Genomic DNA, 230,686 nt, shown 5'->3' with positions numbered 1-230,686 from the left:
CCCATGCCCATTTCCTTGAACACATGGAGCTGACGGATCAGCTCGTCTTTCTCGAGACGGCCGTTCCACGACCAGAAGGGCTTGCCCCGCCACTCGTTGCCGGGATCGCGGAACGTAGCGTAAAGCGAATCGTCGGACAGCGTCGGCGGCTGTTCGGAGCCATTGCTTCCGCAGCCGGCCAACAACATGACGGCCGCAACGGACGACCATAGGAAAAGTCTTTTCATCTATCAGTTGGTTTAGGTAAAACAAAACGAGCCGCCTGAGCCGCCCTCACGAAACGACACGACGCCCCTTATGACAAAATTGCATAAATTAATCCGGATTTCCCACGACGGGACGACTTTTTTTATCCGGCCGGCAACCGTACGGAGCACGGTCCACTTTCGGACAGCGAGGCTTCGGCCAAGCCACGGAGCGGGAACCCCATAACCGGTCATGTCCGAAACGACCGGAACCTCGCCGAGCACGGCCCGAACGGCCGGACAGGCGTCTGGCCCCTTCCCGCTCGGCCGGCAGCAAAAAGCGCCGTACCGGACGCGAATGGCGCGAAGCGTCAAAACCGGCAGAGGCCATGTCCTTCCGCCCTGCAAGCGCCGCCCGGCCGGTCCGGACCGAGTCGAGACGGACGCGCCCCAAATATTTAAGATTTTTTAATAAAAAAGCGCTCCGCGCACGATCCGGCATCCGCAGGTTCCGGATAATTTCGTACCTTCGCAGCCGGAATCGGGGCAGGCCCTGCCATCCGCAACGCCGGCCCCTCCGGCAAGCGACTCTAATCCGGACCAGCGAAACAAACGATCGGTACACTTTTTAATATGGAATGGTTTCATAATCTTTTTTTCGGCAACAGCTCTTTCTGGGGCGGAGGCGTCGCCCACTCGGTGCTGATTCTCGCGCTGGTGATCGCGCTCGGCATCGCGCTCGGCAAGCTCAAAATCGGCGGCATCCGGCTCGGCGTGACGTGGATTCTTTTCGTCGGAATCGCGTTCAGCCATTTCGGGATGCAGCTCAACGAGCATCTGGTCCATTTCGTCAAAGAGTTCGGGCTGATTCTGTTCGTCTACTCGATCGGCCTGCAAGTGGGACCCAGCTTCTTCTCTTCGTTCAAGAAAGGCGGCGTGAAGCTGAACATGCTGGCGACGGCCATCGTCTTTCTGGGCGTGATCGCCGCCTACATCGTCCATCTGGCGACGGGACTGCACATCACGACCGTCGTGGGTATCCTCTCCGGCGCCGTGACCAACACGCCCGGACTGGGCGCAGCGCAGCAGGCCTATGCTGACATGACGGGAATCGACGCGCCCGACATCGCGACGGGTTATGCGGTAGCCTATCCGCTCGGCGTGATCGGCATCATCCTGTCGATGCTTTTCATCCGCTGGATCTTCCGTATCCGCTTCGACGAGGAGAATAAGATACTCTCGAGCCGCGAGGACAACTCGCGCCAGGCGGTCCGCGTTTCGGTAGAAGTCAAAAACCAGTTTCTCGACGGCAAAACCGTTCTGCAGATCAAACGCCTGATAAACCGTCAGTTCGTCATCTCGCGCGTGCTCCGGTCCGACGGGCATATCGAGATCGCCAACGCGCAGACTCCGCTCCGCGTCGGCGACAAGGTAATGGTCGTCACGACGGCCGATAACGCGGAGCTGGTCGAAGACTTTCTCGGCGAGAAGATCGACATGGAAATGCAGGAGTGGGAAAAGCTCGACAACCAGCTCATCACGCGCCGAATCATGATCACCAAGTCGAAACTCAACGGCAAGTACATCGGCGAACTGAAACTGCGCAGCGGCTATGGCGTCAATATGACGCGCGTGAACCGCGCCGGCGTCGACCTGATCCCGAATCACAACCTGCAACTGCAAATGGGCGACCGCGTGACGGTCGTCGGCTCCGAAGCGGCGATCAACGCCGTGTCGAAAATTCTGGGCAATTCGATGCGGCGGCTCAACGAGCCGAACCTGATTCCGATCTTCGTCGGCATCGTGCTCGGCGTGCTGCTGGGCAGCATTCCGATCGCGTTTCCCGGCATCCCGCAGCCCGTCAAGCTCGGGCTGGCCGGCGGCCCGCTGGTCGTATCGATCCTGATCAGCCGGTTCGGTCCGCACTACAAGCTGGTTACCTATACGACGATGAGCGCGAACCTGATGCTCCGCGAAATCGGCATCGCCCTGTTTCTGGCCTGCGTCGGACTCGGCGCCGGAGAAGGATTCGTCCATACGGTGCTGTACGAGAACGGATACCATTGGATCGGCTACGGCTTCCTGATTACGGTTCTCCCGCTGCTGATCGTAGGTATCGTCGCGCGCAAATTCTACAAGCTGAATTTCTATACGCTGATGGGACTGTTCGCCGGATCGATGACCGATCCCCCGGCGCTGGCGTACTCGAACGAGACGGCCGGCAACGACATGCCTTCGGTCGGCTATGCGACCGTTTATCCGCTCACGATGTTTCTGCGGATTCTGACGGCCCAGATGCTGATACTCTGCGTGGCATAGGCGCAGGAAGGGAAGTCTTTGCCTTGCAAAAAAGCCCGTGCATTCGGTAATGCACGGGCTTTTGCGTTTTTGACGCTCGAGGGAAGGATCGCCGGGGCGGCAAGACATCCGGTCGAACGAATGCCGAGCGGTCCTACTCCGGAACCTTTTCTGAAGAAAGGCGCCCCCTGCTGAGCCGCGCCCTTCCGTATCCCTTATCCCTTCACCGAGTCCGACAAAGAGCCGGGCAGACAATCTGTCCGTTTTTTGCCAAACCGGACAGGAGTTTCGGGACATCGCACCCCATCGTCCGGATTTCCGAGAGGAAGCCACGTTCCCGCCCTATGCGCAGCCTGCGAAGAATCCGCCCCCTCCCCCGGAGATCGCCGGCATCCGCCAAACAAGCGAGGGCGCGGCCTGAGCCGCGCCCTCGGGTTCGCCCGCATCCGAATCGGACCGGCCTGAATAGCTGCGATCAATACTTGCTTGCGCGAAGCGCCTTCCCTGCATTGTCCGCCGCGCGAACGACCGACAGCTTCTGCTTACCCGTATCGGCCGGTTTGGCGGCACGGGCTTCGGTCAGCTTGGCGGCACGCACAGCGGCGCGACCGGCTTCGTCGGGAACGTTCGGGGAGACAACCAGCGAGCGGACGGCATTGCCGGCATTCCCGTAAATCGCCGTACCCGACCAGCTACCCGAGAACGTATGAGGCACTTCGGCATCGTCGGTGCACTCGAAATCGATCACATAAGTGCCGTCTCCGTTGTTCGTAACCCGGATTTCACCGTCGACGGCAGGAGCCCGCTCGGTATACGACTGGCCGTTGAATCCTCCGACGTACCACGTTCCGCTCACCATATTGTTGCTGCTCAACTCTCCCGGGAGGAAAGTGCCCGGCTCGACTCCCTTGCTTGCCGTATAGGTTCCGGTCGGGATGCCCGTCTCGTCGAGATGGGGAGAGGCGATCTGCGACGAGAAGCCGTCCGAGCCGATCTTGTCGCTCACGATCTGCACCATCCACACGCCGTAATCGCCCACATTTCCCCAGTAGTTCAGCTTGCACTCGGCATCGGTCAGATCGACCACATAGTCATCTTCGAGGGTCGAATAGATCGGCGCCCGATTGAAGAACTCCAAGTCGCCTTCCATCGTCGCGGTCAGGCTGCCGCCCTCTTTGGTCGTGAAGTCGAACGTGAAGCGATAGCCGCTGCCGGAGCCAGTTTCCTCGATCCGCATCGTACCGCCGTCAATCAGCGCCGTATTTCCATCCTTATATTGCGAAGTAACCACCGGATAGTCGGCCTGCGTCAGGTAAAAATAGGTTCCTTCCGACTCCTCGTAAATCCCCGGTATGATCGTTCTCAACCGGCCCGGATCGACCGTCATCGGACCGACCTCGGAGCTTACCGTGTAAGTTCCCGGCTCGAGCTTGATCGACGAGGACGTACAAGGCTTGCTATACAGGTCGATGAACAGCATAGTGTTCCTTCTTTCCTCCTCAAACAAATATTGGTCATTCTCATCATCCCGATCCAGCATGTTTCCATCCCATAACATCAAACGGAACGTACTCATCTCATCGGTCGAACCCATATAGGAAACCTCGCCCTGAATAAAGTTCGTCTTATGGTCGCCCACCGGACCGGTCACCTTGTTCTCGAAATCGATCGGGCCCTCGTACTTAGCCTCGACGACACATCCGTCCTCCGCGCGGAAATTGGCCGTCAGCGTGTAATTCTCGCCGTTGCGGGCCACCGTGACCGTTCCGGTCGAGAATTCGGTTCCGGCTACCGAATTGCCGTTCTCGTCGACCTCGGCAAGCCACGTATACATATTGTAGCAGGAGCCTTCCGAGTAGCGCTCGGCAGCGATGTCGTACACGCCGTCGGGCAGGATCGCCTGATCGTCGTCATCGGAGAGGGCTCCGTACAGGTCGAGGCTGAGCTTGTACCCTCCTTCGCCGACCGGTTTGCCGCTGCCGTCGGCCTCGTAGGAAACGAACTGGAGGAAATAGTTGCCCGTTCCCTGCTTCTGCTCGTCACCGTAATAGGAAGCGACAAGCAGATTCATCGCATCGATCTGCACGTTCTCGCCCAAGCCGGTCGTACCATTTTTCAACACCGTCGGAGCGCCCTCGTAGCGTACGCGCAGCGTCCTGCCGTCCTCCAGCTCGCCGATCGCCACGACGTTGACCACACCGTCCTCGGTAGTCACTTCCACACGCAAGTCGCGGAAAGACTGCTGGTCGGCCAGTTGCAGATCGTCGCCGATCAGATAATAGGTAGAATACTCGGTCCCGACCGTACCCTCGCCGTAAGGGTTCTGCATATCGACCTCGTAAACCCCGTCGGGGAGAATCGCATGATCGGGCGAATCGGCGAACGCGCCGTAAAGATCGAGTACGACGTCCATTCCCGGAGCATCGGGATACTCGCCCTCCTGTCCCTCGACCGGAACATACTCGAATTGAGACAAATGGAAATAATAGTTACCCGTGCCGGCGCTCATCCTGTCTCCGTAATAATAGCCCTGGGCGTATTGAGCCGTATAATCCACATCGTAGGAGAGCGCGACGGTCGGCAGATCGATCGATTCCACCTCGCCCGCATGCTCCCCCGAGGCTGCCACGGCATAGGCGACATAAGTAGTTCCGGGAGTCAGATCCGGAATCGTCACATCGGAAGGCTGATCGGCCGATACGGCCGTCCCGTTCGCAAAGATCGCGGCGGCATCGGGCGCAGCATCGCCTTTCAGACCGTACGTCCATGCGCAACGGTCGGCATGGACGGGCGTTACGGTAAAGCTGACCGACGTCTCGGTCGCAGCTCCTGCGGTCAACGTCACTTCCGGCTCGGGCGCCGGATTTTCGGGATCGTCCTTGCAGGAAGTCAGGCCGCATGCGAAAAAGGCGGCAGCCAAAACGGATAAACAAAAACGTACTCTGTTCTTCATATTATAAACATTTATCGAAGTTATGTCTGCTTTCGCAGACGGGTTTGCAGTCACACCTGAAGTTCGTGTACGTCGTGCACGGCAATGCGAGCAAAGAACCGAAACGAATGTATAAAATGTATAAACACCTATTATAATGTATAAGCAAAATCGCCTTGCTCCGGTCCGTTTACGGTAAAATTAAACAAAAAATTTCTATATGTGAAATAAATCACCGCCGAAAACAAGCAACCGAATACGCACAGAATCAACACTTAGGGCATTTACCAAAACAATCGAAACATTCCGGTTCGATTCGACTTCCGAATCGTAACCGAAGAAAGACGTACCGGAAACGATTTGACATTTTTCGCAAAAAATAAAAAAACAGAGTCCGCCGGCCCGATTCCGGAACGAAGAACGGCTCCCGAAAACGGAAACGGATTTGTCCGGATCCCGATCCCGAATCGGAACGCTCCGGGTTATCGTAACGCGACCGCAGAGAAAAATTCCGCCGTTTCTCGTCGTAAGCCGGATTACGAACGAAGAGCTTCCGAGTACAGCGCGTACCCTTCCGGCCATCTCAAACGACGGAGCAGGACACATCGGGAAAAAAATATTCCGGCCCAAAAACAACATCCGGCACCCCTTCAGAGGGGCACCGGATGATTTCTTTCATACCGGTCGGACGCTACCGCCCCGAACGGTCGAAAAATTTCTTGAAAAACAGCCACTGATAATCGATCGAATTGGTCCAGTAGGGTCCGTTGTGAACGCCGGGACGCACCGTGTAGTCATGCTCGATACCCCGTTCGCGAAGCGCCTCGTGCAGTTTGTTGTTCACGTCGAAAAAGAAGTCGTCATAGCCGCAGTCGATCACCAACGCCAGATCGCCGTTCGATATGCTGTCCAACTGGGTCATCACCGTATGGTCGTCCCACGTCTTGCGGTTGGTCGCCTCCTCGCCGAGCTGTTTGGCCATTTCCCAGTTCTCGGGGAAAGGACGGATATCCACGCCGCCGCTCGTCGATCCGCCGGCGCCGAACGTATCCTTGTGGCGGAACGAAAGCCACAGCCCGCCGTGGCCGCCCATGCTGAGACCCGTAATCGCGCGGCCCGAACGGTCGCCCCGCGTCGGATAGTGGGCGTCCACGTAATCGATCAGCTCGCGCGCGACGAAGGTCTCGAAACGCGAAGAGGGGTCTTTCGGGCTGTCCCAGTACCAGCTGTTCTCGCCGTCGGGACAAACGACGATCACGCTGTCCCGGTCGGCCATTTGCGGCAGAGAAGGCTTTACGTTAAGCCACGTTTCCTGATCGCCGCTATATCCGTGAAGCAGGTACAGCACCGGCATTCTGACTCCGCTCTTCGCCGCGTCGGGCACGATCACGACGACCGGGATCTCCTTTTTCATCGCTTCGCTCCGCACGGCGATCCGGTCGACCGTCGCGGCCGAAACAGATGAAGTCAGCCACAGAACGACCGCCAGCAACAAGATCATTCGATTCTTTTTCATACTTCAAATTATTTACATTTCACACTGAATATAAAACATTTAAAAACAACAAAATTCCATTCCGCACCCGAAAACGGAAACAAAACTAACAATATTTTCGCGAAGCGCTTGCTCAAATCCGGGATTTTACACTATATTTGCCATTGCAACGAATCAAGAAAACGATGACTCATTCTGCAATCAACAAATTTTGGTGGTGGCGCTCTCTACTCGATAAGTCGTGAGTCGCATCGCCATGTGCAGATATGAATCTGCGAAATACCAAGGGAGGCTGTCGACCACGACAGCCTCCCTTGTTTTGTCCGCATTCCATCCGATCATTTATAAACCAAAATCCGTAAAGCAATGAGCACGAAAACAAAACGCTTCATCCTTCCGGAATCGGAGATTCCGACCCGGTGGTACAACGTCATGGCCGACATGCCCAACAAGCCGATGCCGCCTCTGAATCCCGCAACGAAACAGCCGCTGAAAGCCTCGGATCTCTATCCCATTTTCGCCGAGGCGCTGGCCGATCAGGAGATGAACCAGACCGACCCGTGGATCGACATCCCCGACGAAGTCCGCGAGCAGTACAAGAACTACCGCTGCACGCCGCTGGTCAGGGCCTACGGACTGGAAAAGGCGCTCGGTACCCCGGCGCACATCTATTTCAAGAACGAGAGCGTCAGCCCCGTCGGCTCGCACAAGCTGAACTCGGCCCTCGCTCAAGCCTATTACTGCAAGCGGCAAGGTGTCACGAACATCACGACCGAGACCGGCGCCGGCCAATGGGGAGCCGCCCTGTCCTACGCCGCCAAGGCGTTCGGGCTGGAACTGGCCGTCTACATGGTCAAGATCAGTTACGAGCAGAAACCCTACCGGCGCTCGATCATGCAGACTTTCGGCGCACAGGTGACCGCCTCGCCGTCGATGTCGACCAAAGCCGGACGCAAAATACTCACCGAACATCCGAACCATCAGGGCTCGCTCGGCACGGCGATCTCGGAGGCGATCGAGCTGGCGATGAGCACGCCGAACTGCAAGTACACGCTCGGATCGGTGCTGAGCCATGTCACGCTGCACCAGACGATCATCGGTCTCGAGGCCGAGAAACAGATGGAAATGGCGGGCGAGTACCCCGACCTGATCATCGGCTGCTTCGGCGGCGGATCGAACTTCGGCGGCATCTCGTTCCCGTTCATGCGCCACACGCTCAGGGAAGGCCGAAAGACGCGCTACATCGCGGCCGAGCCCGACTCCTGCCCGAAACTCACGCGCGGGGTCTTCCGCTACGACTTCGGAGACGAAGCCGGCTATACGCCGCTGCTGCCGATGTTCACGCTGGGACATAACTTCGCGCCCGCCAACATCCATGCGGGCGGATTGCGGTATCACGGAGCAGGCGTGATCGTATCTCAACTGCTCAAGGACAAGCTGATGGAAGCGGTCGATATCCCGCAACTCGAGAGCTTCGACGCAGGCTGCCTGTTCGCGCAGACCGAGGGCATTATTCCCGCTCCGGAATCGTGCCATGCGATCGCCGCGGCCGTCCGCGAGGCCCGCAAGTGTACCGAGAGCGGCGAACCGAAAGTCATCCTGTTCAACCTGTCGGGACACGGCCTGATCGACATGGCCGCTTACGACAAGTACCTGGCGGGCGATCTGGTGAACTACTCGCTCAGCGACGAGCAGATCAAGCGGAACATCGGCGAACTGGACGCCATCGGATAGCGGGCGCGCCGCACTCCTTTTTCAGACAAGCCACAACGACGGCTTCTGCTTCACGGCAGAGACCGCCGTTGCGGCTTTTCCTATGAAATACGGCCGCATTTTTTGCCGACTTCTGTTTTCGGATCGAAAACTTTTTGTACCTTTACAAGACGAACGACACATTACGCCGGCCGAACGCAGTATCCCGAACGGATCGCCGAGGCGGGCCGAAGCATGGAACAACCTAAACTATAATACTTAACCACTATGGACAGAAGGGAATTCCTGAAGAAATCAATGCTCCTCACGGCAGGGGCGCTGATCGGAGGAAGCCTGTTCTCGGAGACTTCGGCCGCCAAGGGCGCGAAGCAGAACGGCATTCCGCGCAAGAAGAAATCGATCGGGCTGCAGCTCTACTCGATCGGCGGCGATATGAGCGCCGATGCGGCGCAGGCGCTCCGGCAAATATCCGAAATGGGATACTCCACCGCCGAAACGGCCTCGTACGGAGACGGGAAGTTCTACGGCCGCACGCCGGCCGAGTTCCGCAAAATGGCCGAGGACCTCGGCATCGCGGTAACCGGCGCGCACATCGCCCGCAATCTCGACAAGAACGACATGCAGGGCTGCATGGACTGGTGGAAACAGGCTTGCGACGCCCAGGCGGCCGTAGGCGGCAAAACCATCGTCATGCCCTACTTCCCCGTCGGCTCGACGCTCGCCGACCTGCAGGACTATTGCGACTATTTCAACCGCATAGGCGAAATCGCGAACGCGGCCGGGCTGCGTTTCGGCTACCACAACCACTCGCACGAGTTCAATAAGATCGAAGGCCAGGTAATCGAGGATTACATGATCGAAAACACCGATCCCGACAAGGTCTTCTTCGAACTGGACGTATACTGGGCCAGCAAGGGCGGCGTCAATCCGTCGGCCTACATCCAGAAATACGCCGGCCGCTTCCCGCTGCTGCACATCAAGGACGTGGATATCATCGGAGCCAGCGAGACGATCGATTTCGAATCGATCTTCAAGGCGGCCTACAAGCAGGGACTCGAAGAGTACTACGTCGAGATCGAGGCCAACTCGCTTCCGCCCATGCTCTGCGCCCGCAAAAGCGCCGAATACCTCAACGTATCGAAGTTCGTCAAGTAGAAACCTAACCAAAACATCACATCATGTCTGAAAAAATATCCCGCAGGGACTTCCTGCGTAAAAGTGCGGTAGGTCTGGCCGGACTGACCGTCGTTCCGAGCGCCGTGCTCGGCAAGGCCGCGGGTCATACCGCCCCGAGCGACAAACTCAATATCGCCGCCGTCGGAATCGGCGGCATGGGCGCCGCCAACCTCCAGAACATGGAGACCGAAAATATCGTGGCCCTGTGCGACGTCGACTGGAAATATGCCAAGAACACTTTCGACCGCTACCCGAACGCCAAGCGCTACTGGGACTACCGCAAGATGCTCGACGAGATGGGCAAGGATATCGACGCCGTGCTCGTCGCCACGGCCGACCATACGCACTGCCTGATCGCGGCCGACGCGATCACGATGGGCAAGCACGTATACGTGCAGAAACCGCTGACCCACACCGTCTACGAGTCGCGCCTGCTGACGAAGCTGGCCGAAAAGTACGGCGTGGCCACCCAGATGGGCAATCAGGGAGCCTCGGGCGAAGGCGTGCGCCAGGTCTGCGACTGGATATGGAACGGCGAGATCGGCGAAGTAAAGCGCGTCGATACGTTTACCGACCGCCCGATCTGGCCTCAGGGCCTGATGCGCCCCGAGCAGGTCGACGAGATTCCGGAGACGCTGAACTGGGATCTGTTCGTCGGCCCGGCTCCGATGCGCCCCTACAACAAGCTCTACACTCCGTGGAACTGGCGCGGCTGGTGGGACTTCGGTACCGGCGCGCTGGGCGACATGGCATGTCATATCCTGCACCCCGTATTCAAGGGCCTGCAGCTCGGATACCCCTCGAAGGTTCAGGGCAGTTCGACCGCGCTGCTCACGGACTGCGCGCCGAACGCCCAGATGGTGAAGTACGTCTTCCCGGCCCGGCCCAAAAAAGGCAAGGTCGCCATGCCCGAAGTAGAGGTCTACTGGTACGACGGAGGCATCACGCCCGTTCGTCCCGCCGGCATGCCCGAAGGCAGGTCGCTGAACGATCAGGGAGGCGGAGCCATCTTCTATGGAACGAAAGACACGCTGATATGCGGCTGCTACGGCGTGAATCCTTGGCTCGTGTCGGGTCGTAAGCCGTCCGCGCCGAAGATGAACCGCGAAATCACCGTCAGCCACGAACAGGACTGGATCCGCGCCTGCAAGGAAGACGCGAAGAACCGCGTGAAAACGGCATCGGACTTCAGCGAAGCCGGTCCGTTCAACGAAATGGTCGTCATGGGCGTACTGGCCGTTCGCCTGCAGGGACTCAACCGCGAGCTGCTGTGGGACGGCGACAACATGCGCTTCAAGAACATCGGCTCCGGCGACCAGATCGCCATCATGATCGAGGACGGTTTCACGATCCACAACGGCCACCCCACTTTCAACAAGCGTTACACGGATCCGATCAACGCTCAGCAGTTCGCCGCCGAGATGATCCGTCACAACTACCGCGAAGGTTGGGAACTGCCCGCGATGCCCAAGTAATCTCTGAAAACCAATTAATTAATAATCAAACAATGAAACGAATCATGTATGCACTCGGTTGCCTGGCGCTGGCCGCCACGGTAGCCTCCTGCGGATCGAACGCGAACAAGAAGGCGGCGGCAGACAGCACGGCCACCGCTCAGGCTCAGGCCCCGGCCGAAGACGAAGGCTGGACGGTCATCTTCGACGGCAAGACGCTCGACGGATGGCGCGGCTACGACAAGACCGGCGTGCCGGCCGCATGGACCGTCGAGGACGGAGCGATCAAGATCAACGGCTCGGGCATGGGCGAAGCCGGCGCTCAGGACGGAGGCGACCTGATCTACGCGAACAAGAAGTTCAAGAACTTCGAGCTCGAGTTCGAGTACAAGGTCGACAAGGGCGCCAACAGCGGCGTCTTCTATTTGGCACAGGAGATTCCCGGCCAACCGATCTTCATATCGGCTCCCGAGTATCAGGTGCTCGACAACGCGAACCATCCCGACGCCAAGCTCGGCGTAGACGGCAACCGCCAGTCGGCCTCGCTGTACGATATGATTCCGGCCAAGCCTCAGAACGCCAAGCCGTTCGGAGAGTGGAACACGGCCAAGATCATGGTGTACAACGGAACCGTCGTACACTACCAGAACGGCGAGCAGGTACTCGAGTATCACTTGTGGACCCCGCAGTGGAAAGAGATGCTCGACAAGAGCAAATTCAGCAAGGAAAAATGGCCCGAAGCCTACGACCTGCTGATCAACTGCGGCGGCGAGAACCACGAAGGCTACATCGGCCTGCAGGACCACGGCGACAACGTCTGGTTCCGCAACATCCGGGTCAAGGAACTCTAACGGTCCGGACCGTATGAATGAAAAAGGAGACGCTTCGAGCGTCTCCTTTTTCGATTTCTCTCGTTCCCCAATCATATACTTTTCCGTGTATGCTTTCAGGTTTCCGACGTTTCCGGCTCCCCCCCAAAAAATCTTTTCCGACGGAAGGGATTTCATGGCAGAAGCCCAATCGGATACGTACCCGTGGTCGCAAACCGCGGTTAACATATATAGAAATTCCGGAAGGGGAGGACACGCTTGAACATGGAAGTATATATAATTGCCTTTCGCTCCGTTCGGAAACCGCCTGCTCCGACAGCCGTTCGCGTTCGGCACGCAACTTTCACCCGGGCACGCGAGCCGGACATCTTCACAAACGACATTCGGGCCAGGCCCGGACCATGAGCGGCGAGCACGTCGTTTCCGACTCAATCGGAGACTGTCCGCATCGCGCAGGCACAGCAGGAAACAGGCCCGGCCGGAACGACGGACGAACGGGCAAGAAGGTTCGGCTGGCCTATATTCCGCCACCCCAAAACAGCTATAATCACGGGAGTAAAGTCCGAACAGGCCGTGCCGAAAAAGACGATCCTACGGGCGTTACTCGAAATCGCTGTCGGTCATTCCGAACACGAATCCGTCGCGGTAACGATAGCACGGAACCGTCGCAATCAGCGTCAGCAACGCGTTCAGCAAAAACGGGAAATCGGCCGACGAAGAGGACCGAAACAAACCGGCGAACATATCGACGATGAACGGACAAAGCAGGATCGCCAGATAGTTGACCGACATGACGAGAGCCAGCGCCAGCGTTGTCCGTTCGCGGGAAGCCGTGACGACCGCCTTGTTGTAAACGACCGGCTGAATCACCCCGTATCCCAACCCCGTAGCAAAGCAGCCCAGCGCAACGAAAAACTCGCTCTTCATGAGGTACAGCAGCAACAAGCCCGCACCGATAAGCAACAGCGAGACAAACATCGTTTTCTTGCCCAGCAGCGCGATGACCCGATCGACCGCCAGTCCCGGAAGCATGATCGCCAGAAAGAACAGCGAAATCATCACGCCCGATGCCGAACTGGTCAGCTTGTACTGCTGGATCAGGAAAGGCAGATTGAACGAAATCACCAGTACGGCATAGGTCGCGAAAAAGTAGAGCAGCATCAATCCTCCCAGCCGGCGGCGGTCGATCCCGTGCAGCCAGCCGGTTTCGACCGAACCGGCATCGGCAGCCGCAGACGGTGTCCTCGCACCCTGTGGCCGGGCCGGTCCTGACGGCTCCGTCCCCTTGCTCCCGCGCGGAAAAACAGCCCCCTGAGACACGGCGGCCGGAACGGAACCGACCGACGCCCCGACATAAGTCTCCTTCGCCGTTTGAGGACCCTGACGTCGAGCCGCACCGTCAGAACCGGACGAGCCCCCCTCCCCGACGGACGATTGCGAAAGCGAACCGTCTCCGGAAGAACCGGAAGACCGAAAGACAGCGACAGGAGCGGCCGTATCGGACTCTCCGGCGGAAGTCCGAGAACGATCCGCTGCGGAAACGGATATCGCATCCGGCAAGGGCGCTTTTCTCAAGGTAAGCGTCAGCAGCAGCGAAACGCCGGGCAACAGATAGACCAAAAAGGGATAGTGCCAGTCGATCGTCGCCAGCCAGCCGGTCAGCGACGTGGCCAGCACGAGCGTCACGTTGCTGATCGCCGAGCTGATCCCGAGCTGCCGGACGCGCGGCCGGCCGGAGAAATAGTCGGCCACCAGTCCGGTCGAAAGAGGAACGACCATGCCGGCCCCGATGCCGAGAATGCCATTGACGACGATCAGCGAAGTCATTCCGCCGACAAAAAGGCAGGACAGCCCGCTGACGAAAAAGATAATCAGCCCCGTGTAGAGAATCAGCAGCTTGTTCCGGCTGACCGAAAGCTTTCCGGCCAGCAGCACGAACGGAATGATCAGCAACGACGGCAGCGAAGTCAGCATCTGTATCTCCAAATCGGTCGCATGGCCGAAAATGCGGTGCAGCCGGCCCAGAATCGGCGACACGGCCAGTCCGGGCAACGACACGACCATCGACACCGACCAGATCGCCAGCAACGTCGTCAGCGCGATAGTTCCTTTTCCTGTCTGAATTTTCATGGCAACGGCACTTGCGGTCCGCAGACCGGTTAGAAGTTGTATTGCACGATCGCCTGCACACGGTTGGCATGTCCCTGCTGCGTGTCCATGTTTTCGCGCGTCCCGTACAAATAGGCGGCGCCCAGCTGACAGCTCGGCGTCAGATTATAAAACAGGTTGACCGACAAATAATGGGCGATTTTATAGGTATCGGGCACCCGGTAATCATGCTCGCCGAAAACCTTTACGCCGCTGTAAGCGGCCGTTGCGAGCCACTTCGGACCGAACGCGTACTGCAATCCGGCGATCCAGCTCATGACCGGAAGCGCCTGCATGGAATGGGGTTTCTCGGGATTGGCTACCATATCGAGTCCGGTACCGTCGATGTCCTGAATATACTCGGCGATGCCCTTGCCGTAAAGGAACTGCATGTAGGTCGTCAGGCGCTTGCCGGCCTGAATCGCCCCGCTGAGCTGCACGCCCCAGCCCAGCAGCGAGGTGGTCTTATCCCTCAGGTCGTCGTAGAAAAACATATCGCGCAGCAATCCCGAGGCCCGCAGATGGCTCCGGCCCCCGTTCCATGCATACTGCACGTAAAGGGGAATGTCGGGCATCCGTTGCGAGACGGCGCTGGTTCCCGGAATATAGGTCGCGCTCACATCGGGCATTTCCAAAGCCGCGGCCATCGACCAATGTTCGTTGAAAGCGCGCGTATAGCGGATCATCGCATTATAGACGGCCGGATAGCCGTTCGGTCCCTCGAAATCGACCGTCGAGGGAGAGGCGCCCAAATCGCAGAAAGTCGTGAACCGGCGTCCGATCGAAAAGCCCGCCACCTCGACATAGGCCATTTGCAGCGCAAACGCATTGCCCGTGCCCCGGAAGTCGGCCTGAATGTAGCCGACGATCGGCCCGATCCGTCCGGCATCGGCGATCGCCTTGAAATAGAGGGTCGAGGCCGTCGGATCGAGCTGGATCTGCTGACGCTGCTTCGGCGAGTTGGGCACGGGGATGTCGGCCGTTACGAAGTCGAGGTTGTCGGCGATGCCGTCGAAATCGTAAGAAAGCCGCATGTCGGCATTGCCTCCTATGCCGAAAATCATCTTCTGGTTCTTGCCTGCGATGATGAAGCGAGGCAGGCCCGTCTGACGGAATCCCCGTTCGATAGTCGAGTAATAGGTCTCTATGACTTCCGAAGTCACCATCGAGTCGATTTCGATGCCTCCCCGGTTGATGAATATCACTTCGGGACGGCTGTTGTTTTTGAGTACCTGAGCCTGCAGGCCCGAGAAAGCCAGCGTGCACAGGGCCGCTGTCGCGCATAGTCCGAGATGTCTCATGATCGATCCGTTATGAAAAATTGATTTTCAGATGCTAAAAGCTACCCTCCCCGATCAACTTTTGTGCCGCAAAGCATGCGGCGCCCGAGAGCGAATCGTCGCACGATTATTGTCCTGTACCGGAACCAAACGCTTGCGCCATGATGAAAACGAAACGATTCGAAAGCCGCGTAGCGCTCGTGACGGGCGCCGCGGCCGGCATAGGAAAGGCTACGGCCGAGCGGCTGGCTGCCGAAGGTGCACGGCTGGTGATCGCCGATTACAACTATCCCGAGGCCGAGCGGCTGGCCGAGCAACTGAACCGCGAGGGCGCCCCGGCCTTCGCGCTGCGCTTCGACGCTTCCGAGACGGAAAGCTGCCGGGAAATCGTCGCCAGAACGATCGAACGGTACGGAACGATCGACATACTGGTCAATAACGTAGGGGGAAGCGATCTGAGCCGGGACCTCGACCTGCTGAACATGGACCTCGGCTATTTCGACGAGGTGTTCCACCTCAATCTGCGCAGCGTCATGGCTACGACGCAGGCGGCGCTGTCCGAGATGACGCTCCGCAACAGAGGCTCGATCGTGAATACGGCATCAATAGGCGGCCTGCTCGGAGACTTCCGGGGCACGCTGTACGGAGCGGCGAAGGCCGGTGTCATCGGCCTGACGCGATATATCGCATCGCAATACGGCAAGCTAGGAATCCGCTGCAACGCCGTTGCGCCCGGGCTGGTACTGACTCCGGCCTCCACGCGGTCGTTGCCGGAAAGCGTCCGCTCCGTCTTTCGCAAGCACAACGCCGTCGACTACCTCGGACAAGCGGCGGATATCGCCGCGACGATCGCCTTTCTGGCCTCCGACGACGCCCGCTACGTCACCGGGCAAACGATCACCGCCGACGGAGGTATGGACAGTCACAATCCCACGGTAGCCGAACTGGCCGGCCTATCCGAAACGGCACTCCGTGAAGCATAGCCGGCCGACTCAGGACGACCGGCCCTATCCGGGAAGTATTCCTCGGCAGCCGATACAGACAAACAAAGTCCGGCATACGCAGAAGCGCCGCAGCCCGTATTCCATGAGAATCACGGCACGAAATGCAACGAACGGCGATCCGGCGACGGAACCCCGATTCCGTTCATAAGAAAGGGGAAGAGGGGAAAATCACCCTTTCCCGAAACAGAGTTCCTCGTCGGGAGCGAACGCAGGGGCCTCGAAACGGGTCCGGCCGCCCAGACCGAAACGCAGATAGGTGATCGGCAGCCCCTCGGCCAGAAAACGGCTCTCGTAGGTGGTCCGGATCGACAGCACGGAATCGGCGAACCCCGTGCCGTAAATGTCGTCGCAGCCGGCCTCGACCGGCAGCGCGTTGGCCTCGGCGACCGCTTTCGTATAGGCGTGCAGATGTTGCGAGTCGGTTTTCAGGTGAATCGCCCCGCCCGGCTTCAGGAAACGGGCGTAGCGCTCGAGAAACAGCGGCGCGGTCAGCCGCTTCTTGACACGGTTCTTGCGAAGCTGGGGATCGGGGAACGTGATCCATATCTCGTCGACCTCTCCGGGCGCGAAGAACGAGTCGATGAACTCGATGCGGGTGCGCAGGAAAGCGACGTTCGGCATCGCGTTTTCGGTAGCCGTCTTGGCGCCCCTCCACAGGCGGGCGCCTTTGATGTCGACGCCGATGAAGTTCCGGTCTGAAAACCGCTCCGCAAGCGAAACGGTATACTCGCCCCGGCCGCAGCCCAGCTCCAGCACGATCGGATTCGGATTGCCGAAAAAGTCCTCGCGCCAGCGGCCCTTGAGCCGGTAGTCCTTGCGGAATATCTCCTCGAACTCGGGCTGCACGACGCAGCGGAACGTGGCGTTCTCCTCGAATCGCCTGATCTTGTCTTTTCCCATATGTCTCAGTCTTCGGATCGGTATATGTCCACGCCGACGGCCGCGACGCCTTTCACAAGGGGGTCGGGCATCAACGGAACGAAAGAAAACAGATAGGTTCCCGTTTCGGACAGAACGGCGTCGGAGCGGAAAGCTCCGACCGCATCGCGGCGGACATGAGGCTCTCCGGACACGTCGGGCAGCATCACCACCGCCGTATCCCGCCGCTGCCGCCCCGAGGGAGAGACCGTCGTAACGGCCACGCTCAGACGATCGTAGCGAAAATCGCGGCCATAGCGCACGATCAAGTCGATCGTTCGGGCCGACACCGTGTCGGAATTGTCGAAACGCACGACCGCCGGCTCCGAGACGGCCCAGCCGCCCGGATCGGTATCGGCCACGAACGCGCGTTCGGGCGAGAGACACGACGGCAAAACGGCCCACGCCGCCAAAAAGAGAAACCGACGGCTAACTGCCCTGCTTGCCGTCCTGAGCCGAATTATCCTGCTGCTCCGCATGCTTCTCGTTTTTGGCGCCGCCCCGCCTGCGATTCCGTCCTCCCCTCCGGGAGCCGCCCTCGCGCTGAGCGCTTTCCCTGCGTCCGGTCTCCGAAGGCAGGCTTTCGACGCCGGCATCCGGTCCGGACGGTCTGTTTCTGTCGGAGGTCTTGCCGCCCCGGCGATCCGCAGAAGCTCCGCGACCTCCTTGCGGCGCATGACGGTCGGAGCGGGGTTCCCCTTCCCTGCGCTTCGCGGCAGAACGCTGCTCCGGAGAGGCTCCCGACGGTTGCGGCTGTCCTTCAGGAGCGCCCTTGCGACCGCCTTTCTTCTTACGGTTCTTGCGGCGTCCCTCCCGCTGCTTGTCGAAACGCGTCAGGCTCTCCTCGCCCACGACGTCGGCGAAAGTCGGCTCGTCGGACTCGGGCTCGAAAGAGACGTCGGCCAGCCGGTCTACTTTCTGCCCTTTCTGATTGGCCCGAATAATCTCCTTGACCCGGTCGACGCCCAACGGCCTCATGTTGGCCTGAGAATGCGGGTCGGTACTGAACCACATCGTCCGGCTCAGAATGTCGGTCTTGACCAAATAATAATCGCCGTCGACCGTCTGCAAAGGCTCCCGAACGCGCGGGAAATCCTTGCGCGCATCGAGATAGGTGTCCAGCTCGTACACGAGGCAGCACTTCAGCTTGCCGCATTGCCCGGCCAGCTTCTGCGGATTGAGCGAGATCTCCTGACTGCGGGCCGAGTTGGTGGTCACCGAAACGAAACTCGAGATCCACGACGCGCAGCACAGCTCGCGGCCGCACGACCCGAGCCCTCCGATACGGCCAGCTTCCTGCCGGGCTCCGATCTGCTTCATCTCGATACGGATACGGAACTGCTCGGCGAAAACCTTGATCAGTTCGCGGAAATCGACCCGTTCGTCGGCGATATAGTAGAAAATGGCCTTGATCTTATCGCCCTGATACTCCACGTCGCCGATCTTCATGTTGAGTTTCATGTCGGCGGCGATCCGGCGCGCGCGGATCATCGTATCGTGTTCGAGCGCGATGGCCTCCTGCCATTTCTCGATATCGTAGGGTTTGGCCTTGCGATAGATTTTCTTGAACTCGCCGTTCTGCGGGTTGAAGCCCACCCGCTTCATCTGACGGGCGACCAGATCGCCCGTCAGCGAGACGATCCCGATGTCGTGACCGGGCGACGCCTCGACGGCGACGATGTCGCCCCTTCGCAGCGGCAGGTTATTCACATTGCGGTAGTAGCTCTTGCGCGTATTTTTGAAACGGACCTCGAAAATATCGGTCGGAAACACCTCGGGCATATCCTCCAGCCAATTGAACGAGTGCAGCTTGTAGCAACCCTCGCAGGCCGAGGCCGTCGCTTCGCCGTCGCAGCGGCAGAAACGACAGCCGCGACCGACGTCGAGGCTGCCCTCGCAAGGCGTATTGTCCGTATTCTTGCATTCCTTGAAATCCATGAAAATGAAATTAATCGTAATGTACAAAGGTAACTATTTTTTCGGGATTGCCACCATCCGGCGCCGCCCGTATCGGATTACGGCCTCCGTTTTGCGCATACCTGCGGGAAGCATCGGCCCGCCGAATGACGATCCGAAGAAAATTCACCAAGACGACGAACGATTTTAAAACAAAATCGCTATATTTGACTACGACTTAAAACCTTCGAGCCATGAACGTCAATCAACTTTTGGCCGAACTCGAGCGCAGACACCCGGGGGAAGGCGAGTATTTGCAGGCGGTACGCGAAGTGCTGCTGTCGGTCGAAACGGTCTACAACCGGCATCCCGAATTCGAGAAGCTGCGGATCGCCGAGCGGATCGTCGAGCCGGACCGGATCTTCACGTTCAAGGTCCCGTGGGTCGACGACCGGGGAAACGTTCAGGTCAACATCGGCTACCGCGTCCAATTCAACAACGCGCTCGGGCCGTACAAGGGAGGCTTGAGGTTCCACTCGAGCGTCAACCTGAGCATTCTGAAGTTTTTGGGCTTCGAACAGATTTTCAAGAACGCGCTGACGACGCTGCCGATGGGCGGCGCCAAGGGAGGTTCGGACTTCAACCCGCGCGGCAAGTCCGATGCGGAGGTCATGCGTTTCTGCCAAGCCTTCATGACCGAGCTGTGGCGTTACATAGGCCCCGAGACCGACGTGCCGGCCGGCGACATCGGCGTCGGAGGACGCGAGATCGGCTACCTGTACGGCATGTATCGCAAGCTGGCCCGGGAGAATACGGGCGTGTTGACCGGCAAGGGCATGACCTTCGGCGGCTCGCTCGTGCGGCCCGAGGCGACCGGGTTCGGCGCCGTCTATTTCGTCCGGCAGATGCTCGCCCACGCGGGCGATACGTTGGAGGGCAAGCGGATCGCCATCTCCGGATTCGGCAACGTGGCATGGGGAGTCGCGCTGAAAGCGACCGAGCTGGGAGCTCGCGTCGTGACGATTTCGGGCCCCGACGGCTACGTATACGACCCGGAAGGGCTCGATGCGGAAAAGATCGACTGCATGCTCGAACTGCGCGCATCGAACAACGACATCGTATCTCCTTACGCCGAGAGATTCCCCGGGACCGAATTCCACGCCGGCGCCCGCCCGTGGGAGGTGCCCGTCGACATCGCGATGCCCTGCGCGACGCAGAACGAACTCGACGGAGAGGACGCCGACCGGCTCATAGCCAACGGCGTGCGCTGCGTAGCCGAGGTATCGAACATGGGCTGCACGCCCGAGGCGATAGATCGGCTGATCGGCCGCCGGATGCTGTACGCGCCGGGCAAGGCGGTCAATGCGGGCGGAGTCGCCACCTCGGGCCTCGAAATGTCTCAGAACGCGATGAAGATGAACTGGGGGCGCGAAGAGGTCGACCGGCGACTGCACGAGATCATGTCGTCGATCCACCACGCCTGCCTCGAATTCGGAACCGAGTCCGACGGCTACATCAACTACATGAAGGGAGCCAACATCGCGGGTTTCATGAAAGTGGCCCGCAGCATGGCCGAACAGGGAATCGTCTGATCTGAAACAAAACCGCAAGGCCTGCCGCCATACGTCCGGGACGTATGGCGGCAAGCCTTTTACCTTTTCATATCGCTCCCGGCCTGCTCTTTTCCCGGCTCCGAACCGGCACGACGCAGACAAGCAACCCGTATCCGTACCCGACAAAGCGCCGGCAAGCGCGCCGGAAACGACAAACGGTACGAAAGAGAGCATACGGTTGCTCTCTTTCGTACCGTTTCAGCTATGTATCCTGTCGGCGCCCCGTCCTTAGAAAGGCAGATCGTCCACCTCCGAAGACGAGCCCGAAGCAACCGGCTCCTCGGCGAAGGCGTCGAGCGGCGGCAAGCCGTCCGACACGGGCGCCTGCTGAGGCTGCTGAGCGGCCTTGCGCACGATCCGCCATGCCCGCACCTCGGTGAACCAGCGTCCGTTGTACTCGCGCGACTCGACGTTGGCCGAGATCGTCACCGCCTCGCCGGGCTTCAGCGTCGCTGCATCCTGCGCCTTGTCGCCCCAGAAGCTGACGCACACCTTGCGGTTGAACTCCCCGGGCTGTTCGAAAACGACCTCCTGTTTGACCCACTCCCCTCGCGCGCTCGTTCCCCGGACGGGCGGCAGGACATTCCATACGGTTCCTTCCAATTCCATTATGCTTCGTCTTTAATGATGTCGATACCCAGAATCAGGTCGCCCCGGCGGATCCGGTCGATCACGTCCAACCCTTCGACCACGCGGCCGAAGCAGGTATGCACCCCGTCCAAATGGGCCGTATTCGTCCGGTTCATGCAGATGAAAAACTGCGACCCGCCCGTGTCCTTGCCCGCATGGGCCATGGAGAGCACGCCCCGGTCGTGATATTGCTTCGGAGCGGACGTCTCGCACTTGATCGTATAGCCCGGCCCCCCGGTTCCGGTGCCGAGCGGGCAACCGCCCTGAATCACGAAGTCGGGGATCACGCGGTGGAACGTCAGCCCGTCGTAAAAGCCCGACTCGGCCAGTTTGCAGAAATTGGCCACCGTGATCGGCGTCTCGTTGTCGTACAGCTCGACGGTCATGTCTCCCTTTTCGGTATGTATGATTCCTCGGGTCATAATCTGAATCGTTTTTGGTTTTCCGTTGTAAATATAGTCTTTTCCGAGCTTATCGCCAAAGCGAGCCCGTCAGGCATGCTCCTCCTTGCGGCGCATGCCCACGCGCGGAGCGCGCCGGAACTCCTTCTCGCGGTCGAACAGGTAACGGTACGTGGTGTGCATCTTGTGCTTTTTCGCGCAGACGAAATTTTCGACCATACGCATCATGACCGGGTTGAAATCGCCGATCCAGGCCAGCTCGAGGCTGTCGTAGCGCTTGTTCAGCCCCTTGGCCACCTCCTCCTCGAACGTGCGAATCATGCCCGACTCGATGCCTTTGCCCTGAAAATCGGGCACCACTCCGAAAATGATCGCGAAAATGCGACGAGCCTTCCGGCTTACCTTGAGTCTCCACAGAAAGCGCAGCTTCTGGACCAGACCGAAGCGGCCGCCCAGCGGTCCGATCACGCCGTTCAGATCGGGGACCATCAGAAAGAAGCCGATCGGAGCGTCGTCCCAGTAGGCGAAATACATCAGCTTCTCGTCGATGATCGGCCGCATCTTGGCCAGCAGGGCCCGGGCATGCTCGCGGGTGATCGGCTTGACGCCCGAGAAACCGGCCCACGCTTGGTTATAGACCGTCCGGAAATCCTCGGCGTACTGATCGATCCGCTTCTTGTCCATATGCTCGAAACGATAGCGCGGCTCCTCTTTCAGCCGCCGCACCCGCTCGTAGACGTTCTCGGGGAAAAGCCCCTCTTTGAGCTCGCGCAGGTAAGTATGCTGGTTGAAATAGTTCCGAAACCCGTAATTCTCGAACAGCCGGACGTAATACTCGAAATTGTACGGGTTCGCATAGAGCGGCGTGAACTCGAACCCCTTGACCAGCAGCCCCCACCATTGATCGCGGTCGCCGAAGTTGACGGGACCGTCCATCGCCTCCAAACCGCGCTCCTTCAGCCAGTCGCGCGCGGCGTCGAACAGCATGTCGGCCACCCGCTGGTCGTCGATCGATTCGAAAAAGCCGCAGCCGCCGGTCGGCTGATATTCCGAAGCGGCCACCAACTCCCGATTGTAAAAAGCGGCTATCCGGCCCACGACCCGGCCACGCTCGTCGACGACGATCCACCGGATCGCCTCGCCGTCGCGCAGCAACTCGTTCGTCTCGGGATGAAAGCGGTTCTCGATATCCTGATCGAGCGGACAGATCCAGTGCGGTTCATCGCGGTAGAGACGCTTGGGCAGATCCAGAAACTCGCGCGTAGCGCGCCGCGAGGTCACTTCCTCCAACGTATATGCAGCCATAAGGTTTCGCGATAGTTTCCGCAAAGGTAAGAAAAGTCGGGGAAAATCCGTAAGTTTGTCCGAAGCAAACCTATCCGGCATGACAGCGAACGATTCAGAGAGGACGCGACAGCAGAGCCCGATCGACTACGGCACCCTGATGCAAAGACGCATCCGGCGCGTACTGCTCATCAGCAGCAGCTACGACGCTTATACGCTCGAGGAAGACGGCCGCATCGACGTGCAGATCAACCGCGAGTATATCGAGCTGAACCTGAGCAACCCGCCCTCGTTCCGGAGGGTCAGCTCGTCGGTCGAAGCGCTCGAAGTGCTGCGGGACGATCCCGACTTCGATCTGGTGATCAGCATGTTCAACGTCGGCGAGCTGGACGTGTTCCACTCGTCGAAAAAGATCAAGCAGCTGAGGCCCGACATCCCCGTCGTGCTGCTGCTCAACTTCTCGCGCGACCTGTACCGGCGGCTCGAGCGGGAGGACGCCTCCGGCATCGACTACATTTTCTACTGGCACGGCAACGCCGACCTGATCCTGACGATCATCAAGCTGATCGAAGACCGCATGAACGCCGACAGCGACATTCTGGGCGCCGGCGTGCAGTCGATCCTGCTGGTCGAGGACTCGATCAAATACTACTCGACCTATCTGCCCACGATCTACAAGCTCGTGCTCCAGCAGAGCAAGGAGTTTCTCAAAGAGGCGCTCAACGAACAGCAGCAGATGCTGCGCAAGCGCGCGCGGCCCAAAATCCTGCTGGCCACGAACTATACCGAGGCCGTCGGGCTGTACGAGAAATACAAGAAGCATCTGCTGGGCGTCATTTCGGACGTCGGCTTCGTCATCCATAAGGGCGATCCCTCGTCGAGCGAGAAGCTCGACGCCGGCATCGATCTGTGCCGGCTGATCAAGGCCGACAACCCGCAGATGCCGTTCCTGCTTCAATCCTCTCAGGAGAGCATGCGCGCGACGGCCGAGAGTCTGGGCGTAGGCTTCATCGCCAAATACTCGAAAACGCTGCTGCTCGAACTGAGCGACTACATCAGCGAGGAGTTCACTTTCGGCGACTTCGTGTTCAAGGACCTCGCTACGGGCGAGGTGATCGGACGCGCGAAAGACCTGCGCGACATGCAGCATCTGGTCATGGAAATACCCGAAGACGTTCTGTTGTACCACGCCTCGCGCAACCGGCTGTCGAAATGGATGTACTCGCGGGGGCTTTTCTCGCTCGCAGGAGCCATGCGCGCGGTGCGCAACAGCCATTTCGCCACGACGCTCGAGATGCGCGAGTTCATCGCCGACGCGATCCGCCGCTACCGCATCCTGCAGGGACACGGCGTCGTCGCCCGCTTCGACCGCGACACGTACAACCGCTACATCTGGTTCGCCCGCATCGGCGACGGATCGCTGGGCGGCAAGGGGCGCGGCCTCGCGTTCATGAACAGCATGCTGCAAAAGCACCGTTTCTACGACCGCTACGAAAGGGTCAAGGTGCAGCTGCCGCGCACGGTCGTCATCGCAACGGACTATTTCGACGAGTTCATCCGCGACAACGGACTGCAATACGTCATCAACGCCGACGTCACCGACGAGGAAATCCTGTCGGAGTTCGTCAGTTCGCGGCTGCCCGAAACGCTGGTCGACGACCTGCGGGCCTATATACGCCACGCCGCGAGGCCGTTGGCCGTCCGGTCGAGCTCGAAACTCGAGGATTCGCACTATCAGCCGTTCGCGGGTATCTATTCGACCTACATGATCCCGCTCACCGACAACGAGGACCAGACGCTGCGGCTGCTGGGCAAGGCGATCAAGAGCGTCTACGCCTCGGTCTATTTCGCGTCGAGCCGGGCCTACATCCTCGCGTCGGGCAACCTGCTCAGCGAGGAAAAGATGGGCATCGTCATCCAAGAGGTCTGCGGATCGGAGGACGGAGGTTACTATTTCCCGACCGTTTCGGGCGTCGCCCGTTCGCTGAACTATTACCCGATAGGCGACGAGAAGCCCGAGGACGGCATCGTGAACCTCGCCTTCGGGCTCGGAAAGCTGATCGTCGACGGCGGGCTGACGCTGCGCTTTTCGCCCCGCTACCCGAAAAACGCGCTTCAGCTCTCAACGCCCGAGCTGGCGCTGCGCGACACGCAGCGGGAAATGTACGCGCTGAACCTGAAGCCCGAACAGTTCAAGACGTCGATCGACGACGCGGTCAATCTGGAGCGTTTCGAGATCAACAAGGCGAAGCATTTCCGCAACATGCGCCACGTCGCGTCGGTCTGGGACATGCAGAACCAACGCATATCCGACAGCCTGTTCGAGGACGGCCGGCGCATCATCACGTTCTCGCAGATACTCAAATACGACACGATCCCGCTCGCGCAGATCATCGGCGATCTGCTCCGCATGGGCGAGCAGGAGATGGGCTGCCCGGTCGAAATGGAGTTCGCCGTCGACATGGACGTCCCCTACGGGGCCGAGCGGACGTTCTGTTTTCTGCAGATCCGCCCGATCGTCGAGCAGCAGGACGCCCGGTCGCTCGACTGGGACAGCGTACGGACCTCCGACGCGCTGATCTACGCCGAAAGCGCGCTGGGCCTCGGCGCGATCGAAGGCGTGACGGACGTCGTCTACGTCCGCAGCGGTACGTTCGACACCTCGCGCACGCAGCGGATCGCCTCGGAGATCGGCGAGCTGAACAACCGCCTGCGCTCCGAGAAGCGCCCCTACGTGCTCGTCGGCCCCGGACGCTGGGGGTCGAGCGATCCGTGGCTCGGCATACCGGTCAAGTGGCCGTCGATCTCCGAAGCGAAGGTGATCGTCGAGTGCGGGCTGGAGAACTTCCGCGTCGAGCCGAGTCAGGGCACGCATTTTTTCCAAAATCTGACCTCGTTCGGCGTCGGCTACCTGACGATCAACCCGTTCATGGGCGACGGCCGGTTCGACGAAGGGCGGCTCGACGCGATGCCGGCCGTCTACGAGAGCGAGTCGGTGCGGCATGTCCGGTTCGACGCCCCGCTGTATATTTATATCGACGGGAGAAAAAACAAGGGCATCGTCCGCGAACGGCAGGCATCGGACGACTCCGCCCGGTGAGCGCCGTCCGGTCTTACGCAAACGCAGCTCCGCAGGCCGAACGCCCGCCGACGTCATCCGACCCGCTTTGCCGGACACGGGCGAACCGTAACGGATGATCCGCAAGAGGGGCTTCGCCTTTCCGACAGTTTCCGGTAACTTACCCGGCCTTCGGACGAAGCGATAGCAGCGGTTTACCGAAATCGGGCGATCCCGGACAGGCCGGACGCGTTTTCGGCACGGTAGCGTCGGCACCGCCGCCCGCATCTATGCCACCCGCCATCGTCCCGGCCGGATCGGCCGTTCCCATGCCTCGGGCCACGGCCGGTTACCGAACGGTCGGTACGTTCCGTGCCGCAACCCGTTTTCCGAGCGAGGCCCCGATCCGCCGCATCGTCGGAGCGCCGCCTCCGCTACAGCTAAGGACAAGACAGTCCCGTCTTCATGTTCCGAAGAGGATACACCGGACCTCCGGCCCAAATACGGAACCTGCCGGAATCCGACGACCGGCCGCATGCCTCGGCGGACCCGCCTCACGCGCAGTGCACGCCACTTCTGGACATCATGCGCTTCGTGCCGGTTCCGACGAACCTCGTCGCGGTCGCGACGGCCCCTCAACGGTCTCGCTACCGCCATGCTCGCGTTTCCCGACAGTGGCAACGTATTCGCCGAATAGACGCACGACGGAGACAAGGCACATGAATCGGACAAGGCCGTCGGGCATTCGCCTCTGCGAACGCCACACCCGAAACGCTCCCCCTGTCCCGTTCCGAGCCGAAGCCGGCGCGACGCGCGCACCCCAAGACGCCATACCCTATATGACGCTTCACGCCAAACCGACGTCCGTTCTCCCGACTTCGATCGCAGTATCGACTGCCGTCCAGTATGGCCAACCTTTGACTGGCAACTACTCTATTGAAATTACGACAGCAAAAGCCGCTCTTGCAGAACGGCTTTTAACTATCTTGGTATCGGCGGCATAATAATAGCCGGGCTTTCCCGTCCGTTTCCCGACCCATACGCAGCTATCGGCACGCGAGCGCGCCACGCTGCCACGATACGTCCCGCTTCGGCTCGAAAAACGGAAACGGCTTTTCTCCTTGCGGAATACGTCCGAGTCCTATGTCTGCAAGGCATTCGAGCAAACCCGTCCGGGAAATTGCGAGCCGTTCCGGAAACCGGCGCTACGCGCAGCGGCGGCCTCGGTATGCGCACCGGCAGATGCAGTTCGGCCGGACATCCGAGCCTTCCGACGAAAGCAGCCGATCCGGCAGCTTACCCGCGTCTCGGAAGCTCCATCCGCCGGTTTATGCAATCCGGCAGCTCCCGCTCGTAATGCGTCACGTAAATCATCGTCTTGCCCGGACGCCGGCAGAACTCCGAGATCACGGCCCGGGCGCGCTCCTTGTTGCAGCAGTCGAGCCCGTGCAGCGGCTCGTCCAGAATCAGCAGGTCGGGGTCCTTGACGAACGCCCGGGCGAGCAGCAGCAGGCGCTGTTCGCCGGAGGAAAGCCGCAGGAAAGAGCGATCCCTGAGCGGACGGATACCGAAAGCGTCCATCCATTGCTCGCAAACGGCGCGCTGGGCGTCGTCGGGCGTCCGGTACAGTCCGATCGTATCGAAAAAGCCCGATGCGACGATATCGACGGCCGGAATATCCTTCACATAAGAGCGGTGCATCTCGGGCGACACGTAACCGATGCGGCGCTTGATGTCCCAGATGCTCTCGCCCGTGCCGCGACGCCGTCCGAACAGCGAAATGTCCTGCGCATAGGCCTGCGGATTGTCGGCGCACAGCAGGCTCAGCAGCGTCGACTTGCCCGAGCCGTTCGCGCCTGTCAGCGTCCACTTTTCGCCCCGGCGGACCGTCCAGTCGACCGAGTCGAGAATCGTCCGGCCGCCGTAGCGAATCGTCACGTTCCGAAGCCGGGCCACTTCGTCGCAATCCGGCCCGGCGTTCAGCGGTTCGGGCAGAACGGGAGCCTGCCTCGCATAGCGTCCGGCCAGATCGTCCCGCCGGGCCGAAAGCGACTCGCCGCGCACGAACTCCTCCCGCGTCTGCTTGGGCCCGCAACGCCGGTCGTCCACGACGTATACATGCGTCACGAACGAAGGCACGTCGTCGGGCGACGAGACCACCCACACGACCCGCACGTCGGTCCGCTCGGTCAGTCTCCTGAAAAGCCGCTCGAGCGTCTCCCGCGTAGCCGCGTCGAGCCCGATGAACGGGCTCTCGACAAAGAGCACGCGGGGAGAGGCCAGCAGCATCTTGGCGATCTGGAACCGGCGCAGCTCGCCGCTCGAAAGCAGCACGATCCGCTTGCCGAGCAAGCGGTCCATGTCCAGCATCGCAAACAACTCGTCTCGCCACCGCGGATCGCAGGCCGTACGCCCGAGCGCCTCCGACGCCAGAGGCGCCTCCTCGCGGTCGGAAGAGTTCCACCGCTGCTGGTAATAATAGCCGCGATCGGCCGTGCCGTACGCATCGCGGAACGTAACATGGCGTATGTTATCGCAAGCCTTGCCGCCGGGTTTGCCGAAATCGTAGCGCAATTCGCCCCGCTCCAGATACAGCAGGCCCGACAGCGTCTCGACCAGCACGGTTTTCCCGCTGCCGTTCGGTCCGACGATCGCCAGATGCTCGTCGGCGTTCAGCGTGAAGTCGACCGGCTCGCGGAAGCGCCGGCTCTCGTCCCGGATCACGCCTCCCCGCAGGGAGATCACGGGGTTTCGTCCATCATTTTCCATATCGGTTCTCGTTCCGGGCAGGATTCGCCCTACCCCTGCGCAAAGATAGCGATCGCGGAACAAAATACGGTTTTGCCGGCGCACATTCCAACATAATCGTGTACGGTTTCCCTTCCGACCCGATACGCCCGTACCCTCGTCGAATCGAAACCGCAGTCCTTTCGTCGGATTCCGAGCCTTCCGCAAAAATCCGCAACCCAAACCGGCCCAAAGCGGCGCCCGCCGGCATGCCGAAGCAAACCATGCACAGAGACTCCCGCAGCCCGCCGAACCGCGCGCCCGCTCAGTCCGATCCGTCCGCATCCCGTCGAGCCGAAACCATTGTTCCTGCCGCCGGATTCCGGACCTTTCCGCAAAGGCCGCAAACCGACGCCCGAACAGCGCCCGTCAGCATACCGGGACAAAACCATACACGTAAATCCTCGCCATCCGCCGCACCGGGCACACCGGACCGCTCCCTGCCGCGCCGAAGATTCGGCCAAGGCCGACAGCGCTCGCCCCGGCGACCAATGCGACGGCCGCTTCCCGTGAGGGGAAGCGGCCGCTCAAAAAACAGAATCGTACGATCCGGAACTATCGCTCGGCATCCCGCTCGCGCCGGACGAACTCGCGGACGGCCTGCCGCGAGAAATCCTCGCCCTGCGAGGTCAGGATATGCCCCGTAGTAGGATGTTCGAGCATATGCTTCTCGCCCTTGAGCTGATTGTACATCGCATATACGGTGGTCGGTGGGCAGAGCGAATCGATGATCCCCGCCGTCACATAGGTGGGCACGGTCACATGGCGCGCGAAGTTGACCACGTCGTAATAGCGCGCGGCTTTCAGCTGACGGGCGTCGGGCACGCCCTCCCCGTCGCATTCCACCAACAACGGCCATCCGGAAGCGCGATCCGCCGCCATGCCCGTATGGTCGCACATGGCGGGAATTTCGGCACAGACCAGATCGACCCTCGGATCGAGACAGCCGGCCATCACGGCCTGAGCGCCTCCCTGACTGCAACCGTGTACCATGACCGTCTTGCCGTCCCACTGGGGCTGAGCGGTAATCACGTCGATCGCACGGATCAGGCGCATGACCATCTCGTGAAAGAACATCGAGTCGCGGTCGTCCCGGCCGAAAAGGAAATATTCGAACATCGGACCGTTCTCCAAGTCGGCATAATAGGAGTCGGGTTCGCCGTTGGGCAGGCCGTGCACGTTGAAGTCGAGCACGCACAGACCGTCTTTGGCCCAAGACACGGCCCACCACGCCCGGGAGCTCTTGACCCCGGCGCCGTTGAGCGTCACCATAGCGGGCAACGTACCGGGCTTCGCGTCCTTCGGATAAGCCAGATAGGCCGAAAAACTCCCCGGCTCGCAGTCGGCCTGCACGTCGAACACCGCGATACCCGGATCGGTCGACGGAGCCGGAGTCAGGCGGATATTCATCGGAATCTTCGCCTGCTTTTTCAGCTCGCGCTTCCAATAAGACATAAAATCCTTCGGCTCGGGCATGCTGGGCCCGATCAGCAGCTTGTCGACGCCGGCGCCCGCCATCGCCCGGAGTTCGTGCCCCTGCGGCGTAACGAACTTCACGCGGCATTGCAAGAAGCCGGGTTCGTCGAGCTCATGCCCCCCGATCACAGCCCGTCCGTCGCTGACGCGGGCCACGCCGGAAGTCTTGGGTTTCCACGAGTCTTTGGTCACCTCCCATGTCAGCTCGCCGTCCGCTACGGGAGCCCCGTCCTTCTCGAACGACACCAAAAAGCGCACTTCGTCGCCCCGACCGTACGAGCCGTCGGCCCGGTCGGGCGCCACGAGCAGCCGGTATCCGTCCGCCTCGTTCATCTGGCTCTGGGCGGAAACCGCCGCGACGGCAAAAACAGTCAAAATCGCTGTAAGCAATAGGTTTCTTCTCATGATTCTACTCTGTTCGATTGATTTCAAAAAATCCCGTTACGGGCCATGTTCCGGCCGAACTTCGCCGCGCAAAAATCGCTTCCTTCCCCGAACGGGCACGCAATAATCGCAAATTTGCGCGAATATCGCAACTCCGATTCGCCTTTCCGTACAACGTTCGCACGGAACGCTTCCGCCGAAACGCCCCCTGCGCCTCGTCTTCAGCCGGTCCGGGCGGATGCGAGCCATGGCCGAGTTCACGCGGCCGATCCGCCGTGCGGACTACTCGGTCAGCTTCCCCTCCCGGACTTGGCCGAGCCAGCGAAGCAAGGCCGCGCGATACTCGTCCCAATAATCGAAGCGGCCGATCCAGCCGTGCCGGCCGGTCGGATAGACGTGCAGTTCGGCCGGTACGCCGTTTTCTTTGAGCGCGTCGTAATACAGGATACTGTTACGGACCGGCACCACCTCGTCGTTGTCGCTCAGCGCGATAAAGGCGGGCGGGGTCTGCGGAGTCACCTGCCGCTCGCTCGAATAGCGTTCGACCAGTCCGGCGTCGTATCCTTTGCCCAGCAGGTTCTCGCGGCTGCCCATGTGGGTGTATCGCTCTCCCATCGTAATGACCGGATAGATCAGAATCGAAAAGTCGGGGCGCGTCCGTTCGTCGAAATGCGTGGACGCCGTCGAGGCCAGATGTCCGCCGGCCGAGAAACCCATGACGCCCACCTGATGCGGATCGACGCCCCACGACGGGGCATTGCGCCGTGCGATGCGGATCGCCTCGTGCACGTCTTCCAACGGAATTTCGTGGTGGCCGTTCGGCATCCGGTAACGGAGCACCAAAGCGGCGATGCCGTGGTCGCCAAGCCAGCGGGCCACCTCGAGCCCCTCGCGCTCGTAGCAGACGCATCCGTACCCCCCGCCCGGACAGACAACGACCATCTGTCCTACGGCCCGCTCCCTCTCGGGCAGGAATACGTAATAATCGGGGACGGTCACGTTGAACAGAACCCCGTCGCGATCGACGGTCGACGCAGGATCGATCCCGCTCGAGCGCTCGGGGCCGTCGGGATAGAGAGGCTGCGGAGTCTGAGCCTCGAGTGCGCAGCAAAAAGCCGCGCAGGCGGCCAATACGGCGAAAAGTCTTTTCATCGGAGTATTCGGTTTCATTCGGGTCATCGACTGCTTTTGCGAGTAGGTAAAGATACGAAAAAAATGTAAATTTGTCCCATAACCTCTAAAACCTTACTTCGGGATGAAAACCGTGTTGCTGGCCTTTACGGCCCTGATCTTAACATCCATGGCTATGGAACAGAACAGCATCGAACTGCCCGCCCCGGTCAAAACGGGAGGCATGCCGCTGATGGAGGCGCTTTCGAAACGGGCGACCGACCGGCTGATGGACCCCGCGCGCTCGCTGGACGAACAACAGTTGTCGAACCTGCTGTGGGCGGCATGGGGAATCAATCGCCCCGACGGCCGCCGGACGGCCCCTTCGGCATTGAACCGTCAGGAAATCGATATTTACCTGATCGGCCGCCGCGACGCGTACCGCTACGATGCGGCCGAACACGAACTGGTCGGCGTGGCCGAGGGCGACTTCCGCAGGGACGTCAACTCGCAGGACTACACGAAAACATGCGACTGGATTCTGGTATACGTCGCCGACTACTCGAAAATGGCGGGCGGTAGCGATTCCGACAGGGCCGTCACGGCCGGCATCGATGCCGGACTGATCGCGCAGAACGTCTACTTGTACGGAGCGTCCGAAGGACTGGCCGTCGTCGTGCACATGTCGATCAACCGCGACGTGATCGCCCGCGCGCTGAAGCTCGGAGCCTCGCAGCATATCGTCCTCGCTCAGAGCGTAGGCCTCCCCGCCAGCCGATGATCCCGCGCGAAAAACTGCTCGAGACACTCCGCCGCCACTGGGGCTACGAACGTTTCCGCCCGCTGCAGCTCGAGACGATCGAGGACGTGTGCGCCGGACGGGACACGCTCGTGCTGATGCCCACCGGCGGCGGCAAGTCGGTCGTCTATCAGGTACCCGCCTTGGCTTCGGAGGGCGTATGCGTCGTTGTGACGCCTCTTATCGCGCTGATGAAGGACCAGATCGACCGCCTGCGCTCGCGCCGGATTCTGGCCGAGTCGATCCACTCGGGCATGTCGCCGCGCGACATCGACCGCATTCTGGACAACTGCGTGTACGGCAGCGTCAAGTTTCTCTACATAGCTCCCGAGCGAATCGACAGCGAGCTGTTCCGGACCCGCTTCGGGAAAATGCGCGTGTCGTTGCTGGCCGTCGACGAGGCGCACTGCATCTCCCAATGGGGCTACGACTTCCGGCCCTCCTATCTGCGTATCGCGCGGCTGCGGGAGCTGCAGCCCGACATGCCGGTCCTCGCGCTGACCGCTTCGGCGACGCCCGAGGTCGCCGAGGACATCATGCGCCGCCTGAAGTTCCGCAAGCCGCACGTCCGCCGCATGAGTTTCGAGCGGGCGAACCTGAGCTATGTCGTGCGGCGCACCGAGGACAAGCACGGTCAACTGCTGCGCATCGTCGGAAGCGTGCTCGGCCCGGGCATCGTCTATGTCCGCACCCGGGAAAAGGCCGAAACGATCGCGGCTTTTCTGAACGAGCACGGCATAGCGGCCGGATTCTATCACGGCGGCATGAACTACCTGATGCGCTCCGTGCGTCAGGACGAGTGGATCAGAGGAACGACGCGCGTCATGGTCGCAACCAACGCATTCGGCATGGGGATCGACAAGGCCGACGTCCGTTTCGTCGTGCACTACGATGTCTGCGACTCGCTCGAGGCATACTATCAGGAGGCCGGGCGCGCGGGACGCGACGGCAAACCGGCCTACGCCGTCACGCTGCTTTCGGACGACGACGCATCGAAAGCGGGGCGCCGCATGGAACTCGACTTCCCCTCCAAACAGACGATCCGCCGCGTGTACGAAGCGCTGTTCAACTATCTGGGCGTAGCCGTCGGCGACGGCCGGGGCGCTTCTTTCACGTTCAACGTGTTCGATTTCGCGGCGCGGTTCCGCTTTTTCGTTCCGACAGCTCTCCAGTCGATCAAGATCCTGCAACAGAACGGCTACATGGTCCTGACCGACGAAACGGACAACCCGCCCCGCATCCGTTTCATCGTCCAGCGCGACGAGCTGTACCGCATCCGGGTGGACCGCCGCGAGCTGGACCACTTCATCACGGTGCTGCTGAGACGGTACAGCGGCCTGTTCAGCGACTTCGTGCCCATCGCCGAGGACGAACTCGCGCACCTGACGGGCTATACGGCCGGCCAGGTACGCGAACTGCTGAAAAAGCTGTGGCAACTGCACATCGTCAAGTACATTCCGGGCAATCGCAGTCCGATGCTGATTCTCTCCGAGGAGCGCCTGCCGGCGGACGACGTGCGCATATCTCCCGAAAGCTACACCCTGAGAAAGGAAGCGGCCGAGAAACGGCTCGGCGCCATGCTCCGCTACCTGAACGGAGACGAGTGCCGCAGCATCGCCATCCGCCGCTACTTCGGCGAGCAGGAACCCTCTCCCTGCGGCATCTGCGACCGATGCCGGGAGCGACGCAAAAGCGGCCTCGGCTCGCGGAGGAACGTTCTCGGGCAGCGGATTCTGGAACTCGTCGAGAACCGGCCGACCGATGTCAAGACGCTGGTCTCGAACCTCGGAGGCGATGCCTCGACCATTCTCGACACGGTGACCTCCCTGCTCGACAACGGCGAAATTATCGAGCGGGAGGATGGGAAACTCCGGATTAATCGGTAACTTTGGGCCATCTATGGAAAAAACGTACGCCGACAGCATCACCAGCGAAGCGGTCAACCTGCTCCCGACGGGGTCCTTCCCCGGCGAGATCGTCGTCGTGGACCGCAGCGAGCTGATCGCCGACGCGTGCGCGTACCTGTCGGAATGCGACATAATCGGCTTCGACACGGAGACCCGCCCGTCGTTCACCAAAGGCGTGATGAACAAGGTGTCGCTGCTGCAACTCTCGTCCGGCGAGCGGGCCTTTCTGTTCCGGCTGAACCGCATCGCGCTCGAAAAGCCGTTGCTGCAGCTGCTCTCCTCGGACCGAGTCGTCAAGGCCGGAGTCGCCATCCGCGACGATATCCGCGTACTCAGGCAACTGAGGCATTTCACCCCGGGCGGATTCGTCGAGCTGCAGAACATAGCGCCCGAGTACGGCATCACCGACAAAAGCCTGCGCAAGCTCGCGGCCATCGTGCTCGGCGTCCGCATATCGAAAGCCCAGCGCCTGAGCAACTGGGAAGCCAAGCAGCTTACCCCGGCCCAGCAACTCTACGCGGCGACCGACGCGTGGATCGGCCGCGAGATCTATCTGAAGCTGAAAAAATAAGGGCGCCCCGGCCGCACGGCAAGAAACGGGCAGACAGCGAAATACGTTTTTCTCAAGCTCTTTTCCCCGATTTTTGCATAGAAACTCCGGTCACGCCGACCGGAAAGCAATCGACACGATAAAACCATCTCAGCCATGATAAAAAGAGATTTCAAAGAGGCACTCCTGCATAGGCGGTCCTACTACCGCATCGGAGCCGACTCGCCGGTATCCGACGAGCGAATCCGCGAAGCGATCGACTTCGCCGTCCTGCATGTCCCGTCCGCTTTCAACTCACAGTCGACGCGCATCGTACTGCTATTGGGCGAAAGCCACAAAAGGCTATGGGAGATAACGAAAGAGACGTTGCGCAAAATCGTCCCGGCCGAGGCTTTCCCCGGTACGGAAGCCAAAATCGACGGCAGTTTCGGAGCCGGGCATGGAACCGTTCTGTTCTTCGAGGACCGCGCGACAGTCAAGCGGCTGCAGGAAGCCTACCCTACCTACAGCGAGCGGTTCCCCGTGTGGGCGCAGCACACCTCGGCCATGCACCAGCTGGCGATCTGGACCATGCTGGAGGATATGGGCCTCGGAGCCTCCCTGCAACATTACAATCCGCTGATCGACGAAGCCGTCCGTTCGGCATGGAGTCTCGATCCGGAATGGGAGCTGGTAGCGCAGATGCCGTTCGGTGCCCCGTCCGGAGAACCGGGCCCGAAAGAGTTCCAGCCGCTGGAGGGAAGAGTGCTCGTGTTCGACTGATCGGAAAGCCCGGCTTCCGACGGCTCGCCCATTTCATACCGTCGTGCAACGTCGGAGACGCCGTTGCGGCGAACGGCTCACATGTCCGAAAGGGCCAGCGTATGCCTGGCCGTTTCCGTCCGGCCGTACGGTCCGAGCCCGGTTCGAACGCCCCTTTCCTCCTCCGGCAACTGCCGCACGGTTTGAAAACTAAAAAAAACCGGAATATCGGAACCGGCAGCGTCCGAGCGCAGCCGCACGGAAGAAAATCCGATCACGAAAATCAGACTTTTCCCTCGCGGTGCTTCCGCTCCACGTTCCGGAGCATGTCGGCAGTCATCGAAGCGAGGTCCCACGTAGGGGCCCAGTCCCACTCGCGGCGGGCGCAGGCATCGTCCATCGAGTCGGGCCAGCTACGGGCGATACCCTCCTTGACGGGATCGATCCGGTAGGTCATTTCAAAATCGGGCATATGCTTGCGGATTTCGGCGGCCAGTATCTCCGGAGTGAAGCTCATCGACGTGATATTGAAAGCATTGCGATGGACCAGACGAGCCGGATCGGCCTCCATCAGTCGCACGCAGGCGTTCAGCGCGTCGGGCATGTACATCATGTCCATATAGACGTCGCCCGGAATCGGACAGACGAAGCGGTCCGTTTTCACCGCATCGTAGAAAATCTCGACGGCATAGTCCGTCGTGCCCCCGCCCGGCAGCGTAACGCTCGAGATGATGCCCGGGAAACGGACGCTGCGCGTATCGACCCCGTACTTGCTGTGATAGTAGTCGCTCAGCAGCTCGCCCGTGACCTTGCATACGCCGTAAATCGTATTCGGTCGCATCAGCGTGTCCTGAGGCGTACGCTCCTTGGGCGACGACAAGCCGAACGCGCCGATCGAGCTGGGAGTGAACAACGAGCAGCCGTACTGGCGGGCTATGTCGAGCGAGTTCATCAGCGCCCCCATGTTGATATTCCAAGCCAGCTGAGGGTCTTTCTCGCCCACGGCGCTCAGCAGCGCGACCAGGTTGAAAATCGTATCGACCTTGTACTTGTTGACCGTATAGCCGTAAGCATGCGGATCGAGTGCGTTCAGCACGACGAACGGCCCCGTCTCGCTCAGCGCGCGGCACTCGCGGACATCGGCCGCCACGACGTTGGCATTCCCGTACAGGCCGCGCAGAAATGTCGTCAGCTCGGAGCCGATCTGCCCGCCGGCCCCCACGATCAGAATTCTTTTCATAATGCTCGGTATTCGTTTGCCCGCACGGCATCCTGAGCCGGCCGCAGGGAAATCCGCTCCTGCAGCGGAAATGCCGCCTGCCGGACTTCCGAGCGCAAAAGTAAATAAATTTCAGGCAAAATGGCGCTCCCTTTTGCAGAATTGAAAAATGATCTTTACTTTTGTGCCCGCCGAGGAGGACCGGCATCCCGACGAGGGCGTTGCATTCTCCGTCACCAGAGAGGCTGGGAAGGAAGACGTCGCGGCATTCGCCGGAAGCGGTTTCACCCGACGGCGAGCGGTTCTTCAACATTCGGGCGGATACCAGAGTGGCCAAATGGGGCAGACTGTAAATCTGCTGTCTTTCGACTTCGGTGGTTCGAATCCATCTCCGCCCACACGGTCCGCCGGGCCGTCGCCTCCTCCCGAAAGGACGGAAGCGGAGCCCTGCGGAGAAACGAAAATTGCGGAAGTAGCTCAGTTGGTAGAGCATTAGCCTTCCAAGCTAAGGGTCGCGGGTTCGAGCCTCGTCTTCCGCTCTGACAAAGGCCGCTGTCCCTCAGATCGCGGCCTTTTGTATTTCTTTCGTACAACGCTACCTACGAACAACATGGTAAACATGCTCCGATGCGCCTGCAGGATTGCCGCCTTCGCAATTTTCGCAGGCCAGTATTCGTGTATCGACAAGCAATACGATCTGTCCGATCTGGACACGGACGACGTGACGATCGGCAACGAGCTGACCCTACCGCTCGGAACGGGAATCATCGCGGCCGGAGATATCGTCCATATCGAAGATAACGAAGAGATTACGGTCGACGACGCCGGAAACTACGTGGCGCGGTACTCCGGCGAAATCGGCGTGGACATGCCCGGCGAAATAGGTATCGGAGAGTCCTGCTTTTCGGAATCCCGGCTCGATATTCCGCTTGCCCCGGCAGGTTCTCCCTACGACTATCCGGAGGATGCCGAGATCGAACTCGGCGAATCCCCCGTCGGACTCGATCTGGCGACGAGCAACATCGTCCGACTCGACTCCGTATTGTTCGACAACCGCAACGGAGCGTCGCGCCTCGAACTGAAACTCTCCGTCGAAAACCTCCGTCTCGACGACGGGGACGCGGAGGTGGCGTTCCGCGCGTCTTTTCCGAAAGGATACCGCATGGCCTCCGAAACCGGACAAGACGGAAACTTCGCCGATTCCGAATACTCCTGCACGATCCCGATGCGCGAGCTGAACGGCCGGCCGAAAAGCGTCCGCCTGCTGCTGCAAAAAGCGGTTGTCGGGACCGACGACCGGATCGTGTACAGCGCCTCGCTGCGGATCAAAAAGAACGCCTCGCTGTCCGTCTCGGGTATTCCCGGACTTCGGATCGCAGGAGGAATCTCGTCCCCCGATTACCAAGTAATTTACGGACTGATCGATGACAAGATCACGACGGAGCCGGTCGATATCGAAACCGAAGGGCTTGACGACCTGTTCGACGGCGACGACGGCGTGCTGAGTTTCGCCGATCCGCACATCCGGCTGACGACGTACACCAACGTCGGCATTCCGTTGCAGGCTTCGCTTGCGATGAGCTCGGTCAACAGCCGCTCCGGCGCTACGGAATCGGTCGCAGCCGACCGCATCGCGGTGAATGCCCCCGACGCATACGGGCAGACGGCTGCCAGCGACATTTGGCTCGGCGCTTCGGACCGCGACGTTCCCGCGTCATACGCGTTCACGGCATGTCCGATCAACGACTTGCTCAGGATTTCCCCGGACCATATCTCGATCCATACAGCGGTACGCACGGACACCGGCGCGGCCGACTCGCGGGCCTACTTCTATCCGAAAGACGCTTTCGCCCGGATCGCCTACACGGTCGAGGTCCCGCTCGCTCCCGCCGCCGACTTTCACGGGCGGACCGACCAGACGGTCGACGAAGCGTTCGACGCGGATCTGATCGATTACCTGTTCTCCAGCGGCTCGGTCGAAATCTACGGCCAAGTGACCAACTCCCTGCCGCTGAATTTCGACATGAACCTGATCGTCACGGACGCGGCGGACGTTCCGGTCGGGATCGCTTTCTCTCCGCAGAAGGTCGAGGGCGGCGGACAGGGAACCGACGGCGCGGTCAGCGACGTATCGTTCACCATTACTGAAACGGACATGCCTAAAATGAAGAACGCCCGAAACCTCCGCATACGGCTCGACGCCTACTGCGACGAAGCGCTGGCCGGCCGGCACCTGCGGCCGGATCAGCAGGCCAAGCTGGCGCTGAAGCTCCGCAAAAGCGGAGGAATTACCATCTCTACCGACGAATACCCCCCCAAGGCTACAAATTCCCGACTTGATTATGAAGCAATTTTTACTGTTCGCCTTCCTATCGTGCGGTTTTCTGACGGGTACGGCACAACAGCTGCGGACCGCCTACTTCATGGACAAGGCCACGCTGAGGACCTCGATGAACCCCGCCCTCCGTCCGGCCCGGGGATTCATTTCCATTCCGGCCGCAGGCTCCATTTCGGCTACGTACGCCTCGAACGGCGTGGCGCTGGGCGACCTGCTTTACCAGAAGGACGGCCGGCTGGTAACCTTTATGGACCCGTCGGTTCCCGCCGAATCCTTTCTGCGCGGATTGAAGACGAATAACCAGTTGAATGCCGACATCGCAGCCGAGATCGTTTCGGCCGGCTGGTTCTCCGGACGCGGTTTCTGGACGATCGGCATCGGAGTCAAGGGAACCGTCAGCGGCAACGTGCCCAAGTCGCTTTTCGAGTTCATGAAGTACGGCTCGGGACCGGACGGAACGACTTACGATATCGAGAAACTGCACGTATACACGGACTCTTACGTAGACGTGTCGGTCGGATATTCCCGACCGCTGAACGACCGCTGGACGATCGGCGGGAAATACAAGTTCCTGGTCGGAGCCGGCAATGCGGACATCCATTTCACCAACCTGCACGCCGTCATGAACGGCGACTCGTGGCGGATCACTTCGCAAGGGCGCATGTCCGCATCGGTACAAGGGCTCCGTCCGACGCTCGCCGCCGACCGAAACGGCCGGGAATACATCGACGGATTCGACTTCCGTTCGCCCGGAGTGGCCGGCTACGGGAGCGCCATCGATCTGGGAGCGACCTATAAGATACTCGATAACCTGACGGTCTCCGGAGCGGTGATCGACCTCGGATTCATTCGGTGGAGCAAGCACTCGACAGTCAACGGAGCAGCGCAGGGCGAATTCGATTTCGACGGATTCGACCTCCCGATCGGAAACGATCGGCCGGACAACCCGATAGGCGATCAGATGGACGACCTGACCGATAACCTGCAGGAACTGTTCCATTTCTCGGAGACCCCCTCGCAGAGCCGCACGACCATGCTGCGCAGCACGATCAACCTCGGCGCGGAATATGCCGTAGCCAGAAACAGGGTCAGCTTCGGCCTGCTCTCCAGCACCCGCATCTACAAGCCGAAAGCCTATACCGAACTGACCGCCTCGGTCAATTACCGCCCGACCGACTGGTTCGCCGCGACGGTCAGCTACTCGTTCATTCACAGCGCCTTCGAAACGTTCGGCTTCGCGCTGAATTTCAGCCCCTCATGGATCAATTTCTTCATCGGAAGCGACTATATGTTCACCAAGGTGAATCCGCAGTTCATCCCGATCAGGGCCTCCGCAGCCAACCTGTATTTCGGACTCGGCGTTCCGCTTGGGAAAGAACGGTCGTGCAGGCGATAGCCGGACTGCTCCGCATTAAATTCGGACAGGTTTTGGTATTTAAAAAATAAGTGCTACTTTTGTCCCCGCAAACCTCGGATTCCGGTCCGGGAGTCGGCACGAAACATTGCTGTTTTAGCTCAGTGGTAGAGCACTTCCTTGGTAAGGAAGAGGTCACGAGTTCAAGTCTCGTAAACAGCTCTGAAAATCAGCGATCTGTTATGAACAGATCGCTGATTTTTTGTTTTCAGAGTCCCCCGAAAGCTTGAAAAAGCCATTTTGTTTACCCCTGCGAGAACAGATATACGATTGGCTTTGTATTTTGCGAATAGCGTAAAACAATGGAAATCAAAATAAGTGCCATTTGCCGCAAGGACAAAATATACAAAAACGACACCGCGCATCGATACACATTCGGTTTACCCTTAATCGTCAAACTCGTTACGTCAGCACGGGTTTCTCTTTTGCTCCCGACGATTGGGACTTGGCACAGCAACAGGTTAAAACGTCGTTATTGAACCACAAAGAAATTCAATGTCTTACGCATTCCGCAAGCAGTCTTCGCACTTCGACACACTTGCCTGCCGAAAGCGGCCGGACTTCTTTCTCAGTCGAATACGATCACAGCGCGCAGCGGGAAATGGTCCGAGGGATGATTCCTCCCGTCCGAGTCGGACAGCAAGCCGCAGGTCAGTACCCGCACGCGGCCGCTTACGAACAAATAGTCGATCGGCGTACGGTTCCTGAGCTTCTCGGGAACCTGAACGGGGAATCCGGCATAACTGAACGGAGGTCCGTACGCAGGCGTCTGCGACGCCTCGCGGGCATCGCGCAGTACGGTCTTCATCACGGCGACCGGTTCGCTCTCGGCATGAGCGTTGAAATCGCCCGTGCAAAGCACCGGATATTTGTCGCCCGCTACGGCCCGGATACGCCCGGCAAGCAATTCGGCCGACCGGAGCCTCGCCTCGCGGCCGACGTGATCGAAATGGGTATTGAAAAAATAGAACACGCGCCCCGTGCGCCGATCCTTCATCTTGGCCCATGTGCATATCCGGTTCAAGGCCGCATCCCACCCTTTGGAAACGGTATCGGGCGTCTCGGAGAGCCAGAACGTGCCGCTGTCGAGTACCCGGAGACGGTCCGTGCGATAAAAGATCGCCGAGTATTCGCCCCGGTCTCCCCCGTCGCGGCCCACACCCACCGATGCGAAACCGGGCATCGCGCGCAGATCGCTCATCTGGGACGGCTTCGCTTCCTGCACTCCCAGCACGTCGAAGCCGTAAAAACGGATCAACGCCTCGACCCTTTCCTTGCGGTAAGGCCACGCGTTGTCTCCGTCCACCGGCGTGTCGCAACGGATGTTGTACGAACCGGCAACCAGCTCGCGGCCCCGGGCCGAAAGCAGGTCGGCACCGCCCCCCAAGAGCAGCGCCGACAGGCAGATCATCAGCCGTACCATGCGGCCGCTACTTCCGGATATCGTAAAAGCAACGCTTGGGCGAATAGATTTTGCCCTCCTTGGCCAGCTTCTTGATTACTTTGGCGGCTTCTTCCTTATCGACGCCGGCGGCGGCGGCGATGTCGCCCGGACGCATGGCGCCCTTTTCCTGCAATGCTTTCAGAATCTTTTCTTCCATGACAATCGTGGTTTAGGATTTATCCGTGCGTAAAATTACGCAAACCGGCCGGAATCGCAAATCGGAAATACGGATAGGCGAATAAGAAAATCCTATCGGCCGAAACGCTCAATCGCGCTCCTGCCGCCGGAGCTCTCTGTCCGCGCGGCGCATGCCGAAGGCCACGATCAGGCTGCCGAAGCCGACCAGCAGGAAGATAAACGCGAGCAGATAGGCCACCGGCAGCAGACCGAAACGGTCGTCGACCATCATCAGAAAGCCCAGCACCAGCAGCAGGATGCCCACGATCAGGTAGCGCGACCAGTCGCCCGACCCGCGACGGCGCCATGCCAGAGAGTCGGCCACGTACATCAGTCCCCGAACGAAGACCCAGATGCCGATCAGCACCGGAATCATCGCGGCCGAAAGCAGCGGGTTGCCGAGCATCAGCAAGCCGAAAATCACGTCGATGACGCCCTCGAGCAGCCGCCAGCCCCAGCCGCGAATGCGCATATTGGAAAGCGCGACCACGATCGAGCCGATGCCCGCCACGAGGGCGACGACACCGATATAGACGGCAACCGAGAAAAGGGCCGTGACCGGATAGGCCAGCGAGATCACCCCGAGAATCAGGAACAGGATGCCGTTGAGCAGCAACAGCCACCAGCGTTTGAATATCGTTTCCATAATACAGAAGCGTTTTGGTTCGTTTTTCCGAATATCGTTTTCCTTCAATAACTTTGCCAGAAGCTCGTCATTGACATTCTGTCAGGCTACGCGATACCGGCCGGGGAAGCGGGCTTTTCTATGCTTGCCGGGCAGCCGTACCCGGCTTCCTGTTTACAAAATATCCCATTTAATGCGCAAATATTTTGGCAAATAAAATTTGATTGTTTAATTTCATAAATGTACAGATTGAGGGAGGTTGAGGCGTTGTGCATTTTATAGATTACATTTAATACAAACGCTTATGACACTTGACAGACTCGTTCCGCATCTACTCCTGAACTACCCTTTCGCACCCAACGCCGGTTTGCCGAACGGGAAAGTCCCTAATGTTTTTATACAAATACAAAATGCCTCTGCTTGCAGTATTTTTTTGTATAAAATTTAAATATTATGATGGCAATCGTGTTTTGTATCGAAAAAGTTTAATCGCCAGAGCATGTATAATTGTTCTTTATCAATCGAATTAAGGAAGTGTCACAAAAAAAACATCACTTTTCGATAAATATGAAAACCATTTATTTGTTTATATCAATTGTCAGCTGTCTTTATCCGTTACAAATGGTTTATTCGCAGCCAATTCTCATTGACAGCGTTCAAATAAGCACTCTTCCTAAAATCAATAATACAGAAGATAAAGTATTTGGGTTAAGTAAAATTTGGTCTGAAATAAAATATAACTTCGTCAATATAGACAAAGTTAATTTCGACATAGACTCTCTATACCAAAGCACGCTTACCCGTATTTTACTGACGAGGAATGATATCGAGTATTATGATGAACTGGAGTTATTTTTGGCAAAATTTAACGACGGGCATACTGGGATAGTTGATAGGAGTTATAAAAAGAGTGACTATATCAACGACATTTCTGGAACTATCAGGGAAATAGAAGGTAAGTATTATTTTACCGTCTTGAAAAAGAATGCAGGAATAGACTCAATGTTGTTAGGTGCCGAACTCATAGAAATCAAAGGGTTGCCTGTATCCAAATACATAGAGCGATACTGTCTTCCAAAGGCATGTGCATCCACGGAACACGAACGTCGGCGTATTGCACTGGCGAGATTGCATGAAGGGCCTATCGGTCATTTTTTGGAAGGTAAAGCAAAAACGGGAAAAGGAGATATATTGAATTTTAAATTGCAATACAATTGGGAGACCCTAAGCACTGCCGAGGATGATTATTGGAGTGTACCTTGGGGTATTTATCCCCCCAAGAAAAGGATATCAGTCCAATGGTGTCAAAATATAGCGCGCTTGACGATAAAGGACTTTAGAGAAGATATGATTGCCATGTTGGACTCTGTTATGTTTGACTTGTCCAATAGAAACCCCGAAGGATTAATCTTAGATTTGCGCTATAACAGAGGTGGTGTTACAGATGTTGCTTGGCGATTACAGATGCATATAGATCCAAGTGATACTATTCGTTCCTTTGGATATGAAACCAGAATTAATGATGGTTATGCCCGCTCTCAGGGAAATTATCGTGAGGAATATGAACTTTTTTATTTAGGCAAGGCTTACAAAAAACAAAATCCGGAAATTATCGTAAGAGATATTCACATAAACGCTGTTGAATGTCCTATTGTTTGTTTAATTGGGCCGCTTAGCTCTTCTGCATGCGAAGATTTTCTTGTCAATATTTATGATCTTCCCGACAGGCCAATATTCATAGGGGAAGAAACAGAAGGTTCATCCGGTGCTCCTTTGTTAGTCGATTTGCCTGATGGGGGAGTCGTTCGAATATGTACGTTACGTGAGCTATTCCCGTATAGTAATAAACTTTTTGTTAACAAGGGAATTGTTCCTGATATTGTTATTCACAGAACGTTATCCAGTGAACGACAAAACAAAGATCTCGCATTAGAGAAAGCAATCGAAATTTTAAAAAAAGTACACAATGATTCGTTGCACATAGAACATAACTAAGCAGTGGTCGGTAAACAATACTTAATCAAGTTTAAGCAGGTTTATATCGAATGAAATTCCCCCATTGCATACAATTAGACGCGATGAATTGCGGGCCGACCTGCCTGAGAATGATTGCCAAATTTTATGGCAAAAATTACTCATTGCGGTCATTACGGACTAAATGTCATATTACTCGGGCAGGTGTTTCGATGTTGGGTATCAGTCCGAGCGGCGATCCCTTTTTTGACGATCCCCGGAACCTGCAAACTATCCGCGAGGCTATCGAGCAGGCTAAGCGGGGACAGGTAACGGAGCTTACGCCCGAACTGAGGGAAAAACCGCTCGGCAATCTATGAACTTTAAGATCATCCTTATCGAGATGCCAATCATAACAAAGGGTGTGTCACAGCTTCCCCGGGAAAGTTCGGCGGACCGCTTTTTGTTTGTTTCCCGATTAATTCTTATCTTTGTGGGCTGTTTAACATTTAAATTCGAATCAGAATGCCGAAAATGAAAACCAATTCCGGTGCGAAGAAGCGCTTCGACTTCACCGGATCAGGAAAGATCAAGAGAAAGCATGCTTTCAAAAGTCACATCCTGACCAAGAAAACCACCAAGCAGAAACGGAACCTGACTTACTCGGGTCTCATTTCGAAGGCCGACGAGGCCAACGTGAAGCTGCTGCTCGTAAAGTAATCGAGGAGCCGCTTCGCGCTTTCAGTCAAACAAAGAGCGATTTAGCCCCGAAGAGCGCGGGAGAACCGTGCCGCTAACCGCTCGTAAAACTTTTAAATTATGCCAAGGTCAGTCAATGCAGTAGCATCCAGAGCCAGAAGAAAAAAGGTTTTAAAACTTGCCAAAGGTAACTTTGGTTCAAGGGGAAACGTATGGACGGTCGCCAAAAACACCGTCGAAAAGGGTCTTACGTACGCTTACCGCGATCGCAAGAACAAGAAACGCCAATTCCGTAGCCTGTGGATCCAGCGTATCAACGCCGCAGCCCGCAGCCACGGCATGACTTATTCGGAATTCATGGGCAAAGTGAACGCCAAGGGCATCCAGCTCAACCGCAAGGTGCTGGCCGATCTGGCGATGAACAATCCCGCAGCATTCGAAAAAATCGTTAAAACAGTCCAGTAAGGCATAGCCCGCCCGCAAGGGCGAAGGCTCAGGGCCTATGCAGAACCCCGCTCCTAAGGAGCGGGGTTCTTGTTTTTCCTGTCCCGGTCATATCGTTTACCGTACCGACTTGCGAACACCCGATGCCTCCGGTTTAATTTCCCCCTCTGTCGGAGAAAATTTCATGCAGGAGCCTAATCGGATACATAACCGGTGGCCGCAAGTCGCGGTCAACAGACAATAGAAATTCCGGGGGCGAACATGCTTGGTACACGGAAGCATACCATTGCTTTCCCGACGCAGCCGCTCTCTACGTCATCGTCGACGGTTCCCGAACTCCAACCTATCTCCCGCTCGGCCGCTTTCCGGCACCAACCTGCTGCGCAATCGGCAAAGACGAAAGAGACGGAATCGAAGGACGAAAAACCGCTCCATCGACGGGGAGGTGCAGGAAACGACCTGCCAAAAATCGGCCCTGACATTCGCAACATATAGCGTTCATCCTGTTTCGGACGGAGACCGAGAGCAAGTAAAAATCACAAGAAGAGAAGAAAACGGCACCGAACCGGGAGCGAGACGATCCGAGAAAGGAACGGAAAAACCTCGTCGGAACCGATTACATCGCACTCCGACAAGTAGGCGTATACGGCGGCGAGCAGCTCGTACCTACGATCGTTTGCGGTTCGGCGCAGGCGACAGCAGTCCGCAGCACTCCGAACCGAATCGTCCGGCGCGATTTCCGCGCCTTCAGGCAACCGAGCAATCCCGGGAATAGCGACAGGCGACTGTCAACGTCCCAGTTCGAGCGCCAGCGCGGTCATCGTCGCCACGCCGTAGTCGAGCGCCCGCTCGTCGGGATCGAATACCGACGTGTGCAGTCCGCCCGTCGGACCGTCCGTCCGCGCAACGCCGAGACGAAAAAAAACGCTCGGATAGCGCTTCGTGTAGGAACCGAAGTCCTCGGCCGTCATTCGCAAAGCCAGCTCCTCCACCCGGTCGGCGCCCCACAGCCGCCCGACGATCTGCCGAGCGCGCGCCGTCAGCGCCGGATCGTTCACGACGCACGGATAGCCGTCCGATATCTTCACCTCGGCCTCGACGCCGTATGCGGCCGCCGTTCCGGCCGCGATCTCGGCGACACGCCGTTTCGCGCGCCCGCGCCACGTCTCGTCCATCGTCCGCAGCGTGCCTTCCATTTCCACCGTCGGCGGAATGATGTTCGTGGCGCCGTCGGCAATCAGCCGCCCGATCGAGAGCACGGTCGGAATCGTCCCGTCGGCATTGCGGCTGACGATCTGCTGCAACGACGTGACGATCGCGGCCGCCGCAACGACCGGATCGGTCAGCGTATGGGGCAGCGCGCCGTGTCCCCCGGTTCCCCGGACCGTGATGCGCAGCTCGTCGCTCGAAGCCATATACTGCCCCGCGCGGAAGCCGAAACGGCCGGCCGGAATCTCCGCCGCCACATGTTCGCCTACGAAAGCCGCGACCTCGTAGTCACGGAACGGGTCCTCGGCCAGCACGAGCGACGCTCCGCCCGGGCAAAGCTCCTCGCCGGGCTGGAAAAGCCCGAACACCGTTCCCTCGATTCGCTCGCTCATCCTCTTCAGCACGAGCATCGCCCCGAGCAGGCAGGCCGTGTGGACGTCGTGCCCGCACGCATGCATCACGCCCTTGTTCCGGGAAGCGTATTCCAAACCGGTCTTCTCCTCGATCGGCAGCGCGTCCATGTCGGCACGCAGCACGACGCAACGGCGGAGGTCTCCCCGGCCCTCGATCCGGGCCAGAACGCCCGTTCCGGCTATCGGCTGGAATTCGATGCCCGCCTCCCGCAGGCAATCGGCCACATAACGGGAAGTCTCCCGCTCCTCGAACGACAGCTCGGGATTGGCATGCAGAGTCCGTCGGGCAAGCAACACCTGCCCGGAAACAGCCTCCGCCGCCTTTTTGATCGAATCATAAGTTTCCATACGGCAACTATTAAAATCGCATTCGCGGGTCCGACAGCCGGTTCCGCCACGCCGAAACATCAATCCACGCACCCACTCTCTACAGGAAACAGGGGCGCTCGCACCTTTTCCTCCGTCGGGAGACCTTCGACCCCGACCGCTTTCCAACGGCTCGCCGACTCGTCGGGTGCTTCCGAACCGTTTCCTCGCCAACTCCGTCGGATCGGTTCCGATCATCCCGCCCTTCTCCCGAAATCCCGCACCGTTTTCGGCAAGGCCGGTTTCCGGTAAGCAACGATACCCCGCGAACGGCCTGCATACAGAGCCTTTCTCTTTACGAACGACACGCGCCCGCGAACGCCCCGAATACTCCGAGCGGGAACCGGACGGATCGGATAAATACGCCCTTCTCCAACCTCTCTCGCTTCGGACTCCGGCCCCGAAGCGCCCCGCTCACGCTACCGGCCGCCGAACGGACTGTCTCCGTCCTCATATACGGCCGCGTCGACATGCCAAAAGCGCCTTCCATCCCAAATAAACGCGGAGTTCCGCAAGTGCTGCGCGAACCGGGAAAGCCCGAGCCGGCGGCGGACGAAAACTTCGCAAACGCCGCGTCTAAAACAGCGCCTGCGCGATCTTGACCATATTGTCGGTCTTGCCCATCGTATAGAAGTGGAGGATCGGCACGCCGGCGGCGATCAGCTCGCGCCCCTGCGCTACGGCCCATTCGACGCCCACCTCGCGCACCTCGCGATTCGTCGGGCACTTCTCGACCTCGCGGACCAGCACCTCGGGCAGATCGACGTGGAATATCTGCGGCAGCATCGTGAGCTGCGCCTTCGTCGAAAAAGGCTTGATGCCCGGAATGATCGGCACGTCGATACCCGCCGCGCGGCAATTCTCGATAAAAGCGAGTATGCTCGCGTTGTCGAAGCTCATCTGCGTGATGATGTAGTCGGCCCCCGCGTCGACTTTTTCCTTGAGCCGGCGCATGTCCTCGGCCGGATTCGGAGCCTCGCAGTGCTTTTCGGGATAGCCGGCCACGCCTATGCAGAAATTCGTCCGGTGACAGTCCTCGACCTCGCCGTCGATGAACACGCCCTCGTTCATCCGGGCGATCTGGCGGACCAGCTCGCAAGCATGCCCATGCCCGTCGGGATGCACCCGGAACGAGTGCTCGCCGCGCAGATTGTCGCCGCGCAGGGCCAGCACATTGTCGATACCCAGAAAATCGAGGTCGATCAGCGCGTCCTCCAGATCGTAGCGCGACTGTCCGCCGCAGATCAGGTGCGGAATCGCCTCGACGCCGTAGCGGCGCATGATGGCGGCCGAGATACCTACCGTACCGGGACGGCGGCGCACCGTGTGCCGCTCCAGCAGTCCGTTCTCGCGTTCGACGTATTTCACGTCCTCGCGGTGGGATGTCACGTTGACCGAAACCGGCGCGAATTCCCGGAGCGGATCGAGCGCCTCGAACACGCGGCCGGGCCCATCGCCCTTGAGCGGCGGCAACAGCTCGACCGAGAAACGGGCCCGTCCCTCGGCGGCGGCTTGGTTGTAAATGTCGGTTATGTGCATTGTTTCTCGCTTGGTTACATATCTATCAGATGCTGCGGAATCAGCACCCTCATTTTCTCGGGGTCCGTTCCCCGCCGCGCCGCATACGAGGCGAGCTGCTCGGAGTCGATGCGGCCGACCGAAAAGTTCCGTGCCTCGGGATGCCCCAGCATCAGCCCGCAGGCAGCCTCTCCCGGCACGATCATGTACGATTCGGTCATTGTCATGCCGGTTACCGTCCCGACGTCCATCAGCGCGAAGACGTCGGCCTTGAGCGAATGATCGGGAGCCGACGGATAGCCGAAAGCGGGACGGATGCCCTGATACTTCTCGGCGAGCAAGTCCCCGACGCTCCACTGCCCTTCCCGCTCGTAGCCCCACAACGTCACGCGGGCATAGCGATGCAGCGCCTCGGCGAACGCCTCCGTCAGCCGGTCGGCGAGCAGCTTGGCCATGATCGCGCGATAGTCGTCGCCCTCGGAGCGGTAGCGGCCGGCCAGTTCCTCGAGCCCGAGGCCCGCCGTCACGGCGAACGCCCCGACGTAGTCCTTCACGCCGCTGCCGAGCGGAGCGACGAAATCGGCCAAAGACAAATTCCGCTCGCGGTCGGCCTGCTGATTGCGCAGTTGCGGCAGTCTCATCCGCTCCCGTTCCCGCAATTCGTCGGCGTACAACACGATATCGTCCCCGTCCGATGCGGCCGGATAAAGCCCGATCACGCCGTCGGCGCGCAGCAAACGACGGTCGACGATCTCCGACAGCAGCCGCCGCGCATCGTCGAATACCCGCCGCGCCTCCTCGCCCCGCTTCGGATCGTCGAACAGGGCCGGATAGCGCCCGGGAAGTCCCCATGCGCTGAAAAAATAGCTCCAGTTCACGAGCGGGACCAACTCTTCGAGCGGATAGTTGCAGAACAGATACCGTCCCGTTTTCCTCGGCACGGGCACCCAGGTCCAATCGATCGCCGGCTTGCGGGCGCGCGCCTCCGCGAGCGAGCGGTACGCACCCGCGTCCCTGCGCTCGAACTCCTCGCGCAGCCGCTGCTGCCGCTCCCGGACCGAGCGAAGATACTCCTCGCGCCGGACCGACCCGAGCTCGGCGAGCACCCGCACGTCGTCCGAGGCGTCCTTCACATGGATGACCGGCCCGCTGTACAGCGGCGCGAGCTTGACGGCCGTATGCAGGTCGGAGGTCGTCGCCCCGCCGATCAGAATCGGGATGCGGAGCCCCATTTGCTCGACCGCCACGATCACCTTGGCCATTTCCTCGAGCGACGGGGTAATCAGTCCGCTCAGTCCGATCACGTCGGCCTGCTGCCGAACCGCCGTCTCGACGATCCGCTCGCTCTCGACCATCACGCCGAGATCTTCCACCCGATACCCGTTGCAGGCCAGCACGACCGAGACGATGTTCTTCCCGATGTCGTGCACGTCGCCCTTGACGGTAGCCAGCACCATGCGCCCGGCGGACGAGGCGCGGCCCTCGCGGCGTTCGGCTTCGATGTAAGGCGTCAGTACGGCGACGGCCCGCTTCATCACCCGCGCGCTCTTGACCACCTGCGGCAGGAACATCTTGCCCTTGCCGAACAACTCGCCTACGCGGTTCATGCCGCTCATCAGCGGGCCCTCGATCACGGCGAGCGGATTGCCCAGTCCGCGGTAAGCTTCCTCGGTATCCTCGTCCACATAGTCGGCGATACCTTTCAGCATCGCATGGGCGAGCCGTTCGGCCACCGTTCCCGAGCGCCAGCGCAGTCGTTCGCCGTCGTCGGCGGCCGTTCCCTTCTTATCCTTGATCTGCTGGGCATAGGCCGTCAGACGCTCGGTCGCATCCGCCCGGCGGGCCAGCACGACGTCCTCGCAAAGCTCCAGCAGCGGTTTCGGTATCTCGTCGTAAACCTGCAACATCGACGGGTTGACGATGCCCATGTCCATTCCCTCGGCGATCGCATGATACAGGAAAACCGAATGCATCGCCTCGCGCACGGTATTGTTGCCCCGAAACGAGAACGACAGATTGCTGACACCTCCGCTCACTTTCGCGTAAGGACAGTTTTTCTTGATCCAGCCGCAGGCGCGGATGAAATCGAGTCCGTAGCGGTCGTGCTGCTCGATACCGGTGGCCACCGACAGCACGTTCGGGTCGAAAACGATGTCCTCGGGCGGGAAACCGGCTTCGGTCAGCAGACGGTAGGCACGGCCCGCCACCTCGATCTTGCGCTCGAACGTATCGGCCTGCCCCCGCTCGTCGAACAGCATCACGACGGCCGCCGCGCCGTACCGGCGCACGAGCGCGGCACGCCGCAGGAACTCGGCCTCGCCCTCCTTGAGGGAGATGGAGTTGACGACCGACTTGCCCTGCACGCAGCGGAGCCCGGCCTCGATCACCTCCCATTTCGACGAATCGATCATTACCGGCACGCGGGCGATGTCGGGCTCGGCCATCAGCAGGTTCAGAAAATCGCGCATCGCCCCGACGCCGTCGATCAGCCCGTCGTCCATGCAGACGTCGATAATCTGAGCCCCGCCTTCGACCTGTTGCCGGGCGACCGACAGAGCTTCCTCATAGCGCCCCTCGCGAATCATGCCGGCGAACTTGGCCGAGCCGGCCACATTGGTCCGCTCGCCGACGTTGACGAAATTGGCCTCGGGCGTCACGCGCAACGTCTCCAGCCCGCTCAGCGTCGTCACATGCGACGGAGCGGGGACCTTTCGCGGAGCGCGGCCGTCCGCCACGCGGGCGATCTCGGCGATATGGACGGGCGTCGTGCCGCAGCACCCCCCGACGATATTGAGCAATCCCTCCCGCAGATAGCCGTCGATCGTCTCGGCCATCCGTTGCGGCGTCTCGTCGTAGCCGCCGAAGCCGTTCGGGAGCCCGGCATTCGGATGCGCCGACACGGCGCATTCGGCCACGGAGGCGAGCCGGGCCACGTAAGGCTGCATCTGCTCGGCCCCGAAGCCGCAATTGAGTCCGACCGACAGCAGGCCCGCATGCGAGACGGACGTATAGAAAGCCTCGATCGTCTGCCCCGAAAGCGTGCGTCCGCTCGCGTCGGTAATCGTCCCCGAAACCATGACCGGGATCGGAACGCCGCGCTCGGCGCGCAGCCGCTCGATCGCAAACAGGGCCGCCTTCGCGTTCAGCGTGTCGAACACGGTCTCGACGAGCAGGACGTCGGCCCCGCCGTCGACGAGGCCCCGCGCCTGCTCGTAATAGGCTTCGGCGAGCTCGTCGAAAGTCACCGCCCGGTAGCCCGGATCGTTCACGTCGGGCGAGATGGAGGCCGTCCGGTTCGTCGGGCCCATCGAGCCGGCGACGAAGCGGGGCTTCGACGGATTGCGCAGCGTGAAGCGGTCGGCCTCGCTGCGGGCCAACGCGGCGGCGGCCCGGTTGATCTCGTACACGTACTCCTGTAACGCGTAATCGGCCATCGACACGGCGTTCGCATTGAACGAATCGGTCGATATGATGTCGGCCCCCGCCTGCAAATAGGCCTCATGGATGCTGCGGATCGCCTCGGGCTTGGTCAGCACGAGCAAGTCGTTACACCCCTTGAGCAGCACCTCCGAGCCGGCGAAGCGCTCGCCCCGATAATCCTCCTCTCCGAGGCCGTAGCCCTGTATCATCGTCCCCAGCCCGCCGTCCAGCACCAGGATGCGGCGCGAGAGCTGATCATATATAGAAAATTTCAACATGCGCGGTAAATAAGGTTCTGATCGTTCCCGAACGGACCCGGAGCGTTCCCCGGTCCGGCGTTACTGTCTGACGGGCACGATCTCGAAAAGCTTGTTCCAGTTCTTGCCCGTCACGAAGATGCGTCCGGTCTTCGCGTCGTAGGCGATCCCGTTCAGCACGTCGGTCTGCGCCGTCACGTCGGCGGGAGAGAGCAGCCCCGCCAGATCGATTACCCCGACGACGGCCCCGGTACGCGGATCGATCCGGATCACCGTATCGGTCGTATAGACGTTGGCCCAAAGTTCTCCGTCGATCCACTCCAGTTCGTTGATATAGGGGACTCTGCTCCGGTCGGTACAGACTTCGATCGTGCGAACCGTACGGAACGTCTCGGGATCGATCACGCGGATTTTCTCCGTGCCGTCGCTCTGATAGAGAGAGGTCCCGTCCGTAGCGAGTCCCCAACCCTCGCCCCCGTAACCGAACTCGCCGACGCGTTCGAACGTCTTCAAGTCGTAGACGAATCCCTTGTTGCTGCGCCACGTCAGCTGATAGAGCTTGCCGCCGAGCAGCGCGAGCCCCTCGCCGAAATAACTGTCGTCGAGCGGGACGCTCCGTACGACCCGCCCGTCCGTAAGATCGACCTGACGAAGCGTCGATCCTCCCTCGAGTCCCGTGCTTTCGTACAGGTATCCGTCGTGCCAGAGCAAGCCTTGCGTATAGGCGGTCCGGTCGTGCGGGTAGACATTCCTCACGCGATGCCCGTACAGCACGGGCGCCTTGCCGGCCAGCACGGCGAACTCCCCGCTGCGCGAGTCGCTCCGCCCTTCCCGGTACGCGACCACCTTGTACAAGACCTTTCCGGTAGGATGCGCCGCAGAGACTTCGTACGGGTATCCCGCCGTGTCGAGAGCGGCCACGCGCCGCTCGCCCATGTAGAGCACGACGCTGTCGGCCTCGGCTCCGGCACGGAGCCGGAAACCGATCCGCTGGACGCTTCCCTGCGGCACGGTCGCGCCATACAGAGGCGAGACGCCTTCGATAAGCGAGATATTTTTCCGCGTCGCCCTCTCCGCGGGGGCGCTGCGTTCTCCGGCACTCGAACCGCCGCAGCCGCACAACAGACCGCAAAGCGTCGCGGCAACGGTCAACACGCTTTTGCTCACGTTCATAAAATAGGCATTCCTTTAGGTTACAAAGGTACGAAAAATTAGTATCTTTGCCTCACCGGCGGCGAAAACGGCGGTGAGGAGACAAGTTCCCGCCCGCTGCGCGAAACTCGAACAACCGACAGATTGTCAGTACAATGGGTTCGAGCAAAAAGACGCAAAAACGAAACAACACGATAAAATTTTAACGAATAATGCTGACGATAAAGCAAATCCGGGAAAACAGGGCCTACACGATCGAGCGTCTGGCCGTCAAGGGCGTAGACGCCGCCGAGGCCGTCGACCGAATCGAGAAGCTGGACGACGAACGCAAGTCGATTCAAGCGCGGCTGGACGGCAATCTGGCCGAACAGAACGCCATAGCGAAAGAAATAGGCATGCTTTTCAAGCAGGGCAAAAAGGACGAAGCCGAAGCGGCCAAGGCACGCACGGCCGCGCTGAAAGAAGCATCCAAAGAGCTCGACGGGCGGCTGCGCGACGTGGAGGCGGAGCTCAACGCCGAAATCGTCAAGTTGCCCAACTTTCCGAACAAGGACGTGCCGCACGGCCTGACCGCCGCCGACAACGTCGTCGTGCGGACGGGAGGAGCGACGCCCGAGCTGCCCTCCGACGCGCTCCCGCACTGGGAGCTGGCCCGCAAGTACGACATCATCGATTTCGAGCTGGGCGTGAAGCTGACCGGAGCGGGCTTCCCCGTGTACAAGGGACAGGGATCGGCCCTGCAGCGCGCGCTGATCTCGTTCTTTCTCGACTGCAACACGGCGGCAGGATATACCGAAATCATGCCTCCGCTGATGGTCAACGAAGCCTCGGGCTTCGGAACCGGCCAGTTGCCCGACAAGGAAGGCCAGATGTACCACGTGACAGCGGACAATTTCTACCTGATCCCGACGGCCGAAGTTCCCGTGACGAACATCTACCGCGACGTGATTCTCAGCGAGTCGGACTTTCCGGTCAAGATGACCGCCTATACCCCCTGCTTCCGGCGCGAGGCCGGCTCCTACGGCAAGGACGTGCGGGGATTGAACCGCCTGCACCAGTTCGACAAGGTCGAAATCGTGCAGATCGCGCATCCCGACCGCTCGTACGAAGCGCTCGACGGGATGATCGCCCATGTGGAGAGCATCGTACGGAAGCTGGAGCTTCCGTACCGCATCCTGCGCCTGTGCGGCGGCGACATGAGTTTCACGTCGGCCATCACGTACGACTTCGAGGTCTTCTCGGCCGCCCAGCAGCGCTGGCTCGAAGTCTCGTCCGTGTCGAACTTCGAGTCGTTCCAAGCCAACCGGCTCAAACTCCGCTACCGCGACGCGAACAAGCGGACGCAGCTCTGCCACACGCTCAACGGCAGCTCGCTCGCGCTGCCGCGTATCGTAGCCGCGCTGCTCGAGAACAACCAGACGCCCGAGGGTATCCGCATTCCGGCCGCGCTGGTTCCCTACACTCGCTTCGATACGATCAAGTAAAGCAGGCTCGAAAGCCACTCCGATCGCCCCGAAAGCCGCTGAGTTTCCGGGGCGATCGGCTTTTAAGCCGGAAGCCGATCCGACTCGTCTTCCCCGGGCCCGCCTCGCATGCCCGAGGGACGAACCCGGTCCGGCGGGACCGCGCCAGACGCCATCGAACGCATAACGGACGGCACGCAAACGAACCGGGCGTCGCGCCGTTTTTCGACGGCACAGGACCGACCGTCGTTCAATGCGGTTCCGCACGAAACGCGGCCGGCTCAGACACGGCAGCATATTTGCAATTCCTCTCACCGACACTTAGCGAATAAAAACATGAAAAGAACATTCCTTTGGGCAGCACTGCTGCTGAACGGCACGGCGCCCGCGCTGGCATGCACCGGCATCTCCTTCACGGCCCGGGACGGGGCCTTCGTCACGGCACGCACGATCGAATGGGGCGAGAGCCCGCTGCCCAGCGGCTATGTCGTCATTCCCCGGCAGCACGAAACCGTCTCATACACGCCTACCGGAGCCAACGGTTTGTCGTTCCGCGCAAAATACGGGGCGGTCGGACTGACGATCGTCCGGGAAGAGTTCATCGCCGAGGGAATCAACGAAGCCGGACTGTCGGCCGGACTGTTCTACTTCCCCCATTACGGCAAATACCCGGCCTACGATTCGACCCGGAACGACCGGACGCTCTCGGATCTCCAGTATGTCGCGTGGATACTCTCGCAATTCTCCTCCGTAGACGAAGTCAAAGCCGCCACACAGACCGTACGGGTCGTATCGATCGATCCCTCCGTCGGCTCGACCGTCCACTGGCGCATCGCGGACGCGACCGGCAAGCAGGTCGTGCTGGAGTTCATCGACGGCGAGCCCCGCTTCTACGACAACGAAGTCGGCGTGCTGACGAACTCGCCCGACTTTCCGTGGCAGATAACCAATCTGAACAATTACGTGAATCTGCATCCGGGAAACGCCGAAGCGCAACGGATCGGAAACGTCCGGATATTCCCCTTCGGCGCAGGCTCCGGATTTCTGGGTATCCCGGGAGACGTCACCCCGCCCTCTCGTTTCGTCCGGATCGCGTTCTACAAAGCGACCGCCCCGGCATGCGGGACGGGACTCGACGCGGTATTGCAGAGCTTCCATATTCTGAACAACTTCGACATTCCGATCGGAATCGAGCACCCCGAAGGCCATGCTCCCGACATACCGAGCGCGACGCAGTGGACCTCGGCGATCGATCTGGCGAACCGCAGACTCTACTACAAAACGTCGTACAACAACTCGATCCGCTGCATCGACCTGAAGAAAATCGACTTCGCGCGGATCGGGTATCAGGCTCACCCTCTCGACACAATCCAGCAGCAGCCGATCGAGGAACTGAGCATATCGTAGCAGGAAAGCGCAGGCCGCAACGGCCATGCCGTATCCCGGACGAGGGCTACCCGCCGGGGCCAAAAGAGTATCCGCCGCAGCCACTACCGGCAGTCGCAGCGGATGCAGACCGACATTCCATACCGGGATGAACGAAAGGCCGGATAATCGCCCAAGCACGCCGGCATACGCAAAATTACCGACGCCCGGGAACGGCATATGCCCGCCCGGCAGCAGGCAGGGAACGAGCTCCGACCGACCCCAGAAACGCGGACAGCCGCAACAGGCGCCGATCAGCCCTTGTGCTTGAACAGGTAGGTCTTCGACTCGCTGCGAGTCAACAAACGACGTATATTCTTGCGATGCGTAAACAGTAGCAGCAGGGCGATCACGCAACCGAACACTACGAGCGAGACCGGAGGCTGCCGCTTCAGAATCAGGATGAATATCGGAAACGCTACCCCGGCGCTCATCGAGCCGAGCGACACGTAGTGCGTCAATCCGAAAACGACGGCGAAAACGATCAGGCAGAGCAGAACGGCACCCGGGTATACGGCCAGCACGGCTCCGGCCAGCGTGGCGACCCCCTTGCCTCCGCGGAAATCGGCGAACAGCGGCAGGATGTGCCCCGCCACGGCGGCGGCCACAAGCGCTATCTTCAGGTTGAACATCTGGCTGCTGCCGGCCTCGTAGCCGGACAAGTGCGCCAGCATGACGGCAGCGAAGCCCTTCAGTATGTCGATTGCGAAAACCGGCAGCGCGGCCCGCGCGCCCAACACCCGGAGCGTATTGGTCGCCCCGGCGTTGCGGCTGCCGTGTTCCCGGACGTCGATGCCGTAAAAACGCTTGCCGATCCATACGGCGCTCGGAATCGACCCCAGCACATAGGCCACCAGAATGAAAAATACGTTCAAAGCCATAAAACGTTCCGTTTGTAGCGCAAAGTTATGCAAAGATAGCTCTTTCGCCGGAACTTGTTTTCGGTTTTAACAAAATTGACTACTTTTGTTAATTATTCCGAATCCCTATGGAAATGGTATCGAAATTCTACGACAAGCTGCTTGCCCGGCAATCGCTGAGCTCGTGGTTCTGCGTCATTCTGGGCAGCGTGATCCTGTCGGCCGGCTTCGTGCTGTTCATGAACCCGTACAGGGTCGTTCCCGGAGGCGTGTACGGCACCGGTATCGTGCTGCACGCGCTCGTACCCTCGGTTCAGGTCGGAACGTTCGGTCTGATGCTCGACATTCCGCTGCTGCTGATCGGACTGAAAGTGTTCGGCCGGATGTTCGGCGTCAAGACGGTCTGCTCGGCCCTGCTGATTCCGGTAGTCATGAACGGCATGACCTACCTCATAGGGGAAAACCCGGCCACGATGTTCGGAGGCAACATGAACCTTTCGCAGGACATGTTTCTGGTCTGCATCTTCGGCGGCGTGTTTCTGGGCTGCGGTACGGGCCTGATCATCAAGGGGCATGCCACTTCGGGCGGAACCGACATCATCGCCATGCTGCTGACGCGCTACACGCGGATGCGCTTTTCGCGGGCCATCCTGCTCGTCGACTCGTGTATCATCGTCTTCGGTATGGTCGTTTTGGGCGACTGGCGTTTGCCGCTCTACTCGCTAATCACTATCTTTGTGTCGTCGCGGATCATCGACTACATCATCGACGGCCCCAGCTACGACAAGCTGCTTTTCATCATATCCGACCGTCAGGACGAAATCCGGGAATTCATCCTCGACAAGATGGACCGGGGAGGAACCTATATCAAGTCCACCGGCATGTATACCGCTCAGCAGCGCGACATGATCTTTCTGGTGGTGAGCCGCAACGAGGTGTCGATGCTCCAGAACATGATTCACCAGATCGATCCGGCGTCGTTCGTCGTGATCGTGGACGCATACGAAACCTACGGGGACGGCTTCAAGGCGTTCCCCGAAAAAAAATGACGACGACCCGATGGAATTCCGCCCAGAGAATCTCCGCTCGCTCCGTCCGCTCGCGGGCGACGGCAGCAAGCTCTATATCGAAACTTACGGCTGCCAGATGAACGCGGGCGACAGCGAAATCGTGCTGTCGATCCTCCAAGACGAAGGCTACCGTTACACCGAGCGCGTCGAAGAAGCCGACGTGATTCTGCTGAACACCTGCTCGATCCGCGACAACGCGGAACAACGCATTCGGTCCCGGCTGCGCGAACTGGGCCCTTTCAAGAGAAAAAAGCCCGGCGTACGGATCGGCATACTGGGTTGCATGGCCGAGCGGCTCAAGGAGCGACTGCTCGAGGGCGACAGTCCGGTCGACGTCGTGGCGGGACCGGACGCCTACCGCGACCTGCCCCGCCTCCTCCGGCAAGCGCGCGACGGAGCCCGGTCGGTCAACGTGCTGCTGTCGCAGGAGGAGACCTATGCCGAGATCTCGCCCGTGCGGCTCGACCGCAACGGCGTCAGCGCTTTCGTGTCGATCATGCGCGGCTGTAACAACATGTGCTCGTACTGCGTGGTGCCCTACACCCGGGGAGCCGAGCGTTCGCGCGACCCGCAGTCGATCCTGCGCGAGGTAGGAGAACTGTTCGGCGCGGGCTACCGCGAGGTGACGCTGCTCGGCCAAAACGTCAACTCGTACCGCTGGGAGCGCGACGGGAAGACGACCGACTTCGCGGGCCTGCTCGAGCAAGTGGCTTCCGTCGATCCGCTGCTGCGGGTGCGCTTCTCGACCTCCCACCCCAAGGACCTGAGCGACGAACTGCTCCACGCGATGGCCAGACATCCGAACATCTGCCGCGCCATTCACCTGCCCGCCCAGTCGGGCAACTCCCGGATACTGGAACTGATGAACCGCAAGTACACGCGCGAATGGTATCTCGGCCGAATCGAGGCGATCCGCCGCATCCTGCCCGACTGCGCGATCTCGACCGACCTGATCGCGGGATTCTGCACCGAGACCGAGCAGGAACACCGCGACACGCTGTCGCTGATGCGGGAGGTGGGCTACGAGTTCGCCTTCATGTTCAAATACTCGGAGCGGCCGAATACGAAAGCCGCGAGGCACATGGCCGACGACGTGCCCGAAAACGTGAAGACGGCGCGGCTGACGCAAATCATCGAGCTGCAGAACGAGCTGTCGCTCGAAAGCAACCGCCGCGACGTAGGCCGCACGTTCGAGGTGCTCGTCGAAGGAGTCTCCAAGCGACGCGACGACCAGCTGTTCGGCCGCACGTCGCAGAACAAGGTCGTCGTATTCGACCGAGGCACCCACCGGGCCGGAGAATACGTGACGGTCCGCATCACCGGCTGTACGTCGGCCACGCTGACCGGCGAAGCGCTTTCGGTCCGGGACGGCGGGATGCCCGGACACTGACCCTCTGCGGTTCCGGAACCGCGGAGGAACGCTGTCGGAATCGTCCGTGACGCCTGCCGATTCCTGCCGTACGGGAGACGAGACGGTATCCTCCGGCCGGAATTTCCCGGCGAGTATTTCATCTCACGAAACAGAGGCCGCGCGGCTCGTCCCGCACGCACTCCTTCCGCTCAAAACGGCCCGCCTTTTTTTGACCGGAAAGAATAATAATTATATATTTGCATCGTAATTTCTTTACAAAACTTAAAACAGAAGAAAATGGCTTACAAAATCAGCGAAGATACCTGCACCGCATGCGGTACTTGTATCGACGAATGTCCGGTTGAAGCGATCTCCGCAGGAGACGTTTACAAGATCGATCCCAGCGTCTGCACCGAGTGCGGAACCTGCGCCGACGTCTGCCCGACCGAATCGATTCACTTGGAATAAGTCCGAACCGACCGCAATAAAACCGTTCCTCGGGCGAGGAACGGTTTTATTGTATCCCGACCCGCTGCATACCGATGGATATGGAAAAAATCTACCGCAAAGCCCTCGCTCTCGATCTCCTGACCGCCGACGAAGCCCTCGTCCTTTATGAATCGGGGCCGCTGGACGAACTGATGTCGCTGGCATGGGAGCTGAGGCAAAAGCACGTGCCGGGCCGTACGGTCACATGGCAGATCGACCGCAACGTCAATATTACGAACGTCTGCATCTCGGGCTGCAAGTTCTGCAATTTCCACTGCAAGCCGCACGACCGGGAAAGGGCCTATGTGACGACGATCGACCAGTACGTGCGGAAAATCGACGAGACGCTCGCTCTGGGGGGCGACCAGTTGCTGCTGCAGGGCGGACTGCATCCCAAGCTCGGCATCGACTTTTACGAGAACCTGTTCCGCGAGCTCAAGAGGCTTTATCCCACGCTGAAGCTGCACGCTCTCGGCGCACCCGAGGTCGCCCACATCGCCCGCATCAGCTCGCTCGACGACGAGACGACGCTGCGCCGGCTGATGGACGCCGGCCTCGATTCGCTGCCCGGAGCCGGGGCCGAGATTCTCGATAACGGCGTGCGGCGGGCCATATCGCCCGGAAAGCCCGACGCCGACCGCTGGCTGTCGGTCATGCGCACGGCCCACCGGCTCGGGCTGCCCACGTCGGCCACGATGATGTACGGCCACGTCGAGACGCCGCGCCAGCGCGTCGAGCACCTGATCAAGATCCGCGACCTGCAGGCCGAATGCCCTCCCGGCCGGTACGGATTCGTCGCCTTCATCCCGTGGATTTTCCGCAGCAGCGGAACCCGGCTCGAAAAGGAAGGCGTCGACGCCTTCTTCTCTCCGCTCGAATACCTGCGCATCATCGCGCTGAGCCGCATCGTGCTCTCCGATATCCGCCACATACAGGCATCCTGGCTCACCGTAGGCAAGCAGACGGCTCAGATCGCCCTGCACGGAGGAGCCGACGACATGGGCTCGATCATGATCGAGGAAAACGTCGTCTCGTCGGCCGGAGCCCGCAACCGGCTCGATGCCGAAGGCATCCGCCGCGCGATCCGCGAGGCGGGTTTCACGCCCCGGCTGCGAGACCAGCTCTACCGGTTCAGGGAATAGGCAGGAATTTCCGTCCTTTGTCGGCCTTCTCCGTCAGCCTTCGTCGCTCCGAACAAGAAAAAAGCGTTCCAATGAAGCCGGATTCCGCCGCCTCCGGAATAAACCGGATCGTACGAAACCGACCTTCCGGCTCCGAAACGGGGATGAAAGAGCCGGAAACCTACGGAGGCGAGATCAGTTCCGTATCCATGTGCCGTCTTTGCTGTTTAGCACAGTCTTTGCAATAATCCACGCATACATTTTCCACTAAAAAACGCAAGACGATGAAACAGGAGACTGCGGAGGTTCTGAACCTCGACGTACAAAAACTGACCGAAATGCTGAACCAGGCGCTGGCCGAAGAATGGCTCGCCTATTACCAATACTGGGTCGGGGCCCGCGTCATGGAGGGCCCGATGCGCAGCGAGATCGAGTCGGAGCTGCTCGAGCATGCCGACGAGGAGCTCGAACATGCTGGGAAACTGATTACGCGCATCATTCAGCTCGGCGGAACGCCCGTGCTGAGTCCCGACGAGTGGACCCGAATGGCGCGCTGCCGGTACGAAGTTCCCAGCGACCCGTACATCGAAACGATCCTCGAGCAGAACCTCCGCAGCGAGCGCTGCGCGATCAAGCGCTATCAGGACATCGCCGACTTCACGAGCGGCATCGACTATACGACCGCCAAAATGGCCGTCGAGATACTCGAAGACGAGCTCGACCACGAGGAAGATATACTCTCTTACCAGCACGATATCGCCGCTCTGAAAAGAACGATCGACAAGATGATCCGATAGTCTCGGACTCGGCCGACGCCGGTCGGGGCGCTCTCCGTTCGCATCGGGGAACGCTCCGACCGCCGTTTTTTCGGGAAGCGCCGAAATCTCCGAGCGAAAGCGCGGTTTTCCGTACGAGGAAAAACGTATCTTTGCATCGTACAAAACCGCATGCCATGAAATACCTGTTCTTGCACTACCCCGCCTGCGGCACCTGTCGCAAAGCGGCCCGCTGGCTCGCCGAGCACGGCGTGGAAGCCGAATCCCGCGACATAGTCCTGTCGAACCCCGGACGCGACGAACTGTCGCAGTGGATCGCCACGAGCGGACTGCCGGCACGCAAATTCTTCAACACGAGCGGACAGCGCTACAAGGAACTGAATCTGAAAGAAAAAGTCGCCAAAGCGTCGGACGGGGAGCTGATCGCTCTGCTTGCGACGGAAGGAAAGCTCGTCAAGCGACCGTTGCTCGTCGGCCCCGACTTCGTGCTGGTAGGCTTCCGCGAGGAGCAATGGCAGGAAAAACTGCTCGGCCGCTAAACGGCAACAGTCTACGGCCGCTCCCAAAGCCGTGCGGCCGAGTCAGCCGAAGCCTTCCGACCCTATCCGCCTTGCAGAATAAGCATCCCTCCGAAGCTTTCCCTGCAGAAAAGGCGTAATTATGCTGTGCAACGGATACCGTCACGCGCCCGCGCTTTCCCTGCATCGTACCGGCGGACCGGAACACTGCCCGGACAATGCCCGCGAAGGCATGCCTAAAGTCTACATATAGCCAAGGTCCGGCATTCCGATTGTTATCCTATGCCGGCACATTCTCCTGCCGGAAGAGGATTCGCGCCGCTCCGCCTTAGTCCGGCACGAATAAGGAAAGGCCGGTTCTTATGTATCCGGCACAGCATAGCCCCGTAACGATCCGGACACGACTGTCGCCAAGCATGTTGCGACCGTTCGACCCGTTCCGGGAAACCATGCACGATACGACCGGACTGTCTCCGTATATCGAGACGGACTTTCGCTACGGCCGGAAACCCGTCTCGATCTCGTCCGAAGGCATCTGCCTACCCCACCCGAAGTTCAGCCTCCCGAGCCATTCGGACGCAAATCGCCGAAAGAACGGACTATCTATGAATACGGATAGCCCGAATGTACAGCGGGGCCCCGTCCGTTCCATCGATGTCGAACCGCATCCGGCCTCCAGCGCTACACGCATCGGGAAACTTTTCCAGCACGGACGCCTTTCCCTCGCTCAGATCGAACGTAATAGGAGTCCAATCGGAAGCCGCAGGGAACGAAAGCCCCGGGATCGATCCTCCGGCAATTATTTTGAGAAAAAGCTCTACGGTACCGCCTTTTTCGCATTTGTATTCGAAAGAAAGATGGTTTTCGTCCGAAGCGATCGCCCGACTCCTGGCCGCCGTATGAATATACGGATCGACGCCGCCCTTTTCAGCCTGCAACAGATAGGCGAACCCGGTTTCGTAACTGAAATAATCCGTCAAATCCTCGAACCGTTCGAGATCGGACCGGGGCTCCTGCAGCTCGATGAACAGAGCCGAAGCCAGCTCGTTTTCATGGGCGTTTCGCTCCCGCATATGCAACTGCTTTATCTCCAACACGGCACCGGCACCTCCGCCCAGCAACAGCTGCATGCGCGAGCCGATACTGCCCCATCCGCACTGCTCGACCGCCTGCCCCATATCGAATTCGTAGAGGCGCCAGTCGGAAGAAGCGGTCAGCGGCTCGATCCGGACCGGAGTCTGCGAATCTTCGTCGAGAACGACCGAAAGAGGCACGTCCCGATCGCTCTTGTACATGAAGGTCAGCACCGGACCGGGTATAGCGGCAGCTATGCGCTGCGTAGTCACCGACGCCTCGCCGCTTGTCGCGGTCCAGCGGTAGGTGTAGCCCTCCGACGGCGACGATTCGAGCTCCTCGACCGCGACTCCGCTGCTCTCCTTCACGTAGAGATAACCTTCAGGAAAACCGCTGTCGTCGATTTCCCAGCCGTCGGTCCGTATCGCATCGAACGCGCTGCGAATCTCCTCTACCGTCCCTATATACAGATAAACGTCGTACTCAAGCACCAGCCCCTTCGCGACGGCGAAGTTACGGATCGGGGCGAAATAGGAACATCCGCCTCCGGTCGGCCCGGAAGGCCCGTCGAAACGATAAGTCGTCGAGAGCGGCGTGCCCGGCGTATACACGCCTATGCCCCAGTCGCTGTCGTCGACATAAGCGGCCCAATGTTCGGTCCGCGTCCGCTCCTCGTTCGGCCAGCCCGGCACGTCCCTGCGCAGCGGACCTCCGGTCCAGGGCGAGGAACCGTCGTAGTAGACCAGATTCTTCAGGGCATAATCGACGAAAACGGCCGGCATCTCCTGACTGGTAGCCGGATGATCGGTCGCCCCGGGCCCGGTGTTGCGGAACGTATAATGAATGCGGGCGATCCGGCCGTCGAGCGTGATGCGCTCTTCCATCTCGCAGTCCGTCACGGCCTCGCCGGTCGCCCAATGAACGGGCGTCGAGACGACGCGAATACTGTTCTCGGTAATCTCCTGAGAAATAACCCGGGCTTTCTCTCCGCGACATCCCCCGCCCTGAATCGGATTCCATACCCAGCTTTGGCCGTTCCAATCGCTGCCGTCGGCCTCCCCGTAATAAGACTGTTGGATAAACCGGCCCTCGTCGGCATGATTGAGCAGATTGCGCTTCGTATTCACTTCGGAAAAATGGAAAACGGCTCCGCCGCGATCCATATCGACGCCGAGCTGAACGATCCCGTTGTTGATATAGGTCCCGTTCACACCCTCCTCGGGCCAAGGTCCGACATGCGGAACGGCCTTGACCGAGACGGAATCCGAGCGCCGGCCGTCGGCATACACGGCGGTCACGGAAAAAGCGTATTCGGTTCCGTTGGCCAGTCCGTCGACGACCAGATAGTTGAACCCGACGTGCATCGTCCTCTGCCCTCCGCCCGGATTCCAGCGGACATCGTACTCCAACAAACCGTCGCTTACGGGTTCCGTCCAGCGCAGAGCGACCTGTCCGTCCCCCTCTTGAGCAGTCAAGTTTTCGGGAGCGGGCGCCGGAAGCGGCTCGCCTCCCCCGGTCCGATCCTCGGTACAGCAAACGAGCGCCAGGCAGGCCGCCATCAAGCAGAAAACACATAACAAACGCTTCATAGCACGAAATTTAAAAAACGTAAACGGATGCGCAGGCCCCTCGTCCGAAACCGGATCGAAAAACGGGCGGCTTCGTGAACAAAAATAGTAAATTCCCCATAAAAAGCAAGTATAACGGACAGATCGTCCGCACCTTTCACGGACCGCATCGTCACAGCCGGCCGATGCCGCAACGGCAGAAAAACGCGCAACAAGCCGGCCCGGCAAACGCGGTTCCGCCGGATCGTCTGCACTCGAACCGCCCCCCCGTAAAGCCTCGCGGAACGTCCGGTCGCCTGCACATAACGAGTTCGCCGTCGAACAGCCGGACTGCTCGACGGCGAACTCTATTCGGACGTCCGTCGCAATTCCTTACGGAACCTCAATTGACTTTCTTGCGGTCGTCTTCGCTCTCGTCAGGTGCCATTTCGATCTGCAGGGCGACCATGCGGATCGCCGCCATAGCGGCCTCGTCGCCCTTGTTGCCGTACTTGCCCCCGGCCCGGTCGATCGCCTGCTGCAGATTCTCGGTCGTCAGCACGCCGAAAGCCACCGGCATGTTCGACGATAGCATCAGCTGGGTCACGCCCTGCGTCACGCCCTGACACACATAGTCGAAATGACGGGTTTCTCCTTGAATGACGCAGCCCAGCACGATCACGCCGTCCACATCGGTATACTCGGCGAAATACTGGGCTCCGAGCGCCAGTTCGAATGTTCCGGGAACTTCCTTGACGATGATATTCTGCTCCTCGCAACCCGCCGCGCGCAGCGTACGGACGGCCCCTTCGAGCAGAGCGCCGGTAATCTGCGGATTCCACTGGGAAACGACGATTCCGAACTTCATGTCGGCTGCCGACGGCAGCTGCGGGTCGAGCCGGGAGAGATTTCTGTGTATTGTTGCCATATCGCTTTTCATAAAAAAGGTTGCCGCCTTGCGGCCGCAACCTTCGGATTATCGAAATGATCGCAAGGCGCGTCGGCCTTACATCTGCTGCTGGATACGCCCGATATACTTCTGTATGTCGCGCGCCTCCATGCTGGCGGGATAGTCGTCGCTGATCCTCTCGTAGGCAGCCAGGGCCTTGGCGTAATCGCCGAGCTTCTCGTACACGCCTCCCGCCTTTTTCAGATAGTAGGGTGCCGAAAGCGAGTTGTCGCTCGCAGCAACGGCCTTCTCGTACATCCGGACCGCCTCGGCGTAATTCTCCAACTGCGCGTAAGCATCGCCCTGCAGGCCGCAGTTCTGCGCGGCCAAAAGCGCCTCGGGAACCGACTTGGTCGAGGCGGAATATTCCTTCAGGTAATCGAGTGCCCGCTGATACTCGCCCAGCCTCAGATAGCAAATTCCGGCATAGTGACGTGCCAAATTGCCCTCGTCGGTCGAGCCGTAGCGGTCGATCACCTCGAGGAACCCGGCGAAGTTGCCGTCGCCGTTGAGCGCCAGCGCGAACGAGTCGACGGCGAACTGCTGCTCGGCTACGAACATCATGGCCGCCGCCTTTTCGGCACGCGGACCGGAGATCAGGTACTTATATCCGAAAAAACCGCCGACCACCACGACCACCACGATCAGCGCCGTAAGCAACGAGCGGCCGTTGTTCATGATAAAACCCTCGACCCGGCCGATAGCCGACTGAATAGCCACTTCGGGATCCTCGGTCTGCGATTTGTGTTTCTCCGTCATAATTGCTTCAGAAAATTAAAGTGAAAGACATACTGAAATGCAAAAGTAACTTTTTTTGGCGAATATAAAACTATTCCGCCCCTTTTTGTCGTTATTTTTAGACGCCGGCTCTTCCGCCCGCCCCGTTCTTCCGCCGTCGGAGGACGACGGCCCCCGGCTGCTCCGAAGCAAGGACCGGCCTTGGACGTTGCCGAAAAAATGCCTACCTTTGATCGCGGTCGCGGGCGGATTTCCCCCGGCAACACTTTCTGTCCCCACATGTACCTTCAGCGACTTTCCCTGATCGACTTCAAGAACGTCGGCGAGGCCCAGATCGAGCTCTCGCCGCAGATCAACTGCATGGTCGGCGACAACGGGACCGGCAAGACGAATCTGCTCGACGCGGTCCACTACCTTTCGATGTGCAAGAGCGCCTTCGGCCTGTCCGACACCCAGTGCGTGCGGCACGGCAGCGAGGCGTTCCTCGTGGACGGTCGCTACGGCGAGCCTGCGACAGATCGCACCGAGCGTATCGTATGCTCGTTCAAGAAAGGAGGCCAAAAGAAGCTTTGCCGCAACGGCAAGGAGTACGAGAAGCTGTCGGACCACATCGGCCTGATTCCGCTGGTTCTGGTCACGCCGTCCGACACGGCGCTGATCAACGAGTCGGGCGAGGAGCGCCGCAAATACCTCAACAGCTTCATCTCCCAGCTCGACCGCGAATATCTCTCGGCGCTGGTGCGGTACAACCGGCTGCTGGCCGAGCGCAACAAGCTGCTCAAACGGCAGCAGTCGCCCGGATTCGAGGAGCTGATCGAGGTCTTCGACGCGCAACTTTGCCCGCTCGCCGCGACGCTTTGGCAAAAGCGGAAGGAGCTCGTCTCGGAACTCGCCCCCGTCGTGGCCGGGTATTACGCGGCGCTGTCGGGCGACCGCGAGCGGGTCGGCCTCGGCTACCGCTCGGAGCTCAACGAGCGTCCGATGGACCGGATCCTGCGCGAGACGGCCCAGCGGGACCGGATCAACCAGTTCACTTCCGGGGGCGTACACCGCGACGACATGCTGATGAGCATAGGCGACTACCCGCTGCGCAAATACGGCTCGCAGGGACAGCAGAAGTCGTTTCTGGTCGCGCTGAAGCTGGCGCAGTACGACATCGTGGCCGCTCGGTGCGGCTCCCGGCCGATCCTGCTGCTGGACGACATATTCGACAAGCTCGACCTGCAACGGGTCGGCGAGCTGATCCGCATCGTAGCCGACAAGCGGTTCGGCCAGATACTGATTACGGACTGCAACCAAACGCGGCTCGAAGGCATATTGCGCGAAAGCGGGTGCGCGTACAAGCTGTTCCGGGTATCCGGAGGAATCGTGGAGGAATCATGAGGCGCAGGGACCCCGTACGCATAGGCGACGCGCTGAACGACTTTTTCAGCTCCACGCCCGTCATCGCCCGCAAGATCGCCGAGGCGAAGATTCCCGACCTGTGGCCCGTTCTGGTGGGAAACGTCATCGCCTCCTATACGACGAAAATCGAGCTTCGGACAGGCGGACGCCTGTTCGTTCATCTCAGCTCGTCGGTGGCGCGCAACGAGGTATTCATGCGGCGTTCCGCGCTGATGGACGCGATCAACGAGGCCTCGGGCATCCGGATCGTATCGTCCGTCATCGTCAAATAGCTTTTCGCCCGCACACAAAACGCCATGCCCTTCGGCCCCCGTTCCGCGCCGCGCGGTCGAGGCTCTTCCGCGGTAAAAAACGGACCGTGCAGGAACGCTCTTTCCTGCACGGCCCGAAAAAGATCGGCCGGAACGGGACCGTGCCCGAAGGCTTGCCCCGAGAGCTGCCGGCCGTATCACTTCTCCTCTATCAGAGAAGCGTAATCGGCCCACTTTGCCCGATAGGTCGCTCCGGTCCCTTGAGGAACATAGATTTTATAGGACACCGGATCCCACCCGCCGGGCTTCGGGAACACGCCCCGCTGTCCGCTCTCCAGCACGGGAAAATCGCCGGAGGAAATATCGTCGAACAATACGGTAACCGACTCCAGCGTCATCTGATCCCAGCTGCTTCTCGTATTGAACGCCATGTCGCCGATACGCCGGATGCCCCGGCCGATGACGACCCTCTTCAACGCCGTGCACTCGGCGAACGCCCGCTTCGCGATCTCGGCGACACCGTCGCCTATGACCGCTTCTTTCAGGCCGGTACAATAAACGAAGGCGGCCTCGCCGACGTAAGTCACGCTGGCAGGTATATCGATCCTCTCCAGCGCGCTGCAACCGTCGAACGCGTTGTATCCGATCGACTCCAGCCCCTCGGGCAGGACGATCTCTTTCAGACGATCGCAATAGGAGAAAGTCCTCAACTCCAATTCCCGGATTTTATTTCCCTCGAAAACGACCTTCTCCAGCGGCGAGCCGCCGTTGCTTTTCCCCTCGAACGCCGAAGCGCGCAACAGCTCCACGCTCCCGGGAATGACGACTTCGGTCAGCCGGGTCTTGGAAAATGCGAACTGGTCGATCTCGACGAGCGTTTCCGGCAGGACGATCTCCTCCAGCCCGCTGTTATTGAACGCATTGCTTCCTATATACTCGATCCCCTCGGGCAAGGTCAGGCTTTGCAGCGCGGTCTCTCCGCCAAAAGCGCCGGGCTCCACTTGCGTTACCGTGCCCGTATAGCCCCACTTCCCCTCTCCGGTAACCGGATCATAGGAACTCAGCCCGTCGACAAACTCGCATTCCTTGCCCCGGAAATACGGATCGCCGGGGAAAGACTCGTTCGTCACGCGCAACTGCTCGGTCGCCCGGTAGCGAATATACTTCGCTTGCTTTACGACCAGCTTGCGCATGATGGTGCGCTCATCGTCGGATGCGAAAACCAGAATCTCGCTCTGCGGATCGGCGACCGCCGCCGGATCGTCCGGCGCAGAGACGAGGATTCTCCTGTCGCCCTCGTCCACGGAGACCTTGTAAGCGCTGTGCGAAATGCACTCGATGGCGACCTGCGCTCCGGCAGGCGTCAGCTCGTAACGAACTTCGGCCGTTTCTCCCGCCCCGCAGGCGATCTCCATCTCCTTCACCTTTTCCGTATCCGATTTTTCGAACAGCAGGTCGAACTTCTCCCGGTAGCGCGGCAATCTGATCCGTTCCCCGGTCTCGGCCAGCGTCAGAACAACAAAGTCCGGATCGGAAACGTCGATGTCGCTGAACATCGAATCGCCGTCCTGACCGGGCCGTCCGTCCTCCCCCATAGCCTGACCCAACTGCACCCAGTTGTCGTCGTCTCCGTAGGAAACGTACCAGTAGCCGTTCTCGATCTTCAGCTTCGGCGTGTTTCCGTCGTCGCCTTTGTCGCCGGCGGTCCCTTTCAGAGAGGCGAGCCATTCCTCTTCCGTACCCCGATAACCGTTTTCCACGGCCAGTTCATAAGCGGACCGGCCGTTGTTGCCGTTAAGCGAGGCCAGCCACTCCTCGAGCGTGCCCCGGTAGCCGTTCTCCACGGCCAGCTCGTAGGCAGACCGACCGTTCTGGCCGGTATTGCCCTTGAGCGAGGCGAGCCATTCTTCTTCCGTTCCCCGATAGCCGTTTTCCACGGCCAGCTCATAGGCAGACAAACCGTTATTGCCGCTGAGCGAAGCCAGCCACTCCTCGAGCGTACCCCGGTAGCCGTTCTCCACGGCCAACTCGTAGGCAGACCGACCCGCCGGCCCCTGCGCCACGACCCGGTCGCCGCGACTGTCCTCCAGCCACTCGCCGTCGAGCGTCCAATAGTAAAGGCCGTCCGTGTCCTGTTTCACGCCGATCACGGGAGTCGCTCCGCTCTGTCCGTCCTTCCCGTGATAGATCGTAACGGGACCGCTCCGGCTGAAAGAGATCGTGTAGCCGATCGTCTCGCCGTTCTCCACGACGGGAGCCACGCCGGTCACGTAGTCATTGGCCTGCAACGCTTCGACGATCCGCTGCAACGAGACGATATTGGTATTCATCCGATCGCACAGCCTCTCCAGCGCGGCCAGACGCGAGCCCATATCCTCGTTCTTGTTCCACATGGCCACTTCGTCGTACTCCGTGCAGGACGCCAAGGACATCAGGCCGAAAATCAAAAGGGTTACTATCTTTTTCATCACGCTCTCCGAATTTAGAAATTAACGCCCGTCCTGATCAGGAAGCAGCGGTTCCTGACGTTTTTGTATCCGATCATCCGGCTGTCGTTCCCGTACACCGTGTCGGACTTGTCGATATCGATCAGTCCGGCCTCGTAAGCGATTCCGAGACTGAAACGGCTGAACGTCAAGTCCACGCCGCACGAGAATCCCATGTCGTGACGCGAGAATCCTCCCTGACTTCCGAAAACGGACACCGCCTCCCGGCCGATTTTGCGCTTGCCGCCCACGCCGACGGCATAATAGAGTCCCGCCCCGGGTACGACGGCCCAGCGCCTGCCCAAGGAAACGGCATAGTCGATGCCCACGGGAATCTGCAAGTAGCTCATTGTGGTACGGCTGTCGTCGAATCCGTTGATCTCGTATCCCTTGCCGACGAAAGTCAACCCCGTCCGGAAATAAAACGGCAACCGCCGGCTCAGCCCGACCCGATAGGTCATGCCCGCCTCGTAACCCGGTCTCGTCGAAGAGGAGAGCCCGTAAGAGGCAATCCACGAAGCGCAGTATCCCGCATGCAGTCCGATGACGTGCTTAGGAAACGGATGAACCGGACCGGAAATTCTCTCCATGGGCGACTCGGCAGGCAGCGCCGTCGCATGGGAGACCGAACCGTCGGCCGAGCCGGTCGCATCGGGCCGAGGAGCCTCGCCGTTTCCGGATATGCCGGACACCGTTCGCTGCGGTTCTTTCTCGGGGCCTTTCGCCTCGACGCACAGATAGAGAGCGGTATTGCTGCTGTTGCGCAAATCGGGGAAAAAATGTTCCAGCATGTGTCGGTAAGGCTCTCCCCCCTGCAAATCCATCAGCCGCTTTTTCCGCCCGTCGACGATCTTGCCCTCGGCGTCGTATATCCATACGGGCGTACGATCGAGAATATCCAGCACCTCGCTGCGGTAGGAAACGTCGGAAGCGGCGATCCGTTCCCGAAGCATCCCCCATGCGATGCCCTCGGCATGGTGCTCGACCAGCGCAGCAGGAACGTTTCCCTCGCGGACAAGGTAGGCTTTGAGCTCCTCCGCCCGGCGCTCCGACAGCCGCTCGTTGGCTTTCGCCGTCCCGTCGGGGGAGGCATACGAGCGGATAACGATCTTTCCGACGCGGTTCTCTTTCAGCGCCCTGTCGACCGAATTCAGGAAACGATCCAGCCGCGCGCGGTTATCCCGGAACGACGGATCGACGTCATGAAAGCCCCGACGGTAGAAAACCCGCATCGAGTCCACCGCTTTCTGAGCTTGCACGTTGCTCGCGGCAAGCACGAACGCGAGCCATAATAACAGACATTTTTTCATTCGGCGTCATTTTAACGTTGTCGTCTTCTCGTCCGCCTATTGCGGCGGATAAACACGTTGGAATACAGTCCGGTATGACTGCAAAAGGCATACGGGTATCCTATTTATTCCTTCGTTTTTACAAGTGACGCGATCAAAGCTCCGTATGAAGCGGAGGAAGATTTCCTCATGAGCCTAAAAAACCTATAGATACGCCGATTTTTTGTTTTTTATCGTCGTTTTTATATTTTTGCAGTTGTAAACCAACGATTTAACGAACATATAAATCGAATCCGAGTAAGGGCTGTCGGAACGATTCCGGCAGCCCGTTTCGCAACTCGGCAACGGGAAACGACAAGCGAGAAACGCATTGCAGAAACTTAACCGGCAGCAGGGGAAGCGATCGCAATCGAACAAAAAACAAACTGCAACGCACAGAAAACCGCCGAACGAAAGCTCAACGGAAAAGACAAGGGTACGGGAGAACGGCAAGGTCAACGTTTCCTGCGGACGGAGCTTTCACTATATGCGCCTGACAGTCGTCAGGAAGGGAAAAGACAGGACCGAATCCGGAGACTTTTCATCGTTCTCTTTGCGAGCATCGCTGCCGACGGACGGAATCGTCGCCGGACGGGCGATCCCCCAAACCGCACAAAAAAGCAACAGATCGATTTCTCGATCTGTTGCAGTTTTCGATAGGCTATTCCGGAGGAAAGCCTTCCGACAGTCGTTTTCCGCCTGCCGGACTATTTCTTAGCCTCTACCGGCTGAATGTCAAGCAAGTCCACGTCGAAAACGAGAACCGAATTGGCCGGAATGCGACGGCCCATCGGACGGCTGCCGTATCCCAGATTGGAAGGCACCCACAACTTGATCTTGCCGCCTTTGCCGATCATCTTCAGGCCCTCGGCCCATCCGGGAATCACGCGGGCCATATTCAGCTTGGTCGTGTCGCCTTCGGCGGCACGATCCTCGATGACATTGCCCTTGCGGTCGGACAACTTGTAGGCCACGAATACATTGTCGGCCGAATCGGGCTTCGCACCCTCGCCCTCGCGTACGATCTCGTACAGCAGACCGGACTCGGTTTTCTTCACATTCTTGTTATCCTTCTCGACCTGAGCCAGGAAGTCCGCGTTGGCCGCGCTGTCGATACGCGGCTTGCGCACCATGTAATACTCCTGAATGAAGTCCATGGCCTGCTGACGGGTCATCACCGAAGTGTCGCCCTTGGCTACGTCTTTCATCGCAGCGACGACGGTAGCCAGATCGAACTTCATCTCCATGACGCTGTCCATGTTCTTGACGTACTCGCCGAGCTCCATGCCCATCGTATAGGCCAGCGTGTCGGTTACGTTCTTGAGATTTCCTCCCTTGGTGCCGCACGAGCTGAACACGAGAGCTGCCGCGCCGCCTAAAATAAGTAACTTTTTCATTTTCTTAACCAATCATTATTTGAATTGAATTGTTTCTCGCTTCCGCGTACCCGCGCGCCTTCCGACTTCGCGGCGGGAATGCAAACATAAGCAAATTAAGTGAATAATACTGCATATTCGAAAAAAAACATCGAATTATTTTACTCCGTCTCCAAAGCTTTTCCCCTCATCAGAAACCTCATGCCCAACAAGCTGACTCCGATCGCGGAGAACGACGCCGCCAGCACGGCGATCTTTCCCGACGCCACGTAGACCGGATCGCCGAAAGCCAGCGTATTGATGAAAATCGACATCGTGAACCCGATTCCGCCCAGACACGAGACGGCCAGCAGGCCGCGCCACGTAGCCCCTTCGGGCAGCGCTCCCCATCCGAGCCGCACGCACAGACGGCTCAACAGGAAAATGCCCAGCGGCTTGCCGAGCACCAGGCCCAGAAAAACGCCCAGTCCCTGTCCGGAAGCCAGCACCCGCAAATCGCCCAGCCCGTCTACCGTCACGCCGGCATTCGCCAGCGCAAAGACCGGCATGATGAAAAACGCGACCGTATGATGCAGCCCGTGCTCCAGCCGCTGAGACGGACTGATCGACTGGAGGGCCACCCGGCTCAGCCGCTCCAGGTCCTCCATCTGCGCGCGGTTGGACAACACCTCGGCCCCCTCCCGGTCGTGCCGGCGGAAGTCGTCCATGCAATGACGGCTCTTGTAGCCGAAATAGCGCTTGGAATAGCGAGGCGTCGCAGGAATCGTCATCGCGATCAGCACGCCCGCAATCGTCGCATGGACGCCCGAATGAAGGAAAAGCACCCACAGCAGGATACTCGGAATCAGGTACAGGCACATCCGGTAGACATTCAGCCGGTTCAGCACGAGCAGCAGGGCGAATACCCCTCCGGCCGCCGCCAGCAGGCCGTAATCGATCCCCGTCGAATAGAAAACGGCGATCAGCACGATCGCCCCCAGATCGTCGACGACGGCCAGCGCCGTCAGGAACACTTTCAGCGAAACGGGCACGCGGGGACCGAACAGCGACAGCACGCCGAGCGCGAAGGCGATGTCCGTCGCCGTCGGCACGCCCCATCCCACGGCATACGGCCCCGACGGATTGATCGCGAAGTAGATCAGCGCGGGAAAGACCATACCGCCCAGCGCAGCGGCCAAAGGAAGCGCGGCCTGCCGGAGGCCCGACAGACGGCCGGCGATCACTTCCCGTTTGATCTCCAGCCCGACGTAAAAGAAGAAAACGGCCATCAGCCCGTCGTTGACCCACGCCTCGAGCGGCTCGTCGAGGGAGAAACCGTCGAAACCGATCCGCAGACGGGCTTCGAGCAGATGGTGATAAGCGGACGCGGTCCACGGAAGATTGGCCAGCACGAGCGCCAGCACCGTAAACAAGATCAGCACCACGCCTCCGGCCCACGGGCTGCGGACAAATTTCCGTAGCCGGGCAAGGCGGTTGTAGAAATTGCGCTTATGCCTGAAATCGAATGCTCTGGTCATCGCTCCGGTATATTCCGGTTCTCGCACCATGCGAGCCGGCGCTCAGGCCTTCCGCCACGCAAAAGGCGTTCCACAGATACTGTTATCGTACGAATGCCGCCCGCCCCCGAACGATCCGGACCTCAACGCTCCGCATCCGGCCGACCGCACCGCCCTACCATAAGACGCCCGTCACTCCGACGACAGCGCGAACAGGCAGAGCTTGTACAGCATTCTCGCTCCCACGTTGGCGTCCCACTCGTCATCTCCGGAAGGAGCCGGAGCCACTTCGCACAAGTCGAACCCGACGATCCGGCGCCCGGACGCCGCGACGCGCGACAACAGATAGACCGCCTCGTCGAAAGTCAGCCCTCCGGGCACGGGCGTTCCCGTATGGGGGCAATACTGCGGGGTCAGGCCGTCGATGTCGAAGCTCACGTACACTTGCTGCGGCAACCGGGCGACGATCCGTTCGCAGAGGGAATGCCAGCTTTCGCCGGCGAACTTCGAGGCCGACAGCCCCGGTCCGTCGAACATCGTCACGCGCGGATCGTCCGCCGCCAGACGGGCCTCCTCGTCGCAGAAGTCCCGGACGCCGACCTGCACGAGCGACGCAAGAGACGGAGCCTCGCGCAGCGCGTTGAACATAATCGAGGCGTGCGAGCGCACGAAGCCCTCGTAGGCTTCCCTCAGGTCGGCATGCGCGTCGACGTGCAGAATGCCGAGCCCCGGATGCCTCTCGGCGACGGCCCGGATCAGCCCGAGCGGCACGCTGTGCTCCCCGCCGACCACGCCCACCGTCTTGCCGGCATCCAGCCAGCGGCTGGCCTCGGCGTACACTTCGGCCTCGAGCCTCTCCGCCCCTTCGTTGACGCGCCTCAGCCGCCGGCGCAGCGATTCGCTGTCGGGCGATCCGCCCGTCTCCCAATGCTCGATCACGCGACGCGCCTCTTCGCGCAGCATCCGGCTGCGCAGCGGCCATGTATCGTCCAGTTCGGCCGTGCCAATCCCCCGTTTCCATACACCCGGACAATGCACGTCGTACAAGTCGACCTGCAAGGACGCGTCCAGTATCGCCCCGGGACCGAGCGCCGTCCCTTCGCGGTAGGACACGGTGACGTCCCACGGCACGGGAATCAGCACCAGAGAGGATTCCTCCGGCGCAAAGGGCAATCCGAAATAGTTGCCGTTGGCTATGCCCGGACCGTTCGGATCGAAACCGTCCGGGATACGGGCCGTTTTTTTCTCTTCCATAATCGTCGCTTCTGATCCGGCAGCGGCCCGAAACCCGTCGTTTCGCGCCGGGCCGCCGGCAAGGCAAAGTTAGCAAAGATAAACGATCCGTCCTACTCCCGATTCCCCGGCCCGATCCTCAGCCGGAACGCGGCCGCGCCGCCGATTCGTTTCCGGAGCGTACAATACGACGGCGCTCCGTTCCGTTCTATAGACAGATTTCCGATAGCGTTGCGATAACGGGGTCGGGGAATTTTTTTCATAATCATTACATTAAGTTGGGTGACCCCGCCGCGAGCTTTCGCGGCGGGGTTTTTCACTGCAAATCCGGCGAACGAAACGGTGTTCTTCAATCCGGATATTCCGTAGCGGGAGCACGCCGCAGGCCCGATCACCGCGCACTCCGAAACCGGCCTCGATCTTCCGGCCATCTTCCCATGCGCCGCCCATCCGGAACGCCTAAGGAGCGCGAGCCCGCAGAAACGCTCCCGGGGCAAACAAGTTTCGGAAGTTATTGCTACCTTTGCGGGCACGATAAATGCAGAGCGCTCAGGAGATGACCGACAAACCCCATATCATTGCCGACTGCGACATTCCGTTCCTGAAAGGCGTACTGGAACCCTATGCCGACATGGAGTACCTCAAGGGAAGCGAAATCTCGCACGCCGACGCCTTGCGCGCCGACGCGCTGATTATCCGCACCCGCACCCGCTGCGACGGACGCCTGCTCGACGGGACCCCGGTCAGGCTGATCGCCACGGCCACGATCGGGCACGACCACATCGACTCTCCGTACTGCCGCGAACACCGGATCGAAATCCGGACGGCGGCGGGATGCAACGCCCGGGGCGTACTGCAATACGTGATGGCCGCGCTCGCAGCGCTGGCCCGGCGCGACGGCTGGACTCCCGCCGGCAGGACGCTCGGCGTCGTAGGGGTCGGAAGCGTCGGATCGCTCATCGCCCAATACGGCGAGCACTTCGGATTCCGGGTGCTGCGCTGCGACCCGCCCAAAGCGAAGCAGGACCCGGCAGGCGACTACACGGAACTGAACGAAATGCTGCCCCAATGCGACATCGTCACATGCCACGTGCCGCTGAGCGTCAACGGCGACTACCCGACGAAAGCCATGGCCGACGCGAGCTTTTTCGCATCGATGAAGCCCGGCGCCGTGTTCGTCAACACCTCGCGGGGCGGGATCGTCGTCGACGAGGACCTGATCGAGGCCCGCCGCTCGGGCCGGCTGTCGCACGCCGTGATCGACACATGGAACGACGAACCGCACATCAGCCGCGACCTGCTCGGACTGGCCTCGCTGGCCACGCCCCACATCGCCGGCTATACCGTTCAGGGCAAAGCCGCCGGAACGGCCGCTGCGGTCCGCGCCGTCAGCAGACACTACTCGATGCCGCTCGACGACTGGTACCCGCCGCAGGTAACGCCCGGCAAGCCCGACCCGTCGATCGGATGGGAGCGGATGAGCAGCGCGATGCCCCGCTACTTCGACATCGAGGCCGAAACTTCCCGGCTCAGGGCGCACCCCGAACTGTTCGAGACGATGCGTAACAATTACCGCTACCGAAACGAATTCTTCTGACGGACTCCGCCGCGCCGCAACGGCCTTTTCCGCCGCAGGCAGGACCGCTGAAACTCCCTTAAGGTCCGCCGGCAGCTCGCGGCCCGCAGAAATCTTACGCGAGGAACCGGCGCCAAGACGGGAAACGCTTTATTGGGAAATAATTCATACCTTTGCGCAAACTTATTTCACAGCCGCCCCATGTATAAAAAAGTCATACGTCCGCTGCTGTTCGAGCTTTCGCCCGAGCTGATACACCGTATCGTCGTGGTGATGCTGCGGGTCGTGCATTACGTTCCGGGAGCGCGGCAACTGCTCCGGACCTGTTTTACGGTCCGGCATCCGTCGCTCGAGCGCGAGGTGTTCGGCATCAAATTCCCGAACCCGGTCGGCATCGCCGCCGGATTCGACAAGGACGCCGAGGTATACGACGAGCTGCTGTCGCTGGGCTTCGGTTTTACCGAAGTGGGGACCGTCACGCCCAAGGGACAGCCGGGCAATCCGCGGCCGCGGCTTTTCCGCCTGCCGCTCGACGAGGCGCTGATCAACCGGATGGGCTTCAACAACCGGGGCATGGAGAATGCCGTGCGCAATCTCCGCCACCGCAAGCGCCGTCAGGTAATCGGCGCAAGCCTGGGCAAGAACACGGCGACTCCGAACGAATCGGCCCCGGCCGACTATCTGAAGCTGTTCCGGTCGCTCTACCAGTACGTCGACTATTTCGTCATCAACGTCAGCTGTCCCAACGTCCGCAACCTGACCCATCTGCAAGACAAGGAGACGCTGAAGGAAATCCTGCGCGGGCTGCTCGACTTCCGGCGCGGACAGAACCAGTACCGTCCGATCCTGCTCAAGATCTCCCCCGACCTGACGACCGCCCAGCTCGACGACGTGATCGCCCTGATGCAAGAGGGCGGAATCGACGGCATCGTAGCGACCAACACCACTACCAGCCGCGAAGGATTGGCGACCGATTCCCGCACGCTGGCCGACATCGGCAACGGAGGAGTGAGCGGAGCTCCCCTGACCCGGCGCTCGCTCGAAACGGTTCGCTACATTCACGAAAAGACCGAAGGCCGTTTCCCGATCATCGGCGTCGGCGGCATCATGACCGAGGACGACGCGGTAGCCATGCTCGACGCAGGCGCCGATCTGATACAGGTCTATACCGGCTTCATCTACAACGGCCCGGCTTTCGTCAAACGCATCTGCAAGCGGCTCCGCCTCGAAGCCGACAAACGGTCGGTCGGAGAGCAACGGGCCGACAACGCCGGCGAGTAAGAACAGACCGCGTCCGGACAAGCCGTCGAACGCCTTTCCCGCTTTCCGATCCGCCCCGCCGTTTCGGAAGGCGGGGCGACAAATCGTTCCGCAACCATACGGAGAGGATTACGCATGCCGTAGCGGCCGGCGGCCCGAAGGCTCGTACCGACGATAGAAGACCGTAAGCAACACGAAGCCGGCCAGCGCGAACGGAGCGCCGATCAAAGCCGGATACTCGTATCCCAGACCGGCTTCCAGCGGCAAGCCGCCGCAATAGGCTCCGATCGCATTGCCCAGGTTGAACGCCACTTGGACGCTGGCCGCCCCGAGCAGCTCGCCGCCCTCGGAATGGCGCAGCAGCAGGAGCTGCTGAGGACTCGACACCGCGAACAGCCCGGTCGTGCAGACGCACATCAGCGCGACGGCAAGCCATGTAACCCGAGCGCAGAAAAAGGTCAGCAGCAGGGCAACGCAAATAGTCCCCTGCGCCCAAGCGGCCACCCGCCCCGGCGTATAGCGGTCCGACAGGCGGCCGCCGGCCAAGTTGCCTGCGAACATGCCGAATCCGGCCAGCACCATCAGCGCCGAAACGCCGGCCGCCGGGAAACCCGCAACGCGAGTCAGCAGCGGATTGATATAGCTGTACCAGCAGAATACGCCTCCGTTGCCCAACAGCGTCGCTCCGAGTAACAGCCAGGGCGCCTTTTTGCGAAAGAAACGGAATTGCCCCTTGAAGCCGGTATCGGGCAAACCGCCGACCTGCGGCACCCAACGCCAGACGAACAGCAGCACGACCAACCCCCAACAGCCCACCAGCAGGAAAGTAGCCCGCCAGGACAGCGCCTCGCTGAGCGTCGTGCCGAGCGGCACGCCGAACAGGTTGGCGACCGTCATGCCCGCGATCATGATCGACACGGCCTCGGCGCCTTTTCCCTTGTCGGCCAGCTTCTCGGCAACGATCGAGCCCACGCCGAAATAGGCTCCGTGAGGCAGTCCCGAAACGAAGCGCGCCAACATCAGCACGCCGTAGCCGGGCGCAACCGCAGCGCACAGATTGCCCGCGATCATCAGGCATACCAATATCAGCAAAATCCGCTTGAGCGGAAGCCGACGCGCGAAAATCAGCGCCGGGGCCCCGACGCACACGCCGAGCGCATAGGCGGAAATCAGATGCCCGGCAGTCGCTATGCTCACATGCAAGTCTCCGGCGACATAAGGCAAAATCGCCATCATGACGAACTCGGCTATGCCGAGCGCGAGCGTTCCGAAAGCCAGCGCGACAAGACTCTTTTTCATACGGTCCCCTTATTTTTCCGGCGGCAAAAGTAATACAACTTTGATTCCCGGAACACGCCGCCGGGCTCGTTTTTTTCAAAAGAGCCTCGACGAGGTACGCAGGGCACGACGCGCCGGCATCCCTGCCGCTCTTCAGGGGACAAAAGGCGGAAGCGGCCCGCGAGAGCTTGGCTATTCCGAAACAAGAGCGTACCTTTGCCGCAGCATACGACACGGAAGGCACGCGACCGGACACCCGCACAAAGCTCTGCTCGAATGCGCGCCGTTTCCGTAACATAATCATCAGGCACTTATGCAGGCAGAAATCATCACCATAGGCGACGAAATCCTGATCGGACAGATCGTCGACACGAACTCGGCCTGGCTGGGCGAGAAGCTCAACGCGGCGGGCATACGAATCCACCGGATCACGTCGGTCTCCGATACGGCCCGGCACATAGAGCAGGCCGTCGGCGAGGCGCTGAAGCGCTCCGACGTCGTGATCTGCACCGGCGGCCTCGGCCCGACGAAAGACGACATCACGAAACATACGCTCGCACGCATGTTCGGCATGGCGCTCGTGCGCGACGAAGCCGTCTACGAGCAGGTACGCAGGATGACCGAGCTGCGGCATATCGATTTCAACGAGCTGAATCAGGCTCAAGCGCTCGTGCCCGAAGGCTGCGTCGTGCTGCCGAACCGCTGCGGAACGGCTCCCGGCATGTGGTTCGAGCGCGACGGCCGCGTGCTCGTCTCGCTGCCCGGCGTCCCGTTCGAGATGAAAGCGCTCGTCGACGAGCAGGTGCTGCCGCGCCTTTGCGAGCATTTCCGCTTCCGGGCCATCGTGCACCGGACGGCCATTACGTTCGGCATGGCCGAGTCGATACTGGCCGAGACGATCGCCGGCTGGGAAAGCGCGCTGCCCGGCTACCTGCATCTGGCCTACCTGCCCAGCGCGCTGTGCATCCGCCTGCGCCTGTCGGCCTACGAGATCGACCGGGAAGAGGCCGAGCGGGAAATCGGCAGGCAATTCGAACAGTTGGAGCGAATCATCCCCTACAGCATCGTCGGATACGGGGACGTCTCGCTCGAGAGCATAACGGGGGACCTGCTCCGCGCTCGCGGGGCGACCGTCGCAACGGCCGAGTCGTGCACGGGCGGCAACATCGCCCGCCGCTTCACGGCCCTGCCCGGCGCCTCGGACTACTTCCGGGGCGGCGTGGTAGCATACTCGAACGACGTGAAGCGCTCGTTGCTCGGCGTAAACGGGGGCGATCTGGAGCGCTTCGGAGCCGTCAGCCGTCCCGTCGCCGAGCAAATGGCCGAGGGCGTCCGCCGGGCGACAGGCTCCGTGTACGGCATCGCCACGACCGGCGTCGCAGGGCCTTCGGGCGGCACGCCCGACAAGCCGGTCGGCACGGTCTGGATGGCCGTATCGGGCCCCGAGGGCACCTTCTCGCTCCGGATGACGTTCGGATCGCTGCGCAGCCAGAACATCGAGCGTGCCTCGTCGCACGCGATCAACCTGCTCCGCCTTCGCCTGTGCGGAGCGCCCGATCACGGACTCGGTACGATCCGGTACTGAAAGCGCGGGCAGCCAAGGTACAGCGCAACGGCCGTACCATCCGGCATAGGTCACGCGCATGGGAAGTAACGCGGCAGGGGTGCGCAGCTTCTTCAAGCTCTCTCCCGTACCGCTTCTGCCCGACGGCTCACCCCGAAACCCGGACAGCGCAGACTTACCCGCCTGCGCTGTCCGGACCGAACATCCGTCCGTTTACGGCTTCGGCCGATCGAATCGGAAGCCCACCTGCTCCCGAGGCAGGTGCATGCCGGTACGCGCCTGCTGCTGCAAATCGAGCTGGATCCGGTCGTACTGCGTTTCCCATTCCAGCAACATGCGGTCGTAGCGGACCGCTACGACGTCCCAGTGGATCGGACGGTTCTCCGCATGCCACAGGTCCCGATGAAACAGTTTGAGTTCCTTGGTCATATCCCTGAGCGAGCCGAGGCGGCTGGCATAGGGCATAACCAGGTCGTACAGCGCCGTGTTGACCGCATATCCCCGGTCGTCGTCGCGCACCACCGCGTCGTACAAATCGGACATCTCGTCGGCCGCACGGCACAGGCCCGGCCGTGTCAGCGTCACGGAGCGCTCGATGCCCGAGCGCGACTCTTTCACATCCGTCCGAACGCCGATCAGCTCATCGGTCAGCGTCGAGGCGGCGAAAAAGTCTTCTTCGTCGCCGGAGCATATCCGGACGGTCAGTCGCTCGCCGAGATCGAAATCGCGTTCGCCGAGACATACCTCGGCCGGATAAGGGACCAGCGGCAACCTGCCGTCCTCGAACGGCCCGCGCGGTCGGACTTCCGCCCGGACGACCGGAATCGTCAGTACGGCCGCCAGCAAGGATAAAACAAATCGCTTCATTTATCGGTTCGGTTTAGGTTCGGTCAGACGAAAATAAGCATTTTCCGCGACATAGCCGACAAGCAACCCTACAACGTCCCACTTTTTCGGCCGATAAGACGGCCGGTTTTTCAGCGTTCTTTCCGACACACCGGCAGCAGACGACTTTTTGCCTGAGGATTTTTTTATTCGGAGAATAATCGCTAAATTTGCCGTTCCTTTTGGAGTACAATGTTTAAAAGAAACTTGTCTTATGAAAATTTGTGAAATCACGGGTAAGACGGCACAGGTGGGCAACAACGTGTCGCACTCGAACAAGAAGTCCAAGAGGCGTTTCAATCCGAACCTGAAGACGAAACGCTTCTGGAACGAGGAGGAAGGCCGCTGGATCACGCTCAAGGTGACTGCCCACGGCATGAAAACCATCAACAAGAAAGGTTTGGCAGCAGCTCTCAAAGAGGCCGCCGCTCCCAAATCGCTGTATTAATCCCTAAACAGAAACCGAAATGGCAAAGAAAGGCAATCGGGTCCAGGTGATTCTCGAATGCACGGAACAGAAGGAAAGCGGTCTGCCCGGCATGTCGCGGTACATCACGACCAAGAACAAGAAAAACACGCCCGACAGAATGGAGCGCAAGAAGTACAATCCGATTCTCAAGCGGGTAACCATTCACCGAGAAATTAAATAGGCTTGAACCATGGCAAAGAAAGTAGTCGCAACGCTGAAAACCGGAACCGGTAAAGCATTCACGAAGTGTATTAAGATGGTGAAATCCGACAAGACCGGCGCATACGCCTTCAAGACCGAGGTCGTTCCCAACGAGCAGGTAAAGGATTTCTTCGCGGCCAAGAAATAGCCGAATCGCCGTCTTATTACAAAAAGCTTCTTAAGTTTTAAGAAGCTTTTTGTATTTTTGACGGTGCGGTATCTCCGGAACGAAAAGACGCTTCGTAGGGGGGAAGCAGATACGCCACCCCGAGTCGCGCGAGTTCGGGGAGATGCAGAGTACGGGAAAGCGCAGAGCTCCGACCGAACCAAGCCCCAAGGCAGAAAACCGTTCCGAGCCACGACAGCGGATGCCGAGAGCGCCGGACGAGCAACAAGGCGCCGGACAACAGCTTGCCAAGCGCAGTCCGACGTTGCCGCCCCGTACAGCCGAAAGGCGCCGACGACAGATCCTGAAAACCGAGTAAACAAAGCAACACGCGATATGGGAATTTTCAACTTTTTCTCCAAAAAGGAAAACAAGGAGGACTTGAACAAGGGTCTCGAAAAGACCAAGGAGGGCGTTTTCTCGAAACTGGCCCGCGCGGTCGCAGGCAAATCGAAGGTCGACGACGAAGTGCTCGACAACCTGGAGGAGGTGTTGATCACCTCCGACGTAGGCGTCGACACGACGCTGCGCATCATCGAACGGATCGAAAAGCGCGTGGCCGAGGACAAGTACATGAATACGGCCGAGCTGAACGGCATTCTCCGCAGCGAAATCACCGCCCTGCTCGAGGAGAACCGTCTCGAGGGCGAGCAGGGATTCGACTACGGAAAAAAGGACGGGATGCCCTACGTCGTGATGGTGGTAGGCGTCAACGGAGCCGGCAAGACCACGACGATCGGCAAGCTCGCATCGAAGCTCCGGCAGGCGGGCCAAAAAGTCTACATCGGCGCGGCGGACACGTTCCGGGCTGCTGCGATCGACCAGCTGGCCGTCTGGGCCGAGCGGGCCGGCGCGACGATGATCCGGCAGGACATGGGCTCCGACCCCGCATCGGTCGCTTTCGACACGCTGCGCAGCGCCGTAGCGAACGGCGCGGACGTCGTGCTGATCGACACGGCCGGCCGGCTGCACAACAAGATCGGACTGATGAACGAGCTGACCAAGATCCGCAACGTCATGGCCAAAGTGATTCCCGGCGCTCCGCACGACGTGATGCTCGTGCTGGACGGTTCGACGGGCCAGAACGCTTTCGAGCAGGCCAAGCAGTTCACCCAAGCGACGCAGGTCACCTCGCTCGCCATCACGAAGCTCGACGGTACGGCCAAGGGCGGCGTCGTGATCGGCATCAGCGACCAGTTCAAGATACCCGTCCGTTTCATCGGCGTGGGCGAAGGGATCGACCAGTTGCAGGCTTTCGACCGCAAGGAGTTCGTCGACAGTTTGTTCGGAAAGTAGCTACCCGCTTCCGCAGAACACTCGGCCGGGAATATTTCCGTCCCGGTCCGAGGCAGACCGCAGGCGCGGCATGCCGGTCGGTCGACCGGCAACCGTACGGAGCGGGAAAAAACTTTCTCCGGAAGCCAGTCCCGCCGTCGTCCGACAATCCTATCGCCACCCTGAATCCGCTCCGCCGCCGTAAACGTCCGCGCACGGGGCCGCATATCCCGAACATACCGTCCGCAGCCGGAATCGCGCAGAAATCCCGCGCGATCATGCGGCCGAAATAACTCGTGTACGTCGGAAGCCCGGCCATACGGCCCGACTACCCTCGGCCGACTCGCCCGCGCCTTTTCCCCCGCAGCCCGGGCCCGCCTCGACGAGCACCGCTCAAAACCGCCGCGATACGGGGCATGTCGTTTCCCGTATCGCGGCGGCGACAAAACAGATCGTGAAGATCGGAATGCAAATTCCCTATCGCTTCCTGAGCGAGGCGCCCCGGCCGACCGATTGCGAAACGATCGCCGCATCGCCTCCGTAAACGACGCTCGACCCGCCGGTCGCGACGACGCTCAGCTCGCCGGTTACCTCCACGTCGGCCGAGCCCGCACCCGAGCAGGAAACGCTCGCATGCTGCACCGTCAGCGCGGTTGCGTCCGAACGCGCGGCCCCCGAGCATTCGACATTCAGATCGACCGTTTCGCCCGAAACCGTCGCCTGCGAAGCCCCCGACAAACGGACGCCCGTATGTCCGGCATCGCGCACCCCGACTTTGACATTCGACGCGCCGCTGCACGTCATCCGCACGTCATCGCTCCGCACATCGACCGACGCGTTGGACGCCCCGGACAACTGCATCAAAAAAGCCTCGTCGAAGTGAGCCTTCAGATCGGCCGACGAAGCGCCGCTCAGCTTCAGCTCGCCCCGTCCGGCGCTCACGCTCAGCCCGCGGGCGGAAGACGCCCCGCTCAACGCGCCGTCGAAACGCGCTCCGGCGTCGAACTCGTCGCCGGTCGTCAGCTTCGAAGCGCCCGAAAGCCTCAGATACGTCAGCTCCGGCATCCGGACGACAGCCGACAACTTCACGTCCTTCATATCGAACGAACTGTTTTTGCGACCGCGGTCCGGCTGCACGAACTCCAGCATCAGGTTTCCGCCCGAAACGAACACGCGGACGCAATCCTCGAACCGCGTATCGTAAGATACCTCGACCGAACAACCGTCCGAACGGATCAGCGTCACGTCGTACACGCTGCCGGCCACGATTCCCGTGAATTCCGGCACGTCGATCTTTTTCGTCACCGTCGTTGCGGACGCGGGCTGCATAAGCAGGCCGAACGCCGCGAGCAAAAGCCATTTTCTCATCGTATCGTTTTTTAGGGATGAATATTCGAAACGGTCGCCGCAAGGCTTCTTATCGTTTCCTGAGCGAGCTTGCTCGGCTCACGGACTGCGAAACGATCCTCGCATCGCCCGAATAGGTTACCCGCGAGGCGCCGGTCACGCTGACGTCGAGCTCGCCGGACACGTTCAGATCGACCGAGCAGGCGCCAGTACAACCAACCCGCGCCCGACGGGCGTTCAATGCGGCAGTATTTACGCGACCGGCTCCGCTGCTCTCAATCGTCAGACTACCCGTCCGCCCGGTAACCGTTACGGAGGGAGCTCCCGTCGCCCCGACATAGGAATAAGAAGCATCGGATATGTTTAACCGTAACGAGGCGGCTCCGATCGTCTCGGCCCGCACGCTCACGCCGGTCTCCGAGACGATAGCCCGGGCTGCCCCCGATACCACATAGAGCGATTCGTCGAACTTCCCGTCGATCCGGACCGAAGCCGCGCCGCTGATATCCCAATTCCCGGACTCTCCTCCGACACACAGCTCCGACAACGAAGCCGCGCCGCTGATACGCCCGTCGAAACGTTCTCCGGCATCGAACCGGCCCGATGTCTCCATGCGGCATGCGCCGCCGATCTCCAAATAGCTCAGCACGGGAAGTCGAACGACCGCCTTCGGGCGGAGGTCGGAAAATTTCTTGCGTTCGGCGGAAGACCAGCCCGACTGATCGATCTCCAGCACGAGACGCCCCTGTTTCACCACGATCCGCAGATCGTCGGCCATATCGGCCTCGCAGGTCACCTCGGCCGAGCAGACGTCGGCACGGATCAGCGTCACGTCGTAGATGCCGCCGGCCACGACGCCCGTGAAACCGGACACCTCGATCTTTTTCGTAACCGGAGCCGCTCCGGAAGGCAGCAGCCATAGCGCCGCAAGGAATGCCACAAACCAGTTTCTCATCGTCTTATCGTTTTTCGTTCTCTACTGCTCGTCGGCGATCTGCGCCCTCAACTGCTTGACCGCATTGACTTTCAGTCCGAAATAGCGTCTCAGTATCCGTACTTTCTCGGCATCGTCCAGCTCGTCGGGCAACTGCTCGTACAGCGGAACCGCCTCGCAGTCGATTATCCGAATCGTACGGTTGATCTGGGACGTATCCGCTCCGGTGCGCAGGCAGAACGCCGTAATCTCCCGGTTCAGGGAATCCATATCGCGCTTGTACGCGGCGATCACACGCCGGACCGGGTCTCCCTGGCTATGTCCCGTGCGCAGCCACAACAGTCCGAGCACAACCGCGGCGGCGCAACCCGCCGCCCAAAAGCGCCGAAGCAATACGGAAGCCCCTCGTTCGGTTCCGCGGGCGAGCTTCGCCGCGAAACGCCCGCGATGCCCCTCGTCGAGCGGTTCCGTGTCGAATGCCGCCCGGTTCTTCTTGACAAACTCGCGCAAATTATCCATCCTTTTTCAGTATTTCCAGCAACCGGGCTTTGGCCCGGACATATTGGGAACGCACGGACGAGGCTTTCAGTCCCGTGATTTCGGCCGCCTCCTCGTAATCGTACCCCTCGAACAGCAGCAGCGAGAGCACCGCCCGGTAACCGGCAGGCAGCCGGCTCATCCCCCGGCGTATGCGCTCGACCTTCTCGGTCGCCTCGCCCTGGGAGTCGCCCAGCAGGCCGCTCCAACCGGCCTCCGTCTCCGCCTCGTCGGGTATGCGCTCCGCAAGGCTCCTTTCCGGGAAAAGCCTCCGCAGGGTTCTGCGTCTGCGGATCGCGTCGATCGAGGCCCGGACGCAGACCTTGACGAGCCAAGCCTCGATTCTGCCGTCCGAAGCGGAATCGGGCGTCGCACCGGGCACCGGCCCGGCAGGACTTCGGCGTAACCACTTGAGCAGCGTGTCGTGCATGATCTGCTCGGCCTCCGTCCGATCGCCGACGATCCTCAGGCTCGTATGGAACAGCCGCCCGGAATACCGGTCGTAGAGGCTGTCTATATCGGAAAGAAAAACCTTCATGTCGGAAACGCGCTTTCAATCATAATACGCAGGACGGAGTCGGCTGCTGCACCTCGCATCGAAAAAAAGCGGATCGTCCGTGAAGACGATCCGCCGATTTCCGTTTCGCCCGGACGATTATGCGCCGGCGATAGAAGGAGCCGTGTATACGCGGGCGGCCAGCTCCTTGTCGATCATATAGAGGCCCATCTTGCTGTCGTCGACCATTTTCAGCGAGTCGATGATATCCTGAGCGTTCTGTTCCTCCTCGACCTGCTCGTCGACGAACCAGACCAGCTTGTTGGCCGTAGCGAAATCCTTGTCGGCCTCGGCCTGACGGCACAGCGCGTCGATCATGGCGGTCACTTTCTTCTCATGGACGAGCGTCGCCTCGAAAGCGGCCAGCGGCGATTCCCACTCGCAGGGAACCTCGGCGATCGGGGCGAGCGTCACACGGCCGCCGCGCGCGAGCACGTAATCGACGAAAATCTGAGCATGATCCTGCTCCTCCTTGAACTGAACGGCGAACCAGTTGGCCACGCCCTTCATTCCCTTGGCGGAAAAGTGAATCGACATCGACAGATAGAGGTAAGCGGACCAAAACTCCGCATTGATCTGAGCGTTCAACGCTTTCTCCATTTTTTCACTCAACATGGCTTTGTTTTTTAATTACGGTATATTCGGGTAAGTTTCGTGCTTCTTACATACGCCAAAAATAATAAAAATAGTCGTACGAAAAACAATAATTTTCGCGGTCTCTCTGCCGTCGCGCGGAACGGCATTTCCGTCTACAAACCTGATTATCCGAAAAATGCACACTAAAATACGGTAAACCCGGAGAATCCCGAAGACCGAAAGCACGGCTCGGGAAAGCGAAACGCGTCGGCACGCGCCCGGAAAAACCGCCCGTACCGCTCGCCCCGCGCGGGCGCCTTGCAAACTTTTAGCTATTTTTGCAGCGAACAAAGACCAACCCATGAAACGCAAGATCAACGTCGTCACGCTCGGATGCGCCAAAAACAGGGTCGACTCGGAGCACCTGATGGCCCAGCTGCGGCACGACCGCTTCGAAGTCGTGTACGACTCGGATTCGACCGACGCGAAAATCGTCGTCGTCAATACCTGCGGATTCATCGGCGACGCGAAGCAGGAGTCGATCGACACGATCCTTTCCTTCGTCGCGGCCAAGAACCGGGGAGAAATCGAGCGCCTGTTCGTGATGGGATGCCTGTCGGAACGCTACAAGGAAGAGCTGCGGCCGGAGATTCCGGAAGTGGACGACTACTTCGGCGTGCGGGATATGGCCGACGTAGTCGCCGCGGTCGGCGGACAATGGCGCGAACATCTCGCGGGAGAGCGGATGCTGACGACTCCCCGGCATTACGCCTATCTGAAAATCTCGGAAGGCTGCGACCGCCGGTGCGGCTACTGCGCGATCCCGCTGATCCGGGGCCGGCACGTATCGGTCCCGATGGACGCTCTGGTCGCCGAGGCGGAAAAGCTCGCGGCCGGAGGAACCCGGGAGCTGATCGTCATCGCGCAGGACACGACCTATTACGGGCTCGACCTGTACGGCGAGCGGAAGCTCGGCGAGCTGCTGCGCCGGCTGTGCCGCATCGACGGCATCGAATGGATCCGGCTGCACTATGCCTACCCTGCTTCGTTCCCGCAGGACGCGATCGACGCGATGCGCGACGAGCCGAAGATATGCAAGTACCTCGACATCCCTTTCCAGCACATCAGCGACAGCCAGCTCCGCAGCATGCGGCGGGGAATCGACCGGGCGCAGACCTACGCGCTGATCGACAAGCTACGAAGCGAGATTCCCGGCATCGCGCTAAGGACCACGCTGCTCACGGGCTATCCGGACGAAAGCGAGGCCGACTTCGCCGAGCTCATGGAGTTCGTCGGGCGGGTCCGTTTCGAGCGGCTGGGCGTTTTCGCCTACTCGGAAGAAGAGGGGACCTATTCGGCGCAGCGCCTGTCGGACAACGTACCCGAAAAGACCAAAAGGCTGCGCGTCGAGCGGCTCATGGAACTCCAGAACGGCATCTCCCGCGAACTCAACATGCAGCGTCTCGGCACGACCGAGCGCGTAATCGTCGACGGCCGGGAAGACGGACTGCTCGTCGCGCGGTCGCAATTCGACTCGCCGGAGGTCGATACCGAAATACTGATCCGTACGCCGCAGGAGCTCGCCCCGGGCACCATGTGCACCGTAAGAATAACTCAGGCAGACGATTACGACCTGTACGCCACGATTTGCGACGAAATATAGCGGCAAGGTTTTTGGTATTTCAATAAAAAAGATTACTTTTGAATGGGTAATTTTAATTCCGTTCAAAAGAGATATGGACGACCGTACAAAGCTTGTCGAATCGCTGGGGAAGAAAATAGACCGAGTCCTCGACGACAACCGCAGGCTGAGGAGCGAAGCTCTCGGCCTGACCACCGAGCGAGACAGGCTTCTGCGGCAAAAGCGGGAAGCCGAGAATCGCATCCGTCTTCTGGAAAAACGGATTAAAACGCTGGAAACCGCCGGAGGCTTTCTCACGAGCCGCACCGACAGGCGGACGGCACGATTGCGCGTCAACAGGCTTTTGCGGGAAATTGACGGCTGCATCGCCCTGATGAACAAATAGATCAAACCTCTTCCCGGCAAGGGAAGGGAAGATATTTCGAGATGGCAGCGACAAGAAGAATATCGGTCAGGCTGGCGGGCAAGGAATACCCGATGACGATTCCTCAGGCCGAGGAGGAAAAGTACCGCCGCGCCGCCCGGGACATCAACTCGCTGATCGCCGCCTACAAAACGAGGTTCATGGCCGAGCCCGAGGATTATCTGGCCATGGCGGCCTTACAGGTGGCGGCAGACAAGGTCGATCTCGAAATGAAAGGGGAAATGACCGACCAAGCGGTCCGTCTGCAGGAAATCGAACGACGGATCGACGGTTACCTGAACGACATAAAGGAGTAGCTCCGCGTTCTTACGGACAACAGAGCGAGAGGTTCTTTACATACGCCAAGGAAGCAAAACCCGCATGGATTCCTTTTAAGCTTTGCGAAACTCAACACTATGATCGATTGGGGTCAAGCTCGGTAGCTCAAAAACAGGCCTTACCTTTCCCTTCGGGGAAAGTTTCCTCCCCCCGGAGGAACGTTGGAAGTTTGCGATTTACGGCAGCCCCACACATGACGGAACGGAGATTCGTCAAACAAGAGAAGAGGAACCCCATGCGGGTATTTTTTTACGCTAACGACAGACTTTTTATACGAACAAATAACTTTAACGAACTATGGATGTGCTAACAATTGTAATCATAACGCTCGTCACCTCGGCCGTCGCCGGCTATGCCGCCTCGAAGATCGCTTCGAAGGTCGTCAGGAAACGGGGCGAGAAGATCATCAAGGAGGCGGAGGCCGAAGGAGAAATGATCAAGAAGGAGAGGATTCTCCAAGCCAAGGAAAAGTTCATTCAGCTCAAGAGCGAGCACGACCGCGCGGTCAACGAGCGGAACCAGAAAATAGCGCAGAGCGAGCAGCGCGCCAAGCAGATCGAAAGCAACCTGCTCGCCCAGCAGGAGGAGCTCTCGAAGAAGACCAAGGAGGTCAACGCGGCCCGCGAGCACCTCGACGCGCAGCTTCAGGGCGTCGAGCGGCGCAAGGAGGAGCTCGACCGCAAGATCAAAGAGCAGAACGTCCGGCTCGAGCAGATCGGCGGACTGAGCAGCGAGGAAGCGAAGAACATCCTGATCGAAAACATGAAGGCCGAGGCCAAGACCGAAGCGATGACCTACGTCAACGAAGTCATGGAAGAGGCCAAGATGACCGCCGGCAAAGAGGCCAAGAAAATCGTCGTGCAGACGATTCAGCGCGTGGCTACCGAGGCGGCGATCGAAAACTCGGTCACGGTCTTCAATATCGACAGCGACGAGGTGAAGGGCCGCATTATCGGCCGCGAAGGCCGTAATATCCGGGCGCTGGAGGCAGCCACCGGCATCGAGATCATCGTCGACGACACGCCCGAAGCGATCATCCTGTCGGGCTTCGATCCCGTTCGCCGCGAAATCGCCCGGCTCGCGCTGCACCAGCTCGTGACCGACGGACGCATCCACCCGGCGCGTATCGAAGAGGTCGTAGCCAAGGTGCAGAAGCAGATCGAGGAAGAGATCATCGAGGCCGGCAAGCGGACGACGATCGATCTGGGCATACACGGACTGCACCCCGAGCTGATCCGGCTCATCGGCAAAATGAAATACCGCTCTTCCTACGGACAGAACCTGCTCCAGCACTCGCGCGAGGTAGCCAACCTGTGCGGCATCATGGCCGCCGAGCTCGGTCTGAACGCCAAGCTGGCCCGGCGCGCCGGACTGCTGCACGACATAGGCAAGGTTCCCGACGACGAGCCGGAGCTGCCGCACGCGATCATCGGCATGAAACTGGCCGAAAAGTTCAAGGAAAAGGCCGAAGTAACCAACGCGATCGGAGCGCACCACGACGAGATCGAAATGACGAACCTCATCTCGCCGATCGTTCAGGTTTGCGACGCGATTTCGGGAGCTCGGCCGGGAGCCCGCCGCGAGGTCGTCGAATCGTACATCAAGCGCCTCAAGGAGATGGAGGAAATGGCCCTCTCCTACCCCGGCGTGATGAAAACCTATGCCATTCAGGCCGGCCGCGAACTGCGGGTGATCGTCGGCAGCGAGAAGATCTCCGACCAGCAGGCCGACAGCCTGTCGCACGACATCGCCAAGAAGATTCAGGACGAGATGACTTACCCCGGTCAGGTCAAGATCACGGTGATCCGCGAGACGCGCTCGATCAGCTATGCGAAATAGCGCGCCCGGTCGCTGCAGATACATTCGGGAGAGAAGCCAGCCTACGGCTTCTCTCCTCCTTTTTCCCGGTTTCCTCTCAGGAATCCGTCCGGGCCGAAACGAACGGTCCAAACGACGGAAGACGGGCAAGACACGACATCCGGTACGATCAGGCATCCAATCAGGCTACATCGGTCCGACCCGGAGAGCAGCATCCTACGGTCGCCCGCCGGCAAACAGACCGCCGCATGCGACGAGCCGACCGGCACCTAAAAAACGGGATACTCGCGGGACAAACGGCGACACGGTCCGGTCTTTCCGGAAACGGTCCGGACCGTTTCCTTCTGTCGGGCGCTCCTGCGGACAACGATCCGCCGCTGCCAAACGGTGCAAGAGACCGATCCTTAGCCGTAACGGCAACCGATTCCCTGCCTGCCGATACGATGCAAACAAGACGTCCCAAGCACGGGAAACGAATCAAGATGGCGAATAATCGCCGGCATTCTCACAGAGAACTCATACGCTCGCCGACCGTGATTCGCGGCTGCCGGCCGCGAAGTTCAATTCCGACTCCTACCTTGACAGGAAAACTCGTACTGCGTCAAAATCCGACGACCGATACGGTACGACGCAAATCGGATACAGAAATAAAGCGCCATGCGACCGCAACGAATACCTGCGGTCAGAAACTTCCGAATCGGACGGACCATTCGGCGAAACTTCTTTCAAAACTTTGCTCCATTCGATGACCATCGATTCGGGATAGGAGCATGCCCCGGAACGACCACCGGCATACCTGCACAATAAAGACACGGAAACCGGGATCGGCCGAACATTCCCCTCCTCGACGAGACAGACCGGCCGGCCGTTCCCGATCGTCCGTTCAACGGGCAGGCCCCCTCGGGGCCTGCAAGAGGCTAAAAGGCGATTTCCCGCTCGGACAAGGCGGCCCGGATCTTCGGCGCGACCCGCCGGAAATCGGGCATCGAGGCCAATTCGTCGAGCGTAACCCAGCGGAAGCCGTCCGACTCGGCCCGGTCGATCACGACCCGAGGATCGCCGTCGAACAGGAAAACGAAGCGCATGTCGAAATGCCAATGTTCGTCCTCGCCCTTGCTCGGGCAGGGCGGAATGTAATGCCCGTCCGCATCGGCCGGAACCGGCAGCAAGGAGCCGCTCGGCGCGAGCAGCTCCAGCCGGTCCCGACCGATCCCCGTCTCCTCGCGCGCCTCCCGGAAAGCGGCATCGAGCACCGAAGCGTCGGAGGCTTCCACATGGCCGCCGGGCTGAAGCCACTTGCCGAGCTGCTTATGCTTGAGCAGCAGTACGCATCCGGTCTGCCGGCTGACGATCAGCGCGCCGGCGGTCAGGTGACCGACGAAATTCTTCCGGTCGTACAACGCCGGCGCGTCGAACGAGGCGACATAACGGACGAACGGCTCCATCGCGGCGCGCTCGTCCGGATACCGGGCCGTATAGGCCGCCAGCATGGTCTGTATTTCCGCTTTCGTATTCATGGTTCCCGTTTTTCGGCTCTGTCGGTTCAACGACCGCCTCTCCGTCTTAAGACGAACCGTTCCCGAACCGACATATGAGACTGTCATGGGCATGCCGCGCTCCAAACGGCCGGCAGAAAAATTTACCCGGACCGGCCGCATAATCCGCAGCCCCTCCCGCCATTCGCCGTCCGGCGACGCACCCGATACGCCTACGAACGAGGGTAGACGGCTACCTCTAACCCGAAGTCCGCATACACGCAGACAGGTCCCTTCTTTATAAAACAACGACAAGCCCGAAGCCGGGATTGTCGCTGCGAATCGTGTCGGCTACGGAACTCAGCCGTTCAGCGTGCGCTCGACGTAACTCTTGTAATCCTTTACTACGGGCGTGTAATCGCTGCCGAACAGGGGCGACGAGATCAGAAAGTCGGCCGACGAACGGTCGATAGCCGTGGGCACGTTATACAGCGTGGCGATCCGTAGAAGCGCTTTGACGTCCACGTCGTGCGGCTGCGCCTGCATCGGGTCCCAAAAGAAGATCAGCGCCTCGACCTGTCCCTCGGCGATCAGCGCCCCGAGCTGCTGATCGCCTCCGAGCGGACCCGACTTGAGCAGCGTAATGTCCACGTCGTCCTCCCGAAACTCGCGGCCGCGACGATCCCTCAGCGTTTTCTCGACCATCTTGCCGGTCGTTCCGGTACAAATCAGATGATGCTTCAGCAAAACCTCCCAGTTCCAATCGACCCACTCGGCCAGGTCCCGCTTCATGTTGTCGTGCGCGACCAGAGCCACTTTCTTCTTGTTGTTCATAATCATCGTAATCAAGGTTTCGTCGCAAAGTTACGAAAGTTTGCCGGAGGAAAAGCCGCCGGCATCCGTTTTTTAGCCGGATCAGCGGAAAAATTTACTTCGGCAGACGAAATAGGGATTGTGCAGCGAGGTTTTGTTGTACTGCATGCCGGTTCCTCCGCCGAAAGGCTCGACCACGCCGCCGGCCTCGGAGAGAATCACCTCGCCGGCCGCCGTGTCCCACTCGTAGGTATTCGACGTGCGGACGTAGACCTCGACGGCCCCCTCCGCCAGCAGGCAGAACTTGTACGAGCTCCCCTGTTCGATGACTTCGGCGTCGGGATGCACGGACTTGATCCGCGCTACGTGCTCGAACGTCTCGTCCGTATTGTGCGAACGGCTGACGGCGATGCGTATCGGCTCGTTGGCGCACTCTCGCAGCGGCAGACGCACCGAGTCGCACCACAGGCCCGTAAGGTCGAACGATGCCTCGCAGTCGGGCCGCACGTCCGTCTTCAGATAGGATCCGACGCCCCGCTGAGCGAAATAGATTCGCCGGATGTAAGGGACGTAGATGATTCCTATGTAGGGTTCGTTATCGCACATCAGCGCGATATTGACCGTAAATTCGCCGTTTCCCTTGAGAAACTCCTTGGTTCCGTCCAACGGATCGACCATCCAGAACAAATCCCAGTTACGGCGTTCCTCGTACAGCAAGTCGCGCCCCTCCTCGCTCAGCAGCGGAATGCGCGTCTGACTCAGATAGTTCTTGATCAGCTCGTGCGACTCACGGTCGGCTATGGTGATCGGCGTATGATCGCTTTTCAGGTCGACGCCGTAATCCGCGTCGCCCGTATAGATATCGATGATGCGGGCGCCCGCACGCACCGCCGCGTTGTAGGCGTTCACCAGCAGAAAATCGGTCTGCTCCTTGTTCAGCATAATGCAGTCGTTTATAGTGTGAGCAAAAATTCCGTTCCCGGTCTACTTGGCCGACTCGAAAATCAGCAGCTCGCCGTCGCGGGAGGTCACCGTCGTCACCAACGGTCCCTTGAACCGCTCGCCTTGAGGCCCGATCCAGACGCCCCGGGGGAAACGCACGGTCCGCGTGTCGCTTTCGCCCAGCAGCGGCGCGACCAGATACTTCGACCCGATCATGAACTGGTCGTTGCAATCGGTGAACCCGTTACGGGGAAACTCGTACTCCATGTGACGGACCAACGGTTCGGCCGTGCGCGAAGACTCCGCCGCCAAAGCGGCGTAATACCCGCCGAGCTTTCCGCGTATCTCCAGCGCGTCGCGGCACTGCCGGGCAATCTGAGGATCGGTTATCCGCCACGGAGCCATCCCGATCGCAGAAACGGGAAGCAGAGAGGCCAACTGCATGTAGCGTAGCAGCAGCTTCTGGTCGACACCCGCCGAATCGGCCGGCTGCGCCGGATCGGCCCGGACCGTACTGTAAGGAAAACCGAGCAGATTGGCCGAAATCAGATTGGAAACGGCCTGCGGAAGAAAAGCCCAGTCGAGGCGGGCGTCCATCTGCAAATCGCTGACATAGGGCGCCATTCCCCTCGTCCGGCTGATCGTGTAGAGGCTGTAACCGAACCCGAGCCCCAATTCGCTCCACTTTTTCAGGTACTCGGCCGTCCCTTCCCGCGAAAACCGGGCATAGGGCAACGCCGCCTCGCAGTCGAACACGAACCCGTCGACCCCGCAACTGTCCTGCAATGCGGTCAGCCGGTCGCGCAGCATGTCGAAGACCTGCGGGTCGGTAATATCGTAGAAAGCGCTGTACCCGCCGGCCCATTCGGCGATAGCGGCCCTGCCGTCCGACATCCGGACGAAAGCTCCGCTGTTGCGATAGGCTCTGAATATCGGGCCGTCGCCGCTGACGAACGGAGTGACGGTCAGCAGCACGCGGAATCCCCGCTCGTGAAGCTCGCGAGCGAGCGCCGCGAAATCGCCGTACTCGTTCCAACTGGGCGTAAAGCTGCCGATGGTTTGCTGCCAGCCGCTCGGTACGACCAGCGTGCCGGAGGGATAACCGGACGCGAGCAGGCTTTCCGCGAAATCGCGAATCTGTCCGGCCGTAGCACCGAAAGGAATCTCGCCGGTCATATCGTACAGAGGAGCGGTAAAGAATCCTTCGGCCGGAACGCCGTTACCCTCCTTCGGCGGAAAATTGCGGTGACAACACACCAGATAAGCCTCCCGAAGCGTCTTGCCGCCCGTCACGGCCTCGACCTGCTCGACCGGCGAATCGATCAGAAAGCCGCTTCCCGTGAACTCGATCTTGAACGGCTCGCGGCTCCATATATAGCGTCCCCTGCTCGAAACGAGGAAAGGGGTCGCTTGACTCTTGACCCATGTCGACAGGTCGGTCTGCGGGAACGGTTTTTCGAGGGGCATCATCTGTTCGCCGGTCACGAACACCCCCCACCATTTCTCTCCTTTCAATACGTCGATCTTCGACTTGTACTGTCCCGCCGCCGTTCCCGCCGACAGGATCAGCGCCCATGCGGCCAGGACGGCCGAACCGATTATCTTTCTTGCTTCCATCGCTTTAATACTCGACCCGTTTCATCAGTGAATTGAACCACAGCACCCGTTGTCCGAACAGCGCCCCGGCCGTCGCCGCGTACTCGGCGAACAGCTCGTCGACTATGAGGCGGTAAGCCTCCATATCGTCCGCATTCACCTGAAGCGAATAAGTGAAATGATCCTCCGCATCGACCGACAGCACCCGGGTGAAAACGACCTTTCCGAAACCGCGTGCGCGGAGCGCGGGGATGTACTTTTCCGTAACGAACTTCAGCCAGCGGTCGTGCACCGACGGCTCCACCATGAACGAAGTATTGACAATATACATAATATTTTCCCGAAATCGTCCTCGAAAAATTTGTCTAATGTACGCTTTTATTCCGACTTCCTCAAATTTTGCGCGGCGCGGCGGCATGCGGAACGGCCGGCAGCGGCTCCCGAACGGGGTGTTCCGACCGCGACCGATCCGCCGGTCAGCTCTTTTATTCGACGCACAAGGCACGGTCCGTTGCGCCGGAGGTCTCGACCGTAAGGGGAAAGGGCCGCTTGCGAAACCGGCTTCCGGCTCCGCACCTCCCGAGAATACAAGACGAACAGGCCCGATTCCCGACGGAACGGCGAAATAATGGGAGCCGGACTTTGCTTTTTCGGAAAAACCTTGCTATCTTTGCGGTCCAATCTGTACAACGAATTAATTCAACATTAATATTAATGTACGCAATCGTAGAAATCGCAGGTCAACAATTCAAGGTTGAAAAGGGTCGGAAGCTCTATGTTCACCGTCTCGCGGGGGATGAAGGTTCCTCGCTGAGCTTCGACAAAATCCTGCTCACGGACAACGACGGTCAGGTCAAGGTCGGCACACCTGTAGTGGAAGGGGCCGCAGTCAGCGCAACCATTCTCAAACACCTGAAGGACGACAAGGTAATCGTCTTCAAGAAGAAGAGAAGGAAAGGCTATCAGGTCAAGAACGGCCATCGGCAGTGCTTGACTCAGATTCAAATCGACGAAATCAAGGCTTAACGTTTAAAACCAAATTACCATGGCACACAAAAAAGGGGTAGGTAGCTCCAAGAACGGTCGGGAATCCGAAAGCAAGCGTCTCGGCGTGAAACTTTTCGGCGGTCAGGTTGCCAAAGCGGGCAATATTCTGGTTCGCCAGAGAGGTACCGTGCACAATGCGGGCGAGAACGTTGGCATGGGCAAGGACCACACGCTGTACGCTCTGGTAGACGGAGTGGTTACCTTCAAGAAAAAGGAAAAGAACAGATCGTACGTCTCGGTGACTCCTCTGTCGTAGATGAGCCGGACGATTACCGAATCGAGGATGAAAATCCCTCTTGCGCCATGCGCAAGAGGGATTTTGTTTTGTGAACGAACCGACGTCCCGTCTCCGCGTATCGATACAAAGAAAACCGGGAATGCCCCGGCAAAATCCGATCCGCCGGCAGAATTCCCCTGCCAAGCGAAAGAACGCGCGTCGGAAAGCGGAGGCCCTGTCCGGAAAGCTCCGCGCGAAACGTTCGGGACGGATCGCGGCCCACGACCGAACGTACAGCACGCTTTTTGAACATTCGCCCGTCTTTCGCACGAGCCTCCGTGGCGAAACATCCCGAGCGCAGGAAACGCTTCCCGACGACCCGCTCCGGAGCACGGCCCGACGCCTTCGAGACAAATAACCGCGCAAAACGAAGAAAAGCAACGAAAAATACGTATTATTGCACAACCGATATTCCATCCGTCATGAAGGAAATCTACAACAGGCTGTTGCGACTGGCCCTGACGGTCGGGCTGACTGAACGGGAAGCGTTCGTAGACAAGGTTTCGGAAGTCATCGCCCGTAAAACGAGCGCCGATCCCCGCTACGGCGAGCGGCTGGCCGAAGGCGTTCTGGCCGCCGTCGAGGCGCTCCGGGACGAACTGCTGCTGAGGCAGGCGTTCGCACGTTCCTCCCAACGGGAATCCGGCAGGGAAAAGCGCCCGGCCGAATACGGAGAGCTGATCGACCGGATCGACCGGCTGAACCGGACGCTCGAGGAACTGAACCGAACCCTGAACGAGAGAAAGCCATGAAAATAGTGAACGTCTACATATCCATCCTCCAGTTTCGCCGCGCCTTGCAGATTCTGGGCATTCTGACCAAGCACTCGCTCGGCGAGCTGTTTTCCCACACCCGTTTCTCGCGGCGCCGCAGAAGGAAAGTGCAGAAGACGGTGCACACGACGCCCGAGCGCATCCGGATGACGATCGAGGACCTGGGCCCCACGTTCGTCAAGTTCGGCCAAATACTGGCCGACCGGCCCGACATGGTCTCCGAGAAATTCCGCATCGAACTCAAGAAACTGCAATCGCGCGCGTTGCCGTTCGACAACGACTACGCGCTTTCGCTGATCGAGAAAGAGCTGGGCGCCCCGATCGACGAAATATTCTCCGAGTTCAATACGACGCCGCTGGCCGCCGCGTCGATCGGACAAGTCTACGAGGGAAGGCTCCGCTCGGGAGACGAAGTGATCGTCAAGATCCGGCGTCCGTATATCGAGAACAAGATCAAGCTCGACATTTACCTGCTCAAGCATCTGGCGCGCAGCTTCGCCAAGCGCTATCCCGAACTGGCGGCCGTGAATATCGTCGGACTGATCGACGAGTTTTCGGCAACGATCCTCAAGGAGCTCGACTACACGCTCGAAGCCTCGAACATTTACCGGTTCCAGACGATGTTCAAGGACGATCCGACCGTGCATATTCCGTTGGTATACAGCCGATACTGCACGAAAAGACTGCTCGTAATGGAACGTATCCGGGGCATCGCTCCCGACGATCCGCCCGCGCTGCGGGCGGCCGGGCTCGACACGCACCGGATCGCCGTCAACGGAGCCGACATGCTGCTGACGATGATTCTGAGGCACGGATTCTTCCACGCCGACCCGCACGCCGGCAACATCTTCATCATGCCGGGCAACGTAATCGCGATGATCGATTTCGGCATGGTCGGCGCGCTGACGCCGCGCGACTTGAACTTCCTGTCGGATTTCGCTATCGGCTTCGCCCGCCGCAACGGCGATACGATCTCGAAGGCCCTGATCACGCTCTGCGGCAAAAAATTCTTCGAGCGCGAGGAAGAGCTGCGATTCGAAATACACCAGATGATGATGCAGTACACGGGAGTGCCGATCGAGACGGTGAACTTCGCCGGAGCGATGCAGGCGTGCATCGACGTGATCGTCAAATACCAGCTGCAGATTCCCTCGGGCATCTTCATGCTGATCAAGGCGCTCGCTACGCTCGAGAAATTCGCCGCGACGCTCGACCCGCAGCTTTCGCTCGCGCCGATCATTCTCCCTTATGCCAAGCAGATCGTCAAGGAAAAATACGCGCCGCGCAAAATCGCCGGCATGCTGTACGATACGCTGTCGAGCTACGTCGGTTTTATCCGCAGCTTCCCGGACGACGCGAGCGAGATACTCTACAAACTCAAAGAGGGCAAGATCAAGCACGACATCCGGCTCGACGACAACGCGCTGTTCGTCCGGACGATCAAGGCGATCAGCCGGCGGATAGCCTACGTGATCGTACTGGTCGGGCTGTTCATCGGTTCGGCGCTGCTGATGGTGTTCGACAAGGGAAACGCCTACGGACGTTTCATTCTGATCGCCGCCTCGGTGCTGATCCTGCTGCAAATGCTCAAATGGCTCTTTTCGGACCGGAACAAATAGACGCAGGCCGGACGGGCATCGCATCCGCAGGTCCCGAAAGTGCCTCGCACGAAGAAGCGAACGGGAAGCGCCTGCGACGGCTGTCAAAAAGGAAGGGCCGGGCGGACGGGAAGGTAGAGACGAATGGGAAGGAAGACAGAACGGGCGATGGTATCCCCGAAGCGGGCGGAAGTTTCGGCCGCATCTTTGCGAAACACGATTTAAAATCTACCGATATGAGCAAAATAGCCAAGCATCTGACGGATCTGATCGGCGGCACGCCGTTGCTGGAACTGTCGAACTACAGCCGTGAGCACGGCCTGAAGGCGACGTTGATCGCCAAGTTGGAATATTTCAACCCGGGAGGAAGCGTCAAGGACCGCATCGCGCTGGCGATGATCGAAGACGCCGAGCGAAGGGGCATTCTGAAGCCCGGGGCCGAGATCATCGAGCCCACGAGCGGCAATACGGGGGTCGGGCTGGCGCTTGTCGGAGCGTCCAAAGGATACCGCGTGACGCTGACGATGCCCGACACGATGAGCGTCGAGCGGCGCAACCTGCTCGCGGCCCTCGGAGCCCGCATCGTGCTGACGCCCGGAGCCGAAGGCATGACAGGGGCTATCGCCAAGGCGGAGCAACTGCGCGACGGTACGCCGGGCGCGGTCATTCTCCAGCAGTTCGCCAATCCGGCCAATCCGGCCGTGCACAGAAGGACGACGGCCGAGGAAATCTGGCGCGACACGGACGGACGGATCGACCTGTTCGTGGCCGGCGTCGGTACGGGAGGCACGGTCAGCGGCGTCGGCGCCCGGCTCAAGGAACTGAAACCGTCCGTACGGATCGTGGCCGTCGAGCCGGCCGAGTCGCCGGTACTGTCGGGGGGCCAAGCGGGGCCCCACAAGATTCAGGGCATCGGCGCGGGATTCGTTCCCGAAACGTTCGACCGCAGCGTAGTCGACCGGATCGTTACCGTAGCCGGAGACGACGCGATCCGCACCGGCCGCGAGCTGGCGCGCGACGAAGGGCTACTCGTCGGCATTTCGTCGGGAGCGGCGGTCTGCGCGGCGACCCGTCTTGCCGAAGAGCCCGAAAATGCCGGCAAGCTGATCGTCGCGCTGCTGCCCGACACGGGCGAACGCTACCTGTCGACCGCCCTGTACGCATTCGAGGACTATCCGCTGTAAACGCGCCCTGGACACACAACATCGCATTCTTCCGGTCGTATATCCACCGCCGGCCGGCTCGCCCGCATTTCGGGAAGCCGGCCGAAGGACGACAGAAGGAGCGATATGCCGAACTCCTTTTGTTATTATTGTGCTCAAAACGCTTCGAGAATCGTCCCCGCCAAAAGTACGGCATGATTCCGGAGAAACGACATATCGCCCGTCACAGCTCGCGACCCCGCCGGGCCGCGAGCTTTCCCTTTCCGGCCCGCGCAATCGCCATTCCGGCCGCACGGGCCGAAAAAGGGCGTTGCAGCCGAACCGTAAAGATACGTATCATATGATAGCCCACACCATAAAGCGAATCGTCTGTCTGGGCTGTTTGTCGCTCGCCGCAGCAGACATGTCCGCCCGCGACCGCGCGCTCGAAAAAAGCATCCGGACTTTCCTCCGGGACAGGCAGGCGACGGTAGCCGTCGCCGTACTGAACGACGGCCGGATGATCGCCAGTATCGAGGAGAAAGCCGAGCTGCCCACGATGAGCGTCTTCAAATTCTATCAGGCGCTGGCCGTGCTGGACCCCGCGGGCGGGTCCGGCCTGTCGCCGGACAGTCTCCTCTCCTTCGGGGAGAGCCGGCTGCCTCGGGACACGCACAGTCCGCTGAGGGATTCCATTCCGCAGGGAGGCACTCTGGCGGTCCGCGACCTGATCCGCTACGCACTGATCGTCAGCGACAACAATGCGTGCGACATTCTGCTGGCCGCAGCGGGAGGACCCGAGGCCGTCGATCGCTATGTCCGGCGGCAGGGTATCCGGGGCGTTACGATCGCAGCGACGGAGCAAACCATGCACGAGCGGTTCGAGAACCAGTATCTCAACCGCACGACGGCCGAAGCGGCCGTCCGGATGCTGGAGCGACTCGATACGGGCCGGCCTATTGCCGGCCGAACGGAGAAAACTCGTCGAGGAAGCCATGATCGCCTCGCGGACCGGGATCCGCCGAATCCGCAGCGTGCTCCCCGGAGACGTCGTCGCGGGCGACAAGACCGGCAGCTCGCTGCGAAGCGCCGAGGGCATGACGGCGGCCGACAACGATCTGGCGTTCGTCCGGCTGCCCGACGGCACGACGTACTACATGGCCGTGCCGGTCGCAAACTCCTTCGAGGACGACCGCACGAACGATACGACGATCGCCGGCATTTCACGAATCGTCTACGACTATTTCGTCGAACGGGAATAAAACCGGCCCCGTCCGAGCCGGTTCCGACGGACAATCCTTCGTAAGCCGATAATGTTCGGTGGCTAACCCAACTTTTAGGGAGAGTAAGCCACTTGTTACTAACATTTTATTATGTCAATTCATTATTAGTTTTACAACAGACCAATGACATTTGCGACAATACATATTGTCGCTATGTTGTTCTACACCTTCTATATCTATCATTGGAAGTTGTAATCTCTTTTCTTTCATCACAATCTCAAACTCATTGAAATACCAATCTTTAAGTTCTTGTTTATCTATTGTGAAGCCACAACTCCGTAAAAGTGTTGTAAGCTCTATTATTAGGATTGCATATTGATTTGTATTGACCCATATTATTTTTCCTTGTTAGTAACAATACCGCACAGTCTCCGACGGACCGGCCGACAACAAAGAGACGGACGGCATCGGCCGGAAGCAGCCTACCCGGCTATCCAATCGGCCGCGCGGTCGGCGCAGCGCTCGCCGTCGATCGCCGCCGAGACGATGCCGCCCGCGTAGCCCGCGCCCTCGCCGGCGGGGAACAAGCCCTGCACGCGGGGGTGCATCAGCGTCAGCGGATCGCGCGGAATGCGCACGGGCGACGACGTACGGGACTCGACGCCTACGACGAGCGCCTGATCGGTCACGAACCCCCGTATCTTGCGCCCGAACGAGACGAAGCCACCGCGCAACGCGGCGGACATGAACTCCGGAAGCCAGCGGTCCACCCGGGTCGGCGCGACGCCGGGCACGTAAGAGCAACGGGGCAGCGAGCCGCTGCGACGGCCGGCCACGAAATCCGACAGCCGCTGGGCCGGAGCGACCTGACGGTCTCCGACCTGCTCGTAGGCCAGCCGTTCGAGCTGCTGCTGGAACCGCAGCCCGGCCAAAGGGCCGTGTTCGGAACGCAGATGCTCGAAATCCGACAGGCGCACCTCGGTCACGATACCCGAGTTGGCGAAGACCGAGTTGCGTCCCGACGGCGACATGCCGTTGACGACCGATTCGCCGCCGCCGGTCATGGCCGGCACGATAAACCCGCCCGGGCACATGCAGAACGAGTAGACGCCCCGTCCCCCCACCTGCTCCACCAGCGAGTAGGACGCGGCGGGCAAATACTCGCCTCGCTCCGGCATATGGTACTGCGCCGCGTCGATCAGCCGCTGAGGATGCTCGACGCGCACGCCCATAGCGAAAGCCTTCGCCTCGAGCTCGACGCCGCAGCGGTCGAGCATCTCGTAGATGTCCCGGGCCGAATGGCCGGCAGCCAGCACGACGGCCGCCCCTTCGACGAGCGTATCGCCGAGCAGCACGCCCTCGACACGGTCCTCCCGGACGCGCAGGCCGGTCGCACGGGCCCCGAAGACGAACTCGCCCCCGGCCTGCTCGATCGTCCGGCGGATCGACGCGATGATGCGGGGAAGGCGGTCGGTCCCGATATGCGGATGAGCGTCGTAGAGAATCGACTCGTCGGCGCCGTGAAAGCGAAGCACCTCGAGCGCCTTGCGGTAGTCGCCCCGCTTTTTGGAGCGGGTATACAGCTTGCCGTCGGAATAAGTCCCGGCCCCGCCCTCGCCGAAAGCGTAGTTGCTGTCGGGATCGACCTCGCCGTTGCGATTGATCCGAGCGATGTCGCGCTTACGGGCCGAGACGTCCTTGCCGCGCTCGAGCACGACGGGCCGCAACCCGCGCTCGATCAGCCGCAATGCGGCGAACAGCCCCGCCGGACCCGACCCGACCACCACCACGGGCGTCCGTCCCCCGACGAACGGATAGTCGAACCGCACCGGATCGGGCTCCCGCTCCCGGTCGACATACACCTCGACGCCCAGATTGACCCGGACGGGACGGCGCCGCGCGTCGATCGAACGCCGCACGACGCGCACCAGCGAGACGCGCGACGAATCCACCCCCAGGTCGCGGGCGATCAGCGGAAGATAGTGCTTCACGTCCGAAGCCTGCTTCGGAGTGAGAACGAGAGAAAGGTCGAACGGCATATTTTTAATCGGATCACATACCAGATTTCGCCAAAATTAGTACATTTGTTTCAAAATACATCTGTTGGCTATGAGGAATCTGGTTATCATCCCGACCTACAACGAACTGGACAACATCCGTCCGATGATCGACAAGGTCTTCTCGCTTCCCGAAAAATTCGACCTGCTGGTTATCGACGACGGTTCGCCCGACGGCACGGCGGAGATCGTCAGGGAGCGGCAGAAAGCGTATCCCGAATCGCTGCACCTGATCGAGCGTCAGGGCAAGCTGGGGCTCGGAACCGCCTACCTGACCGGATTCCGCTGGGCGCTGGAGCACGGCTACGACTATGTCTTCGAGATGGACTGCGACTTCTCGCACAACCCGGACGACCTGATCCGGCTGTCGGCGGCCGCCGCCGAGGGAGCCGACCTGGTGATCGGCTCGCGCTACGTGACCGGCGTGAACGTCGTGAACTGGCCGATGAAGCGGGTTCTGATGTCGTACTACGCGTCGGCCTACGTCCGCGCGGTAACGGGCATGCCGGTCCGCGACGCGACGGCCGGATTCGTCTGCTACAGCGCGAAGCTGCTCCGCACGATGGATATGGATGCCGTCGAGATGAAGGGCTACGGCTTTCAGGTCGAGATGAAATACACGGCATGGAAGCTCGGCTTCCGGATCAAGGAAGTGCCGATTATCTTCACCGAGCGGACGCAGGGCGCGTCGAAAATGAGCGGCGGCATCTTCCGCGAGGCGTTCTTCGGCGTACTGAAGCTGCGTTTCCGCACGATCAAACCGCGCGCATGATGAGCGGCTTGCTGATCCGGGGCGGGACGATCGTCAACGAGGGAGAGAGCTACCGGGGCTGGATCGTCGTCGAGAACGAACGCATCGCGCGGACCGGACGGGGCGACTATCCCCGTCCCGAGTTCGACGGCGAGACGATCGACGCGGAAGGAATGTACGTGCTGCCCGGCGTGATCGACGACCAAGTGCACTTCCGCGAGCCGGGTCTGACCTACAAGGGCGATCTGCACAGCGAATCAATCGCGGCGGCGGCGGGAGGAGTGACCTCCTACATGGACATGCCCAACGTCAAGCCGCCCACCGTAACGAACGCTCTGCTGGAAGAAAAGCTCGAACGTGCGGCCGAAACCTCGGTGGTCAACTACTCGTTCTACCTCGGCGCGACGAACGACAATATCGAGCAGATCCGTCGCCTCGACCCGAAGCGGGTCTGCGGCGTCAAGCTCTTCATGGGCTCGTCGACCGGCAACATGCTCGTCGACGACGAGCGTGCGCTCCGCGCCCTGTTCGCCGAGTCGCCCGTGCCGATCGCCGCGCACTGCGAGGACGAGCCGACCGTACGGGCCGACATGGAACGTTTCAGAACTCTGTACGGCGAGTCGGGCCTGACTGCGGCGATGCATCCGCTGATCCGTTCGGCAGAAGCCTGCCTGCGAAGCTCCGAAAAGGCGGTTTCGCTGGCCGAGCGCTACGGAGGAAGGCTCCACGTACTTCATCTGAGCACGGCCCGCGAGTTGAGCCTGTTCGACCGCGACAAGCCGCTCGAACAAAAGCGCATCACCTGCGAAGTCTGCGTGCATCACCTTTGGTTCAGCGATGCCGACTATGCCCGAAAAGGCAACCTGATCAAATGGAATCCGGCCGTCAAGACCGCTGCCGACCGCGACGCGCTCCGGGCCGGGCTGCTCGACGGAGCGGTCGACGTCGTAGCGACGGACCATGCGCCCCACACGCTCGAAGAGAAGGAACGCCCCTATGCGAGCGCTCCGTCGGGCGGTCCCCTCGTACAGCACTCGCTGCCGATGATGCTCGAACTGAGCGCGCAGGGCGTATTGCCCGTAGAAACGATCGTCGAGAAAATGTGCCACGCGCCGGCCCGGCTGTTCGGCGTCCGCGACCGGGGCTTCCTGCGAACGGGCCATTTCGCCGATATCGTGCTCGTCCGGCCCGCAGATCCATGGACCGTATCGAAAGAAAACATCCTGTACAAGTGCGGCTGGTCGCCTCTGGAAGGTACCGCGTTCTCGCACCGCATCGTGCGGACGCTCGTCAACGGACGGACCGTCTATGCCGACGGACGGGTCGATACGACGCACCGGGGAGCGGAGCTCGAGTTCGACCGGTAAAAGCGAACGCCGGAGTCCGGCAGAACCGCCGGGGCTCCGCAGCAGGGCAAAAGGAACGAGACAGCAGAGAGCGAGCCGCCGTCGTCCGACGCAGTACCCAACGGTGCGGATAGGGATACGAAAACATATCGCCCGAACGGCGGATCGTCCGCTTCGGAGCGGACGGAAAGTCCCGTGACACCGAACGAAACCTATCACCATGATACCGATAAGACGCATCTGCTCGATTTGCTTGTTCGCATGGCTCGCAGTACCGCTCGCCGCCGAGGCGGCCGGCCTCGGCCGCCACCCTTCGGGAAAGAAAACGGACCGGGCGCAGTACGCCCGGCTCTGCGAACGCTTCGAATCGGGCGATACGACGCTGGCTCCCGACCAGTGTGGGACCGTATACTACGGTTTCGCGGCACAAAGCCGGTACAACGGCAGTCTCGGTTACGGCGAGGTAGACGCTATGACCCTGATCGAACAGGATAAGCCGCAGGAGGCGTTCGCGCTGTGCGAACGGATTCTGAGCAAAGCGCCCGTATCGCTTCAGGGGCATATGACGCTGCTGCTCGCCGCCGGCCGAGCGGCAGTACCCCCGGAGCAGGCCTATCGGTATGCGATCCGATTCGACGGGCTGTTGGACGCCGTTTTCAGAAGCGGCGACGGACGCAGCGTTCGGACGGCGTTCCGAGTGCTGAGCGTAGCGGACGAATACGTCGTCATGCAAGCGCTGGGCGTCGAGAGCATGCTTTCGCAAAGTCTCATCGAAGAGCATGAAAAGCATTACGACCGGATCGAGATTTCGGGCGCAACGGATTACGAGGGCGACGAAATCTATTTCGACGTAAGCCTGCCGATGAAACATCTTTACAAAGTTTTCGGGGAAAAATAGCCGAACCCTCCGACGTACCGCATAACCCGACCGAAATGAGAAAACCGAATATCAGACTCTGGACCCGGCGGCTGACCCTGACCGCCCGGGAAGCTCCGGCCGAAATGCTGCTGGCGCTGTACTTTTTCGCGATTTATTCTTTGAACCGGGAACATGTGCTGAGCGGCATGGCCGATTACCTGCCGCTGATGCCGATCTTTTTCGCGCTCTCGCTGCTGACGAACCGGTGGTGCCGCAGCCCGCGCAGCCGGATCGCCTACCGTCTTTCGCCGCTGGCCGCCGTCCCGTTCCTGTGGGCCGACGTCGGCGGCTGGGTCCACTCGGTCGCCTATCCGGTCACGCTGATCGTCAGCGCGTTAACGGTCTTTGCCGGCGGCTGGCAGCGCGACAACGCGCGCTTCGTCGAACGGGTCCTGCGCTACCTGTCCGACGCGATCGCGAGCGGGCTGATCGCGCTGGCGGCCTTTCTGGCCTCCTGCGCCATTTTCTTCTCGATCGTGTACATCTTCAACATACTGGACGACTGCTCGCGGGGATTCACCGAATACGCGGCTATGGCGTCGCTGCTCGTCGTCTGGCCCGTTCTGTTCCTGATCCTCGACCGGGACAGCGAGCGCGATCAGGGCAACGGCTTCGCCTCCGGCCCTTTTCTGGACGTGCTGTCGAACTATATTCTCACTCCCGCCCTGCTGATCTACACGGCCATACTGTATCTCTATTTCGCGAAGATCGCGATCGGCTGGTCGCTGCCCAAAGGGGGAATAGCCTATCTCGTATTCGGCTACACGATCACGGCGCTCGTCGTGCAGGCGAGCCAGACGCTGTTGCAGCGCCGCCGCTACGACTGGTACTATCGGCGCTTCGGACCGATCGCCCTGCCGGCGCTCGCGATGTTCTGGATCGGCGTGCTGTATCGCGTGCACCAGTACGGCTTCACCGAGGCGCGGGCCTATCTGGTCGTCTGCGGAACCGTGATGACGCTGACCGTGCTGATGCAGTTCGACCGACGCACGGCACGCTACCTGTACGCCACGGTTACGGGAGCCGCCCTGCTCGCCCTGTTCACCTACGTTCCCGGCATGACGGCCGCCGACATCGGCGTCCGCTCGCAGTCGGTCCGGGCCGACAGACTGATCGACAGGCTGGAGCTCGCCGACCCGACGGGCCGCCTGACCCTCGCCAGGCTCACCCATGCCGACAGTACGCAGAAAAAAGACCTCCGCAACCTGTACGAATCGCTCGAATATCTGCGGGACGAGCGAGGCGAAGAGTATTTGCGCGCCCGGTACGGAATCGGCACCGAACGCGCTCTGCTCGACGAGGTCGTGCCCGAACGGTTCCGGGAATATGTGGAGTACGGCTGGGAAGGGGAGGTCGATACGATCGCGGTCGACGGGGACGTCACTCTCGAGCGCGGCGCGGAAGCCGTCGATCTGTCCGGATATTCCAAGCTGTACCCTTTGCAAAGTTACGGCGACAACCGGCATACGTTCTATCGCACGGACGACGACACGCTGTATGTCGAGCAAGGCGACCGCGTTCTGTTCCGGCTGAGCCTCCGCGATATGCTCGCCGGACAATTGGAAGACATGCCGTACAGCCCGCACGGAACGATTTCGGTCGACTCTCTGAGAAACGGGGCGGACCGGCTGCTCGAGTACCGGAGGGATTCGGTCCGACTGATCTTCAGCCGGATCGTTCTGGAGCGGCAGGGCGACGGCGGGCTCCGGATACTCGATCTGGACATGGACTATTACCTGATCCGGTAACGCCGAAACCCATTCTCTCACGATGAAACGCTCAACGAAAAAAGCCCTCCGGATCGCAGCCGCCGCAGTCGCCGGTTTCGGACTGCTCATCGGATACCTCTGCTACCGGAATGCGCAGATCGCCCGGAAACTCGACAGCGAAGGCGTCACGACCTCGGCCGTCGTCATCGGGCGGCATACCGAAGAAAGAACTTTCCACAACCGGCGGCGGGCGCCGACCCAAAGGCAGATCACGCGCATCGAGTACGAGTTTACGGTCGACGGCAAGACTTATCGGAACGATGTGTCCGGCCTGTCCGGCAGCGGAGCGCTCCAGCGCGGCGACCGCGTGCAGATCGTCTATGCGCCGGACGACCCGCAGACGCACCGATTCGTCCGCAATCCGGACGGTACGATCCGTCGGCTTGCCCGGCCGAAGCGCCGCCGTGAGGTCCGTCTCGGACATCCAGAAGACACCGCGAGGAAGCGCCTGCCGCAGGATCTGCCGACGAAAGGCCAGCCCGTCCGGTAGCAGGCAGCCCGCTCCGGCCGCACGAGCCTCCGCCGGGAAGAAGGAATCGGGGACGCTCCAGAAACCGGGTCCCCGCACGGTCCGCGAATGCGCGACAGAACGCCGGCCGTACCGTGCGAGAGCGGCTTCGGAGACCCTTCAGCTCAACGCCTGAATTTCACGGCAAGATTTGCAGCCTGATAAAAAAACAGCTATCTTTGCACAGCTTTTTTCGCGGATATGGCGTAATTGGTAGCCGCGCCAGACTTAGGATCTGGTGCCTTAACCGGCGTGGGGGTTCGAGTCCCTTTATCCGCACGGCCCGAAGCCTCCGGCGGGAAATCTCCGGAGGCATTCCGGTTTTTGGTTCAGAAAACTTTAAAAGACCCTGTTAAATGAATATCGTCAGAGAAAACCTGGAAGACCTTACCACCCTGCTCAAGGTGACCGTCGGTGAGGCAGACTACAACGAAGCCGTGGACAAGTCCCTGCGCACGTACCGCCGCAAAGCCAATATCCCGGGCTTCCGTCCCGGCATGGTCCCGATGGGCATCATCAACAAGATGTACCGCAAGGGAGTCGTGGCCGAAGAGGCATACCGTACCGCATCGAAGGCCTGCTTCGACTACATCGAGACGGAAAAGCTCACGACGGTCGGCGACATGATTCCGAGCCAGAAACAGCAGCCGCTGGACTTCGACAACGATACCGAGTACGAATTCGTATTCGAAGTAGGCATTGCGCCGGAGGTACAGATCAGTCTGAGCAAGAAGGACAAAGTGACCAAATACACGATCCGGGTCGAGGAGAAGATGCGCGAAGGCTACCGCAGCAACTTCCTGCGCCGGTTCGGCAGGCTGGTCGATGTCGAGAAGGTCGAGAAGGAGGAGGCCCTCGACGTGACGCTCGAACAGGGCGACACGAAGATCGAGGAGGCCTACGTGGGCCTGATCGGCATGAGCGACGAGGACCGCGCGCCGTTCGTCGGCAAGAAGGTCGGCGACACGATGGATGTGGATATCGCGAAGCTCTATAAGACCCCGTCGCAGCGCGCATCCGTGCTGGGCGTGAAGGAAGCCGAGCTCGAAGGTATGGACCCGAACTACCGTCTCACGATCACGAAGATCCGCAAGTTCGCCGAACCCGAACTGAACGAGGAGTTTTTCAAGACGGCTTTCCCGGACGGCGGCGTAAAGACGGCCGAGGAGTTCGAGCAGTATGTCACGCGCCAGATCGAGGGCGACCTCGCGCGCGAGAGCGGATTCCTCTTCTCGATCGACGTGCGCAAGTTCCTGCTCAAGAAGGCCGCGCTCGTGATGCCGGAGGCTTTCCTGAAGAACTGGCTCTACACGATCAACGAGGGCAAGTTCACGATGGAACAGATCGAGAAGGATTTCGCTCAGTTCGTCGACATGATGCGCTGGAACCTGATCCAGAAACATTTCGTGTCGGAAATGAAGCTCGAGGTGACTCCCGAGGAAGCCAAGAACGAGGCCAAAGCGATGGCCGCCCAGCAGTTCGCCTATTACGGCATGAACCAGGTGAACGACGAAACGCTCGAAAACTACGCGCAGAGCATTCTGGGCAACAAGGAGGAAAACCGCAAAATCTACGACAGGCTGTTCGAGCGCAAGGTCATCGACGCGGTGACTCCGCAGATCACCGTCGTCGAGAAGGAAATTTCCGCCGACGACTTCGGAAAGCTGGCTCAGGAAGCGCAGTAAGCGCCGGAGCATTCGTTAACCGCAAAAAAAGAGGAGCTTCACGTGAAGCTCCTCTTTTTCATTGATCCGCCATGGAATTCGTCCGGCGGGGCAGGATTCGGATTATTTTGCTAACTTCGTGACGGAACGAACCGTAAAACCACGACGACATGAAATCAGGGAGACTCTTTACCCGAACGTGCTGCCTGCTGGGCCTCTTACTGTCGACGGCGTGCGGGTCCCGGACGGAGAAGGCCAGCCCGGACTATCCCGAGTTCAAGATGATCGTGCGGCTGTGGCCCGATCATCACAAGGACAGCGCGCTCAGAGAAGAGCTGCTTCAGGCGCTGAAGAAGTATCCGGACTTTTGCGACGAAGTCTGGCTCTGCATGGAATTCGAGACTTTCTCGAAAGAAGCGCACAAAGAATCCGCGCGGGCCATGGCCGTAGCGGCCGAACGGCTGCGGAATGCGGGCATCGGCGTGTCGATACAGGGAATAACGCTCGGTCACGGGGACGATTTCGAATCGGGAGCAGCGCGGCCCCACCCGGAGCTCACATGGGGCAATATCGTCGACGCGCGGAATGTCCGGACCGTCACTTCGAGCTGTCCCCGCCAGCAGGCTTTCCACGACTACCTCAGAGAAATCTATGCCCTGTACGCCGGGCTATGCCGGCCGTCCTGCATATGGCTGGACGACGACTTGCGCGTCACGTATCACGCTCCGGCGCGGCAGCTCTGTTTCTGCGATACCTGCCTCAACCTGTTCAACCGGCAGCACGGGGAGCACTGGACCCGGGAAACGCTGGTCGAGGCGCTGGACAGGAACGAAGGGGAAGGCCGGCTGCGGCGGCAATGGATATCGTTCTGCCAGCAGAGCCTCGCCGAGGTAGCCCGGACTGTCGCGCGAGCCGTCCACGAGGTTTCGCCCGGCACCCGGATGGGCTTGCAGCATGCCAATTTTCACCGCGAACTCATGGAAGGACGGGACTGGAACCCGACGCTCGACGCGCTGGAGGAAGAGACCGGACTGGCCCCGGCTTCCCGGCCGGGAAACGGATTCTACGACGACCACGCCCCCAGAGGCATGCTGCTCAAGGGATACGACATGGCCCGCCAGATCCGCCGTCTGAAGCCGTCCGTGCGCGAAATAGCCGCCGAGGTGGAAGGATACAGACACCGCGCGACCGGCAAATCTCCTCACGGCCTGTGCGTGGAGTCTATGTTCTACCTGGCCATGGGAGCGACTCAGCTCTCGTACGCGATCATCTGCGCCGCTTCGGAGCCGATGCAGTGGTATGCGGACAACTATTTCAAGTCGCTGAGCGCCTGGCGCCCGTTCTACGAGCAATACGTCGCCTTCAACCGAGGGACGGAACCGGGCGGAATCGATCCTTATATCGGTCCCGACCATGCGTTGCGCGATACGGAGGCGGGCGAACCCTCTTTCGCATGGAGCGTTGCGGGATCCGGCGATATGATCTACGATATGGCGACACTCGGCCTGCCCTTCTGCCCCGACGGGAACCATTCGTCGGCACTCATCATGGACGCTTCGGCCGTGCAGGGACTGGCCCGAGACGAGGCCGCCCGGCTTTTCGGCACCCGGGGCATCCTGCTCAACCGGGCGGCATGGGAACAGGCACGGCAGCGCAGACTCGATACGCTGCTTACGGACGTTCCGGTTCCCGACGGACTCGCCGGAGTCGAGTGCATGATCTCCGGGAACGGAGGCAGGACGGCAGTCGTTCCTTCGTTCAGCGCCGACGTCAACAATGCCGGAAGACTGAATCTGCTGCGCATCGCCGACTGGCTTTCGGACGGGAAGCTTCCGGCGATCATGGAGACGATGGCTCAGGCCGCCGTCGTGCCCCGGATCGACTCGGCGCAGAACCTGCGTTCCGTCATGCTGCTCAACTGCAGTATCTCGAAACAGGATTCGATCCGGCTCCGCCTGCGCGGATGTCCGCCGGAGGCGAAACGCACTTTCGTCTGGAAAAAAGCGGGACAACCGGACGAAATCCTGCGTCCCCGGTACGAAGGCACGGATGCGGTCGTCCGGATTCCCGCTCTGGAAGGCTGGAATGTCGGCTGGCTGGCCGTCGAATAGCATCGCGGCCCCGGCCGAAGCGAATTATCGAGAAACCGAACAGATTTTCCGGCGAATTAGGCTATCTTTGCAGACGGTTTCTGCCGACTCAACATCCGGACGATGAAATACCTTCGAGAGATTCTGCTTTGCGTCGTACTGACGGCGGCATGTTCCGTGGCGACGCTTCACGGCGGGGACTCGCTGAGCCTGAAGATCATGACTTACAATCTTCGCTTCGGCGAGAAAGCTTCGCTGGAGGAGCTCGCCGAAGCGATCCGCGCGCAGCGGCCCGATCTGGTCGCTCTTCAGGAGATCGACTGCCGCACCCGGCGGCCGGGCGTCGAGCGCCAGCACGACAAAGACTTCGTGACGGAGTTGGGCCTGCGGACCGGCATGTTCCCGCTCTACGGGAAAACCATACCCCATGCCGGAGGGTGGTACGGAATCGGCATACTGACCGCCGGACCGTACATCAGCGTGCAAAAGCTGATGCTGCCGCAGGCATCCGCGACCGAGGAACCCCGGGCGCTGCTGCTCGCCACGATCGAGGCAGGCGGAGACACGATCGTTTTCGCCTCGACCCATCTGTCGCTGAGCGCGCAGAGCCGTCGGATGCAAGCCGAGTTCATCGCCCGGGAAATCGGAAGTCTGCGCTTCCCCGCGCTCCTCGGCGGAGATTTCAACGCCGGACCGAACGCTCCGGAAATCGAGACGATGACCCGAACGGGAAAGATGCTGTGCGACCGGCAGCCCACCTTCCCGGCCGACGGGCCCGAAATCCGGCTCGACTACCTGTTCGGTTTCCCGGCCGGAAAATGGAGACTGGAATCGACTCGGGTCGTTCCTTCGGAATTTTCCGACCATCGGGCGGTCGTTTCGGTCGTTACGCCGGTACGCTGAACGGGGAAAATCTCCCGGGACGCTTTTTGGTTCGGGGTTTGCTTTAGAAACTTGCCGTCACAGGCATTTGAACGTCAACAGAGTCGAAACAGTAAAAACGGAATAACTATGGGTAAAAGCGAATTCGAGAAATACGCCGCCGGCCACGCCGGGATCAGCAGCCTGAAGCTGCACCGGTTCAACACGATCACGCAGGAATACATTTCGCCGACGATCATCGAGGAGCGGCAGATGAACGTCGCGACGATGGACGTCTTCTCGCGGCTGATGATGGACCGCATCATCTTTCTGGGCGTACCGATCTACGACGACGCGGCGAATATCATCCAAGCGCAGCTGCTGTTCCTCGAGTCGACCGAGCCCGAGAAGGACATCCAGATCTACATCAACTCCCCGGGCGGCTCCGTATCGGCCGGACTGGGCATCTACGACACGATGCAGTTGATTTCGTCCGACGTGGCGACGATCTGCACGGGTTTGGCGGCCAGCATGGGAGCCGTCCTGCTCACAGCCGGAACGGCGGGCAAGCGCTCGGCCCTGCCCCACTCGCGCGTGATGATCCATCAGCCGCTGGGCGGCGTCGAGGGACAGGCGTCGGACATCGAAATCACGGCGCGGCAGATCCTGCGCACCAAGAAGGAATTGTACGAAATTCTGTCGGCCCACTCGGGCGTCAAGCTGTCGAAGATCGAGAAGGACGCCGACCGAGACTACTGGATGACGGCTCCCGAGGCCAAGGAGTACGGCCTGATCGACGAGGTGCTCGCCGGGCGCAAGAAGAAGTGACCGAACATCCGTTTTTGAAAACAAAGGGGACCTTTCGGGCCCGGCCCGGAAACGCCCCGCATAACGAATCCTATGGGGAAAAAGACTACTACGAAAGAAACCGATTGCTGCTCGTTCTGCGGGTCGCCCCGCAGCGAGGTCGGCGTTCTGTTCGCCGGCAGCGACGGTGCCTGCATCTGCGACCAGTGCATCGAGCGCGGACACTCGCTGCTCGAGCAGAGCAAGGCCGCGCTCGACAGCAAAAAAGCCAAGCCGATCCGGCTCGAGGAACTGATGAAACCGGCGGACATCAAGGCCTTTCTGGACCAGTACGTTATCGGACAGGACGAGGCCAAGCGCCACATGGCCGTCGCCGTATACAACCACTACAAGAGGCTGATGCACGAGCAGAGCGGCGAAAAGCAGATCGAGATCGACAAGTCGAACATCCTGATGGTCGGTCCGACCGGTACGGGCAAGACGCTGATGGCCCGGACGATCGCCAAGCTGCTGAAAGTCCCGTTCACGATCGTCGACGCGACCGTACTGACCGAAGCGGGCTACGTGGGCGAAGACGTCGAGAGCATCCTCTCGCGGCTGCTTCAGGCGGCCGACTACGACGTAGCCTTGGCCGAACGGGGAATCGTCTTTATCGACGAGATCGACAAGATCGCCCGCAAGGGCGACAACCCGTCGATCACGCGCGACGTCTCGGGCGAGGGCGTACAGCAGGCCCTGCTCAAGATTCTCGAGGGAACGGTGGTCAACGTGCCGCCCCAAGGCGGACGCAAGCACCCCGACCAGAAATTCATCCAGGTCGACACGACGAACATCCTGTTCGTCTGCGGAGGCGCTTTCGACGGCATCGAGAAAAAGATCGCCCGGCGGCTCAACACGCAGGCCGTCGGCTACGGCCAACTGCGCAAGGAGCGCGTCGACACGGACGACATCATGCAGTACGTGCTGCCGCAGGACCTGAAGTCGTTCGGGCTGATTCCCGAGCTGATCGGCCGAATCCCGGTGCTCACCTACCTCGAACCGCTCGACCGCGCGGCCCTGCGCTCGATTCTCACCGAGCCGAAAAACGCCATCGTCCGCCAGTACGTCAAGCTGTTCGAAATGGACGGCATCGCGCTGTCGTTCGACGACGACGCGCTCGACTACATCGTCGACAAGGCGGTCGAATACCGTCTCGGCGCGCGCGGCCTGCGCTCGATCTGCGAGGCGGTGATGATGGACAGCATGTTCGAGCTGCCGAGCCGCAAGAACTCGAAAAAGAGCTTCACCGTCACGCTCGACTACGCCCGAAGCAAGATCGACAACGAGAAGTTCCGCCGGCTCAAGGCCGTAAGCTGACCCGACGCCGGCAGTCATCGGCATACGGACCGTACATGTCTCGAGACATGTACGGTCCGTTCCATTCCCCGCCCGCTCGGCCGGGCCGATTCGGCGAGCGCCGTGAAGAGCCTCTCCCGACCGGCGGCATTTCCCGACATTCTCTTCGACGTCCTAACAAACCCGTACCGGCTCTCGCCCTTTTCCCTGCCCAGACAGGAGGGACTGCCCGACCGGAACCGGTTCCGCCTCCTCGGAAACGGCCATACCCGCGCCCCGCGATTCCGGACATTGTTCCGGATACTTACCGGCTTTACGATTCGGGGACACTCCCCGACCGCCGGCCGCAGAGACAAGTTCCCTCAACTTGCCATAACCCGACAAACCGAAGGCAACGGTCTCTGCGAAAAAAACTCGCCGAGAACAAAAGGAAACCGGTCGTTCCAGACCATCGTATCAGAAAACCCGTTTCCCGCCGAAAAGGAAAATCCGGGTCGAGAACCGGTAGGGCCGACCGCCGGCCGTCCGATAAATCAGATCGACATAGCAAGCCGCATACCCGAGGGAAGGGAACGGGACCGTAACGGTCGTCCGGCCGGTTCCGGACAGCGCCAGCGGCTCGGCATGCCAGTCCGAACCGCCGAAGTCGAGCGTATCCGAGACGGCATACCACCGCTCCGCCCCGACGAGCCGGTCCGGCGCGAACGACAGGTCGATGCTCAGCGAGTCGCCTTTGCGACGCGCCGAATACCGGCAGGACGGAAATTCCTCGTCCTCGAGCAACATGGAGAAAAACGTTCCGAGTGCACCGAAAGCCGCCGAGTCCCGCGACAAGTCACGACCGGCGCCCGGCAAATAGCGAATCCTGTTGATACCGGGCAGCGAATCGAGGCAACCGGCTGTTTCCGAAACCTCCCGAGCCGAGGCGGCAGCTCCCGACACGACCAGCTTGGGCATCGGCAGCGAATCCGCGCGGGCATAAGGATCGACCGACACGACGAGCGACTGCCCTCGCTCGGTTCCGGGCAATCCGTGCAGCAAGGCCGAAGCGTACCCGTCTCCGGGCGAATCGACCGAAGGCCGCGCGGACGAAGCCGAGACCCGGCGCCCCGCATTCAGCATATCGGCGCACCAAGGCGAAATCGCCGACATGCGCTCGTCCCGGGAAGCGGCGAGCCACACGGCCCACCCCTGCTCGGCCGCGCCGCCGACCACGAAACCGCCGGCCTTGCGCCCCAGCATTTCGGCGCAGAACTCGGTCACGGCGTCCATCGCGCGGATCACGCACTTGGTCATCGGGAAAAGCAACGGCCACGAGTCGTCCCCGTCTTCGACGGCCAGCTCCAGCGTGCGGCGTATCCATGCCCCGGCGTTCAGACTATCCGCCGAGGACCGGTTCGGCACCTGTCCCAGCAACGCAACCACAGCCTCGCACCCGGCAGCCAGCCTGGCGGCGGATGCCAGCCAAAACTCGGCCGGCTCTCCATCGCGGACGGGAGCACTATCCCCGGCCCCCTCTCCCGAGAGGAACAGCAGTACGCCCGGATGCGAAACCCGGTCCGGAACGATCACCGAAAGCCGGTGTTTCCAGACGCGATCCCGCCACCGCTGCGAGGTCAGCCGCAGGCGATGAATCGTGCAGCCGCTGTCGCGCGCGCTCCGCTCGAGTTCCCAATCGTACGCATAATCGCCGTTTCGCAAATAGGCGCCGAGCAGGTCTTTCGGCGCACGGACGGAATCGCCGCCGAAACAGCGGGCGCAAAAGAGGAAGCCTGCCCACAGAGAAAACCCCAGAATCGAAAGATGTCGCAGCATGATATCGAGTATGTGCCGCCGAAAGACACTACCCGGGACAGAAGCGCGCGCCGGCTCCGCCGGCCCGACGCGCTACGGGAAAGTCCGGACTCAGTTCCAGCCGAGCTCTCTCTGCAATTCCGCGTCGCCGAACTTCGACGAGTTGCCGAACCATACGACCCGCCCCCGGGCGTCGAACAGCACGGCGAAAGGAACAAATTGCACGCCATAGGCCGCGAACGTCCGGTTCCCGTCGTCGAGCGCCACAGTAAAGGCGTAGCCTTTCCCTTCCAGCGCCGCGGCGAGCCGCTCCCGGCTCTCGCGGACCATCAGAATCACATTCAGCCGTTCGGAATGATCGCGTATAAAACCGTCGAGCACCGTCAGACGACGCAAGCTCGGCTCGCTACGGGAAAAGAAAAATTCCACGAGCGTCGGACACGAGTCGGACAGAGCGTCCTTATGCGAGAGCCACTCCCCCACTTTCAGCTCGGGCGCTTTCTCCCCGACAACCAGCCTCTGGGCCGGGCACGAACCCGCCGAGAACAGCAGAACGACGACCGCCAAACAAAACCTTCCCATAGGCTCATCCGATTTCGCGTTAAACAAATATAAACTATTTATTCATAAAACGAAACCGATGGCGCAAAGTTACTCGCCGCAGGCGCGGAATATCCGGCCGCCCGCCCGACGCACGGCACGGCGACGGCGAACGATAAAATCCGATGATATTATTTAGCATTTTAAAGAATAAATCCTAAATTTGTAGAATCGGGTCCGCTCCCCGCCGAAGCGGGGTTCGGACCCGGAACATCGGATTACGAAACCAACCTAAAAATAACGAAAACTCATCATGGAAGTTTCACACATCGAACATCTCGGCATCGCAGTCAAGAGTCTGGATACCGCCATTCCGTTCTGGGAAAAAATGCTCGGCACCAAATGCTACAGCATCGAGGAAGTTCCCTCGCAGAAAGTAAAGACCGCTTTCTTCAAGGTAGGGCAGACCAAGATCGAACTGCTCGAGTCGACCTCCCCGGACGGCTCGATCGGCAAATTCATCGAAAAGCGGGGCGAAGGCGTCCACCACGTCGCCTTTGCCGTGAAAAACATCGAGGAACGCCTCTCCGAGTGCGAGGCTGCCGGCGTCCAGCTGATCGACAAGGCCCCGAGGGGCGGAGCCGAAGGACTCAGCATCGCCTTTCTGCACCCCAAGTCGACCGGCGGCGTACTGACGGAGCTCTGCGAGGACAAAAACGAAAAATAGCAAATCTGCCGCTAACCCCGGCCGAGGAGCCGCAGACAGGCAAACGAACCTAAAATCACACCAAAATTTCGATATGAGCGACATTCAAAACAAGATCAAGGAACTGATGGAGGTCCGCGAGCAAGCCAAGCTGGGCGGCGGACAAAGACGCATCGACTCTCAGCATAAGAAAGGCAAGAAGACCGCCCGGGAACGCATCGAGATGCTACTCGACAAGGGCTCGTTCGAGGAATTCGACATGTTCGTCACGCATCGCTGCAACAACTTCGGGCTCGGCGAGGAGACCTATTTCGGCGACGGCGTCGTGACCGGGCGCGGCACGATCGACGGACGGCAGGTGTACGTCTTCTCGCAGGACTTCACGGTATTCGGCGGCTCGCTTTCCGAAACCTTCGCTGCGAAAATATGCAAGGTAATGGACATGGCGATGAAGAACGGCGCGCCGGTCATCGGCATCAACGACTCGGGCGGAGCGCGCATTCAGGAAGGTGTCAACAGTCTGTCGGGCTACACCGAGATTTTCCAGCGCAATATCCTCGCCTCGGGCGTGATCCCGCAGATTTCGGCCATTTTCGGTCCGTGCGCGGGAGGCGCGGTCTACTCGCCCGCCCTGACCGACTTCATTCTGATGAATCAGGGAACGAGCTACATGTTCGTGACCGGACCGAAAGTCGTCAAGACCGTCACCGGAGAGGAAGTGAGTCAGGAGCAGCTCGGAGGCGCGTCGGTCCATGCGGCCAAGAGCGGCGTAGCCCATTTCGTCTCCGAAAACGAGGAGGAGGGCATCGCCACGCTGCGCAAGCTGCTCGGCTTCCTGCCGTCGAACAACATGGAGGACGCTCCCGCAGTGGACTGCACCGATGCGATCGACCGGCTGGACGACGTGCTCAACGACATCATTCCGGACAATCCGAACAAGCCCTATAACGTGCTGGACGTAATCCGGGGCGTCGTCGACAACGGCGACTTTCTCGAAAGCCAGCCCAAGTTCGCGCCGAACATCGTGACCGGCTTCGCCCGGTTCAACGGACAGAGCGTCGGTATCATCGCGAACCAGCCGAAGTTTCTGGCCGGCGTGCTCGACATCAACGCCTCGCGCAAAGCGGCCCGCTTCGTACGGTTCTGCGACGCGTTCAATATTCCGATCGTGACGTTCGTCGACGTACCGGGCTTCCTGCCGGGCACCGCTCAGGAATACGGCGGCATCATCGTCCACGGCGCCAAGCTGTTGTTCGCTTACGGCGAAGCGACCGTTCCGAAGGTCACGGTCATCCTGCGCAAAGCCTACGGCGGCGCCTACTGCGTGATGAGCTCGAAGCATCTGCGCGGCGACATCAACTACGCATGGCCGACGGCCGAGATCGCCGTGATGGGCCCCAAGGGCGCGATCGAGGTACTGTTGTCGAAGGAGATCGCCGCGATCGAGGACGAGCAGCAAAAGGCCGAGTTCATCGCCCAAAAGGAAGCCGAGTACCGCGATAAGTTCGCCAACCCGTACGTGGCCGCCCGGTTCGGCTACATCGACGACGTGATCGAGCCGCGCAACACGCGCTATCGGATCGTCCGCGCGCTGGAGTCGCTCGCGAACAAGCGTCTGGCCAACCCGCCCAAAAAGCACAACAACATTCCGTTGTAACGATGAAAGGACTGTTCAGCAGACTGTTCGGGCCGAAGCGCAGCGCATCGGCGGAGAACGAGATCGCAGCGGCCATAGCCGTAGCGCTGCAACTGTACGGAATGGGAAGCGCGCCGAAAAGAGCGGCCGGCACGGTATCGCATCGCTCAAGGCCCGTATCGGCATGGAACTGCAAAAGCTACGGCATGACGCAGCTGCCGCAAAGAAACCGGCGCTGGTAGGCCGGGGACCGTATCCAATCAATCGAAACGCTCAACGAATAACCGCAACATGAAAGAATACAAACTGAAAATCAACTCGAACGACTATCATGTCGTCGTAAGCGGCCTGTCGAACGGCCGGGCCGACGTCATGGTGAACGGACAGAGCTACTCGGTAGAGATCGCCGATGCCGGAGCGGCTTCCGACGCGGGTAAGTCGGCTTCCGCTCCGGCCGTCACCGCAACGGCGCCTGCTCCCGCCGCTAAGCCGGCCGCCGGAGGCGCGGTCAAAAGCCCGCTGCCGGGCGTCGTGCTCGACATTCAGGTCGCCGTCGGCGACCGCGTCGGCACGGGCCAGCGGCTGATGATCCTCGAAGCGATGAAAATGGAGAACAACATCGACTCCGACCGGGAGGGAACCGTCAAGGAAATCAAAGTCGCGACGGGAGACTCCGTGCTGGAAGGGGACGTGCTGCTGACGATCGAGTAGACGCCGCGGCGGAATATCTTACGATCGGAAATGTCAACGGACCGGCTCCGGCCGGTCCGTTTTTGACTCGATGCCCGTGCATTCCCGGCTTTTCCCTTTCGGCACCTGCCGTAAGAATTCCCGGTCGAGTACGTTTCGGTATGTCCGGCACTTTCTCCCCCGCCTGAACATCCGAACGGTCTGCCGGCCCGGGCAAGCCGGCGGATAACCGTCGGAAGCGGGAAAAACGGCGGGAGCGCGAAAAGCTCCGCCGTCCATAATTTTACGCAACAATTTAATACGACCCGAATATGAAAAACATGTTAATCGCACTACTGGCCGTCCTGACGCTGGCCTCGGGCAGCGCCGCAGCCCAGAGCGCAAGAATCGAGATCGTTCCCAAACCGGCCGAAATCGTCGCATTCGAGAATCAGGCCGTTTACAAAGACCCCGTGCTGGTCTGGCTCGACCCGCAAGCGGGACTCGATCGGAATTATGTCGAGCAAACGCTCCGCGAGACCGGGCTTTCGCCGATTTTCGTCGATAAGCGAAAGAAAGCCGATTTGGTATTCTGGCTCAATAAGACGCCGCTGAACAACGACGACGAGGCCTATCGGCTGGCCGTGCAGTCGCCCGACAGCAAGAAGCAGATCGTCGCCAGAGCCGACGCGAAAGAGGGCCTTTTGTACGCCTTGCAGACCCTGCGTCAGCTGGCTCGGCAGGAAAACGGCACCGTCGTCGTGCCGAGCTGCGTGATTACCGACGCCCCGGCCTTCCCTTGGCGCGCGTTCATGCTGGACGAAAGCAGGCACTTCCACGGCATGGCGGCCGTCAAGGACCTGCTCGACGAAATGGCCCGCCTGAAGCTGAACACGTTCCACTGGCATCTGGTAGACGATCCGGGATGGCGCATCGAGATCAAGAAGTATCCCCTGCTGACCGAGCGGGGCTCGAAGCGCGACTTCTCACACATGGATATTACGCCCGAAGGCTGGGACAGCCTGCATCCGGAACGCACTTACTATACGCAGGACGAGATCCGCGAAGTAGTGCGCTATGCGGCCGACCGGGGCATCCGGATCATACCTGAGATCGAAGTGCCGGGCCACGCCTCCGCCTCGATTCTGGCCTATCCGTGGATCGGCTCGACGAGCCGCCGCGAAGGCAAGGCCGTGACGGGCGACCTGTACGACGTGACCGATCCGAAGGTCGAGGCGTTCCTGCACGACATTCTCGACGAGGTGATCGGGTTGTTTCCGTCGAAAATTGTACATATCGGCGGCGACGAGGCCAACTACGTTCACTGGAAGAACTCGCCCGAGATCATGGCGTTCATGAAAGAGAACGGTCTGCCCACTTGCACCGACCTGCAGGTGTGGGCGATCAACCGGATGTCGAAATACCTCGCCTCGAAAGGATGCCGGATGATCGGCTGGAACGAGATCACGGGCGAAACCGTGCGCGAGGGCATTCAGGCCAGCCAGTCGGAGCAGCTCGCCCCGGGCACGATCGTCCAGTTCTGGGACGGCGACGTATCGCTGGTAAACAAGGCGATCGCCAAAGGTTACGACGTCGTGAACTCGAACCGATTCTTCACGTACGTCGACTATGCCTACGAAGTCACCCCGTTCGAAAAAGCCTATTCGTTCGACCCGATTCCCGAAGGACTGGCCGAGAAGGACAAAAAGAAAATCCTCGGTCTCGGATGCCAGATGTGGGGAGAGTATACCCCGACGCTCGAACGAATCTACTACCAGACCTATCCCCGAATCGCCGCCTTCGCCGAAAGCGGCTGGACCGCTCCGGAGAAAAAGTCGTACCCCGACTTCCGCAAGCGCCTGAAAAAGATCGAGGCGATCTGGAAAGAAAAGGGATATATCAAGACTCAGATAGGGAAATACTGACTTTCAGTCCGCAGGCAGAAACGATCGGCCCCGCAAACGATAGGCGGGGCCGATTTGCTTTCGGTATCTTTCCGCCGCACTTTCGCCGATAAACGGGTAAGAATGCTCCCGACAAGCCGCAAGGTAGTTTCTTCCCGTAATTTTCACGACGGACGAGCGTACTCTGCGACCGTTTCCCGGAACCGTGCGGGCATCGCTGCAACGGTCACATAAAAGCCCTCCCACATAGCGTCGGTCGAAATTTTGTTCGACCATCCGATCGCTCGTCGCACATATTTCGGTAGCAAAGGCTCCAAGCCTATCGCCCAGTGCGGCCAAAACAAAACCCGCCTGACGAAAACGTCAAGCGGGCCGTCCGGCAGAAACCGGCATACCAAACTCAACAGCCGCAACCGCAGCCGCCCTTGTGATCGTGGTCGCAGCCATCGCCGCAACCGTCGCCACAGCCGTCGCCGCAGCAATCGCAGCCGCCCGCGTGATGGTGGCCCATCATCATATCCTCGGGCGTAGCCTCGCGCACCTCGACGACCTGCCCCGTAAACTCGAGCGCCTTGCCGGCCATCGGATGATTGAAGTCCATCGTCACGCTGTCCTCGCCGACCGCCTTCACGACGCCGACCAGCCGGTTGCCCTGATTGTCGCTCATCGGCAACTGGTTGCCCACCTCGAGCAGGCCGTCCTCGATCTTGCCCTCGATCATGAACACCTCCTTGGGCAGTTCGACTACGGCATCCGCCACCACGTCGCCGTATGCTTCGGCCGGCTCGAGACGAAAGGCGAAACCGCCGCCCGGCTCCAATCCCTCCAACTGCTTTTCAAAAGCCGGCAGCAGGAAGCCGGTGCCGTATACGAACCTCAGCGGGCTCTCGGCCGTAACCGTTTCGACGACTTCGCCGTCGACTTTCAACTGGTAGCTCAGAGCCACAAAAGTCTTTTCTCCGATTTTCATATCTGTCAAAATAATAAAGTGTCGTATTCCTAAATCCGGACAATCCGGCGGCAAAGATACGAATTCCCTCCGGAATCCGCCTTCGGTTTTCCCGATTCGTCTGCAAAAACGCGACCGGAAACGACTCGGGCGAAATGCCTGCCACCCCAGCCCGACCGATCCGGCAAAGGGGAAACGCTCCGGGTAATCCCCGTATACAGAGCTCCTAAAACCGGGCCGAGACCGCTGTCGCGGCTCATTCCCCCTCCTTCCGGAGATGGAAACGATGGGTCCGATCTCCTCTCCTAAACGGTCCGGTCCGGGAAAACGGTTTCTCACGAGCGAACCGAACCCCCACTTCAACACCCTTTACGAAACCGTTCTACTCGACCGATTCCAGAAGGTATTCCCTCCAACAAACAAACCTGCCGGCTACCCCGCTTCCGGAAAGCGAAAGGCCGCCCCCGGGAGCCCCGGCCTACTCGCCCCCGTACAGCGTTCCGCAAGTGCAGCAAAGATTGCGGTCGCCGTATCCGCCATCGATTTTCGTCACGTAAGGGAAAAACTTGTTGGCCTGAATCCACGGTAACGGGAACACGGCCCGCTCTCGGCCATAAGGGTGAGTCCATGTATCGGCGCAAGCCTCCTGCGCCGTATGGGGAGCCATCTTGACCGGATTGTCTTCGGCGTCGGCTTCGCCGTCGCGTATCTGCTCGCACTCGCGCTTGATCGCCACGAGCGACTCGACGAAACGGTCGAGCTCGGCGAGGCTCTCGCTCTCGGTCGGCTCGATCATCAGCGTCTCGTGGACCGGAAACGACAGCGTCGGGGCATGGAATCCGTAGTCCATCAGCCGGCGGGCAATATCGGCGCACTCGACGCCGTAGAGTTTGCGGAAATCGCGCAGGTCGAGAATCATCTCGTGTCCGACGCGCCCCGTCTCTCCGGTATATACGATGCCGAATTCGTCCTTCAGCGCTGCGGCCAGATAATTGGCATTCACGATCGCCATCTCGGTCGCGCGGCGCAAACCGCTTTCGCCCAGCATCTTGATATAGCCGTAGGTGATCGGCAGAACCAGCGCGCTGCCGAACGGAGCGGCGGCTACCGCCGTAATGCCGCTGCGTCCGCCCGTCTCGGCCAGACTATGCCCCGGCAGGAACTCGGCCAAGTGGGCCGCCACGCAAATGGGCCCGACGCCCGGACCGCCGCCGCCGTGCGGAATCGCGAACGTCTTATGCAGGTTCAGGTGGCAGACGTCGGCCCCTATGTATCCCGGGTTCGTCAGTCCGACCTGAGCGTTCATGTTCGCACCGTCCATATAGACCTGTCCGCCGTTGTCGTGCACGATGTCGACGATCTCGCGGATGCGGCTCTCGAACACGCCGTGCGTCGAAGGATAGGTAACCATGATGCAGCAAAGCTCGCTGGCGTATTGCGTGGCTTTGGCTTTCAGGTCGTCGACGTCGATGTTGCCGCGCTCGTCGCAGGCCACGGTCACCGTCCGCATACCGGCCATCGCGGCCGAGGCGGGATTCGTGCCGTGAGCCGAGGCAGGTATCAGCGCGACGTTCCGATAGCCCTGCCCGCGACTCTGGTAATAGGCTCGGATCACCATCAGGCCCGTATATTCGCCCGACGCGCCCGAATTGGGCTGCAACGACACGGCCGCCATGCCCGTGATCGTCGCCAAGTCCTTCGACAGCGCGTCGATCAGCTCGCGGTAGCCCTCGGCCTGATCGGCCGGAACGAACGGGTGAATATCAGCGAACTCACTCAGGCTCAAAGGCATCATCGCAACGGCGGGCGTCAGCTTCATCGTGCACGAGCCGAGCGAGATCATGCTGTCGACCAGCGAGATGTCGCGCCGCTCGAGCTTCTTGACGTAGCGCATCAGTTCGGTCTCGCTGCGATAGTTGCGGAATACCGGCTCGGTCAGATAGGCCGACGAGCGGCGCACCCCGACCGGAAGACGGTCCTGCCCCCCGATCGTCTTGAGCGCCGGAGCTTTCTTGCCCGCCGCCTCGGCGAACGCGGCGATCACGGCATTCGCCTCGGCAAGCGTCGAAAGCTCGTCGAACGACAGCCGCACGCGGCCCTCGTCGGGATAAAAGAAGTTCAGCCGGCGGGCGAGCGCGGCCTCGCGCACTTTCGCCGCATCGGCAGCCACCTCGATCGTATCGAAGAAGTTTTTGGTTTTCAGCTCGTAGCCCAGTTTTTCGAGCATATCGGCCACGACGACGGCATGACTGTGGGCATGCAGGGCGATCCGACGGATGCCCTCGGCTCCGTGATAGACGGCGAAGAAGCCGGCCATCGTAGCCAGCAGTGCCTGAGCCGTACAGATATTCGACGTGGCCCGCTCGCGCTTGATGTGCTGCTCGCGCATCTGAAGCGCCATGCGCAGCGCTTTGTTGCCGAGCCGATCGACCGAAACGCCGATGATCCGGCCGGGCATATTTCGCTTGAAAGCGTCCTTCGTGGCCAAATAGGCCGCATGAGGGCCGCCGAATCCCATCGGAATGCCGAAACGCTGCGTCGAACCGGTCACGATGTCGGCGCCCCACTCGCCCGGCGCCTTCAGCAGCGCAAGGCTCAGCATGTCGGCCACGGCCGTCACCAGCACGCCCCGACTGTGGGCCGCCGCAGCGAAATCGTCGTAGTCGCGCACCTCGCCGTCGGCCGCCGGATACTGTACGATCGCGCCGAACTCGCTGCCCGTGAACTCGTAGCAGTCGAAGCGGTCGCTGACGATCTCGATGCCGAAAGGCTCGCTGCGGGTCAGCAGCACGTCGAGCGTCTGCGGGAAAATATTCTCATCGACGAACAGCACGTTGCGTCCCTCGCGGACCGCCTCGCGCGAACGGAGCGCGAACATCATCGCCATAGCCTCGGCCGTAGCGGTCGCCTCGTCGAGCAGCGAGCAATTGCTCACCTCCATGCCCGTCATCGAGACGACGGCGGTCTGGAAATTCAGCAGCGCTTCCAGACGCCCCTGCGAGATTTCGGCCTGATAGGGCGTATAGGAGGTATACCAGGCGGGGTTCTCGAACACGTTGCGCAGGATGACCGCAGGCGAGGCCGTGCCGTAATACCCCATACCGATTAGGCTGCGGTAAAGCTTGTTCTTACGGCCGATCTCGCGGATATGGGCGGCGAACTCGCATTCGCTCATGCCTTCGCGCGGAAGGGCCAGCGGCTTCTTGAGCCGGATCGTCGAGGGTACGACCTGCCCGATCAGTTCGTCGACCGAGCGGACGCCGATGGCCGACAGCATCTGCGAAAGCGCCCTTTCGTCCGAACCGACGTGGCGACCGGCATATTGATCTTGTGACATAATGCTTTGTATGTTAAAGCCACAAAAATAAACAATTTATCCGAACGCAACCGTTCCGACTTAAAAAATCGTTCATTCCGGAACTTTCGAGTTACGATCCGACACTTCGCTCTAATATTCGAAGCTGCTGCCGCCTATGAACTCGCGCAGAATGGACGTCGGCGGAATCTCTTTTCCGTCGAGCGAGGTGAAATGGTCCAGAAACTTCAGCAGGCGCCTCGCCTCGCCGAACTCGGGCTCCGTGTCGGGGACCTCGCGCAGCAGCGGCCAAACGCAATCTTTCAGAACGGCCAGCTCGTAGAAAAGCGACGAATTGAACATCACGTCGGCCTGCTCCTGATTCGGGAAGATATGCTTGTCCTCGCCCCGGCGGACGCTCTCCCAGCGGCGCAGCGTAGCGGTCGCGCTGTTGCCGCGCGTACGGTGATCGCGCACGATACGCCGGATCAGCCGGTTGTCGGTCGTGGCGATCCGGTTCAGGTCGTCCATTGCGATCGAGGTCAGGGCCGAGACGTAGACCTTGAACTTCATCGCCGCGTCGATTTGCGGCGTCAGCCTCGGATTCAGGCCGTGAATGCCCTCGATCAAAAGCACCGAGCGCTCGTCCATGCGCAGCGTCCGGTGATTCGGCTCGCTCTTGCCGGTAATGAAGTTATAGCGCGGCATCCCCACCTCGCGGCCCGCGAGCAGGGCGGCCAGATCGTCGTTGAACCGGCCGACGTCGATCGCTTCGAGCGCCTCGTAGTCGTACTCCCCGTCCTCGTCGAGAGGCGTCTTCTCCCGGTCCACGAAATAGTCGTCGAGCGAGACGAGCACCGGACGCATGCCCAGAATGCTGAGCTGGATGCCGAGCCGCTTGGCGAACGTCGTCTTGCCGCTCGACGAAGGGCCCGAAATCAGCACGATGCGCGCTCCTCCGTCCCGATGTCTCTCGTAAATCCGGTCGGCCAGATTGCCCAGCGCCTTCTCATGCAACGCTTCGGCGATCCGGATCAGGTCGCTTCCGCCCCCCTCGAGAATCCGCGCGTTCAGCGAGCCGATGTTCGCCACGCCGATCACGTCGACCCAGCGCGTGTACTCGCTGAACACCTCGAACATCTTGTCCTGCGGGACCAGCTCCTCGAGCTTCGTCGGATCGGTTCGCTGCGGCAGAGCCATGCGGAACCCTTTGTAATAGGGATGCAGGTCGAAGCGGGAAACGTATCCCGTCGAAACGGCCAGCGCGCCGTAAAAGTAGCCCACCAGATCGGCCATGCCGTACACGGTCACATACAGGTGCGGCCGGGTCCGCAGCAGCGCGATCTTGTCGTCGAGCCCCAGCGCCTCGTACATCGCCTCGGCTTCGGCCGAGGTGACCTTCTGCCGCACGATCGGCAAGTCCTGAGCGACGATCGCGCGCATGCGCTCCTTGATCCGGACGATCTGCTCGTCGGAGAGGTCCTCCATACCCTCGATCTCGCAATAGAATCCCTTGGCGACCGAATGCTTGATATGCAGTTTCCGCTCCGGAAACAGGTCGTAGACGGCCTTTTGCAGTACGAAGAACAACGTGCGCTGATAAACGCGCATTCCCTCGAAATGCGTGATGTCGACGTAGCGGATGCTCACCGGCGAGTAGACGGCGAAGTCGAGCTCCTTGAGCCGGTTGTTGACATAGGCGGCCAGAAACGGACGGTCCTCCCGCTCGCCGAGCGACAGAATCTCGGCAATCTGCAACAGCGAAGTTCCCCGGTTGACGAACAGGCTGCGGCCCGTATTCTCGCAAACGATTCTTACGGTATCGTTCATATTCATGGTTTCAGACGGTTTGATTTCGGCGATTCTCGCGGACCGCGATTCGACGGTAAAACGCGAAGCGGCGGCGAAAACGTATGAAAGATACGTTTTTCGGCGCAAACCGCAAAAAAATAGCGCGACGCGGAGGCAAACCGGCTTGCCTTTGTTGTTAAATGTGAATTATTTATTACCTTTGCAACGCTTTTTCGGGCCTCTCGCCCCGGCCGCTCTTCGAGGAAGTTCGGGACCGAGAAACCGGACAAGCACTATAAATAATGTCTAACGCATTAATTGCCAAAACAAACAACATGACGACAAACAACGAAAACCAACCGGAAATGAAAGCCGCCGAGCCGGTGGCGGCCGCTCCCGTCAACCTCGACACGTTCGACTGGGAAGCCTACGAGCACGATTCGAACCTGTACGGCGAATCGAAGGAGGAAATCGCAGCCAAGTACGACCAGACGCTGTCGAACGTTCAGGTCGGCGAAGTGGTCGAGGGAACCGTGATTGGGCTCACCAAGCGCGAAGTAGTGGTCAACATCGGCTACAAGTCGGAAGGCATCATTCCGATCAGCGAATTCAGATATAACCCCGAACTGGCCGTAGGCGAGAAGGTCGAAGTATACGTCGAAAGCGCCGAGGACAAGAAGGGGCAGCTCGTGCTCTCGCACAAGAAAGCCCGCCAGCTCCGCTCGTGGGATCGTGTGAACGAGGCGCTCGAGAAGGACGAGGTAATCAAAGGCTACATCAAGTGCCGCACCAAGGGCGGCATGATCGTCGACGTGTTCGGCATCGAGGCATTCCTGCCCGGCTCGCAGATCGACGTGAAGCCGATCCGCGACTACGACATCTATGTCGACAAGACGATGGAGTTCAAGGTCGTGAAGATCAATCAGGAGTTCCGCAACGTCGTCGTGTCGCACAAGGCGCTGATCGAGGCCGAGCTCGAGGCGCAGAAGAAGGAGATCATGTCGAAGCTCGAAAAGGGCCAGATTCTCGAGGGTACCGTCAAGAACATCACCTCCTACGGCGTGTTCATCGATCTGGGCGGCGTGGACGGCCTGATCCATATCACCGACCTGAGTTGGGGCCGCGTGAACCATCCCGAGGAAATCGTTCATCTGGACGAAAAGCTGAACGTCGTGATCCTCGACTTCGACGATGCGAAAAAACGTATCGCGCTGGGTCTGAAGCAGCTCTCCCCGCACCCGTGGGATGCGCTCGACCCGAACCTGAAGGTAGGCGACAAGGTCAAGGGCCGCGTCGTCGTGATGGCCGACTACGGCGCGTTCATCGAGATCGCACCGGGCGTCGAGGGTCTGATCCATGTCTCGGAAATGTCGTGGAGCCAGCATTTGCGTTCGGCTCAGGAGTTCATGAAAGTCGGCGACGAGGTGGAAGCGGTCATCCTGACGCTCGACCGCGAGGACCGCAAGATGTCGCTCGGCATCAAGCAGCTCACGCCCGATCCTTGGGCCGACATCGAGCAGCGCTATGCCGTCGGCTCGCGCCATACGGCGAAAGTGCGTAACTTCACGAACTTCGGCGTATTCGTCGAAATCGAGGAGGGCATCGACGGCCTGATCCACATTTCGGACCTGAGCTGGACCAAGAAGATCAAGCATCCGGCCGAGTTCACGCAGATCGGAGCCGACATCGACGTGGTCGTACTGGAAATCGATAAGGACAACCGCCGCCTGAGCCTCGGCCACAAGCAACTCGAGGACAACCCGTGGAACGCGTTCGAACAGCAGTTCGCCGTCGACAGCGTACACAAGGGCACCGTGTCGGAACTGACCGACAAGGGCGCGATCATCTCGCTGGGCGACAATGTCGAAGGCTTCGCCCCGGCCAAACAACTGGTCAAGGAGGACGGCACGACGGCTAAGGCGGGCGAAACGCTCGACTTCAAGGTGATCGAGTTCTCGAAAGCCACCAAGCGCATCCTCGTTTCGCACACCCGTACGTTCGACGACACGAGGCGTCAGGAGGCTCAGGCCGAACGCGCCGAGCGCCGCAAGGCAGACGACGCAGCCAAGGACTCGGTGAAGAAGATCAACGCTTCGGTCGAAAAGACGACCCTCGGCGACATCTCTTCGCTGGCCGAGCTGAAGGCCAAGATGGAGAGCGCCGAACAGGCCAAGGCTCCGAAAGCGGCCGAGGAAGCCAAAGCCGAGTAATTCTGCTTCTGTCATGACGTTTCGGGTCACCGTACTGGGCAGCAGCTCGGCTATGCCGACCCTCAAACGCAATCCCTCTGCTCATGCACTGAACGTGCATGAGCAGTTTTTTTTGATCGATTGCGGCGAGGGAACGCAGACGCGGCTGCTTCGCTGCGGCATCAGTCCGCTGCGGCTCGGCGTCGTCTTCCTAACGCATCTGCACGGCGACCATGTCTACGGACTTTTCGGTCTGATGTCGACGCTCGGTCTGCTCGGCCGGCGCACGCCGCTGAAAATTTTCGCGCCGCGCCCGTTCGACCGGATTCTGGCCTCGCACCTGAGCTTTTTCGACTCGAAGCTGCCTTATGAAGTACAGTGGGAAGAAATCGACACCCGGGCGCACCGACTGCTGTACGAAAACAAAACGCTGGAGGTATGGTCGATCCCGCTGCGTCACCGCGTGCCGGCGGCCGGATTCCTGTTCCGCGAAAAGACCCCGCCCCTGAACATCCGCAAGGAAGCCGTCGGGCTCTACGGTCTGGGAATCGCCCAATGCCGGGCCGCCAAGCGGGGCGAGGACGTACTACTGGACGACGGGACAGTCGTCCCGAACGCCGAACTGACCTACGTTCCATACCGGCGCCGGAGCTACGCCTACCTGAGCGACACGCTCTACTCGCCCCGGGCAGCGGAGCTCGTCCGAGGAGTCGACCTGCTGTACCACGAGGCGACATTCGCCGACCCGGACAAGGCCATGGCCCGGAAAACAGGACACTCGACCGCCGCCCAAGCCGCGAAGGCCGCGCTGAAGGCCGGCGCAGGAAAGCTGCTGATCGGCCATTTCTCGTCCCGCTATCCGGACGTCGAAGTGCTCGTAAACGAGGCGAGGAATATTTTCCCTGCGACCGAGGCCGTCGTCGAAGGAGAGAGTTACGACATCCGGCCCGTCATGTACGGCGCGCAGGAACAAGCGGCGCAAGACTCGGCCGAGTAAGACGTCGGTCTTCTATACCCGAATACCTCCGACCGGCAGGACGATCCGGACTTTGCGACCGACGGGCGGACGGAACCGAAACGGGCCCGTCGTCAGGCACGAGCGAATCCGCCTTCCCCTTTCGAAGGGAAGGCTCCCGGTCCGAATAGCGCGATACCGGGCAGGATTCGGTCGCAAACGAGAGCCTCATCGCCTTGTCGCCACAGCCCGGACGGAGCGGACGAGCGCGAAGGGCAACGGAACAGAGTAAGGAAGCGGAAGGGAACGGCACGCCCCCGGAGAGTAGGAAACTGCGGGGTGCGTGCCATCGGCCTTTCGGCCGACACGCATTCTCACCGGCATGCGAGCGGCGCGAAAACGGAAAAACCGCTCAGCATACCGAACGCCGGCATCGTTTTTGGGCGGTAATCCGTCATACCGGATATGGGGCTCGGTAAACATGGAGGAATTATATATTTCAATATCCCAAACGCGGTCGCAACCGGAGTTTTTCATATCCGCCGGCCGCGGACGGCAATCACAGGACACGCATCGGGTCAGACCCTTATTCCAAATTCCCTCGGCCGCAGGAAGCTTCATATCGGGAGGCAGGAAACAAGGAGAACCCGAGAGCCGGTACGGAAAACATACAACCGGAAACACAAAACTATACGGAAGATGAATCGAAGCAAGAAAAACGGACGGACGATCGGCGCCATGGCATTGATTGCGTCGATGATACCGGTCGTCCTGACGGCTCAGGCCCGAGAGACCGGAGTCGACAAGACGACCTGGCTCTATGCCGTCAAGGGAACGGACAGCCTCTACATGGACCGCTATGTGGCCGAAGCGTCCCGGGAAACGAACGCGCCCTGTCTGATATTCGCTTTCGGAGGCGGGTTCGTCGGCGGCGAGCGCGACAATCCGGCCTATGTTCCCTATTTCGAATATTTCGCACGCAAGGGGTATGCCGTCATATCGATCGACTATCGGCTCGGACTGCGCGAGACGGCCGGAAGCCGCCCCGACCCGGCCGATACGCCCGAAGCGCTCGCCGAACGGTTCTTCGCAGCGGTCGATATGGCCGTCGAGGATCTGTACGACGCCACGTCCTTCATCGTCGGACAGGCCCGGGCATGGGGCCTCGACCCCTCGGCCGTCGTAGCCAGCGGATCGAGCGCCGGGGCGATTACGGTCCTGCAGGGCGAATACGAACGATGCACGGGCTCGGCGCTGAGCCGCCGCCTGCCCGAAGGCTTCCGCTATGCAGGCATCATCGCCTTCGCAGGAGCCGTTTTGGAGAAAAGCTCCTCCGGTCCGGTCTGGCGGGAAAAACCCGCCCCGATCCAGCTATTTCACGGCGATGCGGACTGTAACGTTCCTTACGACAGCATCGGCACGGGCGGCGCGGCCCTTTACGGATCGTTCTATCTGAGCAGGCAATTCCGCCGGATGAACACGCCGTTCTATTTCTATTCGGTCAGCAGCGCGGCTCACGAGATGGCCGTACGGCCGATGGACCGGAACCGTGCCGAAATCGGCATTTTTCTCGACCGGCTGGTGCTCGGACGGGAGCCATTGATGATCGAGACGCAAGTCGAGCGGATCGGAACTCCGGCCACACGGAAAAAGATCACGCTCTCGGACTTCATCCGGGCCAACTCGGGAACATAGGCCGAATCCGCTCCGTCTCCGGACGAAAAACAGCGGATTCGCGTCCGCCGCACGGATTGCATGGACGTGCGTCCCGCATGGAGCGTAACGAAAACGTATCGGGATCGCAGTTCGCTCAAAACCGGGAATCGGCTCCGCCCCTGTCGCCGGCAGCCCGGCCGAACAACTCCCGGTATAGGAGACCGCTAAAGAACGTCGTCTACGCAAACCGGTGCGACACGGTCCGAAGATAACCCCCCGCCGAGACCGATGGCGCGCGGACGACCCGGACCGTCCGCCCCGGCAGAAACGGCAGGAAAGCGCAGCCGGACTACAATTTTCCGCCGGAATCGCCTCTGAAACGAACCCGACCGACCGCTCCGCCGAGTCGCGCAACGAAAAAACACGGTCTATCCGACCTCGGCCCGTATCCGGCGGATCAGCCGGCGATAGCGCCGCCAGTAGAGAAGCGCGGCCACGCCGAGACCGAAGATAAACCCGACCCACAGCCCCGGAGCCCCCATGCCGAGCGTGAACGCGCAGAGATAGCCGACCGGCAGATTGATGACGATGTACGACACGAAAGCGTACCGCATCACGATTTTCACATCCTGCATCCCCCGCAGCACGCCGAGCAGCACGACTTGCAAACCGTCCGAGAACTGATAGAGCCCGGCCATGATGAAAAGCTGCGCGGCAACCGCCGCGACGGCCGTGTCGGAGGTGAAAAGCAGCGGAATCCAGTGTCGCAGCCCGATAAAGCAGCACATCGTGAGGAAATTGGTCATCAGCGCCAGATGGCACGAAGCGGTCGCGGCGCGGGTCAGACCGTCCAGATCGCCGCGGCCGAAACGGTGACTGACCAGAATCGTCGTCGCGGAGGATATGCCCACCATCGCCATAAAGGCGAAATTGCCGAACGTAACGACGATCTGGTGCGCGGCCAGCTCGACCGCTCCGATCCATCCCATCATGATCGACGACAGCGCGAAGGCCGACACCTCGAGCACCATCTGCACCGATATGGGCAGACCCACCGACAGCAGTTGCCGGGTCCGCCTCCAGCCCTGCGCCGCCCAGGTGAAAAAACGCAGGTAACGCCGGAACGAGACGTCGCGCAGAAAATAGGCCAGCATCATCAGCGGCATGCAGATCCGCGAGATCAGCGTCGCCAGACCGGCGCCCGCCGCGCCCATTTCGGGGAACCCGCACTTGCCGTAGATCAGCAGATAGTTGAACCCTATGTTGATCGCGTTAGAAGTCAGCATGACTACCATCGCCGCACTCGTATTGCCCACGCCTTCCAGAAACTGCTTGAAAGCACAGTACATCATGAACGGCACGATCGACCACGACAGATAACGGAAATAGGGCCTCGCCTGAGCGACGACCTCGGGCGCCTGCCCCATCCGGTCCATCAGAGCCTCCAGCCCCAGCAGCAGCGCCAGCAAGACGATTCCGGTCGCGGCATACAGCACGAGCGAATTCTGAAACAGAGCGGCCGCGCCGCGCAGATCGCGCTTGGCGTACGCCTCGCCGACCAACGGCGTCAGCCCCAGCGAAACGCCCATGCCCCAGAACATGAAGATGACGAACACGGCTCCGCCGAACGACACGCCGGCCAGCGGCAGCGCGCCCAACCGGCCGACCATCGCGTTGTCGGCCAGCTGCACGACGACCTGCCCGACCTGCGACAGCATCACCGGCGCGGCCAGCGTCAGGTTCTCCCGGTATTGCGGCAACCAATTCCGGAGTTTTCCTTTCCAAGCGAAACGTTCCATAGAAGCGCAAAGATAACCCGAATCCCGTTGTGCCGCAAATTCCCGAGACGCCGAACCGACCGTCGGACAGAAATACGAAGAAAATCGGCAGGTGGCATGCCGGAGTCAGGACCTCCGCCGGAACGAAACGCTCCCTCGTCCTTAGCCCCGCTCCGGACAGCGATGACGGGCAAGCAGGAACCGCAAGGCCCGGACTGAGCCGAAAACCAAACGGATACGGTTTCCCTACCGGGGGAAACGACCGGGAGCCGAGTCCGGCACGACGTGCGAGACGGGACCGGGCGAACCGGCGGTCGCCGCCCTTCTGCGACAGACCCGCGAAAAAAGCTTCGGCGGCCCTTTCACGGGCCGCCGAAGCGAAAACGAATAACCGCCGACTACGAGGCGAGATGAGTAGGCGAGTCGGCCGGCGCGACGGACAGCTCGATCCGGTCCCCGTCCGTGCAAACCGTAACCCGGTCGCCCGCATGCACGGCGCCCGCAACAATCAGTTCCGACAAAGGCTCCTCGACGCGGTCGAGAATCGTCCGGCGCAGCGAGCGGACGCCGTAGGCGGGCTCGTAGCCCAGCTTCACAAGCAGGCGCTTGGCCTCGTCGCTCGCGTCGAGGGAGTAGCCCAGCTCGCTCACGCGGCGGCTCAAAAGCCCCAGCTCCAGCTCGACGATGCGCAGCACGTCCGCATCGGAAAGCGTCCCGAAGGTCACGATGTCGTCGATACGGTTGATGAACTCTGGAGCGAAGCTTCGCTCCAGATTCTTGCGATAGGCCGCCTCGCGGTTGAGCGTCTGCATGGCCGGTTTCGAGGCCGTGTTGTATCCGACGCTCTGGGCGCGCTGAGTAGCCTCGCGAGAGCCGACGTTTGACGTCATGATAATGATCGTATTGCGGAAGTCCACCCGGCGGCCGAGGCCGTCGGTCAGCTGACCCTCGTCGAAAATCTGTAGCATCAGGTTGAATACGTCGGGATGCGCCTTCTCGATCTCGTCGAACAGTAGCACGCAATAGGGACGACGGCGAACTTTCTCGGTCAGCTGGCCTCCCTCGCCGTAGCCGACATAGCCCGGAGGCGAGCCGATCAGCCGGCTCACGTTGTGCTTCTCGGAATATTCGCTCATATCGACGCGCACCAGCGCCTCCTCGGTATCGAACAGATACTTGGCCAGCTCCTTAGCCACATGGGTCTTGCCGACGCCGGTCGGACCGACGAACATGAACACCCCGATCGGGCGGTTGGCATCCTTGAGTCCGGCCCGGCTGCGGCGGATCGCGCGGGTCACCTTGCGCACGGCCTCGTCCTGCCCGATCACGACGTCGCCCAAATGCCTCTCCATGTCGAGCAGGCGGGCCTGCTCGTCGCCGGAAATGCGGGACAGCGGGATACCGGTCATCGAGGCGATCACCTCGCGGATAGCCGTCTCGCCGACCTCGATCGGACTGCGGGCCATATTTTCCCGCCACTGCTTCTCGACCTCCTGCAGCCTCAGCCGCAAGGCCCCCTCGCGGTTGCGGAGCGTGGCCGCCAGCTCGTAGTTCTGCATCTTGATCGCCCGGTTCTTCTCCCCGGCCGCCTGCTCGATCTCCTGCTCGAGGAGCTTCAGCGACTCGGGGACCTGAGCGTCGAACGCTCGGGCCCGGCTTCCGGCCTCGTCCATCACGTCGATGGCCTTGTCGGGAAAGAACCGGTCGGTCACATAGCGGCGGGTCAGGCCGACGCAGGCCGAGAGCGCCTCGTCCGTATAGCGGACGCAATGGTGCGACTCGTACTGGCTGCGGATGTTGTGCAGCATATGCAGCGTCTGCTCGGCCGACGGCTGCTCGACGACGATCTTCTGAAAACGGCGCTCCAGCGCGCTGTCGGTCTCGATGTTCTCACGGTACTCGTTCATTGTCGTCGCGCCGATGCACTGCAACTCGCCTCGCGCCAGGGCGGGCTTCAGTATATTGGCCGTATCGAGCGATCCCTGCGTGCTTCCGGCCCCGACGATCGTATGAATCTCGTCGATGAACAGGATCACGTCGCTGCCCGAGAGCTCCTTGAGCAGCGCGTTGATACGCTCCTCGAACTGTCCGCGGTATTTCGTTCCGGCCACCAGCGACGACACGTCGAGCGAAAAAATCCGCTTGTGAAGCAGCACGTGGGGCACGCTCTTCTGAACGATGCGCAGCGCCAGCCCCTCGACGATGGCCGACTTGCCGACGCCCGCCTCGCCGATCAGTACCGGGTTGTTCTTTTTGCGGCGGCCCAGAATCTGGATCACCCGCTCGATCTCGGCCTCGCGGCCGATCACCGGGTCGAGCTTGCCCTCAGCGGCACTGCGCGTCAGATCGACACCGAACTGGTCGAGCATGCTATCCTTGGTCTTGTCGCCGGCCGGAGCGCCGATACGCATCACGCCGGAGAAGAGCCGCTCGGGGTGCTCGCCCTCGTCGTCGCCCAGCAGCGACAGAAAGCGCATGTTCTCATAGTAGTCCTCGTTGGGAGGCAGGTCCTTCAGGAAAGGAGCCGCCGTCTCGCCGGTCACGTTGTACAAGGCCAGTATCCGCGAGCTGATCGAGCCGCGGTCGTCGAGAATCGCCCTCAGCAGATGTCCCGTGTTGAGCATATGCTCCACGACGCAACCCTTGCCCGCATCGGAAATGATTTGGCGCAGCATCGACTCGCCGTTGATGGCGATCGTCTGCCGGAGAGCCTGCCTCTGGCCGTCTTGCGCGACGACAGGTCCGAGCTCGCGCTCGAGGCGCGTCTTGATCTGATCGATCTCCCAGTTTTTGAGCAGTTTCCGCAGCACATGGGAGGCATGGCTTTCCTCCTGCTTAAGTATCGCGAGAAAGAGGTGATCCGTCGTCACTTCCGAACTGCTGCGGCGACGCGCCTCATAGCATCCTCCCAGAAGGACCGACTCCAGTTTCTTCGTTTGCTTAATTTGCATGGCGTTTTCCTCATTTGATTTTTCTGGAAAGATAACGCCGCGCGAAGACGCTTTATTATAGTTTCAGCCGCCGGGGCCACTCGCCGACTTCCAGATCGCGGATATCCGCTCCGTCGATCGTCAGACGCACGGCCGTCCTAACCTGGTGAAAGCCACTCAGCCCCGCAGCGCCCGGATTGATGTGAAGCCAGTCGTTGCGCCGGTCGTAAATCACCTTCAAAATATGCGAATGTCCGCTGACGAATATCTTCGGCCGGCGCAGGCGCAGCTGCGCCTCGACGCCCCGCTCGTAGCGGCCGGGATATCCTCCGATGTGAGTCATCGCCACGCGCACCTCCTCGCAGTCGAAAAGCTGCCAGCGCGGATAAGCCAGACGCACCGCTCCCCCGTCGATATTGCCGCAAACGCCACGCAGCGGCTTGAAGGCCGCGATCGCGTCGGCCGTTTCGATTCCTCCGAAGTCGCCGGCATGCCACAACTCGTCGACATCGGCGAAAAAGTCGCGCAACGGCGCGTCGAACGTGCCGTGCGTATCCGAAAGTATTCCGATTCGTTTCAAAGCCGATCTCCCTTCCGCATTCTGCGATAAATCGATTATCTTTGTAAAGGTAATTCTTTTTCGCATGCAAACCAACATCCCGCTCGCGGAACGCCTGCGTCCCCGGACGCTGGACGAATACATCGGTCAGGAGCATCTGGTCGGTCCGGACGGCGTTTTCCGACGCTTTCTGGAGACGGGCAACGTTCCTTCGTTCATTCTGTGGGGCCCTCCGGGCGTCGGCAAGACGACGCTCGCGCGGCTCGTGGCGACCGCGCTCGACCGGAAAATGTTCACGCTCTCGGCGATCAACGCCGGCGTCAAGGACGTGCGCGAAGTGATCGAGCAGGCCCGCAAGAACCGCTTCTTCAACACGCCGGCCCCGTTCCTGTTCATCGACGAGATCCACCGTTTCAACAAGTCGCAGCAGGACTCGCTGCTCGGAGCCGTCGAGCAGGGGATCGTCACGCTCGTCGGCGCGACGACCGAGAACCCGTCGTTCGAGGTGATCTCGCCGCTGCTGTCGCGCTGTCAGGTCTACGTGCTCAAGGCGATGGAGGAGAGCGACCTGCAAAAGCTTCTGGACCGGGCCATAGCGACCGACACGGTCCTGCAGGAGCGCAAGGTCCGGGTCGAGCAAACGGCCGCCCTGTTTCGCTTCAGCGGCGGGGACGCGCGCAAACTACTGAACATCATCGACATTCTCAGCAACGCCACCGAAGGCGAGATCGTCATCAGCGACCGTAGCATCACCGAATGCCTGCAACAGAACATCGCCCTGTACGACAAGAACGGCGAGCAGCATTACGACGTGATCTCGGCCTTCATCAAGTCGGTGCGCGGCAGCGATCCGAACGCGGCGATCTATTATCTGGCCCGCATGCTCGCCGGAGGCGAGGACCCGAAGTTCATCGCGCGGCGGCTCGTAATCCTCGCCTCGGAAGACATCGGGCTGGCCAACCCGAACGGGCTGTTGCTCGCCAACGCCTGCTTCGACACGGTGCACAAGATCGGCATGCCCGAAGCTCGCATCACGCTGGCCGAAACGACGATCTACCTGGCCACGAGCCCCAAGAGCAACTCGGCCTACATGGCGATCGACGCGGCTCTGGCTCAGGTCCGGCGCGACACGACGAACCGCCCGGTCCCGCTGCATATCCGCAATGCGCCCACATCGCTGATGAAAGAGCTGGGCTACGGCGAAAATTACCGGTATGCGCATGATTTCGAGGGTCACTTCGCCGAGCAGGAGTTCATGCCCGAAGGATTGGAAGGCCGCCGCTTCTACACGCCGGACGACAATCCCAAAGAGCGGCAGATCGCCGAGCGGATCCGCACGTTGTGGAAAGGAAAATACTGATTACAAAAACAGCTTTCCGAACCTGCGGGCAGAAGCCTGCGCGCGACAACCGGCCGTGACGCCGGATCGCAAGGAAAGCGACTTCGCGATTTCCGCACGGCGGGGGCAACCCGTTCGGACCGGCCATGCGTATTCCGGCCGGGGAAACGGTCTTGCTCGCGCGATGCCGCGAACGTCCGCCGACTCGTTTCCGGCCGCGCAGTCGGGACCACTCCTGAAAACGAGCCGGACACAGCCTTCCCCGGACGGAACCGCCCCCGGCACGCCGTCTCCCGGCAGGAACAAAAGCGACAGTACCGGAACACGGAGCCCGCGCCATGCCTGCGGCACGGCCGCCCGCGCGAGGGGAAACCGGCCCTCGGACAACATTTGCCAAATCGGAAGGAAATAGCTACTTTTACTCGGTCAAAAAACTTTCCGAGCCATGAATACCCGAGAAATTCTGAGCCATATTCCCAACCTGCGGCATCTCGACAGCGGGATGTTCCTGCTGATGGCCGGCCCGTGCGTCGTCGAGAACGAGACGATGCTCCGGCAAGTGGCCGAAACGGCCTGCCGGATCACCGAGCGGTTGCGGATACCTTATATATTCAAAGCGTCGTACCGCAAGGCCAACCGCTCGCGGATCGACTCGTTCAGCGGCATCGGCGATCTGGAGGCGCTGCGCATGCTGGGCGCGATCCGAAAAGAATTCGGCGTACCGGTAGTGACCGACATCCACAATCCGGAAGAGGCCGCCATGGCCGCCGAATACGTCGACGTGCTCCAGATACCCGCCTTCCTGTGCCGCCAGACCGATCTGCTCGTAGCGGCGGCCAAGACCGGCAAGGCGGTCAACATCAAGAAAGGGCAGTTCCTCTCGCCCGAAGCGATGGCTTTCGCAGCCGGCAAAGTACGCGACGCGGGCAACCCGAATATCCTGCTTACGGACCGGGGCACAATGTTCGGTTATCACGATCTGATCGTGGACATGCGCAGCATTCCCTCGATGCAGACGCTGGGCTATCCGGTCGTCATGGACATTACGCACTCGCTTCAGCAGCCCAATCAGGGCAGCGGAGTCACCGGAGGCCAGCCTGCGATGATCGAAACGATCGGCCGCGCGTCGATTGCGGCGGGGGCCGACGGGATTTTCATCGAGACGCATCCCGATCCGTCGGTCGCCAAAAGCGACGGAGCGAATATGCTCGCGCTCGAACGGCTCGAGGGACTTCTCGAACGGCTGTGCCGCATCCGGACGACGATCAACGAGCTATAGCGCCCGAAAGGCGTCGGCCAGCAAACCTCCGTTCCGCGAGAAACGCCCGCCTTCGCCTTTTCATACGGACGGACGGCGGGCCGGCCGACGATACGAAGCACTCCGGAACATTTCCTTTGCGAGGCGACGACATCGCAGAAGCTCTCCGGCAATTGTTAATAAAATCACAACAAATCGGGCCAAACAACCTTGCCGGTTTGCGATACGAAGCGTAATTTTACGGCAATGAAAAGGAAGTGGATTATCATAGCGGCTGCGATAGCGGTCGCGGTCATTGCCGTCGTTCTGATCGTCTGTCTGTGCGGCCGGAACGAATCGCACGCACTGCCGGCCGAAGAAGCGGCCGAGGAAGAAACGGTCGAGCTGCTGTTCGGCATCGACAAGCAACGGTACGACATCGAGCAAGGTATTGTCAGGGAGGGAGAGACGGCCGGCCAGATTCTGGCCCGGTACGGAGTCGGAGCCGGCACCATCGACCGGATCGCCAAAGCGGCCGAACCGGTCTTCAGTCTCAAGAATATCCGGTTCGGCAAGCCTTTCACCGTATTCCGCGAGAAAGACTCGACGTCCCGGCTCGCCTATTTCGTCTACGAGCCGACGGCGACCGACTACCTGATCGTCGATCTGAGCGGCGACTCGGTCGACGTCCGCAAGAACGCGAAGGAAGTGACCGTCGAGCGGCGGATGAAAACCGCCACGATCGAGAGCTCGCTCTGGAACTGCATGATCGACAACGGAATGAGCCCGAATCTGGCTATGGAACTGTCGGAGATCTACGCATGGAGCATCGACTTCTTCGGCCTGCAAAAGGGCGACAATTTCACGATCATTTACGACCAGCAGTTCGTCGACTCGACCGAGGTGGGCCACGGCACGATCTGGGGTGCCCGTTTCGAGCACGGAGGCAAGACATACTATGCCGTTCCGTTCGTGCAGGACGGCAAACTGAGCTACTGGGACGAGCAGGGCAACAGCCTGCGCAAGAACCTGCTCAAGGCGCCGCTCAAGTATAGCCGGATCAGCTCGCGCTTCTCGAACGGGCGCATGCATCCGATTCTGCGCATCCGGCGTCCGCATCACGGGGTCGACTACGCCGCGCCGTCCGGGACGCCCGTCGTAGCGGTAGGCGACGGAGTCGTTATTTTCAAAGGATATGCCGGAGGAGGAGGAAACACGCTCAAGATCAAACATAACAGCGGATCGCTCGTTTCAGGCTACTTGCACTTGAAAGGATATGCGAAAGGGATCGCCAAGGGAACGCGCGTAAGGCAGGGGCAGCTCATCGGCTACGTAGGCTCGACCGGGCTGTCGACAGGTCCGCACTTGGATTTCCGGCTCTGGCGCAACGGTACGCCGATCGACCCGCTGAAAGTCCCGACCGAACCGGCGGAGCCGATCCGCGAAGCCAACCGAGCGGCTTTCACGGACATCAAGGACAGGATACTGGCCGAGTTGCAAGGCAGACTGGCCGACAGCCTGAGGGTCACCACTTTCGAGCAGACGCCCGATACCGCCGCGCGAACCGCGAAAACCGACAGCGTCCCGCAAAAATGATCGACCGAAGGATAACGGATTTCATCGCCCGGCACCACGTGCTGACGCTGTCTACCGTCGCGGACGGCATGCCGCACTGCTGCAACCTGTTCTATGCGTACGATCCGCAGCGGAACCTGTTCGCGGTCACCTCGTCGGACGAAACGCTGCATGCGAGGCAGGCGCGGCAGAATCCGCGCATCGCGGCCTCCGTCGTACTGGAAACCCGCGTCGTAGGCAAAGTGCAGGGACTTCAGATACGCGGCACGATGATGCCGGCGGAAGCGGAGACGCTTCCTTCCGTACGGAAAGTCTATCTCGGACGGTTTCCGTACGCGGCCGCAGTCAAGCTGGAATTATGGACGATCCGGCCCGATTTCATGAAACTGACCGACAACCGGCTCGGTTTCGGCAAAAAGATTGTTTGGGAAGACCGAACTAAAACCGAACGCATTGGACAGTCTGAAAGATAAAACGATAGCGGTCACGGGAGGCACGGGACTCGTGGGAAGCCATCTGACGGCCGAGCTGCTCCGCGAGGGTTGCTCGGTCCGCCTGATCGTCCGCAACGCCGGCAAGACGGATCTGCTGAAAGCTACGTTGCGACGCATGGGCGTGGCCGACCGTTACGACCGGATCGAGTTCCGGCAGACCGCGCTGAACAATCCGCACACGTTGCGGGAGGCCGTCCGAGGCACGCAAGTCCTGTTCCACTGCGCGGCTCAGGTCTCGTTCGATCCGGAACGGGCGGACGACATCGTCTCGTCGAATACGGAAATCACGACCCACATAGTCAACAGTTGTCTCGAATGCGGAGTCGGACTGCTCGTGCATTGCAGTTCGATTGCTACGCTGGGAGAACCCCGACACGAGGGAGAACCCGTCACCGAGTCGTGCACGCTCGACAGTCCGGTCGGAAAGTCGGCCTACGCGATCAGCAAGATCTATGCGGAGAACATCGTGCGGCGCGGCATCGCACAGGGACTGAAAGCAGTCATCGTCAACCCGGCCATCGTCATCGGCGAAGGGAACTGGACCAGCGGCAGCTCGCTGCTGATCGCTTTCGGCGCGCGCGGAGGCTTTTTCTATACCCGGGGCGTCAAAAGCTACGTCGACGTCAGGGATGTCGCCCGGGCCATGGTCCTGCTGGCGCAAAGACCGGAAACGGCCGGGAGCCGGTTCATCCTCTCGGCGGACAGCCTCTCTTTCCGCGATTTTTTCGGCATCGTCGCCCGAGCGGCGGGACGCCCTGCGCCGAGTATCCCGATCGGGAAACCGGCGCTTCGCATGGCGTCGAAGCTGGACGAGAGAATCAGCCGCATGACCGGGCGAGAGTATCTGTTATCGCCGTCGGTAGTCGAGAACGCCTCCAGCCGCTCGCGCCACTGCGGCGAACTGATATCGCGGACGACCGGCTTCCGATACACTCCGCTGCACGAAACGCTGAAACGCGTCACCCGAGCATACATCGATGAAAAACGCAACCGATAGCATAGCGGTCATCATCGTGGCCGGAGGCAGCGGTGCCCGCATGGGGGCCCGGCTGCCCAAGCAGTTCCTTCCGCTCGACGGCCGCCCGGTGCTGATGCACACCGTGCAACGGTTCGCCGACGCGCTGCCGCAGAGCCGGATCGTCGTCGTCCTGCCGTCAAGCCATATCGAATATTGGAACAAGCTGTGCCGCCGGCACGGTTTTGCCGTCCCGCATATCGTCTGCACCGGCGGAGCGAACCGATTCGAGTCGGTTTCCAACGGGCTCAGGCACGCCGGCGAGGCCGAGCTGATCGCCGTGCACGACGGCGTACGGCCGCTGGTAAGCCGCGAAATCATCGAGCGCGCGACGGAAGACGCACGGACTTACGGAGCGGTCATTCCGGTCGTCAGACCGATCGACTCGATGCGGCGTATCGACCGCGACGGCAGCCGGATCGTCGACCGGAGCCTTTACCGGATCGTTCAGACCCCCCAAGTATTCCGTGCCGACATCCTGCGGAACGCGTACGCCCGACCGTTCGACGAACGGTTCACCGACGATGCGAGCGTCGTCGAAGCCGCCGGACAACCGGTCTACCTATGCGAGGGCTCGTACGAAAACATCAAGATCACGACGCCGGTCGATATGCTGACGGCCGAGGCCCTGCTCGCCCAAAGACAGCGGACGTCCGCCACAGCCGGCGAATAACTCGTCGGCAGACGCATCCCCGAAATTTTTCGCCGGCAAAGGGTACGCCGGCCGAAAACCTGACCGGACCGGGCGCTTCACGATGTTCCGCCCGACTCCGGACAGACAAAAAACGGATCCTGCCGGATAAGTACGGATACGGTCGGGAAACGTTTCGGCAACTGCGGAAATCCCGACAATTTCCGGAAAATCGTAAGGAATCCGAAGGTCTCTTTCCGATCCGTTTCCAAGCGGGGGACAAAGCGAAAGACCATCCTGCGACAATTCGGGAAACGGCGCGACGACAGGACGGACATGCCGCCCGAAACGGAAGCCCTACCCGGCGACGGCCGACGGATTCTTTTTGCCGAACTTGCGTTTGATCCAGCGCGGAAAGATTATGGCCCCTATAGCCAGGTAAGGATAATAGGTCACGCCGCGCCACAGCAGCGCGATCAGCGTTGCGGCCCCCAGTTGCATGGCCTGCGGCACGACGATCAGATCGCGGCAATAGGTACTGAAGACATACTCGGCGAAACCGCTGCCTCCCGGAGTCGGCATGATCAGCATCATGATCCACATGACGAGCTGGCGCGCGAAGAGCAGAAACTGATCGCTGACCGAGAAAAAGGCCATGATCAGCGCGTTGGCCACCAGATAGCGCGAGCTCCATGACAGAAAGGTCGACGATCCGGCCTTGAGCCAGAATCCCCACCCGGCCCGCCGCAGCTCATGGGACGAACGGACGATGTCGCTGCCGGTCCGACCCGCCGCATGATACCATCTCCGGAGAAAGCGTATCCGGAATATTTTCAGAATCAACCATTTCAACCCGCGAGGATTGACGAACAGGCCGTAGGAAAGAACCAGCACGTAAGCCAGCTTCAGAAAGTACCCGGCCAGCGCGATGCTCATCAGCCCCCGCGTAACGGCCCCGGAGACATCGAAAAGCTCCGCCCGGCCGACGATCAGCATGAGCAACGGAAACATCACGATGAAATAGACCTCGTCGAGAAACGACGTCAGCATGACGATGGCCGAACTTCGTCCGACGCTGATCCCCTCCTTGTGGACGTACAGGATCGCGACGCTCGTCCCGCCGACGGCCGAAGGCGTAATGGCCGACGTGAACTCCCACAGCATGATGACGCGAAAAGCCTGCCGCCAGTTCAGGCTGCCCCCGCTCAGCACGCGTATGCGGATCATATAGCCCAGATCGCGGCCGAACATGAACAGCACGGCCATCAGCAGCCAGAACGCGGTATGCCATGTGAACGAAATGCCTGCGAAAACGGCCGGGTCGAAGTCGCGCCACAACATATAGCCCACGACGCCCAGCCCGATCAGGATCGGATATATGGCATTGCTGAGCTTGATCTTGCCCAGCGGGCTTTTCTTTTCCGGTTGCCGTTCCACTTGCAGTCGTTTTTACGCTTACCTGTTCCTGTCGGCCTTCTCGTCGGAGGGAACCGTTTTGAAGAGTTTGTCGCCCCGGCGGATCAGCGTCGGAACCTTGATCGAGCAAAGAACGCCCTGCGGAGCCTCCTGCACGGGTTTCAACGCCACACGGATCTCCTCGACGACGAACTCGACGACACCGGTCGTCTCGCCGGTCAGAAAGACCGGCTCGCCGACCGACAGCGGAGCCGCCTCGACCTGCAGTTCGATGACGCCGATGCGGGCGAAATAGTTCGTCACCTTGCCCACGTACACCTTGCGTACGGTAGCCGACGATCCGTAAGTCCGGCTCCACTCGCCGGCCCGGGCTCCCATGTAATAGCCGCCCCAGAATCCCCGGTTGAAGACGGTCCGAAGCCTCTCCTTCCATTGCTCCGCCCGTTCGGGCGTGTACGTCCCCTCCTCGATCGCCCGCAACGCCTCGTCGTAACACTCGACGACCCGCTTCACATAGTCGGCCGAGCGGGCGCGCCCCTCGATCTTCAGCACGCGAACGCCCGCATCGAGAAACCGGTCCAGAAAGTCGACCGTGCAGAGGTCTTTGGGCGACATGATATATTTGTTGTCGACGACCAGCTCCTCGCCGCTCTCGCGGTCCCGGACCGTATAGGCGCGGCGGCATATCTGGCGACAGCTTCCCCGGTTGGCCGAATGCGCCGACTCGTGCAGGCTCAGGTAGCACTTGCCCGAGACGGCCATGCAGAGCGCCCCGTGCGCGAACATCTCGATACGGAGCGGCTCGCCCTTGGGCCCCCGCAGATCGCGCGAGCGGATGCCGTCGGCAATCGCGCGCACCTGAGCGAGGCTCAACTCGCGTGCCAGCACGACGACATCGGCGTACTGCGCGTAAAAGGCGACGGTCTCGATATTCGACAGATTGAGCTGAGTGGATATGTGCACCTCCAGCCCGATGCTGCGGGCGTAGAAAATGGCGGCCTGATCCGACGCGATCACGGCGTCGACCCCCTCGCTCCGGGCCCGGTCCATGATCCGGCGCATCTCGGGCAAATCCTCGTCGTAGAGGATCGTATTGACGGTCAGGTAAGTCTTGATCCCGTGCCTTCCGGCCTCCGAGACGATGCGCGACAGGTCGTCGAGCGTAAAGTTGAACGACGAACGCGCCCGCATGTTGAGCTGCTCGACGCCGAAATAGATCGAATCGGCCCCGGCCTGAACGGCGGCGGCCAACGACTCGTAGCACCCCACCGGGGCCATGATCTCCACATCGCTCCGCTTGACAGTCATCGCCCGGTTACTTTCTGCGGTTCAACAACATGTCGGAAAGCTCCCGTAGCGGCGCGAGGCGCTCCTCGGAAAGACGAAGACTGCGAAGCACCTGTCGCGCTTCGTCGAAATAAGAAGCGACGACGCGCTCCGTCGTCTGACGGACCGCCAGCGAGTCGTACACGGCACGGACGGCGGCGATCTTCTCGCCGGAGGCCATCTCCGCGTCGTGCAGCAAAGCAAGCAGCCTCGCGCGGGTCGAAGCGTCGGCAGCCTTCAGCGCGGTGGTCAGCAAATAGGTTTTCTTGCCTACCAGAATATCGCCTCCCACGGGCTTTCCGAACACCGCCGGATCGCCATACGTGTCGAGCAGATCGTCCTGAAGCTGGAAAGCCATTCCTAGGTCGATGCCGAAACGGTACAGCAACTCGGCCTGCACCGGCTCGGCCCCGCCGCACAGCGCGCCGATCTTCAGCGCGCCGGCCAGCAGAACGGCCGTCTTCAGTTCGATCATCCGCAGGTACTCCTCGACGGTCACGTCGTCGCGGCTCTCGAAATCCATATCGTACTGCTGTCCCTCGCAGACCCCGACGGCCACGTCCGTAAACACGGCGAGCAGCTGCGGCAACACGGCCTCGTCGCACTGCGAAAGCAGACGGTAGGCCCAGATCATCATCGCATCGCCCGAAAGAATCGCCACATTGTCGTTCCAGCGCGTATGCACGGCAGGCTTGCCCCGACGCATGTCCGAACGGTCCATGATGTCGTCGTGCAGCAACGTGAAATTATGGAAAACCTCTATGGCCATCGCGGCCGGCTTCGCAGCGTCGATCCCTCCGCGGAAAGCCGAGCAGGCCATCAGCAGGGCGACCGGCCGAATCCGCTTGCCGCCCTCCTCGAGCGAATAGGCGATCGGCTCGTACAGCAGGCGCGGCTCGCGCGGCCATTTCATCGACCGGAGCTCCTGCTCGAAGATCCCCTGCAATTCATTGAAAGAGTACATATCCCGAAATATTTGTCTCGTTAAAACCGGAAAGTGCAAAGTTAGCAAATCTTTACGCAATGCGGGCAGCCATCGGTCCAAATATTCGCATGGGGAAGCATGTCCGGTCCTCGCCGGCCCCCGGAATCTTCCTCGGCGGCCGGCGGAATAGATGTTTTTTGTGCGTCGGATGCCATACCGGACGTTTTTTTTCCTATATTTGAAAACGCAACCAAATTAAAATAATTTAATAACAACGCATCCAATGAAAAAAGTAGCAGTCGGCGTAGATATCGGAGGGACGAACTCCGTCTACGGATTAGTGGACGACCAGGGCCATATTCTCAGCGAGGGCGTATTTCCCACGCGCAATTATCCGGACTCGGACCTGTATATCGAGGAACTGTATATCGGCATCCAGAACCTGCTCAAAGCCGCCGGCGACGAGGTCGAGCTCGTGGGCGTGGGTATCGGGGCCCCGAACGGCAACTACTACCGGGGGACGATCGAGAACGCGCCCAATCTGCCGTGGAAGGGACCGATCAGCGTGGTCGAAAAGATGAAGCGCTTCTTCCCCACCCTGCCCGTCATTCTGACCAACGATGCGAACGCCGCGGCCGTAGGCGAAATGATCTACGGCGGAGCGAAAGGCATGAAGGACTTTCTGGTCGTCACGCTCGGGACCGGTCTGGGCAGCGGCTTCGTGGCCAACGGCCAACTGATCTACGGATATACCGGATTCGCCGGTGAGCTGGGGCACGTTACGGTCAGCCACACCGGCCGCGTCTGCGGCTGCGGCCGCAAGGGGTGTCTGGAAACCTACGTCTCGGCGACCGGCATCAAGCGGACGATATTCAAGCTGATGGCAGACAGCATGGAAGAGAGCGAGTTCCGCCACATCACGTTCAACGACCTGACGGCCGAAATGATTACCAAAGCGGCCCTCAACGGCGATCCGCTCGCCATCGAAGCCTACGAGTATACGGGCATGCTGCTCGGGCATGCGCTGGCCGACGCCGTGACGATCACCAGCCCCGAGGCGATCTTCCTGTTCGGCGGACTGGCCAAGGCCGGCAAATACATTTTCGAGCCGACGAAGAAATATATGGAAATGCACATGATGCCCGTTTTCCGCAACAAGGTGAAGCTGCTTCCGTCGGGCATCGACGGCAAGAACGCGGCCGTGCTCGGCGCATCGGCTCTCGTTTGGCAAAGTCTGACCGGCAAGCAGATGTAACGGCGGCAGGTATACTGCACGAGAAAGCCAGGAGAAACGGCGTACGCCGTTTCTCCTGGCTTTCTTATATCCGTTATATCCGCGCGACTCCTAACTCGATCCATGACCGGACGCAGGCGGCCTCTTTACGCCTGCATTCCGCATCCGTGCATCCGTGCATCCGCACGCTACCCGAACCGGCCTCTTTCACGGAAACATCAGCCCCCGAAGCCGATACCGACCGAACGCATTGGCGTTTCCTCACGATCCGCCGTCCGGACAGCGGCCGGATAAAAGGATGTGCCCGCTCCACGAAAGGGGGAAATCCGTTTTGCATGAAAATTGAAAGATTCCGTACCACGCGCAGCGAACGAAACCCGCGCCGTCCCGCGCGGAACGCCATAACGCGGAATATCCAAAAAACAAAAAAATCGAATTATGAGAAACGGAGTCATGATGCAATATTTCGAATGGAATCTGCCCAACGACGGCAACCTTTGGAAAAAACTGAAACAGGATGCCAAGCACCTGCACGAAACAGGCGTGACGGCCGTATGGATTCCGCCCGCATACAAAGCGGACGAGCAGCAGGACGAGGGCTACGCGACATACGATCTGTACGATTTGGGAGAGTTCGACCAGAAAAATACGGTCCGAACCAAATACGGAACGAAGCAAGAACTCGTCGAGGCCATCGACGAGCTGCACAAGCACGGAGTGCAAGTCTACCTCGACGCCGTGATGAACCATAAGTGCGGAGGGGACTATCCCGAAAAGTTCATGGCTCAGCAGGTCGATCCTTCGAACCGGAACGAGCCGGTGGGCGAGCCGCACGAGATCGAGGCGTACACCGGTTACGATTTCAAGGGACGCGGCGACAAGTACTCCGACTTCAAGTACCACTGGTATCACTTCTCGGGCACCAGTCAGGGCCCCGACAACGAGCATATCGACAAGATATTCCGCATACTCGGCGAGGGCAAGCAGTGGAGCGAAGGGGTAGACTCCGAAAACGGCAACTACGACTACCTGCTGGGAAACGATCTGGATCTGGATCATCCGGAAGTCATTCACAACCTGTTGCACTGGGGTATGTGGGTGGCCAAGGAACTGAACCTCGACGGCGTCCGCCTCGACGCGATCAAGCATATGCGCGACACGTTCGTCAAACAGTTTCTGGAAACCGTCCGCGCCAGCCGCGAAAGCACGTTCTACGCGGTCGGAGAGTATTGGAACGGCGATTTCGACTCGCTGGAAGCCTATCTGAACGTTGTCGGGCGCGAAATCGACCTGTTCGACGTGCCGCTGCACTACAAAATGTATCATGCCTCGCAGAAAGGGCGCGACTTCGATCTGACGGGATTTACCGAAGGATCGCTCGTGGAGCGCTACCCTGCCAACGCCGTAACGTTCGTGGATAACCACGACTCCCAGAGGGGGAGCTCGCTCGAATCCCAGATCAAGGACTGGTTCAAACCGTTGGCTTACGGCATGATTCTGCTGATGAAAGAGGGCTACCCGTGCATTTTCTACGGAGACTATTACGGAATCGGCGGCGAACAGTCTCCGCACAGAGCGGTTCTGGACATTCTGCTCGACGCGAGACGAAAGTATGCCTATGGCGAACAGGACAACTACTTCGACCATCCGAATACGGCGGGTTTCGTTCGTCGCGGCGACGCCGAACACCCCGGCTCGGGGCTGGCCCTGCTTGTCTCGAACGGCGAAGATGGCGAAAAGACGATGTTCGTCGGCAAGGAGCGCCGGGGCGAGCGGTGGCGAGAGATAACCGGCTGCGTCGCCGAGGAAACCACGATCGGCGACGACGGTCGGGCGACTTTCACGGTGCCGGGCGGCAAGCTGGCCGTCTGGGTGCGGAAGTAAGGCGATCCGGGCGATCATATGCTTCACCGTACCCTCTCGGCCCCATACCTGTTTCGGCGCCTCCGTCCGGACGGTCTCTCCCGTCCGGACGGAGGCTTGGCCGTTCTCGCACGACAGAAATCGGGGATCGATGCCGGCACGAATTCAAAGTATATAATCGCGGCAATCCGCCCGTTCCCCCACCGCCGGGCCGGAGAGGGGACACGCCCGCTTCCGGCCGTCACCGTACGACAGCCGCCTCATTCCGACACATGCCGCCCCCGACACGCCCTAATGTACGCCTTCCCCGACCGCCCCTTACGTCCGGTCCTGTCGCCCGCTTCCTCTACCGGTAACGGTTTGCGGAAAGCGGTCATACACCTTACCGCACAGAACGGCCATACGACGTCTCGGACGATCCGGACCGGAACGGCTTCTTCCGTTCGGGCAATGTCATGGCGGCTCACCGATAACGGCAAGCAAGAAGCGATGCCGGCACGCCAAAACCCATGATCGCGATAAGAGATTCGCACCGGCCGAGCCGCTGTCCCGTACCCGGCCGATCAAACATACAACTACCAGGAAGAAAGATTTTTACGTCCGGTCGGACCGACCGGACATTTTTTCGCTATCTTTGGGTACCAAGCCAATCCTAAACCCTCTTTTATGAAAAAATCGCTCGTCCTGCTACTGCTCTCGAGCCTTGTCTCGGGACTGTACGCCCGGCAACCGCGCACCGTCGTCGAACCTCCGTTCGCATTCCGTAACTCGGGCACGCTCGAAATCGAGCGGATCGAGCTCGCGCCCGAATCGACGACCGTCTACATCCAAGCCTATTTCCGACCTCACAACTGGATACGAATCAGCTCGGAAACCTATATCCGCACAGGCGCCGAAGGCGAAAAGCTGACAGTCCGCTCGGCCGACGGCATGCCGCTCGACACCGAGTTCTACATGCCCGAGACGGGACGGCACGACTTCTCGCTGAGCTTTCCTCCCGTCGATCCGAAAACAGCGAAGATCGACCTGATCGAAAGCGACTGCCCCGACTGCTTCAAAATATACGACATCGACCTGACGGGCAAAAAAGCGAAGCCGGGCCGTTCGGCTCTCGCAAAAAAATACAAGAAAGCCGCCCCGCTGACGGAAAATTTCACCGCACCCGTCGTCAGCGACAGCCCGGCCCGGATCGCAGGAGCGATTACGGGCTACGATCCCCGCTTTTTCGACCGGATCGAAATCGCGTTCTACTCTCCGATCGTCGGGGACGGAGCGACCGAACTCTCCGTGCCCGTCCGGGAGGACGGATCGTTCGAAACGGGGCTGAACATCCTCACGCCGATACGCGGGATGCTCTTTCTGCCCGGATTCGTCACCCTTCCGTTCTATGCCGAGCCCGGGCGGGAGACCGCGCTGGAGATCGATCTGGGAGCAGTATACCGTAAAACATCGGTATTCAAGGAACTGCATCCGCAGACTTCCCCTGTCGCATACTACGGAGAACTCGGTCGCGTGAACGAGGAACTGGCCCGATTGCAAAAAATCCAGATCCGAACGGGCACCCTCCACATCGGCTACCACTTCGACCGCCTGACCCGGATTCACGGCATGCGGCCCGAGCAGTACAAACAATACGTTACGGAAGAATCGGCACGCCGTCTCGCCCAGATCGACACGCTGAAGGAGTTCTGTCCCCGCAGCCGGGAGATCGCCGAGAAGACCGTTCGTGCCGAAACGCTGACCGATCTGCTCAATTACTCCACGATGATGGAACACGCCTACCGCACGGTGAACGAGCTCTGGGACCGGAGTCAGCCGCTCGACATCGAAATCGAGAAACCCGACCCGGCCTATTACGATTTCGTGAACGACTATCCGGTCAACGACGAAACGATGCTCGCAGCCGGCACGACGGCCCTCGATGCGCTCAATGACTTCACGCTGTATCTGATCGCGACCCATCCGCAAACGCAGCATCCGGGACCGCAAAACCGCTCGTTCCACCCCGACTCTATCCTGAACGATCCGGCGACCGTGCGTCTGATCGGCTCCGACCGCGGAATACTTTACGACCTGAAGCGCTTTCGGGACATGATCGGCCGGATCAACAACGGTGTCCCGCTGACGGACGCTCAGGCGCAGTCGCTCGATACGCTTTTCAGCAACCGGGCATTCGCGCGCGAAGTGCTCGCACGCCAGCGGCGGATCGACTCGCTGATCGCGGAGAACAAGAAAAAAACGGGATTCGCGATCCGCCCGACGCCGGTCCGCGACACGCCCGAGCAAACGATCGAGGCGATTTGGGAAGCCTACCGGGGAAAAGTCGTTTTCGTCGACGTATGGGAAACCTGGTGCGGTCCTTGCCGCCGGGCCATGGAAGCCACCGAGCCGATCAAGAAAGAGCTCGACGGCCGGGGCATCGTCTACCTCTATCTGGCCAGCGAATCCTCGCCGCTCGAGGCGTGGCACAACCTGATTCCCGGCATACCGGGCGAACACTACCGGCTGGACCAGGAAACCGCCGCCGCGTTGCGGGAAAAGTTCGGATTCAACGGCGTACCTTCCTATCTGCTGATAGACCAGGAGGGGAAGGTCGCATATCAGCGGACCGGATTCGAAGGTCCTGAAAAAATAAGGCAGCTATTGCTCGAAGCTTCGGAAAAATAGGTATCTTCGGGAACGAATACGACAAACGAACCATACTTATGAAAAGCGTCGAAGACACGCTGCTCGGGCGCCGGTCGATCCGGCGGTACGAGCGGCAACCCGTCGAGCGGGAAAAGCTCGACCTGATCTACGCGGCGATCCGCAACACGCCGACCAGCTACAACGGCCAGCAGTTCTCGGTCATCGCCGTGACGGACCAGACAGTCAAGGAGGAATTGTACGAAATCACCGGCCAGAAGCAGATCAAGACCTCGGCTATCCTGCTGGTTTTCTGCCTCGACTATCACAAGCTCCGCGTGGCGGCCGCCGCCAAAGGCATGCGGACGCCTCCGTTCGAGAGCACGATCGACGGCTACACGGTCGGCGTGATCGACGCCTCGATGGCGATGATGAGCGCCGTGACGGCCGCCGAATCGCTCGGACTGGGCTGCTGCTGCGTGGGCTATGTCCGCACGGCCGATCCGCGCCGCATATCGGACATGCTGGGCCTGCCCGAAGGCGTATCGATCGTCTGCGGACTGACGATCGGCTATCCGCGGGAGATGCCCGACCTGAAGCCGAAGCTGCCCGTGGAAGCCGTCGTGCACGAGGGCCGCTACATGCCCGATGAGAAGCTGGCTCCGCTGCTGGAGACGTACGACCGGCAAGTCGCCGAGTTCAACCGCAGCCGGACCGGCGACCGGACCGACAACGACTGGGCCGGCCACATAGCCGACTACCACCGCCATTCGATGGAACACGGCATCGGAGAGTACCTCGAAAAGCAGATCGGACTGGAGAAGTAGCGTCCGAGGCACACACGTCTGAGGACTTCCGATAAGCGGATGCGGGAACGGGCCGATCCGCATAAGGAACCATGCCGGAAGGCGGTCGGTGAGGATTTCGTCCTACGCCTTCCGGCATTTTATCGTGCCTGCGGAAGCTGGATCGGAACGAACCGATCCGCATTCCGAAAATAATCGGCCCCGGGAACGATTCGCAGGCCGGCGGCATATTACGGTCATATAAGTCAACCGTGCCGGGGCTGTCGCAGCCCCAGTTCTGAGTCGTTCGCCGCTTCCGGCAAACCGTTCCGTCCGCACCGGTTCCCCCGAAAGGATGCGTATCGCGAACCGAATATGTCGCCGGCCGGTTCTTTATGAATCCGAAAAACAGGGGCTATTGCGTCCGGTCCTTCTTCTCGAACAGAACGTGTATCCACAGCGGCCGGCGGCGACCATAGAGCAGGTATTGAATCCGGTTCAGCGCGCGGGCCGGAAAGCAGACGGCCCATTTCAACGGCCCGATCTCCGGACGGACGAGCTTCGCCCCGCAATGCACGCACCCTTCCTCCTGGGCGTAGCTGCCGTACGGATACCCGCAAAGACGGTAAAGGAAGACCGACAGCGGATTGGTCACGGCCTGCCCCCGCCCGACGAGCCGGGCGTCGCGGACCTCCATACCCGGGAAAAGCTCCTCGAGCCTCCCCCGGTCGAAACGGCTCAGGTGACCGGTCGTCGGATTGACGGCCCCGCAGCGCGCGCAACGCGTCCGGTTCGCGCGCAGGTCCTGACGATAAGGCACGCCGATCAAGGCCCAGCGGGAAGCAACCCGCGCAATCTCGCCGCAGGCTTGCCTCAGTTTCTGCGGCGGCACATGCTCCAATACCTCGGTGCAGAACACCGTATCGAACGACCCGTCGGCGAAATCGAGGGCCGTCACGTCGCCCTGTACGGGCACGATTCCCGGCTCGTCGATCTCGGGTTTCCGCAGATCGAGCGCCGTGACCTCCCCGTAAAGAGCGGTCAGGCGTCGGGACAGATAGCAATCCCTCGCCCCGATCTCGAGCACGCGGTCGCCGCCCGGCGCAAGCGACATCAGGTCGGCGATGCGCAACTGCTCGCGCGCGCCGGCGCGCTGTTCGGCCAAATCGAACTCCATGACGTCAAATTTCAAAGATACTCACCCGCATCGTCCGCCCGTCGAGCACGAGCAAGCGCCCCGCCAGCGTCTCTCCGAAGCCGGATAAGAGCTTGACCGTCTCGAGGGCCTGCAAGGACCCGATCACGCCCACCACGGGCGAAAGCACTCCGACAATCTCCTTCTGAGGTGGCTCCTCGGGATAGAGCGACCGGTAGCCGCCCGCCCCGCGAGCGTGGAACACCGATACCTGTCCCCCTGCCTGCTCGGCCGTTCCGTATACCATCGGCACGCCGGCCGAGGCGCAATAGTCGTCGATCACATAGCGCGCGGCATAGTTATCGGTACAGTCGACCACTGCCTCCGAGCCGTGCAACCGCTCGGAAGCATTGGCGGCCGTCAACCGCTCGGCGACGATTTCCAAGCGGCAGCCGGGATTCAGCCGCGAAAGACGCGCGGCCGCAGCCTCGGCTTTCAGCGCCCCGATCTCGGCAGTCGTGTACAACACTTGGCGCTGCAGATTGCTCGGCGACACCGTATCGCTCTCGACGATCCGGATATGCCCCACCCCGGCCGCCACGAGATAGTTCAGTACGGCCGAGCCGAGCCCGCCGGCCCCGACGACCGTCACCCGGCTTTCGAGCAGCCTCGACTGCCCCTGCTCGCCGAAGCCGTCCACCAACAAATTGCGCTGGTAGCGCTCCCGCTCTCTTTCGGATATTTCGCGCATCGGTAAACGTTTACCGCAAAGATAGCAATTCCGCAGCGAATCGCGCACTTCCGCAGGCTCGGAGCATCGACCCGGCGCACGAAGCGGATACAAACCGTTCCTCCCGACCGGGACTATGCTACGGCAAGTCCGTCGATCCTTGCGGCAGGGCGGACACCTTTCCGGCTCCGATCAGGGAAGAGACGTCGGACGGACCGTCTCGGGACGCATATCCGTACTCCGCACTCCCGGCCCTATTTTTTCAGATTGGGAAGGAACCACGCCGCCAGCCCGATCAGCGGCATAAAGCCGGACAGGTTGTAGATGAAATCGATTCCGCGACTGTCGGCCAGATCGCCGAGAACCGCCGCCCCGATTCCGGCCACGCCGAAAGCGAAACCGAAGAACAGGCCGGAAACCAGTCCCAACTGGTAGGGCAGCAATTCCTGAGCGTAGACCAGAATGGCAGGAAACGCCGATGAAAGCATCAGCCCGGCGCAGAAGCTCAGCACGACCGTTGCGACCAGACTGTCGACATGGGGCATGGCGAGCGAAAAGGGTGCCGTTCCCAGAATCGACGCCCAGATCACATACTTGCGGCCGAACCGGTCGCCGGCCGGGCCGCCGAGCATCGTTCCGAAAGCCGTTGCGGCCAAAAAGACGAACAACAGGATCTGCGACTGGCCGATCGTAACGCCGAACTTGTGGATCAGGTAAAACGTATAATAGTTGGTCAGCGCCGCCATGTACATGTACTTGGAGAAGATCAGTACGAGCAGCACGGCGATCGCCCATACGGTCCTGCGCAACGACAGAGGCATACCGGCCCGGACGGTTTCCGCTTCGTCCGTCGCCGGCGCATCGAGAAACGAACGCTTGTACCAACGGCTGATCGGCACCATGATCGCCACGGCAACCAGCGCGAAGACGGCGAACCAGGCAAAATGCGCACGTCCGTACGGCGCGACCAGAACGGCCACCAAAAGCGGCCCCAACGCATAGCCCAGATTGCCGCCCACCTGAAACAGCGACTGAGCCAGCCCCCGATGTCCGCCCGAGGCGAGCGAAGTGAGGCGCGAGGCTTCGGGATGGAATACCGACGAGCCGATACCCGTCAGCGCCGTCATGGCCAGTACGCCCGCGAAAGAGGAGGCATAGGCCAGCCCCAACAGCCCGAACATCGTGACGGCCATGCCCGCAGGCAGAGCCCACGCCGACGGGCGCTTGTCGAAATAGAGTCCGGCCAACGGCTGAAAGACCGAACCGGCCAGTTGATAAATCAGCGTGATGAGCCCGATCTGGGCGAAACTGAGCGTCAGGTCGTGCTTCAGCATCGGATAGATGGCCGCAATGACCGACTGCAGCGTATCGTTGAAAAGGTGCGCCACGCTCAGAGCCCACAGAATGCCGAATGTGATGCCGGTCGCAGCCCGGCTTCTGTCCCGATCCATCGAAAAATCGTTCTTAACGGTTCGTCCGTCGCCGTACGCTCGTCCCCGTTCCGGAAGCGGCAGAATCCAGCCTCCGGCGGGAGCCCGGCGAAAAATCGCCCAAAGGTACGCATTTCTCCCGTGCATCCAACCGAATCCCGGAGCGAATCTTCGCGCTCCGTGTCGGGGCGTTCGCCGTTTTGCCACAAGCGGCCTTTTCCTGCGGTCGTTACGGCGGAATACCGTTCCGCACGCGCCCGGTCCTGTCGGACGCTCTGTTCGAAGCCGTACAGGAGCGCGGCAAAGCAGAAGGCCGCCCCGGAAACCCGGAGCGGCCTTTTCATGTCGGAACATTCCCGAACCGTCGGCGAAGAACAGCCCGGATTACTTTCCTCCTCTCACGCAACGCACCGAAAACGCGTTCTGCTGCGGGAAATTCATATTCGCATTGGGTTTGGCAACGGCCGTAGTGGCAAAACCGAGGAAAGATCCTTTCTCCCCGCTCGCTTCGTCACCGGTCCAATAACGGCCCTGAGCCGCAAGCGAGCCGTCGGCCGCCTTGCGATAGCCGGCCGCAGGGAAGAAAATCGCATCGGGGCCCAGATTCATACCGGCCACACCGTCGATCGTCGTTACCTCGTAAGTCTTGATCAGCTCGACATACTCGGCCTTGGTCGGCAGACGCCACGTACCGGTCGGAGCCACCAGGGCGCACGGATCGCCCTCGTTATACGGAATGTCTTCCCATGCGACCGTCGTTTCGGAAGGCATGTAAGCCGTCCCACCGTACTCCGTACCATCGGACGAAACGCCGTACACGCTCCTGAATTTGAACAGCAGCCCCAGATCGGTCGGAGCACCGACCGCGAACTGACCGTCCTTAAGCACGATGTTACCCTCGGCCCATTGCAGAGCCTCCGGTTCTCCGCTCTCTTTCTTCGCCTGCCGGACACTCTTGCCCGTGTAAATGCCATTGACGTAGATCTTCAGCTCGCGGTCGGCATCGGTCTCATTTGCCGGAATAGAGAACCGGGCCGTCGGCGAGGTTTTCGACGCATCGACCGTCAGGTCCACGTCGCCGCCCCTGACCTGAACCGGGAACTCGGCCAAGTCGCTCTTGCACGTAACCGTCAGATCGAAAGCGTCGGATGTCTGGACGGTCGAGGGCGTATGGGAAACATAGAACGCATAGTTCACGTTTTTCACGCAACGCACTGAGAGAGCGTAGTTTTCCCCGACGGGATAGACCTCGCATACCTCTTCCTCGAAACACATCGAATAGATTCTCGTGCTCGACCAGATATAGCCGAACTCGCCCTGCCCCCGGTACTCGGCCAGTCCCGCTCCCGTATTGTCGTAAAGGATACCCGCCGTCGGAACGAACAGCGCACCTCCGGCATAAGACTGCCCGAGCACGCCGTTCAGCGTCAGGGAATCGCCCGCCGTACCGTTCAGCGCCTCGATCTCGGACCGCGTCGGCAGGCGCCATGTATCGGCCGGGGCCACCAACCGACAGGGATCGCCGCCGGCGTCGGCCGCCATATCCTTCCAGCCTATCGTGACCGGGTTCGGATTATAGGCCGTGCCCTGATAATAAGCCGCTCCGGGATCGTACGGCATACCGTACGTGCTGTTGAACTTGAAATACAGGCCGTAGTCCGTCGGTGCGCCGATCGCGAACTGGCCGCCCTCGAGCACGACATTGCCCCGGGCCCATGTCGTCTGGCCGACCGCGACGTCGGTATACTTGGACTGCTGAACGACGCTTTTTCCGCAATCGGCCCCGCCGACGAATATTTTCAACTCGCGGGCCTCGGCGCCCGTATTGGCCGGTACGGAGAAAGTCACCTCCGGATCGGATTTCGATCCCGTTTGCGTCAGATCGACGCCCTCGCCCCGAAGCGCAACGGGAAACTCGTCCATATCGCTCTTGCAAGTGACGGTCAAGTCGAACGCATCGCCCGGAACAGGTCCTTCGGGCGAATGCGACACGTACAAAGCATACCCGGCCTTATAAGTCTGCGTAACGCTCTGACCCGTGTAGTCGTCGTTCACGTAAATTTTATAGACACGATCCTCCGTGCCGTCGTTGGCCGGAATGTCGAACGAAACGGTCAGACGGTCCTTGCCGGCCTTCTCAACGAACTGCTCCTCCTCGCAGGCGACCATCACCTCGAACTCGTCGAGCTCGCTCTGGCAGGTGACCGTCAGTTCGAAACCCTCGTAAGTCTGCGGCTCGGTCGGAGTATGAGACACATAGTGCGCTCCGCCCTCGTTGCGCACGCAGCGCACTGAAGCCAACGAGCCGGTCAGGTTGTAATGCACGAACACGTAAAAATCGTCGGTCCCGAGCATCATGACCGAGCCGTGACCCTCCACGTCCTCGCCGCTGCCCCAGTATCCTCCGTTGGTCTGCTTGAACCCGATGCTTCCCAGCGTATCGCAGGCTCCGGCCAGCGGCATCAACAGTTTCCCTCCGTCGAATACGCGGCACGCCATGCCGTCCACCGTTTTCACTCCGTCTTCGCAATACGAGGCCAACTCCTCCAGCTCGCCCATCGAGGGTAATCTCCACCGGCCGGCCGGAGCAAGCTGGGCGCACGGATCGCCGTTACCGGCGGGAATATCGGCCAAAGCGATCGCCGACGGACTCGGATCATACGCGGTCCCACTGTAAGCATCCCCGTCCGACAGTATGCCATACGTACTCCGATGCTTGAAATAGAGGCCGGGGTCGGATTCGGCCGCAGCGACGAACGACCAGTTCGTCGGAAGCAACTGCTCCGACAGAGCCGCCGGCTGCGATTTCAGGGTCAGATTGCCCTTAGCCCAAACGGCTTCGCCGATCCGGACCGAACCAGGCTGCTGCTTGGCATGGCAAACCTCCACCCATTCGTCCTTACTCAGCAGAAGAATCGTGACGTCCTGTACCTCCTCTCCCAAATATTGGGGTATCTCGACGGTCACCTTCTTTTCCTCGTACTGCGACACGACGCCGGTAGGGTCAGCATCGGAAGTGACTTTCAACTGCCACGATTCGTTTTCGGTATCGACAGTCAGACCGAAAACTCCTCCATTCCACGAAACCGTATCCGGAACGGCCGACTGCACGAGGCGAACGGAATCCTCACCGGGCAAGGGACCTCCCGGCGTATTGTCATCCTTGCAGGAAACGAACACGCTGCCAAGGAACAATAAAAACAAAACGACACTGGTACAAAGATTTTTCATAAGCATTTAAATTTTGGGTTTTAAAAATCCTATCAATCTCTAAGACGGCGACATCCCGCTTCATCAAACGGAACGGACTGACCATGGCAAATTTAACAAAATTTTCAGCCTGGGGTAATTATTTTAATAACATTTCCCGGAAAAGCCGGAGCGACTCGTCCGGATCGTGACAAGCAAGGGAGAAAATACGCACCAACCGCAGCACAGAAAAGCGCACCGCCCTCCGGTCGTGCCACGCGGCGAGCACCACGAAGCAGAGAATCCGCCCGCACGTCCCTTCCGGACGTTTTGTCATTGCAAGGACCCTTCAGTACAACGGTACGCCGTACTCCGCTGTCGGCCGCTTCGAAACAAAAAGCTTCGCGCATGGTAGCGCGAAGCTTTCGTATGCAACAGTCTCAACGGATGCCCGACCCATCCGCAAAGGTTCCTTACCGGTCATTTCCCGCTTTCATGCTTCTTGCTGTACAGGAAACGCTTGATCTTGTGCGTGGGCGTTTTCTCGAAGCCCTCCTGGTTCTCGACGACCACCGAAATGCGCGAGAAACGGTTTACCTTGGAATTGACATAGTGCAGCAACTCCTTCTTGATTTCCTCCATCCGAGCGCCGAGCTTCTCCTTGACCGTCTGATACTTGCGCTCGAGCTCCTCGCGGTTGAAATAGACGATCGCCACGAGCTTGCCCATATCGTCCTCCTGAACCAGCGAATCGTTGACCAACGCGTGGCCGTTGAGCACGTTCTCGATCTCCTCGGGATAGATGTTCTCGCCGCTCGGACCGAGGATCATGTTAGAAAGCCGCCCTTTGATGTACAGATATCCGTCGGCGTCGAATACGCCGAGGTCCTTGGTACGGAACCAGCCGTCCTCGGTGAACGAGTCGGCCGTCGCTTCGGGATTCTTGTAATAGCCCATCATCACGTTCGGTCCCTTGACGACGATCTCGCCCTCGCCCGAAAGAGGATTCACGTTGTCGAGCCGGGCCTCGATGCCTTGCAGCATCGGTCCGGTCGACTGGTGGCGCACCATGGTCGGATTGACGCCGGCCAGCACGGGCGCCGTCTCGGTCAGTCCGTAGCCGATCGCATAAGGGAACTTGCCCTCGAAAAGAAATTGTTCGACGCGGGGATCGAGTTTCGCACCGCCGATACCGAAAAATCGTATCCGGCCGCCGAACAGCCTCATCAGCTTCTTGCCGGCGATCCGGTGCAGCCATTTGCGTCCCCACTCGCGATCGTAAAGCCAGCGCATCAGGCGGTTCGCCGAAAGTTGCGGAAGAACTTTGTTCTTATAGATTTTCTCGATGATGAGCGGAACGCTAAGCATGATCGTCGGACGGACGACCCGGAGGACCGGAAGCAGGACCGACGCCGTGGGAGCCTTGTCGAGGTAAACGACCTGCGCACCCCACATGAACGGCAACAACATGCCCAGTGAGCACTCGAACGTATGCGAAAGCGGAAGGATCGACAGGAAAATATCGGTCGGATAGACCGGCTGAAGCACGCTGACCATAGCCAGTTCGCTGCACAGATTGCCGTGCGAGAGCATCACGCCCTTAGGCTCGGACGTCGTGCCCGAAGTATAGATGATAGCGGCCAGATCTTCGCTCCGAGGAACGGAAACGACGCCCCGCGCGGCAGCTTTCCGATGCGAGATCACGCCCAGGTTCTTCGAACGCACGACCAGCAGGTCCTGCTCGGCGATCACCTCCTTGGACACTTTCGTATAGAGCTTGTCGGACGCGACGAGCGCCTTGGCTTCGCTGTGCAGGATGATCCGGTCGATCTCCGGACCCGAGAAGTCGGGCAAAATAGGAACGATCACCAGGCCATGGATCGCGGCCGTGAAATAGACTACGCCCCAGTTGGGCATATTGTTGCTCAGCAGAGCCACCTTATCGCCCGCGCCGAGCCCGGCAGCAACGAACGTCTCGGTCAGGGCATCCACCCGACGGGCGAAATCGTCATACGTCAGCCTTTCTCCGCCGTACAGTGAAGAACATCGATTGGAACCGTACGTTTCGATACTGTGCAGATACAGTTCCCGAAGTGTATTGAACGTCATGTCTGATCTTTTGGAATCGCTGTAACGCCTGTTCTACGAACGCAAAGTTAATTCTTTTTATTTTTATATCCGATTTTTCCGACCTTTGTCTCATGAACGCAACCGAACGGATACTGCGGCACGCCTCGCAACTCGGATTCGACGATTGCGCCGTAGCCCGATGCCATCCGCTGAACAGCCAGCGGGAGACTTTCGAGGAGTGGCTCGAGCGCGGCTACGACGGTTCGTTGAGTTACTTGCGGCGCCACGTCGCCAAGCGGTTCGATCCGTCGCTGCTGGTCGAAGGCGCGCGGTCGGTCATCGTCTGCGCGGTCAGCTACCATCGTCCGCTCTCCGAAGGCGACATACCGTCTCGCATAGCCTCATACGCTCACTCGCGCGACTATCACCTGACGCTCCGCGAGAAGCTCGCCGAACTGCTCGTCCTCGTGCGCGAACTGTACCCGGATTCCGAAGGACGCGCTTTCACCGATACGGCCCCGATCGTCGAGAAGGCATGGGCCGCCGAGGCCGGACTCGGCTGGATCGGACGGAACTCGCTCCTGATCCATCCCCGTTTGGGATCGTTCGTGCTGCTGGGCGAAATCGTCACGACGGCCGAGCTCGACGCCGGCCGGCCGACCGTGCCCGACGGCTGCGGAAACTGCCACCGCTGCATCGACGCGTGTCCTGCCGGAGCCATTCTGCCCGGACGGAGAATCGACGCTTCCCGCTGCATCTCGCGCCGGACCATCGAACGCGGCGAAGGAGACGAAGGCGAGCTGCACGGATGGATTTTCGGCTGCGACCTGTGCCAACGGGCCTGTCCGCACAACCGCCGGGCCCCGATCGCCTCGAACGAGGCTTTCCGTCCCGTGCCCGAACTGGAGCGAATGAACGCCGAGCAATGGCTCGCTCTGAATCGGGCCCAGTTCGACCGGCTGTTCTCCCAAACCCCGCTCGCCCGCTGCGGACTGCAAAAACTGCAGGACAGAATCCGGAAACTCGGAAAAGAATAGGCTCGTCCGACCGCATCCACGACAGCCCCGGCAACCTTCCTCTTCGTGCCGTAACGATGCACATACCGTTCCACAACGGCCGGCCGGGCTTTTCATCGGCCGACATGGGGAGCGTCCGACATCGCCGAGCCGGCAAGCCGAACGGACCCCGCCGCCCGGAACGATCGCCGGTCGCACTTCCGCCGCGCGTTTCTCCGAACGAAAAACGCAACGGATCGGACGATCCGTTGCGCCTGTCTATAAACGGTCCTCGCTTCCGCCGACGTCAGTCCGAGCCGCCCTCCATATACTCCAACTGCCATTGCAGCTCTCCGGCGACTTCGCGAAGCGTTCCGTCCGCCGAAGCCGCACACAGCTGCTCCCAAAGCTTCACCCGTTCGCACAAAGAGGGCGAGACGGTCGCCAGCGAGCGCATCAGCATCACCAGCCCCCGGCCGACAAAACTCTCCAAATCGCCTCGCCGGGCGATCCGGTCTGCCTGTTCGAAAAAACGGTCGGCCCATGCGCGGTTCTTTTCCGCGCGGATAGCCGACGCAGCCGTCAGCAAGCCGGCATACCGCTTCATCGGCTCCGGCGAGCCCATCCATTCCAAAGCCATATCCGGAGCATCGGGCGCATGGCGGAACAGCGCGCTGACGACCTGTTCGACCAACTCGGTATTGGTCAGACCGTCCGCCCACTCCCGCATCTGAGCGGCAGTCACTTCCGAAGGGTCGTCGATAAAGGCGGCCGCGAGCTTCAGCTCCCGAACCTGCTGCCTGAAAAGAAACAAGGCGAAAGCATGCGCCGGAGCGTACGCTTTCGCGATCTCCCTGATCGTCGGCACGGAAACGCCGTAGCTGAGCGGATAGTCGAGACCCCGGCTGCGCATGGCATCGACGACAGCCCCGTTCATTTCCACCTTCAGCCGGCGCAACAGACCGATCATTCGCTGGGTATCGTCCATGTCCCGGCTATTTGACCGACGTCACGGGCAACTCGATCACCTGCCCGAACTGATACAAAGGCAGACGGCTCTGCGCGATTTCGCGATTGCCGTCCATCAGCCGGCAATTCACCATGTCGGCCACGCGGTAAAGAATCGTGCTGCGCGAATCCTTCGAAGCGCGACGCTCCGGAGCCAAGCTCTGTGCCTTGTTCTCGGGAGCGAGCTCCAGCAGGACGGGCCGACCCGACAGATCGTCCGCGGACAGCAAGCCGGCGGTATCAGAAAAACGGCAGACGACCGTCGCCGGCTCGTCCTTCGACGGCACGACGCTGAATTCCCGGACGATTCTTTGACGGAACTGCTTGCCCAGAAACAGCGACAGATACTCCTGCTCCAGCCGGTCGATCTCTTCAAGCGCAGCCTTCAGGCCCGCGCCGAACACGTTCTCGCCCGCCTCGCCCGTCACCAGATCGATCCGATGGCGCCGCAACGAGAAGATCGCATTGGCGGCATCCTGCGCCATCGACTCGGGACTTTTCTCGACGAGGCTCAGCCGATCGACCGACACCTTGACGAACGAGGTATCGCTGTCCAGATAAGACACCGCCTCGCAACGGTCGGGAACAGGCCCGCGAAGCGGACCCGCGCAGTCCCATGCAGGAGGCAGAGGCTTCTGGCCGGCAGCGGACGCCGCTACGAACCCTTCCGGAGTCACGTCGTAAATTCTCAGCGGGCTCTTGTCGGGATTGTCCAACGCATACACTTCGGCCGGATCGGCTTCCTGAGCCGCGCAGAGCGTCGCGCTCTGAATCGTGTAGATGTCTTTGTCCGCGAGCGGAGCCATCACGCCCAGAAGTTTCTGAGCGAAGCGGGCATACGGGCCCACTCGCACGCTCTCCCTTTCGGCAACGACCTGCACGCGAACCACCGAGCGAGGCAACGCATAGGCCACCGTATTCCCCTCCATCGGCTTGGACGGCTTGTAAGCTTTCACTTGAGCCGACGCGCCCGCAACAGTCAGGGAACCCGCCAGCACCGAAATCATCAGCTTTCTCATAATCATCCTTTTAGTTTATGTCCGTCGGCATCCTCCTCGGGACACCGAACCAAACAAAGTTATACTATTTTTCCAAAAAGAGACTTACATCTTCAGGTAAAAATCGCCCGTCAGCTCTTTGTAACGGGCACTGTACCCTCGGCGGTCTTCGGCTTCGATCACGAGCGTCTCCTCCTGCAAATCCTGCCGCCGGGGGGAAAACTCCGCGCACAGCCGCCTGACGGGACCGCCCGGAACCGTATGCACGGCCAGTGCGCGCACCTGGTACAATCCCTCGTTCAAAGCCGATGCCGCAAAGTCGCATGCGGTCTCGGCAGGCAAGATTACCGACAACCGTCCGGAGGGAACGAGCAACCGCGCAGCCCCTGCGGCCAGATCGGCATAGGACAGGGACTCCGCATGCCGCGCTGCCGTGCGGGCCGGATCGGGCGATTTGAGCGATGCGACGAAATAGGGAGGATTCGACACGATCCGGTCGTACCGGACCGTGCATCCGGCCGCGAAATCGGCGAACGGACGACGGTAAAGAGTCAGCCGACCGGCCCAAGGCGACGCGGCGAAATTGCCCTCGGCATCGAGACAGCTCCCCTCGTCGATCTCGACGGCGTCGATCCGGGCCGACGGATTGCGCTGGGCCAGAATCAGCGCGATCACTCCCGTTCCCGTACCGACATCGAGCATCCGCCCGCCCGCCGGCGCCGAATCGCACCATGCGCCGAGCAACACGCCGTCGGTGCCCACCCTCATCGCCGAGCGGGGCTGACGGACGGTGAACCGTTTGAAAGCGAAATAGTCGTTGGCCATCGTCTTGCAATCGAGGCGGAAAGGTACGAAAAATCGCCACAGAGACAAAATAATCGGGGGAGAGCATCAGCTCTCCCCCTTTCAAATATCGACCGAAAAAATTATTTCACGTACTGAGTCACGCCCGTCATGCCTCTCTGGCCCAAATAAGGACGAATATTGCCTTTCAGGGCGATCTTGACCCGATAGTTCAGCTTATTGTCGGCCAGATTCAACGCATCGCGGATCGGGCCTTCGGGCAACTCTACGGCGATCACCTCGCTGGCTTTCTTGGCCGTGCGCTTGTCGGAGAGCAGAATATTGGTCTTGACCGAAACGGTCTGGGCGTACTGGGCGTTCTCCTCCACGCTCGTGCCGTCGACCACGCCGACGATATAACCGGTGATCCACACGTCGCTCTCCTCCTGCGGAAGGCCCTTGACCGCCGTGATATTGTACGGGTGCTGGGCCGTACCGTCCCCGTTAAGCGGAATCACCTCGATCGTGAACATCAAAGGAGCATAGGGAGGTATCTCGGTGGTGGTGGAGGTCCCGGCCTGACCGGTGCTGCCGTAGCCGTACGTAGAAGTGAAAAGGGCTTCGGCCGTCTCCCCGTACCTCATTCCCTTGATGGCCTCATAGAAGCCGCGGACTACCGACGTATCCTCCGACTTGAGCGACACCACGAGCGAGTCGTACTTGGACGAGCTGCTGTTATCGTAGATGTGGTACTTGCGCGCCGTATCGGCGATATTCGTGTCGAAGACGAATCCGTCCATAAAACGCCCCACATAGTAGACGTAAGCTATCGAGTCGTCCTTGACCGTCGCGGTATCGAGCCCCGTGCGGAGCGACCGGCGGTAAAGCCCCGTCTTCAGCGTGTCGGCTATGGTCTGTCCCCAGTTACGGGACGCATACTGAGCCACTTCGTTGCTCTCGTCCCGAAGCGGGTCCGAAATGATCTTCTTCAGCTCCAGATCCATGATGATAGGCGTCTGGGCCGGAACGCTCGATACCTGCCCCTGATACCCTCCGGTAAACGACCGGCCGTAGTTGCCGTAAGCGAGCGTGTAGGGAACGTACACCCGGACGCGATCCCCCTCGTTCATCGTACCCACGGCGTCGTACACGCCCTGAGGCAGGTCGCCGTCCTCGTAGAACTGAATCATCTGGGGCACATAGTGCGTAAAGTACTCGAAAGTACCCTGCTCGACGGCTACCGCGCTGTCGCGCGTGACGAACACGTCGCCGTCGACCATGATCCGGCCGGTATAGTTCAGCTGTATCCAGTCGTACTCGACCGGGGGCTTGATTACTCCCGAGGCGGAGTGCAGTTTCTTGATGTAAATGCCCGAAGGCTGCTTCTCCGCGCCGTCGCCGTACAGGCCCACCCATGCGTCGAAAGCGGCCATCTGCTTCTCGCCCAGATTATCCGAAGGCTCCTTGGCACAGGAAGCGGCCACGATCGCGACGATCGACACGGCCCATGCAATGCGAACTGCTTTATTCATTCTTAATCACTTTTTCGATATAGACAAACCATCTCGTCGCCTGATCGCCGTCCACGACGCCCGTATTCCCGCTGCCGTAAGCCAGATCCGAGGTGACGAACAACTGAAGCGAGTCGCTCTCGCGGGCGCCTTGCAACCCGTAAGTAAGTCCCCGGATCATCGGCGTCGCTCCGAGCACGACCCGCTGAGGTTCGAAGCTCCAATACTCCGTATTCAGCACGGTATCTCCTTCGACCAACGAACGGATATTCGTATAATAGGGCACTTCCGTCGCGCTCACCGAGCCCGAAAAGAGATAAGCGGCGAAATCGAAAACGACCGAGTCACCGTAGGCGATCTGCGGTTCGCTCTCGTACTCCGGCCGGTCGGCGTTGATCGTGTAGCGGTATACGCCCGAGGCTTCGGCATACTCCCAGCCTCTCGAATCGAGAAAGCTCTCGATCGCGGACCGTTGCGAGGTCACGGCATCGTCTTCCTTGGCGCAGGCGAGCGCAAGAGATCCGGCCGAGATCAGCACTATTTGAGTAAACCGCTTCAATATCCCCGTTTTAGCGTACAAATCTACATTTTTTTTCATCCAAAACCAAACGAACCCGCGCGCTTGCCTATTAAACTGCGAATAATCAAAAATATTGCCCCGGGCACGAAAATCCCACGAAAAAAGCCGGGCTTGCCGCCCGGCTTTCGTACGATACCGACTTTCCCCGGCAACTACGATTTGCTGAGGAAATATTTCTGCGATTTGAGCAGATTCCGGCTTTGCAGCACCATCGTCTTGGTTTCGTTGATGATCGTCAGGTAGAGTATGCTGCTTCGCGTGGTCGAAGCCTTGGCCTTCACGCGCTTGATCTGGCTCTTGATCGCCGCGGCCAGCGTATCGAACAGCTCGTCCCTCAGGCGCAGAATCTCGTCGAGCTGCTCGAAACGGTTCGTCCGAAGCATCTCGTTGATTTTCGTATAGATCGTGCTGACCTGCTCGTTGACCCTCTTCAGATCCTCCAACTGATCGACGCGGAATCCCTCGTGGTTGTTGTTGATATGGTCGAAGCTCGGCCGCGTGATGTGGACCAGCGCCTTGGCGACCTCGTCGAGATAATCGACGATCTGCACATAATAATGCCCCGTCTCGACATAATTCTCCTGCAACTCGAGCAGCGTCGGAAGCACCTCGTGCTTGCGCTCGTGAGCCGCCTGATAAAGGGCTTCCGATTCGCGCACCATCTGCTTGAGCAGTTTGCGGTCTTCGTTGAACAAGCCGATCAGCGTCTGATTGTAAATCGTCGTCACCTTGCTCATCGTGTCCGTTACCTCGCGGATGCAGCGGTCGACGATCGATCCCTCGTCCGAGAGCGCCTTCATTTCGGCCTCCTTGGCAGCGTCCTTCTTCAGCTTGCGGTTATGGAGCACGGTGCTCTCGAACAGCAGGTAGGCGCACAGCACGGTCAGCACGACCAGCGCGATCGTACCGCCCCAAACCAGAGCCGCCGCTACGACGAACGCGATCGTAAAGGCGACCAGAGCCGTGAAAAACCAACCCGCGATCACCGTCAGCACGCCTGTAATCCGATATACGGCGCTTTCGCGGCCCCAAGCCCGGTCGGACAGCGAGCTGCCCATCGCGACCATGAATGTCACATAGGTCGTCGAGAGCGGCAACTGCAACGAAGTAGCCGACGAGATCAGAATCGAGGCCACCGTCAGATTGACCGTCGCCCGGATCAGGTCGAACGGAGCCTTGTCCTTGCGGTTGAGCACCGGCACGAATCGGCTGGCGACGAAACGCTGGATGCGGTCGGGCGTGTATTTCTCGTAGTTCCTATTGACATTCAGCGCGCTGCGAACGATCGCGCGTGAAATGGAAGTCGAACCGAACCGCTCGACGCCGACGTCCTGACGTGCCAGGTTGATTTCCGTATCGGAAACCGCGCGGGCTTTCTTGGAAAACCACAGCGTGACGACCATAACGAGTCCCGAGAGGAACAGAATCAGCATATTAGCGACAACCGGATCGTTCAGGCTGCCCATCAGCATCGAGCTGTCGCCGGTCGTCTTCGCCACGTCGTAAGCGTCCACTCCGGCTACGAAAACGCCGATGAAGTTCACCAGGTCGTTACCCGCGAAGGCAAGCGCGAGCGAAAAGGTCCCGGCCAACACGGTCAATCGCAGTATATTGATTTTCAGAAGACTCAGCAACGACATCAGCAGACTCCAGCCTGCTACCATAGCTGCCAGCATAGCCAGCGTATGGTGTTCCATCCACGCCATCGCATGCGCGGGAATGACCGAAGTGCCTTTGAGCCCTTTGAAGACGGCGAAATAGGAAATAGCCGTCAGCGCGATCCCGCACCATAGCGCGCCGACGGTGCGCAGCTTCTTCTGGTAGCGGAAAGAGAAGATAAGCCGGGTAATGTACATGACGACCGTTCCGCACACGAAAGCGATCGCCACCGAGATCAGGATTCCACCGATGATCGCCATCGCATTGCCCGTGTTGATCATGTCGGCCATCGAGGCCGGATCGCCGTCGGGCATCGTCACGACCGAGCCGCTCGAGAGCTTGAATACGCAGATGCCTACCGCCGCGCCCAGCAGACCGAACACGAGCGAAACGGTCGTCGACGTCGGCATGCCCAGCGTATTGAACAGGTCGAGCAGAATCACGTTCGTGAACATCACCGCCAGAAACAGCAGCATCACCTCGGCGAACGTGAACATCTGCGGATGGAACACGCCGCTGCGCGCGACCTCCATCATACCGCTGGAGGTAATGGCCCCGACGATGATGCCGACCGACGCGACGGTCATGATCACATAGCGGGGCGCCGCCTTGGAGCCTAAGGCCGAATTGAGAAAATTCACCGCGTCGTTGGAAACACCGACGACCAGCCCGGCCACGGCCAGAACCAGCATGATGACAACGATGGCAAGATACAGATCCATACGATTTCGATTTAAATGCATTTCGGGGTCATGCGAAAAACCCTTGTCCCGGCCCTCTCTTCCGGCCGTCATACCGGTCATTTCCCGTACCTTAGCGGCCTGTCCCTTTCAAATTCGGCAACAAAAATAGAACAAAATGGCATAAACTTGCAACAATCGGGTCAAATTTACCCGCGCGACGCATCCGACAAAGTTCCTTACAGGCGCTTGAGCGCTTGTCTCACGAGCTCCTCGACCGTAGCCGCAGGCATCTCTTTCCGCAGCGCGCGGAGCACCTTCTCGCTGGCCTGCCGGGCAAAACCGAGCATCGTCAGGGCCGAAAGCGCCTCGTCGAACGTTCCGTCGGCCGCCTGCCGCAGCGGCAGCGCCTCGTTCGCCGGGCAGACGGCTCCGATCTTGTCCCTCAGCTCGACGATGATCTTTTGGGCCGTTTTGATACCGAGTCCTTTGACGCTCTTGAGCACGTCGGCCTGTCCGGCGGCGATAATCGTCCGTACCTCGTCGGCCGTGAAGGCGGAAAGAATCATGCGGGCCGTATTGCCTCCGACGCCCGACACGCCCAGCAGCGCCCGAAAAATGTCGCGCTCTTCCCGGCTGAAAAAGCCGTAAAGCACCTGCGCATCCTCGCGCACGACGAAATGCGTGTACAGCCGGACCTCGGCCCGATCGCCTATCTGCGAAAAAGTCTGCAGCGATATGTTCAGCCAATAGCCTATACCTCCGGCCTCCAGAACGGCCGCCGTCGGCGAGAGCGTCTCGACCCGACCCGTTACGTACTCATACATAATCCTTTCCTATTTTAAGGCAAAATTAGTCAAACAAAAGGAAATATTTATATATTTGCACAACAATAAACCGGGAACGGCCGTGCGCCGGCCTTTCGGCAGCGGAAACGGCGGCGTCCCGGAGATTTCAACAAACCACAACAACCGAACATGAAAAGAATCTTGATCGCCGTATCAGCCGCACTTCTTCTGGCTGCCTGCAACAACAAAAACAGCGCCTCGACGGCAGGCGGGGCCGTAACCGGAGCCGACAGCAGCCAATCGGCCGTCGCAGCGGGCGGAGACATAGCCTATTTCAACATCGACTCGCTCGTCAGCCGATACGACATGTACATCGACCTGAGGGCCGCCTACGAGCAGAAGGCCAAAAAGGCCGATACGGAGCTGACTTCCAAGGGCCGCAGTCTCGAGAACGACGTGCGCGACTATCAGGACAAGATACAGAAAGGGCTGGTAACCCGCTCTCAGGCCCAGTCGATCGAGGAGAATCTGAACAAGAAACAGCAGAGCTTCATGCAGCACCGCGACCAAGTGATGTCCGAACTGGCCGAGGAAGAACAGGTGATGCTGAACCGTATCCATTACAGCATTACCGAGTACCTCAAAGAGTTCAACAGCGACTACCGCTACAAGATGATCCTCAGCTCGAGCACGACGGGCCCGGTGCTGAACGCCGATCCGTCGCTGGATCTGACTCAGATCATCCTCGAGGGACTCAACAAAAAGTACGCGGCCGAAAAGCCCGAGGAAACGCCCAAAAGCGTAACGGGCAAGTAGCGGCTACGGTTCCCTGCGGAGGGTCCGAACCGAAAGGGACCGTCCGCTGCCGGTCCGAACCATTCTGCGCGCGGCAGGTCTTTGGAGACTTGCCGCGCTTTTCATTCCCATATATTTCTCTCCATACCGAACCGTCTCCCCGAACACCCGGGAAACGGGAAACCGCCGGAGCGACCGGACCGCCGAGGAGACCTCCTCGTTTCCGACCGGCATGTCCGTAACGGCAAAGTCCGAGAATCCGTCGTCCTGCCGCAAGTACCGTACACAACCGGATATTTCTCCCGGTCGAACAAACAGGAAATATCCGGCACGCGAAGGACGCTCCGGTCGGCTCCGGCACTTCCCTGCCCGTATTTTCGTTTTGATGAAAAAAATCCTTTACTTTGCATGAAACTATCTCGGGAAAGATATGCGTCTGCATAAATTCAAGCTGTACGTCAAGGTGACGGTCCGGAGACTCAGCAACCCGGTCTTCTTCATGCTGCTGGCCCTATCGCTTTGCCTGTGGTATATCACCAAGCTCAGCTATGTCTACACGACGGACATCCAAATTCCGGTCCGCATCGACAGTACGCTCTACTCGGTCCGATGCAACGTCGAAGGGGTAGGCTATCAGATTCTCAAGCACAAGATCGCGCCCCGGCGCAACGGCGTGGATATCTCGTCGGACAATGTGGCCGTCACGCCGTCGGCGCGTCAGGCCGGCGTTTACGACATCGCGCCCTTCACGCTTCAGAACATCATCTCCTCCCACATATCCGACCTGAAAATCCTTTCGGTCGAGTCGCCCGTCGAGATCGAATTTCCTCAGCAAGAGCATGATTAAGATCGGCATAACCGGAGGGATAGGCAGCGGGAAAAGCACCGTGTGCCGCGCATTCGCGCAGTTGGGCGTACCCGTCTACGACTCCGACTCCCGGGCGCGCCGGCTGATGAACGAGGACGTCGCCCTGAAAGCCGCTGTAAGCGGGTTGTTCGGCGACGGAGCGTACGACGCCGACGGACTGAACCGGAAATACGTGGCCGGACGCATTTTCTCGGACGGGACGCTGCGCGAGCGCCTCAATGCCGTCGTACACCCTGCCGTAGCCGAGGACTTCGCCCGCTGGGCCGAACGCCAGCAAGGGCCCTACGTAATCGAGGAGGCCGCTATTCTGTTCGAGAGCGGCGCTTACCAGCAGATGGACAAGGTCGTGACGGTCACGGCTCCCGAGTCCGAGCGGATCCGCCGTACCTGCCTGCGCGACGGCGTCGTCCCGGAAGCGGTCCGCGCGCGCATGGCCGCCCAGATCGACGAGGCCGAACGGATCGCCCGCGCCGATTACGTGATCCGCTCCGGCGACGAGGAACCCGTCCTGCCGAAAATTCTGGAACTGCACGGGATATTCTGCCGGCTGCGCTGACTAAACGCCCCGGCACCCGCCCGCAGAGAGCGGTCCCGAAACTAACGAAAGCACCTTATGAAACTGACCGTAGGAAAACATAGCATCGACCTGAGCCGTCCCGTCGTAATGACGATCATCAACGCGACGCCCGACTCATTCTACGAGGGCAGCCGCACGCCCCGGGCCGACGATGTCGCGCGCAGGGCGGAGCGGGCAGTCGCCGACGGCGCGGCCATTCTCGACGTGGGCGGCTATTCGTCCCGGCCGGGCGCCGACGACGTGACGCCCGACGAGGAACTGCGCCGCGTCACGCTCGCATTGGAAACGATCCGCCGCCGATGTCCCGACACGCCCGTATCGATCGATACGTTCCGTTCCGAAGTAGCCGAAGGCGCGATCGAACGCTTCGGGCCGTGCATAGTCAACGACATAACGGCCGGAACGGCGGACCCGGCGATCGCCGCCGTCGCGGCGAGGCACGGCGTCCCGCTGATCGCGATGCACATGCGCGGCACGCCGCAGACGATGCAGACGATGACCCGCTACGACGATCTGACCGGGGAAGTGCTCGCCTACTTCGTCGAAAAGATCGGCTGGCTGCGCGGCGAGGGCGTGACGCAGATCGTGCTCGACCCGGGCTTCGGCTTTTCGAAAACCGTGGAGCAGAACTTCCGCCTGCTGGGCGAAATGCACCGGCTGGGCGAACTGGGCTATCCGGTTCTGGCCGGCATATCCCGCAAGTCGATGATATACAAGACGCTCGACACGACGCCGGACGACGCCCTCGCAGGCACGACGGCGCTGCACTGGGAATGCCTGCGTCAGGGCGCATCGATCCTGCGCGTGCACGACACGCGCGAGGCGGCGCAAATCGTCGCGCTGTACGAACGGTACGAACAATCCAATGACCGATAGCATGATACGAACCAAGGAGATACGCAAGAGTTTCGGCACGCTCGAAGTGCTCAAGGGAATCGACCTGCTCGTCGAACGGGGCGAGGTCGTCTCGATCGTCGGCCCGAGCGGTGCAGGCAAGACGACGCTGCTGCAAATTCTGGGCACGCTGAGCCGCCCGAACTCGGGCGAGATCGAGATCGACGGAGAGGCGGTGCACGCCCTTTCGGACCGGCAGCTCTCGCGCTTCCGCAATACGAAAATCGGCTTCGTTTTCCAGTTCCACCATCTGCTGCCCGAGTTCACGGCGCTGGAAAACGTCTGCATACCGGGTTATATAGGCGGCCGCGACCGGCGCGAGGTCGAGAAGCGCGCGGCCGAGCTGCTCGAAATGCTCGGTATGGAGCACCGCTCGTCGCACAAGCCGGCCGAGCTGTCGGGAGGCGAGCAGCAGCGGGTGGCCATTGCCCGCGCGCTGATCAACTCCCCGGCCGTGCTGCTGGCCGACGAGCCGTCGGGCAACCTCGACACGAAAAACAGGGAGGAGATTCACCGGCTGTTCTTCACGCTGCGGGACACGCTGGGCCAGACCGTCGTCATCGTGACGCACGACGGACAGCTGGCCGCCATGTCGGACCGAAAGATCGAAATGGTCGACGGACAGATCGTCCGTTGACGGCAAGCCCTCCCCGGATATGATACCCGAACCGATCCGCGAGCTGCTCGACGAGCTGTACGAGCGCTACGACACGCCCGGATTCATCGAAGACGACCCGATCTCCGTCCCGCACGGCTTCACGCGCCGGGAGGATATCGAGATCGCCGGCTTCCTCGCCGCGACGATAGCCTGGGGCAACCGCCGCTCGATCGTCCGCAACGGACGGAAACTGATGGAGCTGATGGACCGCTCCCCTTACGACTTCACGATGAACGCATCGAGGAACGAGCTGCTGCCGCTGCTCGACTTCGTCCACAGAACATTCAACGGGGGCGACTGCATCGATTTTATCGGCGCCTTGCGCGGCATCTGCCTGCGCGACGGCTCGCTGGGCGGCTATTTCGAGCGGGAATACGCCGAAACGGGCGACCTGCGGACCGTGCTGTCGCGCTTCCGCACGGCTTTCTGGAGCGCGGATCACCGCCCGAGAGCCGAGAAGCACCTCTCGTCGATCGACCGGGGCGCCTCGTGCAAGCGTTTGTGCATGTATCTCAAATGGATGGTTCGCGACGACGGACGGGGCGTAGACTTCGGACTGTGGAAGTCGATTCCCCCGGCAGCGCTCTATCTGCCGCTCGACGTGCATACGGGCCATATGGGCCGCGCACTCGGACTGCTCGCCCGAAAGCAGAACGACTGGAAGGCCGTCGAGGAGATCACCGCCTCGCTCCGGACGCTCGACGCTTCCGATCCGGTCAGGTACGACTTCGCGCTGTTCGGCGCCGGGATAGACGGATTCCTGAAATAGAATCGCTCCGGAAAGCGTTCCTTCCGCTCGTCCGAAACGACCGGATCGGGCGATCCGCCGACTGCGAGGCCTGCCTTTCGTCGCGGGGGATCTTCCTCGGAACAGACAAGCAGCAGGTCGTCCTATTCGCCAGACCATTCTCGCCCCGCAAGGAACATTCCGAAGGTCCCGAAACAGGATTTCCTCAGCTACCGGGTCGCGCGACCCGGTAGCCGAGGCTTTCCGCATCATTTGACGGACCGCGCTCCCCTCCGAGACATGGCAAACCCACCCCCCTTTCTCTGTAATGATACCCCTCTACCCCTGACGGTCGGATATGGAAAGAGGTATAACGTCGTCCTTGTACGCCCCGACGGCAGCATCTTCCGAAATCGGGACAGCCGGCCGGCAGAGAAAAACCGATACCGGTCCGCATTTCTCCCGAAATCCGACGAACCCGCTTTCCCTTTTCCGCAACGATGCCTTCTGACCCTCAACCCGCCGAACACGGGAACGAGAGACAACGCCGGTCCTTGCACGTCCCCACGGTAGGAACTTCTAAAATCGCGACAGCCGACCGGCGGCGAAAAAACCGGAAGACGGACCGTGCCGGCAACCGCGAATCGATCCGGATACGTCCGGAGCCGTCCGCAGAAATTTTCAGAAAGCCTTTTGAATTGACGGGAGAACTCCGTTACTTTGCCCCGTCAGAAACATCAGGAGGGCCGACAAGTGGTAGAATACCTGAACCATGTGGTATTGCAACAGTTCAAAAACTGGATGCTGCCGATCGCCATGATCGTCGGCGGCGTTTTCCACTCGTTTTTCGCATCGCTGGCCTTTCTGACTCCCTACCTGATTTTCCTGATGCTGCTGGTTCCCTACTGCAAGCTGTCGCTCGGCGAGCTGCGCATCGCTCCGCTCCATGTCCGACTGCTGCTCGTCCAGATCGCCGGCGGACTGGGTCTCTACCTCGCGCTCGCCCCGATCGACCCGCTGCTGGCTCAGGGCACTTTCATCTGCGTGCTGGCCCCGACCGCCACGTCGGCGGCCGTGGTAACGGGCATGCTGGGCGGCAGCGTCGCGTCGCTGGCGACCTACTGCCTGCTGAGCAACATGGTCGTCGCGCTGATCTCCCCGGTCGTCTTCTCGTTCGTCGGCTCGCAGGTCTCGCTGCCTCTCTTCGACTCGCTGCTGCGCATCGGACGGCAGATGATTCCGCTACTGATCCTGCCGTTCGTCGCCGCACTGGCCCTGCAACGCTTCTGGCCTCGGGCGCACCGGGCACTGAGGCAAAGGCAGTCGATCTCGTTCTACCTGTGGGCCGTATCGCTGACGATCGTCATGGGCAACACGACTTCGTTCCTGATCCGTCAGGACTCCTCCCGGTACGGAGACGAGCTGCTGCTGGCCGGCGCCTCGCTCGTCGCATGCGTATGCCAATTCGTTATCGGACGCCGCATCGGACGCAAATACGACCTGAAAATCTCCGGCGCACAGGGACTGGGACAGAAAAACACCGTGCTGGCGATCTGGATGGCGCAAACCTACCTGCTGCCGATCGCCTCGGTCGGCCCGGCCGCCTACGTCGTGTGGCAGAACGTCATCAACAGCTGGCAACTGTGGAAGAAAAGAAGGAGCGAGGCCGAGCAGCAAATCTGAAGCCCTCGATACGCTCGTTCTCCGGCCCCGGTCCAGACAGGAAAATTCTCTCATAAATGTACTCACAGGGACATCTCCGCACAAACCGGCGAGTCGTGTTTCCGAATGTTCCGGCTACCGCAGCCGCATATCTCGGACCTAAAGCAACGGCCAACTCCCTCCCGCAAAGAAAAAGGGCGAGACATAGCTTTAGGGATACGGCCAGCCGAAACATAAGAAAACGGACATTCGCAACTGTCATTTCCAGCCTCCGTACTCCATGGCATACAGGTCGAATCCCTCGGCCCAATAATCCTTTTTCACCTCCTTGAGCACGAAGCCCTGCTTCCGGTAGAATCCGAAAGCCAGTTGCGAGGTTCTGACCGTGATCCTCCGGATGCCGCCGAGCGATCCGAGCTTTTCGATCCGGAACCTGAGCAACCGGGTTCCCAGCGATCGGCCCTGATACTCGGGATGCAGGATATCCCAACTGATTTTTCCCGTCGTTCGCTCGTCCGCCAGGTTGATTCCGCCGCAACCGACGATCTTTCCGTCGAAAAGCAGGACGTAGAACCACTCCCTCTCGCAGTCGAGATACCGGCTCAGGTCGGCCTCCTCCTCCGGCGCGAAATACTCGGGCGTATTGGCCCGGATCAGGCTCAAGACGGCTTCCTTATCGGCCGGCTCGTATTCCCGGATCACTATATGACGATCCATTCCCCCCATAACCGATTTCGACAATATAAACAAGATTCGCTAATTATATACTCCATAGTACCTATGTCGGTTCCGGTTGCCACGACTTCGAATCGATCTGTCGAGACTCCGTTTGGACAGGGTCCGCCCGAACCGGACGGCATACATACAAGGTCCGGTCGTAGTCGGTACATAAAACACATAATCGTCGCAAGATTGGCCGCCTGCATTCCGGCACATCCCTTCTCGGCATATCACCGCGGTTTCCGCCGTCCCGCTCCCGCCGGTTTCGGACCCGCAAGCCTGCGTGCAAGCCGAAGCCCGCGCGGAAAACGAAAGACCGGGCGTCACAGCCTCGACATCCGGTAATAGACTCCCAGCGGAAGCGACTTGCCGAAAGGATCGGAGAAGTAGAGCTCGCCGAACTGCTCCGAAGAGCACTCGCCGACGAGCTGCCGGACCGCCGTCCGGGCCAGCAGTGCGGAGAGTCCCATCGAGTAAAGGTTCAGCACGAGGAAGCTGCCCCGCGCGGAGAGCAACTCGCCGCAGAGGCTCAGCATCTCGTTGATATGCTCCTCGAGAACCCATTTCTCGCCGGCCGCTCCCCGGCCGTAAGCCGGCGGATCGAGCACGATGCCGTCGTAGCGGCGGCCCCGCCTCGCTTCGCGGCGGACGAACTTCAGCGCATCCTCCACGATCCACCGGATTCCGTCCATGCCCGAAGCCTCCATATTCTCCCGGGCCCAACTCACCACCGGTTTGACCGAATCGACGTGCGTTACGTCGGCACCGGCCGCCCGGGCGGCCAGCGACGCTCCGCCCGTATAGGCGAACAGGTTCAGCACGCGCGCTCCGGCGCCCAGCCGGCGGACTTCGCGGAAAATGAACTCCCAGTTCTCGGCCTGCTCGGGGAAAAGCCCCACATGCTTGAACGAGGTAAGCCCCATGCGGAATTTCAGGCTCATTCCTCCTCCGTATTCCACAAACCAACGGTCGGGCATGCCCGCGCGAAGCGTCCACTCGCCTCGCTCGCCGCTGCGGCCGTCACGACGGAACACGGCGTCGGCCCGTGCCCTCCACTCGTCCTCGCTGAGCGAGCGGTCCCAAACGGCCTGAGGCTCGGGGCGCGCGAGGACGTAGCGTCCGAAACGCTCGAGTTTCTCGAAACGGCCGCTGTCCAGCAGCTCGTAGTCCTTCCAGCCGGAAGCGGACAACAGCTCGGACCGCATTCCGTCCCCGGACGGAGTCTTATCGCTTTCCATAATCCTTGATTGCTATGCTTCGTTTCACTTCATAAAACATTTCGGGCCTTTCCCGTTCCGAGGGACCGAAGCGAAGCTATGGCCGACTTTCCGAGACTTTCCCCCCGAAACGACCCGTCCGGATCAAACCGTCCTCTGCCGCCATGCCTCGGGTCGTCCTGCGCGAGACCCTGCGCCCCGATCATCGCCGGGACCGTCCGGGCTTCCGCTCCCTTCGGGCACCTTCTTCCCGCGCCGGCTCTCCGCGCTCGCCCCGATATACGACGCTCATTTCGCAGCGGGCGCAATCGAACAGCAGCTCGTACACATGCCGCCCGGACGCCAGAAAAAGGCGTCCCCGATAGGCCGGGTTCTTCCGGAGGCACTGCCCCGTCTCCCGTCTCAGGCAATAGCGCGTCCGCATGACGCGGCAACCCTCGGGAATCGGGCCCGCGTCGAACCCCGGCTCGATCCGACGCACACCGTGCTCGCGGTAGAAGCCGGCGGCCAGCGAATTGACGACGTTTTCCTCGGCGGAAAGCTCCGTATCCGGGAAAAGAGCCCGAAGATTCTCCTCCCGGCGGGACCGGCGGACATAACATGCCGCCCGCCCGGCATCGAGCCGCGAAAGCGCCTCGCGCCTCAGCTCGTTCAGCAAAGAAACGGGCACGAAGCGAGGCATGTCCCAGCGCACCTCGATCCGGCATACTTCATAGCTCGTGTCGCCGGTCTTGGCCGTCTGCGCCCGGACCGTCCGTTCGGCCCGCAACGGATCGAGCGCTTCGTCGAAACGGCCATCGCGCGAGGCCGTCGCCTGCGACGAACCGTCCGAGAACGTCACCGATATCCGGTTCCGAGTCGCTTCGACGGCCGCCTCGACAGGCAGCGTCCGACGGGAACGGCTGCGCTCCAGCGCCCCCGAAAAACGACGGTCGTAATTGCGGAAAATCGCCGTCCCGCACCCGATTCCGTCCATGCGGTTCGGATAGACGCGGCCGTCCTCCGTCCGGTTGACATAGGTCCCCCTCAACTCGCCCGTCTCGTCCGCGAAACAGATGCCGTCGCCGGGGGCAAGCGCGATCTTTCCGCTCATCCCGAACCACTCCCGACCCGCCGAGACGACCGTCCCGACCGCCTCGCCGAGCGACTTGGGCGTATCGAGCGAAGCGACCCCGGCCGCCGGTCCGTCCAGGAAATAATGCGTCGAGCCGCGCGAGAAGCTCTTGGCGGGATCGGGCTCGAAATCGAGCGCGACGCTCCCCTGCGAGGCCCGTTTCAAATCCGGCCGCCGGAAGAATATTTCATCCAGCCGGCTACGGTACCATCCCACGACGTTGCGCACATAGGCCATATCCTTCAGCCGCCCCTCGATCTTGAAGGAGCCGACTCCGGCGTCGATCATCTCCTCGAGCCGGTCCGATAGGTTCAGATCGCGTACCGAAAGCCAGTGCCGGGCCCGCCCCTGCGAACGCATCCGGCCGTCGAGCAGTTCGTACGGCAGCCGGCACGCCTGCGAGCAATCGCCCCGGTTGCCGCTGCGGGGCCCCATCGAACGGCTCATGAAGCAGCGGCCGCTGTAGCAAACGCAGATCGCCCCATGCACGAACGCTTCGATCTCGAGGCCGGGCGCGGCCCCGGCGATCCGCCGCATTTCGTCGAGCGAGGCCGCCCGTTCCACGATCAGCCTCGTAAAGCCCGCCTCGTACCAGAAGCGGGCGCGGACCGGGTCCATATTGAACATCTGCGTCGAGGCGTGCAACTCGATCGGAGGCAGATCCATACGCAGAAAAGCGGCATCCTGCACGATCAGCGCGTCGGCTCCGGCCCTGTACATGTCGCGGGCGATCCGCTCGGCCTCGGACAGCTCGCTCTCGTAGACGAGCGTGTTCATCGTGACGAAGACCTTGGCCCCGAAACGGTGGGCGTAATCGCACAGCCGGCCGATCTCGTCGACCGGCACGGCCGCGCCGGCCCGCGCGCCGAAAGCCGGCGCGCCGACATACAGCGCATCGGCTCCGCAGTCGATCGCGGCGCATCCGTGAGCGTAGTCCTTGGCCGGAGCCAGCAGCTCGACGATTTTTCCCGTGCCCATGGCGCAAAGTTAGCAAACAATCGTCAATTCCGCGTCCCGTCGTCCGGACGGAACGCCGCCCGACTCATGGAAAACATCCGACGCGAAAAACGGCGCCGGGAAAAAACCGGCACAGACCGGGCATGCAGACCACGCCGAAATCCGCAATGCGCCGGCCCCGGTCATTTCACGGCACGCATCGCGGAAAGAAACGGCACAATTTTTCTATCTTTGCAAAACTCCCGTTCGGCATGTCCGAACCGAATCTGCACCGCACTTATGAAAAGAGGATCATTCGCGAGCCGCTTCGGCACGATCGCCGCCGTCGGAGGCTCGGTTATCGGACTGGGCAACATCTGGCGCTTCCCGTACGTGGCCGGCGAGAACGGCGGGGCGGCCTTCATTTTGATCTATCTGACGATCAGCTTTCTGATTTCCATTCCGATCATGCTGTCGGAATTCAGTCTGGGCCGTTCGACCAAACGCAACTCGATGCGCGCGTTCAGCAAACTGGCCCCGGGCACGAAATGGAAATGGGTGGGCTACATGGGCATTCTCTGCGCTTTCATCATTCTGTCGTTCTACTGCGTGATCGCCGGCTGGTCGCTCGAGTTTCTCAAGGAATCGGTGCTGAACCGCTTCCACGATCGCACGCCCGAGCAGGTGGCGGCGGCGTTCGACGGCTTCGTCGCCAGCGGCTGGCGACCGATCGCATGGACGCTCGTATTCATCGCGGCTTCGGCTTTCATCGTCTACTCGGGAATCGAAAAGGGAATCGAACGGTACAATAAAATCCTGATGCCGATGCTGTTTCTGCTGTTGTTCGGCATGGCTCTCAATGCGCTGACGCTCGACGGCGCGCGCCAGGGGATCGACTTTCTGCTGAAGCCCGACTTCAGCAAGATCACCGGAACGACCGTACTGGAAGCCCTCGGACAATCCTTCTTCTCGATGAGCCTCGGCATGGGCTGCATGATCACTTACGGCTCCTATCTGCGCAAGAACGAGAATATGTTCCGCATCGGGGCGATGGTCTCGCTGTCGGACATTACGGTGGCCGTCCTTTCGGGACTGGCCATTTTCCCCGCCGTCTTCTCATTCGGCATCTCGCCCACCTCGGGTCCGGAGCTGGTTTTTTTGACGCTGCCGAACGTTTTCGCCCGGATGAGCGGGGGCTATGTGATCTCGGTCGTATTTTTCGTCCTGCTGTTCTTGGCCGCAATCACCTCGTCGGTCTCGCTGCTCGAAGTCATCATCGCCTACCTGTCGGAAGAAATGCGCATCACGCGGTCGAAAGCCATCGTCTGCACGGCCTGTACCGTAGCCGCGACCGGATCGCTCAGCGCGCTGTCGATGATGCCCGGTTCGGTCCTGACTATCGGAGGAAAAAATCTGTTCGATCTGTGCGACAGCCTGTCGTCGAACCTGATGATGCCGCTGGGCGGTCTGTTCATCGTGCTGTTCGCAGGCTGGGTGCTATCGCCCCGAAAGCTGCGCGACGAAATGACCAGCGGACTGAAATACGGGACCCGCGTCTTCCCGGTCGTCCGGTTCCTGATCCGGTTCGTCATCCCCGTAGTGATCGGTATCCTGTTCGCCAGCCGGATCGGGCTGCTGTTCTAAAGGAGCCGGCCCGTCAGCGGATGCGGCGCCGGAACTCGGCCGCTACGACCGCCGTGGCCATCGCCACGTTCAGCGACTCGGACGTGGGCGCCGCTCCCGGATAGGGCGGTATGAAAAGGCGCCGGGTCACGCAGCGGGCCGTCCCGGAGGAGATGCCGTTTCCTTCGCTGCCCATCACGACGATGCCGCCGGCGGAAAGCCCGGCCCGGTAAATATCCTCCCCCTCCAGAAACGTCCCGTACACAGGCGTTCCCCGCTCCGCCGCACGGGTAAGGAACGGTTCCAGCGCCGTATAGTGCACCCGCACGCGGGCAATGGCCCCCATCGTAGCCTGAACGGCTTTCGGTCCGAAACAATCGGCGGTGTTTTCCGAGCAGACGATGTCGCGAATGCCGAACCAGTCGGCCAGCCGGACGATCGTTCCCAGATTGCCGGGGTCCTGCACTCCGTCGAGCGCGAGCGCCAGATCGTCCGTCCCCGTGCCGGCAGACAACCGATAGCGGGGCAGCTCGACCAGAGCCAGCACCGGCGTCGGCGTCTTCAGCGCGCTGATTCGCTCCATCTCCTTGGGCGACACGTGTTCGGTATCGACGCTCCCCGCCTCGCTCCGGTCTTCCTCGCCGCAACGGAAAATCTTGCGCACGCGGAATTCCGAGGCGAGCATCTCGCCTACGAGCTTCTCCCCCTCGGCCACGAACAGGCCGGAAGCGGCACGCTCCTTTTTCGAGGAGAGCGAGCGCACGAAGGCTATTTCGGACTTGATCACGGCAATCGGATTATCCCGCCCCGAACGCCGGTGCGGTCCGACAAAGATAGACAAGACGGACCGAATCCCCAAACCGCCGGTCGGCTCCGATACCCGGATACGAAAACGCATGCCGCTTTCCGACCATAGGGCATCGCACCGGAAACGTTTCCCCGCAGGAAACAAGTCTCGGGCATGCCGAATCTCGCCCCCAACTCCTACCGCAAGGTCCCGACGGATACGACGGACCCGCGCGGCATACCGGCGACGATCCCCGAAAACTTTCCCGCGCCGGCTTGCACAATCGAAAATCTATCCGTACCTTTGCGACTCAGAAACTATTCTGAGCCAGAAGACAGTTTCAGCAAGGGAAGACAATCCATAACTTACTGATAGATAATGTCTGACAAAAAAAACGCCCGTCTGATCCTCGAGGACGGCACTCAATTCGAAGGGTACTCCTTCGGCGCCGAAACGTCCGTTTCGGGCGAAGTCGTCTTCAACACAGCCATGACCGGTTATCCCGAAAGCCTGACCGACCCGTCGTACAGCGGTCAGATCCTCGTGTCGACCTATCCGCTGATCGGCAACTACGGAGTTCCGCAGTTTACGGAGCAGGACGGTTTGCTGCGCTTTTTCGAATCGGACCGTATCCACATCCGCGCTCTGGTCGTCTCCGACTATTCGTTCGAGCACAGCCACTGGAACGCGAGCGAAAGCCTCGGACAGTGGCTCAAGGACAACGGCGTGCCGGGCATTTGGGGCGTGGACACGCGCCGGATCACGAAGATCATCCGCGAGCGGGGCGTCATGCTCGGCAAGCTCGTGATCGAAGGCTCGCCCGAGCCCGCGGAGTTCGTCGATCCGAACAAGGAGAACCTGGCGGCGCTCGTCAGCACGAAACAGGTCGAAACGTACGGGAACGGGAAGTACCGGATCGTACTGGTCGACTGCGGCTGCAAATACAACATCGTGCGCTGCCTGACGAAGCGGAACGCGACGGTGATCCGCGTGCCTTGGGACTACGACTTCACGCAGATCGACTACGACGGCGTGATGCTGTCGAACGGCCCCGGCGACCCGCAGCAGTGCGGGGCGACGATCGCCAACATCCGCAAGGCGATCGCGCTGGGCAAGCCGATCTTCGGCATCTGTCTGGGCAACCAATTGTTGTCGATCGCGGCCGGAGCGACGACCTTCAAGCTCAAGTACGGTCATCGGAGCCACAACCAGCCGGCGCTGATGGTGGGCACGGACCGGGCCGTCATCACGTCCCAGAACCACGGCTTCGCCGTCGATACGACGACGCTCGACGAGGGCTGGGAGCCTTACTTCGTGAACCTCAACGACGGGACGAGCGAAGGCATCCGGCACCGGACGAAGCCGTTTTTCTCCGTACAGTTCCACCCCGAGGCTTCGGGCGGTCCGGTCGATACCGAATTCCTGTTTGACGACTTTATCCAAAACATCGAGAAATGCAGAAAATAAACAAGGTAGAGAAAGTGATCCTGCTCGGGTCGGGAGCGCTTAAGATCGGCGAGGCCGGGGAATTCGACTACTCGGGCTCTCAAGCGCTCAAGGCGCTCAAGGAGGAAGGCGTCTACACGGTGCTCATCAACCCGAACATCGCTACGATCCAAACTTCGGAGAACATCGCCGACAAGGTTTATTTCCTGCCCGTCACGCCCGAGTACGTCGAGAAGGTAATCGAGAAGGAGCGCCCGCAGGGCATCCTGCTCGCGTTCGGCGGCCAGACGGCCCTGAACTGCGGCGTACAGCTCTACCGCAGCGGCGTGCTCGAAAAATACGGCGTGCAGGTAATGGGCACGCCCGTACAGGCGATCATCGACACGGAGGACCGGGAGAAGTTCGTCGAGAAACTCGACGAGATCGACGTGAAGACGATCAAGAGCGAGGCCGTCACGTCGGTGGCCGAGGCCAAGCGCGTCGCGCACGAACTGGGCTACCCGATCATTATCCGCGCGGCCTATACGCTCGGCGGACTCGGGTCGGGCTTCTGCGACAACGACGAGGAGCTGGACGCGCTGGCGAACAAGGCGTTCTCGTACTCGCCGCAGATACTCGTCGAAAAGTCGCTCAAGGGCTGGAAGGAGGTCGAGTACGAGGTCGTGCGCGACCGCTACGACAACTGCATCACGGTCTGCAACATGGAGAACTTCGACCCGCTGGGCATCCACACCGGCGAGAGCATCGTCGTCGCCCCGTCGCAGACGCTGTCGAACTCCGAGTACCACAAGCTGCGCGAGCTGGCGATCAAGATCATCCGCCACATCGGCGTGATCGGCGAGTGCAACGTGCAGTACGCCCTCGACCCGAACTCGGAGGACTACCGCGTGATCGAAGTCAACGCGCGTCTGAGCCGCTCGTCGGCGCTGGCGTCCAAGGCCACCGGCTACCCGCTCGCGTTCATAGCCGCGAAGCTCGGCCTCGGCTACGGTCTGCACGAGCTGAAGAACAACGTGACCAAGAGCACGACGGCCTGCTTCGAGCCGGCGCTCGACTATATCGTCTGCAAGATACCGCGCTGGGACCTGGGCAAGTTCAAAGGCGTCTCGCGCGAGCTGGGATCGAGCATGAAGTCCGTCGGCGAGGTGATGGCCATCGGCCGTAACTTCGAGGAAGTGATCCAGAAGGGACTGCGGATGATCGGACAGGGCATGCACGGCTTCGTCGCGAACAAGGAGTTCGAGGTCGACGACATCGACGCCGCGCTCACCCATCCGACCGACAAGCGCATCTTCGTCATCGCGCACGCGCTGAAGAACGGGTACACCGTCGAGCGCATCCACGAGCTGACGAAGATCGACCGCTGGTTCCTCGAGAAGTTGCAGAACATCATCCGGATCGAGAACGAGCTGGAGCAGCACAACAACATCACCCATGTGCCCGACGAGCTGCTGCTCGAGGCCAAACAGCGCGGCTTCTCGGATTTCCAGCTCGCCCGCACGGTAGCCAAGAGCACGGCCAAGAGCATCGACGCCGACATGCTCGCGATCCGGAGCTACCGCAAAATGCGCGGCATCACGCCCTACGTCAAGCAGATCGACACGCTGGCGGCCGAGTACCCGGCCATGACGAACTACCTGTACGTCACCTACAGCGCCTCGGCGCACGACATCGACTTTCCGCACGACAACCGCTCGGTCATCGTGCTCGGGTCGGGAGCCTACCGCATCGGAAGTTCGGTCGAGTTCGACTGGTGCAGCGTCAGCGCGCTGAACACGATCCGCCAGCAGGGACTTCGCTCGGTGATGATCAACTACAATCCCGAGACGGTCTCGACCGACTACGACATCTGCGACCGGCTCTACTTCGACGAGCTGACGCTCGAGCGGGTGCTGGACATCACCGATCTGGAGATTCCGCGAGGCGTGATCGTCTCGACCGGCGGACAAATACCCAATAACCTGGCCATGCGCCTTCAGTCGCAGCACGTGCCGATTCTGGGCACCTCGGCCACCGACATCGACCATGCCGAGGACCGGCACAAGTTCTCGGCCATGCTCGACGAGATCGGCGTCGACCAGCCCCGCTGGCGGGAACTCACGACGATGGACGATATCTACCGTTTCGTCGACGAGGTGGGATTCCCCGTGCTGATCCGTCCGAGCTACGTACTCTCGGGCGCGGCGATGAACGTCGTGTCGAACCGCTCCGAGCTGGAGCACTTCCTGACGCTGGCGACCAACGTGTCGAAACAGTATCCGGTCGTCGTCACGGAGTTTATCGAGAACGCCAAGGAGATCGAGATCGACGCGGTGGCCCGCGGCGGCGAGGTGTTGATCTACGCCATTTCCGAGCACGTTGAGTTCGCAGGCGTCCACTCGGGCGACGCGACGATGGTATTCCCGCCGCAGAAGATGTATGTCGAGACGATGCGGCGCATCAAGAAGATCGCCCGCGAGGTAGCCCGCATGCTCAACATATCGGGCCCGTTCAACATGCAGCTGATGGCCAAGGACAACGAGATCAAGGTCATCGAGTGCAACCTGCGCGCGTCGCGCAGCTTCCCGTTCGTGTCGAAGGTACTGAAGGTGAACTTCATCGACATAGCGACGAAGATCATGCTCGGCATCGAGCCCGACGTGCCGCACAAGTCGGCCTTCGAGCTCGACTACGTCGGCATCAAGGCGCCGCAGTTCTCGTTCTCGCGGCTGCAGAAGGCCGACCCGGTGCTGGGCGTCGAAATGGCGTCTACCGGCGAGGTGGGCTGCATCGGCGAGAACTTCCACGAGGCGATTCTCAAGTCGATGATGTCCGTAGGCTATGCGATCCCGAAGAAGAACATCCTGCTGTCGACCGGCGACTCGCGCTCGAAGATGGACATGCTGTCGGCCGCCAAAGCGCTTCAGGAGAAGGGCTACAACATCTTCGCGACCAAAGGCACGGCCCAGTTCTTGGAAACGAACGGCGTGCACGCGACGGTGCTCCACTGGCCCGACCAGAGCGAGCAGCCCAACACGCTGACCTACATCAAGGAGAAGAAGATCGATCTGGTGGTCAATATCCCGAAGAACCTGTCGAAGACCGAGCTCAGCAACGACTACACGATTCGCCGCAGCGCGATCGACTTCAACATTCCGCTCATCACGAACGCTCGACTGGCGAGCGCCTTTATCACGGCGTTCTGCAAGCTCGACAAGCAGGACATCAAGATCAAGAGCTGGAACGAATACTAACGGCCCGAAACCGGAACGAACGAGAATGCGCGGCAGAAAACTGTCGCGCATTCTCATGCGTATAATATCATAAACTCCGGACTACGGCGGTTAGAACCATGCCGCCGGACGGCCGAGTCGAAAGCCTCGGAAAATAAGGGGGAATTATTGCGGAGCGTCGCCCGCCATCTATCCGTAACTTTACAGCACGGTTTCCGCCGGCAGGCGGGAAACGCCTCCTCAGCAATCCGAAAGCAACGCAAGGGGTTCCGCCTGTATTCCGGCATTCCATCTTATTCATTGCCATTAGCGGCACCGCGATATCCGAGCAGGCCGCCGGCATTTTCATGGCAAGCTCGGAAAAAAAACACGGCGAATCGCTATCTTTGCCGCACAATCGCTTAGCTTATGCCCGTTACGCTACGACATACCCTGCCCGGCTGCTCGTTCGCACTGTGGCGGATCGACGAGGACACAGCCCGTCTCGCCCCGCTTTGTACCGGGCAGGAAAACGCATGGGCCGGGACGCTGGCTCCGGAGCGCCGTCGCCGCGAATGGCTCGCATGGCATGCCGCGCTGCACGAGGAAGCCCCTGCCGAGGAAACGTTCTATCGGCCGTCCGGAGCGCCGGCCCTGCGAAGCGGAAAGCACATCGCCGTCAGCCACGCCGGCGGATATGCCGCGCTGATGCTCTGCGACGTCCCGTGCGGACTCGACATCGAACGGGCGGACCGCGATTTCACGAAGACGGAGGAAAGGTTTCTCGCTCCGGACGAGCGGAAGTTGCTGGAATCCGCGGGCGGTCTGTCCGCCGGTATCGTCTGGTGCGCCAAGGAAGCGCTCTACAAATGGTCGGGACTCGGCGGACTCGACTGGCTCCGCGACATCCGCATCACGAAAATCGATCCGGTCCGGGAAACGCTCGAAGGAACGGCCGGAGGAAAGCGCATCGGGCTGAAAGTCATCCCGCACCCCGAGCTGCATATCGTCTTCTGCGCCGGATAGCCCTCGCGGCGAACCTCCGCAAAGCGGCACGCCCGTTTGGAGGTGTCCGTTTTTTCTTCTTACTTTGTCTCGGAGAAATCATTAACCCTAACCGAACATTTATGAATCGAATGTATGCAAAGGCACGCATCGGACTGCTCGCCCTCGTGGCGCTGTTCGTTCTGCTGCCTTCGGCCGGCAAAAGCCAGAGCCGGCAACGAATGGCCGTTCCCGAGGACATGGAGCGCTGGATCAAGACGGTTTTCGCCAAAGGACACGTTCCTCCCTTCTCGTTCGTCTACGACGGCAAGCCGTCGGCCCAGTTCATCCGCAAATGGAAATACTCGGCAAGCAAGGGAGCGAGCGACGAAGCGGGAACGATCAAATACCTGTTCACCTACACCGATCCCGTCACCGGTCTGAAAGTAGCCTGCCGTGTCACGGGCTTCGAGGAGTTCGGCGCCGTCGAGTGGATGCTGTACTTTACGAATACATCGCAGCGCAACTCCGCCATGCTGACCGACGTCAAGGTCACCGATTTCGGCATGGAGGCGGGAAAGGACGCTTCCTTCACGCTGCACCATGCCGTGGGAAGCAACGGCGGCCGCGACGACTTCTGGCCGCTGTCGACGCCGGTGGAAACGGACAAATCGGTTTATATCACCCCCGAAGGCGGACGCTCGTCGGACCATACCGGATTTCCGTTCATGAATCTCGAGGCATCGGACGGACGGGGCGCGATCGTCGCCGTCGGCTGGACCGGCAACTGGTACGTCGACGTATCGCAGCAGACGCCCGGCACCGCGACGCTGGCCTCGGGCATGAAGAACATGAACCTCTACCTGCTGCCGGACGAGACGATCCGCACGCCGCTCGTATGCATGCTGTTCTGGCAGGACGAAGACCGCATGGTCGGCCATAACACGTTCCGCCGTTTCATGCTCGCCCACCATTCGCCCAAACTGAACGGCCGCTTCGCCGAATATCCGTTCTCGGGCGGATACAGCTGGGGCGATCCCGCACCCTGCAACGAGTACTGCTGCCTGACAGAAGATTTCGCCCTCGCGCTGACCAAGCGCTACGCCCAGTTCGGCATCGTGCCCGAAGTCTTCTGGCTCGACGCCGGATGGTACAAGGGATGCGGCGGCCCCGACTTCACGGGGAAAAACTGGTATAACACGGTAGGCACATGGGAGGTGGACGAGAAGCGTTTCCCGAACGGACTGAAGCCGCTGTCGGAAGCCGCGCACGAAGCCGGCGCCAAGTTCATGGTATGGTTCGAACCCGAACGCGTCGCCGTAGGCAGCCGGATCGCGGAGGAACATCCCGAATGGCTGCTCAAGCGTTCGAACGATCCGAACAATCTGCTGTTCGATCTGGGCAACCCCGAAGCGCTCAACTGGATGTGCGAGCATATCGGCGACCTGATCGAGAAAAACGGCATCGACTATTATCGTCAGGACTTCAACATGCATATCAGCCCCTACTGGGCCGAAGCCGACGAGCCCGACCGGGTGGGCATCCACGAAATTCGGCACGTCGAGGGCCTGTACGCCTACTGGGACTATCTGCGCGAACGTTTCCCGGGCCTGCTGATCGACAACTGCGCGGGAGGCGGACGGCGTCTCGATCTGGAGACCATGTCGCGCAGCGCTCCGCTGTGGCGGACCGACTACAGCTACGGAGAAGTGAACGGCTATCAGTGCCATACCTACGGACTGAATTTCTACCTGCCGATTCACGGCACAGGTCTTTACAAGACCGATCCGTACAGCGTCCGCTCGGCTCTCGGCAGCGCCGCCGTGCTGAACTGGAAGCTCAACGTGCTCGAAGGCTCGATCGCCGACATGCAACAGATCATCGCCCAATACAAGGAGCTCCGGCCTTACTATTACGAGGATTACTATCCGCTGACGGGAACGGCCCGCGAGCTGACCTTCGACAATGCATGGCTCGCCTACCAGATGCACCGCCCGTCGGACCGGAGCGGCATCGTCGTCGCCTTCCGCCGCAAGGACAATCAGCAGGGCTCGATCCGCGTCCGGTTGCGGGGCGTCGATCCGGCGAAGACCTACCGAGTGCTGAACGACAACGACGGAACGGTCACGACCCGCTCGGGCGCGGAGCTGGCCGAGGGCATCGACCTGCAGATCGCCGAGGCGCCGGGCTCGTTGCTGCTGCGCTATTCGGAAGCAGGGGAATAAACCCGCATCCGCTCCGGGAATCGTAGGAGAGCCTTCTTTCCATAAAAGGCGGACGGAACGCGACGCCCTTCCCGAGCGGGGATACGGAGAATCCGAACGAAAAACCGAGCGATTGTCGGATATGCAAAAAGAGCGTTTTTTGTTAAATATCCGACAATCGCTTGGTTTTTTACTTTTTTACCCTACCTTTGTCACTGTCAGAAGTCGAAAACATGATTCTCAATAGCCGCTTTCATCACCACCATCACCGCTCCCGGAAGCACCGGTAGGCCGATGGCGTCTGTCTGAACGCGAAGCGAGATTCAACTCATACGGCGAGGCTTACCGAAAACGGTGCCTCGCTTTTTTTATTCGCGAACGAATCAAACGAAAAGGATATGCTGAGAATAGCGATTCAAGCCAAAGGAAGGCTCAACGAAGAGAGTATCGGACTGCTCGCCGAGGCGGGCGTATCGATCGAGGACAGCAAGCGCAAGCTGCTCGCGCGCAGCGACGGTTTCCCTCTGGAAGTGCTCTACCTGCGCGACGACGATATTCCTCAGGCCGTGTCGATGGGCGTGGCCGACCTGGGAGTCGTCGGCCTGAACGAAGTCGAGGAGAAAGGTTTCGACGTGGAAATCGTCCACCGGCTCGGATTCGGCAAGTGCCGGCTGTCGCTGGCCGTCCCGAAAACGGAGCCCTACGACGGTCTGTCGTACTTCGAAGGCAAACGCGTCGCCACGTCCTATCCGGTCATCTTGTCGCGCTTCTTCCGGGAGAAAGGCATAGCGGCCGAAATCCATGAAATCGCCGGTTCGGTCGAAATCGCCCCGTCGGTCGGCATGGCCGACGCGATTTTCGATATCGTCAGCTCGGGCGGCACGCTCGTCACCAACGGGCTGAAGGAGGTCGAGCAGGTACTCTTCTCGGAAGCGGTGCTCATAGGCGGCCGTGCGCTGAGCGACGACAAGCGGCAGATCCTCTCGCAATTGCTGTTCCGAATCGAGGCCGTCGAGCGCAGCCGGGGCCTGAAGTACGTGCTGATGAACCTGCCTCACGCGAAGATACCCGAGGCCGTGCGCATTCTGCCCGGCATGAAAAGTCCGACGATCCTGCCGCTGGCGCAGGAGGGCTGGAGCTCGATGCACGTCGTAATCAACGAACGCGAGCTGTGGAGCAAAATCGAACAACTCAAGGCGATCGGGGCCGAGGATATTCTGGTGCTGTCGCTCGAAAAAATGATACGCTGATGCGAATTACGGTGAATCCCCCAAAAAGCGAGTGGGCCGATCTGCTCCGCCGTCCGCAGATCGACGCGCCGGTCATCGGCGAGCGGGTGGCGGCCATACTCGAACGGGTCCGCGCCGGAGGCGACCGGGCCGTGCTCGATCTGACCGCCGAGATCGACTCGGTCGCGCTCGACTCGCTCGAGGTCGCGCCCGAAGAGATCGAACGGGCCGAAGCGGCCGTCTCGCCCGAACTCAAACGTGCCATCGCGACGGCGGCCGAGCATATCGAACGGTTCCATGCCGCCCAGCGGCCTCGGACGGTCGATTTGGAAACGGCTCCCGGCGTGCGGTGTCTCCAGCGGGCCGTGCCGATCCGACGGGTCGGGCTCTACGTGCCGGGCGGATCGGCTCCGTTGTTCTCGACCGTGCTGATGCTGGCCGTTCCGGCCCGCGTAGCCGGCTGCGAACAGATCGTGCTGTGCACCCCTCCGCAGAAAGACGGAAGCGTAGCCCCCGCCGTGCTGTATGCGGCGTCGATCGCAGGCGTCCGGCGCATATTCAAGGCAGGCGGCGCGCAGGCGATCGGAGCGATGGCTTACGGCACGCAGAGCATCCCGCGCGTAGACAAGATTTTCGGACCGGGCAACCAGTACGTCACGGCTGCCAAGCAGCAGGTCGCCTCGTCTTCCGTTGCGATCGATATGCCGGCCGGGCCTTCCGAAGTGCTCGTCATGGCCGATTCGACGGCCGTTCCGGCATTCGTGGCCGCCGACCTGCTGTCGCAGGCCGAGCACGGGCCCGACTCCCAGACCGTCCTGCTCACTCCGTCGCGCGGGCTGGCCGAGCAAGTCGCCCGGGAAGTGGAGCGACAGCTCGCCGCGCTGCCTCGCCGGCAAACGGCCGCGCTCGCGATCGAGAACAGCCGTATCGTCGTGCTGGACTCTCCGGACGAGATGATCGAGATGAGCAACGCCTACGCGCCGGAGCACCTGATCCTGTCGGTCGAGGAGCCGTGGGCCGTCGCCGAGCGCATCACGGCCGCAGGAAGCGTCTTTCTGGGCAACTACACGCCCGAAAGCGCCGGCGACTACGCCTCGGGAACGAACCACACGCTGCCGACCTACGGCTGGGCCCGCTCGATGAGCGGAGTGAACCTCGACAGCTTCCTCCGCAAGATCACCTATCAGCAGATCACGCCCGACGGACTGCGCGGCCTCGGCCCGACGATCGAGACGATGGCCTCGGCCGAGGGCCTCGACGCGCACCGCAACGCCGTGACGATCCGCCTCGAATCCCTGTAAGGACACGTTATGAAGAACGATATGGACATACGCGAACTCTATCGCCCGAACATCCGTTCGCTGGCCCCCTACTCGACGGCCCGCGACGAGTACCGAGGCGAACTCGGCATCTTCCTCGACGCGAACGAGAACCCCTACGACAACGGCTGCAACCGCTATCCCGATCCCCGGCAGCGCGAGCTTAAGCGGCGCCTGTCGGAAATCAAGGGCGTCGCCCCGGAGAAAATATTCGTCGGCAACGGATCGGACGAGCCGATCGATCTCGCATTCCGCATTTTCTGCGAACCGAGACTGCACAACGCCGTGTCGATCGCGCCGACTTACGGCATGTACAAGGTGGCCGCCGCGATCAACGACGTGCCGATGCGCGAGGTTCCGCTCGAGCCCGACTTCTCGCTCGACGAGCGGAAGCTGCTCGCGGCGACGGACGGCGATACGCGGCTGCTGCTGCTCTGTTCGCCGAACAACCCGACGGGCAACTGCTTCCCGCGCGCGCAGATCGAGCGCATCGTCCGCACGTTCCCCGGCATCGTCGTGCTCGACGAGGCCTATATCGATTTCGCCGACACGCCGGGCCTGCTCGGCGAGTTGGACCGCTTCCCGAATTTGATTATCTTGCAGACGCTCTCCAAGGCGTGGGGCATGGCCGGGCTGCGGCTCGGGCTCGCATTCGCTCAGGAAGAGATCGTCGAAACGCTGAGCCGCGTGAAATACCCGTACAACATCAACGTCATCACGCAGCGGGCCGTGCTCGAACGGCTGGAGACAAGCATCGACGGTCAGGTAGCCGAGATCGTCTCGGAGCGCGAGCGGGTGGCCGAGGCGTTGCGCACGCTGCCTGCGGTCCGGAAGATTTACCCGTCGCAAGCCAATTTCCTGCTCGCCCGGTTCGACGATCCGAGGGGCGTGTACGAGCGGCTGATCGGCGAGGGAATCATCGTACGCGACCGCTCGCGCGTCGCGGGCTGCGAGGGCTGTCTGCGCATCACGATCGGCACGCCCGCCCAGAACGACCGGCTGATCGAAACGCTGAAAAACGAAACCGCATGAAACGCGTCCTTTTCATAGACCGCGACGGTACGCTGGTCGTGGAGCCGCCCGTCGACTACCAGCTCGACTCGTTCGGCAAGCTCGAGTTCGTCCCGAAGGCCATCGGCTCGATGAGCCGCATCGCGACGCTCGGCTTCGAACTGGTCATGGCCACGAATCAGGACGGCCTCGGCACCGAATCGTTTCCCGAGGAGACGTTCTGGCCCGTTCAGAACCTGATTATCAAGACACTCGAGGGCGAAGGCGTACATTTCGACGACGTCCTGATCGACCGCACGCTGCCCGAGCAGAACGCCCCGACGCGCAAACCCGGCACGGGAATGTTCGGCCGGTACCTCGCGGGCGGGTACGACCTGAAAGGCTCCTACGTGATCGGCGACCGGCTGACGGACGTCGAGCTGGCGCGCAACCTCGGCGCGAGGGCGATCCTGTTGCGCGAGACGGAGCAGGGACGGAGCATGGCCGAGCAGAGCGGTCTGTCGGACGTCTGCGCGCTGATTACCGACGACTGGGACCGGATATGGCAGTTCCTGCGCGCCGGAGAGCGCACGGCCGTCGTCGAGCGACGCACGCGGGAGACCGACATCCGGGTCCGCCTCGATCTGGACGGCAGTTCGACGTCGAGGATCGACACCGGACTGAAGTTTTTCGACCACATGCTCGACCAGATCGTGCATCACGCCGGCATATCGCTCGACCTGCAGGTCCGGGGAGACCTGCAGGTTGACGAGCACCATACGATCGAGGACACGGCCATCGCGCTCGGAGAGGCGATCCGCCGAGCGCTCGGATCGAAGCTCGGCATCGGCCGCTACGGCTTCTGCCTGCCGATGGACGAGTGCCGGGCCGCCGTGCTGCTCGACTTCGGCGGACGCATCGAGCTGGTCTGGAACGCCCGCTTCTCTCGCGAGTACGTCGGCGACGTGCCGACCGAAATGTTCCGCCACTTCTTCAAGAGCCTCGCCGAATCGGCCCGCTGCAACCTGTACGTCGAGGCCGAAGGGGAGAACGAGCACCACAAGATCGAAGCGATATTCAAGGCATTCGCGCGCGCGCTGCGCACCGCCATCGCGCGCGACAACTTTCATTTCGAGCTGCCGAGCAGCAAAGGAACGCTATGATTACGATCATCGACTACGACACGGGCAACCTCCGTTCGGTGGCCAACGCCCTCGGACGGCTGGGAGCCGAATACCGGATTACGGCCGACCCGGCCGCGATTCGAGCGGCCGAACGGGTCCTGCTTCCGGGCGTCGGCGAGGCTTCCAGCGCGATGGCCAAGCTACGCGAGCGCGGACTTCCGGACGTGATCCGCTCGTTGAAATGCCCCGTGCTGGGCATCTGCATCGGCGTGCAGCTGCTGTGCCGCCGCAGCGAAGAGGGCGACACCGAATGCCTCGGCATTTTCGACAACGAGGTCCGCAGACTCCGGACCGAAGGGCTGAAAGTGCCCCACATGGGCTGGGACAGTATCGAAGACCTGCGCGGGCCGCTGTTCGACGGCCTCGACGAAGGCGCATACGTCTACTACGTCCACTCCTACGCGCCGCAGACGAACGCCGACACGATCGCCCGGACGACCTACGGAGAGACGTTCAGCGCCGCGATCCGGCGCGACAACTTCTTCGGAACGCAGTTTCACCCGGAAAAGAGCGCTTCGGTCGGCGAGCGCATCCTGCAAAACTTTTTGAGACTATGATCGAAGTCATTCCCGCCATCGACCTGATCGGAGGCCAGTGCGTCCGGCTCACACAGGGCGACTACGACCGGAAGACCACCTATTACAAAGATCCGCTCGACGCCGCCCTGCGGTACGAGGAGTGCGGCGCAGGACGTCTGCACCTGGTCGATCTGGACGGGGCGAAAGCCTCCCGTCCGGCCAATCTCGGCGTGCTGGAGCGGATCGCCGCACGCACCTCGCTCGAAGTGCAATACGGCGGCGGCATCAAAAGCACCGAGGCGCTGCGCGACGTGTTCGGCTCGGGGGCTTCGCGAGCGATCTGCGGAAGCATCGCCGTCGCCCGGCCGGACCTGCTGCGACAGTGGCTGACCGAGTTCGGCCCGGAGCGGATCGTGCTCGGGGCGGACACCCGCGACGGCCGCGTCGCCGTCAACGGCTGGCAGGAAGCCTCCGCAATCGGAGTCGAGGAACTGATCGGACGGTTCGCAGACAGCGGCCTGCGGCAAGTAATCTGCACCGACATCGCCAAAGACGGCATGCTGTCGGGCCCGTCGGTCGACCTGTACCGGAAACTGCTCGAACGTTTTCCCCGGATCGAACTGACCGCCAGCGGCGGCATCAGTTCGTGGGACGACATCGAAGAGCTCGACCGAGCGGGCGTGCCGTGCGTCGTCGTCGGCAAGGCGATTTACGAGGGCCGGATCGGCTTCGACCGGCTGGAAACGCATTACGGCGCGGCCGAGCGGTAAAGCAAGGGGCGCAATACCCGAACTCCGCCGTCGGCCACCCGACCGAAAGCGTAACGGCAGGAGGCCGCGCCCGAAACGAAACCCTCCGGTATCGGAAAATCCGGTCCGGAACGAGATAACCCGAATAAAACGACAGAAACGTGTTAGCCAAACGCATCATACCCTGCCTCGACATCAAGGACGGACAAACCGTCAAGGGGATCAACTTTCTCGGTCTGAAGGACGTGGGCGACCCGGTCGAACTGGGGCGACGCTACGCCGAACAGGGAGCCGACGAGCTGGTCTACCTCGACATCAGCGCGACGCAGGAGGGCCGGCGCACATTCGCCGAGCTGGTCACCCGCATCGCTGAGCGGATCAATATTCCGTTCACCGTCGGCGGCGGCATCGCATCGGTCGAGGACGCGGGACGACTGCTCGCCGCCGGAGCCGACAAGGTGACGGTCAACAGCGCCGCCGTGCGCAATCCGGAGCTCATCAGCGACATCGCCTCGAAATACGGCAGCCAGTTCGTCGTCGTCGCGATCGACGCCAAGCAGGCTGACGGCCGGTGGCGCGTAACGACGCACGGCGGCCGCCGGCTCACCGACCGGGAGCTTTTCTCCTGGGCCGCCGAGGCGCAACGGCGCGGAGCGGGCGAGATTCTGTTCACGTCGATGGACCACGACGGGACGAAAAACGGCTACCCGTGCGACACCTACGCCCGGCTGTCGGAGCGGTTGTCGATTCCCGTTATCGCCTCGGGCGGGGCCGGATCGGTGCGGCACATCGCCGATGTGCTGACACTCGGCAAAGCCGATGCCGCGCTGGCAGCCAGCATTTTCCACTACGGCGAAATACCCATTCCATCACTTAAGCGACAATTGTACGAACAGCATATAACCGTCAGATTATGATAAAATTCAGCGAACTGAACACAGCCAAGAGCTGCGAGGGACTGGTTCCCGCCATCATTCAGGACGACGACACGCGTCAGGTCCTGATGCTGGGCTACCTCAACGAAGAGGCATTCGACAAAACGGTGGCCGAAGGCCGCGTCACATTCTTCAGCCGCACGAAAGGCCGGCTGTGGACCAAAGGCGAAACGAGCGGCAACTATCTGCATGTCAAAAGCATCGCAAAGGACTGCGATGCGGATACGCTACTGATCCGCGTCGTTCCGGCAGGCCCGGTCTGCCACACGGGAAGCAAGACCTGCTTCGGCGGCCGCGAGAACGAGGGCTTCATCGGGCTGCTGCAGTCGGTGATCCGGCAACGTCACCGCGACATGCCCGAGGGTTCGTACACGACGAAGCTCTTTACGAAAGGAGCGGCCAAAATCGCGCAAAAGGTGGGCGAGGAAGCCGTCGAGACCGTCATTGAGGCCGTTGCGAACAACAATCCCGATCTGGTTTACGAGGCATCGGACCTGATCTACCACCTGCTCGTGCTGCTCGAGAATCAGGGCCTGTCGATCGCCGATCTGGAGGAGGAACTGGCCAAAAGGCACAAATAGGCACGCAAAATGCGGATATTTTGCTACCTTTAGGACCGTATTCAAACCATTCAGCTAACAACGAACGACATGGACGATAAGAAAATCGGTATCGCCAGCGACCACGCCGGCTACCAGCTCAAGGAATTCATCATCGGCTACCTCGACTCGAAAGGCTACGACGTGCACGATTTCGGCTGCCACAGCGAGGAGAGCTGCGACTACCCCGACTACGCGCACCCGCTGGCCGAGGCGATCGAAAAGGGAGAGCTTCCGCGCGGCATCGCGATGTGTGGCAGCGCCAACGGCATCACGATCACGCTGAACAAGCATCAGGGTATCCGCGCGGCGATCTGCTGGGAGCCCGAAATCGCGTCGCTCGCGCGCAAGCACAACGACGCGAACGTATGCTCCATGCCCGCCCGCTTCATCGACCGCGACACGGCGATCAGGATCGTCGACACCTTCCTCTCGACCGAGTTCGAGGGCGGCCGGCACCAGCGCCGGATCGACAAGATCCCGGTTTCGGGATGCGGATGCGGGAAGTAGCCGATCCGACCCCAAACGTATGATTCCAAGCGCCCGCTCCGGCGGGCGCTTTTTTCGTCGCGCACCGTTGCGAAATTATCGCTACATTTGTCCCAAAATTCGGACAGGTTATGAAATACGTCTTCACGCTGCTGATTTTTCTCGCCGCCGCGACTTCCGGCAGGCTGCACGCCCAAATCAAGAAAAAAACGCCCAACGGATACCCGACGCTGTACGACTACCGTACGAACAATCCCGACGGAAGCCGCATCTACTATGCCGACAAGCGGTCGGCGGCCCTGATGAAAGTGAGCCCGGGCAACGACTACAAGATCGAATGCAACGAGGCCATGGACAAGGACTACCTGACCGACAGTCTGTGGGGCATCGTCTACAAAGACACGGTCTATCTGAACTGCAAGCCGTTCTCGGGACTCGACTGGTACGCCAAGGCCGAATACGGGACAGGCAAGCGCTATCTGTACCTGAACATCGCCATCCCGCTGAACCCGAAATACAAGAGCATTCTGGGCGACTACTCGCAGGCTCCGGCCGTCAAGACCGGAGGTTCGATCCCGAAGATCGGCGGCCTGATCGGCGGAGCGGTCAAAGGCGCCGTCGACAGGCTCTCGACGCGCATTCCCGTGATCTACGACACCGAAACCGGGCAGTGCCGATGCCTCACCACCGAATTGCTGTACAGCTTCTCGCAGAAATATCCCGAACTGAAAAGCCAGTTCGGACTGGTCAAGATCGAAATGCTGTCGGTCTACGCGTTCCGCGATTTCGCCGAAGCGCTCAACACCGCCGACGAGCAGGAAAAACTGAAAGCCAAGCAGGCCGAGCAGCAGGCGGCCGAAGCCGAGGCGAAAGCCCGTGCCGAGGCCGAACGCGCCGCAGCCGATTCGGTCGCGCAGGCGGCCGCTGCTCCGGCCGTCGATTCGACGAACCGTTCCGACAAAGGCGAAACGGTTTCTCCGACCGAAACGACAGACTCCGGCGAAGCCAGCCAGCCGGCTCCGGCGCAGGTCCCGGCTACGATGGACGATCCGAACAAGGTGCAGGTCAAGATTCCGGTACAAGTCCCGGTCCAGTAATCCGTGAAAGCTCATTCCCGTTGAAAGGAGTCGGGCAACGGACCGCTCCGGTCCGGATGCAGGTCCGACGGGTCCGTTCGGGAAACGACAAAGGATTCTTTCCGAAACGCTTTCCGCAATCTCTTTCCGCTGCGGTCCGGCAGATGCTCGGCGCGCAACCGACGGGAACGAACTCCCGCCCCGAAAGACACTCGTCCCGCCTCCGCCGCATCCCCGGCGACCGGACCGTCCCGGCAACCGATACCGTGACGGCCACGCGGCATCGGGACCGGGAGAGAAAACCCGTCACACGATCCGCAACCGGTTCGTCATAAAATACTGAAATACGCCGCGAAGCACCAGAAACAGCAGGAAAGCGAACCACAGCGCATCGTTTCCGGCCACGTCCCTCAATCCGTAATAAGCGGCGAAAAAACCGACGGTCGACAGAAAGACCGAATTGCGCATCACGGCCGTGCGCGTGGCACCGATCAGCACGCCGTCGATCAAAAAAGGCGCAAAAGCCACCAAAGGAATCACGATCAGCCAGGCCACGTAATCGCCAGCTCCGACCAGAATCTCCCGACTGTCGGTAAAGAGCGAGAGCACGCTCCGCCATCCCGCCGCATACAGGCCGACATAAAGCGCGGCAACCGCCGCTCCCCATACGAGCAAAGCCCGGACGCACCGGCGCAGCATCGGCGCGTTGCGCGCTCCGACATACCTTCCCGCCAATGCCTCGCCGGCATAGGCGAATCCGTCCATCAGATAGGAAAACAGCGTGAAAAGCTGCATCAGCAGCATATTGACGGCCAGCAGCGTGTCGCCCATGCCCGACGAAGCGGCCGTGAAGAACGTGTAGACGATCACGATGCAGGCCGTTCGCAGGAAAATATCGCCGTTGATCCGGAAGAAAGCCGTCATCGGCCGGAGCCTCAGGCTGTCGCGCAGATCGACGTAGCGGCCGAAACGGCGGTAGTAGCGCAGCCAGAGCGCTACCGACAGCAGCAGCCCCGTATACTGCGCGACGACGGTTCCCCACGCGACGCCCGCGATACCCCACCCCAGCCCGAGCGCGAACCACAGACAGCAGAGTATATTGACCAGATTGATCGCGATCGAAATATACATCGGGAAGCGCGAGTTCTGCATGCCGATGAACCATCCCTGAAACGCGAACAGCGAAACGGTCGCCGGAGCGGCCCAGATCCGCGCATAGAAATACTCGGCCGCATAGTCCATCGTATGCGGCGTGCCGTCCATCATCCGGAAGGCCAACCGTCCGACAGGCTCCCGAAAGAGGATCAGCAGCACGGCCGCCAGCAGAGAGACGCTCAGCGCGCGGACCAGCACGGCCGTAATCTCCGGGAAATTCCGGGCCCCGTACGACTGCGCGGTCAAACCGCTCGTTCCCATGCGCAGGAACGCGAAGTTCCAGTAGATGAAGTTGAAGACCGACGTACCGATGCCGATCCCTCCGATCAGCGCATCGTCGCCCAGATGCCCGACGATGGCCATATCGACCATGCCCAGCAGCGGAATCGTGATGTTCGACACGATATTCGGAATGGCCAGAGAGAGTATCTTGCGGTTCATGGAGGCAAAGGTATCACATTTTCGTCATTCGTCCACCGGAGCGCAACGCCCGATCGAAAAGCACGCCTTCGGTTGCCGCGCTCCGGCACGGAACGGGCGGCCGGACAGAAAGCGAGCGATCCCGATCGGGCTCCGCCGCGAGGCTCGTTGGATTGTCCGGGCTGCGAAAACCCGTCCGAATCACGCCGGGACCGACCGCTCCGCTCGGGCATCCCTTGCAAGAATACATGGCAGAAGCGAACGATACAACGAAGCCCGATCATATATTTTATGTAACGGTTTTCGAGTTTCCGGTTTCTCCGCATGAAATCGCTTGACGAAAAGGACTTCATGGTAGGGACGCAATACGAGACCGCAAGCCACGGCTGACGGATATGGAAACTCCGGATGCGAGAACTTTGGTACATTGAAGCATATAATCGCCCGACGAAGATACCGTAATCGACGAACGACGGCCGGACACGCGGCGCCCAGACCCGACCGGTCCGGAACACGCGCCGCGCACCGAAAAGACATGCGTCATGGACCGCCGGACGGACGCCTCGTTCCGCAACCGGCGGACGAATTAATCGGAAGCCGCGCACCGAATTCCGGGAAAAAGCGGTATCTTCGTAACGACAAGCGCAACACTTCCATGGAACACTACGAAGAGATACACGGCCGCGAGCATGACAGCGCGCTGGCGGTCAACAAGGGAATCGAACAACCGCCGATCGTCAATCCCCATTTCCGCAAAGTAAGGCGGCAGCGAATGACGACCGACCAGTACATGGAGGGCATCCGCTCGGGTAACATCACGGTCCTGTCCCAAGCGATCACGCTGGTCGAAAGCCTGTTGCCGGAACACTACGCTCAGGCTCAGGAGATCATCGAGCGTTGCCTGCCCTATTCGGGCGGTTCGGTGCGCATCGGCATCACCGGCGTGCCGGGCGCGGGCAAGTCGACGTTCATCGAGGCGATCGGCGACATGGTCACCGGTCTCGGGCACAAGCTGTCGGTACTGGCGATCGACCCGAGCTCGGAACGCAGCAAGGGCTCGATCCTCGGCGACAAGACCCGCATGGAAACGCTCGTGCACAACCCGAAAGTATTCATCCGGCCCTCGCCCTCGGCCGGATCGCTCGGCGGCGTGGCGCGCAAAACGCGCGAGAGCGTCATCCTGTGCGAAGCGGCCGGATTCGACGTGATCTTCATCGAAACGGTCGGCGTGGGCCAGTCCGAGACAGCCGTCCACTCGATGGTCGACCTGTTCCTGCTGCTGCAGATCGCCGGAGCCGGCGACGAGCTGCAGGGCATCAAGCGCGGCATCATGGAGATGGCCGACATGATCGCGATCAACAAGGCCGACGGCAACAACGTGCAACGGGCCGAAGTGGCCAAAAGCCACTTTGCGAACGCGCTGAACCTGTTCCCGATGCCCGATTCGGGCTGGCGTCCGAAAGTATACACCTGCTCCGCCGTCGAGAAAACGGGACTGAGGGAAATCTGGAGCGGCATCGAGGACTTTCTGAAATTCACGCGCGGCAACGGCTACTACCAGCGCAACCGCCACCGGCAAGCCAAATACTGGATGTACGAGACGATCCACGAGGCGCTGCGAGAGAGTTTCTATCGCAACGAGGCCGTCGAATCGCGGATCGCCCGATACGAGGAACTGGTGCTGTCGGACAAAAAAAGCTCGTTCGTAGCGGCCCGCGAGCTGCTCAACAGCTATTTCGAAGACATCCGGAAATAAGGGACAAACCGGCCGGACTGCAGCTCGCCGCCACGACCGCACGTTCCGATACATCGATTCCGTTCCGAATGTCCGCGGTTCTCCGTTGAAAAGCCGCAGACCGGACGGGAAAGCGGGTCCGAAGACCGGCCCGGTTTCCGGCGCTTGCCGTAAACCGGAACCGACGAAGCGTACATTGCCCGAAACCGGGGACAGCCACCTCCGCGTTATCGGGCATAACGGATCGCCGCCTCGATATTGATGCCGCTCTCCCACGGACGGCAGCCGCAACCGCTCGGCCGGCCGTCGACATAATACTCGACCCATGCTCCAGCACCGTCGCGCAGGCTCATCATCCGGTCGTATACCTCATCCCGCAACGGATGTCCCGTCTCGCACAACGCATAGAGGAACATGCCGAAGTCGTAGCCCAGTATGCGATCCTGTCCGGAAATTTTCCCGGTTCGTTCGTACAACGCGATCACATCGTCCAAAAACGCCCGCTTCTCGCTCTCCGAGAAAAGTTCCGAGCCGATATAAACGGGAAACAGATTGGCCGACGGGATGCTGAAAAGTTCCGGTTCGGGAAGCTCGACGGCCGCATGGTCCTTGGTCATGCAATCTTTGCAAAAATAGAGGCATCCCTTGAAATGGTACGTCTCGGGAAAATAGTCGAAATGCCCGGGATACAGGCAGACGCCGGGCCGGGTCGGCGGATAGGCGACTTTCCGTTCCCGCCGGGGATTGTTAACGTACAGATGCCCGTCGCGGCAGAAATTATCGCGGAACCGCTCGCTGCACTCGTCCGCGTCGCGCTCCAAGGCTCCGATCCGTGCAGCGCTCCACAGCCCCTGCTCGCGGACGAAGCGGATCAGCCGGCGGCTTCCCTCGACGAACAGCAGGGTCGCCTCGGCCGAGCCGTGATACATCACCTGACGGGGAACCACGCCCCCGGCGATATAGGTTTCGTCGCCGTTGAACGGCAGCATACCGTCGATCAGATTCCGCTGCTGGGCCTCGGTCGCCCACTCGAGCATCGGCATGATTTCGCGCAGGAAAGCCGTATCGCGCGTCTTGCGATAGTAGTCGAACGCCTGCACGACCAGATAGCCCGTAATCTCCGTCTCGTCATTCTCGTGCCGGTGGAAAATGCCGGGGTAGCCGATCGCCTGAGCGTTATGGATCAGGCCGCTGCGCTGCCACACCCGCCAGTAGAAGTCGAGTATCATCCGCGCGCGCTCCCACTCGCCCAGCGCGAGCAGCGCCCGCGAAACGCCGTACTGGTCGCGGACGTAGCCCATATGATAGATGATGCCGGCCAGTACGGAGCCTTCGGACGACTGCTGGCTGCGGATCAGTGCGGCCGCGTCGTCGACGGCCTGCAGAAACTCGCGCCGCCGTTCGCCCGACAGAGCCGATGCCGTGACATTCGGCCGGCTTGCGGACCGGGATGCCGTCTTCAACAAGGCAAGCCCGGAAACGGAGGCGACCCGGGCCGTCTCTCGGTCGAGTTCTTCCCGGGAGCGGGCGGCGATCACGTACAGCGCGCCCTCGCCCGGCGAGGCGGTCAACGTCAGCTCACGTCCGTTCTCCCCGGACCGCTCCAAACGGACCGTTCCGGTAGTCACGAGCCGGTAGCAATAGCCCGCAGGACTTCGGTACGTACTGTAGAACGGAACGCCGGCCCTCAGATCGACGCGAAAGACGCTCCGCGCGTCGGTCCACGAGACGGGAAGTCCGTCCTCCGCGCAGCTCAGGCTCTCCTCGAAAGGACGGTAGCGTTCCTCCAGCTCGACCCCGAGCCGGTAGCGGACCGGCCGCTTCTGCCGGAAAAGCCGCACGAATACCGGACTGCCGTCCGCGACGAAATCGGTATGCCGGCCCGCAATCCCATGACCGTCCCGAAGCCGGTGATTCCATACGGAAGAGCCGGCCTCGCGCTCCGAGGCTACCTGCAGTCCGTCGCACAGGCTCAGCGTAAGCAGGGAGGGGGAAGAATAGGGCGGTCCGAAAATTTGCAGGATGTCGGCGCCGCGACCGTAAACGCACAGTTCGCCGTTGCCGATCGCATGAATGCCCGGAACGTCCGCATTGCCGGAAGCGTCGCCGGAGGCTACCGCAGCCGCCTGTCCCAACAAGAGCAGGCAGACCGGCAGCAGATGTCGGAAAAGTTTCATCGTATCGAAATTTAGGTCAGCAGTAGGAATGATTGTCCTTCAGGCGAATATACGAAAAAAACGGACAAAAGGGAAAGCCGCGGCAAGGATTCGTCTTCGGAATCGCAATGCTCCTCGAGAACCGGATACAAAACGACCGCCTAACGAGTAGGAGGGAAAGGTACGAAGGGGTGCGTCCGGAGAAAAGGTCCGAGCGGGTGAGTCCGGACGGAAAAGTCCGGCGGGAGGCACCCGGCCGGCCGATGCCGGACTTCCTCCCGGGTTTCATCGCACGGACAGGAAGCGCCGCAACGGTATGCGCTCCGGATGCGAAACGGCAGACATCCCGCGATCCGCAAGAGCGATCCGAGTCCGATCGCGCATCCGTACGACCGTCTTTTCGGACACGCCCGCGCGAACAATCCCATACGAACCATACAGACCGCTTCCGACCATTTTCCGGAACCGTCCGACCTCTCTGCCTCCGAGCCGTGCCGTCCTGATACGAGATAGCCGCTCATCGGCGTTCGCGTCCGGAATTGACCTGCGGCCCGCGGCCGCACACCCGACACCGAGTCGCCTTTCCGGCGAAAAGAATTTCACGCCATGAAACCGAAAGCGCTGAAAATTCGACGGTCGGTACAGCAAAGCAGACAATGATTGCTTCGATGTATCAAGGTGCCGCACCCGGAGTTTCTATATTCCGCCAGTCGCGGCTTGCGGTCACAGGTTGCATATCCGATCCAGTCTCTACCGCGAAGTTTCTTCCGACGGAAGCGATTTCATACGGAGAAACCGGAAACTCGAAAACCGGTACGATAAAGCATACGATCGGGGCAAAATACATGAATCGGAAGCGCCGACGACGACACGCCTTTTCGACAGCTTTTACCGCCTCTCGATCCGTTCGACGCGGCGGCATGCCTCCCGCACCAGTGCCACCGTATCCGTCCCGATCAGCTCTCCGCGCTCGACCAGAATTCTCCCGTCGACAAGCACGGTATCGACATCGGTCGATTTGGCGTTGTACACCAGACCGGCTATCGGATCGTTACCCGGCGCCCAATGCGGCCCGCCCATGTCGACCAGAATCAGGTCGGCCCGGGCTCCCGGCGCGACAACGCCCAACTCGCCCTCCATGCCGACCGCGCACGCTCCGCCGACGGTCGCCATGCGCAGCGTCTCGTATGCCGGCAACACGCTCGCATCGCCGGTAGCGACTTTCTGCAACAGCGAGGCCGTGCGCATCTCGTCCCACATATCGAGGTCGTTGTTCGAGCAGGGGCCGTCGGTTCCGATGCCGACCGTCAGGCCGCGCCCGATCATCCGCGCGACCGGAGCGATCCCGCTGGCAAGCTTCATGTTGCTCTGCGGATTATATGCGACCGACACCCCGTAGCGAAGCAGGATGTCCATATCCTCCTCGGTCAGGTGCACGCAGTGCACGGCCAGCGTCGGATAGTCGAAAACGCCCAGGTCGCGCAGGTACTCGGTCGGGGTCTTGTCGTAGCGCTGCCGAATCGTCTCGGTCTCGGAACGCGTCTCGCTCAGATGGACATGAATGCCCAAGCCGTATCTTTCACATAAGGACAAAGCCTTGCGAACGGATTCCGGCGAGCACGTATAGGGAGCGTGCGGCGCGATGCGCACGCCGAGGCGCCCCCCGTCCGCCCCGGCATAGCGTTCGACCAGACGGACGGTCTCCCGCTCGAACGCTTCGTAGTTCGTATCGATAAAGGCCGGGCACACGACAGCCCGCATACCGCTCTCGAGCACGGCCTCGGCCACGCGGTCGGCATGCCAGTACATATCGACGAAAGTCGTCGTCCCGCCCAACAGCATCTCGGCGATCCCGAGGCGGGCTCCCAGGTAGACGTCGTCGCCCGTCAGCTTCGCCTCGAACGGCCAGACCCTGTCGGCGAGCCACTCCATCAGCGGCAGGTCGTCGGCATAGTTCCGCATCAGCGACATCGCCACATGGTTGTGCAAATTGATCAGGCCCGGCATCAGCAACTTCCCTCCGGCGTCGATCACGCGCCGCGAGCGGTTCTCCGACTCCGTTCCCCGATCATCGGACCCATTGTCCGGAGTCGCCGGAAGAACCGACGATATGCGGCCTCCGGAAATGGCGACCGATCCCCTGAAAAATTTCCGGGGATCGTTTGCCGAAGCCGTCATAGGCAAAATCAACGCATTCCTTATCAGTATGTCCATATCTTTCCCATATAAGATAGAGGCCTCCCTCCCGCCGACACGAGGGGAGAAGAACCGGTCATGCGCAAGAGCAAAACCCGCTCCGCGCTACTTCGTCCCGACCGAGCCTTGCACCGTCAAAATGTGCATTTTTTCCGGCGTATTGGCGTATACCTTCAAGGCTCTCAGGTAGTCGCCCGATTGCTGTCCGCGCGGATTGAACGTAACGGTCAGCACGGCCGTGTCGCCGGGCATGACGGGCCTCTTGGAGAATTTCGCCTGCACGCATTCGCAAGACTTGGCCACTTTCAACACGACCAACGGCTCGTCGCCCGCATTGACGAAAGCGACCGACTCTGCGACCGGCGCGCCTTTCGGATCGGCCGGTCCCAAATCGACCGATTTTTTCAAAAACTTCAGGGACGGCTGTCCGCCGAGCGTTCCGGCAGCGAGCGCGAGCGAAATAAGAAGCAGAAAACGTCTCATAGGATTTGGTATCGAAAATTCGGCGAACGAACCGACAGACGACAGAACCGGACGTCCCCCCTGCCGCTCTCCGGGCGGATTCCGCAAAAACGGTCCCTCCGCAATCGGGGGGGCCCTTACGCCGGCAAGGATTTATTGCATCCGGAAATTATAGGTGATCGTACCGGTCTGCGACAACGGCGCGCTTTCGTCCACATTGAACCGCGCGCCCCTCGCGGCTCTCAGCGCCGCGTTGACGAGTACGTTGTTTTGCGTCGTGGATCCCTTGGCCCGGTAGGCGGCCGAGGTAACCCGTCCCTGCTGATCGACGACGATCTCGATCACGACGCGTCCCTGATCCTTCGCACGGTAGTCGGGACTCGGCAGACCGCCGACCAGCGAACGGCCCGAAAGACTGGCCGAATTGCCGTCCGTTCCCGTTCCGGTCCCCTCGTGACTGCCTTCCGGCGTTCCGGCCAGATCGCCCTGATTGCCCGTCCCGGTTCCGGTGCCTTCGCTGCGCGAAGAGCTGCCCTCGGTCCGACCGGGGAAAAGCGCCTTGCGATTCACCTCGCGCGGCTTCTCGGCCGGCTGCTGAGGCTTCGGCTGGGGCTTGGCCTGCACCTGTTCCTTTTTCGGTTTCTTCTCCGGCTTCTTTTCCTCTTTCACCACGGGCACGTCCTCGTCGGTCTGCTGCGTCATCTGCTCCTGCTCGTCGGGCTGAGCCTCCGAAGGTGCCTGCGTCTGCTGCGGAGCGTCGGCCGCCTCGTCGTTCATCGCCAGATCCTCGCCGGGCGCAGCTTCGGTCACGTTGCCGAAATTGATCATCAGCCCCTCGCCCGTATCGGGCGGCTCGGCCAGCGTGAAGCGAACGAGCAACAGCAGGAGCAGCACCAGCGCCGCGTAGGCGAACGTCGCCGCCGCGCCGATGACACGCTGCTGCGTGCGGTCCTCTTGCTGAAAGTCGATCATATGCCTTCTATTCGGGCCTCGTGGCCGCAAATATCTTGTACTTGTTCCGCATGGCGATGTTCATCACCTTGATGACCTCTCCGAACGGGACCGTCTCGTCGGTATGCAGCGAGATGACCGGGTCTTCCTGCCCTTGCAGACGCGTCTGCAGAGCCGCCTCCAGCTTGTCGAAAGCGATCGGCTCGGTCTCCAGATAATAGGTCAGATCGGCCGTAATGGAGACGGAGGTCGCAGCCTTGTCCTTGATCTGGTTCGAGCTCTTGGGCAAGGTCAGCTTCACCGCATTGGGGTTGATCAGCGTGGTCGAGAGCATCATGAAGAGCAGCAGCAGGAAGATCAGGTCCGTCATCGACGAGGCGCTGAATCCGACCTCTACTTTCGACCCCCTTTTGATAGCCATAGTCTTGCGTTTTTATCCGTTATCAATCAGGCGACTACTGCTCGATGGGCTGGTTCAGAATATCCATGAAAGCGATCGAGTTGGCCTCCATCTGGAACACGAGCTTCTCGATGCGCGCCACCAGGTAGTTGTAGCCGAAATAGGCCGGCACGCCGACGACCAGACCGCCGACGGTCGTCACCATCGCGACGTACATGCCGCTCGCCAGCACCGTCATGTCGACCGTTCCGCCCGCCTGCGACATATTCATGAACGCTTGCACCATACCGACCACCGTACCCAGAAATCCGATCATCGGCGCGCCGCCGGCGATCGTCGCCAAAATCGGAAGTCCCGTCTCGAGCTTCGACACCTCGAGGTTGGCGACGTTTTCGATCGAGCTCTGCACGTCGCTGAGCGGGCGACCGATGCGGCCGATTCCTTTCTCGATCATGTGGGCGATCGGCGTATTGGTCTGGCGGCAGAGCTGTACGGCGGCTCCGATCCGTCCCTCGCAGATATGCTCCCGAATCCGGTTCATGAAATTCATATCGACGGCCGAAGCCTTGCGGATCGCCCAAAAGCGCTCGAAAAAGATGAAAACGGCCACGCCGCCCAGAATCAGCAGAGGCCACATCAGAAATCCGCCGGCCAGAAAGAGTTCGCCCAGCCCCATCGTCTTCGGAGCCTGCTCGGCGGCCACCGCCACCGCTTCGGTTGCTTGCAACAGGATCATCATATCTTCAATAAAGAGTTTTTTAGTTTTCCGGTCATTCCCTTCGCGGGCCCGGCAACGCCCACATACACATACCGCCGCTGCCGAATCACAAAAATACGCTTTTTCATCGAAATCGCATCGCGGACCGGCGATTTGTGGACATTTTTATTTCCCGTCCGCCGCTACCTTCAGACTATCGGCCGCAGCCTTACGCTCGGCCTGCCGCAGCTCGCGCGACAGACGCCGGCGCTGCCGGCGGTCCTTGATGTTCCGGATCAGATCGCCGAAGTTGTCGAAGCTTTGCCGGTAAGAAATTCCCAAACCGCTCTCCTGCAGGCCCTGATTTTCGTCGAACCGGTCGATCGTCCTCGTGAAAGCCTTGACTTTCAGATTGCCGGCTTCGTCGAGCAACAGACTGAGCGTCACGTCGCCGGTCAGGCTGTTGGCCGTCCGGTTGTTCATCGGCATGCCGTTGCCCGTATCGTAGCTGACGTCGCCCTCGACGATCAGCCGGTCCTTGATCAGCTCGCCGTAGAACTCCGTGCCGAACTCGTCGGACGTCTCCTCGCTCTTGGGCCGGAACTTCGGCGCCAGCCGGAAACGATCCGTCGAGAGCAGATTGCTCAGTTGGGTCGACAGGAACTCGATGCCCGTCACGGTCGCGCCCATCGCGCCGATATTGAGGTTCTGGCTCGTACCCGAATTGTCGGCATAGAAGCTCTGCGTGGCGAGCAGCCAAAGGAACTGGGTCGACATCATCTCCTGCGTGTTCATCGCGTTCCGCACGAGCGACTGGGTTTCGGGATCGGTGTTCGGCACGCTGACGTCGAACGTCAGCGTAGGCTGCGTGAGCCGGTCCGACAGCCGGATAATACACTCCACGGGCACGTTGCGCCGCAGGTTCTGCCCTCCTCCGCTCCCGCTGAGCAGCGGAGCCAGCGATGCCTTCAGTTTGTACACGGCGGTGATGTTCACCAACGCGTCGGCCGGATCGCCCGTCCACTGAATGTTGCTTCCCTCCTGAATCAGAAAGTTGCGCGTGGCGAAATTCTGAAGCGAGAAACGATAGCTTCCCTCCGTAATATCGTAGTCGCCATAGATCGTAAACTCCTTGTCCACCGGATTGACATGCAGGTTCAGCGTTCCGTTGCCGCGCCCGCGCAGCACGTTGTCGCCGGCCTGATCGAGCGTCAGCTGCATCTCGGCGTTCGGCCGGATGTCGAGCGCCATCTTGATGTCCATATCCGACCGAAAACTCTCGCGGCCCATCCGGCGCGAAAGGAACTGTCTCCGGCGCGAAACGCTCCGAAGGCTGTCGTCGGCAGCCCGCTTGGCCGGATCCTCAAAAACGATGAAGTCGGCTGCCGAGATATCGGACCCGCCGTTGCCCAGCGGCAGGAAAAAGCGGGTATTCTCGGCCGAGGCCGCAACGATGTCCATGCTCACGCCGTTCTTGTTCCCGCGGATCGTCGCGCTACCGGTAGCGTAGACGCTCCCGTAAAACAACTCGTTCTGCCGAGGGGTCGTGTTCAGTACGAGCGTGCGGTCGGGCCGCACATGCACCTCGTAGCTCAGGTTGCGCGGATTGGCAAAACTGAAGCTCATGTCGAATCCGGCCCGGCCGCCCGACGGCCCGTACAGCTCGGTAGGTCGCAGCGTCATCGTGTTCCGGCGGACATCGATCACGGCGTCCGACATCGTATAGGGAACGTTCGTGTAATCGACCGTCGAGCGGAACGTCCCGACGCCGATCGTCCCGTCGAGGGTCAGCTTCCCGCCGGGATTGGTAAGCCGCAGCGAAGCATCGGCCATGCCCTGCGTTTCGCGCAATACGCCTTTGAGCACCGGATCGAGCAGCGAAAGATCGATCCTGCGCAGATGCACGTCGGCCTCCAGACGCTTGTCGGCGGGCGCATAGAATCCTTCGACGATCGAGCTGTCGGCCGCACGGTCGATCAGCCTGAAAAGCGCCCGGCGAGACTGCAAGTCCCACCGGCTCTCGAAGCGGCTGTCGACTAACGGAACTCCGTTGACGCGCACGCTGTCGAAATCAATGCCGGCGCGGAGCACTCCGCCTCCATAGGCCGATATCAGCTCGGCCGAGCCGTTGGTCACGCCCTCGAAAGCGTAGCCCTGACGCTCGGCGAAGCGGGAGAACGGTTTCAGGTCGAACCGGTGCAACTGCAAGCGCAGCGTATCCCGATCGCTACGCGAGGCCACGCCGTCGACGGACAGCCGCTGCTGTCCGCTGGAGATGCTGAACCGGTCGACGTCGATCCGCGTGGAGTCGAAAACGATCTGCCGGGCCCAGATTCTCCAGGTCCGCCCGTTGGTCGTGAAAGACGAGGGATTGAAACGGACGCGCACCTGAGGAACGCCGCTTTGCGGGTCCCGGCCGAGCGTGGAGGTCGTACCGAGCAGGGCATAGGTCCCGTTGTCGGAGTTGTTGAACCGCGCGGCCAGGTTGATCCGGTTCTCCTTAGCTCCGCCGATCACCGAAAAATCGGGCATGTACATTCCCTTGGCGAACAGGTCGGCGGCCGTCACGAAAAGCGAAATCGAATCGCCCTGATTGCGGCAGGAGGCCTTGAGGTCGGATACGAAAAACCGCTCGTTCTCGATCAGCTCCGAGTCGAGCGTCAGCGAGAAGACATCGCTCTCGGGATTGAACAGGAAGACCAGCTTGGTCCCCTGAGCGAGCCTGAGCCCCGGAGAGAAAATACCCGCCACGTTGTTCGCGCGCTTCACGTTCACGTCGAGCAGGTAGTAACTGTCGATACGCGAGGCCCCGGCTACGGAAGGAACCGAATCCTCGGCCGTCCGGGGCCGCTCCGAGAGCGAAGGCAGATAGGAACGCAGCGTGTTGCTGAAATACGAGAACATGTTCTCGTAGCTGAGCTTGCCCCGCAGCTCGGCGTCGGCGAAAGGCGAGTACAGCCCGATCAGCTTGCGGTCGCTTCCGTTCTCGGCAAGCAAACGGATACGACCCGTCCGGACCGTATCGAGCTGGTTGACGTAGGTCATGTCGAAAATCTCGGCTTCCCCGTTGATGTTGTCGAGCGAAGTGCCCGATGCCTGCGCATGCAGTCCGCAGCGCACCCGCGACACCGTGTCGCGCCGGTTGAAATGCAGCTCGTGCAGATCGGCGTTGACCAGATTCAGGTCGAAATGATAGACGGGCTGCTCGCCGTTGAAATCGAGATCGCCGTCGAAATCGAACGTCATGTTCGGATCGTCCGACGCGATTTTCCCGGTAAACCGCCGGTTTTCGAAACAGCCGTCCAGCGCAATGTCCCGATAGGCGTAATCGTTGAACTCGAGTTTCGGAACCCGGGCGCGGGCATTCATCCGGAAACTCTGTCCGAATTGTCCGCTCACGTCGGCCGAGAGCGACACCCGGCCCAGCTTGGAAGCCTCGAGCAATCGCCCGACGCCGAAATCGGCGGTACCCAGCCGACCTTGGAAACCGGTCGCGCCGCCCTCGACCGGGCGGATGTCGAAATCGACCGAAGCCTCGCCCGCATCGGTCCGCAAGCGGCCGTCGGCTCGGAAATCGCTGAACAGCCCGTCGAAATGGCCCGAAAAGGCGATCCGCCCCATCCGCTCGACGAGCGGCAGGCTTTTCCCCAGCGAGCGTCCCGCTATGTCCTGCACGAAGTACTCGATATCGGCCGCATCGGTATGTAGCGACGAAACGTCGAACGAAAAGCGCGTCTCGGCCACCTCGGGCAATCCGTCGATTCCGAAACGAAGGCTCAGCGTCGTGCTGCGTGCGGTCGCTCGGCCGATACGGCCTTTCATTGCGGATACCGGCCCGTCGACGGAGCCCGAGGCATCGCGCAGCACCGTCTGCCAGCGCCGCAGTCCCTGAGCGAAATAGGCGATGGTACGGAAACTGACCGTCGAGCGGCTGAATTCGGAGCGTATGCGGACGTCGTTCAGGAAATCCTTATACCCTTTCCACGTGTCGTAGTCGAAATAGAGATAGGCCATCCGCACGTCCGACTCGTCGGTGGTCAGCCGCAGATCGTCGAAGCGCATGCCCGTTCCCGAAATGCCGAACGCCGGCGTCGAAAGGTTGCGGATATGCAGACCGCAGCGTTCGCGCAGCGTCAGCGAGTCGATCGCCAAAGCGACGCTGTCTCCCTCGACCGAAACGTCGCGGACCTTCAGACTGAAGCGGCGCACGTCCAGATCCGTGAAATTGACGCCGTACTCGCGAGGCTTCACATCGAACTTGCGATGCCGGAAATCCATGTCCCGGATCGTTACGCCGGCGGCATGAAGCCGGAATTTTCTTTTCTTTTCCCGTTTCTCCTTGCGCTTGATTCTCTGCAATATCTGTCTCAGATTGCTCGTCCGGGTGCTGTCCTGCATCAGATCGAAACGGACGTCCTCGAGGCCCACATGGCCGAGCGTCACGGCCCCGGTAAAGACATTCAGGCTTTGCAGGGGCACAACGATCCGCCCCGCGTACAACAGCGTGTCGCCATGGTAATCCTGCACATAGAAGCCGTCGAGCGTCACCCGGCTGAACAGCTTCAGATGCAGCTTGTCGACCGAGACGACCGTCTGCAACTTGTCGCTCAGAAAACCGGCGGCAGCGCGGCGCGCGAAATCCTGTATCCAAGGCAAATAGAGCAGCAGCGACAACGCCACAGGCAGAACGATCAGCGCAAGAATCGCCGCCGAGATGAAAGATCGTATTATTTTTATAACTTTGCCCATCGATCGCACCTTCCGAGGCATAAGACCCGCAACGCTTCCGGGACGGAGTTCCGGAAACGGCCGTGCCGCCGCGAAGGTACAAGTTTAGTAAAAATCGGACAAATAATAAAGCCGAAATGGACATAACGATCTTGGGAATCGAATCCTCTTGCGACGATACGTCGGCCGCCGTGATCCGGGGCGGACGGCTGCTGTCGAACGTCATTGCCAGTCAGGAAGTTCACCGGCAGTACGGAGGCGTAATCCCCGAGTTGGCCTCGCGCGCGCACCAACAGAATATCATTCCGGTCGTCGATCGGGCGATCCGCGAAGCGGGCATCGGCATGTCCGACCTGGACGGCATCGCCTTCACGCGCGGTCCCGGTCTGCTCGGCTCGCTGCTCGTAGGCGTCTCGTTCGCCAAAGGGCTGGCCCTGTCGCTCGACGTGCCGATGATGGAGATCAACCACCTGCAAGGACATATCTGCTCGCACTTCATCGACCTGCCCGACCGCGACCTGCCGCATCCCCGGTTCCCGTTCCTGTGCCTGCTCGTGTCGGGCGGCCACTCCCAGATCGTGCTCGTCAAGGACTACCTCGACATGGAGATCGTCGGCACGACGATCGACGACGCGGCCGGCGAAGCGTTCGACAAGTGCGCCAAGCTCATGGGCCTTCCCTACCCCGGCGGCCCGGTGATCGACCGACTGGCCAAGGAAGGCGACCCGAAGCGGTTCAAGTTCGCCAAACCGTCGGTCGACGGATTCAACTACAGCTTCAGCGGGCTGAAAACGTCGTTCCTCTACTTCCTGCGCGACCGGATGCACGAAGACCCGCGTTTCATCGACGACAACAAAGCAAACCTGTGCGCTTCGCTGCAAGCGACGATCATCGACATTCTGCTCGCCAAGCTCACGAAGGCGGCCAAGCAGTACGATATCCGCGACATAGCGATCGCCGGAGGCGTTTCGGCCAACTCGGGACTGCGCGAAGCGATCGCGGAAGAGGGCCGCAAGCGGGGCTGGCGGACGTTCCTGCCCGAGTTCCGGTTCACGACCGACAATGCGGCAATGATCGCCGTAACCGGCTATTTCAAGTATCAGCGAGGCGAATTCGCTCCGATGGACATCTCGCCCGTCGCCCGCATCAGCCGGATGTAACGTCCTTCGCTTTCCCCATGACCGGTCCCGAACCGAAACCGGAATTCATCCTTCCGCCGAACGAGAGCCGGACGCGGGCGGTGTTTTCGTTTATCGATATCGTGCGCCGCGTATAGCGTGAACGCAGAAAACCTTCCCGCAAAATCAGGACGGACCCTCGACCATACGGTCCAATTCCTGCGACAGAATACGGCATCGGGCATAAGCCGCAGCGATTCCGCACAGGAAATTCTCCCGAATCTTGGCAATGAAGCCTCCCCGCTCAGTCCAAGCCCTTCGACAGAATACGGCATCGGACATAAGCCGCAGCGATTCCGCGCAGGAAATTCTTCCGAATCTTGGCAATGAAGCCTCCCCGCTCAGTCCAAGCCCTTCGACAGAATACGGCATCGGACATAAGCCGCAGCGATTCCGCGCAGGAAATTCTCCCGAATCTTGGCAATGAAGCCTCCCCGCTCAGTCCAAGCCCTTCGACAGAATACGGCATCGGACATAAGCCGCAGCGATTCCGCACAGGAAATTCTCCCGAATCTTGGCAACGGAACGAGACCGGTTTTCGGCTCCCGATTCAAGCTTCTGAAAAGGGTACGGTATCCGCAACACAAGCCGCGGTCGGCCTCGCGCAGGAAATCCGCCGATCTCTTGCCGGCCCCTTGCGAATGAAGGCGGGACAGTCTTTCCGGCGAAACAGGAAAAAATTCCGCCGGCTTTCTGACAAAAGCCGGCGGAATAACCGTAACGGAAAGATATCTCTCCGAGCGTGCGTCTACTTGCGTTTCACCTCGACCTGCTCGTAGCCCTCGATAATGTCGCCCACGCGGACATCGTTGTAGTTCTCGATGTTCAGACCGCATTCCAGACCGGTCGTCACCTCCTTCACGTCGTCCTTGAAACGCTTGAGCGACCCGAGCTTGCCCGTATAGACGACGATGCCGTCGCGGATCACGCGGATATTCGTATTGCGCGTGATCTTGCCTTCGCGGACCAGACAGCCGGCCACCGTGCCGACCTTCGTGATCTTGAACGTCTCCATGACCTCGACCGAGCAGACGATCTCCTCTTTCATCACCGGCGCGAGCATGCCCTCGATAGCGTCCTTGATGTCGTTGATCGCATCGTAAATGATCGAATAGAGGCGAATCTCGATCTCCTCCTTCTCGGCCAGCTTGCGGGCGGCTGCCGACGGACGGACCTGGAATCCGACGATCACCGCATTGCTGGCAGCGGCCAGCAACACGTCCGATTCGGAGATCGGGCCGACCGCTTTGTGAATCACGTTGACCTGAACCTCGTCCTTCGACAGTTTGATCAACGAGTCGGCCATCGCCTCGATCGAGCCGTCTACGTCGCCCTTGATAATGATATTCAGCTCCTTGAAGTTGCCGATCGCGATACGCCGGCCGATTTCATCAAGCGTAATATGCTTCTGCGTACGCAATCCTTGCATGCGCTGCAGCTGCTCGCGCTTGCTCGCAATGTCGCGGGCCGAACGCTCGTCGTCCATGACATTGAACGTATCGCCGGCCTGCGGCGCGCCGTTCAGCCCCAGCACCAGCACGGGCGTCGAAGGCGGAGCCTCCGTCACGCGCGTACCCCGCTCGTTGAACATCGCTTTGACCTTGCCCGTGTAGACGCCCGAAAGCATCACGTCGCCGACGCGCAGCGTTCCGTTCTGCACGAGCACCGTAGCCACGTAGCCGCGCCCCTTGTCGAGCGTCGACTCGATGACGACGCCCTGCGCCTTGCGGTTCGGGTTGGCCTTCAGGTCGAGGAATTCGGCCTCGAGCAGCACCTTGTCGAGCAGCTTGTCGAGATTGATACCCTTCTTGGCCGAAATCTCCTGCGACTGGTACTTGCCGCCCCAGTCCTCGACCAGATAGTTCATTGCGGAAAGCTCCTCCTTGATTTTTTCGGGATTGGCCCCCGGCTTGTCGATCTTGTTGATCGCGAATACCATCGGCACGCCGGCGGCGGTGGCATGGTTGATCGCCTCGACGGTCTGCGGCATCACATTGTCATCGGCCGCAACGATGATGATCGCCACGTCGGTCACTTTCGCTCCGCGAGCACGCATGGCCGTGAAAGCCTCGTGGCCCGGCGTATCGAGGAACGTGATACGCCGCCCGTCGTCGAGCTTCACGCTGTAAGCGCCGATATGCTGCGTGATTCCGCCGGCCTCCCCGGCGATCACGTTGGCGTTGCGTATATTGTCGAGCAGCGAGGTCTTGCCGTGGTCGACGTGTCCCATCACGGCCACCACCGGAGGACGCGGCACGAGGTCCTCCTCGCTGTCCTCCTCGGTGTCGATCGCCTCCTGTATCTCGACGGCCACGAACTCGACCTTGAACCCGAACTCCTCGGCCACGACGACCAAAGCCTCGGCGTCGAGCCGCTGGTTGATCGACACCATCAGTCCGAGATTCATGCAGGCCGTTATGACGTCGGTCACCGACACGTCCATCATCGTCGCCAGCTCGCTGACCGTAACGAATTCGGTCACTTTCAACACGTTCTTCTCCTGTTCCTGACGCTCCATCTCCTCGCTCAGGCGGGCCGACACGGCCTCGCGCTTGTCGCGGCGATGCTTGGCCGTCTTGAACTTCGAGCCTTTCGACGTCAGCCGGGCCAACGTGTCCTTGATCTGCTTCTGTACCTCTTCGTCGCTGATCTCCGTCTTGACGACCGGTTTCACGGACTTGCCCTTTTTCCTGTCGCGCAGCCCGGATTTCGGACCGTGCTGGGAGCCGCCCTGCGACGAATACGGGCCGCCTCCCTGAGACTTCGGACGACCGTCGGGCCGGGCCGTAGCCGTCTGATTCTGCTTCTGAGTTATATCGACCTTATCCTTAGTAATGCGCTTGCGCTTCTCGCGCCGGCGATGGCCGTCCTCCCCTTTCTTTTTCTCGAAAGACTGCACGTCGATCTTGCCGAGCACCTTGGGACCCGACAGGCGGGCTCCCTCTTCCGGCCGGAACAAGTTGCTCTGATCGGCTGCGACCCGCTCGTCATAAGTCTGGCTCTGCACCACGACCGGAGCCGTCACCATCTTCTCGGGCCGAGGCGACGGAGCCGGCTGCTCGGCAACGACGACCGGCTGCCGGACCGGCTGCGACGGCTCGACCGGCTTGACATCGGCCGCCGGGGCGGAAGACGCTGATATTTCAGGAGCGGCAGCAGGCTTTTTCGGAGACTCAGGTTTTTTCTCCGACGACGACGAACGCCCCGAGCGGCCGCCCGACAGATCGATCTTGCCCAAAATCTTCGGCGTGCTCATCGCCGCCACTTCGTCCTTGACGCTGATAACACCGCTTTTGACAAATACCTCGCTCTTGAAGCCCGACTCCTCTTCGGACGCCCCGTCCGATCCCTTACGAGTACCCAGCGAAACCGCCTCGTGCTTCAGGGCGATCTTCTCGCGGATATTCACTTTCTCGATGTTCTTGTTTCCTCCGAACTCCTTGTCCAGAATGGCATAGACCGCCGGCTCGATGATCGAGCTGGGCGAGTTTTCCACTTTGACACCCTTCTTCTCCAGAAACTCGATGATCGTCGTCTGTCCTACTTTCAACTCTCTTGCAACCTGATGGAGTCTCAGTCTTCTTGCATTTGGCATATTTCCTTGTTTTTCTTCGGTATTACCTTTGTATTCATCGCGCGCCTCTCGGCCTCGGCCGTGCGCCGGACGGATCGCTCGCGGGACAGAGCGGCACGGCATGCGCTCCGTCCGGCGACGTGTTCGTTATTCGAACTCCGACTTGAGGATATTCACGACCTCCTGCACCGTCTCGACCTCCAGATCGGTCCGCTTAGCCAAATCCTCTACCGAAAGCTCCAGCACGCTCTTGGCCGTATCGCAGCCGATTCCCTTGAGCTGATCGATGATCCACTCGTCGATCTCGTCCTTGAACTCGTCCAGCGCCACGTCCTCTTCCTCCAGCTCGCGGTACACGTCGATGTCGTAGCCGGTCAGCATGCTGGCCAGACGGATATTCAGGCCGCCCTTCCCGATCGCCAGCGACACCTCGTTCGGCTTCAGATAGACGGCTGCCGTCTTGGTCTCCTCGTTGAGATTGATCGAGGAGATCTTCGCCGGATTCAGCGCCCGCTGGATCAGCAGCTGGCTGTTGGACGTCCAGTTCACGACGTCGATATTCTCGTTGCGCAGCTCCTTGACGATCGAGTAGATGCGCGAACCTTTCATGCCCACGCAGGCGCCGACCGGATCGACCCGGTCGTCGTACGACTCGACGGCCACCTTGGCCCGTTCGCCGGGTATGCGGACGATCTTCTTGATCGTAATCAGGCCGTCGTAGATTTCGGGAACCTCCATCTCGAACAGCCGTTCGAGGAACTCGGGAGCCGTACGCGACAGCACGATGTAGGGCGAATTGTTCTTCATCTCGACGCGGGCGACGATCGCCTTCACGCTTTCGCCCTTGCGGAAAAAGTCGCTCGGAATCTGCTCGGACTTGGGCAGCACCAACTCGTTGTCGTCGTCGTCCAATACCAGTATCTCCTTCTTCCACACCTGATAGACCTCGCCGGTGATGATTTCGCCGACCTTCTCGGTATACTTGTTGAACAGGTTGGCCTTCTCGAGGTCCATGATCCGGGAGGCCAGGTTCTGTCGGAGCGACAGCACGGCGCGACGGCCGAAGTCCGCGAGCTTGATCTCCTCGGCCACCTCCTCGCCCACTTCGTACGTGGAGTCGATCTTGCGGGCATCCGTAAGCGAGATCTGCTGGTTCGGGTTCTCGACCGTCCCGTCCTCGACGATCGTGCGGTTGCGCCATATTTCGAGATCCCCTTTCTCGGGATTGATGATCACGTCGAAGTTCTCGTCTGTTTCGTAGGTCTTGATCAGCAAATGACGAAAAACGTCCTCGAGAACGCCGATCATCGTGCTCTTGTCGATGTTTTTAAGCTCTTTGAATTCCGCGAAAGTGCTTACGAGATTGAGATTATCCATGTGTCAATGTGAGATTTTCCGGCTCGCGTCCGGCCCGCTGCCGAACCGACGCGACCGCTATCCGTAATATTTTAAGTTCAATATCTCTTCGTCCTACAGGCGCGCTACCTGAAATTCAGGTGCTCCGCCGTCCTCTTGATCGCATCGAGCGGAATCGTCTCCTCGCGGATCACGCTCTGGCGGCGCTTCTTTCCCTCGACGGCTACCTTTTCGGCATAAGCCAGCGTCAAAGCCCCGCCGTCGAACGCCTTCGCCTCGGCCGTCAACTTGCGACCGTCACGCAAAACGACATCGACTTCGCGCCCCACCATCTTGCGGTACTGGCGCTCGCAAACGAGCGGCTGCCCGATTCCCGCCGAAACGACCGTCAGGGCGAAATCCTCCGCGTCGCGGTCGAACGCCCCGGTCACGGCGCGGCTCAGGGCGATGCAGTCGTCGATTCCGACGGTCGTATCGCTGTCGATCGTCACCTCGATCTCGTCGGAAGGCAATTGCCGGATTCCGACGACGAACCGGTCGGTTCCCGACAGCGCCTGCTCTGCGATCTCGCGTATGCGTTCCGTATCCATACCGTTTTCGTCCGTTCGGGGCCCGACGACTTTTCCGCAGGCCCGCTCATTCAACAAAAGGGGGGGACTGCCCGTCCCCCTCCCTTGATATTGATGCCTCGATGCAAATATACGTTATTTTTTCGGCCTCTGCAATATTTTCGCGTCATTTTTCGCTGAAACAGCCAGCATTTCGTTTTCCCGGCCCCGTCATACGTATCCGAAATACGGCTCAACGGAAACGACGCTTCGCCGAAAAACGCCTACTCGACTTCGTCGTTCTGCTTTTTCGGATTGAACGGCTTCAGGATGCCGCGCTTCGAAGAGCGGATGAAGTCGAGCACCAGATCGCGCTCGGGCGTGCGGGGCATCTGCGTCTCGACCACCTCGCAGGCGCGCGAGTAAGCGTAGCCCGACTGGAACAGGATACGGAACATCTCCTGAATCTCGTTGATCTTGTCGGCCGTGAATCCCCGGCGGCGGAGACCGATGAAGTTCGCTCCGACGAACGACAACGGATTGTGGGCCGCCTTCACGAACGGCGGCACGTCCTTGCTCACGAGCGACCCGCCGCTCAGCATCACATGCTCGCCGATACGGCAGAACTGATGCACGGCGCAGTGGCCTCCCAGAATCGCCCAGTCGCCCACTTCCACCTCGCCGGCCAGCGAAACGCGGTTGACCAGTACGCAGTTGTCCCCGACCGTACAGTCATGTCCTACATGCACATAAGCCATAATCAGCGTATTGCTTCCGACCTTGGTCACACCCTTGGCCGCCGTGCCCCGACTGATCGTTGCACACTCGCGAATCGTCGTATTGTCGCCGACCACGGCCGTCGAATACTCGCCCTTGAACTTCAGGTCCTGAGGCAGACCGGCCACGACAGCCGCCGTATGCACCTTGCAGTTCTTTCCCAGACGCGCGCCGTCCAGAATCACGGCACCCGGGCCGATCCAGCAGCCGTCGCCTATCTCGACGTCGGCAGCGATGTATGCAAAAGGTTCGACGGTCACGTCTTTTCCCAACTTTGCACCTTCACAAATATGAGCTGATTTGCTTATCATACCGGTTTGGATTAAATGATTACTCTGTCTGAAATATGCCGTTTCCGACTAACCGACCCTGTTCTTGGCGATCTGCGCCATCAGCAGGGCCTCGGTAACGAAGCGGTTGCCGACGAATGCCTTGGCCTCCATCAGCACGATGCCGCGCCGAATCGGCTCGGCGAGCGTCAGCTCGAACTGGAGCGTATCGCCCGGCACCACCTTGTCGCGGAACTTCACGCCGTCGATCTTCAGGAAATAGGTCGAATAGTTCTCCGGGTCGGGCACGGAACTGAGCGCCAGAATGCCGCCGCACTGAGCCATCGCCTCGACGATCAGCACGCCCGGCATCACCGGCTCGTCGGGGAAATGGCCGACGAAAAACGGTTCGTTCATCGTTACGTTCTTGAACCCCACCACATGCTCGCTGTCCAGATGCATCACCTTGTCCACCAGCAGGAACGGGGGACGGTGAGGCAACAGGCGCTTGATTTGGTTGATGTCGTACAGAGGCTTGGCTGCCGGATCGATCCGGAACATCGGGCGCGTTCCGCCTCGTTTGATCTCCTTGCGGATCATCTTCGCGAACTCGGTATTGGCCGCATGGCCCGGCTTGTAGGCCACGATGCGTCCCCGGATGCGCTGCCCGATCAACGCCAGATCGCCGATCATATCGAGCAGCTTATGCCGCGAAGGTTCGTTCGGAAAACGCAGCCGCAGATTGTTCAGATAACCCTCGTTGACCTGCACGTCGCGCTTGTCGAATATTTTCGACAGACGGTCGAGCTCCTCGTCCGAAATACGGTTCTCGACGATAACGATCGCGTTGTCCAAATCGCCGCCCTTGATCAGATTGTTGTTGATCAGAGGCTCCAGTTCGTGCAGAAAAACGAACGTGCGGCACGGTGCGATCTGCTCGGCGAAATCCTCCATGCGGTCGAGCCGCGCGTACTGATTCCCGATGATCTTGGAATTGAAATCGACGTTCACGTTGACCGAAAACTCGTCGTCGGGATAGGCGACGATCTCCACGCCGCGCTCGGGAATGGAATAAACGGTCTTCTCGGTGATATGGAAATAGACGCGGTCGGCCGGCTGCTCGACGGTTCCCGCCGAAGCGATAGCCTCGACGAAAGGAAGAGCCGAGCCGTCGAGAATCGGGGTTTCGGGCGCATCGATGTCGATCTGCGCGTTATCGACGCCGGAACCCCACAGGGCCGCCATCACATGCTCGATCGTCCCTATCCGGACGCCTTTCTTTTCTATCGTGGTTCCGCGCGAGGTATCGACTACGTTCTCCGCCAGCGCGTCGACGAAGGGCTGCCCTTCCAGATCGATTCGACGGAAACGTATTCCGCAGCCGGAGTCGGCCGGGTTAATAGTCATCGTAACATCGAGCCCCGTATGCAGTCCCTTTCCTCGGAAAACAACCGGAGCCTTTAATGTTCTCTGTTTGTGCGACATGCTATATCGAAAAATTATTTTAAATGCAAAGGTATGAATTTTTTGAAAGAAATCGTACTTTTGTTCGACTTTTATAGCAAACGATGGACCGAGAGACAAAACCGTCACAAACGCCTCGTCCGCAGCCTCCCCGACAGCCCCGGGCACGCATTCCGCTGCCTTTCGAGAAACGCCCGTTCGACGCGGGCTCATGGGCTTACGAGCACCGGGTCGGGCTGTGCTGCATGGTCATTGCCTACCTGGCG

183 protein-coding genes, 4 tRNA genes and 4 pseudogenes (2 of these 191 running past the window's edge) are annotated in these 230,686 nt (G+C 60.5%); 106 read left to right on the top strand and 85 right to left on the bottom strand.

Going from position 1 to position 230,686, the window contains the following annotated elements:
- A protein-coding gene (locus tag NQ491_RS10475; RefSeq protein WP_147524828.1) for a glycosyl hydrolase family 2 protein crosses the window boundary here: on the bottom strand, nt 1-227 show its 5' end (the start). The gene continues 2,962 nt to the left of window position 1, outside the view; 227 of the gene's 3,189 nt are visible here — the first part of the coding sequence; it begins with the start codon at nt 225-227; its stop codon lies off the left edge, out of view.
- 591 nt (nt 228-818) lie between these two features.
- On the opposite strand from NQ491_RS10475, the gene NQ491_RS10470 reads away from it, so the two are divergent.
- A complete protein-coding gene (locus NQ491_RS10470; RefSeq protein WP_019245605.1) occupies nt 819-2,504 on the top strand; it encodes a putative transporter in 1,686 nt (561 codons plus the stop codon).
- Nucleotides 2,505-2,958: 454 nt separating this feature from the next.
- Here NQ491_RS10470 and NQ491_RS10465 read toward each other — a convergent pair whose 3' ends face one another.
- Nucleotides 2,959-5,436: a fibronectin type III domain-containing protein gene (locus tag NQ491_RS10465; RefSeq protein ID WP_147524829.1), complete on the bottom strand. Its 2,478-nt coding sequence runs from the start codon at nt 5,434-5,436 to the stop codon at nt 2,959-2,961.
- 670 nt (nt 5,437-6,106) lie between these two features.
- Nucleotides 6,107-6,931, bottom strand: coding sequence for an alpha/beta hydrolase (locus NQ491_RS10460; RefSeq protein WP_019245607.1), 825 nt, complete (start codon nt 6,929-6,931; stop codon nt 6,107-6,109).
- 345 nt (nt 6,932-7,276) lie between these two features.
- Between NQ491_RS10460 and NQ491_RS10455 the strand changes: the two genes are divergently transcribed.
- The 4 genes from NQ491_RS10455 (at nt 7,277) to NQ491_RS10440 (ending at nt 12,104) form a co-directional block, all read left to right on the top strand.
- Nucleotides 7,277-8,644, top strand: a complete 1,368-nt coding sequence (locus tag NQ491_RS10455; protein ID WP_019245608.1) for a TrpB-like pyridoxal phosphate-dependent enzyme — start codon at nt 7,277-7,279, stop codon at nt 8,642-8,644.
- Between the two features lie 246 nt (nt 8,645-8,890).
- Nucleotides 8,891-9,778, top strand: coding sequence for a sugar phosphate isomerase/epimerase family protein (locus NQ491_RS10450; RefSeq protein WP_026089600.1), 888 nt, complete (start codon nt 8,891-8,893; stop codon nt 9,776-9,778).
- A gap of 23 nt (nt 9,779-9,801) precedes the next feature.
- Complete coding sequence (locus tag NQ491_RS10445) at nt 9,802-11,274, top strand: Gfo/Idh/MocA family protein (protein ID WP_019245610.1); 1,473 nt, start codon at nt 9,802-9,804, stop codon at nt 11,272-11,274.
- Between the two features lie 32 nt (nt 11,275-11,306).
- On the top strand, nt 11,307-12,104 hold the full coding sequence (locus NQ491_RS10440; protein ID WP_026089601.1) for a 3-keto-disaccharide hydrolase: 798 nt from the start codon (nt 11,307-11,309) through the stop codon (nt 12,102-12,104).
- Nucleotides 12,105-12,683: 579 nt separating this feature from the next.
- Here NQ491_RS10440 and NQ491_RS11315 read toward each other — a convergent pair.
- Together NQ491_RS11315 and NQ491_RS10425 are read right to left on the bottom strand one after the other, a co-directional pair.
- A complete protein-coding gene (locus tag NQ491_RS11315; RefSeq protein WP_407651694.1) occupies nt 12,684-14,213 on the bottom strand; it encodes an MFS transporter in 1,530 nt (509 codons plus the stop codon).
- A 29-nt stretch (nt 14,214-14,242) separates the two neighbouring features.
- The gene (locus tag NQ491_RS10425; RefSeq protein WP_019245612.1) at nt 14,243-15,532 is read right to left on the bottom strand and encodes a DcaP family trimeric outer membrane transporter; all 1,290 of its coding nucleotides are present in this window, start codon (nt 15,530-15,532) and stop codon (nt 14,243-14,245) included.
- Nucleotides 15,533-15,672: 140 nt separating this feature from the next.
- Between NQ491_RS10425 and NQ491_RS10420 the strand changes: the two genes are divergently transcribed.
- Complete coding sequence (locus NQ491_RS10420; protein WP_019245613.1) at nt 15,673-16,494, top strand: SDR family NAD(P)-dependent oxidoreductase; 822 nt, start codon at nt 15,673-15,675, stop codon at nt 16,492-16,494.
- 189 nt (nt 16,495-16,683) lie between these two features.
- On the opposite strand, the gene trmB is transcribed toward NQ491_RS10420, so the two are convergent.
- The 3 genes from trmB to NQ491_RS10405 form a co-directional block, all read right to left on the bottom strand.
- On the bottom strand, nt 16,684-17,415 hold the full coding sequence (gene trmB / locus NQ491_RS10415; RefSeq protein WP_019245614.1) for a tRNA (guanosine(46)-N7)-methyltransferase TrmB: 732 nt from the start codon (nt 17,413-17,415) through the stop codon (nt 16,684-16,686).
- Between the two features lie 5 nt (nt 17,416-17,420).
- Entirely contained in the window at nt 17,421-17,795 is a 375-nt protein-coding gene (locus NQ491_RS10410; RefSeq protein ID WP_157365664.1) for a gliding motility lipoprotein GldH family protein, read from the bottom strand.
- A gap of 67 nt (nt 17,796-17,862) precedes the next feature.
- Nucleotides 17,863-19,371, bottom strand: a complete 1,509-nt coding sequence (locus NQ491_RS10405) for a PSP1 domain-containing protein (RefSeq protein ID WP_019245616.1) — start codon at nt 19,369-19,371, stop codon at nt 17,863-17,865.
- 212 nt (nt 19,372-19,583) lie between these two features.
- Between NQ491_RS10405 and gdhA the strand changes: the two genes are divergently transcribed.
- Entirely contained in the window at nt 19,584-20,921 is a 1,338-nt protein-coding gene (gdhA, locus tag NQ491_RS10400) for an NADP-specific glutamate dehydrogenase (protein ID WP_019245618.1), read from the top strand.
- A 249-nt stretch (nt 20,922-21,170) separates the two neighbouring features.
- Here gdhA and NQ491_RS10395 read toward each other — a convergent pair whose 3' ends face one another.
- The 3 genes from NQ491_RS10395 to NQ491_RS10385 form a co-directional block, all read right to left on the bottom strand.
- Nucleotides 21,171-21,551, bottom strand: a complete 381-nt coding sequence (locus NQ491_RS10395) for a DUF3127 domain-containing protein (RefSeq protein ID WP_019245619.1) — start codon at nt 21,549-21,551, stop codon at nt 21,171-21,173.
- Entirely contained in the window at nt 21,551-21,994 is a 444-nt protein-coding gene (locus NQ491_RS10390) for a peptidylprolyl isomerase (RefSeq protein ID WP_019245620.1), read from the bottom strand. Before NQ491_RS10390 ends, NQ491_RS10395 begins: the two co-directional genes overlap by 1 nt.
- A 69-nt stretch (nt 21,995-22,063) precedes the next feature.
- A complete protein-coding gene (locus NQ491_RS10385) occupies nt 22,064-23,278 on the bottom strand; it encodes a hypothetical protein (RefSeq protein WP_019245621.1) in 1,215 nt (404 codons plus the stop codon).
- Between the two features lie 79 nt (nt 23,279-23,357).
- Between NQ491_RS10385 and NQ491_RS10380 the strand changes: the two genes are divergently transcribed.
- Nucleotides 23,358-26,357, top strand: coding sequence for a PEP/pyruvate-binding domain-containing protein (locus NQ491_RS10380; RefSeq protein WP_019245622.1), 3,000 nt, complete (start codon nt 23,358-23,360; stop codon nt 26,355-26,357).
- A 1,254-nt stretch (nt 26,358-27,611) separates the two neighbouring features.
- Here the strand turns inward: NQ491_RS10380 and NQ491_RS10375 are convergent.
- The 3 genes from NQ491_RS10375 to NQ491_RS10365 form a co-directional block, all read right to left on the bottom strand.
- Nucleotides 27,612-29,084, bottom strand: a complete 1,473-nt coding sequence (locus tag NQ491_RS10375; protein WP_034282828.1) for an ATP-binding cassette domain-containing protein — start codon at nt 29,082-29,084, stop codon at nt 27,612-27,614.
- A 573-nt stretch (nt 29,085-29,657) separates the two neighbouring features.
- Complete coding sequence (locus NQ491_RS10370) at nt 29,658-30,983, bottom strand: acetylxylan esterase (RefSeq protein ID WP_034282830.1); 1,326 nt, start codon at nt 30,981-30,983, stop codon at nt 29,658-29,660.
- Nucleotides 30,984-31,244: 261 nt separating this feature from the next.
- Nucleotides 31,245-32,114, bottom strand: a complete 870-nt coding sequence (locus NQ491_RS10365; protein WP_019245627.1) for an alpha/beta hydrolase — start codon at nt 32,112-32,114, stop codon at nt 31,245-31,247.
- Between the two features lie 103 nt (nt 32,115-32,217).
- Between NQ491_RS10365 and NQ491_RS10360 the strand changes: the two genes are divergently transcribed.
- From NQ491_RS10360 to NQ491_RS10345, 4 genes are all read left to right on the top strand, one after another.
- Nucleotides 32,218-32,853 (top strand): SagB/ThcOx family dehydrogenase, encoded by a 636-nt coding sequence (locus NQ491_RS10360; protein WP_026089603.1) that lies wholly within the window; start codon nt 32,218-32,220, stop codon nt 32,851-32,853.
- Nucleotides 32,850-34,757: a RecQ family ATP-dependent DNA helicase gene (locus tag NQ491_RS10355; protein WP_019245629.1), complete on the top strand. Its 1,908-nt coding sequence runs from the start codon at nt 32,850-32,852 to the stop codon at nt 34,755-34,757. Before NQ491_RS10360 ends, NQ491_RS10355 begins: the two co-directional genes overlap by 4 nt.
- 13 nt (nt 34,758-34,770) lie before the next feature.
- A complete protein-coding gene (locus NQ491_RS10350) occupies nt 34,771-35,349 on the top strand; it encodes a 3'-5' exonuclease (RefSeq protein WP_019245630.1) in 579 nt (192 codons plus the stop codon).
- 138 nt (nt 35,350-35,487) lie between these two features.
- The gene (locus NQ491_RS10345; protein ID WP_026089604.1) at nt 35,488-36,090 is read left to right on the top strand and encodes a nitroreductase family protein; all 603 of its coding nucleotides are present in this window, start codon (nt 35,488-35,490) and stop codon (nt 36,088-36,090) included.
- A 262-nt stretch (nt 36,091-36,352) separates the two neighbouring features.
- Here the strand turns inward: NQ491_RS10345 and NQ491_RS10340 are convergent, their stop codons facing one another.
- The gene (locus tag NQ491_RS10340) at nt 36,353-37,309 is read right to left on the bottom strand and encodes an NAD-dependent epimerase/dehydratase family protein (RefSeq protein WP_019245633.1); all 957 of its coding nucleotides are present in this window, start codon (nt 37,307-37,309) and stop codon (nt 36,353-36,355) included.
- 294 nt (nt 37,310-37,603) lie between these two features.
- On the opposite strand from NQ491_RS10340, the gene NQ491_RS10335 reads away from it, so the two are divergent.
- From NQ491_RS10335 to NQ491_RS11310, 6 genes and pseudogenes are all read left to right on the top strand, one after another.
- A tRNA-Tyr gene (locus NQ491_RS10335) sits at nt 37,604-37,686 on the top strand.
- A gap of 68 nt (nt 37,687-37,754) precedes the next feature.
- A tRNA-Gly gene (locus tag NQ491_RS10330) sits at nt 37,755-37,827 on the top strand.
- A gap of 71 nt (nt 37,828-37,898) precedes the next feature.
- Nucleotides 37,899-39,524: pseudogene (locus tag NQ491_RS11270) on the top strand (DUF4621 domain-containing protein); the annotation flags it as partial.
- Nucleotides 39,525-39,630: 106 nt separating this feature from the next.
- Nucleotides 39,631-41,022, top strand: a complete 1,392-nt coding sequence (locus NQ491_RS10320) for a DUF5723 family protein (RefSeq protein ID WP_034282833.1) — start codon at nt 39,631-39,633, stop codon at nt 41,020-41,022.
- Nucleotides 41,023-41,130: 108 nt separating this feature from the next.
- Nucleotides 41,131-41,202 (top strand) — tRNA-Thr (locus tag NQ491_RS10315).
- A 163-nt stretch (nt 41,203-41,365) separates the two neighbouring features.
- Nucleotides 41,366-41,479: pseudogene (locus NQ491_RS11310) on the top strand (hypothetical protein); the annotation flags it as partial.
- 129 nt (nt 41,480-41,608) lie between these two features.
- Here the strand turns inward: NQ491_RS11310 and NQ491_RS10310 are convergent.
- The 3 genes from NQ491_RS10310 to NQ491_RS10300 form a co-directional block, all read right to left on the bottom strand.
- Nucleotides 41,609-42,463 (bottom strand): endonuclease/exonuclease/phosphatase family protein, encoded by an 855-nt coding sequence (locus tag NQ491_RS10310; RefSeq protein WP_019245636.1) that lies wholly within the window; start codon nt 42,461-42,463, stop codon nt 41,609-41,611.
- A gap of 7 nt (nt 42,464-42,470) precedes the next feature.
- Nucleotides 42,471-42,641, bottom strand: a complete 171-nt coding sequence (locus NQ491_RS10305) for a MarR family transcriptional regulator (RefSeq protein ID WP_019245637.1) — start codon at nt 42,639-42,641, stop codon at nt 42,471-42,473.
- Between the two features lie 108 nt (nt 42,642-42,749).
- A complete protein-coding gene (locus NQ491_RS10300; RefSeq protein WP_019245638.1) occupies nt 42,750-43,307 on the bottom strand; it encodes an HdeD family acid-resistance protein in 558 nt (185 codons plus the stop codon).
- A 546-nt stretch (nt 43,308-43,853) separates the two neighbouring features.
- Here NQ491_RS10300 and NQ491_RS10295 point away from each other — a divergent pair.
- From NQ491_RS10295 to rplT, 5 genes and pseudogenes are all read left to right on the top strand, one after another.
- Nucleotides 43,854-45,281: a S41 family peptidase gene (locus tag NQ491_RS10295; RefSeq protein ID WP_034282835.1), complete on the top strand. Its 1,428-nt coding sequence runs from the start codon at nt 43,854-43,856 to the stop codon at nt 45,279-45,281.
- Between the two features lie 50 nt (nt 45,282-45,331).
- Nucleotides 45,332-45,499, top strand: a pseudogene (locus NQ491_RS10290) (cysteine peptidase family C39 domain-containing protein); the annotation flags it as partial.
- Nucleotides 45,473-45,619 (top strand): hypothetical protein, encoded by a 147-nt coding sequence (locus NQ491_RS10285; RefSeq protein ID WP_019245640.1) that lies wholly within the window; start codon nt 45,473-45,475, stop codon nt 45,617-45,619. The pseudogene NQ491_RS10290 and the gene NQ491_RS10285, both read left to right, overlap by 27 nt.
- 145 nt (nt 45,620-45,764) lie before the next feature.
- Nucleotides 45,765-45,959, top strand: coding sequence for a 50S ribosomal protein L35 (gene rpmI, locus NQ491_RS10280; RefSeq protein ID WP_019245641.1), 195 nt, complete (start codon nt 45,765-45,767; stop codon nt 45,957-45,959).
- Nucleotides 45,960-46,058: 99 nt separating this feature from the next.
- Nucleotides 46,059-46,403, top strand: coding sequence for a 50S ribosomal protein L20 (gene rplT / locus NQ491_RS10275; RefSeq protein WP_026089606.1), 345 nt, complete (start codon nt 46,059-46,061; stop codon nt 46,401-46,403).
- Nucleotides 46,404-47,170: 767 nt separating this feature from the next.
- Here the strand turns inward: rplT and NQ491_RS10270 are convergent.
- The 4 genes from NQ491_RS10270 to NQ491_RS10255 all read right to left on the bottom strand — a co-directional run bounded on the left by NQ491_RS10270 (nt 47,171) and on the right by NQ491_RS10255 (nt 54,738).
- Nucleotides 47,171-48,352, bottom strand: a complete 1,182-nt coding sequence (locus NQ491_RS10270; protein ID WP_019245643.1) for a M20 metallopeptidase family protein — start codon at nt 48,350-48,352, stop codon at nt 47,171-47,173.
- Nucleotides 48,353-48,946: 594 nt separating this feature from the next.
- A complete protein-coding gene (locus NQ491_RS10265; RefSeq protein ID WP_019245644.1) occupies nt 48,947-49,909 on the bottom strand; it encodes a methylenetetrahydrofolate reductase in 963 nt (320 codons plus the stop codon).
- Nucleotides 49,910-49,923: 14 nt separating this feature from the next.
- Entirely contained in the window at nt 49,924-53,586 is a 3,663-nt protein-coding gene (gene metH / locus NQ491_RS10260; RefSeq protein WP_019245645.1) for a methionine synthase, read from the bottom strand.
- A 60-nt stretch (nt 53,587-53,646) separates the two neighbouring features.
- Nucleotides 53,647-54,738, bottom strand: a complete 1,092-nt coding sequence (locus NQ491_RS10255; RefSeq protein WP_019245646.1) for a glutaminyl-peptide cyclotransferase — start codon at nt 54,736-54,738, stop codon at nt 53,647-53,649.
- A 191-nt stretch (nt 54,739-54,929) separates the two neighbouring features.
- On the opposite strand from NQ491_RS10255, the gene serS reads away from it, so the two are divergent.
- The gene (serS, locus tag NQ491_RS10250; protein ID WP_019245647.1) at nt 54,930-56,201 is read left to right on the top strand and encodes a serine--tRNA ligase; all 1,272 of its coding nucleotides are present in this window, start codon (nt 54,930-54,932) and stop codon (nt 56,199-56,201) included.
- Nucleotides 56,202-56,516: 315 nt separating this feature from the next.
- Entirely contained in the window at nt 56,517-57,587 is a 1,071-nt protein-coding gene (locus tag NQ491_RS10245; RefSeq protein ID WP_034282901.1) for a linear amide C-N hydrolase, read from the top strand.
- A gap of 272 nt (nt 57,588-57,859) precedes the next feature.
- Here NQ491_RS10245 and plsY read toward each other — a convergent pair whose 3' ends face one another.
- On the bottom strand, nt 57,860-58,486 hold the full coding sequence (plsY, locus tag NQ491_RS10240; protein WP_019245649.1) for a glycerol-3-phosphate 1-O-acyltransferase PlsY: 627 nt from the start codon (nt 58,484-58,486) through the stop codon (nt 57,860-57,862).
- Between the two features lie 107 nt (nt 58,487-58,593).
- On the opposite strand from plsY, the gene NQ491_RS10235 reads away from it, so the two are divergent.
- The 6 genes from NQ491_RS10235 (at nt 58,594) to NQ491_RS10210 (ending at nt 63,811) form a co-directional block, all read left to right on the top strand.
- Entirely contained in the window at nt 58,594-59,514 is a 921-nt protein-coding gene (locus NQ491_RS10235) for a YitT family protein (RefSeq protein ID WP_019245650.1), read from the top strand.
- A gap of 10 nt (nt 59,515-59,524) precedes the next feature.
- The gene (gene miaB / locus NQ491_RS10230) at nt 59,525-60,925 is read left to right on the top strand and encodes a tRNA (N6-isopentenyl adenosine(37)-C2)-methylthiotransferase MiaB (RefSeq protein ID WP_019245651.1); all 1,401 of its coding nucleotides are present in this window, start codon (nt 59,525-59,527) and stop codon (nt 60,923-60,925) included.
- A 258-nt stretch (nt 60,926-61,183) separates the two neighbouring features.
- Nucleotides 61,184-61,354 carry an indolepyruvate ferredoxin oxidoreductase subunit alpha gene (locus tag NQ491_RS10225; protein ID WP_019245652.1) on the top strand — a complete coding sequence of 57 codons (171 nt, stop codon included), beginning with the start codon at nt 61,184-61,186 and terminating at the stop codon, nt 61,352-61,354.
- A gap of 80 nt (nt 61,355-61,434) precedes the next feature.
- The gene (locus NQ491_RS10220) at nt 61,435-62,517 is read left to right on the top strand and encodes a CofH family radical SAM protein (RefSeq protein WP_019245653.1); all 1,083 of its coding nucleotides are present in this window, start codon (nt 61,435-61,437) and stop codon (nt 62,515-62,517) included.
- A 263-nt stretch (nt 62,518-62,780) separates the two neighbouring features.
- On the top strand, nt 62,781-63,293 hold the full coding sequence (locus tag NQ491_RS10215) for a ferritin-like domain-containing protein (protein WP_019245654.1): 513 nt from the start codon (nt 62,781-62,783) through the stop codon (nt 63,291-63,293).
- A 155-nt stretch (nt 63,294-63,448) separates the two neighbouring features.
- A complete protein-coding gene (locus NQ491_RS10210; protein ID WP_019245655.1) occupies nt 63,449-63,811 on the top strand; it encodes an arsenate reductase family protein in 363 nt (120 codons plus the stop codon).
- Nucleotides 63,812-64,389: 578 nt separating this feature from the next.
- On the opposite strand, the gene NQ491_RS10205 is transcribed toward NQ491_RS10210, so the two are convergent.
- From NQ491_RS10205 to NQ491_RS10195, 3 genes are all read right to left on the bottom strand, one after another.
- A complete protein-coding gene (locus tag NQ491_RS10205) occupies nt 64,390-66,453 on the bottom strand; it encodes a fibronectin type III domain-containing protein (RefSeq protein WP_081587408.1) in 2,064 nt (687 codons plus the stop codon).
- Nucleotides 66,454-66,814: 361 nt separating this feature from the next.
- Nucleotides 66,815-67,339: a 6,7-dimethyl-8-ribityllumazine synthase gene (gene ribH / locus NQ491_RS10200; protein WP_026089611.1), complete on the bottom strand. Its 525-nt coding sequence runs from the start codon at nt 67,337-67,339 to the stop codon at nt 66,815-66,817.
- Between the two features lie 78 nt (nt 67,340-67,417).
- Entirely contained in the window at nt 67,418-68,119 is a 702-nt protein-coding gene (locus NQ491_RS10195) for a tetratricopeptide repeat protein (protein WP_019245658.1), read from the bottom strand.
- 258 nt (nt 68,120-68,377) lie between these two features.
- On the opposite strand from NQ491_RS10195, the gene recF reads away from it, so the two are divergent.
- Complete coding sequence (gene recF / locus NQ491_RS10190; protein WP_019245659.1) at nt 68,378-69,481, top strand: DNA replication/repair protein RecF; 1,104 nt, start codon at nt 68,378-68,380, stop codon at nt 69,479-69,481.
- Nucleotides 69,478-69,774 (top strand): DUF721 domain-containing protein, encoded by a 297-nt coding sequence (locus tag NQ491_RS10185; RefSeq protein ID WP_019245660.1) that lies wholly within the window; start codon nt 69,478-69,480, stop codon nt 69,772-69,774. Before recF ends, NQ491_RS10185 begins: the two co-directional genes overlap by 4 nt.
- Nucleotides 69,775-69,950: 176 nt before the next feature.
- On the opposite strand, the gene NQ491_RS10180 is transcribed toward NQ491_RS10185, so the two are convergent.
- The 5 genes from NQ491_RS10180 to NQ491_RS10160 all read right to left on the bottom strand — a co-directional run bounded on the left by NQ491_RS10180 (nt 69,951) and on the right by NQ491_RS10160 (nt 77,693).
- The gene (locus NQ491_RS10180) at nt 69,951-72,221 is read right to left on the bottom strand and encodes a leucine-rich repeat protein (RefSeq protein ID WP_019245661.1); all 2,271 of its coding nucleotides are present in this window, start codon (nt 72,219-72,221) and stop codon (nt 69,951-69,953) included.
- 14 nt (nt 72,222-72,235) lie between these two features.
- Entirely contained in the window at nt 72,236-73,549 is a 1,314-nt protein-coding gene (locus tag NQ491_RS10175; RefSeq protein WP_019245662.1) for an outer membrane beta-barrel protein, read from the bottom strand.
- Nucleotides 73,550-74,274: 725 nt separating this feature from the next.
- Entirely contained in the window at nt 74,275-74,964 is a 690-nt protein-coding gene (locus NQ491_RS10170) for an FKBP-type peptidyl-prolyl cis-trans isomerase (RefSeq protein ID WP_081587409.1), read from the bottom strand.
- A 140-nt stretch (nt 74,965-75,104) separates the two neighbouring features.
- On the bottom strand, nt 75,105-76,460 hold the full coding sequence (nhaA, locus tag NQ491_RS10165; RefSeq protein ID WP_019245664.1) for a Na+/H+ antiporter NhaA: 1,356 nt from the start codon (nt 76,458-76,460) through the stop codon (nt 75,105-75,107).
- Nucleotides 76,461-76,631: 171 nt separating this feature from the next.
- Nucleotides 76,632-77,693 (bottom strand): agmatinase family protein, encoded by a 1,062-nt coding sequence (locus NQ491_RS10160; protein WP_019245665.1) that lies wholly within the window; start codon nt 77,691-77,693, stop codon nt 76,632-76,634.
- A gap of 535 nt (nt 77,694-78,228) precedes the next feature.
- On the opposite strand from NQ491_RS10160, the gene NQ491_RS10155 reads away from it, so the two are divergent.
- Together NQ491_RS10155 and NQ491_RS10150 are read left to right on the top strand one after the other, a co-directional pair.
- Nucleotides 78,229-79,269, top strand: coding sequence for a 4-phosphoerythronate dehydrogenase (locus NQ491_RS10155; RefSeq protein WP_026089612.1), 1,041 nt, complete (start codon nt 78,229-78,231; stop codon nt 79,267-79,269).
- A 180-nt stretch (nt 79,270-79,449) separates the two neighbouring features.
- Nucleotides 79,450-80,529 carry a quinone-dependent dihydroorotate dehydrogenase gene (locus NQ491_RS10150; protein WP_019245668.1) on the top strand — a complete coding sequence of 360 codons (1,080 nt, stop codon included), beginning with the start codon at nt 79,450-79,452 and terminating at the stop codon, nt 80,527-80,529.
- Between the two features lie 108 nt (nt 80,530-80,637).
- Here NQ491_RS10150 and araJ read toward each other — a convergent pair whose 3' ends face one another.
- Nucleotides 80,638-81,807, bottom strand: a complete 1,170-nt coding sequence (araJ, locus tag NQ491_RS10145) for an MFS transporter AraJ (protein WP_019245669.1) — start codon at nt 81,805-81,807, stop codon at nt 80,638-80,640.
- Between the two features lie 292 nt (nt 81,808-82,099).
- Between araJ and NQ491_RS10140 the strand changes: the two genes are divergently transcribed.
- Nucleotides 82,100-83,371 carry a competence/damage-inducible protein A gene (locus tag NQ491_RS10140; RefSeq protein ID WP_019245670.1) on the top strand — a complete coding sequence of 424 codons (1,272 nt, stop codon included), beginning with the start codon at nt 82,100-82,102 and terminating at the stop codon, nt 83,369-83,371.
- Nucleotides 83,372-83,563: 192 nt separating this feature from the next.
- On the opposite strand, the gene NQ491_RS10135 is transcribed toward NQ491_RS10140, so the two are convergent.
- Complete coding sequence (locus tag NQ491_RS10135) at nt 83,564-84,217, bottom strand: hypothetical protein (protein ID WP_147524831.1); 654 nt, start codon at nt 84,215-84,217, stop codon at nt 83,564-83,566.
- 232 nt (nt 84,218-84,449) lie between these two features.
- Between NQ491_RS10135 and rpmB the strand changes: the two genes are divergently transcribed.
- From rpmB to ftsY, 4 genes are all read left to right on the top strand, one after another.
- Nucleotides 84,450-84,683 (top strand): 50S ribosomal protein L28, encoded by a 234-nt coding sequence (rpmB, locus tag NQ491_RS10130; RefSeq protein ID WP_019245672.1) that lies wholly within the window; start codon nt 84,450-84,452, stop codon nt 84,681-84,683.
- Between the two features lie 19 nt (nt 84,684-84,702).
- Nucleotides 84,703-84,885, top strand: coding sequence for a 50S ribosomal protein L33 (gene rpmG / locus NQ491_RS10125; RefSeq protein WP_019245673.1), 183 nt, complete (start codon nt 84,703-84,705; stop codon nt 84,883-84,885).
- A gap of 9 nt (nt 84,886-84,894) precedes the next feature.
- Complete coding sequence (locus NQ491_RS10120) at nt 84,895-85,053, top strand: DUF4295 domain-containing protein (protein ID WP_074431117.1); 159 nt, start codon at nt 84,895-84,897, stop codon at nt 85,051-85,053.
- A 354-nt stretch (nt 85,054-85,407) separates the two neighbouring features.
- A complete protein-coding gene (gene ftsY, locus NQ491_RS10115; protein WP_019245675.1) occupies nt 85,408-86,367 on the top strand; it encodes a signal recognition particle-docking protein FtsY in 960 nt (319 codons plus the stop codon).
- Nucleotides 86,368-86,823: 456 nt separating this feature from the next.
- Here ftsY and NQ491_RS10110 read toward each other — a convergent pair whose 3' ends face one another.
- The 5 genes from NQ491_RS10110 to NQ491_RS10090 form a co-directional block, all read right to left on the bottom strand.
- Entirely contained in the window at nt 86,824-87,714 is an 891-nt protein-coding gene (locus tag NQ491_RS10110) for a GIN domain-containing protein (RefSeq protein WP_019245676.1), read from the bottom strand.
- Nucleotides 87,715-87,763: 49 nt separating this feature from the next.
- Nucleotides 87,764-88,648, bottom strand: coding sequence for a GIN domain-containing protein (locus tag NQ491_RS10105; protein ID WP_019245677.1), 885 nt, complete (start codon nt 88,646-88,648; stop codon nt 87,764-87,766).
- A 21-nt stretch (nt 88,649-88,669) separates the two neighbouring features.
- Nucleotides 88,670-89,146: a hypothetical protein gene (locus NQ491_RS10100; RefSeq protein WP_019245678.1), complete on the bottom strand. Its 477-nt coding sequence runs from the start codon at nt 89,144-89,146 to the stop codon at nt 88,670-88,672.
- Nucleotides 89,139-89,702, bottom strand: coding sequence for an RNA polymerase sigma factor (locus NQ491_RS10095; RefSeq protein WP_019245679.1), 564 nt, complete (start codon nt 89,700-89,702; stop codon nt 89,139-89,141). The genes NQ491_RS10100 and NQ491_RS10095 overlap by 8 nt, the downstream gene beginning before the upstream one ends.
- Nucleotides 89,703-89,819: 117 nt before the next feature.
- Nucleotides 89,820-90,335 carry a ferritin gene (locus NQ491_RS10090; RefSeq protein ID WP_026089613.1) on the bottom strand — a complete coding sequence of 172 codons (516 nt, stop codon included), beginning with the start codon at nt 90,333-90,335 and terminating at the stop codon, nt 89,820-89,822.
- A 322-nt stretch (nt 90,336-90,657) separates the two neighbouring features.
- Between NQ491_RS10090 and rimO the strand changes: the two genes are divergently transcribed.
- The 4 genes from rimO (at nt 90,658) to rny (ending at nt 94,519) form a co-directional block, all read left to right on the top strand.
- Nucleotides 90,658-91,959 carry a 30S ribosomal protein S12 methylthiotransferase RimO gene (rimO, locus tag NQ491_RS10085; RefSeq protein WP_019245681.1) on the top strand — a complete coding sequence of 434 codons (1,302 nt, stop codon included), beginning with the start codon at nt 90,658-90,660 and terminating at the stop codon, nt 91,957-91,959.
- A gap of 73 nt (nt 91,960-92,032) precedes the next feature.
- Nucleotides 92,033-92,323, top strand: a complete 291-nt coding sequence (locus NQ491_RS10080) for a hypothetical protein (protein WP_019245682.1) — start codon at nt 92,033-92,035, stop codon at nt 92,321-92,323.
- Nucleotides 92,324-92,364: 41 nt separating this feature from the next.
- Nucleotides 92,365-92,658: a cell division protein ZapA gene (locus NQ491_RS10075; RefSeq protein ID WP_034282839.1), complete on the top strand. Its 294-nt coding sequence runs from the start codon at nt 92,365-92,367 to the stop codon at nt 92,656-92,658.
- 319 nt (nt 92,659-92,977) lie between these two features.
- Nucleotides 92,978-94,519 (top strand): ribonuclease Y, encoded by a 1,542-nt coding sequence (rny, locus tag NQ491_RS10070; protein ID WP_019245684.1) that lies wholly within the window; start codon nt 92,978-92,980, stop codon nt 94,517-94,519.
- An 896-nt stretch (nt 94,520-95,415) separates the two neighbouring features.
- On the opposite strand, the gene NQ491_RS10065 is transcribed toward rny, so the two are convergent.
- The 5 genes from NQ491_RS10065 to NQ491_RS10045 form a co-directional block, all read right to left on the bottom strand.
- Nucleotides 95,416-96,015, bottom strand: coding sequence for an NUDIX hydrolase (locus tag NQ491_RS10065; protein ID WP_019245685.1), 600 nt, complete (start codon nt 96,013-96,015; stop codon nt 95,416-95,418).
- Between the two features lie 318 nt (nt 96,016-96,333).
- Nucleotides 96,334-96,807: a methylglyoxal synthase gene (locus NQ491_RS10060; protein WP_019245686.1), complete on the bottom strand. Its 474-nt coding sequence runs from the start codon at nt 96,805-96,807 to the stop codon at nt 96,334-96,336.
- Between the two features lie 81 nt (nt 96,808-96,888).
- A complete protein-coding gene (locus NQ491_RS10055) occupies nt 96,889-97,728 on the bottom strand; it encodes a 3'(2'),5'-bisphosphate nucleotidase CysQ family protein (RefSeq protein ID WP_019245687.1) in 840 nt (279 codons plus the stop codon).
- 42 nt (nt 97,729-97,770) lie between these two features.
- A complete protein-coding gene (locus tag NQ491_RS10050; RefSeq protein ID WP_019245688.1) occupies nt 97,771-99,345 on the bottom strand; it encodes a TIM-barrel domain-containing protein in 1,575 nt (524 codons plus the stop codon).
- Between the two features lie 4 nt (nt 99,346-99,349).
- The gene (locus NQ491_RS10045) at nt 99,350-99,655 is read right to left on the bottom strand and encodes a DUF4286 family protein (RefSeq protein ID WP_019245689.1); all 306 of its coding nucleotides are present in this window, start codon (nt 99,653-99,655) and stop codon (nt 99,350-99,352) included.
- Nucleotides 99,656-100,038: 383 nt separating this feature from the next.
- On the opposite strand from NQ491_RS10045, the gene rplU reads away from it, so the two are divergent.
- The 5 genes from rplU (at nt 100,039) to cysK (ending at nt 104,203) form a co-directional block, all read left to right on the top strand.
- Nucleotides 100,039-100,350, top strand: coding sequence for a 50S ribosomal protein L21 (gene rplU / locus NQ491_RS10040; protein WP_019245690.1), 312 nt, complete (start codon nt 100,039-100,041; stop codon nt 100,348-100,350).
- Between the two features lie 19 nt (nt 100,351-100,369).
- Nucleotides 100,370-100,627 (top strand): 50S ribosomal protein L27, encoded by a 258-nt coding sequence (gene rpmA / locus NQ491_RS10035; RefSeq protein WP_019245691.1) that lies wholly within the window; start codon nt 100,370-100,372, stop codon nt 100,625-100,627.
- Nucleotides 100,628-101,070: 443 nt separating this feature from the next.
- Entirely contained in the window at nt 101,071-101,400 is a 330-nt protein-coding gene (locus tag NQ491_RS10030) for a hypothetical protein (protein ID WP_019245693.1), read from the top strand.
- Nucleotides 101,397-103,040 (top strand): ABC1 kinase family protein, encoded by a 1,644-nt coding sequence (locus NQ491_RS10025; protein WP_019245694.1) that lies wholly within the window; start codon nt 101,397-101,399, stop codon nt 103,038-103,040. The genes NQ491_RS10030 and NQ491_RS10025 overlap by 4 nt, the downstream gene beginning before the upstream one ends.
- 215 nt (nt 103,041-103,255) lie before the next feature.
- Complete coding sequence (gene cysK, locus NQ491_RS10020) at nt 103,256-104,203, top strand: cysteine synthase A (RefSeq protein ID WP_019245695.1); 948 nt, start codon at nt 103,256-103,258, stop codon at nt 104,201-104,203.
- A gap of 315 nt (nt 104,204-104,518) precedes the next feature.
- Here cysK and NQ491_RS10015 read toward each other — a convergent pair whose 3' ends face one another.
- A complete protein-coding gene (locus NQ491_RS10015; protein ID WP_232423195.1) occupies nt 104,519-104,734 on the bottom strand; it encodes a hypothetical protein in 216 nt (71 codons plus the stop codon).
- On the opposite strand from NQ491_RS10015, the pseudogene NQ491_RS11305 reads away from it, so the two are divergent.
- Together NQ491_RS11305 and NQ491_RS10010 are read left to right on the top strand one after the other, a co-directional pair.
- A pseudogene (locus NQ491_RS11305) lies at nt 104,682-105,059 on the top strand (serine hydrolase); the annotation flags it as partial. The gene NQ491_RS10015 and the pseudogene NQ491_RS11305 overlap by 53 nt on opposite strands.
- A gap of 97 nt (nt 105,060-105,156) precedes the next feature.
- Nucleotides 105,157-105,423 carry a serine hydrolase gene (locus tag NQ491_RS10010; RefSeq protein WP_019245697.1) on the top strand — a complete coding sequence of 89 codons (267 nt, stop codon included), beginning with the start codon at nt 105,157-105,159 and terminating at the stop codon, nt 105,421-105,423.
- Nucleotides 105,424-105,866: 443 nt separating this feature from the next.
- Here NQ491_RS10010 and NQ491_RS10005 read toward each other — a convergent pair whose 3' ends face one another.
- The gene (locus NQ491_RS10005; RefSeq protein WP_019245698.1) at nt 105,867-107,423 is read right to left on the bottom strand and encodes an NAD(P)/FAD-dependent oxidoreductase; all 1,557 of its coding nucleotides are present in this window, start codon (nt 107,421-107,423) and stop codon (nt 105,867-105,869) included.
- Between the two features lie 70 nt (nt 107,424-107,493).
- On the opposite strand from NQ491_RS10005, the gene NQ491_RS10000 reads away from it, so the two are divergent.
- From NQ491_RS10000 to clpX, 11 genes are all read left to right on the top strand, one after another.
- The gene (locus NQ491_RS10000) at nt 107,494-108,213 is read left to right on the top strand and encodes a polyprenol monophosphomannose synthase (protein WP_019245699.1); all 720 of its coding nucleotides are present in this window, start codon (nt 107,494-107,496) and stop codon (nt 108,211-108,213) included.
- A complete protein-coding gene (locus NQ491_RS09995; protein ID WP_034282918.1) occupies nt 108,213-109,559 on the top strand; it encodes a dihydroorotase in 1,347 nt (448 codons plus the stop codon). Before NQ491_RS10000 ends, NQ491_RS09995 begins: the two co-directional genes overlap by 1 nt.
- Before the next feature lie 199 nt (nt 109,560-109,758).
- Entirely contained in the window at nt 109,759-110,436 is a 678-nt protein-coding gene (locus tag NQ491_RS09990) for a DUF4919 domain-containing protein (RefSeq protein WP_019245701.1), read from the top strand.
- Between the two features lie 35 nt (nt 110,437-110,471).
- Nucleotides 110,472-112,205: a DUF4153 domain-containing protein gene (locus NQ491_RS09985; protein ID WP_019245702.1), complete on the top strand. Its 1,734-nt coding sequence runs from the start codon at nt 110,472-110,474 to the stop codon at nt 112,203-112,205.
- 22 nt (nt 112,206-112,227) lie between these two features.
- Nucleotides 112,228-112,716: a DUF3592 domain-containing protein gene (locus NQ491_RS09980; RefSeq protein WP_019245703.1), complete on the top strand. Its 489-nt coding sequence runs from the start codon at nt 112,228-112,230 to the stop codon at nt 112,714-112,716.
- 213 nt (nt 112,717-112,929) lie between these two features.
- Nucleotides 112,930-113,013: transfer RNA gene (locus NQ491_RS09975), tRNA-Leu, on the top strand.
- A 77-nt stretch (nt 113,014-113,090) separates the two neighbouring features.
- The gene (gene tig, locus NQ491_RS09970; protein ID WP_019245704.1) at nt 113,091-114,419 is read left to right on the top strand and encodes a trigger factor; all 1,329 of its coding nucleotides are present in this window, start codon (nt 113,091-113,093) and stop codon (nt 114,417-114,419) included.
- Nucleotides 114,420-114,568: 149 nt separating this feature from the next.
- On the top strand, nt 114,569-116,509 hold the full coding sequence (locus NQ491_RS09965) for a hypothetical protein (RefSeq protein ID WP_019245705.1): 1,941 nt from the start codon (nt 114,569-114,571) through the stop codon (nt 116,507-116,509).
- Nucleotides 116,510-116,611: 102 nt separating this feature from the next.
- Nucleotides 116,612-117,391: an endonuclease/exonuclease/phosphatase family protein gene (locus NQ491_RS09960; RefSeq protein WP_019245706.1), complete on the top strand. Its 780-nt coding sequence runs from the start codon at nt 116,612-116,614 to the stop codon at nt 117,389-117,391.
- 108 nt (nt 117,392-117,499) lie between these two features.
- The gene (gene clpP / locus NQ491_RS09955) at nt 117,500-118,177 is read left to right on the top strand and encodes an ATP-dependent Clp endopeptidase proteolytic subunit ClpP (protein WP_019245707.1); all 678 of its coding nucleotides are present in this window, start codon (nt 117,500-117,502) and stop codon (nt 118,175-118,177) included.
- A 72-nt stretch (nt 118,178-118,249) separates the two neighbouring features.
- The gene (clpX, locus tag NQ491_RS09950; RefSeq protein ID WP_019245708.1) at nt 118,250-119,512 is read left to right on the top strand and encodes an ATP-dependent Clp protease ATP-binding subunit ClpX; all 1,263 of its coding nucleotides are present in this window, start codon (nt 118,250-118,252) and stop codon (nt 119,510-119,512) included.
- Between the two features lie 435 nt (nt 119,513-119,947).
- On the opposite strand, the gene NQ491_RS09945 is transcribed toward clpX, so the two are convergent.
- Nucleotides 119,948-121,306 (bottom strand): PhoPQ-activated protein PqaA family protein, encoded by a 1,359-nt coding sequence (locus tag NQ491_RS09945; RefSeq protein WP_019245709.1) that lies wholly within the window; start codon nt 121,304-121,306, stop codon nt 119,948-119,950.
- A gap of 90 nt (nt 121,307-121,396) precedes the next feature.
- Nucleotides 121,397-121,867 carry a TlpA family protein disulfide reductase gene (locus tag NQ491_RS09940; protein ID WP_147524832.1) on the bottom strand — a complete coding sequence of 157 codons (471 nt, stop codon included), beginning with the start codon at nt 121,865-121,867 and terminating at the stop codon, nt 121,397-121,399.
- 271 nt (nt 121,868-122,138) lie between these two features.
- Between NQ491_RS09940 and mce the strand changes: the two genes are divergently transcribed.
- From mce to NQ491_RS09915, 5 genes are all read left to right on the top strand, one after another.
- Nucleotides 122,139-122,552: a methylmalonyl-CoA epimerase gene (mce, locus tag NQ491_RS09935; RefSeq protein WP_019245711.1), complete on the top strand. Its 414-nt coding sequence runs from the start codon at nt 122,139-122,141 to the stop codon at nt 122,550-122,552.
- 73 nt (nt 122,553-122,625) lie between these two features.
- Complete coding sequence (locus NQ491_RS09930; RefSeq protein ID WP_019245712.1) at nt 122,626-124,188, top strand: acyl-CoA carboxylase subunit beta; 1,563 nt, start codon at nt 122,626-122,628, stop codon at nt 124,186-124,188.
- A gap of 2 nt (nt 124,189-124,190) precedes the next feature.
- Nucleotides 124,191-124,409 (top strand): hypothetical protein, encoded by a 219-nt coding sequence (locus tag NQ491_RS09925; RefSeq protein ID WP_019245713.1) that lies wholly within the window; start codon nt 124,191-124,193, stop codon nt 124,407-124,409.
- Between the two features lie 49 nt (nt 124,410-124,458).
- Nucleotides 124,459-124,878, top strand: coding sequence for a biotin/lipoyl-containing protein (locus tag NQ491_RS09920; RefSeq protein WP_019245714.1), 420 nt, complete (start codon nt 124,459-124,461; stop codon nt 124,876-124,878).
- 290 nt (nt 124,879-125,168) lie between these two features.
- Entirely contained in the window at nt 125,169-126,761 is a 1,593-nt protein-coding gene (locus tag NQ491_RS09915; protein WP_019245716.1) for a beta-N-acetylhexosaminidase, read from the top strand.
- A gap of 379 nt (nt 126,762-127,140) precedes the next feature.
- Here NQ491_RS09915 and NQ491_RS09910 read toward each other — a convergent pair whose 3' ends face one another.
- From NQ491_RS09910 to NQ491_RS09900, 3 genes are all read right to left on the bottom strand, one after another.
- Entirely contained in the window at nt 127,141-127,710 is a 570-nt protein-coding gene (locus NQ491_RS09910) for an FKBP-type peptidyl-prolyl cis-trans isomerase (protein ID WP_019245718.1), read from the bottom strand.
- Between the two features lie 457 nt (nt 127,711-128,167).
- Complete coding sequence (gene gcvP / locus NQ491_RS09905; protein ID WP_019245719.1) at nt 128,168-131,026, bottom strand: aminomethyl-transferring glycine dehydrogenase; 2,859 nt, start codon at nt 131,024-131,026, stop codon at nt 128,168-128,170.
- A 111-nt stretch (nt 131,027-131,137) separates the two neighbouring features.
- Nucleotides 131,138-132,814: a nucleoside kinase gene (locus tag NQ491_RS09900; protein WP_026089615.1), complete on the bottom strand. Its 1,677-nt coding sequence runs from the start codon at nt 132,812-132,814 to the stop codon at nt 131,138-131,140.
- Between the two features lie 326 nt (nt 132,815-133,140).
- On the opposite strand from NQ491_RS09900, the gene rpsA reads away from it, so the two are divergent.
- The 3 genes from rpsA to NQ491_RS09885 all read left to right on the top strand — a co-directional run bounded on the left by rpsA (nt 133,141) and on the right by NQ491_RS09885 (nt 137,614).
- On the top strand, nt 133,141-134,985 hold the full coding sequence (rpsA, locus tag NQ491_RS09895) for a 30S ribosomal protein S1 (protein ID WP_019245721.1): 1,845 nt from the start codon (nt 133,141-133,143) through the stop codon (nt 134,983-134,985).
- 13 nt (nt 134,986-134,998) lie between these two features.
- On the top strand, nt 134,999-135,961 hold the full coding sequence (locus NQ491_RS09890; protein WP_051012984.1) for a ribonuclease Z: 963 nt from the start codon (nt 134,999-135,001) through the stop codon (nt 135,959-135,961).
- Nucleotides 135,962-136,618: 657 nt separating this feature from the next.
- A complete protein-coding gene (locus tag NQ491_RS09885) occupies nt 136,619-137,614 on the top strand; it encodes a carboxylesterase family protein (RefSeq protein WP_019245723.1) in 996 nt (331 codons plus the stop codon).
- Between the two features lie 389 nt (nt 137,615-138,003).
- Here the strand turns inward: NQ491_RS09885 and NQ491_RS09880 are convergent, their stop codons facing one another.
- The 3 genes from NQ491_RS09880 to NQ491_RS09870 all read right to left on the bottom strand — a co-directional run bounded on the left by NQ491_RS09880 (nt 138,004) and on the right by NQ491_RS09870 (nt 142,863).
- Nucleotides 138,004-139,374, bottom strand: a complete 1,371-nt coding sequence (locus NQ491_RS09880) for an MATE family efflux transporter (RefSeq protein WP_019245724.1) — start codon at nt 139,372-139,374, stop codon at nt 138,004-138,006.
- 377 nt (nt 139,375-139,751) lie between these two features.
- The gene (locus tag NQ491_RS09875; protein ID WP_019245725.1) at nt 139,752-142,304 is read right to left on the bottom strand and encodes an ATP-dependent Clp protease ATP-binding subunit; all 2,553 of its coding nucleotides are present in this window, start codon (nt 142,302-142,304) and stop codon (nt 139,752-139,754) included.
- Nucleotides 142,305-142,359: 55 nt separating this feature from the next.
- The gene (locus NQ491_RS09870; protein WP_019245726.1) at nt 142,360-142,863 is read right to left on the bottom strand and encodes a metallophosphoesterase family protein; all 504 of its coding nucleotides are present in this window, start codon (nt 142,861-142,863) and stop codon (nt 142,360-142,362) included.
- 64 nt (nt 142,864-142,927) lie between these two features.
- Here NQ491_RS09870 and NQ491_RS09865 point away from each other — a divergent pair, with 64 nt between their 5' ends.
- The 6 genes from NQ491_RS09865 to NQ491_RS09840 all read left to right on the top strand — a co-directional run bounded on the left by NQ491_RS09865 (nt 142,928) and on the right by NQ491_RS09840 (nt 149,175).
- Complete coding sequence (locus NQ491_RS09865) at nt 142,928-144,202, top strand: replication-associated recombination protein A (RefSeq protein ID WP_019245727.1); 1,275 nt, start codon at nt 142,928-142,930, stop codon at nt 144,200-144,202.
- Nucleotides 144,203-144,626: 424 nt separating this feature from the next.
- Nucleotides 144,627-145,460, top strand: coding sequence for a 3-deoxy-8-phosphooctulonate synthase (gene kdsA, locus NQ491_RS09860; RefSeq protein ID WP_019245729.1), 834 nt, complete (start codon nt 144,627-144,629; stop codon nt 145,458-145,460).
- A gap of 225 nt (nt 145,461-145,685) precedes the next feature.
- A complete protein-coding gene (locus tag NQ491_RS09855) occupies nt 145,686-147,014 on the top strand; it encodes a peptidoglycan DD-metalloendopeptidase family protein (RefSeq protein ID WP_019245730.1) in 1,329 nt (442 codons plus the stop codon).
- Complete coding sequence (locus tag NQ491_RS09850) at nt 147,011-147,466, top strand: pyridoxamine 5'-phosphate oxidase family protein (RefSeq protein WP_019245731.1); 456 nt, start codon at nt 147,011-147,013, stop codon at nt 147,464-147,466. The genes NQ491_RS09855 and NQ491_RS09850 overlap by 4 nt, the downstream gene beginning before the upstream one ends.
- Nucleotides 147,447-148,484 carry an NAD-dependent epimerase/dehydratase family protein gene (locus NQ491_RS09845; protein WP_019245732.1) on the top strand — a complete coding sequence of 346 codons (1,038 nt, stop codon included), beginning with the start codon at nt 147,447-147,449 and terminating at the stop codon, nt 148,482-148,484. The genes NQ491_RS09850 and NQ491_RS09845 overlap by 20 nt, the downstream gene beginning before the upstream one ends.
- Nucleotides 148,465-149,175 carry a 2-C-methyl-D-erythritol 4-phosphate cytidylyltransferase gene (locus NQ491_RS09840; RefSeq protein WP_019245733.1) on the top strand — a complete coding sequence of 237 codons (711 nt, stop codon included), beginning with the start codon at nt 148,465-148,467 and terminating at the stop codon, nt 149,173-149,175. Before NQ491_RS09845 ends, NQ491_RS09840 begins: the two co-directional genes overlap by 20 nt.
- A 315-nt stretch (nt 149,176-149,490) precedes the next feature.
- On the opposite strand, the gene NQ491_RS09835 is transcribed toward NQ491_RS09840, so the two are convergent.
- Genes NQ491_RS09835 through NQ491_RS09825 form a run of 3 tightly spaced genes read right to left on the bottom strand, consistent with a single transcriptional unit; the run spans nt 149,491 to nt 152,839 of the window.
- Nucleotides 149,491-150,570: a lysylphosphatidylglycerol synthase transmembrane domain-containing protein gene (locus NQ491_RS09835; protein WP_019245735.1), complete on the bottom strand. Its 1,080-nt coding sequence runs from the start codon at nt 150,568-150,570 to the stop codon at nt 149,491-149,493.
- Between the two features lie 18 nt (nt 150,571-150,588).
- On the bottom strand, nt 150,589-151,857 hold the full coding sequence (locus tag NQ491_RS09830) for a peptidase U32 family protein (protein ID WP_019245736.1): 1,269 nt from the start codon (nt 151,855-151,857) through the stop codon (nt 150,589-150,591).
- A 7-nt stretch (nt 151,858-151,864) separates the two neighbouring features.
- The gene (locus tag NQ491_RS09825) at nt 151,865-152,839 is read right to left on the bottom strand and encodes a polyprenyl synthetase family protein (RefSeq protein WP_019245737.1); all 975 of its coding nucleotides are present in this window, start codon (nt 152,837-152,839) and stop codon (nt 151,865-151,867) included.
- A 244-nt stretch (nt 152,840-153,083) separates the two neighbouring features.
- Between NQ491_RS09825 and NQ491_RS09820 the strand changes: the two genes are divergently transcribed.
- The 4 genes from NQ491_RS09820 to NQ491_RS09805 all read left to right on the top strand — a co-directional run bounded on the left by NQ491_RS09820 (nt 153,084) and on the right by NQ491_RS09805 (nt 159,349).
- Nucleotides 153,084-154,055 carry an ROK family protein gene (locus tag NQ491_RS09820; protein WP_019245738.1) on the top strand — a complete coding sequence of 324 codons (972 nt, stop codon included), beginning with the start codon at nt 153,084-153,086 and terminating at the stop codon, nt 154,053-154,055.
- A 417-nt stretch (nt 154,056-154,472) separates the two neighbouring features.
- Nucleotides 154,473-155,918 carry an alpha-amylase gene (locus tag NQ491_RS09815; RefSeq protein ID WP_019245740.1) on the top strand — a complete coding sequence of 482 codons (1,446 nt, stop codon included), beginning with the start codon at nt 154,473-154,475 and terminating at the stop codon, nt 155,916-155,918.
- Between the two features lie 645 nt (nt 155,919-156,563).
- Complete coding sequence (locus NQ491_RS09810) at nt 156,564-158,564, top strand: TlpA family protein disulfide reductase (protein ID WP_019245741.1); 2,001 nt, start codon at nt 156,564-156,566, stop codon at nt 158,562-158,564.
- A gap of 38 nt (nt 158,565-158,602) precedes the next feature.
- Complete coding sequence (locus tag NQ491_RS09805; protein ID WP_019245742.1) at nt 158,603-159,349, top strand: nitroreductase family protein; 747 nt, start codon at nt 158,603-158,605, stop codon at nt 159,347-159,349.
- Between the two features lie 373 nt (nt 159,350-159,722).
- Here the strand turns inward: NQ491_RS09805 and NQ491_RS09800 are convergent, their stop codons facing one another.
- From NQ491_RS09800 to NQ491_RS09780, 5 genes are all read right to left on the bottom strand, one after another.
- Nucleotides 159,723-160,484 carry a class I SAM-dependent methyltransferase gene (locus NQ491_RS09800; protein WP_019245743.1) on the bottom strand — a complete coding sequence of 254 codons (762 nt, stop codon included), beginning with the start codon at nt 160,482-160,484 and terminating at the stop codon, nt 159,723-159,725.
- 4 nt (nt 160,485-160,488) lie between these two features.
- Nucleotides 160,489-161,193, bottom strand: a complete 705-nt coding sequence (locus NQ491_RS09795; protein WP_019245744.1) for a HesA/MoeB/ThiF family protein — start codon at nt 161,191-161,193, stop codon at nt 160,489-160,491.
- A 233-nt stretch (nt 161,194-161,426) separates the two neighbouring features.
- Nucleotides 161,427-162,623: an MFS transporter gene (locus tag NQ491_RS09790; protein WP_026089621.1), complete on the bottom strand. Its 1,197-nt coding sequence runs from the start codon at nt 162,621-162,623 to the stop codon at nt 161,427-161,429.
- A gap of 363 nt (nt 162,624-162,986) precedes the next feature.
- On the bottom strand, nt 162,987-165,833 hold the full coding sequence (locus NQ491_RS09785; RefSeq protein ID WP_147524833.1) for a fibrobacter succinogenes major paralogous domain-containing protein: 2,847 nt from the start codon (nt 165,831-165,833) through the stop codon (nt 162,987-162,989).
- A 438-nt stretch (nt 165,834-166,271) separates the two neighbouring features.
- On the bottom strand, nt 166,272-167,900 hold the full coding sequence (locus NQ491_RS09780; RefSeq protein ID WP_019245747.1) for an AMP-binding protein: 1,629 nt from the start codon (nt 167,898-167,900) through the stop codon (nt 166,272-166,274).
- Nucleotides 167,901-167,992: 92 nt separating this feature from the next.
- Between NQ491_RS09780 and queG the strand changes: the two genes are divergently transcribed.
- Nucleotides 167,993-168,898 carry a tRNA epoxyqueuosine(34) reductase QueG gene (queG, locus tag NQ491_RS09775; protein ID WP_019245748.1) on the top strand — a complete coding sequence of 302 codons (906 nt, stop codon included), beginning with the start codon at nt 167,993-167,995 and terminating at the stop codon, nt 168,896-168,898.
- 265 nt (nt 168,899-169,163) lie between these two features.
- Here the strand turns inward: queG and NQ491_RS09770 are convergent, their stop codons facing one another.
- The 7 genes from NQ491_RS09770 to ruvA form a co-directional block, all read right to left on the bottom strand.
- Nucleotides 169,164-169,844: a DNA alkylation repair protein gene (locus NQ491_RS09770; protein ID WP_019245749.1), complete on the bottom strand. Its 681-nt coding sequence runs from the start codon at nt 169,842-169,844 to the stop codon at nt 169,164-169,166.
- A 7-nt stretch (nt 169,845-169,851) separates the two neighbouring features.
- The gene (locus NQ491_RS09765; protein WP_147524834.1) at nt 169,852-170,883 is read right to left on the bottom strand and encodes a DUF4831 family protein; all 1,032 of its coding nucleotides are present in this window, start codon (nt 170,881-170,883) and stop codon (nt 169,852-169,854) included.
- Nucleotides 170,884-170,967: 84 nt separating this feature from the next.
- A complete protein-coding gene (locus NQ491_RS09760) occupies nt 170,968-171,687 on the bottom strand; it encodes a tRNA1(Val) (adenine(37)-N6)-methyltransferase (protein ID WP_019245751.1) in 720 nt (239 codons plus the stop codon).
- 101 nt (nt 171,688-171,788) lie between these two features.
- Nucleotides 171,789-173,177 (bottom strand): DUF6359 domain-containing protein, encoded by a 1,389-nt coding sequence (locus NQ491_RS09755; protein ID WP_019245752.1) that lies wholly within the window; start codon nt 173,175-173,177, stop codon nt 171,789-171,791.
- Nucleotides 173,170-173,715: an FKBP-type peptidyl-prolyl cis-trans isomerase gene (locus NQ491_RS09750; RefSeq protein ID WP_157365665.1), complete on the bottom strand. Its 546-nt coding sequence runs from the start codon at nt 173,713-173,715 to the stop codon at nt 173,170-173,172. The genes NQ491_RS09755 and NQ491_RS09750 overlap by 8 nt, the downstream gene beginning before the upstream one ends.
- Before the next feature lie 173 nt (nt 173,716-173,888).
- Nucleotides 173,889-176,117, bottom strand: a complete 2,229-nt coding sequence (locus NQ491_RS09745) for an inorganic phosphate transporter (protein WP_019245754.1) — start codon at nt 176,115-176,117, stop codon at nt 173,889-173,891.
- A 197-nt stretch (nt 176,118-176,314) separates the two neighbouring features.
- Nucleotides 176,315-176,902 carry a Holliday junction branch migration protein RuvA gene (ruvA, locus tag NQ491_RS09740; protein ID WP_019245755.1) on the bottom strand — a complete coding sequence of 196 codons (588 nt, stop codon included), beginning with the start codon at nt 176,900-176,902 and terminating at the stop codon, nt 176,315-176,317.
- Between the two features lie 150 nt (nt 176,903-177,052).
- On the opposite strand from ruvA, the gene NQ491_RS09735 reads away from it, so the two are divergent.
- The 7 genes from NQ491_RS09735 (at nt 177,053) to NQ491_RS09705 (ending at nt 183,065) form a co-directional block, all read left to right on the top strand.
- A complete protein-coding gene (locus tag NQ491_RS09735) occupies nt 177,053-177,679 on the top strand; it encodes an OmpH/Skp family outer membrane protein (RefSeq protein ID WP_019245756.1) in 627 nt (208 codons plus the stop codon).
- Nucleotides 177,680-178,088: 409 nt separating this feature from the next.
- Nucleotides 178,089-178,505 carry a hypothetical protein gene (locus tag NQ491_RS09730; RefSeq protein WP_019245757.1) on the top strand — a complete coding sequence of 139 codons (417 nt, stop codon included), beginning with the start codon at nt 178,089-178,091 and terminating at the stop codon, nt 178,503-178,505.
- Complete coding sequence (gene coaE, locus NQ491_RS09725; protein WP_019245758.1) at nt 178,498-179,082, top strand: dephospho-CoA kinase; 585 nt, start codon at nt 178,498-178,500, stop codon at nt 179,080-179,082. Before NQ491_RS09730 ends, coaE begins: the two co-directional genes overlap by 8 nt.
- Before the next feature lie 57 nt (nt 179,083-179,139).
- Nucleotides 179,140-179,979 (top strand): dihydropteroate synthase, encoded by an 840-nt coding sequence (gene folP / locus NQ491_RS09720; RefSeq protein ID WP_019245759.1) that lies wholly within the window; start codon nt 179,140-179,142, stop codon nt 179,977-179,979.
- A gap of 1 nt (nt 179,980) precedes the next feature.
- Nucleotides 179,981-180,634, top strand: a complete 654-nt coding sequence (locus NQ491_RS09715) for an ABC transporter ATP-binding protein (protein ID WP_026089623.1) — start codon at nt 179,981-179,983, stop codon at nt 180,632-180,634.
- 19 nt (nt 180,635-180,653) lie between these two features.
- A complete protein-coding gene (locus NQ491_RS09710) occupies nt 180,654-181,424 on the top strand; it encodes a TIGR02757 family protein (protein ID WP_019245761.1) in 771 nt (256 codons plus the stop codon).
- A 678-nt stretch (nt 181,425-182,102) separates the two neighbouring features.
- Nucleotides 182,103-183,065, top strand: a complete 963-nt coding sequence (locus NQ491_RS09705; protein ID WP_232423196.1) for a bile acid:sodium symporter family protein — start codon at nt 182,103-182,105, stop codon at nt 183,063-183,065.
- Between the two features lie 237 nt (nt 183,066-183,302).
- On the opposite strand, the gene NQ491_RS09700 is transcribed toward NQ491_RS09705, so the two are convergent.
- The 3 genes from NQ491_RS09700 to NQ491_RS09690 all read right to left on the bottom strand — a co-directional run bounded on the left by NQ491_RS09700 (nt 183,303) and on the right by NQ491_RS09690 (nt 187,073).
- Nucleotides 183,303-183,761: a GNAT family N-acetyltransferase gene (locus NQ491_RS09700; RefSeq protein WP_019245763.1), complete on the bottom strand. Its 459-nt coding sequence runs from the start codon at nt 183,759-183,761 to the stop codon at nt 183,303-183,305.
- Nucleotides 183,762-184,087: 326 nt separating this feature from the next.
- Nucleotides 184,088-184,969: a class I SAM-dependent methyltransferase gene (locus NQ491_RS09695; protein ID WP_026089624.1), complete on the bottom strand. Its 882-nt coding sequence runs from the start codon at nt 184,967-184,969 to the stop codon at nt 184,088-184,090.
- A 214-nt stretch (nt 184,970-185,183) separates the two neighbouring features.
- Nucleotides 185,184-187,073: a peptidase U32 family protein gene (locus tag NQ491_RS09690; protein WP_019245765.1), complete on the bottom strand. Its 1,890-nt coding sequence runs from the start codon at nt 187,071-187,073 to the stop codon at nt 185,184-185,186.
- 258 nt (nt 187,074-187,331) lie between these two features.
- Between NQ491_RS09690 and NQ491_RS09685 the strand changes: the two genes are divergently transcribed.
- Nucleotides 187,332-188,675 carry a sodium-dependent transporter gene (locus tag NQ491_RS09685; RefSeq protein WP_019245766.1) on the top strand — a complete coding sequence of 448 codons (1,344 nt, stop codon included), beginning with the start codon at nt 187,332-187,334 and terminating at the stop codon, nt 188,673-188,675.
- A 13-nt stretch (nt 188,676-188,688) separates the two neighbouring features.
- Here the strand turns inward: NQ491_RS09685 and NQ491_RS09680 are convergent, their stop codons facing one another.
- A complete protein-coding gene (locus NQ491_RS09680) occupies nt 188,689-189,441 on the bottom strand; it encodes a TrmH family RNA methyltransferase (protein ID WP_026089625.1) in 753 nt (250 codons plus the stop codon).
- Between the two features lie 378 nt (nt 189,442-189,819).
- Between NQ491_RS09680 and carA the strand changes: the two genes are divergently transcribed.
- From carA to NQ491_RS09610, 14 genes are all read left to right on the top strand, one after another.
- Entirely contained in the window at nt 189,820-190,908 is a 1,089-nt protein-coding gene (gene carA, locus NQ491_RS09675; RefSeq protein WP_019245768.1) for a glutamine-hydrolyzing carbamoyl-phosphate synthase small subunit, read from the top strand.
- Complete coding sequence (carB, locus tag NQ491_RS09670; protein ID WP_019245769.1) at nt 190,896-194,120, top strand: carbamoyl-phosphate synthase (glutamine-hydrolyzing) large subunit; 3,225 nt, start codon at nt 190,896-190,898, stop codon at nt 194,118-194,120. Before carA ends, carB begins: the two co-directional genes overlap by 13 nt.
- 387 nt (nt 194,121-194,507) lie before the next feature.
- Nucleotides 194,508-195,104 (top strand): 4'-phosphopantetheinyl transferase family protein, encoded by a 597-nt coding sequence (locus NQ491_RS09665; RefSeq protein ID WP_019245770.1) that lies wholly within the window; start codon nt 194,508-194,510, stop codon nt 195,102-195,104.
- A 101-nt stretch (nt 195,105-195,205) separates the two neighbouring features.
- Complete coding sequence (locus NQ491_RS09660; protein WP_051012985.1) at nt 195,206-197,287, top strand: alpha-galactosidase; 2,082 nt, start codon at nt 195,206-195,208, stop codon at nt 197,285-197,287.
- A gap of 377 nt (nt 197,288-197,664) precedes the next feature.
- Complete coding sequence (gene hisG, locus NQ491_RS09655; RefSeq protein ID WP_019245772.1) at nt 197,665-198,516, top strand: ATP phosphoribosyltransferase; 852 nt, start codon at nt 197,665-197,667, stop codon at nt 198,514-198,516.
- A complete protein-coding gene (gene hisD / locus NQ491_RS09650) occupies nt 198,516-199,796 on the top strand; it encodes a histidinol dehydrogenase (RefSeq protein WP_019245773.1) in 1,281 nt (426 codons plus the stop codon). The genes hisG and hisD overlap by 1 nt, the downstream gene beginning before the upstream one ends.
- 21 nt (nt 199,797-199,817) lie before the next feature.
- Nucleotides 199,818-200,846: a histidinol-phosphate transaminase gene (gene hisC, locus NQ491_RS09645; protein WP_390620796.1), complete on the top strand. Its 1,029-nt coding sequence runs from the start codon at nt 199,818-199,820 to the stop codon at nt 200,844-200,846.
- The gene (gene hisB / locus NQ491_RS09640) at nt 200,843-201,967 is read left to right on the top strand and encodes a bifunctional histidinol-phosphatase/imidazoleglycerol-phosphate dehydratase HisB (protein ID WP_019245775.1); all 1,125 of its coding nucleotides are present in this window, start codon (nt 200,843-200,845) and stop codon (nt 201,965-201,967) included. The genes hisC and hisB overlap by 4 nt, the downstream gene beginning before the upstream one ends.
- Nucleotides 201,964-202,545, top strand: a complete 582-nt coding sequence (gene hisH / locus NQ491_RS09635; RefSeq protein WP_019245776.1) for an imidazole glycerol phosphate synthase subunit HisH — start codon at nt 201,964-201,966, stop codon at nt 202,543-202,545. Before hisB ends, hisH begins: the two co-directional genes overlap by 4 nt.
- Nucleotides 202,542-203,276: a 1-(5-phosphoribosyl)-5-[(5-phosphoribosylamino)methylideneamino]imidazole-4-carboxamide isomerase gene (gene hisA, locus NQ491_RS09630; protein ID WP_019245777.1), complete on the top strand. Its 735-nt coding sequence runs from the start codon at nt 202,542-202,544 to the stop codon at nt 203,274-203,276. Before hisH ends, hisA begins: the two co-directional genes overlap by 4 nt.
- 140 nt (nt 203,277-203,416) lie before the next feature.
- Entirely contained in the window at nt 203,417-204,172 is a 756-nt protein-coding gene (hisF, locus tag NQ491_RS09625; RefSeq protein ID WP_019245778.1) for an imidazole glycerol phosphate synthase subunit HisF, read from the top strand.
- Entirely contained in the window at nt 204,169-204,771 is a 603-nt protein-coding gene (gene hisIE, locus NQ491_RS09620) for a bifunctional phosphoribosyl-AMP cyclohydrolase/phosphoribosyl-ATP diphosphatase HisIE (RefSeq protein ID WP_019245779.1), read from the top strand. The genes hisF and hisIE overlap by 4 nt, the downstream gene beginning before the upstream one ends.
- A gap of 69 nt (nt 204,772-204,840) precedes the next feature.
- Entirely contained in the window at nt 204,841-205,299 is a 459-nt protein-coding gene (gene rpiB, locus NQ491_RS09615; protein WP_019245780.1) for a ribose 5-phosphate isomerase B, read from the top strand.
- Between the two features lie 110 nt (nt 205,300-205,409).
- A complete protein-coding gene (locus NQ491_RS09610; protein WP_026089627.1) occupies nt 205,410-206,375 on the top strand; it encodes a DUF6563 family protein in 966 nt (321 codons plus the stop codon).
- 285 nt (nt 206,376-206,660) lie between these two features.
- Here the strand turns inward: NQ491_RS09610 and NQ491_RS09605 are convergent, their stop codons facing one another.
- On the bottom strand, nt 206,661-207,950 hold the full coding sequence (locus NQ491_RS09605) for an MATE family efflux transporter (protein ID WP_019245781.1): 1,290 nt from the start codon (nt 207,948-207,950) through the stop codon (nt 206,661-206,663).
- A 634-nt stretch (nt 207,951-208,584) separates the two neighbouring features.
- On the opposite strand from NQ491_RS09605, the gene meaB reads away from it, so the two are divergent.
- On the top strand, nt 208,585-209,685 hold the full coding sequence (meaB, locus tag NQ491_RS09600) for a methylmalonyl Co-A mutase-associated GTPase MeaB (protein ID WP_026089628.1): 1,101 nt from the start codon (nt 208,585-208,587) through the stop codon (nt 209,683-209,685).
- Nucleotides 209,686-209,891: 206 nt separating this feature from the next.
- On the opposite strand, the gene NQ491_RS09595 is transcribed toward meaB, so the two are convergent.
- The 7 genes from NQ491_RS09595 to NQ491_RS09565 form a co-directional block, all read right to left on the bottom strand.
- Nucleotides 209,892-211,841, bottom strand: a complete 1,950-nt coding sequence (locus NQ491_RS09595) for a glucosidase family protein (RefSeq protein WP_019245783.1) — start codon at nt 211,839-211,841, stop codon at nt 209,892-209,894.
- An 867-nt stretch (nt 211,842-212,708) separates the two neighbouring features.
- On the bottom strand, nt 212,709-214,034 hold the full coding sequence (locus tag NQ491_RS09590) for an amidohydrolase (RefSeq protein WP_026089629.1): 1,326 nt from the start codon (nt 214,032-214,034) through the stop codon (nt 212,709-212,711).
- Between the two features lie 87 nt (nt 214,035-214,121).
- Nucleotides 214,122-214,499, bottom strand: coding sequence for a DUF1573 domain-containing protein (locus tag NQ491_RS09585; protein ID WP_019245786.1), 378 nt, complete (start codon nt 214,497-214,499; stop codon nt 214,122-214,124).
- Between the two features lie 132 nt (nt 214,500-214,631).
- On the bottom strand, nt 214,632-215,450 hold the full coding sequence (locus tag NQ491_RS09580) for a TonB family protein (RefSeq protein WP_019245787.1): 819 nt from the start codon (nt 215,448-215,450) through the stop codon (nt 214,632-214,634).
- Nucleotides 215,451-215,457: 7 nt separating this feature from the next.
- Nucleotides 215,458-215,850 (bottom strand): ExbD/TolR family protein, encoded by a 393-nt coding sequence (locus tag NQ491_RS09575; RefSeq protein WP_019245788.1) that lies wholly within the window; start codon nt 215,848-215,850, stop codon nt 215,458-215,460.
- Nucleotides 215,851-215,884: 34 nt separating this feature from the next.
- Complete coding sequence (locus NQ491_RS09570) at nt 215,885-216,568, bottom strand: MotA/TolQ/ExbB proton channel family protein (protein ID WP_019245789.1); 684 nt, start codon at nt 216,566-216,568, stop codon at nt 215,885-215,887.
- Between the two features lie 144 nt (nt 216,569-216,712).
- Nucleotides 216,713-221,275, bottom strand: coding sequence for a translocation/assembly module TamB domain-containing protein (locus NQ491_RS09565; RefSeq protein WP_157365666.1), 4,563 nt, complete (start codon nt 221,273-221,275; stop codon nt 216,713-216,715).
- Nucleotides 221,276-221,391: 116 nt separating this feature from the next.
- On the opposite strand from NQ491_RS09565, the gene tsaD reads away from it, so the two are divergent.
- Nucleotides 221,392-222,414, top strand: coding sequence for a tRNA (adenosine(37)-N6)-threonylcarbamoyltransferase complex transferase subunit TsaD (tsaD, locus tag NQ491_RS09560; protein ID WP_019245791.1), 1,023 nt, complete (start codon nt 221,392-221,394; stop codon nt 222,412-222,414).
- A gap of 766 nt (nt 222,415-223,180) precedes the next feature.
- Here the strand turns inward: tsaD and infB are convergent.
- The 5 genes from infB to NQ491_RS09535 all read right to left on the bottom strand — a co-directional run bounded on the left by infB (nt 223,181) and on the right by NQ491_RS09535 (nt 230,441).
- Nucleotides 223,181-226,027 (bottom strand): translation initiation factor IF-2, encoded by a 2,847-nt coding sequence (infB, locus tag NQ491_RS09555; RefSeq protein ID WP_026089630.1) that lies wholly within the window; start codon nt 226,025-226,027, stop codon nt 223,181-223,183.
- A gap of 126 nt (nt 226,028-226,153) precedes the next feature.
- Nucleotides 226,154-227,383, bottom strand: coding sequence for a transcription termination factor NusA (gene nusA, locus NQ491_RS09550; protein ID WP_019245794.1), 1,230 nt, complete (start codon nt 227,381-227,383; stop codon nt 226,154-226,156).
- Between the two features lie 104 nt (nt 227,384-227,487).
- Nucleotides 227,488-227,952 carry a ribosome assembly cofactor RimP gene (gene rimP, locus NQ491_RS09545; protein ID WP_019245795.1) on the bottom strand — a complete coding sequence of 155 codons (465 nt, stop codon included), beginning with the start codon at nt 227,950-227,952 and terminating at the stop codon, nt 227,488-227,490.
- A gap of 242 nt (nt 227,953-228,194) precedes the next feature.
- Nucleotides 228,195-228,998 (bottom strand): acyl-ACP--UDP-N-acetylglucosamine O-acyltransferase, encoded by an 804-nt coding sequence (lpxA, locus tag NQ491_RS09540; protein WP_026089631.1) that lies wholly within the window; start codon nt 228,996-228,998, stop codon nt 228,195-228,197.
- A 48-nt stretch (nt 228,999-229,046) separates the two neighbouring features.
- The gene (locus tag NQ491_RS09535) at nt 229,047-230,441 is read right to left on the bottom strand and encodes a bifunctional UDP-3-O-[3-hydroxymyristoyl] N-acetylglucosamine deacetylase/3-hydroxyacyl-ACP dehydratase (protein WP_019245797.1); all 1,395 of its coding nucleotides are present in this window, start codon (nt 230,439-230,441) and stop codon (nt 229,047-229,049) included.
- 83 nt (nt 230,442-230,524) lie between these two features.
- Between NQ491_RS09535 and NQ491_RS09530 the strand changes: the two genes are divergently transcribed.
- Nucleotides 230,525-230,686: the beginning of an energy transducer TonB family protein gene (locus NQ491_RS09530; RefSeq protein ID WP_019245798.1), read on the top strand. The gene runs 681 nt beyond the window's last position; only the first 162 of its 843 coding nucleotides appear in the window; its start codon is at nt 230,525-230,527; its stop codon lies beyond the right edge, outside the window.

The organism is Alistipes ihumii AP11, assembly GCF_025144665.1.
Taxonomy (GTDB): domain Bacteria; phylum Bacteroidota; class Bacteroidia; order Bacteroidales; family Rikenellaceae; genus Alistipes_A; species Alistipes_A ihumii.
The sequence above is the reverse complement of the archived record's forward strand: the minus strand, read 5'-3'. Positions and strand labels throughout refer to the sequence as shown.

Coding starts and splice junctions, on each gene's coding strand:
- NQ491_RS10195 (WP_019245658.1), bottom strand. CDS start 68,119: ATGACGGAGAAACACAAATCGCAGACCGAGGATCCCGAAGTGGCTATT.
- hisH (WP_019245776.1), top strand. CDS start 201,964: ATGATTACGATCATCGACTACGACACGGGCAACCTCCGTTCGGTGGCC.
- NQ491_RS09765 (WP_147524834.1), bottom strand. CDS start 170,883: ATGAGAAAGCTGATGATTTCGGTGCTGGCGGGTTCCCTGACTGTTGCG.
- NQ491_RS09770 (WP_019245749.1), bottom strand. CDS start 169,844: ATGGACGATACCCAGCGAATGATCGGTCTGTTGCGCCGGCTGAAGGTG.
- NQ491_RS10320 (WP_034282833.1), top strand. CDS start 39,631: ATGAAGCAATTTTTACTGTTCGCCTTCCTATCGTGCGGTTTTCTGACG.
- NQ491_RS10220 (WP_019245653.1), top strand. CDS start 61,435: ATGGAAAAAATCTACCGCAAAGCCCTCGCTCTCGATCTCCTGACCGCC.
- NQ491_RS09610 (WP_026089627.1), top strand. CDS start 205,410: ATGAAATACGTCTTCACGCTGCTGATTTTTCTCGCCGCCGCGACTTCC.
- meaB (WP_026089628.1), top strand. CDS start 208,585: ATGGAACACTACGAAGAGATACACGGCCGCGAGCATGACAGCGCGCTG.
- NQ491_RS09915 (WP_019245716.1), top strand. CDS start 125,169: ATGAAAAACATGTTAATCGCACTACTGGCCGTCCTGACGCTGGCCTCG.
- NQ491_RS09840 (WP_019245733.1), top strand. CDS start 148,465: ATGAAAAACGCAACCGATAGCATAGCGGTCATCATCGTGGCCGGAGGC.
- ftsY (WP_019245675.1), top strand. CDS start 85,408: ATGGGAATTTTCAACTTTTTCTCCAAAAAGGAAAACAAGGAGGACTTG.
- NQ491_RS10175 (WP_019245662.1), bottom strand. CDS start 73,549: ATGAAAAAATGTCTGTTATTATGGCTCGCGTTCGTGCTTGCCGCGAGC.
- NQ491_RS10225 (WP_019245652.1), top strand. CDS start 61,184: ATGGCTTACAAAATCAGCGAAGATACCTGCACCGCATGCGGTACTTGT.
- NQ491_RS09780 (WP_019245747.1), bottom strand. CDS start 167,900: ATGACGTTCAATACACTTCGGGAACTGTATCTGCACAGTATCGAAACG.
- NQ491_RS10440 (WP_026089601.1), top strand. CDS start 11,307: ATGAAACGAATCATGTATGCACTCGGTTGCCTGGCGCTGGCCGCCACG.
- rpmB (WP_019245672.1), top strand. CDS start 84,450: ATGAAAATTTGTGAAATCACGGGTAAGACGGCACAGGTGGGCAACAAC.
- NQ491_RS09980 (WP_019245703.1), top strand. CDS start 112,228: ATGAAACGCTCAACGAAAAAAGCCCTCCGGATCGCAGCCGCCGCAGTC.
- tsaD (WP_019245791.1), top strand. CDS start 221,392: ATGGACATAACGATCTTGGGAATCGAATCCTCTTGCGACGATACGTCG.
- NQ491_RS09565 (WP_157365666.1), bottom strand. CDS start 221,275: ATGGGCAAAGTTATAAAAATAATACGATCTTTCATCTCGGCGGCGATT.
- NQ491_RS10000 (WP_019245699.1), top strand. CDS start 107,494: ATGAGGAATCTGGTTATCATCCCGACCTACAACGAACTGGACAACATC.
- folP (WP_019245759.1), top strand. CDS start 179,140: ATGAAACTGACCGTAGGAAAACATAGCATCGACCTGAGCCGTCCCGTC.
- NQ491_RS10405 (WP_019245616.1), bottom strand. CDS start 19,371: ATGGATTTCAAGGAATGCAAGAATACGGACAATACGCCTTGCGAGGGC.
- NQ491_RS09815 (WP_019245740.1), top strand. CDS start 154,473: ATGAGAAACGGAGTCATGATGCAATATTTCGAATGGAATCTGCCCAAC.
- NQ491_RS10080 (WP_019245682.1), top strand. CDS start 92,033: ATGGACGACCGTACAAAGCTTGTCGAATCGCTGGGGAAGAAAATAGAC.
- NQ491_RS10050 (WP_019245688.1), bottom strand. CDS start 99,345: ATGGAAGCAAGAAAGATAATCGGTTCGGCCGTCCTGGCCGCATGGGCG.
- NQ491_RS09875 (WP_019245725.1), bottom strand. CDS start 142,304: ATGCAAATTAAGCAAACGAAGAAACTGGAGTCGGTCCTTCTGGGAGGA.
- NQ491_RS11315 (WP_407651694.1), bottom strand. CDS start 14,213: ATGAAAATTCAGACAGGAAAAGGAACTATCGCGCTGACGACGTTGCTG.
- metH (WP_019245645.1), bottom strand. CDS start 53,586: ATGTTGAAATTTTCTATATATGATCAGCTCTCGCGCCGCATCCTGGTG.
- rny (WP_019245684.1), top strand. CDS start 92,978: ATGGATGTGCTAACAATTGTAATCATAACGCTCGTCACCTCGGCCGTC.
- serS (WP_019245647.1), top strand. CDS start 54,930: ATGCTGACGATAAAGCAAATCCGGGAAAACAGGGCCTACACGATCGAG.
- NQ491_RS09820 (WP_019245738.1), top strand. CDS start 153,084: ATGAAAAAAGTAGCAGTCGGCGTAGATATCGGAGGGACGAACTCCGTC.
- rpiB (WP_019245780.1), top strand. CDS start 204,841: ATGGACGATAAGAAAATCGGTATCGCCAGCGACCACGCCGGCTACCAG.
- NQ491_RS10460 (WP_019245607.1), bottom strand. CDS start 6,931: ATGAAAAAGAATCGAATGATCTTGTTGCTGGCGGTCGTTCTGTGGCTG.
- hisIE (WP_019245779.1), top strand. CDS start 204,169: ATGATAAAATTCAGCGAACTGAACACAGCCAAGAGCTGCGAGGGACTG.
- NQ491_RS10305 (WP_019245637.1), bottom strand. CDS start 42,641: ATGGAAGAAAAGATTCTGAAAGCATTGCAGGAAAAGGGCGCCATGCGT.
- NQ491_RS09810 (WP_019245741.1), top strand. CDS start 156,564: ATGAAAAAATCGCTCGTCCTGCTACTGCTCTCGAGCCTTGTCTCGGGA.
- NQ491_RS09900 (WP_026089615.1), bottom strand. CDS start 132,814: ATGAACGATACCGTAAGAATCGTTTGCGAGAATACGGGCCGCAGCCTG.
- NQ491_RS10030 (WP_019245693.1), top strand. CDS start 101,071: ATGAAGGAAATCTACAACAGGCTGTTGCGACTGGCCCTGACGGTCGGG.
- NQ491_RS10375 (WP_034282828.1), bottom strand. CDS start 29,084: ATGGAAAATGATGGACGAAACCCCGTGATCTCCCTGCGGGGAGGCGTG.
- NQ491_RS10025 (WP_019245694.1), top strand. CDS start 101,397: ATGAAAATAGTGAACGTCTACATATCCATCCTCCAGTTTCGCCGCGCC.
- NQ491_RS09785 (WP_147524833.1), bottom strand. CDS start 165,833: ATGAAAAATCTTTGTACCAGTGTCGTTTTGTTTTTATTGTTCCTTGGC.
- NQ491_RS09910 (WP_019245718.1), bottom strand. CDS start 127,710: ATGAAAATCGGAGAAAAGACTTTTGTGGCTCTGAGCTACCAGTTGAAA.
- NQ491_RS09595 (WP_019245783.1), bottom strand. CDS start 211,841: ATGAAACTTTTCCGACATCTGCTGCCGGTCTGCCTGCTCTTGTTGGGA.
- NQ491_RS09920 (WP_019245714.1), top strand. CDS start 124,459: ATGAAAGAATACAAACTGAAAATCAACTCGAACGACTATCATGTCGTC.
- NQ491_RS10365 (WP_019245627.1), bottom strand. CDS start 32,114: ATGAAAAGACTTTTCGCCGTATTGGCCGCCTGCGCGGCTTTTTGCTGC.
- NQ491_RS10285 (WP_019245640.1), top strand. CDS start 45,473: ATGTTGGGTATCAGTCCGAGCGGCGATCCCTTTTTTGACGATCCCCGG.
- rpmG (WP_019245673.1), top strand. CDS start 84,703: ATGGCAAAGAAAGGCAATCGGGTCCAGGTGATTCTCGAATGCACGGAA.
- rplU (WP_019245690.1), top strand. CDS start 100,039: ATGTACGCAATCGTAGAAATCGCAGGTCAACAATTCAAGGTTGAAAAG.
- NQ491_RS09590 (WP_026089629.1), bottom strand. CDS start 214,034: ATGGACATACTGATAAGGAATGCGTTGATTTTGCCTATGACGGCTTCG.
- NQ491_RS09575 (WP_019245788.1), bottom strand. CDS start 215,850: ATGGCTATCAAAAGGGGGTCGAAAGTAGAGGTCGGATTCAGCGCCTCG.
- ribH (WP_026089611.1), bottom strand. CDS start 67,339: ATGGCAACAATACACAGAAATCTCTCCCGGCTCGACCCGCAGCTGCCG.
- NQ491_RS10110 (WP_019245676.1), bottom strand. CDS start 87,714: ATGAGAAAATGGCTTTTGCTCGCGGCGTTCGGCCTGCTTATGCAGCCC.
- NQ491_RS10180 (WP_019245661.1), bottom strand. CDS start 72,221: ATGAAAAAGATAGTAACCCTTTTGATTTTCGGCCTGATGTCCTTGGCG.
- NQ491_RS10450 (WP_026089600.1), top strand. CDS start 8,891: ATGGACAGAAGGGAATTCCTGAAGAAATCAATGCTCCTCACGGCAGGG.
- NQ491_RS10420 (WP_019245613.1), top strand. CDS start 15,673: ATGATGAAAACGAAACGATTCGAAAGCCGCGTAGCGCTCGTGACGGGC.
- rpsA (WP_019245721.1), top strand. CDS start 133,141: ATGAAAGCCGCCGAGCCGGTGGCGGCCGCTCCCGTCAACCTCGACACG.
- NQ491_RS10425 (WP_019245612.1), bottom strand. CDS start 15,532: ATGAGACATCTCGGACTATGCGCGACAGCGGCCCTGTGCACGCTGGCT.
- rimO (WP_019245681.1), top strand. CDS start 90,658: ATGAAACGCAAGATCAACGTCGTCACGCTCGGATGCGCCAAAAACAGG.
- NQ491_RS10155 (WP_026089612.1), top strand. CDS start 78,229: ATGACCGACAAACCCCATATCATTGCCGACTGCGACATTCCGTTCCTG.
- NQ491_RS09580 (WP_019245787.1), bottom strand. CDS start 215,450: ATGATCGACTTTCAGCAAGAGGACCGCACGCAGCAGCGTGTCATCGGC.
- NQ491_RS09940 (WP_147524832.1), bottom strand. CDS start 121,867: ATGGGAAGGTTTTGTTTGGCGGTCGTCGTTCTGCTGTTCTCGGCGGGT.
- NQ491_RS10055 (WP_019245687.1), bottom strand. CDS start 97,728: ATGCTGAACAAGGAGCAGACCGATTTTCTGCTGGTGAACGCCTACAAC.
- NQ491_RS09795 (WP_019245744.1), bottom strand. CDS start 161,193: ATGCGCGAAATATCCGAAAGAGAGCGGGAGCGCTACCAGCGCAATTTG.
- NQ491_RS10355 (WP_019245629.1), top strand. CDS start 32,850: ATGATCCCGCGCGAAAAACTGCTCGAGACACTCCGCCGCCACTGGGGC.
- NQ491_RS10065 (WP_019245685.1), bottom strand. CDS start 96,015: ATGAATACGAAAGCGGAAATACAGACCATGCTGGCGGCCTATACGGCC.
- NQ491_RS10060 (WP_019245686.1), bottom strand. CDS start 96,807: ATGAACAACAAGAAGAAAGTGGCTCTGGTCGCGCACGACAACATGAAG.
- NQ491_RS10205 (WP_081587408.1), bottom strand. CDS start 66,453: ATGAAGCGTTTGTTATGTGTTTTCTGCTTGATGGCGGCCTGCCTGGCG.
- gcvP (WP_019245719.1), bottom strand. CDS start 131,026: ATGTCACAAGATCAATATGCCGGTCGCCACGTCGGTTCGGACGAAAGG.
- NQ491_RS10350 (WP_019245630.1), top strand. CDS start 34,771: ATGGAAAAAACGTACGCCGACAGCATCACCAGCGAAGCGGTCAACCTG.
- NQ491_RS09685 (WP_019245766.1), top strand. CDS start 187,332: ATGAAAAGAGGATCATTCGCGAGCCGCTTCGGCACGATCGCCGCCGTC.
- kdsA (WP_019245729.1), top strand. CDS start 144,627: ATGAATACCCGAGAAATTCTGAGCCATATTCCCAACCTGCGGCATCTC.
- NQ491_RS10370 (WP_034282830.1), bottom strand. CDS start 30,983: ATGAGAAGAAACCTATTGCTTACAGCGATTTTGACTGTTTTTGCCGTC.
- NQ491_RS10140 (WP_019245670.1), top strand. CDS start 82,100: ATGCAGGCAGAAATCATCACCATAGGCGACGAAATCCTGATCGGACAG.
- trmB (WP_019245614.1), bottom strand. CDS start 17,415: ATGGGAAAAGACAAGATCAGGCGATTCGAGGAGAACGCCACGTTCCGC.
- NQ491_RS10445 (WP_019245610.1), top strand. CDS start 9,802: ATGTCTGAAAAAATATCCCGCAGGGACTTCCTGCGTAAAAGTGCGGTA.
- NQ491_RS10390 (WP_019245620.1), bottom strand. CDS start 21,994: ATGACCCGAGGAATCATACATACCGAAAAGGGAGACATGACCGTCGAG.
- NQ491_RS09985 (WP_019245702.1), top strand. CDS start 110,472: ATGAGAAAACCGAATATCAGACTCTGGACCCGGCGGCTGACCCTGACC.
- NQ491_RS09865 (WP_019245727.1), top strand. CDS start 142,928: ATGCAAACCAACATCCCGCTCGCGGAACGCCTGCGTCCCCGGACGCTG.
- miaB (WP_019245651.1), top strand. CDS start 59,525: ATGGAATTCCGCCCAGAGAATCTCCGCTCGCTCCGTCCGCTCGCGGGC.
- NQ491_RS09570 (WP_019245789.1), bottom strand. CDS start 216,568: ATGATGATCCTGTTGCAAGCAACCGAAGCGGTGGCGGTGGCCGCCGAG.
- NQ491_RS09965 (WP_019245705.1), top strand. CDS start 114,569: ATGAAATCAGGGAGACTCTTTACCCGAACGTGCTGCCTGCTGGGCCTC.
- rpmA (WP_019245691.1), top strand. CDS start 100,370: ATGGCACACAAAAAAGGGGTAGGTAGCTCCAAGAACGGTCGGGAATCC.
- NQ491_RS10170 (WP_081587409.1), bottom strand. CDS start 74,964: ATGAAAAAGTTACTTATTTTAGGCGGCGCGGCAGCTCTCGTGTTCAGC.
- NQ491_RS09880 (WP_019245724.1), bottom strand. CDS start 139,374: ATGGAACGTTTCGCTTGGAAAGGAAAACTCCGGAATTGGTTGCCGCAA.
- NQ491_RS10270 (WP_019245643.1), bottom strand. CDS start 48,352: ATGGAAACTTATGATTCGATCAAAAAGGCGGCGGAGGCTGTTTCCGGG.
- NQ491_RS09960 (WP_019245706.1), top strand. CDS start 116,612: ATGAAATACCTTCGAGAGATTCTGCTTTGCGTCGTACTGACGGCGGCA.
- NQ491_RS09690 (WP_019245765.1), bottom strand. CDS start 187,073: ATGGGCACGGGAAAAATCGTCGAGCTGCTGGCTCCGGCCAAGGACTAC.
- NQ491_RS10150 (WP_019245668.1), top strand. CDS start 79,450: ATGTATAAAAAAGTCATACGTCCGCTGCTGTTCGAGCTTTCGCCCGAG.
- NQ491_RS10100 (WP_019245678.1), bottom strand. CDS start 89,146: ATGGATAATTTGCGCGAGTTTGTCAAGAAGAACCGGGCGGCATTCGAC.
- NQ491_RS10105 (WP_019245677.1), bottom strand. CDS start 88,648: ATGAGAAACTGGTTTGTGGCATTCCTTGCGGCGCTATGGCTGCTGCCT.
- nusA (WP_019245794.1), bottom strand. CDS start 227,383: ATGGATAATCTCAATCTCGTAAGCACTTTCGCGGAATTCAAAGAGCTT.
- NQ491_RS10380 (WP_019245622.1), top strand. CDS start 23,358: ATGACAGCGAACGATTCAGAGAGGACGCGACAGCAGAGCCCGATCGAC.
- NQ491_RS09925 (WP_019245713.1), top strand. CDS start 124,191: ATGAAAGGACTGTTCAGCAGACTGTTCGGGCCGAAGCGCAGCGCATCG.
- clpP (WP_019245707.1), top strand. CDS start 117,500: ATGGGTAAAAGCGAATTCGAGAAATACGCCGCCGGCCACGCCGGGATC.
- NQ491_RS09885 (WP_019245723.1), top strand. CDS start 136,619: ATGAATCGAAGCAAGAAAAACGGACGGACGATCGGCGCCATGGCATTG.
- rpmI (WP_019245641.1), top strand. CDS start 45,765: ATGCCGAAAATGAAAACCAATTCCGGTGCGAAGAAGCGCTTCGACTTC.
- hisB (WP_019245775.1), top strand. CDS start 200,843: ATGAAACGCGTCCTTTTCATAGACCGCGACGGTACGCTGGTCGTGGAG.
- NQ491_RS09745 (WP_019245754.1), bottom strand. CDS start 176,117: ATGGATCTGTATCTTGCCATCGTTGTCATCATGCTGGTTCTGGCCGTG.
- NQ491_RS09945 (WP_019245709.1), bottom strand. CDS start 121,306: ATGCTGCGACATCTTTCGATTCTGGGGTTTTCTCTGTGGGCAGGCTTC.
- NQ491_RS10160 (WP_019245665.1), bottom strand. CDS start 77,693: ATGGAAGAGAAAAAAACGGCCCGTATCCCGGACGGTTTCGATCCGAAC.
- gdhA (WP_019245618.1), top strand. CDS start 19,584: ATGAACGTCAATCAACTTTTGGCCGAACTCGAGCGCAGACACCCGGGG.
- hisC (WP_390620796.1), top strand. CDS start 199,818: ATGGACATACGCGAACTCTATCGCCCGAACATCCGTTCGCTGGCCCCC.
- NQ491_RS10395 (WP_019245619.1), bottom strand. CDS start 21,551: ATGGAATTGGAAGGAACCGTATGGAATGTCCTGCCGCCCGTCCGGGGA.
- clpX (WP_019245708.1), top strand. CDS start 118,250: ATGGGGAAAAAGACTACTACGAAAGAAACCGATTGCTGCTCGTTCTGC.
- NQ491_RS10120 (WP_074431117.1), top strand. CDS start 84,895: ATGGCAAAGAAAGTAGTCGCAACGCTGAAAACCGGAACCGGTAAAGCA.
- NQ491_RS09790 (WP_026089621.1), bottom strand. CDS start 162,623: ATGGATCGGGACAGAAGCCGGGCTGCGACCGGCATCACATTCGGCATT.
- NQ491_RS10095 (WP_019245679.1), bottom strand. CDS start 89,702: ATGAAGGTTTTTCTTTCCGATATAGACAGCCTCTACGACCGGTATTCC.
- NQ491_RS09760 (WP_019245751.1), bottom strand. CDS start 171,687: ATGGCCAACGACTATTTCGCTTTCAAACGGTTCACCGTCCGTCAGCCC.
- NQ491_RS09605 (WP_019245781.1), bottom strand. CDS start 207,950: ATGAACCGCAAGATACTCTCTCTGGCCATTCCGAATATCGTGTCGAAC.
- NQ491_RS09890 (WP_051012984.1), top strand. CDS start 134,999: ATGACGTTTCGGGTCACCGTACTGGGCAGCAGCTCGGCTATGCCGACC.
- NQ491_RS10185 (WP_019245660.1), top strand. CDS start 69,478: ATGAGGCGCAGGGACCCCGTACGCATAGGCGACGCGCTGAACGACTTT.
- NQ491_RS09700 (WP_019245763.1), bottom strand. CDS start 183,761: ATGGATCGTCATATAGTGATCCGGGAATACGAGCCGGCCGATAAGGAA.
- hisG (WP_019245772.1), top strand. CDS start 197,665: ATGCTGAGAATAGCGATTCAAGCCAAAGGAAGGCTCAACGAAGAGAGT.
- plsY (WP_019245649.1), bottom strand. CDS start 58,486: ATGGCTTTGAACGTATTTTTCATTCTGGTGGCCTATGTGCTGGGGTCG.
- NQ491_RS10360 (WP_026089603.1), top strand. CDS start 32,218: ATGAAAACCGTGTTGCTGGCCTTTACGGCCCTGATCTTAACATCCATG.
- nhaA (WP_019245664.1), bottom strand. CDS start 76,460: ATGACCAGAGCATTCGATTTCAGGCATAAGCGCAATTTCTACAACCGC.
- NQ491_RS10090 (WP_026089613.1), bottom strand. CDS start 90,335: ATGTTGAGTGAAAAAATGGAGAAAGCGTTGAACGCTCAGATCAATGCG.
- araJ (WP_019245669.1), bottom strand. CDS start 81,807: ATGAAAAAGAGTCTTGTCGCGCTGGCTTTCGGAACGCTCGCGCTCGGC.
- NQ491_RS09800 (WP_019245743.1), bottom strand. CDS start 160,484: ATGGAGTTCGATTTGGCCGAACAGCGCGCCGGCGCGCGCGAGCAGTTG.
- NQ491_RS10465 (WP_147524829.1), bottom strand. CDS start 5,436: ATGAAGAACAGAGTACGTTTTTGTTTATCCGTTTTGGCTGCCGCCTTT.
- NQ491_RS10385 (WP_019245621.1), bottom strand. CDS start 23,278: ATGGCTGCATATACGTTGGAGGAAGTGACCTCGCGGCGCGCTACGCGC.
- hisA (WP_019245777.1), top strand. CDS start 202,542: ATGATCGAAGTCATTCCCGCCATCGACCTGATCGGAGGCCAGTGCGTC.
- NQ491_RS09730 (WP_019245757.1), top strand. CDS start 178,089: ATGCGTCTGCATAAATTCAAGCTGTACGTCAAGGTGACGGTCCGGAGA.
- NQ491_RS09695 (WP_026089624.1), bottom strand. CDS start 184,969: ATGCGGTCCGAGCTGTTGTCCGCTTCCGGCTGGAAGGACTACGAGCTG.
- NQ491_RS09585 (WP_019245786.1), bottom strand. CDS start 214,499: ATGAGACGTTTTCTGCTTCTTATTTCGCTCGCGCTCGCTGCCGGAACG.
- NQ491_RS09995 (WP_034282918.1), top strand. CDS start 108,213: ATGAGCGGCTTGCTGATCCGGGGCGGGACGATCGTCAACGAGGGAGAG.
- carA (WP_019245768.1), top strand. CDS start 189,820: ATGTCTGACAAAAAAAACGCCCGTCTGATCCTCGAGGACGGCACTCAA.
- NQ491_RS10005 (WP_019245698.1), bottom strand. CDS start 107,423: ATGCCGTTCGACCTTTCTCTCGTTCTCACTCCGAAGCAGGCTTCGGAC.
- NQ491_RS10235 (WP_019245650.1), top strand. CDS start 58,594: ATGGAAATGGTATCGAAATTCTACGACAAGCTGCTTGCCCGGCAATCG.
- hisD (WP_019245773.1), top strand. CDS start 198,516: ATGCGAATTACGGTGAATCCCCCAAAAAGCGAGTGGGCCGATCTGCTC.
- recF (WP_019245659.1), top strand. CDS start 68,378: ATGTACCTTCAGCGACTTTCCCTGATCGACTTCAAGAACGTCGGCGAG.
- NQ491_RS09990 (WP_019245701.1), top strand. CDS start 109,759: ATGATACCGATAAGACGCATCTGCTCGATTTGCTTGTTCGCATGGCTC.
- tig (WP_019245704.1), top strand. CDS start 113,091: ATGAATATCGTCAGAGAAAACCTGGAAGACCTTACCACCCTGCTCAAG.
- NQ491_RS09715 (WP_026089623.1), top strand. CDS start 179,981: ATGATACGAACCAAGGAGATACGCAAGAGTTTCGGCACGCTCGAAGTG.
- NQ491_RS09735 (WP_019245756.1), top strand. CDS start 177,053: ATGAAAAGAATCTTGATCGCCGTATCAGCCGCACTTCTTCTGGCTGCC.
- NQ491_RS10310 (WP_019245636.1), bottom strand. CDS start 42,463: ATGGTACGGCTGATGATCTGCCTGTCGGCGCTGCTCTTGGGGGGCGGT.
- NQ491_RS10210 (WP_019245655.1), top strand. CDS start 63,449: ATGAAATACCTGTTCTTGCACTACCCCGCCTGCGGCACCTGTCGCAAA.
- NQ491_RS10075 (WP_034282839.1), top strand. CDS start 92,365: ATGGCAGCGACAAGAAGAATATCGGTCAGGCTGGCGGGCAAGGAATAC.
- NQ491_RS09660 (WP_051012985.1), top strand. CDS start 195,206: ATGAATCGAATGTATGCAAAGGCACGCATCGGACTGCTCGCCCTCGTG.
- cysK (WP_019245695.1), top strand. CDS start 103,256: ATGAGCAAAATAGCCAAGCATCTGACGGATCTGATCGGCGGCACGCCG.
- NQ491_RS10010 (WP_019245697.1), top strand. CDS start 105,157: ATGATCGCCTCGCGGACCGGGATCCGCCGAATCCGCAGCGTGCTCCCC.
- NQ491_RS10135 (WP_147524831.1), bottom strand. CDS start 84,217: ATGAAGCGATTTGTTTTATCCTTGCTGGCGGCCGTACTGACGATTCCG.
- NQ491_RS10455 (WP_019245608.1), top strand. CDS start 7,277: ATGAGCACGAAAACAAAACGCTTCATCCTTCCGGAATCGGAGATTCCG.
- NQ491_RS10255 (WP_019245646.1), bottom strand. CDS start 54,738: ATGAACGTGAGCAAAAGCGTGTTGACCGTTGCCGCGACGCTTTGCGGT.
- NQ491_RS09825 (WP_019245737.1), bottom strand. CDS start 152,839: ATGTACTCTTTCAATGAATTGCAGGGGATCTTCGAGCAGGAGCTCCGG.
- NQ491_RS09755 (WP_019245752.1), bottom strand. CDS start 173,177: ATGAATAAAGCAGTTCGCATTGCATGGGCCGTGTCGATCGTCGCGATC.
- carB (WP_019245769.1), top strand. CDS start 190,896: ATGCAGAAAATAAACAAGGTAGAGAAAGTGATCCTGCTCGGGTCGGGA.
- NQ491_RS09535 (WP_019245797.1), bottom strand. CDS start 230,441: ATGTCGCACAAACAGAGAACATTAAAGGCTCCGGTTGTTTTCCGAGGA.
- NQ491_RS10300 (WP_019245638.1), bottom strand. CDS start 43,307: ATGGAAACGATATTCAAACGCTGGTGGCTGTTGCTGCTCAACGGCATC.
- NQ491_RS10470 (WP_019245605.1), top strand. CDS start 819: ATGGAATGGTTTCATAATCTTTTTTTCGGCAACAGCTCTTTCTGGGGC.
- rplT (WP_026089606.1), top strand. CDS start 46,059: ATGCCAAGGTCAGTCAATGCAGTAGCATCCAGAGCCAGAAGAAAAAAG.
- infB (WP_026089630.1), bottom strand. CDS start 226,027: ATGCCAAATGCAAGAAGACTGAGACTCCATCAGGTTGCAAGAGAGTTG.
- NQ491_RS09930 (WP_019245712.1), top strand. CDS start 122,626: ATGAGCGACATTCAAAACAAGATCAAGGAACTGATGGAGGTCCGCGAG.
- NQ491_RS09830 (WP_019245736.1), bottom strand. CDS start 151,857: ATGACTGTCAAGCGGAGCGATGTGGAGATCATGGCCCCGGTGGGGTGC.
- ruvA (WP_019245755.1), bottom strand. CDS start 176,902: ATGTATGAGTACGTAACGGGTCGGGTCGAGACGCTCTCGCCGACGGCG.
- NQ491_RS09855 (WP_019245730.1), top strand. CDS start 145,686: ATGAAAAGGAAGTGGATTATCATAGCGGCTGCGATAGCGGTCGCGGTC.
- NQ491_RS10340 (WP_019245633.1), bottom strand. CDS start 37,309: ATGAAAAGAATTCTGATCGTGGGGGCCGGCGGGCAGATCGGCTCCGAG.
- NQ491_RS09805 (WP_019245742.1), top strand. CDS start 158,603: ATGAAAAGCGTCGAAGACACGCTGCTCGGGCGCCGGTCGATCCGGCGG.
- NQ491_RS10245 (WP_034282901.1), top strand. CDS start 56,517: ATGAAAAGAACATTCCTTTGGGCAGCACTGCTGCTGAACGGCACGGCG.
- NQ491_RS09665 (WP_019245770.1), top strand. CDS start 194,508: ATGCCCGTTACGCTACGACATACCCTGCCCGGCTGCTCGTTCGCACTG.
- NQ491_RS10265 (WP_019245644.1), bottom strand. CDS start 49,909: ATGCACATAACCGACATTTACAACCAAGCCGCCGCCGAGGGACGGGCC.
- lpxA (WP_026089631.1), bottom strand. CDS start 228,998: ATGATAAGCAAATCAGCTCATATTTGTGAAGGTGCAAAGTTGGGAAAA.
- NQ491_RS10215 (WP_019245654.1), top strand. CDS start 62,781: ATGAAACAGGAGACTGCGGAGGTTCTGAACCTCGACGTACAAAAACTG.
- NQ491_RS09710 (WP_019245761.1), top strand. CDS start 180,654: ATGATACCCGAACCGATCCGCGAGCTGCTCGACGAGCTGTACGAGCGC.
- rimP (WP_019245795.1), bottom strand. CDS start 227,952: ATGGATACGGAACGCATACGCGAGATCGCAGAGCAGGCGCTGTCGGGA.
- coaE (WP_019245758.1), top strand. CDS start 178,498: ATGATTAAGATCGGCATAACCGGAGGGATAGGCAGCGGGAAAAGCACC.
- mce (WP_019245711.1), top strand. CDS start 122,139: ATGGAAGTTTCACACATCGAACATCTCGGCATCGCAGTCAAGAGTCTG.
- NQ491_RS10045 (WP_019245689.1), bottom strand. CDS start 99,655: ATGTATATTGTCAATACTTCGTTCATGGTGGAGCCGTCGGTGCACGAC.
- queG (WP_019245748.1), top strand. CDS start 167,993: ATGAACGCAACCGAACGGATACTGCGGCACGCCTCGCAACTCGGATTC.
- NQ491_RS10295 (WP_034282835.1), top strand. CDS start 43,854: ATGAAAACCATTTATTTGTTTATATCAATTGTCAGCTGTCTTTATCCG.
- NQ491_RS09850 (WP_019245731.1), top strand. CDS start 147,011: ATGATCGACCGAAGGATAACGGATTTCATCGCCCGGCACCACGTGCTG.